Annotated in this window: 217 protein-coding genes, 3 tRNA genes and 6 pseudogenes (1 of these 226 cut by a window edge); 100 read left to right on the forward strand and 126 right to left on the reverse strand. The window is 70.6% G+C overall.

All coding sequences use genetic code 11. The annotated features are described in order from the left end of the window. Both ACLQ23_RS01920 and ACLQ23_RS01925 read left to right on the forward strand, forming a co-directional pair. A protein-coding gene (locus ACLQ23_RS01920) for an acetyl/propionyl/methylcrotonyl-CoA carboxylase subunit alpha (protein ID WP_355592516.1) crosses the window boundary here: on the forward strand, positions 1 to 1,520 show its 3' portion. The gene continues 232 nt to the left of window position 1, outside the view; the window shows 1,520 of its 1,752 coding nt (coding positions 233–1,752); its start codon lies off the left edge, out of view; it ends in the stop codon at positions 1,518 to 1,520. Between the two features lie 138 nt (positions 1,521 to 1,658). Next, positions 1,659 to 3,098, forward strand: coding sequence for a GuaB1 family IMP dehydrogenase-related protein (locus ACLQ23_RS01925; RefSeq protein ID WP_355592518.1), 1,440 nt, complete (start codon positions 1,659 to 1,661; stop codon positions 3,096 to 3,098). Between the two features lie 14 nt (positions 3,099 to 3,112). Here the strand turns inward: ACLQ23_RS01925 and ACLQ23_RS01930 are convergent. Beyond that, positions 3,113 to 4,729 (reverse strand): annotated as a pseudogene (locus ACLQ23_RS01930) (DHA2 family efflux MFS transporter permease subunit); the annotation flags it as partial. 57 nt (positions 4,730 to 4,786) lie between these two features. On the opposite strand from ACLQ23_RS01930, the gene ACLQ23_RS01935 reads away from it, so the two are divergent. From ACLQ23_RS01935 to ACLQ23_RS01950, 4 genes are all read left to right on the forward strand, one after another. Continuing rightward, positions 4,787 to 5,275, forward strand: coding sequence for a MarR family winged helix-turn-helix transcriptional regulator (locus tag ACLQ23_RS01935; RefSeq protein WP_355592520.1), 489 nt, complete (start codon positions 4,787 to 4,789; stop codon positions 5,273 to 5,275). 153 nt (positions 5,276 to 5,428) lie between these two features. Then, entirely contained in the window at positions 5,429 to 5,911 is a 483-nt protein-coding gene (locus tag ACLQ23_RS01940; RefSeq protein WP_355592522.1) for a MarR family winged helix-turn-helix transcriptional regulator, read from the forward strand. Then, positions 5,905 to 7,638, forward strand: coding sequence for an ABC transporter ATP-binding protein (locus tag ACLQ23_RS01945; RefSeq protein ID WP_355592524.1), 1,734 nt, complete (start codon positions 5,905 to 5,907; stop codon positions 7,636 to 7,638). Before ACLQ23_RS01940 ends, ACLQ23_RS01945 begins: the two co-directional genes overlap by 7 nt. 164 nt (positions 7,639 to 7,802) lie before the next feature. Then, positions 7,803 to 9,716 (forward strand): ABC transporter ATP-binding protein, encoded by a 1,914-nt coding sequence (locus ACLQ23_RS01950; RefSeq protein WP_355592845.1) that lies wholly within the window; start codon positions 7,803 to 7,805, stop codon positions 9,714 to 9,716. Positions 9,717 to 9,760: 44 nt separating this feature from the next. Here the strand turns inward: ACLQ23_RS01950 and thrS are convergent, their stop codons facing one another. After that, the gene (gene thrS, locus ACLQ23_RS01955) at positions 9,761 to 10,978 is read right to left on the reverse strand and encodes a threonine--tRNA ligase (protein ID WP_355592526.1); all 1,218 of its coding nucleotides are present in this window, start codon (positions 10,976 to 10,978) and stop codon (positions 9,761 to 9,763) included. Between the two features lie 516 nt (positions 10,979 to 11,494). On the opposite strand from thrS, the gene ACLQ23_RS01960 reads away from it, so the two are divergent. Together ACLQ23_RS01960 and ACLQ23_RS01965 are read left to right on the forward strand one after the other, a co-directional pair. Then, positions 11,495 to 12,196 (forward strand): DedA family protein, encoded by a 702-nt coding sequence (locus tag ACLQ23_RS01960; RefSeq protein WP_355592528.1) that lies wholly within the window; start codon positions 11,495 to 11,497, stop codon positions 12,194 to 12,196. Between the two features lie 72 nt (positions 12,197 to 12,268). Beyond that, complete coding sequence (locus ACLQ23_RS01965; protein WP_355592530.1) at positions 12,269 to 12,919, forward strand: DUF998 domain-containing protein; 651 nt, start codon at positions 12,269 to 12,271, stop codon at positions 12,917 to 12,919. A 38-nt stretch (positions 12,920 to 12,957) separates the two neighbouring features. On the opposite strand, the gene ACLQ23_RS01970 is transcribed toward ACLQ23_RS01965, so the two are convergent. Beyond that, positions 12,958 to 14,361 (reverse strand): NAD(P)H-quinone dehydrogenase, encoded by a 1,404-nt coding sequence (locus tag ACLQ23_RS01970; protein ID WP_355592532.1) that lies wholly within the window; start codon positions 14,359 to 14,361, stop codon positions 12,958 to 12,960. A gap of 106 nt (positions 14,362 to 14,467) precedes the next feature. Between ACLQ23_RS01970 and ACLQ23_RS01975 the strand changes: the two genes are divergently transcribed. After that, on the forward strand, positions 14,468 to 14,923 hold the full coding sequence (locus ACLQ23_RS01975; protein WP_132233291.1) for a gamma-glutamylcyclotransferase: 456 nt from the start codon (positions 14,468 to 14,470) through the stop codon (positions 14,921 to 14,923). 96 nt (positions 14,924 to 15,019) lie between these two features. Here ACLQ23_RS01975 and ACLQ23_RS01980 read toward each other — a convergent pair whose 3' ends face one another. From ACLQ23_RS01980 to ACLQ23_RS02005, 6 genes are all read right to left on the reverse strand, one after another. After that, positions 15,020 to 15,979 (reverse strand): GNAT family N-acetyltransferase, encoded by a 960-nt coding sequence (locus ACLQ23_RS01980; protein WP_355592534.1) that lies wholly within the window; start codon positions 15,977 to 15,979, stop codon positions 15,020 to 15,022. 90 nt (positions 15,980 to 16,069) lie between these two features. Continuing rightward, positions 16,070 to 16,444 carry a type II toxin-antitoxin system VapC family toxin gene (locus ACLQ23_RS01985; protein ID WP_355592536.1) on the reverse strand — a complete coding sequence of 125 codons (375 nt, stop codon included), beginning with the start codon at positions 16,442 to 16,444 and terminating at the stop codon, positions 16,070 to 16,072. Further along, positions 16,441 to 16,695 carry a type II toxin-antitoxin system Phd/YefM family antitoxin gene (locus ACLQ23_RS01990; RefSeq protein ID WP_355592538.1) on the reverse strand — a complete coding sequence of 85 codons (255 nt, stop codon included), beginning with the start codon at positions 16,693 to 16,695 and terminating at the stop codon, positions 16,441 to 16,443. The genes ACLQ23_RS01985 and ACLQ23_RS01990 overlap by 4 nt, the downstream gene beginning before the upstream one ends. Positions 16,696 to 16,785: 90 nt before the next feature. Continuing rightward, positions 16,786 to 17,520: an SCO6745 family protein gene (locus tag ACLQ23_RS01995; protein ID WP_355592540.1), complete on the reverse strand. Its 735-nt coding sequence runs from the start codon at positions 17,518 to 17,520 to the stop codon at positions 16,786 to 16,788. 86 nt (positions 17,521 to 17,606) lie between these two features. Then, complete coding sequence (locus ACLQ23_RS02000) at positions 17,607 to 18,578, reverse strand: hypothetical protein (RefSeq protein WP_355592542.1); 972 nt, start codon at positions 18,576 to 18,578, stop codon at positions 17,607 to 17,609. A 4-nt stretch (positions 18,579 to 18,582) separates the two neighbouring features. Continuing rightward, a complete protein-coding gene (locus ACLQ23_RS02005) occupies positions 18,583 to 19,212 on the reverse strand; it encodes an MBL fold metallo-hydrolase (RefSeq protein WP_425880265.1) in 630 nt (209 codons plus the stop codon). Between the two features lie 93 nt (positions 19,213 to 19,305). Here ACLQ23_RS02005 and ACLQ23_RS02010 point away from each other — a divergent pair, with 93 nt between their 5' ends. Then, positions 19,306 to 20,268, forward strand: coding sequence for a DUF4349 domain-containing protein (locus tag ACLQ23_RS02010; protein WP_425880337.1), 963 nt, complete (start codon positions 19,306 to 19,308; stop codon positions 20,266 to 20,268). Here the strand turns inward: ACLQ23_RS02010 and ACLQ23_RS02015 are convergent. Next, positions 20,225 to 21,484: an amidohydrolase gene (locus ACLQ23_RS02015; RefSeq protein ID WP_355592546.1), complete on the reverse strand. Its 1,260-nt coding sequence runs from the start codon at positions 21,482 to 21,484 to the stop codon at positions 20,225 to 20,227. The genes ACLQ23_RS02010 and ACLQ23_RS02015 overlap by 44 nt on opposite strands. Before the next feature lie 448 nt (positions 21,485 to 21,932). Further along, positions 21,933 to 23,516 (reverse strand): acyl-CoA mutase large subunit family protein, encoded by a 1,584-nt coding sequence (locus tag ACLQ23_RS02020; RefSeq protein ID WP_355592548.1) that lies wholly within the window; start codon positions 23,514 to 23,516, stop codon positions 21,933 to 21,935. Positions 23,517 to 23,722: 206 nt separating this feature from the next. Between ACLQ23_RS02020 and ACLQ23_RS02025 the strand changes: the two genes are divergently transcribed. Then, positions 23,723 to 25,780, forward strand: a complete 2,058-nt coding sequence (locus ACLQ23_RS02025; RefSeq protein ID WP_425880266.1) for a serine/threonine-protein kinase — start codon at positions 23,723 to 23,725, stop codon at positions 25,778 to 25,780. A 47-nt stretch (positions 25,781 to 25,827) separates the two neighbouring features. Next, a complete protein-coding gene (locus ACLQ23_RS02030; RefSeq protein ID WP_425880267.1) occupies positions 25,828 to 27,495 on the forward strand; it encodes a phospho-sugar mutase in 1,668 nt (555 codons plus the stop codon). Positions 27,496 to 27,557: 62 nt separating this feature from the next. Here the strand turns inward: ACLQ23_RS02030 and ACLQ23_RS02035 are convergent, their stop codons facing one another. Further along, complete coding sequence (locus ACLQ23_RS02035; protein ID WP_355592554.1) at positions 27,558 to 28,235, reverse strand: GOLPH3/VPS74 family protein; 678 nt, start codon at positions 28,233 to 28,235, stop codon at positions 27,558 to 27,560. Positions 28,236 to 28,309: 74 nt separating this feature from the next. Then, entirely contained in the window at positions 28,310 to 28,942 is a 633-nt protein-coding gene (upp, locus tag ACLQ23_RS02040) for a uracil phosphoribosyltransferase (RefSeq protein WP_355592556.1), read from the reverse strand. 133 nt (positions 28,943 to 29,075) lie between these two features. On the opposite strand from upp, the gene deoC reads away from it, so the two are divergent. The 10 genes from deoC (at position 29,076) to ACLQ23_RS02090 (ending at position 40,724) form a co-directional block, all read left to right on the forward strand. Beyond that, a complete protein-coding gene (gene deoC, locus ACLQ23_RS02045) occupies positions 29,076 to 30,035 on the forward strand; it encodes a deoxyribose-phosphate aldolase (protein ID WP_355592558.1) in 960 nt (319 codons plus the stop codon). Positions 30,036 to 30,041: 6 nt separating this feature from the next. Further along, a complete protein-coding gene (locus ACLQ23_RS02050) occupies positions 30,042 to 31,472 on the forward strand; it encodes an aldehyde dehydrogenase family protein (RefSeq protein WP_377663966.1) in 1,431 nt (476 codons plus the stop codon). Continuing rightward, positions 31,465 to 32,289 (forward strand): aldehyde dehydrogenase family protein, encoded by an 825-nt coding sequence (locus ACLQ23_RS02055; RefSeq protein ID WP_355592562.1) that lies wholly within the window; start codon positions 31,465 to 31,467, stop codon positions 32,287 to 32,289. The genes ACLQ23_RS02050 and ACLQ23_RS02055 overlap by 8 nt, the downstream gene beginning before the upstream one ends. 256 nt (positions 32,290 to 32,545) lie before the next feature. Next, a complete protein-coding gene (locus ACLQ23_RS02060; RefSeq protein ID WP_425880268.1) occupies positions 32,546 to 33,013 on the forward strand; it encodes a BlaI/MecI/CopY family transcriptional regulator in 468 nt (155 codons plus the stop codon). 7 nt (positions 33,014 to 33,020) lie between these two features. Beyond that, positions 33,021 to 33,926 carry a M56 family metallopeptidase gene (locus ACLQ23_RS02065; protein ID WP_355592564.1) on the forward strand — a complete coding sequence of 302 codons (906 nt, stop codon included), beginning with the start codon at positions 33,021 to 33,023 and terminating at the stop codon, positions 33,924 to 33,926. A 297-nt stretch (positions 33,927 to 34,223) separates the two neighbouring features. Next, positions 34,224 to 35,474: a cytochrome ubiquinol oxidase subunit I gene (locus ACLQ23_RS02070; RefSeq protein WP_425880269.1), complete on the forward strand. Its 1,251-nt coding sequence runs from the start codon at positions 34,224 to 34,226 to the stop codon at positions 35,472 to 35,474. Positions 35,475 to 35,484: 10 nt separating this feature from the next. Then, positions 35,485 to 36,492: a cytochrome d ubiquinol oxidase subunit II gene (locus tag ACLQ23_RS02075; protein ID WP_425880270.1), complete on the forward strand. Its 1,008-nt coding sequence runs from the start codon at positions 35,485 to 35,487 to the stop codon at positions 36,490 to 36,492. Continuing rightward, entirely contained in the window at positions 36,489 to 38,165 is a 1,677-nt protein-coding gene (gene cydD, locus ACLQ23_RS02080; protein WP_355630161.1) for a thiol reductant ABC exporter subunit CydD, read from the forward strand. Before ACLQ23_RS02075 ends, cydD begins: the two co-directional genes overlap by 4 nt. Then, complete coding sequence (cydC, locus tag ACLQ23_RS02085) at positions 38,162 to 39,979, forward strand: thiol reductant ABC exporter subunit CydC (RefSeq protein WP_425880271.1); 1,818 nt, start codon at positions 38,162 to 38,164, stop codon at positions 39,977 to 39,979. The genes cydD and cydC overlap by 4 nt, the downstream gene beginning before the upstream one ends. Before the next feature lie 67 nt (positions 39,980 to 40,046). After that, on the forward strand, positions 40,047 to 40,724 hold the full coding sequence (locus tag ACLQ23_RS02090) for a permease prefix domain 1-containing protein (protein WP_425880272.1): 678 nt from the start codon (positions 40,047 to 40,049) through the stop codon (positions 40,722 to 40,724). A gap of 17 nt (positions 40,725 to 40,741) precedes the next feature. Here the strand turns inward: ACLQ23_RS02090 and ACLQ23_RS02095 are convergent, their stop codons facing one another. Further along, positions 40,742 to 41,083, reverse strand: a complete 342-nt coding sequence (locus tag ACLQ23_RS02095; protein ID WP_355592576.1) for a PadR family transcriptional regulator — start codon at positions 41,081 to 41,083, stop codon at positions 40,742 to 40,744. A 121-nt stretch (positions 41,084 to 41,204) separates the two neighbouring features. Between ACLQ23_RS02095 and ACLQ23_RS02100 the strand changes: the two genes are divergently transcribed. Beyond that, positions 41,205 to 42,215, forward strand: coding sequence for a DNA primase (locus ACLQ23_RS02100; RefSeq protein ID WP_355592578.1), 1,011 nt, complete (start codon positions 41,205 to 41,207; stop codon positions 42,213 to 42,215). Positions 42,216 to 42,254: 39 nt separating this feature from the next. Continuing rightward, on the forward strand, positions 42,255 to 44,666 hold the full coding sequence (locus tag ACLQ23_RS02105; protein ID WP_425880338.1) for a transposase: 2,412 nt from the start codon (positions 42,255 to 42,257) through the stop codon (positions 44,664 to 44,666). Positions 44,667 to 44,838: 172 nt separating this feature from the next. Here the strand turns inward: ACLQ23_RS02105 and ACLQ23_RS02110 are convergent, their stop codons facing one another. From ACLQ23_RS02110 to ACLQ23_RS02125, 4 genes are all read right to left on the reverse strand, one after another. Further along, positions 44,839 to 45,432, reverse strand: coding sequence for a GTP-binding protein (locus ACLQ23_RS02110; RefSeq protein ID WP_007455465.1), 594 nt, complete (start codon positions 45,430 to 45,432; stop codon positions 44,839 to 44,841). A 1-nt stretch (position 45,433) separates the two neighbouring features. After that, complete coding sequence (locus tag ACLQ23_RS02115; protein WP_355592580.1) at positions 45,434 to 45,811, reverse strand: DUF742 domain-containing protein; 378 nt, start codon at positions 45,809 to 45,811, stop codon at positions 45,434 to 45,436. 97 nt (positions 45,812 to 45,908) lie between these two features. After that, the gene (locus ACLQ23_RS02120; RefSeq protein WP_007455462.1) at positions 45,909 to 46,313 is read right to left on the reverse strand and encodes a roadblock/LC7 domain-containing protein; all 405 of its coding nucleotides are present in this window, start codon (positions 46,311 to 46,313) and stop codon (positions 45,909 to 45,911) included. After that, complete coding sequence (locus ACLQ23_RS02125; protein ID WP_425880273.1) at positions 46,310 to 49,951, reverse strand: nitrate- and nitrite sensing domain-containing protein; 3,642 nt, start codon at positions 49,949 to 49,951, stop codon at positions 46,310 to 46,312. The genes ACLQ23_RS02120 and ACLQ23_RS02125 overlap by 4 nt, the downstream gene beginning before the upstream one ends. 502 nt (positions 49,952 to 50,453) lie before the next feature. Here ACLQ23_RS02125 and ACLQ23_RS02130 point away from each other — a divergent pair. Continuing rightward, positions 50,454 to 50,747 carry a hypothetical protein gene (locus ACLQ23_RS02130; RefSeq protein WP_355592584.1) on the forward strand — a complete coding sequence of 98 codons (294 nt, stop codon included), beginning with the start codon at positions 50,454 to 50,456 and terminating at the stop codon, positions 50,745 to 50,747. Positions 50,748 to 50,752: 5 nt separating this feature from the next. Here ACLQ23_RS02130 and ACLQ23_RS02135 read toward each other — a convergent pair whose 3' ends face one another. Next, positions 50,753 to 51,832, reverse strand: coding sequence for an adenosine deaminase (locus tag ACLQ23_RS02135; protein WP_355592586.1), 1,080 nt, complete (start codon positions 51,830 to 51,832; stop codon positions 50,753 to 50,755). Positions 51,833 to 51,915: 83 nt separating this feature from the next. Between ACLQ23_RS02135 and ACLQ23_RS02140 the strand changes: the two genes are divergently transcribed. Further along, positions 51,916 to 52,929 carry a putative RNA methyltransferase gene (locus tag ACLQ23_RS02140; protein WP_355592850.1) on the forward strand — a complete coding sequence of 338 codons (1,014 nt, stop codon included), beginning with the start codon at positions 51,916 to 51,918 and terminating at the stop codon, positions 52,927 to 52,929. A gap of 2 nt (positions 52,930 to 52,931) precedes the next feature. On the opposite strand, the gene ACLQ23_RS02145 is transcribed toward ACLQ23_RS02140, so the two are convergent. From ACLQ23_RS02145 to ACLQ23_RS02200, 12 genes are all read right to left on the reverse strand, one after another. Next, positions 52,932 to 53,612 (reverse strand): DUF4272 domain-containing protein, encoded by a 681-nt coding sequence (locus ACLQ23_RS02145; RefSeq protein ID WP_355592588.1) that lies wholly within the window; start codon positions 53,610 to 53,612, stop codon positions 52,932 to 52,934. Between the two features lie 108 nt (positions 53,613 to 53,720). Continuing rightward, positions 53,721 to 54,998, reverse strand: coding sequence for a thymidine phosphorylase (locus ACLQ23_RS02150; RefSeq protein ID WP_425880274.1), 1,278 nt, complete (start codon positions 54,996 to 54,998; stop codon positions 53,721 to 53,723). A 133-nt stretch (positions 54,999 to 55,131) separates the two neighbouring features. Then, positions 55,132 to 55,842, reverse strand: a complete 711-nt coding sequence (locus ACLQ23_RS02155) for a cytidine deaminase (RefSeq protein WP_355630927.1) — start codon at positions 55,840 to 55,842, stop codon at positions 55,132 to 55,134. A gap of 58 nt (positions 55,843 to 55,900) precedes the next feature. Next, positions 55,901 to 57,184, reverse strand: coding sequence for an ABC transporter permease (locus ACLQ23_RS02160; protein WP_355592594.1), 1,284 nt, complete (start codon positions 57,182 to 57,184; stop codon positions 55,901 to 55,903). A gap of 3 nt (positions 57,185 to 57,187) precedes the next feature. Continuing rightward, positions 57,188 to 58,543, reverse strand: coding sequence for an ABC transporter permease (locus tag ACLQ23_RS02165; protein WP_355592596.1), 1,356 nt, complete (start codon positions 58,541 to 58,543; stop codon positions 57,188 to 57,190). Further along, entirely contained in the window at positions 58,540 to 60,228 is a 1,689-nt protein-coding gene (locus ACLQ23_RS02170) for an ABC transporter ATP-binding protein (protein WP_355592598.1), read from the reverse strand. Before ACLQ23_RS02170 ends, ACLQ23_RS02165 begins: the two co-directional genes overlap by 4 nt. 111 nt (positions 60,229 to 60,339) lie before the next feature. After that, the gene (locus ACLQ23_RS02175; RefSeq protein WP_355592852.1) at positions 60,340 to 61,407 is read right to left on the reverse strand and encodes a BMP family lipoprotein; all 1,068 of its coding nucleotides are present in this window, start codon (positions 61,405 to 61,407) and stop codon (positions 60,340 to 60,342) included. 276 nt (positions 61,408 to 61,683) lie between these two features. Continuing rightward, a complete protein-coding gene (locus tag ACLQ23_RS02180; protein ID WP_355592600.1) occupies positions 61,684 to 62,025 on the reverse strand; it encodes a hypothetical protein in 342 nt (113 codons plus the stop codon). Between the two features lie 173 nt (positions 62,026 to 62,198). Further along, a complete protein-coding gene (locus tag ACLQ23_RS02185; protein ID WP_425880275.1) occupies positions 62,199 to 64,010 on the reverse strand; it encodes a glycoside hydrolase family 13 protein in 1,812 nt (603 codons plus the stop codon). A gap of 142 nt (positions 64,011 to 64,152) precedes the next feature. Then, positions 64,153 to 65,067 carry a sugar ABC transporter permease gene (locus ACLQ23_RS02190; protein WP_355592604.1) on the reverse strand — a complete coding sequence of 305 codons (915 nt, stop codon included), beginning with the start codon at positions 65,065 to 65,067 and terminating at the stop codon, positions 64,153 to 64,155. Next, complete coding sequence (locus tag ACLQ23_RS02195) at positions 65,064 to 66,695, reverse strand: ABC transporter permease subunit (protein WP_425880276.1); 1,632 nt, start codon at positions 66,693 to 66,695, stop codon at positions 65,064 to 65,066. The genes ACLQ23_RS02190 and ACLQ23_RS02195 overlap by 4 nt, the downstream gene beginning before the upstream one ends. Beyond that, the gene (locus ACLQ23_RS02200; RefSeq protein WP_355592608.1) at positions 66,695 to 67,942 is read right to left on the reverse strand and encodes a sugar ABC transporter substrate-binding protein; all 1,248 of its coding nucleotides are present in this window, start codon (positions 67,940 to 67,942) and stop codon (positions 66,695 to 66,697) included. Before ACLQ23_RS02200 ends, ACLQ23_RS02195 begins: the two co-directional genes overlap by 1 nt. 199 nt (positions 67,943 to 68,141) lie before the next feature. On the opposite strand from ACLQ23_RS02200, the gene ACLQ23_RS02205 reads away from it, so the two are divergent. The 3 genes from ACLQ23_RS02205 to ACLQ23_RS02215 all read left to right on the forward strand — a co-directional run bounded on the left by ACLQ23_RS02205 (position 68,142) and on the right by ACLQ23_RS02215 (position 71,375). Beyond that, positions 68,142 to 69,188, forward strand: a complete 1,047-nt coding sequence (locus tag ACLQ23_RS02205; RefSeq protein WP_425734704.1) for a LacI family DNA-binding transcriptional regulator — start codon at positions 68,142 to 68,144, stop codon at positions 69,186 to 69,188. A 32-nt stretch (positions 69,189 to 69,220) separates the two neighbouring features. Further along, positions 69,221 to 70,852 (forward strand): glycoside hydrolase family 13 protein, encoded by a 1,632-nt coding sequence (locus ACLQ23_RS02210; RefSeq protein WP_425734703.1) that lies wholly within the window; start codon positions 69,221 to 69,223, stop codon positions 70,850 to 70,852. Positions 70,853 to 71,003: 151 nt separating this feature from the next. Then, positions 71,004 to 71,375: a VOC family protein gene (locus ACLQ23_RS02215; protein ID WP_355592614.1), complete on the forward strand. Its 372-nt coding sequence runs from the start codon at positions 71,004 to 71,006 to the stop codon at positions 71,373 to 71,375. A gap of 14 nt (positions 71,376 to 71,389) precedes the next feature. Here ACLQ23_RS02215 and ACLQ23_RS02220 read toward each other — a convergent pair whose 3' ends face one another. The 6 genes from ACLQ23_RS02220 to ACLQ23_RS02245 form a co-directional block, all read right to left on the reverse strand. Continuing rightward, a complete protein-coding gene (locus ACLQ23_RS02220; protein WP_355592616.1) occupies positions 71,390 to 71,827 on the reverse strand; it encodes a hypothetical protein in 438 nt (145 codons plus the stop codon). A 342-nt stretch (positions 71,828 to 72,169) separates the two neighbouring features. Then, positions 72,170 to 72,538, reverse strand: coding sequence for a GntR family transcriptional regulator (locus ACLQ23_RS02225; RefSeq protein WP_355592618.1), 369 nt, complete (start codon positions 72,536 to 72,538; stop codon positions 72,170 to 72,172). 20 nt (positions 72,539 to 72,558) lie between these two features. Then, a complete protein-coding gene (locus tag ACLQ23_RS02230) occupies positions 72,559 to 73,482 on the reverse strand; it encodes a YhjD/YihY/BrkB family envelope integrity protein (protein WP_355592620.1) in 924 nt (307 codons plus the stop codon). A 79-nt stretch (positions 73,483 to 73,561) separates the two neighbouring features. Beyond that, positions 73,562 to 74,086 carry a 2'-5' RNA ligase family protein gene (locus ACLQ23_RS02235; RefSeq protein WP_355592853.1) on the reverse strand — a complete coding sequence of 175 codons (525 nt, stop codon included), beginning with the start codon at positions 74,084 to 74,086 and terminating at the stop codon, positions 73,562 to 73,564. A gap of 70 nt (positions 74,087 to 74,156) precedes the next feature. Next, positions 74,157 to 75,182 carry a tryptophan--tRNA ligase gene (gene trpS, locus ACLQ23_RS02240; protein ID WP_053659268.1) on the reverse strand — a complete coding sequence of 342 codons (1,026 nt, stop codon included), beginning with the start codon at positions 75,180 to 75,182 and terminating at the stop codon, positions 74,157 to 74,159. A gap of 33 nt (positions 75,183 to 75,215) precedes the next feature. Then, the gene (locus ACLQ23_RS02245; RefSeq protein WP_425734699.1) at positions 75,216 to 76,388 is read right to left on the reverse strand and encodes a hemolysin family protein; all 1,173 of its coding nucleotides are present in this window, start codon (positions 76,386 to 76,388) and stop codon (positions 75,216 to 75,218) included. 187 nt (positions 76,389 to 76,575) lie between these two features. Here ACLQ23_RS02245 and galE point away from each other — a divergent pair, with 187 nt between their 5' ends. Together galE and galK are read left to right on the forward strand one after the other, a co-directional pair. After that, positions 76,576 to 77,562, forward strand: a complete 987-nt coding sequence (galE, locus tag ACLQ23_RS02250) for a UDP-glucose 4-epimerase GalE (protein ID WP_355592622.1) — start codon at positions 76,576 to 76,578, stop codon at positions 77,560 to 77,562. After that, entirely contained in the window at positions 77,559 to 78,719 is a 1,161-nt protein-coding gene (galK, locus tag ACLQ23_RS02255; protein WP_355592624.1) for a galactokinase, read from the forward strand. The genes galE and galK overlap by 4 nt, the downstream gene beginning before the upstream one ends. Positions 78,720 to 78,860: 141 nt before the next feature. On the opposite strand, the gene ACLQ23_RS02260 is transcribed toward galK, so the two are convergent. The 8 genes from ACLQ23_RS02260 to ACLQ23_RS02295 all read right to left on the reverse strand — a co-directional run bounded on the left by ACLQ23_RS02260 (position 78,861) and on the right by ACLQ23_RS02295 (position 86,604). Next, positions 78,861 to 80,171, reverse strand: coding sequence for a sulfate adenylyltransferase subunit 1 (locus tag ACLQ23_RS02260; protein ID WP_355592626.1), 1,311 nt, complete (start codon positions 80,169 to 80,171; stop codon positions 78,861 to 78,863). Then, entirely contained in the window at positions 80,171 to 81,082 is a 912-nt protein-coding gene (gene cysD / locus ACLQ23_RS02265; protein WP_053659260.1) for a sulfate adenylyltransferase subunit CysD, read from the reverse strand. The genes ACLQ23_RS02260 and cysD overlap by 1 nt, the downstream gene beginning before the upstream one ends. Positions 81,083 to 81,156: 74 nt before the next feature. Beyond that, positions 81,157 to 81,987 (reverse strand): inositol monophosphatase family protein, encoded by an 831-nt coding sequence (locus ACLQ23_RS02270; RefSeq protein ID WP_355592628.1) that lies wholly within the window; start codon positions 81,985 to 81,987, stop codon positions 81,157 to 81,159. A 133-nt stretch (positions 81,988 to 82,120) separates the two neighbouring features. Further along, positions 82,121 to 82,711 carry an aminoacyl-tRNA hydrolase gene (gene pth, locus ACLQ23_RS02275; RefSeq protein ID WP_355592630.1) on the reverse strand — a complete coding sequence of 197 codons (591 nt, stop codon included), beginning with the start codon at positions 82,709 to 82,711 and terminating at the stop codon, positions 82,121 to 82,123. 95 nt (positions 82,712 to 82,806) lie between these two features. Continuing rightward, positions 82,807 to 83,505 carry a 50S ribosomal protein L25/general stress protein Ctc gene (locus tag ACLQ23_RS02280; protein WP_355592632.1) on the reverse strand — a complete coding sequence of 233 codons (699 nt, stop codon included), beginning with the start codon at positions 83,503 to 83,505 and terminating at the stop codon, positions 82,807 to 82,809. Positions 83,506 to 83,851: 346 nt separating this feature from the next. Next, the gene (locus tag ACLQ23_RS02285; RefSeq protein WP_355592634.1) at positions 83,852 to 84,832 is read right to left on the reverse strand and encodes a ribose-phosphate diphosphokinase; all 981 of its coding nucleotides are present in this window, start codon (positions 84,830 to 84,832) and stop codon (positions 83,852 to 83,854) included. 57 nt (positions 84,833 to 84,889) lie between these two features. Continuing rightward, the gene (gene glmU, locus ACLQ23_RS02290) at positions 84,890 to 86,422 is read right to left on the reverse strand and encodes a bifunctional UDP-N-acetylglucosamine diphosphorylase/glucosamine-1-phosphate N-acetyltransferase GlmU (protein ID WP_355592636.1); all 1,533 of its coding nucleotides are present in this window, start codon (positions 86,420 to 86,422) and stop codon (positions 84,890 to 84,892) included. Between the two features lie 110 nt (positions 86,423 to 86,532). Then, positions 86,533 to 86,604: transfer RNA gene (locus tag ACLQ23_RS02295), tRNA-Gln, on the reverse strand. Between the two features lie 267 nt (positions 86,605 to 86,871). Here ACLQ23_RS02295 and ACLQ23_RS02300 point away from each other — a divergent pair. Then, complete coding sequence (locus tag ACLQ23_RS02300; RefSeq protein ID WP_355592638.1) at positions 86,872 to 87,837, forward strand: acyl-CoA desaturase; 966 nt, start codon at positions 86,872 to 86,874, stop codon at positions 87,835 to 87,837. A gap of 220 nt (positions 87,838 to 88,057) precedes the next feature. After that, a complete protein-coding gene (locus ACLQ23_RS02305) occupies positions 88,058 to 88,744 on the forward strand; it encodes a TetR/AcrR family transcriptional regulator (RefSeq protein ID WP_355592640.1) in 687 nt (228 codons plus the stop codon). Between the two features lie 31 nt (positions 88,745 to 88,775). Here the strand turns inward: ACLQ23_RS02305 and ACLQ23_RS02310 are convergent, their stop codons facing one another. The 7 genes from ACLQ23_RS02310 to metG all read right to left on the reverse strand — a co-directional run bounded on the left by ACLQ23_RS02310 (position 88,776) and on the right by metG (position 96,797). After that, a complete protein-coding gene (locus ACLQ23_RS02310) occupies positions 88,776 to 89,252 on the reverse strand; it encodes a DUF4383 domain-containing protein (protein ID WP_355592642.1) in 477 nt (158 codons plus the stop codon). A 219-nt stretch (positions 89,253 to 89,471) separates the two neighbouring features. Then, complete coding sequence (locus tag ACLQ23_RS02315) at positions 89,472 to 89,927, reverse strand: DUF4383 domain-containing protein (protein ID WP_355592644.1); 456 nt, start codon at positions 89,925 to 89,927, stop codon at positions 89,472 to 89,474. Between the two features lie 100 nt (positions 89,928 to 90,027). Then, positions 90,028 to 91,833: an ABC-F family ATP-binding cassette domain-containing protein gene (locus ACLQ23_RS02320; protein ID WP_355592646.1), complete on the reverse strand. Its 1,806-nt coding sequence runs from the start codon at positions 91,831 to 91,833 to the stop codon at positions 90,028 to 90,030. Positions 91,834 to 92,025: 192 nt separating this feature from the next. Further along, positions 92,026 to 92,976, reverse strand: a complete 951-nt coding sequence (locus tag ACLQ23_RS02325) for a 4-(cytidine 5'-diphospho)-2-C-methyl-D-erythritol kinase (protein ID WP_355592648.1) — start codon at positions 92,974 to 92,976, stop codon at positions 92,026 to 92,028. 95 nt (positions 92,977 to 93,071) lie between these two features. Continuing rightward, the gene (gene rsmA, locus ACLQ23_RS02330) at positions 93,072 to 93,941 is read right to left on the reverse strand and encodes a 16S rRNA (adenine(1518)-N(6)/adenine(1519)-N(6))-dimethyltransferase RsmA (protein ID WP_355592650.1); all 870 of its coding nucleotides are present in this window, start codon (positions 93,939 to 93,941) and stop codon (positions 93,072 to 93,074) included. A gap of 46 nt (positions 93,942 to 93,987) precedes the next feature. Further along, positions 93,988 to 94,887, reverse strand: coding sequence for a TatD family hydrolase (locus ACLQ23_RS02335; protein ID WP_355592652.1), 900 nt, complete (start codon positions 94,885 to 94,887; stop codon positions 93,988 to 93,990). Positions 94,888 to 94,994: 107 nt separating this feature from the next. Then, entirely contained in the window at positions 94,995 to 96,797 is a 1,803-nt protein-coding gene (gene metG, locus ACLQ23_RS02340; protein WP_355592654.1) for a methionine--tRNA ligase, read from the reverse strand. Between the two features lie 159 nt (positions 96,798 to 96,956). Between metG and ACLQ23_RS02345 the strand changes: the two genes are divergently transcribed. Continuing rightward, the gene (locus tag ACLQ23_RS02345) at positions 96,957 to 97,943 is read left to right on the forward strand and encodes a hypothetical protein (RefSeq protein ID WP_355592656.1); all 987 of its coding nucleotides are present in this window, start codon (positions 96,957 to 96,959) and stop codon (positions 97,941 to 97,943) included. Between the two features lie 56 nt (positions 97,944 to 97,999). Here ACLQ23_RS02345 and rsmI read toward each other — a convergent pair whose 3' ends face one another. Continuing rightward, the gene (gene rsmI / locus ACLQ23_RS02350; RefSeq protein WP_425880339.1) at positions 98,000 to 98,839 is read right to left on the reverse strand and encodes a 16S rRNA (cytidine(1402)-2'-O)-methyltransferase; all 840 of its coding nucleotides are present in this window, start codon (positions 98,837 to 98,839) and stop codon (positions 98,000 to 98,002) included. A 93-nt stretch (positions 98,840 to 98,932) separates the two neighbouring features. Between rsmI and ACLQ23_RS02355 the strand changes: the two genes are divergently transcribed. From ACLQ23_RS02355 to ACLQ23_RS02380, 6 genes are all read left to right on the forward strand, one after another. Continuing rightward, the gene (locus ACLQ23_RS02355) at positions 98,933 to 100,648 is read left to right on the forward strand and encodes a dolichyl-phosphate-mannose--protein mannosyltransferase (RefSeq protein WP_425734695.1); all 1,716 of its coding nucleotides are present in this window, start codon (positions 98,933 to 98,935) and stop codon (positions 100,646 to 100,648) included. Between the two features lie 371 nt (positions 100,649 to 101,019). Continuing rightward, on the forward strand, positions 101,020 to 101,385 hold the full coding sequence (locus ACLQ23_RS02360) for an MmcQ/YjbR family DNA-binding protein (RefSeq protein ID WP_355592660.1): 366 nt from the start codon (positions 101,020 to 101,022) through the stop codon (positions 101,383 to 101,385). Between the two features lie 76 nt (positions 101,386 to 101,461). Continuing rightward, entirely contained in the window at positions 101,462 to 102,745 is a 1,284-nt protein-coding gene (locus tag ACLQ23_RS02365; RefSeq protein ID WP_425880277.1) for a VWA domain-containing protein, read from the forward strand. Beyond that, positions 102,745 to 103,530 carry a peptidase gene (locus tag ACLQ23_RS02370; RefSeq protein ID WP_355592662.1) on the forward strand — a complete coding sequence of 262 codons (786 nt, stop codon included), beginning with the start codon at positions 102,745 to 102,747 and terminating at the stop codon, positions 103,528 to 103,530. Before ACLQ23_RS02365 ends, ACLQ23_RS02370 begins: the two co-directional genes overlap by 1 nt. 560 nt (positions 103,531 to 104,090) lie before the next feature. After that, a complete protein-coding gene (locus ACLQ23_RS02375; protein ID WP_355592663.1) occupies positions 104,091 to 104,747 on the forward strand; it encodes a 4'-phosphopantetheinyl transferase family protein in 657 nt (218 codons plus the stop codon). A gap of 123 nt (positions 104,748 to 104,870) precedes the next feature. Further along, complete coding sequence (locus tag ACLQ23_RS02380; RefSeq protein WP_355592664.1) at positions 104,871 to 105,980, forward strand: DUF4352 domain-containing protein; 1,110 nt, start codon at positions 104,871 to 104,873, stop codon at positions 105,978 to 105,980. A gap of 101 nt (positions 105,981 to 106,081) precedes the next feature. Here ACLQ23_RS02380 and ACLQ23_RS02385 read toward each other — a convergent pair whose 3' ends face one another. From ACLQ23_RS02385 to ACLQ23_RS02420, 8 genes are all read right to left on the reverse strand, one after another. Further along, positions 106,082 to 106,564 (reverse strand): SRPBCC family protein, encoded by a 483-nt coding sequence (locus tag ACLQ23_RS02385; RefSeq protein WP_355592665.1) that lies wholly within the window; start codon positions 106,562 to 106,564, stop codon positions 106,082 to 106,084. Then, entirely contained in the window at positions 106,561 to 106,881 is a 321-nt protein-coding gene (locus tag ACLQ23_RS02390; RefSeq protein WP_355592666.1) for an ArsR/SmtB family transcription factor, read from the reverse strand. Before ACLQ23_RS02390 ends, ACLQ23_RS02385 begins: the two co-directional genes overlap by 4 nt. A 259-nt stretch (positions 106,882 to 107,140) precedes the next feature. Further along, positions 107,141 to 107,217, reverse strand: a tRNA-Ala gene (locus ACLQ23_RS02395). 256 nt (positions 107,218 to 107,473) lie between these two features. Continuing rightward, a complete protein-coding gene (locus tag ACLQ23_RS02400) occupies positions 107,474 to 108,256 on the reverse strand; it encodes a divisome protein SepX/GlpR (RefSeq protein WP_197281626.1) in 783 nt (260 codons plus the stop codon). 176 nt (positions 108,257 to 108,432) lie between these two features. Next, the gene (locus ACLQ23_RS02405; protein WP_355592668.1) at positions 108,433 to 109,083 is read right to left on the reverse strand and encodes a GNAT family N-acetyltransferase; all 651 of its coding nucleotides are present in this window, start codon (positions 109,081 to 109,083) and stop codon (positions 108,433 to 108,435) included. A 106-nt stretch (positions 109,084 to 109,189) separates the two neighbouring features. Further along, positions 109,190 to 110,503 carry a molybdopterin molybdotransferase MoeA gene (gene glp, locus ACLQ23_RS02410; protein ID WP_355592670.1) on the reverse strand — a complete coding sequence of 438 codons (1,314 nt, stop codon included), beginning with the start codon at positions 110,501 to 110,503 and terminating at the stop codon, positions 109,190 to 109,192. Continuing rightward, on the reverse strand, positions 110,500 to 111,462 hold the full coding sequence (locus ACLQ23_RS02415) for a UTP--glucose-1-phosphate uridylyltransferase (RefSeq protein WP_355592672.1): 963 nt from the start codon (positions 111,460 to 111,462) through the stop codon (positions 110,500 to 110,502). The genes glp and ACLQ23_RS02415 overlap by 4 nt, the downstream gene beginning before the upstream one ends. Before the next feature lie 9 nt (positions 111,463 to 111,471). Continuing rightward, a complete protein-coding gene (locus tag ACLQ23_RS02420) occupies positions 111,472 to 113,814 on the reverse strand; it encodes a GGDEF domain-containing protein (protein ID WP_355592674.1) in 2,343 nt (780 codons plus the stop codon). A gap of 85 nt (positions 113,815 to 113,899) precedes the next feature. On the opposite strand from ACLQ23_RS02420, the gene ACLQ23_RS02425 reads away from it, so the two are divergent. Together ACLQ23_RS02425 and ACLQ23_RS02430 are read left to right on the forward strand one after the other, a co-directional pair. Next, complete coding sequence (locus ACLQ23_RS02425) at positions 113,900 to 114,577, forward strand: 5-formyltetrahydrofolate cyclo-ligase (protein WP_355592676.1); 678 nt, start codon at positions 113,900 to 113,902, stop codon at positions 114,575 to 114,577. After that, positions 114,574 to 114,750: pseudogene (locus tag ACLQ23_RS02430) on the forward strand (FmdB family zinc ribbon protein); the annotation flags it as partial. The gene ACLQ23_RS02425 and the pseudogene ACLQ23_RS02430, both read left to right, overlap by 4 nt. A 62-nt stretch (positions 114,751 to 114,812) precedes the next feature. Here the strand turns inward: ACLQ23_RS02430 and ACLQ23_RS02435 are convergent. Next, positions 114,813 to 115,163, reverse strand: coding sequence for a hypothetical protein (locus tag ACLQ23_RS02435; protein ID WP_355592869.1), 351 nt, complete (start codon positions 115,161 to 115,163; stop codon positions 114,813 to 114,815). 226 nt (positions 115,164 to 115,389) lie between these two features. Between ACLQ23_RS02435 and ACLQ23_RS02440 the strand changes: the two genes are divergently transcribed. Beyond that, a complete protein-coding gene (locus ACLQ23_RS02440; protein ID WP_425880278.1) occupies positions 115,390 to 116,112 on the forward strand; it encodes a hypothetical protein in 723 nt (240 codons plus the stop codon). Positions 116,113 to 116,282: 170 nt separating this feature from the next. Here ACLQ23_RS02440 and ACLQ23_RS02445 read toward each other — a convergent pair whose 3' ends face one another. Next, complete coding sequence (locus tag ACLQ23_RS02445) at positions 116,283 to 116,465, reverse strand: hypothetical protein (protein ID WP_355592680.1); 183 nt, start codon at positions 116,463 to 116,465, stop codon at positions 116,283 to 116,285. A gap of 195 nt (positions 116,466 to 116,660) precedes the next feature. Here ACLQ23_RS02445 and ACLQ23_RS02450 point away from each other — a divergent pair, with 195 nt between their 5' ends. Further along, positions 116,661 to 116,993, forward strand: a complete 333-nt coding sequence (locus ACLQ23_RS02450) for a hypothetical protein (protein WP_355592682.1) — start codon at positions 116,661 to 116,663, stop codon at positions 116,991 to 116,993. A 27-nt stretch (positions 116,994 to 117,020) separates the two neighbouring features. Here the strand turns inward: ACLQ23_RS02450 and ACLQ23_RS02455 are convergent, their stop codons facing one another. Further along, entirely contained in the window at positions 117,021 to 117,503 is a 483-nt protein-coding gene (locus ACLQ23_RS02455; protein WP_355592857.1) for a DUF2231 domain-containing protein, read from the reverse strand. A 204-nt stretch (positions 117,504 to 117,707) separates the two neighbouring features. Between ACLQ23_RS02455 and ACLQ23_RS02460 the strand changes: the two genes are divergently transcribed. Continuing rightward, positions 117,708 to 118,136: a Fur family transcriptional regulator gene (locus tag ACLQ23_RS02460; protein WP_053659205.1), complete on the forward strand. Its 429-nt coding sequence runs from the start codon at positions 117,708 to 117,710 to the stop codon at positions 118,134 to 118,136. A 67-nt stretch (positions 118,137 to 118,203) separates the two neighbouring features. Next, positions 118,204 to 119,061, forward strand: coding sequence for an oxygenase MpaB family protein (locus ACLQ23_RS02465; protein ID WP_355592684.1), 858 nt, complete (start codon positions 118,204 to 118,206; stop codon positions 119,059 to 119,061). A 13-nt stretch (positions 119,062 to 119,074) separates the two neighbouring features. Here ACLQ23_RS02465 and ACLQ23_RS02470 read toward each other — a convergent pair whose 3' ends face one another. The 11 genes from ACLQ23_RS02470 to ACLQ23_RS02520 form a co-directional block, all read right to left on the reverse strand. Next, a complete protein-coding gene (locus ACLQ23_RS02470) occupies positions 119,075 to 119,902 on the reverse strand; it encodes a RecB family exonuclease (protein WP_425880340.1) in 828 nt (275 codons plus the stop codon). A gap of 136 nt (positions 119,903 to 120,038) precedes the next feature. Beyond that, positions 120,039 to 120,653, reverse strand: a complete 615-nt coding sequence (locus ACLQ23_RS02475; protein WP_355592687.1) for a MarC family protein — start codon at positions 120,651 to 120,653, stop codon at positions 120,039 to 120,041. Between the two features lie 40 nt (positions 120,654 to 120,693). After that, on the reverse strand, positions 120,694 to 121,566 hold the full coding sequence (locus ACLQ23_RS02480; protein WP_355592689.1) for a PHP domain-containing protein: 873 nt from the start codon (positions 121,564 to 121,566) through the stop codon (positions 120,694 to 120,696). 159 nt (positions 121,567 to 121,725) lie between these two features. Next, positions 121,726 to 122,982, reverse strand: a complete 1,257-nt coding sequence (locus ACLQ23_RS02485) for a hypothetical protein (protein WP_355592691.1) — start codon at positions 122,980 to 122,982, stop codon at positions 121,726 to 121,728. Beyond that, the gene (locus ACLQ23_RS02490) at positions 122,979 to 123,809 is read right to left on the reverse strand and encodes a SigE family RNA polymerase sigma factor (RefSeq protein ID WP_425880279.1); all 831 of its coding nucleotides are present in this window, start codon (positions 123,807 to 123,809) and stop codon (positions 122,979 to 122,981) included. Before ACLQ23_RS02490 ends, ACLQ23_RS02485 begins: the two co-directional genes overlap by 4 nt. 106 nt (positions 123,810 to 123,915) lie before the next feature. After that, positions 123,916 to 124,791 (reverse strand): PH domain-containing protein, encoded by an 876-nt coding sequence (locus tag ACLQ23_RS02495; RefSeq protein WP_355592695.1) that lies wholly within the window; start codon positions 124,789 to 124,791, stop codon positions 123,916 to 123,918. A 6-nt stretch (positions 124,792 to 124,797) separates the two neighbouring features. Beyond that, positions 124,798 to 124,956, reverse strand: coding sequence for a hypothetical protein (locus ACLQ23_RS02500; protein ID WP_007455302.1), 159 nt, complete (start codon positions 124,954 to 124,956; stop codon positions 124,798 to 124,800). 116 nt (positions 124,957 to 125,072) lie between these two features. Continuing rightward, complete coding sequence (locus ACLQ23_RS02505) at positions 125,073 to 125,792, reverse strand: DUF6758 family protein (protein WP_355592697.1); 720 nt, start codon at positions 125,790 to 125,792, stop codon at positions 125,073 to 125,075. A 40-nt stretch (positions 125,793 to 125,832) separates the two neighbouring features. Beyond that, a complete protein-coding gene (locus ACLQ23_RS02510; protein WP_355592699.1) occupies positions 125,833 to 126,456 on the reverse strand; it encodes a TrmH family RNA methyltransferase in 624 nt (207 codons plus the stop codon). Between the two features lie 95 nt (positions 126,457 to 126,551). Beyond that, positions 126,552 to 127,076, reverse strand: a complete 525-nt coding sequence (locus tag ACLQ23_RS02515; RefSeq protein ID WP_355592701.1) for a hypothetical protein — start codon at positions 127,074 to 127,076, stop codon at positions 126,552 to 126,554. Between the two features lie 91 nt (positions 127,077 to 127,167). After that, positions 127,168 to 127,683, reverse strand: coding sequence for a MaoC family dehydratase (locus tag ACLQ23_RS02520; protein WP_053659194.1), 516 nt, complete (start codon positions 127,681 to 127,683; stop codon positions 127,168 to 127,170). A gap of 549 nt (positions 127,684 to 128,232) precedes the next feature. Between ACLQ23_RS02520 and trxA the strand changes: the two genes are divergently transcribed. The 3 genes from trxA (at position 128,233) to ACLQ23_RS02535 (ending at position 130,155) form a co-directional block, all read left to right on the forward strand. Continuing rightward, entirely contained in the window at positions 128,233 to 128,595 is a 363-nt protein-coding gene (trxA, locus tag ACLQ23_RS02525; RefSeq protein WP_030329190.1) for a thioredoxin, read from the forward strand. A gap of 151 nt (positions 128,596 to 128,746) precedes the next feature. After that, positions 128,747 to 129,187, forward strand: coding sequence for a hypothetical protein (locus ACLQ23_RS02530; RefSeq protein WP_355592703.1), 441 nt, complete (start codon positions 128,747 to 128,749; stop codon positions 129,185 to 129,187). Continuing rightward, positions 129,184 to 130,155, forward strand: coding sequence for an HTTM domain-containing protein (locus ACLQ23_RS02535; RefSeq protein WP_355632726.1), 972 nt, complete (start codon positions 129,184 to 129,186; stop codon positions 130,153 to 130,155). The genes ACLQ23_RS02530 and ACLQ23_RS02535 overlap by 4 nt, the downstream gene beginning before the upstream one ends. Here ACLQ23_RS02535 and ACLQ23_RS02540 read toward each other — a convergent pair. Further along, positions 130,119 to 130,538 (reverse strand): thiol-disulfide oxidoreductase DCC family protein, encoded by a 420-nt coding sequence (locus tag ACLQ23_RS02540; protein WP_355592707.1) that lies wholly within the window; start codon positions 130,536 to 130,538, stop codon positions 130,119 to 130,121. The genes ACLQ23_RS02535 and ACLQ23_RS02540 overlap by 37 nt on opposite strands. Positions 130,539 to 130,629: 91 nt before the next feature. Between ACLQ23_RS02540 and ACLQ23_RS02545 the strand changes: the two genes are divergently transcribed. Continuing rightward, complete coding sequence (locus ACLQ23_RS02545; RefSeq protein WP_355632724.1) at positions 130,630 to 132,696, forward strand: intein-containing Rv2578c family radical SAM protein; 2,067 nt, start codon at positions 130,630 to 130,632, stop codon at positions 132,694 to 132,696. Positions 132,697 to 132,722: 26 nt separating this feature from the next. After that, the gene (locus ACLQ23_RS02550; protein WP_355592711.1) at positions 132,723 to 133,130 is read left to right on the forward strand and encodes a CoA-binding protein; all 408 of its coding nucleotides are present in this window, start codon (positions 132,723 to 132,725) and stop codon (positions 133,128 to 133,130) included. A gap of 122 nt (positions 133,131 to 133,252) precedes the next feature. Here the strand turns inward: ACLQ23_RS02550 and ACLQ23_RS02555 are convergent, their stop codons facing one another. After that, on the reverse strand, positions 133,253 to 134,449 hold the full coding sequence (locus tag ACLQ23_RS02555) for an acyl-CoA dehydrogenase family protein (RefSeq protein ID WP_306272842.1): 1,197 nt from the start codon (positions 134,447 to 134,449) through the stop codon (positions 133,253 to 133,255). Positions 134,450 to 134,625: 176 nt separating this feature from the next. Between ACLQ23_RS02555 and ACLQ23_RS02560 the strand changes: the two genes are divergently transcribed. Then, positions 134,626 to 135,162, forward strand: a complete 537-nt coding sequence (locus ACLQ23_RS02560) for a DUF4190 domain-containing protein (RefSeq protein ID WP_355632721.1) — start codon at positions 134,626 to 134,628, stop codon at positions 135,160 to 135,162. A gap of 15 nt (positions 135,163 to 135,177) precedes the next feature. Here ACLQ23_RS02560 and ACLQ23_RS02565 read toward each other — a convergent pair whose 3' ends face one another. After that, positions 135,178 to 136,083 carry an SDR family NAD(P)-dependent oxidoreductase gene (locus ACLQ23_RS02565; RefSeq protein ID WP_355592717.1) on the reverse strand — a complete coding sequence of 302 codons (906 nt, stop codon included), beginning with the start codon at positions 136,081 to 136,083 and terminating at the stop codon, positions 135,178 to 135,180. Positions 136,084 to 136,200: 117 nt separating this feature from the next. Here ACLQ23_RS02565 and ACLQ23_RS02570 point away from each other — a divergent pair, with 117 nt between their 5' ends. Continuing rightward, positions 136,201 to 136,710: a DUF4190 domain-containing protein gene (locus ACLQ23_RS02570; RefSeq protein ID WP_355592719.1), complete on the forward strand. Its 510-nt coding sequence runs from the start codon at positions 136,201 to 136,203 to the stop codon at positions 136,708 to 136,710. Between the two features lie 79 nt (positions 136,711 to 136,789). On the opposite strand, the gene ACLQ23_RS02575 is transcribed toward ACLQ23_RS02570, so the two are convergent. Next, positions 136,790 to 137,746: an HpcH/HpaI aldolase/citrate lyase family protein gene (locus ACLQ23_RS02575; protein WP_355592721.1), complete on the reverse strand. Its 957-nt coding sequence runs from the start codon at positions 137,744 to 137,746 to the stop codon at positions 136,790 to 136,792. A gap of 131 nt (positions 137,747 to 137,877) precedes the next feature. Between ACLQ23_RS02575 and ACLQ23_RS02580 the strand changes: the two genes are divergently transcribed. After that, entirely contained in the window at positions 137,878 to 138,702 is an 825-nt protein-coding gene (locus ACLQ23_RS02580; protein WP_355632000.1) for an SDR family NAD(P)-dependent oxidoreductase, read from the forward strand. 10 nt (positions 138,703 to 138,712) lie between these two features. Continuing rightward, positions 138,713 to 138,988 carry a hypothetical protein gene (locus tag ACLQ23_RS02585; protein ID WP_355592723.1) on the forward strand — a complete coding sequence of 92 codons (276 nt, stop codon included), beginning with the start codon at positions 138,713 to 138,715 and terminating at the stop codon, positions 138,986 to 138,988. Positions 138,989 to 138,991: 3 nt separating this feature from the next. Here ACLQ23_RS02585 and ACLQ23_RS02590 read toward each other — a convergent pair whose 3' ends face one another. Continuing rightward, positions 138,992 to 139,957 (reverse strand): DMT family transporter, encoded by a 966-nt coding sequence (locus ACLQ23_RS02590; RefSeq protein ID WP_425880280.1) that lies wholly within the window; start codon positions 139,955 to 139,957, stop codon positions 138,992 to 138,994. 95 nt (positions 139,958 to 140,052) lie between these two features. On the opposite strand from ACLQ23_RS02590, the gene ACLQ23_RS02595 reads away from it, so the two are divergent. Continuing rightward, positions 140,053 to 140,805: an HAD family hydrolase gene (locus ACLQ23_RS02595; RefSeq protein WP_355631991.1), complete on the forward strand. Its 753-nt coding sequence runs from the start codon at positions 140,053 to 140,055 to the stop codon at positions 140,803 to 140,805. 18 nt (positions 140,806 to 140,823) lie between these two features. Here ACLQ23_RS02595 and ACLQ23_RS02600 read toward each other — a convergent pair whose 3' ends face one another. Both ACLQ23_RS02600 and ACLQ23_RS02605 read right to left on the reverse strand, forming a co-directional pair. Next, entirely contained in the window at positions 140,824 to 141,288 is a 465-nt protein-coding gene (locus tag ACLQ23_RS02600; RefSeq protein WP_425880341.1) for a hypothetical protein, read from the reverse strand. A 128-nt stretch (positions 141,289 to 141,416) separates the two neighbouring features. After that, positions 141,417 to 142,292 (reverse strand): PhzF family phenazine biosynthesis protein, encoded by an 876-nt coding sequence (locus ACLQ23_RS02605; protein WP_355592730.1) that lies wholly within the window; start codon positions 142,290 to 142,292, stop codon positions 141,417 to 141,419. 33 nt (positions 142,293 to 142,325) lie between these two features. Here ACLQ23_RS02605 and ACLQ23_RS02610 point away from each other — a divergent pair, with 33 nt between their 5' ends. The 3 genes from ACLQ23_RS02610 (at position 142,326) to ACLQ23_RS02620 (ending at position 145,479) form a co-directional block, all read left to right on the forward strand. After that, positions 142,326 to 143,612, forward strand: coding sequence for a magnesium transporter MgtE N-terminal domain-containing protein (locus ACLQ23_RS02610; protein WP_355631986.1), 1,287 nt, complete (start codon positions 142,326 to 142,328; stop codon positions 143,610 to 143,612). Then, on the forward strand, positions 143,605 to 144,255 hold the full coding sequence (locus tag ACLQ23_RS02615; RefSeq protein ID WP_355592734.1) for a DUF1003 domain-containing protein: 651 nt from the start codon (positions 143,605 to 143,607) through the stop codon (positions 144,253 to 144,255). The genes ACLQ23_RS02610 and ACLQ23_RS02615 overlap by 8 nt, the downstream gene beginning before the upstream one ends. A 75-nt stretch (positions 144,256 to 144,330) precedes the next feature. Then, positions 144,331 to 145,479: an Mrp/NBP35 family ATP-binding protein gene (locus ACLQ23_RS02620; RefSeq protein WP_355631984.1), complete on the forward strand. Its 1,149-nt coding sequence runs from the start codon at positions 144,331 to 144,333 to the stop codon at positions 145,477 to 145,479. A 109-nt stretch (positions 145,480 to 145,588) separates the two neighbouring features. On the opposite strand, the gene ACLQ23_RS02625 is transcribed toward ACLQ23_RS02620, so the two are convergent. Next, positions 145,589 to 146,014, reverse strand: a complete 426-nt coding sequence (locus ACLQ23_RS02625; protein WP_355592738.1) for a preprotein translocase subunit TatB — start codon at positions 146,012 to 146,014, stop codon at positions 145,589 to 145,591. Positions 146,015 to 146,090: 76 nt separating this feature from the next. After that, positions 146,091 to 147,530 carry a S1C family serine protease gene (locus ACLQ23_RS02630; protein ID WP_355631997.1) on the reverse strand — a complete coding sequence of 480 codons (1,440 nt, stop codon included), beginning with the start codon at positions 147,528 to 147,530 and terminating at the stop codon, positions 146,091 to 146,093. 281 nt (positions 147,531 to 147,811) lie between these two features. Here ACLQ23_RS02630 and ACLQ23_RS02635 point away from each other — a divergent pair, with 281 nt between their 5' ends. Beyond that, positions 147,812 to 148,399: an O-methyltransferase gene (locus tag ACLQ23_RS02635; protein ID WP_053659157.1), complete on the forward strand. Its 588-nt coding sequence runs from the start codon at positions 147,812 to 147,814 to the stop codon at positions 148,397 to 148,399. 7 nt (positions 148,400 to 148,406) lie between these two features. Here ACLQ23_RS02635 and ACLQ23_RS02640 read toward each other — a convergent pair whose 3' ends face one another. Then, the gene (locus ACLQ23_RS02640) at positions 148,407 to 149,882 is read right to left on the reverse strand and encodes a leucyl aminopeptidase family protein (protein WP_355592863.1); all 1,476 of its coding nucleotides are present in this window, start codon (positions 149,880 to 149,882) and stop codon (positions 148,407 to 148,409) included. A 145-nt stretch (positions 149,883 to 150,027) separates the two neighbouring features. After that, on the reverse strand, positions 150,028 to 150,195 hold the full coding sequence (locus ACLQ23_RS02645) for a DUF3117 domain-containing protein (protein WP_007455245.1): 168 nt from the start codon (positions 150,193 to 150,195) through the stop codon (positions 150,028 to 150,030). 187 nt (positions 150,196 to 150,382) lie between these two features. Here ACLQ23_RS02645 and ACLQ23_RS02650 point away from each other — a divergent pair, with 187 nt between their 5' ends. Beyond that, on the forward strand, positions 150,383 to 151,201 hold the full coding sequence (locus ACLQ23_RS02650; protein WP_425880281.1) for a PaaX family transcriptional regulator C-terminal domain-containing protein: 819 nt from the start codon (positions 150,383 to 150,385) through the stop codon (positions 151,199 to 151,201). 3 nt (positions 151,202 to 151,204) lie between these two features. Continuing rightward, positions 151,205 to 151,996, forward strand: coding sequence for an enoyl-CoA hydratase/isomerase family protein (locus ACLQ23_RS02655; RefSeq protein ID WP_355592741.1), 792 nt, complete (start codon positions 151,205 to 151,207; stop codon positions 151,994 to 151,996). 1 nt (position 151,997) lies between these two features. On the opposite strand, the gene ACLQ23_RS02660 is transcribed toward ACLQ23_RS02655, so the two are convergent. Genes ACLQ23_RS02660 through ACLQ23_RS02675 form a run of 4 tightly spaced genes read right to left on the reverse strand, consistent with a single transcriptional unit; the run spans position 151,998 to position 154,424 of the window. After that, complete coding sequence (locus ACLQ23_RS02660; RefSeq protein ID WP_355631982.1) at positions 151,998 to 152,621, reverse strand: hypothetical protein; 624 nt, start codon at positions 152,619 to 152,621, stop codon at positions 151,998 to 152,000. A gap of 13 nt (positions 152,622 to 152,634) precedes the next feature. Then, a complete protein-coding gene (locus ACLQ23_RS02665) occupies positions 152,635 to 153,216 on the reverse strand; it encodes a DNA-3-methyladenine glycosylase I (protein ID WP_355592745.1) in 582 nt (193 codons plus the stop codon). 57 nt (positions 153,217 to 153,273) lie between these two features. After that, entirely contained in the window at positions 153,274 to 153,771 is a 498-nt protein-coding gene (locus ACLQ23_RS02670) for an SRPBCC family protein (protein ID WP_355592747.1), read from the reverse strand. After that, entirely contained in the window at positions 153,768 to 154,424 is a 657-nt protein-coding gene (locus tag ACLQ23_RS02675) for a DivIVA domain-containing protein (protein ID WP_425880282.1), read from the reverse strand. The genes ACLQ23_RS02670 and ACLQ23_RS02675 overlap by 4 nt, the downstream gene beginning before the upstream one ends. A 150-nt stretch (positions 154,425 to 154,574) precedes the next feature. Here ACLQ23_RS02675 and folP point away from each other — a divergent pair, with 150 nt between their 5' ends. Then, positions 154,575 to 155,444, forward strand: coding sequence for a dihydropteroate synthase (gene folP, locus ACLQ23_RS02680; RefSeq protein WP_355592751.1), 870 nt, complete (start codon positions 154,575 to 154,577; stop codon positions 155,442 to 155,444). Between the two features lie 70 nt (positions 155,445 to 155,514). Here folP and ndhC read toward each other — a convergent pair whose 3' ends face one another. After that, the gene (gene ndhC, locus ACLQ23_RS02685; RefSeq protein ID WP_053659139.1) at positions 155,515 to 155,892 is read right to left on the reverse strand and encodes an NADH-quinone oxidoreductase subunit A; all 378 of its coding nucleotides are present in this window, start codon (positions 155,890 to 155,892) and stop codon (positions 155,515 to 155,517) included. Between the two features lie 128 nt (positions 155,893 to 156,020). Between ndhC and ACLQ23_RS02690 the strand changes: the two genes are divergently transcribed. From ACLQ23_RS02690 to ACLQ23_RS02700, 3 genes are all read left to right on the forward strand, one after another. Beyond that, a complete protein-coding gene (locus ACLQ23_RS02690; RefSeq protein WP_355592753.1) occupies positions 156,021 to 157,457 on the forward strand; it encodes a hypothetical protein in 1,437 nt (478 codons plus the stop codon). A 368-nt stretch (positions 157,458 to 157,825) separates the two neighbouring features. Beyond that, a complete protein-coding gene (locus ACLQ23_RS02695) occupies positions 157,826 to 159,673 on the forward strand; it encodes a 2-oxoacid:acceptor oxidoreductase subunit alpha (RefSeq protein WP_355592755.1) in 1,848 nt (615 codons plus the stop codon). Then, positions 159,666 to 160,700, forward strand: coding sequence for a 2-oxoacid:ferredoxin oxidoreductase subunit beta (locus tag ACLQ23_RS02700; protein WP_355592757.1), 1,035 nt, complete (start codon positions 159,666 to 159,668; stop codon positions 160,698 to 160,700). Before ACLQ23_RS02695 ends, ACLQ23_RS02700 begins: the two co-directional genes overlap by 8 nt. A gap of 57 nt (positions 160,701 to 160,757) precedes the next feature. Here ACLQ23_RS02700 and ACLQ23_RS02705 read toward each other — a convergent pair whose 3' ends face one another. Next, positions 160,758 to 161,402, reverse strand: a complete 645-nt coding sequence (locus tag ACLQ23_RS02705) for an FMN-dependent NADH-azoreductase (RefSeq protein WP_355592759.1) — start codon at positions 161,400 to 161,402, stop codon at positions 160,758 to 160,760. A gap of 82 nt (positions 161,403 to 161,484) precedes the next feature. Between ACLQ23_RS02705 and ACLQ23_RS02710 the strand changes: the two genes are divergently transcribed. Continuing rightward, positions 161,485 to 161,964 (forward strand): MarR family winged helix-turn-helix transcriptional regulator, encoded by a 480-nt coding sequence (locus ACLQ23_RS02710; protein ID WP_355592761.1) that lies wholly within the window; start codon positions 161,485 to 161,487, stop codon positions 161,962 to 161,964. A 12-nt stretch (positions 161,965 to 161,976) separates the two neighbouring features. Here ACLQ23_RS02710 and ACLQ23_RS02715 read toward each other — a convergent pair whose 3' ends face one another. Continuing rightward, on the reverse strand, positions 161,977 to 162,990 hold the full coding sequence (locus ACLQ23_RS02715; RefSeq protein ID WP_355592763.1) for a potassium channel family protein: 1,014 nt from the start codon (positions 162,988 to 162,990) through the stop codon (positions 161,977 to 161,979). A 187-nt stretch (positions 162,991 to 163,177) separates the two neighbouring features. On the opposite strand from ACLQ23_RS02715, the gene ACLQ23_RS02720 reads away from it, so the two are divergent. The 3 genes from ACLQ23_RS02720 to ACLQ23_RS02730 all read left to right on the forward strand — a co-directional run bounded on the left by ACLQ23_RS02720 (position 163,178) and on the right by ACLQ23_RS02730 (position 165,546). Then, positions 163,178 to 163,663 (forward strand): helix-turn-helix domain-containing protein, encoded by a 486-nt coding sequence (locus ACLQ23_RS02720; protein WP_355592765.1) that lies wholly within the window; start codon positions 163,178 to 163,180, stop codon positions 163,661 to 163,663. A 135-nt stretch (positions 163,664 to 163,798) separates the two neighbouring features. Continuing rightward, complete coding sequence (locus tag ACLQ23_RS02725; RefSeq protein WP_355592767.1) at positions 163,799 to 164,398, forward strand: ClpP family protease; 600 nt, start codon at positions 163,799 to 163,801, stop codon at positions 164,396 to 164,398. 383 nt (positions 164,399 to 164,781) lie between these two features. Next, on the forward strand, positions 164,782 to 165,546 hold the full coding sequence (locus ACLQ23_RS02730; RefSeq protein ID WP_355631103.1) for a hypothetical protein: 765 nt from the start codon (positions 164,782 to 164,784) through the stop codon (positions 165,544 to 165,546). A gap of 75 nt (positions 165,547 to 165,621) precedes the next feature. On the opposite strand, the gene ACLQ23_RS02735 is transcribed toward ACLQ23_RS02730, so the two are convergent. After that, on the reverse strand, positions 165,622 to 166,506 hold the full coding sequence (locus ACLQ23_RS02735; RefSeq protein WP_425734681.1) for a maleylpyruvate isomerase family mycothiol-dependent enzyme: 885 nt from the start codon (positions 166,504 to 166,506) through the stop codon (positions 165,622 to 165,624). 54 nt (positions 166,507 to 166,560) lie between these two features. Beyond that, complete coding sequence (locus ACLQ23_RS02740) at positions 166,561 to 167,496, reverse strand: hypothetical protein (RefSeq protein WP_355592773.1); 936 nt, start codon at positions 167,494 to 167,496, stop codon at positions 166,561 to 166,563. Positions 167,497 to 167,854: 358 nt separating this feature from the next. On the opposite strand from ACLQ23_RS02740, the pseudogene ACLQ23_RS02745 reads away from it, so the two are divergent. Beyond that, positions 167,855 to 168,570 (forward strand): annotated as a pseudogene (locus ACLQ23_RS02745) (LPXTG cell wall anchor domain-containing protein). A 103-nt stretch (positions 168,571 to 168,673) separates the two neighbouring features. Here ACLQ23_RS02745 and ACLQ23_RS02750 read toward each other — a convergent pair. Continuing rightward, on the reverse strand, positions 168,674 to 168,943 hold the full coding sequence (locus ACLQ23_RS02750) for a DUF6959 family protein (protein WP_355592777.1): 270 nt from the start codon (positions 168,941 to 168,943) through the stop codon (positions 168,674 to 168,676). Positions 168,944 to 169,270: 327 nt separating this feature from the next. On the opposite strand from ACLQ23_RS02750, the gene ACLQ23_RS02755 reads away from it, so the two are divergent. Beyond that, on the forward strand, positions 169,271 to 169,444 hold the full coding sequence (locus ACLQ23_RS02755) for a hypothetical protein (RefSeq protein WP_167945990.1): 174 nt from the start codon (positions 169,271 to 169,273) through the stop codon (positions 169,442 to 169,444). 373 nt (positions 169,445 to 169,817) lie between these two features. Here the strand turns inward: ACLQ23_RS02755 and ACLQ23_RS02760 are convergent. After that, positions 169,818 to 169,893: transfer RNA gene (locus ACLQ23_RS02760), tRNA-Arg, on the reverse strand. A 602-nt stretch (positions 169,894 to 170,495) separates the two neighbouring features. On the opposite strand from ACLQ23_RS02760, the gene ACLQ23_RS02765 reads away from it, so the two are divergent. Beyond that, a complete protein-coding gene (locus ACLQ23_RS02765; protein ID WP_425880283.1) occupies positions 170,496 to 171,065 on the forward strand; it encodes a hypothetical protein in 570 nt (189 codons plus the stop codon). Between the two features lie 91 nt (positions 171,066 to 171,156). Here ACLQ23_RS02765 and ACLQ23_RS02770 read toward each other — a convergent pair. The 13 genes and pseudogenes from ACLQ23_RS02770 to ACLQ23_RS02830 form a co-directional block, all read right to left on the reverse strand. Continuing rightward, positions 171,157 to 171,354, reverse strand: a pseudogene (locus ACLQ23_RS02770) (DUF296 domain-containing protein); the annotation flags it as partial. A 70-nt stretch (positions 171,355 to 171,424) separates the two neighbouring features. After that, complete coding sequence (locus ACLQ23_RS02775) at positions 171,425 to 171,874, reverse strand: SitI3 family protein (RefSeq protein WP_425880284.1); 450 nt, start codon at positions 171,872 to 171,874, stop codon at positions 171,425 to 171,427. Positions 171,875 to 171,887: 13 nt separating this feature from the next. After that, positions 171,888 to 172,274 (reverse strand): hypothetical protein, encoded by a 387-nt coding sequence (locus tag ACLQ23_RS02780; protein WP_425880342.1) that lies wholly within the window; start codon positions 172,272 to 172,274, stop codon positions 171,888 to 171,890. 209 nt (positions 172,275 to 172,483) lie between these two features. Further along, positions 172,484 to 173,011: a DUF6244 family protein gene (locus tag ACLQ23_RS02785; protein ID WP_425880285.1), complete on the reverse strand. Its 528-nt coding sequence runs from the start codon at positions 173,009 to 173,011 to the stop codon at positions 172,484 to 172,486. A gap of 111 nt (positions 173,012 to 173,122) precedes the next feature. Next, positions 173,123 to 173,800 (reverse strand): histidine phosphatase family protein, encoded by a 678-nt coding sequence (locus ACLQ23_RS02790; RefSeq protein WP_425880286.1) that lies wholly within the window; start codon positions 173,798 to 173,800, stop codon positions 173,123 to 173,125. 18 nt (positions 173,801 to 173,818) lie between these two features. Continuing rightward, a complete protein-coding gene (locus ACLQ23_RS02795) occupies positions 173,819 to 174,931 on the reverse strand; it encodes a glycosyltransferase family 4 protein (protein ID WP_425880287.1) in 1,113 nt (370 codons plus the stop codon). Between the two features lie 3 nt (positions 174,932 to 174,934). Next, positions 174,935 to 176,050 (reverse strand): glycosyltransferase family 4 protein, encoded by a 1,116-nt coding sequence (locus tag ACLQ23_RS02800; protein ID WP_425880288.1) that lies wholly within the window; start codon positions 176,048 to 176,050, stop codon positions 174,935 to 174,937. After that, positions 176,047 to 176,949 (reverse strand): phosphotransferase family protein, encoded by a 903-nt coding sequence (locus ACLQ23_RS02805; protein WP_425880289.1) that lies wholly within the window; start codon positions 176,947 to 176,949, stop codon positions 176,047 to 176,049. The genes ACLQ23_RS02800 and ACLQ23_RS02805 overlap by 4 nt, the downstream gene beginning before the upstream one ends. After that, on the reverse strand, positions 176,930 to 177,325 hold the full coding sequence (locus tag ACLQ23_RS02810) for a hypothetical protein (protein WP_425880290.1): 396 nt from the start codon (positions 177,323 to 177,325) through the stop codon (positions 176,930 to 176,932). Before ACLQ23_RS02810 ends, ACLQ23_RS02805 begins: the two co-directional genes overlap by 20 nt. A 1-nt stretch (position 177,326) precedes the next feature. Then, positions 177,327 to 177,872 (reverse strand): glycosyltransferase family 2 protein, encoded by a 546-nt coding sequence (locus ACLQ23_RS02815; RefSeq protein WP_425880291.1) that lies wholly within the window; start codon positions 177,870 to 177,872, stop codon positions 177,327 to 177,329. Then, positions 177,869 to 178,720, reverse strand: a complete 852-nt coding sequence (locus ACLQ23_RS02820; RefSeq protein ID WP_425880292.1) for a hypothetical protein — start codon at positions 178,718 to 178,720, stop codon at positions 177,869 to 177,871. Before ACLQ23_RS02820 ends, ACLQ23_RS02815 begins: the two co-directional genes overlap by 4 nt. A 21-nt stretch (positions 178,721 to 178,741) precedes the next feature. After that, on the reverse strand, positions 178,742 to 178,870 hold the full coding sequence (locus tag ACLQ23_RS02825) for a hypothetical protein (protein WP_425880293.1): 129 nt from the start codon (positions 178,868 to 178,870) through the stop codon (positions 178,742 to 178,744). Next, positions 178,867 to 179,871, reverse strand: a complete 1,005-nt coding sequence (locus ACLQ23_RS02830) for an NAD-dependent epimerase/dehydratase family protein (protein WP_425880294.1) — start codon at positions 179,869 to 179,871, stop codon at positions 178,867 to 178,869. The genes ACLQ23_RS02825 and ACLQ23_RS02830 overlap by 4 nt, the downstream gene beginning before the upstream one ends. A 716-nt stretch (positions 179,872 to 180,587) precedes the next feature. On the opposite strand from ACLQ23_RS02830, the gene ACLQ23_RS02835 reads away from it, so the two are divergent. Continuing rightward, a complete protein-coding gene (locus ACLQ23_RS02835) occupies positions 180,588 to 181,040 on the forward strand; it encodes an HIT family protein (protein WP_425880295.1) in 453 nt (150 codons plus the stop codon). A gap of 40 nt (positions 181,041 to 181,080) precedes the next feature. Here the strand turns inward: ACLQ23_RS02835 and ACLQ23_RS02840 are convergent, their stop codons facing one another. After that, entirely contained in the window at positions 181,081 to 181,500 is a 420-nt protein-coding gene (locus ACLQ23_RS02840; RefSeq protein WP_425880296.1) for a hypothetical protein, read from the reverse strand. Positions 181,501 to 181,569: 69 nt separating this feature from the next. Between ACLQ23_RS02840 and ACLQ23_RS02845 the strand changes: the two genes are divergently transcribed. Beyond that, positions 181,570 to 182,901, forward strand: a complete 1,332-nt coding sequence (locus ACLQ23_RS02845) for a helix-turn-helix domain-containing protein (RefSeq protein WP_425880297.1) — start codon at positions 181,570 to 181,572, stop codon at positions 182,899 to 182,901. A 194-nt stretch (positions 182,902 to 183,095) separates the two neighbouring features. Here ACLQ23_RS02845 and ACLQ23_RS02850 read toward each other — a convergent pair whose 3' ends face one another. Further along, positions 183,096 to 184,076: a hypothetical protein gene (locus ACLQ23_RS02850; protein ID WP_425880298.1), complete on the reverse strand. Its 981-nt coding sequence runs from the start codon at positions 184,074 to 184,076 to the stop codon at positions 183,096 to 183,098. A 466-nt stretch (positions 184,077 to 184,542) separates the two neighbouring features. Between ACLQ23_RS02850 and ACLQ23_RS02855 the strand changes: the two genes are divergently transcribed. The 5 genes from ACLQ23_RS02855 (at position 184,543) to ACLQ23_RS02875 (ending at position 190,616) form a co-directional block, all read left to right on the forward strand. Then, positions 184,543 to 185,130 (forward strand): toll/interleukin-1 receptor domain-containing protein, encoded by a 588-nt coding sequence (locus tag ACLQ23_RS02855; RefSeq protein WP_425880299.1) that lies wholly within the window; start codon positions 184,543 to 184,545, stop codon positions 185,128 to 185,130. A 7-nt stretch (positions 185,131 to 185,137) separates the two neighbouring features. Continuing rightward, entirely contained in the window at positions 185,138 to 187,444 is a 2,307-nt protein-coding gene (locus tag ACLQ23_RS02860; RefSeq protein ID WP_425880300.1) for a hypothetical protein, read from the forward strand. Between the two features lie 35 nt (positions 187,445 to 187,479). Further along, entirely contained in the window at positions 187,480 to 188,997 is a 1,518-nt protein-coding gene (locus ACLQ23_RS02865) for a hypothetical protein (protein ID WP_425880301.1), read from the forward strand. Further along, positions 188,990 to 190,336 (forward strand): DUF4407 domain-containing protein, encoded by a 1,347-nt coding sequence (locus ACLQ23_RS02870; RefSeq protein WP_425880302.1) that lies wholly within the window; start codon positions 188,990 to 188,992, stop codon positions 190,334 to 190,336. Before ACLQ23_RS02865 ends, ACLQ23_RS02870 begins: the two co-directional genes overlap by 8 nt. Before the next feature lie 142 nt (positions 190,337 to 190,478). After that, positions 190,479 to 190,616 carry a hypothetical protein gene (locus ACLQ23_RS02875; RefSeq protein WP_425880303.1) on the forward strand — a complete coding sequence of 46 codons (138 nt, stop codon included), beginning with the start codon at positions 190,479 to 190,481 and terminating at the stop codon, positions 190,614 to 190,616. Between the two features lie 313 nt (positions 190,617 to 190,929). On the opposite strand, the pseudogene ACLQ23_RS02880 reads toward ACLQ23_RS02875, so the two are convergent. Continuing rightward, positions 190,930 to 191,178, reverse strand: a pseudogene (locus ACLQ23_RS02880) (hypothetical protein); the annotation flags it as partial. Between ACLQ23_RS02880 and ACLQ23_RS02885 the strand changes: the two are divergent. From ACLQ23_RS02885 to ACLQ23_RS02905, 5 genes and pseudogenes are all read left to right on the forward strand, one after another. Next, positions 191,177 to 193,525 (forward strand): TOTE conflict system archaeo-eukaryotic primase domain-containing protein, encoded by a 2,349-nt coding sequence (locus tag ACLQ23_RS02885; protein WP_425880304.1) that lies wholly within the window; start codon positions 191,177 to 191,179, stop codon positions 193,523 to 193,525. The pseudogene ACLQ23_RS02880 and the gene ACLQ23_RS02885 sit on opposite strands and share 2 nt — an antisense overlap. Before the next feature lie 94 nt (positions 193,526 to 193,619). Then, a complete protein-coding gene (locus ACLQ23_RS02890) occupies positions 193,620 to 194,186 on the forward strand; it encodes a hypothetical protein (RefSeq protein ID WP_425880305.1) in 567 nt (188 codons plus the stop codon). A 2-nt stretch (positions 194,187 to 194,188) separates the two neighbouring features. After that, complete coding sequence (locus ACLQ23_RS02895; RefSeq protein WP_425880306.1) at positions 194,189 to 194,836, forward strand: nucleotidyl transferase AbiEii/AbiGii toxin family protein; 648 nt, start codon at positions 194,189 to 194,191, stop codon at positions 194,834 to 194,836. Between the two features lie 358 nt (positions 194,837 to 195,194). Beyond that, positions 195,195 to 195,455 (forward strand): annotated as a pseudogene (locus tag ACLQ23_RS02900) (hypothetical protein); the annotation flags it as partial. Positions 195,456 to 195,727: 272 nt separating this feature from the next. Further along, the gene (locus tag ACLQ23_RS02905) at positions 195,728 to 197,053 is read left to right on the forward strand and encodes an SMI1/KNR4 family protein (RefSeq protein WP_425880307.1); all 1,326 of its coding nucleotides are present in this window, start codon (positions 195,728 to 195,730) and stop codon (positions 197,051 to 197,053) included. A gap of 173 nt (positions 197,054 to 197,226) precedes the next feature. Here the strand turns inward: ACLQ23_RS02905 and ACLQ23_RS02910 are convergent, their stop codons facing one another. The 4 genes from ACLQ23_RS02910 to ACLQ23_RS02925 all read right to left on the reverse strand — a co-directional run bounded on the left by ACLQ23_RS02910 (position 197,227) and on the right by ACLQ23_RS02925 (position 200,576). Beyond that, positions 197,227 to 197,796, reverse strand: a complete 570-nt coding sequence (locus ACLQ23_RS02910) for a nucleotidyltransferase family protein (protein WP_355592781.1) — start codon at positions 197,794 to 197,796, stop codon at positions 197,227 to 197,229. A 301-nt stretch (positions 197,797 to 198,097) separates the two neighbouring features. Next, a complete protein-coding gene (locus ACLQ23_RS02915; protein ID WP_355631149.1) occupies positions 198,098 to 198,625 on the reverse strand; it encodes a DUF6244 family protein in 528 nt (175 codons plus the stop codon). A gap of 284 nt (positions 198,626 to 198,909) precedes the next feature. After that, positions 198,910 to 200,301, reverse strand: a complete 1,392-nt coding sequence (locus ACLQ23_RS02920) for a glycoside hydrolase family 6 protein (protein WP_355592785.1) — start codon at positions 200,299 to 200,301, stop codon at positions 198,910 to 198,912. A 95-nt stretch (positions 200,302 to 200,396) separates the two neighbouring features. Then, positions 200,397 to 200,576: a hypothetical protein gene (locus tag ACLQ23_RS02925; RefSeq protein ID WP_425880308.1), complete on the reverse strand. Its 180-nt coding sequence runs from the start codon at positions 200,574 to 200,576 to the stop codon at positions 200,397 to 200,399. Positions 200,577 to 200,880: 304 nt separating this feature from the next. On the opposite strand from ACLQ23_RS02925, the gene ACLQ23_RS02930 reads away from it, so the two are divergent. The 6 genes from ACLQ23_RS02930 (at position 200,881) to ACLQ23_RS02955 (ending at position 205,486) form a co-directional block, all read left to right on the forward strand. Beyond that, the gene (locus ACLQ23_RS02930; RefSeq protein WP_425734680.1) at positions 200,881 to 201,963 is read left to right on the forward strand and encodes a family 43 glycosylhydrolase; all 1,083 of its coding nucleotides are present in this window, start codon (positions 200,881 to 200,883) and stop codon (positions 201,961 to 201,963) included. Between the two features lie 53 nt (positions 201,964 to 202,016). Continuing rightward, a complete protein-coding gene (locus ACLQ23_RS02935) occupies positions 202,017 to 202,850 on the forward strand; it encodes a hypothetical protein (RefSeq protein WP_355631155.1) in 834 nt (277 codons plus the stop codon). Between the two features lie 113 nt (positions 202,851 to 202,963). Further along, positions 202,964 to 203,401, forward strand: a complete 438-nt coding sequence (locus tag ACLQ23_RS02940; RefSeq protein ID WP_355631158.1) for a hypothetical protein — start codon at positions 202,964 to 202,966, stop codon at positions 203,399 to 203,401. Positions 203,402 to 203,468: 67 nt separating this feature from the next. Then, on the forward strand, positions 203,469 to 203,951 hold the full coding sequence (locus ACLQ23_RS02945) for a hypothetical protein (RefSeq protein ID WP_355592795.1): 483 nt from the start codon (positions 203,469 to 203,471) through the stop codon (positions 203,949 to 203,951). Between the two features lie 286 nt (positions 203,952 to 204,237). Continuing rightward, positions 204,238 to 204,630: an ester cyclase gene (locus ACLQ23_RS02950; protein ID WP_355592797.1), complete on the forward strand. Its 393-nt coding sequence runs from the start codon at positions 204,238 to 204,240 to the stop codon at positions 204,628 to 204,630. A gap of 199 nt (positions 204,631 to 204,829) precedes the next feature. Further along, positions 204,830 to 205,486: an NADPH-dependent F420 reductase gene (locus ACLQ23_RS02955; RefSeq protein ID WP_355592799.1), complete on the forward strand. Its 657-nt coding sequence runs from the start codon at positions 204,830 to 204,832 to the stop codon at positions 205,484 to 205,486. A 133-nt stretch (positions 205,487 to 205,619) separates the two neighbouring features. Here the strand turns inward: ACLQ23_RS02955 and ACLQ23_RS02960 are convergent, their stop codons facing one another. Genes ACLQ23_RS02960 through ACLQ23_RS02985 form a run of 6 tightly spaced genes read right to left on the reverse strand, consistent with a single transcriptional unit; the run spans position 205,620 to position 210,815 of the window. After that, positions 205,620 to 206,309: a LysE family translocator gene (locus tag ACLQ23_RS02960; RefSeq protein WP_355631161.1), complete on the reverse strand. Its 690-nt coding sequence runs from the start codon at positions 206,307 to 206,309 to the stop codon at positions 205,620 to 205,622. Continuing rightward, positions 206,302 to 206,682: a hypothetical protein gene (locus tag ACLQ23_RS02965; protein ID WP_355592803.1), complete on the reverse strand. Its 381-nt coding sequence runs from the start codon at positions 206,680 to 206,682 to the stop codon at positions 206,302 to 206,304. The genes ACLQ23_RS02960 and ACLQ23_RS02965 overlap by 8 nt, the downstream gene beginning before the upstream one ends. Before the next feature lie 5 nt (positions 206,683 to 206,687). Next, positions 206,688 to 207,977: a lysine N(6)-hydroxylase/L-ornithine N(5)-oxygenase family protein gene (locus tag ACLQ23_RS02970; protein ID WP_355592805.1), complete on the reverse strand. Its 1,290-nt coding sequence runs from the start codon at positions 207,975 to 207,977 to the stop codon at positions 206,688 to 206,690. Next, the gene (locus ACLQ23_RS02975; RefSeq protein ID WP_355592807.1) at positions 207,961 to 209,010 is read right to left on the reverse strand and encodes an NAD(P)/FAD-dependent oxidoreductase; all 1,050 of its coding nucleotides are present in this window, start codon (positions 209,008 to 209,010) and stop codon (positions 207,961 to 207,963) included. Before ACLQ23_RS02975 ends, ACLQ23_RS02970 begins: the two co-directional genes overlap by 17 nt. Further along, on the reverse strand, positions 209,003 to 210,373 hold the full coding sequence (locus ACLQ23_RS02980; RefSeq protein WP_355592809.1) for a class I tRNA ligase family protein: 1,371 nt from the start codon (positions 210,371 to 210,373) through the stop codon (positions 209,003 to 209,005). Before ACLQ23_RS02980 ends, ACLQ23_RS02975 begins: the two co-directional genes overlap by 8 nt. After that, positions 210,366 to 210,815, reverse strand: a complete 450-nt coding sequence (locus ACLQ23_RS02985) for a cupin domain-containing protein (protein ID WP_425880309.1) — start codon at positions 210,813 to 210,815, stop codon at positions 210,366 to 210,368. The genes ACLQ23_RS02980 and ACLQ23_RS02985 overlap by 8 nt, the downstream gene beginning before the upstream one ends. 313 nt (positions 210,816 to 211,128) lie before the next feature. Here ACLQ23_RS02985 and ACLQ23_RS02990 point away from each other — a divergent pair, with 313 nt between their 5' ends. After that, a complete protein-coding gene (locus tag ACLQ23_RS02990) occupies positions 211,129 to 212,049 on the forward strand; it encodes an NB-ARC domain-containing protein (RefSeq protein WP_425880310.1) in 921 nt (306 codons plus the stop codon). Between the two features lie 40 nt (positions 212,050 to 212,089). Here the strand turns inward: ACLQ23_RS02990 and ACLQ23_RS02995 are convergent, their stop codons facing one another. Together ACLQ23_RS02995 and ACLQ23_RS03000 are read right to left on the reverse strand one after the other, a co-directional pair. After that, a complete protein-coding gene (locus ACLQ23_RS02995) occupies positions 212,090 to 212,710 on the reverse strand; it encodes a pyridoxamine 5'-phosphate oxidase family protein (protein WP_425880343.1) in 621 nt (206 codons plus the stop codon). A 220-nt stretch (positions 212,711 to 212,930) separates the two neighbouring features. Next, on the reverse strand, positions 212,931 to 215,663 hold the full coding sequence (locus ACLQ23_RS03000) for a sugar-binding protein (protein ID WP_355592815.1): 2,733 nt from the start codon (positions 215,661 to 215,663) through the stop codon (positions 212,931 to 212,933). A gap of 523 nt (positions 215,664 to 216,186) precedes the next feature. Between ACLQ23_RS03000 and ACLQ23_RS03005 the strand changes: the two genes are divergently transcribed. From ACLQ23_RS03005 to ACLQ23_RS03040, 8 genes are all read left to right on the forward strand, one after another. Beyond that, positions 216,187 to 217,335: an ROK family transcriptional regulator gene (locus ACLQ23_RS03005; RefSeq protein ID WP_355592817.1), complete on the forward strand. Its 1,149-nt coding sequence runs from the start codon at positions 216,187 to 216,189 to the stop codon at positions 217,333 to 217,335. Positions 217,336 to 217,569: 234 nt separating this feature from the next. Next, on the forward strand, positions 217,570 to 218,628 hold the full coding sequence (locus tag ACLQ23_RS03010) for an extracellular solute-binding protein (protein WP_355592819.1): 1,059 nt from the start codon (positions 217,570 to 217,572) through the stop codon (positions 218,626 to 218,628). 62 nt (positions 218,629 to 218,690) lie between these two features. Then, on the forward strand, positions 218,691 to 219,764 hold the full coding sequence (locus ACLQ23_RS03015) for an ABC transporter ATP-binding protein (protein ID WP_355592821.1): 1,074 nt from the start codon (positions 218,691 to 218,693) through the stop codon (positions 219,762 to 219,764). Further along, on the forward strand, positions 219,761 to 221,509 hold the full coding sequence (locus ACLQ23_RS03020) for an ABC transporter permease (protein ID WP_355592823.1): 1,749 nt from the start codon (positions 219,761 to 219,763) through the stop codon (positions 221,507 to 221,509). Before ACLQ23_RS03015 ends, ACLQ23_RS03020 begins: the two co-directional genes overlap by 4 nt. After that, on the forward strand, positions 221,497 to 222,372 hold the full coding sequence (locus ACLQ23_RS03025) for a creatininase family protein (protein ID WP_425880311.1): 876 nt from the start codon (positions 221,497 to 221,499) through the stop codon (positions 222,370 to 222,372). The genes ACLQ23_RS03020 and ACLQ23_RS03025 overlap by 13 nt, the downstream gene beginning before the upstream one ends. A gap of 46 nt (positions 222,373 to 222,418) precedes the next feature. Then, complete coding sequence (locus ACLQ23_RS03030) at positions 222,419 to 223,876, forward strand: argininosuccinate lyase (protein WP_425880312.1); 1,458 nt, start codon at positions 222,419 to 222,421, stop codon at positions 223,874 to 223,876. 98 nt (positions 223,877 to 223,974) lie between these two features. After that, complete coding sequence (locus tag ACLQ23_RS03035) at positions 223,975 to 224,874, forward strand: ROK family protein (protein ID WP_355592829.1); 900 nt, start codon at positions 223,975 to 223,977, stop codon at positions 224,872 to 224,874. A gap of 249 nt (positions 224,875 to 225,123) precedes the next feature. Next, positions 225,124 to 226,383 (forward strand): PP2C family protein-serine/threonine phosphatase, encoded by a 1,260-nt coding sequence (locus ACLQ23_RS03040; protein WP_425880313.1) that lies wholly within the window; start codon positions 225,124 to 225,126, stop codon positions 226,381 to 226,383. Here the strand turns inward: ACLQ23_RS03040 and ACLQ23_RS03045 are convergent. Continuing rightward, the gene (locus ACLQ23_RS03045; protein WP_425880314.1) at positions 226,380 to 226,745 is read right to left on the reverse strand and encodes an STAS domain-containing protein; all 366 of its coding nucleotides are present in this window, start codon (positions 226,743 to 226,745) and stop codon (positions 226,380 to 226,382) included. The two genes, ACLQ23_RS03040 and ACLQ23_RS03045, sit on opposite strands and share 4 nt — an antisense overlap. Between the last annotated feature and the right edge of the window lie 61 nt (positions 226,746 to 226,806).

A 226,806-nucleotide genomic window follows, 5' to 3' on the forward strand; every position in this document is an offset into this window, starting at 1 on the left:
ACCCGGGTTATGGGTTTCTCAGTGAGAACGCCGACTTCGCCCAGGCGGTCATCGACGCCGGGCTCACCTGGATCGGCCCCACCCCGCAGGCGATCCGCGACCTGGGCGACAAGGTCACCGCGCGGCACATCGCGCAGCGGGCGGGCGCTCCGTTGGTGCCTGGCACGCCGGACCCGGTGGCCAGCCCCGACGAGGTGATGGCGTTCGCCGTCGACCATGGCCTGCCGGTCGCCATCAAGGCCGCCTTCGGTGGTGGCGGGCGCGGGCTCAAGGTGGCCCGCACCATGGAGGAGATCCCGCAGCTCTTCGAGTCGGCCACCCGGGAGGCGGTCGCGGCGTTCGGCCGGGGCGAGTGCTTCGTCGAGCGGTACCTGGACAAGCCGCGGCACGTCGAGGCACAGGTCCTCGCGGACCAGCACGGCAACGTGATCGTGGTGGGCACCCGGGACTGCTCGTTGCAGCGACGCCACCAGAAGCTCGTCGAGGAGGCGCCCGCGCCGTTCCTCACCGACGCCCAGCGGGCGCAGATCCACGACAGCGCCAAGTCGATCTGCCGCGAGGCCGGCTACCACGGTGCCGGCACCGTGGAATACCTGGTCGGCGTGGACGGCACGATCTCCTTCCTGGAGGTCAACACCCGGCTCCAGGTCGAGCACCCGGTCACCGAGGAGACCGCAGGCATCGACCTGGTCCGTGAGCAGTTCCGCATCGCCGATGGCGAGAAGCTGCGGATCACCGAGGACCCGGCGCCGCGCGGGCACTCGATCGAGTTCCGGATCAACGGCGAGGACCCGGGCCGCAACTTCCTGCCCGCCCCGGGCACTGTCACCGCGCTGCGCCTGCCCAGCGGCCCAGGGGTGCGTGTCGACACCGGCATCTCGGCCGGCGACGTGATCGGCGGCAACTTCGACTCGCTGCTCGCCAAGGTGATCATCACCGGTGAGACGCGGACCGAGGCGCTGGAGCGTGCCCGCCGCGCGCTTGACGAGATGGTGCTCGACGGGATGGCCACCGCTCTGCCGTTCCACCGGCTCGTGGTGCGCGACGAGGCGTTCACCGCCGAGCCGTTCAGCGTGCACACCCGGTGGATCGAGACCGAGTTCGACAACACCGTGCCGCCGTTCGCCGCCGCCGTCGGCGCCGCCGAGGCGCCGGCCGAACGCGAGACCGTCGTGGTCGAGGTGGGCGGCAAGCGCCTCGAGGTGAGCCTCCCCGCAGGCTTCGGCGGGGGCACGCCCGCAGCCGCGCCCGCAGCCCGCAAGCCGACCCGGCGTGGCGGTGGTGCCAAGGGTGGCGCGGCGGTCGGCGGCGACGCGCTCACCTCGCCCATGCAGGGCACCATCGTCAAGATCGCGGTCGCGGACGGCGACACCGTGGCCGAGGGTGACCTGGTCGTGGTGCTGGAGGCGATGAAGATGGAGCAGCCGTTGCACGCCCACAAGGCGGGCACTGTCAGCGGGCTCAGCGCGGATGTCGGCGCGGTAATCACCGCCGGTGCACCCATCTGCACAATCGCCTGAAGGAAGGGCACCTTATTAACGCCTGGTGCATAAGAAGGGGCCCTTCCTAACGCTTGGCCAGCCGCGAGGAGCGCGTCGCGGGAGTGGTTTGCGGCACCGACGTGGGCGCGGGTGGCCGGGGGCGGGAATGATGGCCGGGTGCGTTTCCTTCACGGCGCGGCCCCCGCGCACGACCTGACCTACACCGACGTCTTCATGGCGCCGGCCCGCTCCGACCTCGGATCCCGGCTCGACGTCGACCTGTCCACCGGCGACGGCACCGGCACCACCATTCCGCTCGTGGTGTCGAACATGACGGCGGTCGCCGGGCGGCGGATGGCCGAGACGGTGGCCCGGCGGGGCGCGATCACCGTGATCCCGCAGGACATCCCGATCGAGGTGGTCGCGAACGTCGTCGCGTGGGTCAAGCAGCGCCACCTGGTCTACGACACGCCAATCACCCTCGGCCCGACCGAGACCGTCGGAGACGCCATCCACCTGCTGCCTAAGCGTGCGCACGGCGCGGTGATCGTTGTCGACGAAGCGGGACGGCCGCTGGGTGTGGTCACCGAGGCGGACACCGTGGGCGTGGACCGGTTCGCCCAACTGCGGCACGTGATGTCCACAGCGCTGCACACCGTCCCGGCGGACGCGGACCCGCGTACCGGCTTCGACCTGCTCTCCGCCGGCCGTCGCCGCCTCGCCCCCGTGGTGGACGCCGACGGCCGCCTGGTCGGGGTGCTCACCAGGCAGGGAGCGCTGCGCGCCACCCTCTACACGCCTGCGGTGGACGCCAAGGGCCGGCTGCGCATCGCCGCGGCGGTCGGGATCAACGGGGACGTCACCGGCAAGGCCCGCGCCCTGCTGGAGGCCGGGGTGGACACGCTTGTCGTGGACACCGCGCACGGCCACCAGGAGCGGATGATCTCGGCGCTGCGGGCGGTCCGGAAGCTGGACCCGGGCGTCCCGGTGGCGGCCGGCAACGTGGTCACCGCCGAGGGGGTACGCGACCTGGTCGAGGCGGGTGCCGACATCATCAAGGTCGGCGTCGGGCCGGGTGCCATGTGTACGACCCGGATGATGACCGGTGTGGGGCGCCCGCAGTTCTCCGCAGTGCTCGACTGCTCGGCGGCGGCCCGGGAGCTGGGTCGGCACGTCTGGGCCGACGGCGGCGTACGGCACCCGCGCGACGTGGCGCTGGCACTCGCGGCCGGCGCGTCGAACGTGATGATCGGCTCGTGGTTCGCCGGCACCTGCGAGTCGCCCGGTGACCTGTACACCGAGGCCGACGGCCGGCGGTACAAGGAGAGCTTCGGGATGGCCTCGGCGCGTGCGGTAAGCGCCCGTACCGCCGACGACAGCGCGTACGACCGGGCCCGCAAGGCTGTGTTCGAGGAGGGCATCTCCTCGGCCCGCATGTATCTGGATCCGGCCCGGCCCGGCGTCGAGGACCTGATCGACGAGATCATCGCCGGGGTGCGCAGCGCCTTCACCTATGCGGGCGCGCGGGACCTGACCCAGTTCCACGAGCGGGCGATCGTCGGCGTGCAGAGCGCCGCCGGCTTCACCGAGGGAATGCCGCTGCCCACGAGCTGGTAGCGCTGCGGCCAGGGTGCCGGGGTGGCCGCCTCCTCAGGCCGGTTGCGAGGCTCCTCGTCGGGACGGGTACGGGGCAGCCGGGCGCAGGCCACCAGGCCGATCAGGAGGAAGCCTACGGCGGCGAAGGCCGCGTACCGGGTGGCGTCGGAGAAGGCGATCCGCGCCTCCTCGGCGATCGGTGCGGTACGCGGGTCGTCGGCAAGGCCCCCGATGGCGGCCCCGGCGCTCTCCTTCACCGCAGTGACCACCTGGTCCCGCTGCGCGGCGTCGAGCCCCGGCTGGTCGGCAAGCCGGTCGCCGAGGATGCTGCCGAGGCTGGCGAACAGGACGGTGCCCAGCACTGCGATGCCGAGCGCCGAGCCGACCTGCCGGGCGGTGCTCTGGACGCCGGAGCCTTGCCCGCTGCGCTGCAACGGCACCTCGGACAGCGACACTCCGGTCAGTTGCGCGGTGGCCATGCCGACGCCGATGCCGTAGACGAAGAGGAAGCCCAGCGGCGCCCACCAGCGGGTGTCGGGCGCGACGACGAGCCCCAGGCCGGCGACCCCTACCAGTTCGGCGGCGACGCCGAGCTGGACGACCCGGGCGGCGCCGAGTCGCTGGGTGAGTCGGGCGCCGATGCCGCTGGCGAGGAAGCTGCCGACGGCGAGCGGCAGGAGCGCCAGGCCGGTGGCGAAGGCGCTGTAGCCGAGCACGTTCTGGTACCACAGCGGCAGCGCGAAGAGCAGCCCGAACTCGCCGAGGCTGACGATGGCGGCGGCGAGCACGCCGTTGCGGAACGACCCGATGCCGAACAGCGACAGGTCGAGCAGGGCGGGCCGGCCGGCGCGGTTGCGGCGGAACTGGTGGCCGAGGAAGACGGCGAGCGCCGCGAGGCCGAGCAGACCGGCCACGGGGACGGGCGAGATTGCGAAGGTCCAGTCCAGCCCGAAGAGGCTGAACGGCTTCTCCCGCTGCCACCAGCCGTAGGTGCGGCCCTCGATGAGGGCGAAGACGACGCCGGTCATGCCGATCACGGAGAGCAGGGCGCCGACGATGTCGACGCCCCGTTCGGCGCGGTCGTCGCGGGACTCGGCGACCAGTGCGAGGGTCGCAACGACGACGGCCAGGCCGACCGGGACGTTGATGCCGAACGCCCAGCGCCACGAGTACTCGGTGGTCAGCCAGCCGCCCAGCAGCGGGCCGAGGGCTGCCGCGCCGCCGATGGTGGAGCCCCAGACGGCGAAGGCGATGCCCCTGTCGCGTCCGGTGAAGTTGGCGTTCAAGAGGGAGAGCGAGGTGGGCAGCATCATCGCGCCACCGACGCCCTGGAGCACCCGGGAGGCGATCAAGGTTTCGCCGGAGCCGGCCAGGGCGGCCAGCACGCTTGCCACCACGAAGACAACAACCCCGGTCACGAACATCCGGCGGCGTCCGGACCGGTCGGCGAAGCGACCGGCGACGAGCAGAAGAGCCGCGAAGACCAGGGTGTACGCCTCCTGGACCCATTGCGCGTCCGTGGAGGTGATGTCGAGGTCCCGGATGATCTGCGGGACGGCGACGTTCACGATCGTCGCGTCCACGATGATCATCGCGACGCCCAGGCTGATCGCGAACAGCCCCCACCAGCGTCCGCGCCCGTTCACAGCCATTTCCCGCTCCTTCTAATAGCTAGATTTTCTAGCTACCCGAGCTGCTAGCTTTTACCCATGGCGCGGCCTCCGTCAACCCCGACAAGCGAGACGGCCCGTGCGCTGCACGAGTTGCTCCGCGCAGCCAGCGACACCCGGGGTGCGCTGGCCCGCAGACTGGGGATCGGCACCACCGACGCGGCGGCCATCGACCACCTGATTTCCAGCACCGAGGCGCTCGGTCCGGTCGAACTGGGCAACCGATTGGGCATCCGCTCGGCATCGGCCACCACAGTGGTCGACCGTCTGGTGCAGGCCGGGCACGTACGCCGCGCGCCACACCCCCACGACAGGCGGCGCATCGCACTGGAGGTAACCGAGCACGCCTACGGCGAGGTGCTTGCGGCGCTGCGACCGATGCTCGTCGGGGTGGACCAGGTCGTGGGCAAGCTGACCCCGGAGCAGGCGGCGGCAACCACCGAGTTCCTGCGTGCGGTCACCGAGGTCATGCAGGAGTACGTCGCCACGGCCCCCGTCGACAAGCCGGCGGGCAGCCCGCAGCCCTGACCCGAAACGCTCGGGCGGTCAGTCGAACAGGCGGCGCAGCACCACGCGGGCCGCGTCGCGAGGCTCGGCAGCGGAGAACGCGAGGCTCGGCACCGGAGAACCAGTGTGGCTATTTCGTTTGGGCCCTGACTATCAGGGAGCTAACCTGCTTGGGTGAAACTCGTGACCCTCCAGGACGCTCCGCTCGGCCGACTGCTCGTGGTCGCCGGGCACCTCGTCGGGCAACGGTGGAACCGCTACCTCGCCGAGGACCACGGCCTCACCCAGGCCGGCATGGTGACGCTGATGACGCTCGCCCGACATGGCGAGCTACCGCACCGGCAGGTGGCCGAGCGGTGTTTCGTCCGCCCGGCCACCCTGACCGGCATCGTGGACACGCTTGCCCGCGACGGTCTGGTCGAGCGGCAACGTGACGACAGCGACAGGCGCAGCGTCCGACTCGCCATCACCCCCGCCGGGCGGGAACGGGTGGCCGCGCTCAGCGCGTTGATGCACTCCGGACGTCCTCTCACCTCCATCGACGCCGACCCGGCGAAGGCCCAGGTGATCCGCGAGTTTCTCATCGAGGTCATCGCCAACGCGGACGATCCGCAGATGACCGCGCACATCACCGGATCGGGGGACCCGGCGTGCTGATCCGACTCCTACGCGATCAACTGGGCACCTACCGACGACCGTTGCTGGCGGTGGTGCTGCTCCAGTTCGTGGGCACCATGGCCTCGCTCTACCTGCCCAGCCTCAACGCGGACATCATCGACCAGGGTGTGGCCCGGGGCGACACCGACTACATCGTGCGCACCGGCGGCTGGATGCTGTTGGTCAGCCTGATCCAGATCGTCTGCTCGATCGCCGCCGTCTACCTGGGCGCACGGATCGCCATGGGCTTCGGCCGGGACGTCCGCGCCAGGCTCTTCGGCCACGTCAACCGCTTCTCCGCCCGCGAGGTGGCCCGGTTCGGCGCGCCGTCGCTGATCACCCGCAACACCAACGACGTGCAGCAGGTGCAGATGCTCGTGCTGATGAGCTGCACAATGCTGGTGGCCGCTCCGATCATGAGCGTCGGCGGCGTGGTGATGGCGCTGCGCGAGGACATCGGGCTCTCCTGGCTGATGCTGGTAAGCGTGCCGGTCCTGGCAATCGTGCTGAGCGCGATCATCCGCCGGATGGTGCCGGGCTTCCGGCTCATGCAGACCCGGATCGACACCGTGAACCGGGTGCTGCGCGAGCAGATCACCGGCATCCGGGTGGTTCGCGCGTTCGTCCGTGAGCCGTACGAGACGGATCGCTTCGCAGTGGCGAACGCCGATCTGACAGCCACCGCGCTGCGTACCGGCCGGCTGATGGCGATGATCTTCCCGGTGGTCATGCTGGTGCTCAACGTCTCCAGCGTGGCCGTGCTGTGGTTCGGCGCGCAGCGGGTGGACGCCAACGCCATCCAGGTCGGCGCGCTCACCGCCTTCCTGCAATACCTGATGCAGATCCTGATGGCCGTCATGATGGCCACGTTCATGATGATGATGGTGCCCCGCGCGGCGGTCTGCGCCGAGCGGATCATCGAGGTGCTGGACACCGACTCGTCGGTGGTCCCCGCCGCCGAGCCGGTCACCGAACTACCCACCCGGGCCGAACTGGAGCTGCGCGACGTGCGCTTCCAGTACCCGGGCGCCGTCGATCCGGTGCTGCGGAACATCTCCTTCCGGGCCACCCCGGGCACCACCACGGCGATCATCGGCAGCACCGGCGCCGGCAAGACGACTCTGCTGTCGCTCATCCCCCGCCTGGTCGACGTCACCGGCGGCGCGGTACTTGTCGACGGCGTGGACGTACGGGAGATGGCACCCGAGGAGCTGTGGCGACGGATCGGCCTGGTGCCACAGCGGCCGTACCTGTTCACCGGCACTGTCGCCAGCAACCTGCGCTACGGCAACCCAGACGCCACCGACGAGGAGCTGTGGGCGGCTCTGGAGATCGCCCAGGCCAGCGAGTTCGTGGCCCAGATGCCCGGCGGCCTGGACGCCCCGATCGCCCAGGGCGGCAGCACCGTCTCCGGTGGGCAGCGGCAACGCCTGGCCATCGCCCGGGCGCTGGTCCGCCAGCCGGAGATCTACCTCTTCGACGACTCGTTCTCCGCGCTCGACCTCGGCACCGACGCGCGTCTGCGGGCAGCCCTGCGCCCGGTCACCGCACAGTCCGCAGTGGTGATCGTGGCCCAGCGGGTCTCCACGATCGTCGACGCCGACCAGATCATCGTTCTTGAGGACGGAGGAGTCGTCGGAGTGGGACGACATGCGGAGTTGGTGCAGACCTGCCCGACGTACGCCGAGATCGTGGCCTCCCAGCAGACGGCGGAGGTGCCGGCATGAGCGAGCGCGACGAGCCGCGGACCTCGGCCGTACCCACGCAGAAGCCGGCCGGCGACGAACGGACGCCGGCAGCCGGCGCGACGCGACCCGGCGGCGATGCGGCTGCGCCGAAGCGGCTGCCGCCGGGCCGCCCGGCCGGCGGCCCACACTGGGCTAGCGCCGGGATGCCCGCCGAGAAGTCGATGAACTTCGGGCCGTCCGCGCGGCGGCTGCTCGGCCGGCTACGCCCGCACCGGCTGCATTTGACCGCGATCATCACGCTCGCTGTGGTGAGTGTCGGGTTCAGTGTGGCCGGGCCGAAGATCCTCGGCCACGCCACCGACCTGATCTTCAACGGGGTGATCGGTCGCAACCTGGAGGCGGGCACCACCACCGAGCAGGCCGTCGCGGCGGCCCGCGCCAGCGGCAACGACAGCTTCGCCGACATGCTGGCCCGGATGAACGTCGTGCCCGGGGTCGGGATCGACTTCAACGCTCTGGGTCGGGTGCTGCTGCTGGCGCTCGGGCTCTACCTGGCAGCGAGCGCGCTGTCGTGGTGGCAGGGCTGGCTGCTCAACGGGGTCGTGCAGCGCACAGTGCTGCGGCTGCGCGCCGAGGTGGAGGAGAAGCTCAACCGGCTGCCGCTGCCCTACTTCGACAGGCAGCCGCGCGGCGAGCTGCTGAGCCGCGTCACGAACGACATCGACAACATCTCCACAAGCCTCCAGCAGACCCTCAGCCAGCTGCTCACCTCGCTGCTGACAGTCGTCGGCGTACTCGGTGTGATGTTCTGGATCTCGCCGCTGCTGGCGCTGGTGGCCCTGGTCGCGGTGCCACTGTCGGTGCTTGTCACCCAGCGCATCGCGAAGCGCTCGCAGAAGCAGTTCATCGCGCAGTGGACGCACACCGGCGAGCTGAACGGCCAGATCGAGGAGGCGTACACCGGTCACGAGCTGGTGAAGGTCTTCGGCCGGCAGCGCGAGGTGGAGGCCGCGTTCCACGCCAAGAACGAGGAGCTGTTCCGGGCAAGCTTCGGCGCCCAGTTCATCTCCGGGATCATCATGCCGTCGATGATGTTCATCGGAAACCTGAGCTACGTGGCGATCGCCGTGGTCGGTGGGCTGCGGGTGGCCTCCGGCACGATGAGCCTCGGCGACGTGCAGGCGTTCATCCAGTACTCCCGGCAGTTCACCCAGCCACTCACGCAGCTCGCCTCGATGGCCAACCTGCTCCAGTCCGGGGTGGCCTCGGCCGAGCGGGTCTTCGCGGTGCTCGACGCCGACGAGCAGAGCCCCGACCCGGTCGAACCGGCCCGGGTCGTCGACCCGCACGGTCGGGTCGAGTTCGAGCACGTCTCCTTCCGGTACGAGCCGGACAAGCCGCTGATCGACGACCTGTCGCTTGTCGCGGAGCCGGGGCACACAGTGGCAATCGTCGGCCCCACCGGTGCCGGAAAGACGACGCTTGTCAACCTGATCATGCGCTTCTACGAGCTGGACGCTGGCCGGATCACCCTGGACGGGGTGGACATCACCACGATGCGCCGCGACGACCTGCGCGGCCGGATCGGCATGGTGCTCCAGGACACCTGGCTCTTCGGCGGCACCATCCGGGACAACATCGCCTACGGCCGGCCGGACGCCACCGAGGAGGAGATCCTCGCCGCGGCGCGGGCCACCTTCGTGGACCGGTTCGTGCGGAGCCTTCCCGACGGCTACGACACGGTCATCGACGAGGAGGGCAGCAACGTCAGCGCTGGCGAGAAGCAGCTCATCACCATCGCGCGGGCTTTCCTCGCCGAACCGTCCCTGCTGATCCTGGACGAGGCGACAAGCTCGGTGGACACCCGCACCGAGGTGCTGCTCCAGAGGGCGATGGCGGCGCTGCGCTCAGACCGGACAAGCTTCGTCATCGCGCACCGGCTCTCCACCATCCGCGACGCCGACCTGATCCTCATGATGGAGAACGGTCGCATCGTCGAGCAGGGCACCCACGAGCAACTGCTCGCCGCCAAGGGCGCGTACCACCGGCTCTACCGATCACAGTTCACCGGAGCGGTGGTCGACGAGGAACCGGCCGCCCAGCCGGCGTCGGTGTAGGGCGGACCGCCATGTCGACGGTCCGCCCCGGGCCCACGAGCCGGTCAGCCCGGCGGCAGCAGGTCGGCCGCGCGGGCGGCGACCTGCCCGTTGATCAGGGCGAGCACGTCGGCGACGGGCATCGGATCCAGGGCACGGCCGCCGCGCAAGCGCAGCGCCAACCGCCCGTCGGCCACCTCCCGAGAGCCCAACACCCCGAGGTACGGGATACGGCGGCGAGCCGCGTCCCGTACCCGGCCGCCCAGCGAGCCGGCCGCGTCGACCTCGACCCGCAGCCCGGCGTCGAGTGCCCGCCGCGCCAGCTCGGTCGCCGCGCCGGCCTGCCCGTCGCCCACCGGCAGCAGCACCAGCTGGACCGGCGCGTACCAGGCCGGGAAGGCGCCCTCGTGCACCTCGATGAGGTACGCGAACAGCCGCTCCATGCTGCCCACGAGGCTGCGGTGCACCATCACCGGGCGACGCCGGCTGCCGTCGGAATCGGTGTACGACAGGTCGAACCGCTCCGGCTTGTCGAAGTCGAGTTGGATGGTGGAGATGGTCGACTCCCGGCCGGCAGCGTCGACGATCTGGATGTCGATCTTCGGACCGTAGAAGGCTGCCTCGCCCGGCGCCTCGACGTACTCCACACCGGCGAGCGCGCCCCGGAGCAGGTCCTCGGCGTGGGCCCACTGCGCGTCGTCGCCGACGTACCTGCCGGCCGGTCCGCGCACCGACAGCCGGAAGCCGGCCGGACGGACGCCGAGCGCGGCGTGCGCGGCGCGGATCAGCCGGAGGATCTCGACGACCTCCGCGCCGACCTGGTCCGGCGCGCAGAAGGTGTGCGCGTCGTTGAGCGAGATGGCGCGGACCCGGGACAGCCCGCCGAGCACACCCGAGCGCTCCGAGCGGTACATGCCGCCCAGCTCGGCGATCCGCAGCGGCAGCTCCCGGTAGGAGCGACCCCGGGCGCGGAAGACAAGCGCGTGGTGCGGGCAGAGCGCGGGCCGCAGCACGACCTCGTCGTCGGCGCTCAGTCGCATCGGGGGGAACATGTCGTCGGCGAAGTAGCCGAGGTGCCCGGAGAGTTCGAACAGTTCGCGTTTGCCAAGCGGCGGCGAGTAGACGTGCTGGTGGCCGGACCGGCGCTCCAACTCACGGACGTACTCCTCGACGGCGTGCCGGGCTGCGGCACCGGCCGGCAACCAGATCGGCAGGCCGGCACCGGCAAGCGGATCGGAGACGAAGAGGTCCAGCTCACGTCCGAGCCTTCGGTGGTCGATCATGTCGCGCTCCTGGATCGGGTACGACCCGAGGGCGACCTGGACTCCGAACGCCGCGCGGCCCTCGGGGGCGGATCGCCCCGGGGCCTTGTCGACTGTGGTTACGTCAGAGCGGCACGCCGGGGACACCCGGCGTCGTGGTCACTCTCACCGCGCTGCGCATGCGGCGACGCTACCGGCCGGGCGGAGAAGGACGCACCCGGTTTTGCGGCAGCCGGAGAGGGGGTGGGCCGCCGGCGCGGGACCCGCCGGCGGCCCGGGGCAGCCCGAGTCGTCAGGAACGGGGGACCCGACGGGCTCGGCCGCGCCGACAACGGTACGCCGACGAGGGCCGATCCGCCGACCGCCTCGGACGCCGTGCGTCAACCCGGGAGTCGTCACCTAAAGATGGTTCAACTCGTTGTATCTGGGTGGCCTGTGGTGTCGACGGTCACGACGGGACGGGGCCGTGCACGGTGACGCCGGGCACGACGTCAGGCTCGACACACACAATCGGCCGCATCCGGCGAGGTGGCAGGCGTGCCCGAACTACTGACTGACGTCGCGTCACCGACGTGGGCGTACCTGGTGCTGCTCGGATTGCTGATCGCCGACGCCTTCGTTCCGGTGATCCCCACCCAGCTCATCATGATCACCAGCGGTGCGCTCACCGTGTACGGCGGCCTCAGCCTGCCGGCAATCATCGCCGTCGGCGCGCTCGGCGTGTTCGTCGGGGACCTGGCCTGCTACCTGCTCGGTCGAAGCGCGCCGGATCGACGGGCACCCCGGCACACCGAGCTGAGCCGCGCCCGCCGGGTGGCCAGCCGGGTCACGCAGGGTCTGCGGCAGCCCGGGCCGATGGTCTTCCTGCTCTGCCGGTTCGTGCCCGGGGGACGCATGGCGGCGTGCTTCTCGGCAGGCCGCAGCCGGTACCCGTACCGGCTGTTCCTGCTCTACGAGGGCGTGGCCGCGCTGGCCTGGGCCACCTACGGCGCGATGGTGGGGCACCTGGGCGGCACGGCACTCACCCAGTCGGCGTGGCGCCTGGCCATCATCGCCGCCGCAGCAGCGGTCGGCTTCGCTGCGGCAGGATGGGCGATGACGCTCATAAACGCCCGTCACGCCCGCACCGCCGCCGCAGCCGCCGCAATCCCCCGCGATCTTGCACTTTGCGCCCCGACGAATGGTGTGAAGCGCGCAGAACGGCGACCTAAGGTGCAAGATCGGCGAGGTTGCCTCTAGGGGTGGTTTCTGGGGGCCATGTCGGTGGCTGTCCCGGATCCGGCTCGGGTGCTCGCGGCGACAGGCTGGGTCATGCCTGGAACCCGGTACACCGGACTGCTGGCCCTCGGCGGGATCGCCCTCGCGGCCCTGCTCACAGTGATCGGTCATCTTGAGGTCGACCACCTCGACCCATGGACGTTGACGATCAGCGACTTCGCCGTCTCCGACCGGGGTGGGGTCATCGACGTCGCAATGGTGGTGCTCGCGCTCGCCAGCGCCGCGCTGCTGTACGGGCTGCGCCGCACCGGCCCGCCCCGCCCGCGCACACGGGCCGGCCGGGCCACCGACTTGCTGCTCGTCGCGTGGGTGGCCGGACTGCTGCTGGCGGCGGTGGTGCCGACAAACGACCCGGGCACTCCCATGACCACCGCCGCCTACCTGCACCGGTACGCCTCGGTGGTCGCCTTCCTGGCGCTGCCGGCCGCCGGTTGGCTGCTCGCCCGCCGGCCCGACGTGGCACCTGCCGCAGGGATCGTGCGCGCCCTGGTCATGCTCAGCCTGGCCCTGGCCGCAGCGATGATCTGGTCCGCCTACCCCGGCGACCGAGTCCTACTGGGCCTGATCGAGCGCCTGCTGATCCTGACCGAAGTAGCTGTGTTAGCGACCCTGGCGGTGCTCCAAACCCGTCCCCTGGTCGATCATGGAGTTGTGGTGCCCCGCAAAAGGGGTGCGCCCGCGTAAACCGGCCACCACAACTCCATGATCGACGAGAGCTGGGGTTACTCCAGCTCGTGGAGCATCAGCTGGCGGGCCGCTTCGGTGATCGAGCCCGACAGGCTTGGGTAGATCGTTATTGTCTGGGCCAGCTCGTTCACTGTCAGGTTGTTCTCCACGGCCAGGGTGATCGGCAGGATCAGCTCGCTGGCCTTCGGCGCGACGACCACACCGCCGATCACCTGCCCGCTCGCCGGCCGGCAGAACAGCTTCACGAAGCCGTCGGACAGGTCGTCCATCTTGGCCCGCGCGTTGCCCGACAACGGCAGCATCACCGGCCGGGCCGGGATCTTGCCCGCGTCGACCTCGTCCTGCGAGACACCCACGGTGGCCAACTCCGGGTCGGTGAAGACGTTCGCCGAGACCGTCCGCAGCCGCAGCGGCCGCACCGCCTCGCCCAGGGCGTGCCACATCGCGATCCGGCCCTGCATGGCGGCGACGCTTGCCAGCAGCAGCACACCGGTGCAGTCACCGGCGGCGTAGATGCCGGGAACGTTCGTCCGGGAAACCCTGTCGACGGTGACGTAGCCACCCCGGCCCAGCTCCACGCCGTACTCGGCCAGGCCCAGGTCGGCGGTGTTCGGGATCGAGCCCACAGCGATCAACGCGTGCGAACCGGTGACCTTGCGGCCGTCGGACAGTTCCACCTCCACCCCGTCGGCGGTACGCCGGACCGCGTCGGCGCGCGAGTTGTTGAGGATTGTCATACCCCGGTTGCGGAACACCCGCTCGATGGCGGACGCCGCGTCGGCGTCCTCGTGCGGCATCACCCGGTCCCGGCTGGACACCAGCGTGACCTGGACCCCCATCGCCAGGTACGCGCTTGCGAACTCGGCGCCGGTCACGCCGGAGCCGACCACGATCAGGTGCTCGGGCAGCTCCGGCAGGTCGTACACCTGGCGCCAGGTCAGGATGCGCTCGCCGTCCGGCACGGCGGTCGGCAGCTGGCGGGGCGTCGAGCCGGTGGCCACCAGCACGGTGGACGCGGCGATCGAGTATTCCTCGCCTCCGTCGGCCGGGGTGATGATGACCATGTGGGTGTGCCCGAGGGCGTCATCGCCCAGCCGGGCGGTGCCGGCCACGAAGGTGACCCCCGCCTTGAGCAGCTTGGCGTGGATGTCGGCGGACTGCGCCAGCGCCAGGCGCTTGACCCGCTCGTGCACGGCCCGCGCGTCGACGGTGACCGCCTCCAGGCCGTCCGAGTGCACCCCGAACTCCTCGGTGTCCCGGTAGCCGGTGACCACCTGCGAGCTGGCGATGAACGTCTTCGACGGCACGCAGTCGGACAGCACGCAGGCCCCGCCCGCGCCGTCGGCCTCCACCACGGTGACATCGGCGTCCAGTTGGGCGGCGACGAGCGCCGCCTCGTACCCGGCCGGCCCACCGCCGATGATCACGATCCGGCTCACAGCGTTAGCCCTTCGTTGATGCTCACAGTGACTTTCTTCTCCCGAACGCACCCGACACGCACAGTCGTATTCTCCCCCACCCGTCCGCCGGGCTATCGTCATCGCCGTGCGTCATCACGCCGCCTACGGCTCAAACCTCGACCCGGCCCGGATGCGGGCCTACTGCCCGCACTCGCCCATGGTGGGCACCGGCTGGCTGGAGGGGTGGCGGCTGACCTTCGCCGGGGAGGACGTCATCGGCTGGGAGGGCGCGGTGAGCACCGTCGTCGAGTCCCCCGGTGACCGGGTGTTCGTGGCGATCTACGACATCCACCCGTATGACGCGGCCCAGCTCGACGAGCTGGAAGGGGTGACGGCCGGCACGTACCGCAAGCTGCACGTCCGGATCTCCACCCTCGACGGTGACGTCACCGCGTGGATCTACGTGTTCGACGGTTACGAGGGCGGGCTGCCGACCGCCTGGTACCTCTCCGAGATCGCGAACGCCGCCGAGAAGGCGGGTGCGCCCGACGACTACGTCACCGAGCTTCGCTCCCGTCCCACCGGCACCGCCTCGGCCTGACCGGGTCCCCCCGCAGCCTCTGAGCGCCTTTCGCACCCGAACAGTCTGCAACCGTCGCCGGCCGGGCTGGTCGGCGGGCCGGTCGAGCGTCGTCAATCACACACCGGCGGCCGGGACGACCCGCTCGTACATGTCGCTCCACCAGGTCTCCCGCAGGCCGACAGAGCGGTAGAGCGACACCGGGGCGGTCGGGTTGGTGAGGTCCACACCCAGGCCGGCGGAGACCCGGCCCTTCTCGGCGTAGCGGGCGAAGGCGCGGCGCAGCAACGCCGCACCCACCCCACGCCGACGGTACGCGGGCAGCACCGACAGGGTCTTCACGAAGCCCTCCTGCTGCTCCAGCCCCTGGTCGGAGGACTGCAGCGCGCCGGCGAGCACCCCGTCCACCTCCGCGACGAACCACTCGTCCCAGGCGGTCACGTCGCCGATGCGGGCCCGCCACCGCTCGTACGACAGTGACTCGTGATCCGGGGTGTCGCCGAAGGAGGTGTCGTGGACCCTGTGGAACTCCCGCAGTTCGGCCTCGTCGTCGGGTCGGACCGGGCGCACTGTCACCCCGGCCGGCGGGGGCGGCTCGGCCGGCAGGTCGGCCAATGGGCGGTTCATCCGGACGTACCGTTTGGCGAGGGTGAAACCGCTCTCGCGCAGAATCCGTTCCCAGTCGCGTTCGGGTGCGAAGACCGCGCACCGGACGGTGAGCGCCGGCAGCCCCCGCTCGGCGGCGCGCTCGGCGACCCGGTCGAGTTGCCGGGCCAGCAGCGGCGCGCGGACGATGCCCGCCTGGGCCGGGTCGACGTAGACCTCCACGAATTCCCGGCCGACCCCTGTCGGATTGTCCACCGTCGCCCAGCCGACCACTGTGCCGTCCGGATCCACCGCCAGCCAGGAGTCGCGGGCCGGGTCGACGTAGGGGGCGGTCAGCGACGCCTCCACATCCTCGGCGTCGAAGTCGGGGTGGCCGATGGCGAAGGTGTCGGCCGCGTGCACGACCGTGAGGATCGCCGGTACGTCGTCGAGGATGGGCCGGCGCATGGTCCAGCCAGCGGGAAGCGTCACGGCAGCACATCCTGACAGCCGATCGTCGACGGTGCCGCCCATTTTTCGCGCTGTCGCGCGCGCCGGGCCCTTTCAGGCGAGGGCTCCCGATCAGATCTTGAGTACGTCCACGTCGTACAACGGTATCGATGCGTCGCGGGTGGCCAGGGTCAGATTCTCGGTGATCGCCTGCGCCACGAGCATGCGGTCGAAGGGATCGCGGTGGTGCGGTGGCAGGCGACCGGCGACGATGGCGTGGGCATGGGTCACCGGCAGTTCACGGAAACCCAGGTCCCTTACCCGCTCGGCGAGATCCGAGGGCCCCGCAAGCTTTCCCGCGCGCTGCTTGATGGTGATCTCCCACAGGCTGACCGGGGAGAGGACGATGTCCGGGTCGTGGCGCAGCCGGTCGAGGAACTCGGCGCCGAGGGTCGGATCGCCGGTGATGGCCCAGAGCGCCACGTGGGTGTCCAGCAGCAGGGTCATGCGCCGATGCCGAAGTCCGCAGCGATCTCGGCGTTCGTCTCGTCGGAATCCCAGTCGCCCGTGAGGTCGAGTTGCCCGGCGAGGGAGCCGACTGCCGTGCGGTTGACCCGCCGCACCAGCGGCACGACCTTCGCCACCGGGGTGCCCGCCCGGTCGATGATGATCTCCTCGCCGCGTTCCACCCGTTCGATGATGCGCGACAGATGGGTCTTGGCCTCATGCATGTTGTAGTGCACGGCCTCGCTCGACATGACTTCCTCTCCTCGGTTAGCTAAGACCCTAGTCTAGTCCGCTCCGCCCGGATGCGCGTAGTTCATTGAGCTGCCTGCGGCTCGGCCCGCTCAGGCGAGGGTGGAGCGGGTGTGGTGCAGCAACTCCACAAATTCTGCGCCGTCGCGGGGGCCGAGTGCCTCGAACGCATGCGCTGCCAACCGGTTCGTCACCGCCTCCGCCCAGAGGCGTCGACGCACAAGCGGCCCGATCGGCGGGTACGGCGGTGGCCAGCCGCACGCCACCGCGCCGGCCTCCCCCTCCGGCCCGGCCAGCACCGCCTCCAGCGGCGTCATGCCGGCCGCGCGCACCGCCAGCAGGTACGCGCCGGTGAAGTGTTCGCGGAGCACTCGCAGCCCGGCCGCGCTCCGGGCTCCCGGGGAGAGGTCCGGCAGCGGCATGGCCCGCCAGGCGGCGAAGAGCGGCATTCCGCTGGCGTTCGCGGCAACGACCGCCTGCTCGACGAGCCCGGCCAGCCGCTCGGCCCCCGGCAGCGCGCCCAGCCGCTCCGCCCCCCACCGGCAGCACTCGGCGAGGCTGGCGGCGGCCACGTCGGCCGGCGGGAGGACCCGGGCTGCGGCGTCCCACCCGTCGGCGACCGCGTCCGGGGCGACGAAGCCGATGGCCGCGGCCGCTGTCTCCGCGCGTACGTCGCCGAGCGCTCCGGCCCGGCCGCTGATGTAGAACGCCCAGCCGGAGATGCCGAGCAGTCGGGCCCGGCGCAGCGTGCTCGGGCATCTGCTGAACGCGTCACCGAGATCGAGAACGACGGGTTTGCTGGCGGCGGCGAGCTGCTCCGGCGTCATCCGGGCACCCCCCGGAGGCGGCTCGGCACGCCCACGGCGGCCCCGGCCGGAGCGTGACGGCCCCGTTCCTCGTCGTCCATCGATGCTCAGTCTGCCGCGCCACCGCCCGCGTCCGCATCCCCCTCTTCGGCCACCAGCGCCTCGACGGCGGCCTCGACCTCACCCGCGCGTCGGCGGGCCACTGTCACGGCCCGCTCAGCCGCCCGCCGAGCCAGCCGGGCCCTGCTGAGATCCTGCTCCGCGACGGCCCGCCGCCGCTCCAGCTCGGCCAACTCGGTCTCGATCCCGTCGAGGACGGCGACGCCGTCCTGCTCCTGCCCGGTCGCCTCGGCCAGCTCGGCCTCGGCCTGCTGCTGGTCGGCGTGGGCGCGGTCCAGCTCCCGGTCCAGTGCGCGACGTCGGCGTGCCCGCTCGGCCTGGGCCGCCCGCTGCGCCGCGCGTTCGGCCTGCGCGGCACGTTCCCGGGCCGGGTCGGCGCGAGGGCCCGCGGCGCGTGTGCGCTGAGCGGCGGGGCGAGTTTCCGGCTCCGGCTCGTCGTCGTCGCCGGTGACCAGCCGCAGCTGCGGTCGGGGCACCTCGCCGAAGCCTGCGTAGTGAGCCGACCGGAGCAGCCGCCCGGCCCGGACCTGCTCGGCGACCTCGCTGTCGGAGAGCGCCGCGTTCAGTGTCGCCTCCACCTCGCCCAGCGGCAGCCGGCTGGCCGGCGGCGCCTCCGGCTCGGCCGCGGCGAGCTTGCGAACCTCGGCGACAAGCGCGCCGACGACCGCCCGGCGCTGGGCCGACAGCTCCCGCAGCCGGGGCCCGCGCAGCTCCCGCTGCGCTACCCGCAACGAGTCGGCGAGCTGGACCAGGTCGGCGACAAGTTCGGGACGGTGGATGGCGAGCAGGTTCACCAGCCACGCGGCGACTGTGGGGCGGCGGAGCCGGGCCAGTTGGCGGGCTGTGCCCGGGTCGCCGGCCTGCCGCGCCTCGGCCACGGCGGCGTCCCGGGCGGCCACGAACCGGTCCGGTGGGGTGCGGTAGAGCTGCTGCACCAGCTCCGAGGGCGGGCCGGGCATCGTGTCAGACGTCCACCCGGCTACCGGGCTCCAGACGCTGGTACTCGGTGCCGGAAAGGGCCGTGTACTGCCGGTCGAGCACAGTCAGCCCGTTGTCGTTGAGCAGGGCGTCGTGCAGGGCGTACGCGCGGCGCGGGGCGACCGCCCGGATGAAGTCGACGACCTCGGAGAACTTCGACCAGGGGGCGTGGATCGGCGCGAACAGCGTGTCGACAGGTGTCTCCTCCGGCACCACGAGGGAGTCGCCGGGGTGGTAGACGACGTCGTTGATCAGGTAGCCGATGTTGTCGATCACCGGGATGTCCGGATGGATCACCGCGTGCCGCCCGCCGTACGCGCGGATCGGGACCCCGGCGGCGGTGAACGATTCACCGGGAGCGACAGCGCTCAGCGCCTCGGCGGCGTCGCCAAGAGTGCCGGCGAGAGAGGCAGGCCCGTGGATCGTCACCGGCCGCCTGTCGAGGTGCGGACGCAGTGCCGCAAGGTCGAGATGGTCCGGGTGTTCGTGGGTGATCAGCACCGCGTCCGCACCGTCCAACGCCTGGGGGTCGCTGAACATCCCAGGGTCCACAACGAGCACTCCCCCGTCGTGTTCCACCCGGAGGCAGGAGTGCGCGTATTTGGTGAGCCGCATCGTGACTCCTCGACTATCGAATCGTGATGTCCTCAGCGCAGTCTGCCGGAACCAGCCGGCGGGCGCGCCACGTCCGAGGTATCGCCACACCGGCTGACAACGATGGGAGCGGGGATGGACGGACGGGCAGGACGGCGTCGCGGCGCACTACTGGCGGCGACAGCACTCACGGCGACACTGGCGATGGTGGGATGCGGTGCCGGCGACAGCGGCGCGCGGGACTCGGCCGCCTCGGCGCCCGAGCGGGCCGTCACGGAGGGCGGCGCGGCGGACAAGAACGGCGGCGCCGACGCGCAGGGGGCTGCCGGGGCCGGTGCTCCGGACCTACGTGTCGACCAGCGGGCGATCGTCTACACCGGAGCGATGCGGGTGCAGGTGACCGATGTGGACGCGGCGGCCCGCGAGGTCAACGCCGTCGTCAGCCGTGCCGGCGGCTTCATCGGCGGGGACGTACGGCGCAGCGCCGACGCGGACGCCGAGGCGGAGCTGCAGCTACGGGTGCCTGCGGCGAAGTTCTCCGGTGTGGTGGAGGAGATTGCGAAGCTCGGCCGGCAGCAGAGCCGGGACATCAACACCCAGGACGTCACCGAGGAGACGGTCGACCTGGAGGCCCGGATCATCAGTCAGCGGGCGCGTGTGGACAGCGCACGCCGGCTGCTCGCCCGGGCCACCTCGATCACCGACCTGGTGTCGCTGGAGAACGAGTTGGGCCGCCGGGAGGCGGACCTGGCCTCGCTGGAGGCCAAGAAGCGGCGGCTGGCCGACCTGACGGCCCTCTCCACGATCACCGTCTCGCTTGCCGGGCCGGCGGCGAAGACCAGCGACGAGGAGAACGAAACGGGCTTCGTGGTCGGGCTGAGGGGCGGCTGGAAGGCGTTCGTCGCCTCGATGACAGTCCTGGTCACCGTGCTGGGGGCGTTGCTGCCGTGGCTGGTGGCGTTCGGCGTACCGGTGATGGTGTTGCTGCTGGTGCTGCGTAGGCGGCGGAAGACCCCGGCGCTCACCGCACCGGTCAGCGGGCCGCCGCCAGTGCCCGCAGCGCGGTCTGCACCATGACGCGTACGCCGGCCGGGATGGCCCGCTCGTCCACGTCGAAGGACGCGCGGTGCAGGTCGACGTTGGGGCCGGAACGGCCCACGCCGAGGCGGGCGAGGGCGCCGGGGACGTACTCCAGATACCAGGAGAAGTCCTCGCCGCCCATGCTCTGCGGGGTTTCGGCGACGCCGTCCGGGCCGAGCGCGGCGGTGGTGGCGGCGGTAAGCACCTGGATGGCCCGGGAGTCGTTGCTCACCGGCGGCCGACCGCGCAGGTATTCCAGGTCGACAGTGGCGCCGGTCGGGGCGATCACGTCCCGCACCACCTGAGCCACTATCTTGGGCGCCTGCTCCCAGGTGTCCCGGTCCATCACCCGCAGGGTGCCCGAGGCGGACGCCTCGGAGGGGATGACGTTGTAACGGGTGCCGGCCGACGCGTGGCCGAAGACCAACAGCAGCCCGCTGTTTGCCGGCACCCGGCGACTGACCAGGGCGGGCACCTCGGTGATCAGGCGGCCGAGCGCGTCGACCAGGTCGACGGTCAGGTGCGGGCGGGCGGTGTGCCCTCCAGGCCCGGTGAGCCGGACGGTGACGTTGTCGGCCGCTGCGGTGATCGGGCCGACGCGCAGGCCGATCTGGCCCACCGGCAGGTTCGGGTCGCAGTGCAGCGCGAAGATCTGCACGACGTCGTCCAGACCGTCGGCCTCGATGACCTCGAGGGAGCCGCACGGCAGGATCTCCTCCGCGGGCTGGAAGATGAGCCGGACCCGGCCGTCCAGCTCGCCGAGGTCGGCGAGTTGGGCCAGCAGCATGCCGACGCCGAGCATGATCGTGGTGTGGACGTCGTGGCCGCAGGCGTGGCAGACGCCCTCCACGGTGGAGCGGTAGGGCACGTCCTTGGTGTCGTCGAGCGGCAGGGCGTCGATGTCGGCGCGCAGCGCGACGACCGGCCCGTCCGGGCGGCCGTTGATGTCGCAGATCACCCCGTTGCCCTTGGGCAGCAGCCGAGGTTGCAGGCCGGCCAGGGACAGCTCCCGCGCGATCAGGGCGGCCGTCTCGAACTCCGTGCCGGAGAGCTCGGGGTGCGAGTGGATGTGACGGCGCGTAGCGATCAGCCCGGGTACCCGGAGCGCGAGGAGGTGGTCCAGGTCGCGGGGCAGCGGCTGGGAACCGGGCGGCGCGTCCGTCCAGGACGACGCCAGCTGGCCACCTGTGGGCAGCGTCAACGCACTCGTCACGTCGAATTCTCGATTACTGGAGATGGATGGATCATCGGGGACAGCAGACAGCCTAGACCTCCGACGGTGACGCTGCGCAACCTCGTTACGGTAATGATCAGAGCGCGCAGCGTCACGTATGCCCTGCTGAGAACGCTCGGAGATGTGCGAGACAGCAGGTAGATCACTGTCGAACGCTGTCATCCGCCCCCCTCACCTCCTACAACGCGTAATCAAAACCGGCGACGCCGAGAGGGGATCCCACTCGCACGCCCTTGCCGCGAATTGTCGCATTAGTCGGGGTGATGAACTGACACTCCGACAATTAACCGACCACACTCCGCAACGACCGAATAAGGACGCTCACATGCGTTGGCAAACCGTGACCGCACACCATGTGCGTCACGGTGCACCCGGTCGGCGTACCCCCGAAGCCGCTGCGGCACACCCCGAGGGCGATCGGAGTCGGTCAGAACCTGTCGCTGGGCCGGTACAGCCCCCACACCTCGCGCAGCGTTCCGCAGACCTCGCCCACCGTGGCCCGGGCCCGCAGCGCCTCCTTCATCGGGTAGAGCACGTTGTCGGACCCCTCGGCGGCGGCCCGCAGCTCGGCGAGGGCACGCGTCACCGCGTCGGCGTCCCGCTCGGCGCGCAACCGGGCCAGCCGGTCGGCCTGCGCCGCCTCGATCGCCGGGTCGACCCGCAGCGGCTCGTACGGCTCCTCCTCGTCCACCGTGAACCGGTTGAGCCCCACCACCACGCGCTCGCCGGAATCGATCTCCTGGGCGATCCGGTACGCGGACTGCTCGATCTCCCGTTTCTGGAACCCGGCCTCGATGGCGTCCACTGCCGAGCCGTGGTCGGCGACCCGCTCCATCAACTCGACGGCGGCGGCCTCGATCTCGGCAGTCATCGCCTCCACCACGTACGAGCCGGCGAACGGGTCGACGGTTGCCGTCAGGTCCGTCTCGTACGCCAGCACCTGCTGAGTGCGCAGCGCGAGCCGGGCGGCCTTCTCGGTGGGCAGCGCGATGGCCTCGTCGAAGCTGTTCGTGTGCAGCGACTGGGTGCCGCCGAGCACCGCGGCCAACCCCTGCACCGCCACCCGGACCAGGTTCACCTCCGGCTGCTGGGCGGTGAGCTGCACGCCCGCGGTCTGCGTGTGGAAGCGCAGCATCATCGACTTCGGATCCTTGGCGCCGAAGTCGTCACGCATCAGCCGGGCCCAGATCCGGCGGGCGGCGCGGAACTTCGCCACCTCCTCCAGCAGCGTCGTACGGGCCACGAAGAAGAACGACAGCCGGGGCGCGAAATCGTCGACGGCGAGCCCCGCGGCCAGCGCCGCCCGCACGTACTCCACGCCGTTGGCAAGGGTGAAGGCGATCTCCTGCGCGGGAGTGGCACCGGCTTCGGCCATGTGGTAGCCGGAGATGGAGATCGTGTTCCACTTCGGCACCTCCTTGCGGCAGTACGCGAACGTGTCGGCCACCAGGCGCAGCGACGGCTTCGGCGGGAAGATGTACGTCCCCCGGGCGATGTACTCCTTGAGGATGTCGTTCTGGATGGTGCCGTTGAGGGCGGTGCCCGGCACCCCGTTCTCCTCGGCGACGAGCTGGTAGAGCAGCAGCAGCACCGAGCCGGGCGCGTTGATGGTCATCGAGGTGGAGACCTTGTCCAGCGGGATGTCGGCGAAGAGCAGCCGCATGTCCTCGATGGAGTCGATTGCCACGCCGACCTTGCCGACCTCGCCGTGCGCGATGGGGTCGTCCGAGTCGTAGCCCATCTGCGTGGGCAGGTCGAAGGCGACGGAGAGGCCCATCGTGCCGGCCCGCAACAGTTGGTGGTAGCGCGCGTTGGACTCGGTGGCGGTGCCGAAGCCGGCATACTGGCGCATGGTCCACGGACGGGAGGTGTACATCGTGGGGTAGACCCCCCGTGTGTACGGGAACTCGCCCGGGCCTCCCAGCCGGGAGTCCAGGTCCTCCGGGAGGTCGGCCGCCGTGTAGACGGCGTTGATCGGAAACCCGGACTCGCTTGGCCGCCATTCGCTCATCTCCGGATGGTATGGCGCGTCGGCGTCCCACCGGGTGAGGGATACCGCACAGTGCGTCTTCACCTGTCGACGGGAGGTGAACGGGCGGGCACGATCTGTCGACTTCACCAAACGTCCGCCGCGTCGGCTTTCGCATCGGGCGTCGGAACCAGCAAGATAGGGGGGTTGTGTCCCAGCCCCCCTCGATTTCCCCCGGTGGCTTTTCTGTGACTCAGATCCCGACGTGGAGCGGCGGACAGGTAAGTCCCGCCAGCGGACGAGCGGCGCCCGGCACCACCATCGGTGACCGGTACTCGCTGCGGTCCGCGGTGGGCAACGGCGGCATGGGCACGGTGTGGCGCGCCACAGACACCCTGCTGCGCCGCGATGTGGCGGTGAAGGAGGTGGTCCTTCCCCCGGGCCTTGCCCCCAGCGACCGCGACGCCATGTACGAACGCACCCTGCGCGAGGCCCGCGCCGCCGCCGCCATCCAGCACCCCGCCGTGGTGCAGGTGTACGACGTGGTCACCGAGGCCGGTCGCCCGTGGATCGTGATGGAGCTGCTGGACGCCCGCAGCCTCGCCGACATGGTCATCGAGGACGGGCCGGTTGCACCCCGCGCGGTCGCCAAGATCGGCATCGCGCTGCTCGGCGCGTTGGAGGTCGCACACGCCATCGGTGTGCTGCACCGCGACGTCAAGCCCGCCAACGTGCTGATCTGCACCGACGGGCGCTGTGTGCTCACCGACTTCGGTGTGGCCCGGATGCCCACCGACGTGCAGCTCACCACCCCCGGCATGGTGCTCGGCTCGCCGCACTTCATCTCGCCAGAGCGGGCCATGGGTCAGGAGTTCGGCCCGCCGAGCGACCTGTTCTCGCTGGGCGTGACGCTCTACACCGCCGTCGAGGGGCGTCCCCCGTTCGACAAGGGCGACCCGATCGAGACCATGCACGCAGTTGTCGAGGACCCGCCGGCTCCGCCGCAGCGCAGCGGCCCGCTGACCCGGGTGCTGATGGGTCTCCTGGAGAAGGACCCGGCCCGGCGGCTGGACGTGCACACCTCCCGGGCGATGCTGCGCGAGCTGCTCGCCGGCCCGCTGGGCAGCACCGCCACCGCCGTGCACTCGGTCACCGACCCGTACGCGGTCGTTCCGGTGCAGCAGCGCCCCGCGCCGATCGCACTGCCCGCCGCGCAGGAGTCGAAGCCGGACAACCAGATCGGTGGCCGGGCCATGCTCGCCCCGAACGAGTCGCTTACCGACCGGCTGGCCTCGCTGCGCAAGGGCGAACGCCCCCAGGGGGCCCCTGCCTCCGCCGCCGCCGGGCTCGACGAGACGAGCGCCGACGCGCTCGCCGGCCCACTGCACACACCCACCGGCGCGATGCCCTCCACGGGCCGTCCCGCAGTTGGACGCACCTACGGCGGCAACGCCGACGCCACCCAGCGGGTGGACGCGGGAGCACACCCGGACGCCACCCAGCGGGTCACCTACGGCAGCCGAGCCGATGCCACCCAGCAGGTCCCGTACGGCGGGTCGGAGGCCACCCAGCGCGTCGGTGGCACCTACGGCGGCGGCAACCAGTGGTCGGTGCCCGGCACCGGTCAGCCGTGGACGACGCCGTCCACCGCGCCGGGCGGCGGCGCTCTCGACAAGGTCCGCGCCACCGGAGGTCAACTGGTCGGCACCGTCAAGGGCTGGCCGCGCAAGGTGCAGCTCGCCGCGGCCGGCGGGTTGGCACTGGCGCTGCTGCTCAGCGTGCTGGTGTTCTCCGGTGGCGACGACCCCGCACCGACCACCCCGCAGGCGCAGCCCAGCCCGTCGGCGGCGGCCGGGCCCGGCCTCGAGATGCAGGAGCACGTCGCGCGGGGCATCCAGGTCATGGTGCCCAAGGGCTGGAAGAAGGCCACCGGCGGCTCGTACACCGACTACATCGACCCGGAGGACAGCGGCCGCAAGGTGCGGATCATCACCGAGAAGTGGTCCAGCAGCTCGACCCGGTGGGCCGAGACGGCCGAGAACGGCCTCAAGACCAGGAGCACCTCCTGCGTCAAGCCGTACAACCAGATCGCCTCCACCGAGACCGAGCTGGCAAGCAAGCCGGCCGCCGAGTTCGAATACACCTGCGGTGAGGGCGACGCCATGCGGCACGGCATCTGGCGAGGCGTCGCACAGGACGGCAAGGCGTACTCGTTCTACCTCACCTCGACCGACACCAAGTTCGCCGAGAGCAAGCCGATCTTCGACGAGATGGTGCGGACGTTCCAGCTCACCGGCGACGGCTGAGCCGAGGGAACCGACAGCGTTGATCCGCCGCCGTGCTATCAAGGGGCATGGCGGCGGACACCCCTGACATCGACGACATTCGCGAGCAAGCTCGGCGCTGGCTGGCCGACGACCCCGACCCGGCCACCCGGGACGAGCTGACGGCGGTGATCGACAGGCTGCCGACGAGCGCCCCCGAGTTGGCCGACCGGTTCGCCGGCCCGCTGACCTTCGGCACCGCGGGTCTGCGCGGCCCGCTCCGGGCCGGCCCGAACGGCATGAACCTCGCAGTGGTCACCCAGGCCGCCGCCGGGCTGGTCGGCTGGCTCGCCGCCCAGGGCGGCACCGGCCCCCTGGTGATCGGGTACGACGCCCGGCACGGTTCCCGGCAGTTCGCCGAGCGCACCGCGCAGGTGGCCACCGGCGCCGGCCGGCCGGCGCTGCTGCTGCCCCGACCGCTGCCCACCCCCGTGCTCGCGTACGCGGTGCGCCAGCTCGGCGCGGTGGCCGGCGTGATGGTCACCGCCAGCCACAACCCGCCGCAGGACAACGGCTACAAGGTCTACCTGGGCGCGGAGCTGGGTGGTGAGCTGGGTGCCGGAGCGCAGATCGTGCCGCCGGCAGACGCCGGCATCGAGGCCGCCATCCGAGCTGTCGGCCCCCTCATCGAGGTGCCGCTGGGCCGGGCCGGCGAGGTCCTCGGCGACGACCTGGTCGCCTCGTACGTCGAGAGCGCCACAGCGGTCATCGACCCGGACGGGCCACGGGACCTGTCGGTGGCGTACACCCCTCTGCACGGTGTGGGTGCCGCGGTGCTCACTGCGGCGTTCGTCAGGGCCGGTTTCCCGGTCCCCGGTGTGGTGCCCGACCAGGCCGAACCCGACCCGGAGTTCCCCACAGTGTCGTTTCCCAACCCGGAGGAGCCGGGTGCGGTGGACCGGCTGATCGCGCTTGCCGACTCGACAGGCGCGGACCTCGCCATCGCCAACGACCCGGACGCGGACCGCTGCGCTGTGGTGATCCGTGACGGCGGGCAGGGCTGGCGGATGCTGCGCGGCGACGAGGTGGGCGTGCTGCTCGCCGACCACCTGATGCGACGCGGCGTGACAGGGCTCTACGCCACCACGATCGTGTCGTCGTCGCTGCTGCGGGCGATGTGCGCGGCCCGTGGCCTGCCCTACGACGAGACCCTTACCGGTTTCAAGTGGATCGTCCGGGCCGGCGGCGGAAGCGCGCCACTTGTCTTCGGCTACGAGGAGGCGCTGGGCTACTGCGTCGCCCCCGAGCACGTCCGGGACAAGGACGGCATCACCGCCGCACTGACGGTCGCCGAGCTGGCCGCCGGCCTCAAGGCGCAGGGTCGTACGCTTGCCGACCGGCTGGACGAGTTGGCCGCCGAGTTCGGCGTGCACCACACCGACCAGCTCTCCGTCCGGGTGGACGACCTGCGGGTGATCGCCGACGCGATGGCCCGGATTCGGGCAGCCACCCCCACCGTTCTGCTCGGGCAGCAGATCGACAGCGTCCGGGACCTGCTTCCGGAGTCGGACGTGGTGATCCTGCGCACCGGGACCGCGCGGGTGGTGATCCGCCCCTCCGGGACCGAGCCGAAGCTCAAGGCGTACCTGGAGGTGGTGGAGCCGGTCGCGGACGGCGACGTCGCCGCCGCACGTGCCCGCGCCGGCGCGGCGATCGCGCAACTTCGCGCCGAGGTCGCAGCCGCCCTCGGCCTCTAGCGCGCAAGGAAGGGCCCCTTATTAACGCCTGGTGCATAAAAAGGGGCCCTTCCTAACGCGCGTCAGCGGCGCGGGCCGAGCGCCTGGTCGACGGCCCTCCCCAGGGCGGCCACGACCAGGCCCACCGACGGGCGGACCACCGAGTCGTCGATGCTCACCTCGCCGGAGAAGCCGGCGCCCGTGGCGATCTCCTCCAGCCGCCGGCGGGCGTCGGCGGCGTCGTCGCCGCTCATGCCGAGCGCCGACTCCATCCGCAGCACCACGACCAAGGTGGCAAGTGCGGCGGTCCGCTCGTCCGGTGCCACCGAGCCGGTAAGCGCCTCGGTCAGCCGATGCCGGGTGTCGGCCTCGACGGAGGCGTCCACCACGGGGTAGCGGTGCACGTGGATGAAACCCAGCTCGGTCTCGTCGACGTCCCGCACCACGCCCTGCCGGCACAGGTCACCGAGGATCTTGTCGCGCAGGCCGTGCCGCAGACGCTGCACCCAGGAGGCCGGGGTGTGCGGGGTGTCGGCGGCGATCCGGCCCAGCACCTCGTCGGCGACCGGCTCGCCGGTAGGCGTCGGGTTGATCACCGTGAGCGCCCCGTCGGCGTACGCGAGCCGGCCCGCCAGGGCCAACTCGATGAGAACCGCAGCGGCCATGCCCAGGTCCAGGCTGATCCGCGGCATCGTCGCCTTGCCAGTCGTGTCGTCGTAGGCGAGTAGCAGCAACTCCTCGGCGAGCGCAACACCTGTCATGGCCGCACACGCTAGCGGGTTCGCGCACCACCGCGCGCGAACCCGCCGGCACCCACCACCGACCGGGTGGCGCGTCAGAACCGGGGCATGCCGCCGAACTGGCGGTCACCGGCGTCGCCGAGCCCGGGGACGATGAACATGCTGTCGTTGAGCCCCTCGTCGATCGAGGCCGTGACCAGGCGCAACGGCAGGCCGGAGCGTTCCAGCCGCTCGATACCGAGCGGCGCGGCGAGCACGCAGAGCACTGTGATGTCCGTGCACCCGCGGTCGGCCAGCAGCCGGCAGCAGTGCTCCAGCGAGCCGCCGGTGGCGAGCATCGGGTCGAGCACCAGCACCGGCAGGCCGGCCAGCTCCCGGGGCAGCGACTCCATGTAGGCGCGCGGCTCGTAGGTTTCCTCGTCGCGGGCCAGGCCGACGAAGCCCATCGACGACTCCGGCAGCAGGCCGAGCGCGGCGTCCGCCATGCCCAGGCCGGCGCGCAGCACCGGCACCAGCAGCGGCGGGTTCGCCAGCCGGGTGCCGACGGTGCCGGTGACCGGCGTCTGCACCGGGTACTGCTCGACGGGGAAGGAGCGCGCCGCCTCGTACACCAGCATGGTGGTCAGTTCGTGCAGCGCCGCCCGGAACGTCGAGGAATCGGTGCGCGCGTCCCGCATGGCGGTCAGCCGGGACTGGGCCAGCGGGTGGTCAATGACGTGTACGTCCACGATCGCTCAACCTACCGGGCGGGCCGCGGCGGTGGTGCGGGTGCTGTCGGACCAGCGACGCCGCTCACCCGGGCCACCCAGGCGACTTGCGTGAGCAAGATCACAGGCTCGTTCCGTGCGTAGACTCCGAGACATGACGGCGACAACGACGTCGGCCCGGTCGGACCTCTCCGAGCTGGGACGATCCGAGACCGCTCTGCGGACCTTCCTGCACGGCCTCCCCGGCGTGGATCAGGTCGGCGCGGAGCAGCGGGCGGCGCAGCTCGGCACCCGCTCCATCAAGACCACCGCCAAGGCGCAGGCCATCGACCTGGCGATCCGCATGGTCGACCTGACCACCCTGGAAGGGGCGGACACCCCCGGCAAGGTCCGCGCGCTGGCCGCGAAGGCACTTCGCCCCGACCCGGCCGACCCGTCCTGCCCGCACGTCGGCGCCGTCTGCGTCTACCCGGCAATGGTCCCGTACGTCGCCGAGGTGCTGCGCGGCTCAGGTGTCCACCTGGCCAGCGTGGCGACCGCCTTCCCGTCGGGCCAGGCGCCGCTGGAGGTCAAGCTCGCCGACACCAGGGCCGCCGTCGCGGCCGGCGCCGACGAGATCGACATGGTGATCAACAGGGGCGCGTTCCTGGCCGGGCGCTACAAGGAGGTCTACGACGAGATCGTGGCCACCAAGGGAGCCTGCGGGGACGCCCACCTCAAGGTGATCCTGGAGACCGGCGAGCTTGCCACCTACGACAATGTGCGCCGCGCGTCCTGGCTGGCCATGCTGGCCGGCGGCGACTTCATCAAGACGTCGACCGGGAAGGTCCCGGTCGCTGCGACGCTGCCGGTGACCCTTGTGATGCTTGAGGCCGTCCGCGACTTCCGCGCGGCCACCGGGCGGCAGGTCGGCGTGAAGCCGGCCGGCGGCATCAAGACCACCAAGGACGCGATCAAGTACCTGGTGATGGTCAACGAGACCGTCGGCGCGGACTGGCTCGACCCCGACTGGTTCCGCTTCGGCGCCTCCAGCCTGCTCAACGACCTGCTGATGCAGCGCACCAAGCTGACGACCGGCACCTACTCCGGTCCCGACTACTTCACCCTGGACTGAGAGCCGATGTTCGAATACGCACCCGCCCCCGAGTCCCGCTCGGTGGTGGACCTCAAAAACGCCTATGGGCTGTATATCGGTGGGGAGTTCGTCGACCCGACCGACGGCGGCAGCTTCAAGTCGATCAACCCCGCCTCCGAGGAGGTGCTTGCCGAGATCGCCGAGGCCGGCGCACAGGACGTGGACCGTGCGGTACGCGCCGCGCGCACGGCGTACGACAAGGTCTGGGGTCCCATGCCGGGCCGGGACCGGGCCAAGTACCTGTACCGGATCGCCCGGCTCATCCAGGAACGCTCCCGCGAGCTGGCCGTGTTGGAGTCACTGGACAACGGCAAGCCGATCCGGGAGTCCCGCGACGTCGACCTGCCGCTTGTCGCCGCGCACTTCTTCTACTACGCGGGCTGGGCCGACAAGCTTCCGTACGCGGGGTTCGGCGCGAACCCGCAGCCGGTCGGGGTCGCCGCGCAGGTCATCCCGTGGAACTTTCCGCTGCTCATGCTGGCCTGGAAGATCGCCCCGGCGCTCGCGGCGGGCAACACAGTGGTGCTGAAGCCGGCCGAGACCACCCCGCTGACCGCGCTGCTGTTCGCCGAGATCTGCCAGCAGGCCGACCTGCCGGCCGGTGTGGTCAACATCGTCACCGGCGCCGGCGACACCGGCCGTGCGCTCGTCGAGCACCCCGGCGTCGACAAGGTCGCCTTCACCGGCTCCACCGAGGTCGGCCGGGCCATCGCCCGGTCCGTCGCGGGCACCCGCAAGAAGCTCACCCTTGAGCTGGGTGGCAAGGCCGCGAACATCGTCTTCGACGACGCGCCAATCGACCAGGCGGTCGAGGGCATCGTCAACGGCATCTTCTTCAATCAGGGGCACGTCTGCTGCGCCGGCTCGCGGCTGCTGGTCCAGGAGAACGTCGCCGACCGCGTGCTGGAGTCGCTGAAGCGCCGGATGGCCCACCTGCGCGTCGGCGACCCTCTGGACAAGAACACCGACGTCGGCGCCATCAACTCGGCCGCCCAACTGGAGCGGATCCGCGAGCTGTCCGACGCCGGCGCCGCCGAGGGCGCCGAGCGCTGGTCGCCGCCGTGCGAGCTGCCCGACCGGGGCTTCTGGTTCGCGCCCACCATCTTCACCGGGGTCACCCAGGCGCACCGCATCGCCCGTGAGGAGATCTTCGGGCCGGTGCTGTCGGTGCTCACCTTCCGCACGCCGGCCGAGGCCGTCGAGAAGGCGAACAACACGCCGTACGGGCTGTCGGCCGGGATCTGGACCGACAAGGGCTCCCGGATCCTGTGGATGGCCGACCGGCTGCGCGCCGGAGTCGTCTGGGCCAACACGTTCAACAAGTTCGACCCCACCTCGCCGTTCGGTGGTTACAAGGAGTCGGGCTACGGTCGCGAGGGCGGCCGGCACGGGCTGGAGGGCTACCTCAATGTCTGAGCGGGTCGCGGTACGCAAGACGTACAAGCTCTTCATCGGCGGGAAGTTCCCGCGCAGCGAGTCGGGACGGTCGTATCTCGTGCAGTCCTCGAATGTGTCACTGGCCTCCCGCAAGGACGCCCGGGACGCGGTGGTCGCCGCCCGCGCCGCCGTGAAGGGCTGGGCCGGCGCGACCGCGTACAACAGGGGTCAGATCCTCTACCGGGTCGCCGAGATGCTTGAGGGTCGCCGCGAGCAGTTCGTGGCCCTGGGCGTGCCCGGCGACGAGGTGGACGCCGCTGTGGACCGCTGGGTCTGGTACGCCGGCTGGTCCGACAAGCTCCCCCAGGTGTACGGCGGCGCCAACCCGGTCGCCGGCCCGTACTTCAACCTGTCCGCTCCCGAGCCGACGGGCGTGGTCGCGGTGGTGGCACCGGAACGCCCGGCGCTGCTCGGCCTGGTCAGTGTGATCGCTCCCGCGATCGTCACAGGCAACACCGTGGTGGTGGCGGCCTCCGCGACCGAACCCCTCGCGGCGGTGACCCTCGCCGAGGTGCTTGCCACCTCCGACCTGCCCGGTGGGGTGGTCAACATCCTCACCGGCGCGATCACCGAAACCGCGCCGACGCTGGCGGCCCACATGGACGTCAACGCGATCGACCTGACCGGGGTGACCGACGCCGACCTGGCGGCCGATCTGGAGGTCAAGGCCGCGGAGAACCTCAAGCGGGTGCTCCGGCCGGCCCCGGCCGACCACGACTGGTCCGCCGATCCAGGCGTGACCCGGATGACCGCCCTGCTGGAGACGAAGACGGTCTGGCACCCCAAGGGGGTGTGATGCGGTCTCGGCCTTCTGGTTTCCGGGGAGCCCGCCCACTCCGGGCGGTCAGGCTTGATCCCTGCGTGGGCGGGCTCCCTCGGAAAACCTGACCTGGGCCGGGTCCGTTTCGAGGTTCGATCTTGGCGCGTCCAGATCGCTGTTTCCTTGAAGTAGTGGCCTTCGAGCACGTCGAGGCCACTACTTCACTGCTCTTGTGCGGATCTTGGTCGTGCGGGGTGGGTGGGGGTCTACTACCGAGGGTAGGATTGGCGGCGTGACTCGGCTGGGTGATCTTGAGCGTGCGGTGATGGACGTGCTGTGGGACGTGGTCCCCGGCACGTCGGACGGTGTGACCGTGCGCGAGGTTGCCGACGCGCTCGACGGCCGCGAACTGGCCTACACCACTGTGATGACAGTGCTTGATCGACTGGCCGGCAAGGGCATGGTGCAGCGGGAGCGGGAGGGCAGGGCCTGGCGCTACCGACCCGCGGCCAGCCGTGAGGCGCACATCGCCCAGCTCATGCTCGATGCCCTCGACCTGGGTGGCAGTCGGGACGCGGCGCTGGTGCGCTTCGCCCGCTCGGTGACCGGCACCGAAGCCGAGGTGCTACGGGCAGCTCTGGAGACCGAGGCCGGCTCGGGCTCCACCGGCGGCGACCAGGGCGGGACGGCCACGGAGTTGACGGACCGGGTGGAAGGGCCGACCGGCCGGCGACCGGCCGGCGAGGCAGCGGAGCGGTAGGCGCGCCATGGCGTACGCCGCGCATTTCGCCGCCACCATGCTGGCCTGCTATCTGACCGCTCAGGTGCTGGCCCGTTCCACCTGGACGTGGCGCAGCCCTCGGGTGGCGATCATCTGCTGGCAGGCCGTCGGGTTGGCGTTGGGCCTCTCCGCGATCGGCCTGCCGATGGCGCTCGGCCTGTCCGCGTACGACCTGCCGACCGGGAGCGCACTGCTCGCCCTGGCCAGCGATCTCGTCCACGGCACCCTGCCGGCCGGCGAGACCGCGTTCCACCTGGCCGGAGTCGGTGTGGGCATCGGCATCTGGGCGATGCTCGTCGCCACTACCGCGCGCAGCATCCACGGCGCCGTCCTCGCCCAGCGCCGGCACCGGGACCTGCTCACACTTGTGGCCCGCAACGACCCCGCCGCGCCCGGCGCACTCGTACTGGACCACCCCAGTGCCGCCGCGTACTGCCTACCCGGCGTCCGGCCGCAGGTGGTGGTCAGCGCGGGCACGCTCAGCCTGCTGGACCGGGCCGAGTTGGCCGCCGTACTCAGCCACGAGCGCGCGCACGCAAACGAGCGGCACGATCTGGTGCTGCTGCCGTTCACCGCGCTCTGCCGGGCGTTGCCGTGGTTCGGATGGGTACGCGACGCGCACGAGAGGGTCGCCCTGCTTGTCGAGATGCGCGCCGACGACAAGGCACGCGAACTGCACGCCGAAGCGCCACTGGCGGGCGCGCTACGCAGGTTCGCCGCCGCCGGCCACCGCATCACCCCGGCGGGCGCGCTGGGCATGGGCGATCGAGACCTTGACGTACGCGTGCAGCGCCTCCTGATCAGCGACAGCCCGCCCCGGATCCTGGGCGGCACCGCCCTGGCCGTCGCCGCCACCCTGGTGGCCCTGCCGATAAGCCTCTTCCTGAGCTGACCCGCGCAGCGCCCTGGCGCGCTGCGCCGCGCCCTGCCCTGCCGCGCGCTGCGCTGCCGCGCTTGCGCTGCGCCGCGCTGCGAGACCGCGCGCATGATCGTGCTCGATCCAGGATCGAGTGGCATTCCGGGCGCGCGAGGCCACTTCATCCAGGATCGAGCACGATCTTGCCCGAAGGCTCGAAGGCTCGGAACCCACCGCCGTACGACTTCTTGTAGTAGTCGTGGCCTTATAGGTAGCGACGCTACGTGTAGAGTTCCTACGACAAGGGAGCCAACACCTTACGGAGAGCCGGCCATGGACACGCTGCTCCTCGCCCGTCTGCAGTTCGCCACCACCACCTCGATCCACTTCCTGTTCGTGGTCGTCACGCTCGGGCTGGTCACCCTGCTGGTCGGGATGCAGACCTCCTGGGTGCTCACCGACAACCCGAAGTGGGAGCGGCTCACCCGCTACTGGGGCCAGCTCTACGTCATCAACTACGTGCTCGGTATCGCCACCGGCATCGTGATGGAGTTCCAGTTCGGGCTGAACTGGAGCGGCCTGTCCCGCTACGTCGGCAACGTCTTCGGCGCGCCACTGGCCATCGAGACACTCGTGGCGTTCTTCCTGGAGTCCACGTTCCTCGGAATGTGGATCTTCGGTTGGCACCGGCTCCGCAAGGGCGTCCACCTCGCGCTGCTGTGGGGTGTGGCGCTCACCGCGTACGCCTCAGCGTTCTGGATCATGGTGGCCAACTCCTGGCTCCAGAACCCTGTCGGCTACGAGGTCCGCGACGGGATCGCCCACCTCACCGACTTCGGCGCGCTGCTCACCAACCCCAGCCTCGGCATGGCGTTCGGGCACGTGGTGTCCGCCGCGCTGCTGGTCGGCGGGATGCTCATGGCAGCCGTCAGCGCCTGGCACCTGATCCGGCGTACCCCCGATTTCCTGCTCTTCCGCACCTCGCTGCGGATCGGCCTGGTCACCGCGGCATTTGCCATCACGATGGTGCAGGGCTTCGGGTTCGCCCAGTTCGGGGCTGTCGGGGCCGTGCAGCCCACAAAGTTCGGGCAGGGCCCGGAGGCGCAGGCGCTCATCGCCGAGTGGACCGCCCGGTTCGGCCCGGGCGACTACACCCCGCCGGTGCTTGCCAACGTCGGGCTGGACTTCATGATCCTGATCGGCTTCGCCCTCGGCTGCGTCTGGTTCCTGCTCCCCCTGCTCTTCCGGGACTGGATCATCCGGCTGCGCTTCCCGCTCTGGCTGATAGTGCTCTCCCTGCCGCTGCCGTTCGTCGCGGTCATCCTCGGCTGGATCGCCAGGGAGGTCGGCCGCCAACCCTGGGTGGCGTACGGGCTGCTGCCCACCGAGCAGGCGGTCTCCCAGGTCGGCGCGCCCGTGATGCTCACCTCGTTCATCGGATTCAGCCTGCTGCTGGGCACCCTCGCCGTCACCAACTGGGTGCTGCTGGCCCGGCATGCGGCACGCGGCGCGGCCGACCCGGCTCTCGGCCGCCCACCGGCACCGTCCAGCGAGCCGGCCCGCCCCGAACCCGCCCTCTTCTGAGGAGATCATCGTGGACCTCGCCTGGTACGCCCTGCTCGGCCTCTTCTTCGCCACCTACCTGGTGCTCGCCGGCTACGACTACGGCGTGGGGCTGCTGCTGGCCCGCGGCATCGGGCCCGCCGGTCGGCGCGGCGCACTCAACGCCCTCGGCCCGTTCTTCCTCGGCAACGAGGTGTGGCTGGTCGCCGCCGTCGGCATCCTGTTCGGCGCGTTCCCGCTGCTGGAGGGTGAGTTGCTCGCCGGCTGCTATCCGGCCGTCGCCGGCGCGCTTGTCGGTGTCGTACTGGTCACCGCCGGGGTGCAGCTGCGCAGCCGGTCGGCCGACGAGCGCATCCGTGCCCGCTGGGACCGGGTCGTGATCGTCGGCAGCATGCTCGCCGCGCTGGGCTGGGGTGTACTGCTGGCCGCGCTGCTCCAGGGCGTACCCCGCCAGGCTGACGGGCACGTGGCAGGGGTGTCCCACCTGGCCACGCCCTTCGCGGCCGCCGCCGGGCTGGCCATGCTCGCCCTCGTCGCGGTGCACGGGGCGACCTTCCTCACGCTGCGGCTGCCGGCAGCCGACGCCGCAGCGGTCGGCCGCACAGCCCGCCGGCTGGTCCCGGTGGCGCTGTCCGCGGTCGCCCTGGCCACCGTCGTGGGCCTGCTCTCCGCTCGGGTACGCGACGCCGTCCAGCGGCCGACGCTCGGCGTACTCCTGCCGGTGTTGCTCGTGGGCGCGTTGCTGGCGGCCCGTGCGGCGCTGGCGCGGCGGCGACCGGGGTGGGCTCTGGTCGCCACCGGCACCGCCCTGGCGCTGCCCGTGGCGCTTGTCGGTGCGGCGCTCTGGCCCTACGTGCTGGTGTCCACGACCGACCCGGCCGCCTCGCTGACGGTGGCCGACGCCGCCGCCAGCACACCCACGTTGAGGCTGCTTACCTGGGTGGCGTTACCGCTGCTGCCGGCCCTACTAGGCTTCCAGGCGATGTGCTGGTGGGTTTTCCGGGGACGGACCGACGGCAGGGCACCGGTGTACTGGTGAACCGCCGTCCCTTCGACCCGCGTCTGCTGCGCCGGGTCCCTGCGGCCCGGCGCGACCTTGCCGTGCTCGCGCTCTTGGGCGTGCTCGCCGCCGGGCTGATCGTCGCGCAGGCCACCGCGCTGGCGTCGGCGCTGGCCACGGCCTTCGAAGGAGAGCTGAACAGCCGGGCACTGGCGGGTTTCGTGGTCGCGGTCGCCGCCCGGTCGGCGCTGGTCTGGGCACAGGGCACGGTCTCCGCGCGGGTCGCGGCCACCGTCAAGGCCACGCTGCGGGCCGATCTGTTCCAGGCGGTGGGCCGGCACGGGCCGGCCTGGGTGGCCGGCCAGCGGGCCGGTCAGCTCGCCACCCTGTCCGGTCGAGGGCTGGACGCGCTGGACGCGTACTTCACCGGGTATCTGCCGCAGCTGGTGCTCAGCGTGACGGTGCCAGTGGCCGTGCTGGCCCGGGTCGTCTTCGCCGACTGGGGCTCGGCGGTGATCATCGCGTGTACGTTGCCGCTCATCCCGATCTTCGGCGCGCTGCTCGGCTGGCAGGCGCAGGCCGCGACCGAGCGGCAGTGGCGCCGGCTCTCCCTGCTGGGCGGGCACTTCCTGGACATGGTCGCCGGGCTGCCCACGTTGCGGGCGTTCGGTCGGGCGCGGGCGCAGACCGAGGTGGTCCGCCGGATGGCCGACGGGCACCGGATCGCCACGATGAAGACGCTGCGGATCGCGTTCCTCTCCGCGCTGGTGCTGGAGCTTGTCGCCACCCTGTCGGTGGCACTGGTGGCCGTGCCGGTGGGCATCCGGCTGCTCGGCGGCGGGCTGGCCCTCCAGACCGCGCTGCTGATCCTGCTGCTCACCCCGGAGGCGTACCTGCCGCTGCGGGCCGCCGGCAGCCGCTTCCACGCCAGCATGGAGGGGCTCACCGCGCTGGACGAGGCGCTCACCGTCTCGGCCGCCCCGGCGGCCCCCCGTGCCAGCGAGGGCGCTGCCACCCCGCACGGGCGAGGCGAGATCCGGTTCGAGGCCGTGACAGTGGCGTACGAGCGGACCACAGCGCTGCGCGACGTGACACTTACCATCCGGCCCGGCGAGCGGATCGCCGTCATCGGGCCCAGCGGCGCCGGCAAGAGCACCCTGCTCGGCCTGCTGCTCGGCTTCGTGACACCGACAAGCGGCCGGATCACCGTGGACGGCGTCGACCTCGCCACCGCCGACCCGGACGCCTGGCGTCGACAGGTCGCCTGGGTGCCGCAGCGGGCGCACCTCTTCGCCGCCACGCTTGCCGACAACATCCGGCTCGGCGCTCCGGACACCCCGCCGGAGGCGCTCTCCGCAGCGGTACGCGACGCCGCGCTCGACGATGTGGTGGCCGGTCTGCCGGACGGGCTGGACACGCTGCTCGGCGAGCGCGGGCACGGCCTCTCCAGCGGCCAGCGGCAACGTGTCGCACTGGCTCGGGCGTTCCTGCGGGACGCCCCGGTGGTGCTGCTCGACGAACCCACAGCACGGCTGGACACGGCCGCCGAGGCTGTGGTGCTGGACGCCACCCGCCGGCTTGTCGCTGGACGTACCGCGCTGCTTGTCGCGCACCGGCCGGCGCTGCTAGCCGACGCCGACCGGATCCTGCGCGTCGAGGACGGCCGGGTCACCGAACTGACGCCCGAACCGATGCCGAAGGTGGCCCGATGAGCACGGCACCGGCGAGCGGCACGATCGACGCCGGCGACGCGCCCTCCGCCGGCCGGGTGGCCGCCGAGCAGGCGGTGCTGAGGCTCGCCCGCCCGTACCTGGGCCGGCTGGTCGGCGCGGGACTGCTCGCCGCAGCCACCGAGTTCGCCGGTCTCGCCCTGATGGCCACGGCCACCTGGCTGCTGATGAGCGCCGCCGGCCAGCCTCCGCTGGACCGGCTCACAGTGGCGATCGTCGCCGTACGTGCGCTGGCGATCAGTCGGGGCGTGTTCCGCTACACCGAACGGCTCGCCGGGCACGACGCGGTGCTCCGCATGATCACCGACGTCCGGGCCCGGGTGTTCGCCACACTCGCCGCCCGCCGCGCCACCGGACACCGCTCCGGGGACGTCCTCAGTCGACTGGTCTCCGACGTCGAGGCGGTCCAGGACCTGCTGCTACGGGTGCTGGTGCCGGCCTCGGCGGCGGCTCTGGTCGGCGTACTGGCGGTGGGCGGAGCGGCGCTCATCTCGCCAGCGACCGCCGCCGTGCTCGCCGTCGGCCTGCTCGTCGCCGGGGTGGCGCTGCCCGCGCTGGCCACAGCGGTCACCCGGCGCAGCGCGGCAGAGGTCGCCCCGCTGCGGGGCGCGCTCGCCACCGACGCCGTCGACCTCACCCACGGTGCCGCCGACCTGGCCGCGTTCGGCGCGACCGACACCGCGCTGCGCGCCGCCGCGGACCGCGCCGGCCGGCTCGCCCGGCTGGAACGCCGGCTGGCCGCCACCGGGTTCGCTGTCGACGCGGTCGGGGTGCTTGTCGCCGGCTCGACAGCCGCCGCCGTGGTGCTCGTCGCGCTGGCCGCCGACGTGCGAGGGGTGCTGGTCGGGGTGCTGGCCGTCGGCTCACTGGCCGCCGTCGAGGTGGCTCTGGCCTTGGTCGCGGCCGCCCGACAGTGGACTCAACTGCGGCCCGGCCTGGCCCGGGTGGCCACCCTGCTCGACGCCGAAGCGCCGACCTCCCGACCCGTCGACGCCGTGACGGCTGGCGCGGAGGGTGATGCCGCTCCTGACGTCCCGCACGAGTTGCGCTTCACCGACCTGACCGTGCGGTACCGGGCCGGTGCCGCACCCGCACTGGACCGGCTGAATCTGGACCTGCCGGCCGGCCGGCGGATCGCTGTCGTCGGCCCGAGCGGCGCCGGCAAGAGCACCCTGGCCGCCGTGCTGACCGGCGCGGTCCGCCCCACCACCGGCCGGGTCACCCTGGCCGGGCGGGACCTGTCCACGTACGCCGAGGAGGAGCTGCCCCGCATCGTCGGTGGACTGCTCGCCGAGGCGTACGTCTTCCACGCCACGGTGCGGGAGAACCTGCTGCTCGGCCGGGCCGCCGCGAGCGACGACGAACTGGCCGCCGCGACCGAAGCCGCCGGCCTGCTCGACTGGGTACGCGCCCAGCCGGCCGGCTGGGACACCCTGGTCGGCGAGGAGGGCGGTCAACTCTCCGGCGGCCAGCGGCAGCGCCTCGCGCTGGCCCGGGCCCTGCTGGCCGCGCCCCCGGTGCTGGTGCTCGACGAGCCCACCGAAGGGCTGGACCCGGTCGCCGCGGACGCGGTGCTCGCCTCCGCACTCGCCGCCACCCCCGCCGGGCACTCGGTGCTGCTGATCAGTCACCGGCTCAGCGGGCTGGCCGAGCTGGACGAGATCGTCGTCCTGGACGGTGGCCGGGTGATCCAACGCGGCCGGCACGCCGAGCTGGTCGCCGCGCCGGGCTGGTACCGGGACCAGTGGCTGCTCCAGGCGGCGGCCGAGCGCGGGTACCTGGCACTCGCCCCCTGACCCGTTTCGGGGACGGACCAGGGTTCTCCCTGACGTCGGGGCATCGGCGCCGTGGCAGGGTGGTGCCATGCCACGCGCCGAGGACGTCCTGGTGGAGGAACACCTGCGAGAGTTGGCCTCCCGGCTGCACGGGCCGGCGCGGCTGAAGTCCGACCTGCTGACCGAGGCGCGGCACGATCTGCTGGACGTCGTCGACGCGTACCGCGAGGTCGGGGTGCCGCCCACGGAGGCGCAGCGCCGGGCGGTGGCCGAGTTCGGCTCGGCAACGCAGCTGTTGCCCTCCTGGCAGGCCGAGTTGGCGGTGGCGGCCCTGCGCGGGCTCTCCCTGCGGATGCTTGCCGTGGCCGGCGTGGCGGTGGCGGCCGGTGACCTGACCTGGCACGGGTCGAGCTGGAGTGCCGGCGGGCCTCCGCCGTTCGCCTACCGGCTGCTTGCCGAGTCCGTCGACTGGATCTGGGTGAGCGCGCTGCTGCTCGCGGTGGCGGGTCTGCTGGTGGTGGCGGTGAGCGCCCGGTCGACCCGACCGGGCGTGGCGGTCGCGCAACGTGCGGTGGGCACCGGTCTGACGGGCGTGCTGGTGCTCGGCGTGCTCACCGGTGGGGCGCTCTTCGGCTGGTCGCTCGGCATGTGGGACGCGGCGCTGACCTGGCCGCCGATGATCATCGGTCTGGTGCTGGCCGGCGGGGCGTACTTCTCGCTGAGCCGCGCGGCACGCGGTTGGCTGCGCGCCACCGCCGCCCGCTGACCTGTGGCCCGGTGCGTTCAGGCCGAGGTGGTGGGGGCTGCGCCGGGGTCGAGGAACCTGCCGACCGTCACGCGGAACTCCTGCCACCCGGCCCGCTCACCGGCCAGCGCCCGGCGGCCGGAGTCGGTGAGCTGGTACGTGCGTCGCTCCCGCCCGTTGACAGTGCTCCAGGTGCTCGCCACGTGCCCGGCGCGCTCCAGCCGGCGCAACGCCGGATAGATGGTGCCGGTGGGCAGGTCGAGGCTGCCGTCGCTGCGGGCGCGCAACGACTCAATGATCGCGTAGCCGTGCAGAGCGCCCTGTTCGAGAACGGCGAGGAGAAGGGCGTCGAGGTGACCGTGCAGCGACTGGGCCTTCATGCGTAGCAACGCTACTTGTCGCGCGCCCTGTGCGCCACCGCCGCACACACGCAGGCCCGAGCCGTTCGTCGACCGGCCGACGGGGTGCGGGCTCCAAGCTTCCCGAGCCGCCGACTAGGGTATGTGCCCAGAGTCACTCGTCGGTCCGAGACGCCGGCGGGTCAGCAACCCGAAGCACACGGAGGTCAGCGTGGCCCGCCAGTCGCCCCAACGGCCCGACGCCGACGAGCCCGAGCTCGACGACACCACCGGCCCGGCCGAGCCCGACGAGGCCGACGAGGCCGACGACACCCCCCGCGCCGCGGTCGACCGGGCGCTGTGGGAAGAGCTGCGGATCGACCCGGTGGAGATCGCCCTGCCCGCCGGCACCGGCTTCACGCTGCGGGCGTACCGGCCGGCAGGGTCGCTGACCCCGACCGACGTGACCGAACGCGACCAGGACGACCCGTTCCTCGCCCGCCGTCAGGTCATCGAGGAGGAGGAGGACGACGAGACCGTCGTCATCCTCGACGAGGACCTGGCCGAGGAGTTCGCCGACGACGACGAGACCGAGCCGTCGCGCCGTCGCCGGAGCGGCACCACCGACGCCGACGCGACCGCCGACGAAGACGACGAGGACGAGGACGACACCGACGAGGCGGACGACGAGGAGGTGCCGGTCTTCCTCAGCCACCGGGGCAAGCTGCTGCTGTTCAAGACCCCCGAGTCGTTGGTCAGCTTCATCCGTTCCGGCGCACCGAATGATCTGTCCCAACTGGACAGCTGGAATGAATTGTCCGAACGGGTCGAGCCGGCCGACATCGTGCCGCTCGACGAGGACACCTACGAACTCGACCTCGTTGTGGAGAACCTGCGCGGCGGGCACGACGCGTGGGATTCGACCCTGCTCATCGAGGCCGGCGAGGTCGCCCGCGACCTGTCGTACGCGTTGCAGCTGCCCGCGGTCCTGGACATGCTCTCCGCCGGCTCCAGCCTCGACAACCTGGACGAGGCCCTGCGGGCGACCGTCAACGGCGGCATCGGCGGTTTCATGGGCCGGCGACGGTTGAAAAAAATCGGGGCACAAACCGCAAGTCTGGGTTGGCGCACGATTGTCGGCAAGATCTCTGCGGTCGTGGACTGGCGCGACTGACCCGTACCGGGGAGCATCAGTTGCTGGCAGTAGGAAGACCTGTCCCGGGAGGAGGACGACGCCTTGGCGCTCGTGCGCGTGTACTGCGGTCTGGCCTCGGCGGATTCGGCTGACCGACCGGCCCCGGCCAGGTCGACGCTGACGTCCGCGGTGGTCGATGACGCAGGCCGTCTGCTGCATGTCAGCGAGATCGGTGACGACGCGGCTGGCTACGCCCAGCTCGTCGCGCTGCTCGTGGAGCGGTCGGGCGGGCCGAGCGGTGCGGCTATCGCCGCCGACAGCGACGACAACACTGTCACCTCGCTGTTGAGCGCGGCGGGTCGTCCCCTGGCGATCGCTGACGACGACCTGGTGGACGACTTCGCCGAGCGGTTCGCCGACGACGACTCGCTTGAGGAGATGCAGTCGCCGCCGGCCGAGCGTCGTGCCGTCGGCCTGGCCCGCGCGTTGCAGGCCGGCGCACTCTCCGCCGTCACACTGCCGGCACCCCGGGACCTCGCCGGCTACAAGCAGGTGCTCGCCGCGCACGCCGCTCTGGCCAGCGGCCGGCACTCCGCCGCCGTGGCGCTGCGTGAGGTGCTGCGGGAGCTCTACCCGGCGGCGCTGCGCGCATACCCGGACCCGGCCGAGCCGGTCTCACTGGCGGTGCTGGACGCCCTGCCCGAGCCGGGCATGCTCGGCGGCACCGTCGCCCGCGGCCGCGAGGTGTCCGTCGCCGCGGACGCCATCGCCGCGCACCTCGCATCGGACGGGGTGGCCGACGCCGAAGAGATCAACGAGGCGGTCACCGCGCTGCGGGTCGCCATCTCGGAGACACCGCGACGCGCCACCGTCAACCGGGCACTCACCTCCGCCGTGGCCGAGACGGTCCGGCAGGCCGTCGCCTCCGTGCGGGCCTGCGACGCCGGCTGCGAGGCGCTGGTGAGCGCCCTCGGCGCACGGGTGCGGACGTCGGCCCCGACGCCGGGCCGCCGTGCCGCAGCCCGTCATGACGACTCTGCCGACGAGCTGATCGGCCTGACCGACACGGGCAACGGCCTGCGTGCCGTCCGACCGACCCCGACCCCCGAGCCGACGCCAGTCGTCGGCCGGCGCAGCCGTCCCGAGCCGGCCCCGGGCAGCGCCCCGTTGGCGTCGCCGCGCCCACTCGGGCCGCCGCCCGTCGCCCCTGCTCCGGTCACGCCGCCTCCTGTCGCACCCGCACCCATGGCCCCGGCTGCGATGGCCGGCCCGCCGGTGTCGGCGCCTCCCGGGCGGGCCGAGCCGCTCCCGAGCCGGATCGACGGCCCAACCAACCGGCCGGTCTCCGCGCCGCCGCCTCCGCCGCCCGGGATCACCCCGATCGCTCCGGCGCAGCGCGGCGCCGTGCCGCCGGCCGAGGCGGGCGAGCCATTCCGGCCGACCCTCACCACCGCCGCGATCAACAACGCGCGGGCCGAGCGGCAGCGGACTGTCATCCCGCCCCGTCCCAAGACCAACGGCGAGCGACCGAGCCACCAGCGGCCCATCGAGCCCAGCCACCAGCGGCCCATCGAGGAGCCGCCAACCGGCGGGTTCAGCGCCACCGACCTCAGCATCCCGGTGCCCGCCCCCCGGCCGGGCCAGGAGCAGCAGGCGCCTCCGGGCTCCCGGGCCAACTGGCCTCTGGTCAACAACCCGGAGGACCCGGCCGACAGCTCGCCGAACAATCCGGCCGCCTACTCGTACGGTGGCGGTCGGGGCATCGAATCCCCGACCGATCCGGGTCGGGCCGACGGTCGGGTCACCCCGCCGTGGCTGGCCGACGACCTGCCGCAGGAGCCGCCCATGTTGCGGCTTGTCGAGCCGCCGCCACTGGCCGACCGGGCGCTGCGGGACGGGCTCAACCCGTCGACCGACCCGCGCCTGGAGACGCCGCCGCTGCGGCTCGTCGACCGGGAGCAGGCCGCCCGCAACGGCCGTCCGTCGCCGCGCGCCGACCGCGCCCCCGAGCACCGTCCGGCGCCCCCTGTCGAGCATCGGCCGCCGCCGGTCGCTGACGAAGGTGACGGTGACCTGCTAATCTTCGCGCAGGCCAAGTCCGCCTGGTTCGTCGGGCACGCCGAGGAGTCCGATCTGGACTGGTCGACAACTGCCGACACGGGCTGGCAGGCCGCCGAGCAGGCCGCCCGGCCGTCGGTCGGCGCCGAGACCAACGCCGGGCTGCCGAAGCGGGTGCCGCAGGCCAACCTCGTCCCGGGTTCCCCGCTGCGCGAGGAGCGTCCACTGCGGATAGTGCGTGACGCCGCGAGCCTCGCGGAGAACACCACCGGCTACTTCCGGGGCTGGCGTCGCGGGCAGGAGATCGGCGGGTTCGCGGTGGGCGGTCGACCGGGTCGCGAGGCCGCCGGCGGCTGGGACTTCAGCCGCGATCACGGTGACCGCGACGACGACCACGAGTACGAGTACCGCTCCGCGGGCTACCAGTCCTGACCGGGTTCACCCCCACCACACGCAAAAGAGATCTTGGAAAGAGGTGGCCCCTGAGGGGGCGACTTCCTTCCAAGATCTCTTTTGCGTTGCGTAGACCCCGGATGGCCGGGGCCGGGCAGCACTAAGCGCCCGGTGGCGGCCAGGGCCACCACCGGGCGCGGGATCGTCCCGGTCAGGCCGGAGCGACGGCGCGCGTACGGCGCATTGTGAGCACGTACTCGACAAGCGAGATCAGTACGTGCTTCGTCGACTCCCGGTTACGGGCGTCGCAGGCCACCACCGGCACGTCGCTCGAGATCGCCAAGGCGTCCCGGACGTCCTGCGGGTCGTGGTACTGCATCCCGTCGAAGCAGTTGATGGCCACCAGGTACGGCAGCCGCCGGTGCTCGAAGAAGTCGATAGCCGCGAAGCAGTCGGCCAGCCGGCGGGTGTCCACCAGCACGACCGCGCCGATCGCGCCCCGGACCAGTTCATCCCACATGAACCAGAATCGGGTCTGACCCGGCGTACCGAACAGGTACAGGATCAGGTCACGGTCGATCGAGATCCGGCCGAAGTCCATGGCCACCGTGGTCGTCGTCTTACCCGGCACCTGCCGGGTGTCGTCGACGCCCACGCCAGCGGAGGTCATGATGGCCTCAGTGGTCAGCGGCGTGATCTCCGAGACCGAGCCGACCAGCGTCGTCTTACCGACGCCGAACCCACCGGCAATAACGATCTTCGCCGACGTCACGCGCCCGCTCGGGTTCGGCGGGCGGTGCGACATGTCAGAGCCTGCGAAGTCCACTCAGCACCCTCTCCAGCAGTTCAGTGCCCACCGCGTCGTCGGAGTCGTCCAGGATGGTCGGCTCGTGGACCGCGACCAGGCCGTCCGTCGCCATGTCGGCGATGAGCACCCGGGCCACACCGAGCGGGAGCTGCATCCGCGCCGCGATCTCAGCGAGCGACTGCACGCGTCCGTCACACAGCGCGGCGATGTACTGGTGTTCGCGGCCCTGACCGCCGTTGCCATGGGCAGCGGCCCGACCACGCACCGTCGTTTCGACGAGCGCCTCCAGCGCGATATCGAGCCGGGGGCGGGTACGACCACGGGTCACGGCGTATGGACGGACCAACGCTCCGGTCGGTTCGTCACGATCGGCCATGTCGCCGCTCACCTCCTTCGCACCCGATACCGGCTCCCACCGGTGGAACTCGTCGTTGTTGTCGTTGCAGTTGCGCCGACCTCAAGTCGGTGGGACGTCAGCCCAGCATGCCCGCAGCCGCACGCGGCTGCGGGGTCAGGGCGTCGCCCACCCGGTCGACCAGTAGCGCCATCTCGTAGCCGACCTGCCCCACGTCGGAGCTGCGGGCGGCCAGCACCGCGAAGGACGAGCCGTCCGAGATGGACATCAGGAACAGGAAGCCATTGTCCATCTCCACGACCGTCTGGAGTACGGCCCCGCCCTCGAAGCAGCGGGCTGCTCCCTGGGTGAGGCTGACCAGACCGGATGCGATCGCGGCGAGCTGGTCGGCCCGGTCCCGCGGCAGATCCCGTGACGACGCGAGAAGCAGGCCGTCCGCCGAGACGGCGACCGCATGCGCGACACCGGGCACCCGGTCGGCGAAGTTGGCAAGCAGCCAACCAAGATCCTGCGTAGTTGTCATCCTTCTTGCTCCTTCTGCCCGCTCCCGGCCGCTGAGCCTGAGCCAGACTGCGAGGATTGCTTCCCTCCCGGAGTCGCCTCCGGGCTGGTCGGGTTGTCCGAGGTGCTACGCCCTCGCTGCACGCCCCGGTGGTAGGCGGAGAGCAGGCCACGGACCGCCTCCGGGGAACGCCGCTGGACCGAGGTGGCGGGCTTCTCCACCGCGCCCGGCACCAACTGTGCCATCGGCTTGCGCTTCGGCAGACCGGTCGTGGTGGTCTCGTTCACCGGGACCGCGCTGGCCGCTGCCGAGGCGGCACGCCAGCCGTCGTCGGCGGCGGTCTGCCAGCCGTTTGTCTGCGGCTGGGGCCGGCGGTTCGGCAGGCTCTCGGCGAGACCGGGGCGTGCGCCCCCGTTCGCTGTCGACCCGTTGTCCCGCGGCGCTCCTCCGGTGCTCGGAGTGTCTGCCATCGGCGTGTTACCTGTCGTCCCGGGTGCTGTCTTGTGGACTGTCCGAGCGTTGGCCTCGACGGTGGCGAACTGCTGGGTCGCGTCGCCGCCGCTCGCCGCCGGCTTGGCCGCGGCTGCCGCCTCCTCGGGACCCGGACGGCGGGTACGGAACCAGGCCGACTCGAGCTCCCGGAAGATCGGCAACTCCATGGTCTCGTCCGCGTACCGCTGCCGGTTCTGGGCTTGCGGCTGCTGAGGTGCCGGACGGTTCTGGGCCGGCGCGGGCGTGACCGGGGCCGCCGATGCCTGCGGCTGCGCGGTGGCGGCCTGCTGCTCGGCGCGCGGCATCCGGGGCAGTTCCGTCGTCATGTCCAGGGCGGCGGCGAGCCGCTCGGGAACCGCCGGGGTCTGCGCATCCCGCTCCGCGCCGGGCACCGGCGGCCACGCCGGAGGCGCGGGCGTGTTGGGCGCGGGGTCAGCAGGCGGAGCGGACCGGGGCGTGAAGCCGCTGAACGACTGGCTGGAGGCGGGAGGTGCCGAGTAGGGCTGTCCTGACGCCGGCGGCGTCGAGTACGGCTGACCGGAGTACGGCTGACCGGAGTACGGCTGACCGGAGGCGGGCGACGCCGAGACCGGCGACGCGGACACCGGGTGGCCACCGTAGGGCTGGCCGGAGGCCGGCGCGGCGGACACCGGCGGGCTGCTGTACGGCGCACCCGAGTAGGGGTGCCCGGAGTACGGCTGGCCGGAGGCCGGCGAGGAAGAAACCGGCGAGGAGGAGTACGGCTGAGCGGAGACCGGCGGCGCGGAGTACGGGCGCGCTTCCGGGCTGCTGGGCAACTGCCGCGGAATCCCCGGCTGCTGGCCGGTGGTCGTGGGCTCGTCACCGGCGCGGCGCTGCGGCAGCGGGTCGATCTGCTGGCCGTTCGCCGACCGGGGCATGAACCCGTCGCCGCCGTTGACGCTGTTCGTCGCGCTGGCACCGGTCAGGTCGGACCAGGCCGGCATCGACCCGTACGCGCCGGCGTTTGCGGGCGTGCCGGCGCCGTTGCGCGAGGCCGGCTCGAACGGTCGGCCGCCCAGGGTGACCTGGTTGCCAGACTCGCCGGGACGGGGGCCGTTGCCAAGCGCGGGCAGGGCGCCGAGACCGGGCGGGGGCCCACCGTACTGCTGGCCGGCAGCCGGCAGGGCCGGCGGCTGCTGCGGCCGGCCGGACAGCGCCCGGGGCACCAGCACGGAGGTCGGCAGGGTCACCTCGGCGACCGTGCCGCGGTCGTTGCCGGGGCGCAGCTCGACGCGGACCCCGTGCCGCGATGCCAGCCGGGCGACCACGACCAGGCCCATCATCCGGGACACGGCGACGTCCACCTGCGGGGGCGTCGCGAGCCGCTCGTTGAGGTCGTTCAACTGCTCGCGGCTGATGCCGATGCCGCGGTCCTCGACGTAGAGCGAGGCGCGGTCGCCGACCCGGCGGGCCTCGACCATCACCTGCGAGTCCGGCGGGGAGAACGCTGTGGCGTTGTCGAACAGTTCGGCCACGAGGTGCACGAGGTCGTTCACCGCGTGGGCGGCGACCTCGATGTCGCGGTCGATGACGCCGAACTCGATACGGGTGTAGTGCTCGACCTCGGACTGGGCGGCGCGCAACACGTCGATGAGCGCGGCGGGCTCGCGCTGCACGCGTGTGGAGTCGGCGCCGGCGAGCACGAGCAGGTTCTCGTCGTTGCGGCGCATCCGGGTGGCCAGGTGGTCGAGCTGGAACAGCTCGGCCAGCCGGTCCGGGTCCTCCTCGCCGCGCTCCAACCGGTCGAGGTGCCCGATGAGGCGGTCGACCAGGATCTGCGAACGGCGGGCCAGGTTGACGAACATCGTCGCGACGGAGGCGCGCAGTGTCGCCTGCTCGGCGGCCGTCCGGACGGCTTCCAGGTGGACGGCGTTGAACGCCTCGGTCACCTGGCCGAACTCGTCCTTGCTGCGGACCGGCAGCGGCTCGGCGATCTGGTTGGCCAACTGCACCGGGGAGAGCTGCCCGACGACCTGCGGGTCTCGGAGTCGGGCGACCGCCTGCGGCAGACCGTACTGGGCGACCGAGAGGGCACCCTGGCGCAGCTCACGCAGGGATCGGGCCATCGAGCGGGCGACGAGGTACGCGAAGAGGATGGCCAGCAGCAGCATGCTGAGCAGCAGGCCGGTCTCCAGGAAGACCTGGCGCTGGACGTCCGACCGCAGTTCGTTGGCCTTCGTGACCACGTCACGGTCGAGTTGCGACTCGACGTTGCGGATCAGCTTGGCGTTGGCCGTCATGGCCGAGTCCCACTGGTCCGGGCCGAACGGCGCACCGCGCATGTCGCCTGTGGTGTTGCCGTCGATCCAGCCGATGTAGTTCTGTGCCTCGCGGCGGTCACCGCCGGCGACGGTCTGGTCGTGGAACTTTGCCTCGTCGGGGCTGGCGACAGCCTTGAAGCTCTGTAGCGCCTGCTGCTGGCCGGTGCCGCTGGCGATGTAGTCGGTGCGCAGGGCCGGGGTCAACCGTTGCCCGCCCTGGACGCCAAGTGCGCGGTGCACGACGACCCGGCGGACGGCGAGGAACTCCTTCTCCCGGGCGACGGCCGCGACGGCCCGCATCCGGTCGCTCAGGTCGTTGTTTCCGGCGAGCTGGGTGGCCGAGTCACGGATGGAGAGAAGGTCGTTGATCAGACCCTCGTACGCCTGGACGGCCTCGGCGAGCTTCAGTTTGCCGTTGAAGACCTGGCTGCGGACGCCCGGCAGGTCTTTCAGGCTCTGGTCGATGCCGTTGAGCAGGCCGTCGAGGCTGCTCGGCAGGTCCTCGAGCTGGCCACGCTGCTGGCGGTAGGGGCCGGTCGTCTGGTCGACCCGGATGTTCACCCGGTTGTACGCCTCTTGGTACTGCGCCTTCGGCTGGGTGCCGGTCGCCTGCAACAGCAGCACGGCGGTGGTCCGCTCGTCCTGGAGTGTGTCGACCAGACTCCCGGAGTAGCTCGACAGGCTGGCCAGGTCGCCGGCTCGGTTGGCGTTGTTGAGCGTCTCCAGGTGGTCGACGAGACCACTGGTGCCGACCACGACCGTGGCGATGGTCGGCACGATCATGATGAGACCGAGCTTGGACCAGATCGGCATGTCCCGGAGCCGGCTGGCCGGCCGGCTTAGCCGCGACAGGAAGGAGCCCGCCGTCTTTGGCCGTTTGCTCACGTCACCGCCCTCGCGATTACAGCTTCAACGCGTTGCCCCGGGCAACGCCCAGCGTCCGACCCGGCGGGTCGGACCCCCGAGATTCCATCACGACGCCCGGCAAGAAGAAAGCCCAGGTTGTCACCTGCGGGAGGTGTGATGAGATGTTGATACGATTTGATCGCAGTCCGTCTGGTCGGAGTAACTGAAGGTAATGGAACATCAGTACCGCGTTATCTTGCTCGCCGGCCCTTCTGGCTCCGGAAAGTCGTACATAGCACGGCAAACCGGCCTTCCGGTGCTGAGTCTGGACGACTTTTACAAGAACGGCGATGACCCTACGTTGCCGCGTCGAAACGGGCAGGTGGATTGGGATTCGCCGCAGTCCTGGGACGCCCGGACGGCCGTCGATACGATTGCGCGACTCGCCCGCGAAGGTCGAGCCGATGTGCCGGTTTATGCGATCGGCGCTGATCGTCGGGTGGCCACTCGGGCATTTGAAGTCGACGGATCGCCACTTTTCGTGGCCGAAGGGATTTTCGCCGCCGAGATCGTCGAGGAGTGCCGTCGGCGAGGGGTGCTCGCCGGCGCGTACGCGCTGCGCCGGCCGCGCGGGGCGACATTCCTCCGCCGGCTCGCCAGGGATCTGGCCGAACAGCGCAAGGCGCCCCGGGTGCTGCTCCGGCGCGGAGTGGCCCTGCTGCGGGCGGAGCCCGCGGTGCTGCGCCGGCAGACCGGGCTGGGCGCGGAGGCGGCCCGCGCCCGTGAGGTGCTGCACCGGGTGGCCGGCCTGCTCGCCAGCCACCCGCACAGCTGAACGGTTCAGGCCAGCAGCTTCGCGTACGCCGGCTTGATCACCTCGTCGATGATCCGGAGTCGTTCGTCGAACGGGATGAAGGCGCTCTTCATCGCGTTGATGGTGAACCACTGCATCTCTCGCCAGCCGTAGCCGAACGTCTCCACGAGCAGGAACATCTCCCGCGACATGGAGGTGCCGCTCATGAGCCGGTTGTCGGTGTTGACGGTGACCCGGAACCGCAGGTCCCGCAGGAGGCCGATCGGGTGGTCAGCGATCGAGTCCACAGCGCCGGTCTGCACGTTGGACGAGGGGCACAGCTCCAGGGGGATCCGCTTGTCGCGGACGTACGCGGCCAGCCGGCCCAGCACCGGGGCACCGCCGGGGGTGATGTCGTCGACGATCCGGACGCCGTGACCGAGCCGGTCCGCGCCGCACCACTGGATCGCCTGCCAGATGGACGGCAGGCCGAACGCCTCACCAGCGTGGATGGTGAAGTGGAAGTTCTCCCGCTGGAGATACTCGAAGGCGTCCAGGTGGCGGGTGGGCGGGAAGCCTGCCTCGGCGCCGGCGATGTCGAAGCCGACCACCCCGGCGTCGCGGTGCCGCACCGCCAGCTCGGCGATCTCCTGGGAACGGGCGGCGTGCCGCATCGCGGTGAGCAGGGTGCCGACCCGGATGGTCAGGCCCGCCTCGACCGCCAGCGCGGTCCCCTCGGCGAACCCGGCGAGGACCGCCTCGACCACCTCGTCGAGGCTCAGGTCCTGCTCCAGGTGCTGCTCCGGGGCGAAACGCACCTCGGCGTAGACCACCCCGTCGGCGGCCAGGTCCAGCGCGCACTCGCGGGCCACCCGGCGCAGCGCCGGCGCGGTCTGCATGACCGCCACTGTGTGCGCGAACGTCTCCAGGTAGCGCTCCAGCGAGCCGGAGTCGGCGGCCTCGACGAACCAGCGCCCGAGCGCTTCCGGGTCGGTGGTGGGCAGCTCGTGGCCGACCTCCGCCGCCAGCTCGACGATCGTCGCCGGCCGCAGCCCACCGTCGAGGTGGTCGTGCAGCAGTGCCTTCGGAGCCTTGACGATGTCCTCGTACCGGATAGTTGCGACCATGCTCAGACCCTAGTCAGCGACCCTCCTGGGTCGGGACGGGACCGGCCTAGACTCGATTCGTGGATACAGCTCGGCGGCCTGACGTGGACCTCCGCATCCTCGAACGGCTGCGCTGCCCGGTGTGCGGGGATCCCCTGACCGAGGTGATCGCAGGCACCGCCCGGGCGTTACGCTGCCCGCGCCGGCACAGCTTCGACATCGCCCGTCAGGGTTACGTGAACCTGCTCGCCGGTCGCGCCCCGCACGTCGGGGACACCGCCGAGATGGTCGCTTCCCGGGCCGACTTCCAGGCCGCCGGGCACTACGACGTCATTTCCGCCGCACTCGCCGCTGCCGCGACTGAGGCCGTGGTCCGGCTCCGTGCGACGGCCACGCCGCCGCCGGCGCCTACCCCGCCGTCCGCCCTTTGCTCTGCTTCAACCCACGCACCGGTTTCCGGGCAGAACTGTTGCGCGGAGGTAAGCAGAGCAAAGGACACAACGGCAGGGGTACGGGTCGAAGCGTCGGCGGCCGACGTCGGGGCGTACCCCCTGGTGGTGGATGCCGGCGCCGGCACGGGCCGGTATCTCGGCGCGGTGCTGGCGGCGCTGCCGGACGCCGTGGGTCTGGCCCTCGACGTCTCCAAGCCGGCGCTGCGCCGCGCGGCCCGCGCGCACCCCCGGGCGGCCGCCGCGCTCGCCGACACCTGGCAGCGGCTGCCCCTCGCCGACGCCTCGGCGGCCGTGCTGCTCAACGTGTTCGCGCCCCGCAACGGGCCGGAGTTTCACAGGGTGCTCGACCCGGCCGGCACGCTGCTGGTGGTCACCCCCGCCGCCGACCACCTCACCGAACTGGTGGACGCCCTCGACCTGCTGCGGGTGGATCCGGACAAGGCCGACCGGGTGGCCGCCAGCCTGGGCGGGCACTTCACTCCGGTCAGCTCGACGGTGCACCGTGCCGAGCTGACGCTCACCCGCACCGAGGTGGCCACCCTGGTCGGGATGGGGCCGAGCGCCTGGCACACCGACCCGGGCGCGTTGGCCGCCCGACTGGCCGCGCTTCCCGAGCCGGTCCGGGTGACGGTGGCGGTCCACCTCGACGCCCACCGGCCCCGCTGACCTCAGGTGGAGAGGTCCACTTCTTCCCAGCCGGGCGGCTCGTCGTGGTACGGCCCGCGCAGGATCACCGCCCATTCCAACGCCCAGCGCCGCTGCCCGATCGCGTTCGCGTCGACGAGCCCCGGCGCCCGCTGGCCACTCCGCTCGGTCTCCAGGTACGCCCAGTCCAGGCAGTAGTGCAGGTCGAGCAGGGCTGCCGCGTCGGCCGGATGCTGCGGGGCGGCAAGGATCCTCGTCCGCCAGTGGGAGAACGTCTCACCGTCGGCGAGGTGCGGCAGCCGCTCGACAAGCCGCTCGTCCACGGCCAGGGTCGGGTCGAGCTGCTTGCTCAGCCCCAGCACCCAGGCCAACGCGAACAGCGCGTCGTGGTGCAGCACGAACGAGCGGTGGTCGCCCTTGCCGCCCATGACGAACTGCCACTCGGGCGGGGTGACCATCTCCACCAGGTGCGAACCGAGTAGCCAACTCATCGCCGCCTGCGGGGGCATCCCGAAGCAGCGGGCCAGGATCAGGTGCAGCACGGCGATCCGCGCCTCGATCTCCACCGTCGGGCGTAGCTCGATCTCGTCACCCGGCTCCCAGACGAGCGGGAACTGTGCCGGCGGCAACGGCAGGCCGAGCCGGGACAGCTCGTCCAGGCTCGCCTCGCGCACCTCACGTGGGTCGGGGGCAGGTACGGTCACGGCGGATCATCCTGTCTGCTCGCGACGGCTCAGGGCCGCTCGTCCCCCCTTGGCCTGCGACAATAGCGCTCCCAGGTGACCGGCACCATGCCGGCCCGGCCGTCTGGGTCAGCCGATCCGCTCGATGACCAACGGCGTCGCGGCAGGCGCGTCGAGGGCGATCCGCACCGCGCGGGCGGCCTCCGCAAGCGCCGCCGGGATCCGCGTGGCGTCGTCGGCGCGCAACTCGTAGAGGGGGTCGCCGGCCCGCACCGCGTCGCCCGGCCGCCTGTGCAGCACCACCCCGGCCGGTACGCTGACCGGGTCCTCCTTGCGGGCGCGGCCGGCGCCCAGACGCCAGGCCGCAACCCCCATGGCGTACGCGTCGACGGCCGCCACGTACCCGTCCTGCTCGGCGCGGACCACCTCGACCTCCGGCGCGGTCGGCATCGGGGCGTCCGGGTCGCCGCCCTGCGCGCGGATCATCGCCCGCCAGGTGTCCATGGCGCGGCCGTCCCGCAGCGCGGCGGCCGGGTCGGCGTCCGGCAGACCGGCGGCGTCGAGCATCTCCCGGGCCAGGGCCAGCGTCAGCTCCACCACGTCGGCCGGTCCCCCGCCGGCAAGCACCTCGACCGACTCGGTCACCTCGACGGCGTTGCCGATCGCCAGGCCGAGCGGGGTGGACATGTCGGTGAGCAGGGCGACAGTCCGTACGCCGTGCGCGCCGCCCAGCTCGACCATCGTGCGGGCAAGCTCGCGGGCCTGGTCGACGGACTTCATGAACGCGCCCGAGCCGACCTTGACGTCCAGGACCAGCGCACCGGTGCCCTCGGCGATCTTCTTGCTCATGATCGAGCTGGCGATCAGCGGGATCGCCTCCACTGTGCCCGTCACGTCGCGCAGCGCGTACAGCTTGCGGTCGGCGGGGGCGAGCCCGGCACCGGCCGCGCAGATCACCGCGCCCACGTCGCCGAGCTGGGTGATGAACTCGTCGTTGCTCAACGCGGCCCGCCAGCCGGGGATCGACTCCAGCTTGTCCAGCGTGCCGCCGGTGTGCCCGAGGCCCCGGCCGCTGAGCTGCGGCACGGCGGCGCCGCACGCCGCCACCAACGGCGTGAGCGGCAGGGTGATCTTGTCGCCGACGCCGCCGGTGGAGTGCTTGTCGACTGTCGGCCGGCGTACCGCCGACAGGTCGAGCCGCTCACCGCTGGCGATCATCGCGGCGGTCCACCTGGCGATCTCCGGCCCGGTCATGCCGTTGAGCAGGATCGCCATTGCCAGCGCGGACATCTGCTCGTCGGCGACCACCCCCCGGGTGTACGCGTCGACCACCCAGTCGATCTGGGCGTCCGACAGCACACCTCCGTCCCGCTTAACCCGGATGACGTCAACAGCAGCAAAACTCATGAAGGTCTCCCCTAGTCGAATGGCGGATCCCGACCCACAGACCGCGAGCACGAGGGATTGGGCCGACAGTGCCCGGCGGAGGGATCAAGCCTGACCGCCCGGAGCCGGGCGCTGTCGGCCCGATCCCCAAAGCTCAGCCAGCAGACCAGCGCTCCGGGATCTCCAGCGGCGGCTCACCCTCGCCGGCCCAGAAGATCGTGCCGGTGGCGTCCACCACCACGACCCGGGGGGTGCGGGCCGTACCCCAGGCGATGGCCTCCGCCGGGTCGTCCCAGCTGGGCGCCTCCTCCAGCACACCGGTCTCGGCGCCCGCGTCGTCGCCTGCCGACCGCTCCCAGTACGCCGTCCAGACCTGCTGGCCGGCGGACATGTCGGCGTGTACGAAGACGGTGCCGCGTCCACGCCAGGCGGCCAGCCGCTCGGGGACCACCGGCACCGGCGTCTCGCCGGTGACCGCCTCCAGGTCCTCCACGCCGAAGGCGTGCGGAAGCAGCTCGGCCATCCGCAGTGGGCCGCCCTTCGCCTCGACGAGGCATTCCGGGCCGCCGTGTTCCCACAGCAGTTGCCGGCACCGACCGCACGGCATCAACGGCTCGCCAGTGGCGTCGACGCAGGAGAGCGCGACGAGTCGACCGCCACCTGTGGCGTGCAGGCTGGACACGACACCGCACTCGGCGCAGAGCGTCACCCCGTACCCGGCGTTCTCCACGTTGCAGCCGACCACCACGCGGCCGTCGTCGACAAGGGCGGCAGCCCCGACCGGGAACGACGAGTACGGCGCGTAGGCGTGCCGCATCGCCTCCGTGGCGGCGGCACGCAGTCGCGCCCAGTCAATGTCGGTCATGTCACCATTCTGCCGAAGTAGCCCAGGCTGACAGCCGGCAGGGCCGCAGCCCCGAGGCTCAACCCTTGATGTACGGCTTGCCGTCGGCGGCGGGCGCGCGGACCTTGCCGACCAGCCCGGCGACCGCGAGGATCGTCGCCAGGTAGGGCAGCATGGCCAGGAACTGGCTGGGGATCGCGCTGTTGATCGCGCCGAGATAGGTGGCGAGCTGGTCGGCGAAGCCGAAGAAGAGCGCGGCGAGCAGCGCACCTGTCGGGTTCCACCGGCCGAAGATCAGCGCGGCGAGCGCGATGAAGCCCTTACCGCCGATCATGTTCTTTGTGAACGAGTAGAGGGCAAGCGTGTAGGACGCACCGCCGATGCCCGCGACCACGCCGGCCAGCAGGACGTTGCGGTAGCGCACCCGCAGCACCTTGACGCCGAGGGTGTCGGCGGCGATCGGGTGTTCGCCGACCGACCGGGTGCGCAGCCCCCAACGGGTCCGGAACAACGCGATGTGGATCACCAGGACCAGGAGCAGGCCGAGGTAGAGGAAGATGTTGCCGCGGAACAGCGCCGGCCCGAGCACCGGGATGTCCTTCAGCAACGGGATCTCCCAGTTGCTGAAGCGCGGTGCGCTGTTGTACCTCTCCGCGTCGGTCTGCATCAGCCGCTCGTAGAGGAAGCCGGTCACGCCGACCGCGAACAGGTTCAGCACGATGCCGATGACGACCTGGTCGACCAGGTAGCGGATGGCGAAGACGGCAAGCAGCAGCGAGATGAACGCGCCACCGATCGCGGCGGCCACGAGGCCCACCCACACGCTGCCGGAGATGCTGCCGAACAGCGCGCCGCTGAACGCGCCCATCAGCAGCTGACCTTCGATGGCCACGTTGACGACACCGGAACGCTCGCACAGCACCCCGGCGAGCGCGCCGAAGATCAGCGGGAGCGCCAGGATGAAGGTGCCCCTGATGATGTTGACAAGCGGCATGAAGTTCTGCCCGGCCGGCGCGGCCGAGACCTGCCAGCAGAGGAAGGACAGCACGAAGCCGAGCAGTCCGACGCCGAGCACAGGCAGGAACCAGCGTTTCGGGAGTCTGCCGGCGAGCAGGGCCGCCCCGGCGGCGATCGTGATGATCCCGAACAGGATCGCGCCGATCGTCCCGTTGATCTCCAACGCGGCACCGGCCGCGTCGTCGCTGAGCGTGAAACGGGCCTGCTGGTCGGTGGCGAGCGCGCCGAAGAGCACTGTCGAGAGCAGCCCGAGCGCCAGCAGCACGGCGCCGACCTTGCGGTTGCGGGTCCAGAAGCCCTCGTCGACCGCGGCTACCGCGACGTCGGGGACAGCCATGGTGGACATGCGTTACCAGCCCTTCGCCAGGCTCGTCTGCAACCGGGCGGCCCGCGCCGCTCGGAGCTGGAAGATCGCCTTCACCAGGGCGGGGGCGGCGATGAAGATGACGATCAGCGCCTGAAGCACTGTCACCAGCTCCAGCGAGATGCCGGAGTACGACTGCATCCGGTTGCCGCCGGCCTGGAGCGCACCGAACAGCAGCGCGGCGAGCAGCACCCCCCAGGGCTTCACCCGGCCGAGCAGCGCCACCAGGATGCCGTCGAAGCCGATCTGCGCGACCACCAGCGGGGTCAACGCGCTCGCGGTGGAGCCCAGGACCATGTTCGCGCCGCCCAGGCCGGCAAGGATGCCGGCAAAGACCATGATCAGGATGTACGTCTTGGTGACGCTGATGCCGGCGGTCCGGGCGGCGTCCGGGTTGGCGCCCACCGCACGCAGCTCGAAGCCGAGCGTGGAGCGGTTGAGCAGCCAGGCGACGGCCCAGGTGGCGAGCACGGCGAGCAGGATGCCTGCGTGCACGCGCAGGTTGTCGCCGAACAGTCGGGGCAGCTGGGCGGAGCTTTCCACAGCCCTGCTGATCGCGTCCGAACGGGCCGGGTCCTGCACACCGTTCTGCACGATGATCCAGGCCAGGAAGTACGTGGCCACGTAGTTCAGCATGATCGTGTTGATCACCTCGTGCGCGCCGGCACGGGCCTTGAGGATGCCGGGGATGAAACCCCAGATCGCCCCACCCAGGGCACCGGCAAGCACCGCCACCAGCAGGTGCAGAACGGGCGGCAGCGGCAGCAGGAAGCCGGCCACCGCCGCGAGGATCACACCGATCATGGCCTGGCCCTGGGCGCCGATGTTGAACAGGCCGCCCCGGAAGGCAAGCGCCACCGACAGGCCGGTGAAGACCAGCGGCGCGGTGTAGGTGAGCGTCTCGGAGATCGGCGCGAGCACTGCCGGCCAGCTGCCGTCGCCGTTGACCCAGGCGGAGAACGCCTCCGGGTCGAAGACCGCGCCCTTGAACAGGTTCGCGTACGCCTCGCTGACAAGCGTCCAACTGGAATTGATCGCGTCGGACGGACGGGAGGTGATGTACGAGTAGGTGGAGAGCACGTCCGGATCAGAAATGATCATCAGGATCGCGCCGACCACGATCGCCAGCACCAGCGACAGGAGCGTCACCGTGAAGGTGTTGGCCGCCCACAGGTTGTCCAGGAACAGGCGGCCAAGGGACGGCTTCGGCTCCGGCTCGGACACCTTCGGTGTGTTGGCCGTACTGGCCTGCTCGGTGTTGCCGAGCGCAATCTGCGCCGCCTGCGCCTCGCTCGCCGGTTCCTTGTCCGGTGAGCCCGACTGCGGGTTCACGTCGCTCATGCCTCGTCCTCGCTCGCGGGGCCGTCGGCGCTCGCCGGACCCCTGCCTGCCGTGCCGGGATCGTCGGCGGTGGGTGCCGCGCCGGACTCGGCGGCGGCGTCCGGGCTGATGCCGGCCATCAACAGGCCGATCTCCTCGCGCGGGGTGTCCGGGGCGACGACGCCGATGATCCGGCCGCGGTACATCACGGCGATCCGGTCGGCCAACGCGACCACCTCGTCGAGTTCGCTGGAGACCACCAGGACGGCGGTACCGACGTCCCGCTCGCGGATGATCCGGCTGTGGATGAACTCGATCGAACCGACGTCGACGCCACGGGTCGGCTGGGCGGCGATGAAGAGCTTCAGCGGCCGGGACAACTCCCTGGCCACGATCACCTTCTGCTGGTTGCCGCCGGACAGGGTGCCCACCGACGCTTCGGCCGACGAGGTACGGACGTCGAACTGCTCGATCCGCTCCTTCGCCGAGGACGCGATCGCGTCCGGCCGGAGAGCGAACCCGGAGCCGAACGGTGGCCGGTCGTAGATGTCCAGCACCAGGTTCTCCGCGACGCTGAACTCCTTGACCAGGCCGTCCACGCTGCGGTCCTCGGGGACGTAGCCGACGCCGGCGCGGAGCACCTTCTTCGTCGTCCAGCCGTCGATCCGGTCGCCACTCAGGCTCACAGTGCCGGCGAGTACCGGGCGCAGGCCCATGATCGCTTCGATCAACTCGGTCTGGCCGTTGCCCTGCACGCCCGCCACGCCGAGCACCTCGCCCGCGCGTACGGTCAGGTCGACGCCGTCGACGGCCCGGATCTGCCGGTCGTCGTCAACGACCAGCCCGGCCACCTCAAGCACCGGCTCGCCCGGTGTGGCAGGCGACTTGTCGACGGTGAGGCGCACACTGCGGCCGACCATCAGCGCGGCCAGTTCGTCCCGGCTGGCCTCCGGGGAGGCGGTGCCGACGGTCTTGCCGCGCCGGATCACTGTGATCCGGTCGGCGATCGCCTTGACCTCGCCGAGCTTGTGGGTGATGAAGACGATCGACTTGCCGGCGGCCTTGAGCGCCCGCATGACCGTCAGCAGCTCCTCGGTCTCCTGGGGGGTGAGCACCGCTGTGGGCTCGTCCAGGATGAGTAGGTCGACGTCGCGGGTGAGCGCCTTGACGATCTCGACGCGCTGCTGGATGCCGACCGGCAGGTCCTCGATCACCGCGTCCGGGTCGACCCGCAGGTTGTAGCGCTCGGACACCTCGGTGACCTCGCGCCGGGCCCGCCGCCGATCCAGGAAGCCGCCGATGCCGCCCCTTACCTGCTCGGCGCCGAGCATGACGTTCTCCGCCACCGTGAAGACCGGCACCAGCATGAAGTGCTGGTGCACCATGCCGATCCCGGCGGCGATCGCGTCGGACGGGCCCCGCAGCTTCAACGGCTTGCCGTCGACAAGGATCTCGCCCTCGTCGGGCTGGTAGAGCCCGTAGAGGACGTTCATCAGTGTCGACTTGCCCGCGCCGTTCTCGCCGAGCAGGGCGTGAATCTCTCCAGGCTCCACCGTCAGATCGATGTGGTCGTTGGCGACCAGATCACCGAACCGCTTGGTGATGCCGCGCAGTTCGAGTCTCAGCGCAACCTCCTGGAGTGCGAGCGATGGTGCAGCGTAGCTGCCGGTCGACCGGGTCGGACCGACACGGTCACCGTGGCGCACGATCGGCCGCTCCGGCACCGCGGGTGGTCACCCGCGGTGCCGGAGCGGCCGGATCGGTAGTACCTGTCCCGCCGCTCCTGCGATGATCTCACCGCAGGGACCGGCCGGTTGTCACTTGGCCGGCTGGGCCTTCGAGCTGACGGTGATCGTCCCGGCGGCGATGTCCGCCTTGATCTTGTCGACCTCGGCCTTCAGCTCGGCCGGAACCTTGCTGTCGAAGTCGTGGTACGGGGCGATCGAGACACCGTCGTTGGCAAGGGTGCCGACGAAGCCCGGCGTGGCCGGCAGCTTGTCGCCACCGGCGGCCTTGAGCACGGCCTCCTTGACGGCGCCCGGGATGTTCTTGACGACCGTCGTGATGATCGCGGAGCAGTCCGGGGTGCTCTCGCAGCCGTCGACGTCCACCCAGATGGTGCTGTACTTGCCACCCGAGGCCTTGGCCGCGCTCGTGGTGCCGAGACCGGCGCCACCGGCGACCGGCATGATGATGTCCGCACCCTGGGCGACAAGCGCGTCGGAGACCTTCTTGCCCTCGTCCTGCTTGTCGAAGGCGTTGGAGAAGGAACCCTTCTGGGTCTCCTTGTTCCAGCCGAGCGCCTGGACGTCCTTCTTCTTCGTGGTGTTGTAGTACGCCACACCGTCGACGAAGCCGTCCATGAAGATCGTCACCGGCGGGATCGGCAGACCACCGTAGGTGCCCACCTTGCCGGACTTGCTCATCCCGGCGGCCAGGTAGCCCGCCTGGAACGCGGCCTGGGCAGTGTCGAACTGCATCGGGTAGACGTTGTCCACGCGCGGGTTGCCGTCGACGATGCCGAAGTGCTGGTTCGGGTTCGCCTCGGCGATCTTCTTGGTGGCGGTCTCCATCAGGCCACCGACGGCCAGGATGAAGTCGCACTTCTGGTTGACGTACTGCGTCAGGTTGGGCTCGTAGTCGGCCTCAGCCTTCGACGCCACGTACTTGATGTCGATGTTGTCGTTGGCGGCCTTGGCCTCCTGCAGACCCTTCCAGGCCGACGTGTTGAACGACTTGTCGTCGATGCCGCCGACGTCGGTCACCATGCAGGCGCTGAACTTCTTGGCGCCACTGCCGGCGTTGTTGTCGTCATCGGGTGCCTCACCACAAGCGGCAGCGCCCAGCACGAGGCCACCCGCCACGAAGGCGGAGGCGATCCGCATCCCACGCACAGAGCGCAAGACGTCTCCTTCCCATTGCCCACCGCGTCATGCGCGATGGGCAGCCCTTGCGCCGGCCTGCGTGTGCCGCCGGCGTCCCACGTTACGGACGGGAGCGTACGCCCGCGCCCACCCACCGGCCGCCAATCGTGCACGACTGTTGAACGTCCGTTACCCCGGCGTAACCCTGGGGTGCGGCAAATCACTTCTCGTGCAGATCGGCGACCACGCGGGTGTCGCGAACGTCCGTTTCTCCGTGCTTCCCCAATGCCTGGCGAACTAACGCCAGAACACCGCTACTGCCGCGTTGACCAGGGTCAACCCGACGATCGCGAGGAAGTGGCCACGGTTCACGCTCTCCCGCTTACGGGAGAAGAAGACCATGACAAAGATCAGCAGTGCGAGCACCAACTTGGTAACAAGCTTTGCGGGGGCCGGCTCGTCGCCGTCGCGCAGCGGCGCGGACAGTCCGATGCCCGTGACAAGTTGGATCACCGACCCCCAGAGCATGGCGGCGTTGATCCGCAGCCGGCCGGTGATGTATTGAGCGATCCCGCCGCCGAGCAGCAGCGCGAAGCCGATCAGATGGACGTAGAGAAGGATCAGTCGAAGAGCTTCCACGCGGCCTATTGTCCCTCAACAACGACGCTTCGTAGTAGCGGCCCCGCCGTGCCGCCGCCATACCGTGACCCCATCCCCCTCGCGATCTTGCGGTTGCTGCCTCGACATGCGCGACAAAAGCCACGAAGAGCCGACCGAAACCGCAAGATCGCGGGGGCTGCGAGCGGGCGCAGTCAGGGCAGGCGCCAGACCTGGAAGGTGGGGCCGTCGGCGGGGAGAGTCACAGTGCCCTCGGTGTCGGGGCGCAGCGGCTCCGCACCGCCGTAGATGTTGTCGCCGGGCTTCAGGCCCGACAGCCGGACCGGGGCACCTGGCGCACGCCGGGCCATCACCAGCACCGTCGCGGTCGGCGCCTCGCGCAGGAAGACGAGCGTCTCCGCGTCCGCGTGCACCCACCGCAGGCCGCCGTGCCGCAACGCCGGCTCGTCGCGGCGCAGCGTCAACAACGACCGGTACGCGTCGAACGTGCGCCGGTCCCAGCTCTCCGGCCGGTGCCACGGCATCGGGGTACGCGAGCCCTCCCCGTTCGTGCCGGTGAGGCCCAGCTCGTCCCCGGCGAACACCACGGGCGTGCCGGGCATCGTGGCGAGCAGTCCGCCGGCCACCTCCTGCCGGGCGGCGTCGCCGACCACCGTGCGGATCCGGGCCGAGTCGTGCGAGCCGAGCAGCTGCCACGAGTGGGTGTACGACCGCCAGGACACCAGCGACCGGTAGGCGTTCATCGTGGCGAGCACCGCGCCCGCGTCACGCCGCCGTACCCCGCCCGGGGTGCCGAGGAAGTTCGGCACCGGGTCGTCGCCGTGGCGCAGCCAGGACCACACCGGGTCGGTGAAGCCGACGTAGTTCATGGTCCCGTGCCAGCCGTCGGCGTCCAGGTCACCGGTGTGGTCGTGGCCGTGCTCGGCGAGCAGCAGCGCGTCGGGGCGGGTCTGCGCCACGACCTCGCGCAGCAGCCGCGCCACCTCGTGGGTGTACGCGTCCGCGCCCCGCCGACCGGTCATGTTCGCCACGTCGACCCGCCAGCCGTCCAGCCCGTACGGCGGGCGCAGCCAGCGGCGCAGCAGCGAGTCCTCGGCGGTGGCGAAGCGGCGGCGCAGCTCCGTGCTGCCCCAGTTGAGCTTCGGCAGCGACTTGACGCCGTTCCAGGACTCGAAATCCCCGCCGGGCAGGTCGAAGTAGTACAGGTCGCGTTCCGGGGCGTTCACGTCGGGGACGGCGGCGGTGAACCACGCGTGGGCGTCGCCGGTGTGGTTGCTGGTGATGTCGCCGAGCAGCCGCCACCCCCGGGCGTGCACCGCGTCGGCGAGGCGGGCAAGTGCCGCGTCCCCGCCCAGCAGCGGGTCGACGGTGTCGAAGCTCGCCGCGTCGTACCTGTGGTTGGAGCGGGCCGGGAAGACCGGCGTGAGGTAGACGGTGTTGACCCCGAGCCGGTCCAGGTGGTCAAGGTGTTCGGTGACGCCGTCGAGGTCGCCGCCGTAGAGCTGGCGGGGCGTCTCCGGACCCCTGCCGATGACCGGGGTGTCCCAGTCGCAGTCGATGGCCCAGTCCGGCAGGGTGCGGCCGTCGGCGGCGGCGGAGCGGGCGAACCGGTCCGGGAAGATCTGGTAGATCACCGCGTCCCGCGCCCAGGCCGGCGGCGGGGCGTAGCTGACAAGCTTGAAGTCGCCGTTGTCGGGCACGTCGTGGTCGGCCAGGCCTGCGGCGTTCAGCCAGCGGGTGCCGTGGTCGCCGTCGAGCAGGAAACGGTAGTTGCTCACCGGGTTGCGGACCTCGACATCGGCCCGCCACCACACGTCACCGTCCTCGGTGCGGTCGATCTCGGCCTCGGCGAAGCGCGGCTCGCCGTCGCCTGTGGTGCGCACGTGCACCTGGCGGACGCCGGCGCCGGCCGGTACCCGGACGAAGACCGGCACGGTCTGCCCGAGCGCGGGTTCCTGCTCGGGGACGTAGGTGGCGGAGCCGTCGTGGTGCGGCTGGAGGGGCATGGTGCTGCCTTTCGCGTCGTACGGACAGGAAGGGGGGCGGTCACCCGCCGCGGCCGGTTCACCCGACCGCGGCGGCCCGCCCTCCGAACCGCTCCGGTGTACGTCGACACGACGCCCTTGCCGCAGCGTGAGCCGAGGAGGCTCAGCCCTTCACCGCTCCGGAGGTGAGCCCGGAGACGATGTAGCGCTGGAGCAGTTGGAACACCAGCACCGTGGGGATCGCGGTGAGCAGCGTGCCCGCCGCGAACATCCCGAAGTTGTTGTTGCGCTCGCCGGCCACCAGGCCGTACATGCCGACCGCGAGGGTCTTCGACTCGGGTTCGGTGAGGAACACGTTGGCGATGATGAACTCGTTGATCGACCCGATGAACGCGAGCAGGCCGGTCACAGCCAGGATCGGGGCCACCAGCGGCAGCATGATCCGGAAGAAGATCTGCACGTGCGACGCGCCGTCCATGGTCGCCGACTCGTCCAGCTCCTTCGGCAGGGTGTCGAAGAAGCCCTTCATCAGCCAGGTGTTCGCACCCAGCGCGCCACCCATGTAGAGCAGGAACAGGCCCCACGGGGTGTTGAAGCCGATCGACGGGTACAGGTCGGTGAGCGTGGTGAAGATCAGGAAGATCGCCACGATCGCCAGGAACTGCGGGAACATCTGGATCAGCAGCAGCGCGAGCAGGCCGACCCGGCGTCCGGAGAAACGCATCCGGGAGAACGCGTACGCGGCGAGCGACGACAGGAAGATCGACGCGAAGCTGGCCACCCCCGCCAGCAGCAGCGAGTTGAGGAACCAGTGGCCGAAGGCGGTCCGGTCGAACAGGTTGACGAAGTTCTCAAGTGACGCCCCGGTGGGCAGCAGTTCGGTGGAGGAGAGCGTGCCGAGCGGGTTGAACGCCGCCGAGATCACGAACAGGATCGGGAAGAGGCTGAACGCCACAGCCAGCACCCCGACCAGGTGCCGCCAGCCCACCTGGGCGAACCAGCGGCTGCGCGGCTGACGAACCGGCCGACGACCAGCCTGGTCACGGTTCGCCGTGGGAGTGTCCACAATGCTCGTCACGAGTACACCTCCTCCTGCTTGCGGGTCCGCCGGAAGCTGATCGCCGACACCGTCGCCACGATCGCGAAGATGAAGATCGAGACAGTGGCGGCCAGGCCGAACTCGGCACCCTGGGCGCCGAACGCCAGCCGGTAGGTGTACGTGATCAGCAGGTCGGTGGCGCCGTTTGTGGGGTTGTCCGGCGCGAACGGCCCGCCCTCGGTGGTGAACAGGATCGCGTTGACGTTGTTGAAGTTGAACGCGAACGACGCGATGAGCAGCGGCGAGAGCGCCACCAGCAGCAGCGGAAGGGTGACCGCCCGGAACGACTGCCAGGGCGAGGCGCCGTCGACCGATGTCGCCTCGGTCAGCTCCCGCGGGATGGCCTGCAACGCTCCGGTGGCGACAAGGAACATGTACGGGTAGCCGAGCCAGAGCTGCACCAGCACCACGGCGATCCGGGCCGACCAGGTGCCGCCGAACCAGTCCACGTTCAGTCCGAACAGGTTGTTGAGCAGGCCGAAGTCGGTGTTGAACATGTCCCGCCAGATCAGCAGCATCGCGAACGACGGCATCGCGTACGGCAGGATCAGCAGCACCCGGTAGAAGTTGGTGCCCTTCATCCGGGGCGAGTGCAGCGCCAGCGCGATGGCCATGCCGAGCAGGAACGTGAGGCCTGTGGAGCCGATCGCGAAGGCGAAGTTCCAGGCCAGCGTGCCGAAGAACGGCCCGGAGATGTTCGGGTCGGTGAGCACTGAGCTGAAGTTCTTCAGCCCGACGTCGACCTTCCAGCCCTGGGCGAGCCGCTCACCGTCGGCGGCGACGAAGGAGCCGGACTGCTCGTCGGCGGTCCAGGTCCTGCCGGTTTCACTGTCTCTGACGCAGTCGCACGCGTCGTCGTACGCCCGGGCGGCCTTGCCCTCGTAGGCACGGCTGAGGCCGTTGGAGCGGATCGCGCCGTCGTCGGTGGGCACGATGAGCGCGGTGACGGCGTCGCTGCGCCCGCTGGCCTGCCCGATGTTCAGCACCGTGTAGCCGTCCGCGGCGGTGATCTTGCCGCTGAGGCTGCTGACCGTGACGTCGCCGGCGTCGAGCTTGCGCAGTCCGTCCGCGTCTCCCGCGAAGATGTCCTTGGTCTTCGGGTCGCTGAGCAGGAAGACAAGCGCGCCGGTCGCCGGGTCGCCCTTGGTGGCGATGGTGAGGGCGTACTCGGTCGAGCCCGGGACCTGCTTCACCGAGGCGGTCTGGATCGCGACGATCGCGTCGTCCTTGCTGCCGCGATGGCCGTCGCCGAAGTTCGTGAACGCGGTGCTCGCCGTGTAGAGCACCGGGACGACCTGGAAGGCGATAAGGAACAGCGTGCCGGGCACCAGATACTTCGCCGGGATGTGCCGACGGCTCAGGTAGAGGTAGTACAGGCCGGCGGTGGTGACCGCCAGGATGCCCAGCCCGATCCAGTGTTCGGCCTCGATGAGCGGGAACGCCGCCCAGATCGCGATCCCGGCCACCAGGCCGAGCAGGATCACCTTGCCGACGAGGCCGGTCGCGGTGATCGGCGCGTGATGCCGCGCGGTACGGGACAGCCCAGGGCGAACGGGCTCCCGGCCCGGGGTCCTCGTGGACCCCGGGCCGGACAGCGGCGCGCTCATTACTTGATCTGACCCTGGATCGTCTTGCCTGCGGCGGTGATCGTCGTGGCCGGGTCGGCGCCGCCGATGATGGCGGCCTCCGCCTTACCGAACGGGTCCCAGATCGCGGCCATGGCCGGGATCGCCGGGAGCACGTGGCCGTTCTTGCCGGCCTCGGAGAACTTCGCCAGGTCCGGGTCCTCGCCCTTCACCTGGTCGAAGGCGGCGGTCAGCGCCGGCGGGCGCGGCTCGGCCTTGTACAGCGCGACGGCCAGCTCGGGCTTGGTCACGTAGTTGGTGACGAACTCCTGGGCCAGCGCCTTGTTCTTGCCCTTGGCGGCGACGTAGAACGCCTGGACGCCCACGAACGGCTGGGCTTCCTTGCCGTCGGCGAAGCCGGGGACCGGGGAGATGTCGTAGGAGATGTTCGCCTTCTTGGCGTCGGCGACGGCCCACGGGCCGGACACCAGGTAGGCGCACTTCTTGCTGGTGAACGTGGAGATCGCGTTCTCCGGGGTGATGGAACGCTTCAGCGCCCCGTCGCCCTTCTCACCGAGCTTGGCGATCTTCTGGAAGGCCGTGATCGACTCCGGCTTGCCCACGCCCAGGTCCTTCGGGTCGTAGTCGCCGTTGGCCGCCGTGCCGAACAGGTAGCCGCCGCCCGAGGTGTAGAGCGGGTAGATATGGTACGAGTCGCCGTTCTGGCCGGACTGGAGGCACAGGATCTCGCTGGCCTTCTTCTCGGCCTTGAGCTTCTTGCCTGCGGCGACCAGGTCCTCGATGGTCTTCGGCGCCTCGGGGGCCAGCTCGGTGTTGCGGATCAGCGCCACGTTCTCGGTGGCGTAGGGCACGCCGTAGAGCTGGCCGTTGAAGGTGACCGCCTTGACCGCTGTCTCGTTGAAGGCGCTCTTCTGCTCGGCCGGGAGCTGCACCGGGTCGATGGCGCCGTTCTGGACCAGGTTGCCGATCCAGTCGTGCGCGCCGACCACGACGTCCGGTCCGCTGCCCTGCTGGGAGGCGGTGACGAAGTTGGTCTGCAGGTCCTTGCTGACGGCCTGGACCTCGACGGTCACGCCGTTGTCCTTGCCGAACTCCTCGGCGAACGGCTTGAGGGCGGCGGTCCGCTTGTCGTCGGCCCAGATCACCAGCTTGCCGCCGGCGGCCTTGGGGGATTCGTTGGCGGCCGGCTCGTCGCTGTCGCCGCCACACCCGGAGGCGGCGAGCGCCAGGGCGAAGAGGGCGACCACACCCGCGGTACGGATGCGCATCGGTACTCCTGTCGTCATGGCGGGTCCGCCGGGGGAAGGGCGGCTCCGCCAGTGGGAACTCTGGAAGTTCTTGCCAACCGGCACAGCGATGCTGCGCCGCAGCTCTCTCATGTTGCGGGGACGTTAGCAAGAGGTTGCAGATTATGGAAGCTCTTGCAGAGGGCCGCGCAAGAACTTGCCGGTGGGCTAAAGTGCCGCCATGCGCGCTCGACTGTCCGACATCGCCCAGCAGGCTGAAGTCAGCGAGGCCACGGTGTCGCGGGTGCTCAACGACCGCCCCGGCGTGGCTCCGGAGACCCGGCAGGCAGTTCTCACAGCTCTGGACGTGCTCGGCTACGAGCGCCCGGCCCGCCTGCGCAAGCGCAGCGCCGGGCTGGTCGGCCTCGTGGTGCCGGAGCTGGACAACCCTATCTTCCCCGCGTTTGCGCAGGTCATCGAGTCCACCCTGGCGCAGAGCGGGTTCACGCCGGTGCTCTGCACGCAGACCGCCGGCGGCGTCACCGAGGACGAGTACGTGGAGATGCTGCTGGATCGGCAGGTCTCCGGGATCGTCTTCGTCTCCGGCCTGCACGCCGACACCGCCGCCAACCATGACCGCTACCGGGCGCTGCTCGCCCGGCCGCTGCCCGTCGTCATGATCAATGGGTACGTCCCCGGCATCGGCGCACCGTTCGTCTCCTGCGACGACCGGGAGGCCGCCGAACTGGCCGTGGCCCACCTCGTGGTGCTCGGGCACCGGCGGATCGGCCTGATCACCGGTCCGGACCGGTTCGTGCCGGTGCAGCGCAAGGTGGCCGGCTGGCGAGCGGCGATGACCCGGTTGGCCGGCGTCGCCGAGGCCGACCTGGGATCCTTTGCCGAGTTGTCACTGTTCGGTGTGGAGGGTGGCGAGGCGGCTGCCGGTCGTCTGCTGGATCGGGGCGTCACAGGCGTGGTCTGCGGTTCCGACCTGATGGCGCTCGGCGCGGTCCGGGCGGCGCGGCAGCGCGGCATGACCGTTCCCGGCGACCTCTCGGTGGTCGGCTACGACGACTCGCCGCTGATGGCCTTCACCGACCCGCCATTGACCACGATGCGCCAGCCGGTCGCCGCGATGGCGGTGGCAGCGGTCCGCGCCCTGGTGGACGAGATCAACGGGCATGGTGCCCCGAACTCGGAATACCTGTTCCGCCCGGAGCTCGTGGTGCGCGGCTCGACAGCTGTCGCGCCGGCTGCCGCGCAACTCTCTTACGCAAGATCTGCTTGACTCTTGCAGCAGCGGAGCGGCATATTGCTCGAATGATCAGGACTGCCCCCCTGCCCCACACCGACGACGACTGGTGGCGCTCCGCTGTCGTCTACCAGGTCTACGTGCGCAGCTTCGCCGACAGCGACGGCGACGGCGTCGGTGACCTCCAGGGCATCCGGCAGCGCCTGCCATACCTGCGCGACCTGGGCGTCGACGCGCTCTGGTTGACCCCCTTCTACACCTCCCCCATGGTCGACGGCGGGTACGACGTCGCCGACTACCGGGACGTCGACCCGATGTTCGGCACTCTCGCCGACTTCGACGCGATGATCACCGACGCGCACGCCCTCGACCTGCGCATCATCGTCGACCTGGTGCCCAACCACACCTCCAGCGCGCACCAGTGGTTCACCGCCGCCCTCGCCGCCGGCCCCGGCTCGCCCGAGCGGGCCCGCTACCTCTTCGCCGACGGTCAGGGCACGCACGGCGAGTTGCCGCCAAACGACTGGGAGAGCATCTTCGGCGGCCCCGCCTGGACCCGGGTCGCGGACGGCCAGTGGTACCTGCACCTGTTCGACCCGACCCAGCCGGACCTGAACTGGCGGCACCCGGAGGTCCGTGCCGAGTTCCTCGACGTGCTGCGGTTCTGGCTGGACCGGGGCGTGGACGGCTTCCGGATCGACGTGGCACACGGAATGATCAAGGCCGAAGGGCTGCCGGACGTCGGCTTCAGCACGATGACGACCGGCCAGCGCCAGGTCGAACTGCTCGGCAAGGGCCGACTGCCGTACTTCGACCAGGACGAGGTGCACGAGATCTACCGCACGTGGCGGCCCGTCCTGGACAGCTACCCGGGCGGTCGGATGGCGGTCGCCGAAGCGTGGGCCGAGACCCCCGAGCGGCTGGCCCGCTACATCGGCCCGGACGAGCTGCACCAGGCGTTCAGCTTCGACTTCCTCGACGCCACCTGGTCGGCCGACTCGTTCCGCAAGGTGATCGACACCGCGCTTGCCGAATCGCAGGTGGTCGGCGCGCCCACCACCTGGGTGCTGTCCAACCACGACAAGCAGCGGCACGTCACCCGCTACGGCGACGGCGCCGAAGGGCTGCGTCGGGCACGGGCCGCCAGCCTGCTGATGCTCGCCCTGCCCGGCTCCGCCTACCTCTACCAGGGCGAAGAGCTGGGCCTGCCCGAGGTCCTCGACCTCCCCGACGAGCTACGGCAGGATCCTGCGTTCCTACGTACCGGCGAGAGCCGCGACGGCTGCCGGGTGCCGATCCCGTGGAGCGGCGACCTGCCGCCGTACGGCTTCGGACCGGCCGGCAGCGAGGTGAGCTGGCTGCCCGCCCCGGCGACCTGGCGTGCCCTGTCGGTCACCGCGCAGACCGGCGTACCCGGCTCGACGCTGGAGCTGTACCGGGCCGCCCTGCGGATCCGCCGCGAGCACCCAGCGTTGGCCGTGGACGCCGGCGGGGTCGCCTGGCTGGAGGGCGAGCCGGGCGTGCTGGCCTTCTCCCGCACGGCCGGCTCGACAGTGCTGACCTGCGTGGTGAACCTCAGCGGCGCGCCGGTCCTGATCGACGGGTACGGCGAGCCGATCCTCGCCAGCGAGCCGCTCACCGGGCAGGGCTCCGGCCAACTGCTGCCCGTCGACGCAACCGCCTGGTTGGAACGGCGCTGAGCGGGTAACCGATCTGGACCTGGTCGTCCGCCGTGCCCCGCGCCGGCGGGCGACTGGGGTACCGGCCCCTTGTGGTGGGGGGTGAGGTGCACCGGCGCCACGCGGATTTCGTCCGCGTGGCGCCGGTGTCCGTCGTGACGGAGGTGACCTCATGGTGGTACGGATCGCGCAGTACACGGTCGACGTCGAGGACCTGGACGTGATGGTCGCGTTCTGGTCGGCAGCGCTCGGCTACGAGGTATTACAGGGCGACGACGGCAGCGCCAAACTCTGGCCGTCGGGGCAGCCGCCCGGTGCCGCGCCCACCGTCTGGTTGCAGGGCTCGGGCACTGCCAAACGGGGCAAGAACCGGCTGCACCTCGACCTTGTCGCCGACTCCGACCCGCAGACCGAGGTACGGCGGTTGGTGGGCCTCGGGGCACGACCCGTGGACGTCGGGCAGACCGGGGCCGAAGGGTTCACGGTGCTTGCCGACCCGGAGGGTAACGAGTTCTGCGTACTGCACTCCGAACCGGCCCGCTGAGGCTTTGCTGTCTGTCACTTGGCGGTGAGCAACGCCGCGATCCGGGTGAAGCCGGCGCGGACCTCGGCCTCGTCCGGCGGTTCGGTGGGCTCTCCGTGGCCCGCCTCGTCGACCTCGGCGTCCAACTCCTCGTCGATCACGTCCTCGAAGTCGCCGTACAGATCGGCCCCCTCGGCCTGCCGGGCCTCGTCCTCGGCGGCGACCTGGGCGGCGGCGATCTCGCTGCGGATCTCGTCGGGCGACAGCGCCGGCAGCAGCGGCTCCACCACTGCCATCAGCTGCTCGTCGGCCACCACCGCCTCGGCAAGCGCCAGCGCGTGCGGCCGCTCGTACGGCCCGCAGACCACCGGCTCCCACTCGTCGAGGTCACCGAGCGGACCGAAGGTGATGATCCACGGCAGGCCGAGCATCGGCGAGTCGGACGGCAGGTCAAGTGTCATGAGTGCGCCCACCGGCTCATCATTGCCGCTCCCGCCGGGAAGGTGGGCGTCATTCGCCTTAACGTACGTCGGACGTGGGCCGACGTGGGCGGGGTGGCCGACCTGGACCGACGTGGTTCGCCGGCGGCACTGATGGCCACGCCGACGCGCCCTCAGTGGGGACGGTCGGCCATTCGAGCGTGATGACTCTGAGGTATCAATATGCCTGAGAGTCATCAGGCGTTTCAGGGTGCCAGCGACGCCGCGGGCCACGACGTCACAGTCATCACCCGTCACGCCGACGGCCCCGTCGGGACCTGCTCGATGCGTCGGCGCAGTTGCGGCGAGGTGGAGCGAAGGCCCGTCCCGTCCCGCTCAGTCGTGGCGGATGGCGTCGAGGGCGGCGCGGACCAGGGCGAGGGCACGGTCCGGCGGGACGCCGAGCCGCCGCGCCTCGGCCGCGTACCCGGCGGCGGCCTGGTGCAGCCGGTCCAGGGCGTCATCCCGGCCGGGGGCGACGAACGTGCCGTTGCGCCCCCGGGTCTCCAACAGCCCCGCCGCTTCCAACTCCCGGTATGCCCGGGCCACGGTGTTCGCGGCCAGCCGTAGGTCGGCGGCGAGCTGCCGGACGGTCGGCAGTCGGCTGCCCACCGGCAGCCTGCCGTCGCCGATCAGCTCGGCGAGCTGCCCGCGCACCTGCTCGTACGGTGGCACCGGGGAGTCCTGGTCGACCGAGATCAGCACCTGCGCACCTTCCACGTCGTTCAGCCCGCACCACCCGGCGTACCCGGATCGGTGTCCTCTTCGAGATTCGTCGTCCGCGGCCCCTCCGCCAGGTCCATCACCCGCCCTCTCGGGCTTGTGGCGAGGAGCGCCGCTCCGAACAGCACCAGCTGGTTGAGCAGGTAAAGGTAGAGCAGCAGCCCGACCGCGCCGGCCACCACCGTGTACGCCGGGTTCCGCTCGGTGCGCACCACGTAGTACCGCCCGACCGTGTTGAGCAGCGTGATGCCGATCGCGACGACCAGCACCACCGGGCGGAGTCGGGACCGGCTCATCCGCAGCCGGGGCACCGCGACAAGCAGCGCGGCGGCGAGCACCGCGTTGACCAGAACGCTGAGCACCGCACTGATCGTGGTCAGGCCGACCGAGCCGGTGCTGCGCAGCAGGAAACGCAGCAGCGACTCCAACGCGTCCACCGCCGCCACCGACACACCGAGCAGCACGAACACGCCGATCATCACGCCGAGGTCGACGAGCCGCCGCACCACGAGGTTGCCCGGCTGCTGGTTGAGCGCGTACATCAGCCGCTGGGAGGAACGGATCGCCTCGACCCACCCGATCCCTGTGAACACCAGGATGACCAGGCCGACCACACCGACCGTGCCGCTGGAGTTGGCGATCTGCTGCGCGTCCAGGAACGGCAGGTTCTCCTTCAGGAACCCGGCCGCCGCCTCGCTGACCTCGTCGTTGTCCTCAAGGATCGCGCCGAAGATGGAGTACGCGACAAGCGCGAGGGCGAAGACCGCGAAGAACCCGTAGTAGGCGATCGCCGCGGCCAGTCGCCCGGCCAGCACCTCGGCGTAGAGCGTTCCGGCACGCCACACGTGATCGAACAGCCCTGACCGGCTGCGCGCGGCGGTCACCCAGCGGTCGATGCCCGCCTCGATGGCTCCGAACACGTTCACGCGGGTCATCCTCGCCGATCTCCCAACGCCGCCGCGGCAACCGGCTCCGAATGCTCGCCGGCCGGCGCGTCGCCGACGGTCAGTTGCCGAGGCGGAAGTCCCGGCGGGGCTGCCACCGGGCCTGCCCGCTGTGCGAAAAGAGGGTGAACGCGTCGACCTGGAACATCGCGGAGAAGTCGGCCAGATCCTCGTACACCTTGTCCAGTGCCTCCGGCGACACGTCCTGCGCCACAGTGACGTGCGGATGGTAGGGGAAGCGCAGCTCGCGGTGCACGTTCGGCGCGGCGGCGATGGCGGCGGCAAGCAACTCGCACTCGCTGATCCCTGCGGCGACCGCCACGAACACCACCTGGGTCACCGGGCGGAACGTTCCGGTGCCCCGCAGGTGCAGCGCGAACGGCGGATGCGTGGCGGCAACCTCGCCGAGGTGCCGTTCGACAGCCGGCAGGCTGGCGGTCGGGATCTCGGTCGGACCGAGCAGCGTCACGTGCGCCGGCACCGCGAGGGCGTCACCGGCCTCGACACGCCGCCGGGTGAGCTGACTCCCCCATGGCTCGGGGATGTCCACCGCGATGCCGATCTGGATGGTGTCGCCGGACGGCATCACCCCGCCACTGCGATCCACGCTCCGCGCCGCCTCTTGCGCCACCGACCCGCCCACCTGTCCCGCGGCGCTATTCGCCGCGCACCGGCGGGAAGAACCCGACCCGCTCGTACGCGGACCGCAGCGTCGCCCCGGCCACCGACCGGGCCTTCTCCGCGCCGGCGGCGAGCAGCTTGTCCAGCTGTGCCGGGTCGTCGAGGTAGGTGCGGGTGCGCTCCTGGATCGGGCGGACGAAGTCGGCCACCACCTCGGCCAGGTCCTTCTTCAGATCGCCGTAACCACGACCGGCGTACGCGGCGACCAACTCGTCGATGCTGCGCCCGCTGAGCGCTGAGTGGATGGTCAGCAGGTTGGACACGCCGGGCTTGGTCTCGGCGTCGAAGACGATCTCCCGGCCGGTGTCGGTCACCGCGGAGCGGATCTTCTTGGCCGACCGGGCCGGGTCCTCCAGGAGGTCGATGATGCCGGCCGGCGAGGACGACGACTTGGACATCTTCGCTGTCGGGTCCTGCAAGTCGGTGATCTTCGCAGTGTCCTTGACGATGTGCGGCGCGGGGACGGTGAACGTCGCGCCGAACAGAGAGTTGAACCGCTGAGCCAGGTCCCGGGACAGCTCCAGGTGCTGCCGCTGGTCCTCGCCGACCGGCACCGCGTTGGCCTGGTAGAGCAGGATGTCGGCGGCCTGCAGGACCGGGTAGGTGAACAGGCCGACGCTTGCCCGCTCGTTGCCCTGCTTCTGCGACTTGTCCTTGAACTGGGTCATCCGGCTGGCCTCGCCGAAGCCGGTGATGCAGCCCAGCACCCAGGCCAGCTGCGGGTGCTCGGGCACCTGCGACTGCACGAACAGGGTGCTGCGGTCCGGGTCGAGACCGACCGCGAAGAGCTGGGCGGCCGCCACCCTGGTCCGCTGGCGCAGCACCGCCGGATCGTGGCCCGCGGTGATGGCGTGCAGGTCCACGACGCAGTAGAACGCGTCGTGCGTCTCCTGCAACGCCACCCAGTGCCGCACGGCCCCCAGGTAGTTGCCGAGGTGGAACGAGTCGGCCGTCGGCTGGATGCCGGAGAAGACGCGCGGGCGGGCGGAGACGTCGGGCATGGCGACAATTCTGTCAGCAAGCGACCGGGTGCGTCATGACGGGCCGGCGGGTCGGCCACGGCCCGCCGATGCCGGGGCGCTGACCTCGCCCGGCTCCCCCGCCCCGAAACGTCGTGTCGCCGCGGCTGCGGGCCCGCCCTGCCGCGCGGCGTAGCTCTCCCGAGGCGGCGCCGTCCCACCGTCGCGGGCCGGCCCTTCATCGACACCGCCGACCGCCCGCGGGGCGGCGGCCTCGCGCCGCTGGTCCGGCATGCGCACGGCCGAGACCGCGAGCCGGGCGACCCGACGCCCGTCCAGTGCCAGCACGCGCAGCAGCCAACCGCCGGGTGGGTCCCCCGGATCGAGCCCGCCGTCATCGGCCGGCCCGGCGGGCACCGTCGCCTCGTCGCCGGTCAGCGGCAGCCGGCCCAGCGCTGCCATCACGTACCCGCCGACCGTCTCGTACGGCCCGGCGGGCAGCACCACACCTGTCCGCTCGGCGAAGTCGGCGAGGTTGAGCCGACCGTCCACCACCGCCGGAAGGCCGCCGTGCACCGGGTCGGGCGCGGTGTCGTACTCGTCGTGGATCTCCCCGACGAGTTCCTCGATCAGGTCCTCCAGCGTGACGATCCCGGCGGTGCCGCCGTACTCGTCGATCACCACCGCCAGGTGGTGACGCTCCCGGCGCATCTCGGTGAGCGCGGCCAGCACCCGTTTGCTCCCGGGCAGCCGCTTGACCTCGCGGGTCAGCTCGCCGACGGTGGCGCAGGGGTCGGTGTCCGGACGCAGCAGCACGTCGCGCAGGTGCACGAAACCGACCACGTCGTCGTGGGTGCCGTCGGTGACCGGGTAGCGGGTGTGCGTCTCGGCGCGGACCAGCCGGGCCGCCTCGGCGATGGTCAGCCGGGCCGGCAGGAAGACCACCTCGGTGCGGGGCATCATCACCTCGCGGACCAGGCTGGCGCCGGCCGCCAGGACCTCGTCGATGATCCGCCGCTCGTCCGGGTCGAGCACCGTGTTCGCCGCGACCAGGTCGCGCAGGTCGGCCTCGGAGATGCGCTCCCGGCCGGCCGCCGGGCCGGCTCCGAGCAGGTCGGTGACGAGACGGCTGGCGCCGTCGGCGGCGCGGACCAGTACCCGGGCAACAGCCCGGGCGAGCGGGCCGGGATCGCGGCGGGGTCGCCCCCGCGCGCGTCGCCGGAGCCCGGCACGGGCCACATCCCGCATGACAGAGATGGTAGACACCGTTGGCCCGTCGCACGTGGGATCACGGAGAGCCGCCATGTTCGGCTCTGTTTAGACGTGAGAGATTATGATGGAATGGGTTGGCGGCGCGACCGGTCGAGGTGCCCCGCACAGCCGTAGGGTGATCATCAAGGACCGCGTCCCGGCGGGCCAGGCAGGAGGCAACGACGTGAAACTGCTCGTCACCGGGGGCGCCGGCTTCATCGGCAGCGTCGTCACCCGAATGCTGCTCGACGCCGGGCACCAAGTCGTCGTCCTGGACGACCTGCGCACCGGCCACCGCGAGGCACTCGCTCCGGACGCCACCCACGTCGAGACGTCCATTCACGACGCCGCCCAGGTCGTCACTCCCGACGCCGGGTTCGACGGGGTGCTGCACTTCGCCGCCCTGATCGCCGCCGGCGAGTCGATGGTCAAGCCGGAGCTGTACTGGCAGAACAACACAGTCGGCACGCTCGCCCTGATCGACGCGGTCCGGGCCGCCGGGGTGCCCCGGATGGTCTTCTCCTCCACCGCCGCCGTGTACGGCAACCCCACCGAACTCCCCATCACGGAGACCGCCGTCAAGGCGCCCACGAACACGTACGGCGCCACGAAGCTCGCCGTCGACATGGCACTCACCTCCGAGGCCATCGCGCACGGGCTGGCCGCCGTCTCGCTGCGCTATTTCAACGTCGCGGGCGCGCACCTCGTCGGCGATGTCGCGCTGGGCGAGCGGCACGACCCGGAGACGCACCTGATCCCCATCGCGTTGGAAGTCGCCGCCGGCCGGCGGGAGAAGCTCCAACTCTTTGGCGACGACTACCCCACCGTGGACGGCACCTGCGTCCGCGACTACATCCACGTCGCCGACCTGGCCCGCGCCCACCTGCTGGCGCTTGACGCCGCCACCGGTGGTCAGCACCGTGTCTACAACCTGGGCAACGGCAACGGCTTCACCAACCGGCAGGTCGTCGACGTGGTCCGCGAGGTCACCGGCCATCCGGTACCGGTCGAGGTCGCGCCGCGCCGCGAGGGCGACCCCGCCGAGCTTGTCGCCTCCTCCGCGCTGGCCCGCGACGAGTTGGGTTGGGAGCCGCAGAAGCCGACCCTGCACGACATGGTCGGTGACGCCTGGGCGTTCTACCGCACGCACGTCCTGGAGCAGCGCCCGTGACCGGTGACGTGGCCGAGCGGGCCGCCGCAGGCTTCACCGAGCTGTACGGCGTCGAGCCGACCGGCCGTTGGGCAGCACCGGGTCGGGTCAACCTGATCGGCGAGCACACCGACTACAACGACGGGTTCGTGCTTCCCTTCGCGCTGCCGCTGCGTACCGTCGTCGCCGCCGACCGGCAGGCCGACGAAAGCTGGACGGTCTGGTCCGAGCTCTCCGGCGAGACCATCACCTTCGGCGCGGACGACGTGGCCGAGCCGGGCCGGGTGACAGGCTGGGGCGCGTACGTCGCGGGGGTCGTGTGGGCCTTGCGCGACGCCGGCCACCCGGTGCCCGGCGCCCGGCTGGCGATCGCCTCCGACGTGCCGCTGGGCTCGGGGCTCTCCTCGTCGGCGGCGCTGGAGGCGGCGGTGCTCGCCGCGCTGCTCGACCTCGGCGGGTTGGAGTTGCCCGCCGAACGGCAGCCACGGCTGGCGCAGCGGGCGGAGAACGTCTACGTCGGTGCGCCGACAGGCATCATGGACCAGTCCGCGGTGATCCGGTGCCGGGCCGGGCACGCGCTCTTTCTCGACTGCCGCGACGAGTCCGTCGAGCACATCCCGTTCGACCTCGACGCCGCCGGGCTGGCGGTGCTCGTCATCGACAGCCGGGCGCCGCACCGGCACGCCGACGGCGAGTACGCCGACCGCCGCCGGTCCTGCGAGACGGCGGCCAGGGCGCTCGGTGTTCCCGCGCTGCGCGACGTGACCGTCGACCAGCTCGACGCCGCGCTGGCCCGCCTCGACGACGAGGTGACCCGGCGGCGGGTCCGGCACGTGGTCACCGAGGACCAGCGTGTGCTCGACACTGTCGCGCTGCTCCGCGCGGGCCGGGTACGGGACATCGGCCCGCTGCTCACCGCCTCGCACGTCTCGATGCGCGACGACTTCGAGATCACCGTTCCGGAGATCGACACGGCAGTCGAGGCTGCGCTGGCGGCCGGCGCGCTCGGCGCCCGGATGACCGGCGGCGGCTTCGGTGGCTGCGTCCTCGCCCTGGTCGACGCCGGCCGCGCCGAAGCGGTGGCGACCGCCGTCAGGACGGCCTACGCCGAGCGCGGCTTCACCACCCCCGACACCCTGACGGTCCTCCCCGCCCCCGGCGCAACCCGCCTCGACTAACCCCCGACCTGCCGCACCCCTGCACCCCTGCATCCCTGCACCCCCGCGATCTTGCAGTTTCTGCCGCGACAATTCCCCTACAAGAGGGCAGAACGGCGACCGAAACTGCAAGATCGCGGGGGGCGGTAGGCGGGGGCGGGGTTAGGCCGCTTCGACGATCATTGCCGCGCCCACTGTGCGGTTGGTTGCCTCGTCGATGATGACGAAGCCTCCGGTGGTGCGGTTGCGGCGGTACTCGTCGGCCAGCAGCGGCACCGTGGTGCGCAGTCGTACCCGACCGATCTCGTTGAGACGCAGCTCGTCGGCCGACTCGTCACGGTGCAGCGAGTTGATGTCCAGCCGGTAGTGCAGCCCGCGCACGATCGCCCGCGCCGAGCGCGTGGTGTGCTTGATCGCGTACCGGCCGCCGACCCGCAACGGACGGGTCTCGTCCATCCAGCAGACCATCGCCTCGATGTCCTGGGCGACCGCTGGCGCGTTGTTCGGCCGGCAGATCATGTCGCCCCGGGAGATGTCGATCTCGTCGGCCAGTCGTACCGTCACCGACATCGGCGGGAACGCCTCCGCGACGGGCCCGTCGGCGGTCTCCACGGCGGCGATCCGGCTGGTGAAGCCGGACGGCAGCACCATCACCTCGTCACCGGGCTTGAGCACACCCGAGGCGACCTGGCCGGCGTAGCCGCGGTAGTCGGTGACAGTGGTGGACTGCGGCCGGATCACGTACTGCACGGGGAACCGCACGTCGACCAGGTTGCGGTCGCTGGCGATGTGCACCCGTTCCAGGTGGTGCAGCAGCGACGGGCCCTCGTACCACTGCATGTTCTCCGACCGGGACACGATGTTGTCGCCGCGCAGCGCGGAGACCGGCACCACCGTCAGGTCCGGCACGTCGAGCTTCGCGGCGAACGCCGTGAACTCGTCGGCGATCCGCTCGAAGACCTCCTGCGACCAGTCCACCAGGTCCATCTTGTTGACACACAGCACCAGGTGCGGCACCCGCAGCAGCGAGCAGAGGAACGCGTGCCGGCGGGACTGCTCGACAAGGCCCTTACGCGCGTCCACCAGGATCAACGCCAGGTCGGCCGTCGACGCCCCGGTGACCATGTTGCGGGTGTACTGGATGTGCCCCGGGGTGTCGGCGATGATGAACTTGCGCCGTGGCGTGGCGAAGTACCGGTACGCCACGTCGATCGTGATGCCCTGTTCCCGCTCGGCCCGCAGACCGTCGGTGAGCAACGCCAGGTTGGTGTACTCGTCGCCACGGGCCGCGCTCACCGCCTCCACGGCGGCGAGCTGGTCGGTGAAGAGCGACTTGGTGTCGTAGAGCAGCCGCCCGATGAGTGTCGACTTGCCGTCGTCCACGCTGCCTGCGGTGGCGAACCGCAGCAGGTCCATCGGCCGCGCCTCCGATGTGGCCTCGGCGGCGGCCGGGGCCACGATCTCGGTGGTCATCAGAAGTACCCCTCCCGCTTGCGGTCCTCCATGGCGGCCTCGCTGACCCGGTCGTCACCACGGGTCGCGCCACGCTCGGTGATCCGGGTGGCGGCCACCTCCTCGATGACCTTCTCCACGGTGTCCGCGTCCGACCGGACGGCGGCGGTGCAGGAGGCATCACCGACGGTGCGGTAGCGCACCTGCGCCTTGAACCGCTCCTCGCCCGCGCGAGGGCGGAAGAACTCGTTGACCGCGTAGACCATGCCGTCGCGCTCGATCACCTCACGCTCGTGCGCGTAGTAGATCGACGGCAGGGGAATCCGTTCCCGGGCGATGTAGTGCCAGACGTCCAGCTCGGTCCAGTTGGACAGCGGGAAGACCCGGATCGACTCACCCGGGTGGTGCCGGCCGTTGTAGAGCGACCACAGCTCCGGCCGCTGGTTCTTCGGGTCCCACTGGCCGAACTCGTCGCGGAAGCTGAACACCCGCTCCTTGGCCCGCGCCTTCTCCTCGTCCCGGCGGGCGCCACCGAACAGCGCGTCGAAGCGGTGCTTCTCCACCGCCTCCAGCAGCACCGGCGTCTGGATCCGGTTGCGCATCCCGTCGCCGGACTCCCGGACCAGCCCACTGGCCAGAGCCTCCGGCACGCTCGCCACAACGAGCTGCAACCCCAGCTCGGCGACCCGCTGGTCGCGGTATTCGAGCACCTCGGGGAAGTTGTGCCCGGTGTCGACGTGCATCACGGGAAAGGGGATGTTGGCCGGGGCGAACGCCTTCTGCGCCAGCCGCAGCATGACGATCGAGTCCTTGCCGCCGGAGAAGAGCAGCACCGGGCGTTCCATCTCGGCGACCACCTCGCGCATCACGAAGATGCTCTCCGCCTCAAGGGCGTCCAGGTGGGAGACCCGGTAGGCGGCGGGGGCGCTCATGACCGCGGCTCGATTCGCTTGCTCATCCGATTTCCAGACCTTTCCGGTCGGGCATGTCAAGAAGTCCGCTCAGGCTACCCGGAATGCCTCTGCAACGCTGCAAGCAACCGACTGGCGAGATCTTTGCGACAGACCAGCAGGTCCGGAAGGCGCGGATCCGCCTCGTTGTATCGAAGCGCAGAACCGTCGATCCGGGAAGCGTGCAGGCCGGTGGCCGTCGCCACAGCGACCGGAGCAGCCGAGTCCCACTCGTACTGCCCGCCGGCGTGGATGTACGCGTCCACCTCGCCGGTCACCACAGCGGCGATCTTCGCGCCGGCCGAACCCATCGGCACCAGGTGCGCGCCCACGTCGTCGGCCAGGTCGGTGAGGAACACCGGCGGGCGGCTCCGACTCGCCGCCAGGCGGATCTTCCGCTCGCCGGCCGTCGCCGCCTCCACAGTCATCGGCGGGTACGCCGGCGGGTAGTCGGTGCCCAGCACCCGGTGCTGCGCCGGCAGCCCCACCGCCCCGGCGACCAGCCCGTGCCCGCTCGGCGCGTTGCGTGCCCAGAGGGCGATGTGCACCGCCCAGTCCGAGCGGCCCTCCTCGGAGAACTCCCGGGTACCGTCCAACGGGTCGATGATCCACACCCGGTCGGCGGCCAGCCGGGACACCGCCTCGGCGTTCACCTCGGCCGCCCAGGCCAGCCGCGAGCCCTCGTCCTCCTCGGACAGCACCGCGTCCCCAGGCCGCCACTTCGCCAGCTCCGTGCGGATCAGGTCGTGCGACACCTTGTCACCGGCCGACTTCAGCGCGCCGGCGTCCGCGAAACCCAACTCCTCGCGCAGGGCGAGCAGCGCCTGGCCAGCCCGGGAAGCCAACCACCTCGCGAACGCGCCGTCGATCATCGGAGGACTGCCCATCTGACGCACCCTTCGCCTCGCCCGCGTCCCGCGCCGCACGGACCGATTGGCCACGACCCGCTTCGCTTGTCGCGGCACCCCGAAGGCGCAGACTACCGGCCCACCATTTCCGATCAGGTACGGCCCGCCCTGCTCAACCGCCGTGGTAGAGGTTCTGGGTGGGCTCCACGCCCTTGAGGATCACCGACTCCACCACGTCGGCAGCCCTGTCCACCAGGAAATCCAACTCCTTGCGCTCCGCCGCGCCGAAATCCGACAGCACATAATCCGCAGGATCCTGCCGACCCGGCGGGCGGCCGACTCCGAACCGCACCCGGACGTAGTCCTTCGTGCCCAACGACTTGGACATCGACCGCAGGCCGTTGTGCCCGCCCTCGCCGCCGCCGCACTTGATCCGCACCTGACCGAAACCGATGTCCAGCTCGTCGTGCACAGCGATCACCTGCGCCGGAGGCACCTTGTAGAACTGCGACAACGCCGCGACCGGCCCACCCGAAAGGTTCATGTACGTCAGCGGCTTGGCAAGCACCAACTTCGGCCCGCCGAACCCCAGCCGCCCCTCGGCGACCTCAGCCACAGCCCGCTTGTGGCGGCCGAACCGCGCGCCCACCCGCCCGGCCAGCAGGTCGGCCACCATGAACCCGACGTTGTGCCGGTTCCCGGCGTACTCCCGACCGGGGTTGCCCAGGCCGACCACAAGCCACGGCCCCGCCTCGTCCGTCACGACCTGATCCCCTTCGCAGTTCCGCCCGACCGACCCCGACACGCCAGCAGGCGCCCCCGAATCCTCGGGGACGCCTGCCGCATCGTACGAACCGATCAGGCCTCGGTGCGCGCCTCGGTGTTCTCGGCGCCCTCGGCGGCCGGAGCGGCGTCCGCGTCCTCGGAGCCCTCGGTGACCTCGCCGACCTCGGCGTCAGCCTCCTCGGTGGCCTCCTCGACGTCGGGCAGCGTCGCCTCGAGCTGCTCGGCGGTCGGGGCGGCGGTCACGGCGGCGACCGGCAGCGACGGGTCGACAGCCAGCTCGACACCGCCGGGCAGCTCGACGTCGCCGGCGGTCACCTGGGAACCGGCCTCCAGTCCCTCGATGGAGGCCTCGAGGTGGTCCGGCACCTTCGTGGCGTCGGCGGTCACCGAGAGGGTGTCGTGGTCGTGCACGATCAGGGTGTCCCGGGCGGCCTCACCGGTCAGCTGGACCGGGACCTCAACGGTGACCTTCTCGCCCCGGCGGACCAGGATGAGGTCCACGTGCTCGAAGCTGTCCCGGATCGGGTCGCGCTGGATCGCCTTCGGCAGCGCCAGCACCTGGGTGCCGTCGGTGATGTCGATCGCGAAGAGCTGGTTGGCGCCGCCCTTACGGATGGCCGCGGCGAACTCCCGCGACGGCAGCGCGATGTGCTTGGGCTTCTCGCCGTGGCCGTACAGCACGGCTGGCACCTTGCCGGCCCGGCGGGTACGGCGGGCACCACCCTTGCCGAACTCGGTGCGGGGCTCGGCGCTGATCTTTACCTCGGACACGGGGAAACTCCTGATACTTTCGCTGCGGCGGCTTGTCGTCTGGCGGTGCTGGGCGAGGGGCTCGCTGGGGCTCATGCGTCATGAACGACTGCCCGGAGCACCGCGTCGATGACGGTGCCTCCGTGCGGCGCTCTTTCAGCGGCCCGCCGGGCACCCTCGCCGTGGCAACCGCACCAGTCTACCCGAGGTGATTCCGCGGTTCGCGGCAGTCCCCGGTCACCGCCGCGAGCCGGCCCACCGACGGCTCTCCCGTCGGCGCGCCAGCCCTGTTTCGCATCAGCTTGCCAGTTTCGGACCCACGGCGCGGCGAATGACGAAACAGGGCTCGCTCAGTTCCGGAGCACGCTCAGCTCAGCCCGCCGAAGAGGGTGGTCACCGAACCGTCGTCGAAGACCTCCCGGATCGCCCGCGCCAGCAGCGGCGCGATCGACAGCACCGTCAGCTTGTCCAACTGCTTCTCCGGCGGCAGCGGCAGCGTGTTGGTGACCACGATCTCGCTGATCGAGCTGTTCTTCAGCCGCTCGGTGGCCGGGTCCGACAGCAGCGCGTGGGTGGACGCCACCACGATCTCCGCCGCGCCCGACTCCTTGAGGATGTCGGCGGCCTTGGTGATCGTGCCGCCGGTGTCGATCATGTCGTCGACGATCAGACAGACCCGGCCCTCCACCTCACCGACGACCCGGTTCGCCACGACCTGGTTCGGCTTCATCGGGTCGCGGGTCTTGTGGATGAACGCCAACGGGCAGCCGCCCAGCCGGTCGGTCCACCGCTCGGCAACCCGTACCCGGCCCGAGTCCGGTGCCACCACTGTCATCGGCCGGCCCGCGTACTTGTGCTCCACGTACTCGGCGAGGATGTCCATCGCGAAGAGGTGGTCCACCGGGCCGTCGAAGAAGCCCTGGATCTGCGCGGTGTGCAGGTCGACGGTGAGGATCCGGTTCGCGCCTGCGGTCTTCAGCAGGTCCGCCACCAGCCGCGCCGAGATCGGCTCACGGCCCCGGTGCTTCTTGTCCTGCCGCGCGTACGGGTAGAACGGCAACACGACGGTGATCCGCTTGGCGGAACCCCGCTTCAGCGCGTCCACCATGATCAGGGTCTCCATGACCCAGGTGTTCACCCCGTGCGTCACGGACTGCACCACGAAGGCGTCCGAACCACGTACCGAGTCCTTGAATCGTACGAAGATCTCGCCGTTGGCGAACTCGTACGCGTCGGCGGGCGTCGGCGCCACGCCGAGCACCTCGCCGATCTCCTTGGCCAACTCCGGAAACCCTCGTCCGGAAAAGAGCATCAGGCTTTTGCGGTTTTCGGCGACGATGCTGCCCATGGGCCCGTCTGCTCCCGTTTGTCGGCGATACCCGGCCCGGTGGTGGTGGGTCGGAGACTATTCGGTTGCAGTATCTCCCGTGCCGGACGGCCCGCCCACCGTCTCGCCCGGCCCGTGCATTGCCTCACTGTCACTTGCGGCGCCGGCACCGTTGGGCGCACCCTGCACCGTGCCCGCCCGCTCGGCCGCCTGGGCCGCGGCGGTACCGGCCCGCCGTTTCACCACCCAACCTTCGATGTTGCGCTGGCGGGCACGGGCGACACCCATCGCGCCGGCCGGTACGTCCTCCACGATGACCGAACCCGCCGCCGTGTACGCGCCATCGCCCACCTCGACCGGCGCCACGAACATGTTGTCCGCGCCGGTCCGGGCGTGGCTGCCGATCACCGTGCGGTGCTTGTTGACCCCGTCGTAGTTGACGAATACCGACGCCGCCCCGATGTTGCTCTGCTCGCCGATCGTCGCGTCACCCACGTACGTCAGGTGCGGCACCTTGGAGCCGGCACCGATCTCCGAGTTCTTCACCTCGACGAACGTGCCGACCTTCGCCTTGTCGGCGAGTCGAGCAGCCGGCCGCAGGTAGGCGTACGGGCCCACGCTGGCGCCCGCACCCACCTCGGCGCCCACCGCGTGGCTGCGTACCACCGAGGCGGCCGGGCCGACGATCGTGTCGACGAGCGTGACGTCCGGCCCGATGAGCGCGCCCGCGCCGACCACTGTGCTGCCGCGCAGCTGCGTGTTCTGGTCGACGACCGCGTCGCGGTCCAGCGCCACCGTCACGTCGATCCAGGTGGTGGCGGGGTCGAGCAGGCTGACGCCGGTGCGCATCCACGCCTCGTTGACCCGGTCGCGCAGCAGCCGGCGCAGCGTCGCCAACTCCACCCGGTCGTTGCAGCCCAAGGTTTCCACGTGGTCGTCGGCGACGTGCACGGCGACCGGCTCGCCGGTCGAGCGGAGCAGCCCGAACACGTCGGTCAGGTATTCCTCACCCTGGTCGTTGTCGGTGGAGAGCTTGCCCAGCGCGTCGCGCAGCCGCACCGCGTCGAACACGTAGATGCCGGCGTTGATCTCCCGGATCGCGCGCTGTGTCGCGTCGGCGTCGCGCTCCTCGACGATCTGCTCCAGGTGCCCGTCGGCGTCCCTGACGATCCGGCCGAGCCCTGTCGGGTCCGGCACCTCGGCGGCCAGCACTGTGGCCGCGGCGCCGGCCTGCTCGTGCGCTGTGACAAACGCGCCAACGGTCTCCGGGCGCAGCAGCGGCACGTCCCCGTTGATCACCACGACGGTGCCGGCCCCGTCCGGTACGGCCTCCAGCGCGATGCGGACGGCGTGCCCGGTGCCGAGTTGTTCGGCCTGGAGCACGGGAGTGGCGTCCGGGGCGACGTCGGTGAGGTGGGCGCGGACCTGGTCGGCGCCGTGCCCGACCACGACGACTGTGCGGTCGGCGGCCAGCGGCGCGGCCGCGTTCAGAACGTGGCCCAGCAGCGTACGGCCGAGCAGGGGGTGCAGCACCTTTGGCAGTGTCGACTTCATCCGCTTGCCCTCACCGGCGGCGAGCACGACGACGGTTCGAAGGTGGGGCTGGGGCACGACGTGGCTCCCGTCGGGACGGCGGACACTCTCGCGGTCATGCTAACCGCGGGGTCCGGCCATGTTCCCTCTTACCCCCAGCCGACCCCAGAACGGGCCAAAGGGGGCAGCTCGGCCGCCAGGGTTCGAACCTGAAATACGGGTACCAAAGACCCGGGTGTTGCCAATTACACCACGGCCGATCATCGACGCGAGCGCATCGCATCCCGCCGCTACACCTTAGCGTCCCTGTCGCCCAGCGCCATCGCCGATCGGGCGTCGGTGCCGCATCCGCAGTCCCCGGCCCCGCCTTCAGCGACCCTGAGCCCAACCCCGCGCGGCGGCGCGATGCCCTGCGGCGACACCTTTGACCTGGCTTTCCGAAACTTCCTCGTGCGATCTACGGTGCCGTAAGTTACGGTGACGTAGGCGTAGCTTAGTGATCTTTTCGTCCCCCTCTGCGAGGTGCAATGTCGACCGCTCTGCTTGAACCGAACACTGCCGGTCCCGGCCCGAAACCGCTCACCGACGGCAGCCAGTCCCCCGGAATCCTGGCCGCCCTCTATGCCTTCGTGGTGATCCCCTTCGTGGCCCTGCTCGTCGCCGTCCCGATGGCCTGGGGTGGCTGGCTGGGCTGGACCGACGTGATCATCGGCTTGGTCTTCTACGTGGTCAGCGGGCTCGGCATCACCGTCGGCTTCCACCGCTACTTCACGCACGGCTCGTTCAAGGCCAAGCGGTGGCTGCGCGTCTCCCTCGCGGTAGCGGGTTCGCTCGCGGTGCAGGGCGAGATCATCCAGTGGGTGGCCGACCACCGGCGGCACCACGCCTTCTCGGATCTGGAAGGTGACCCGCACTCCCCGTGGCGCTTCGGCACCAGCTTCTGGGCACTGACCCGGGGACTGTTCCACGCCCACGTCGGCTGGTTGTTCCGCCGGGAGCTGTCCAACCGGGCGCGGTTCGCGCCCGACCTGATCGCCGACCGTGACATCAGCCGGGTGGACCGGCTGTTCCCGGTGCTGGTGATGGTGTCGCTGCTCGGCCCGGCAGTGATCGGCGGCCTGGTGACCTGGTCGTGGCAGGGCGCGCTCACCGCGTTCTTCTGGGCCGGGCTGGTCCGCATCGGCCTGCTGCACCACGTCACCTGGGCGATCAACTCGGTCTGCCACGTCTACGGCGAGCGTCCGTTCGCCATGCGTCAGGGCGACCGGGCGTCGAACTTCTGGCCGCTGGCGATCCTGTCGTTCGGCGAGAGCTGGCACAACCTGCACCACGCCGACCCCACAAGCGCGCGGCACGGCGTCCTGCGCGGTCAGGTGGACATCTCCGCACGCGTCATCTGGCTGTTCGAGAAGACCGGAGCGGCATCGCAGGTCCGCTGGCCGAAGCCGGAACGCATCGCGGCGAAGCTCGTGAAGCCTGTCCCACCGCAGTAAAGCGGGCGGTACTCCGGGGAGGCGCCTGGCAGGATGGCCGGGTGACCGAGCCAAGCGGGGGGACCGGACGGCTCGGCGGACAGGGCCGGGCCCGCTCCGGGTGCGGTCGCACGGCACGGCGGGCGGCGAAGCCGCCCGCCAGTGAGGCGACGATGTGAACGGGCACAACGGAGGCTCCATCCCACGGCAGGGCGTCACCGAGCGCCAGCGAGGTGGCGACATGCCTGAGGTAAGCGACGATGCCGGGGGCCGGCGCGCGGCTCCGGCTCCCGCGCCCAAACCCAAACCCGCCTCCCGGGTACGCATGTCGGCGGCCCAACGGCGGGAACAGTTGATCGCCACGGGCCGTCAACTGTTCGCCGAACGCGGTTTCGACGCCACCTCCATCGAGGAGGTGGCGGCCCGCGCCAAGGTCTCGAAGCCTGTCGTTTACGAGCACTTCGGCGGCAAGGAAGGGCTCTACGCGGTGGTGGTGGACCGGGAGGTCCGGGCCCTGCTGGACCGGATCACCACGGCGCTGACCGCAGGGCATCCACGCGAGTTGCTGGAGCAGGCGGCGATGGCCCTCCTGGGCTACATCGAGGAAGAGACAAGCGGGTTCCGGGTGCTGGTCCGCGAGTCGCCGCTGATGTCCGGCACCGCCAACTTCAGCAGCGTGATGAACGACGTGGCCCACCAGGTCGAGCACATACTGGGCGCCGAGTTCAAGAGCCGCGGGTACGACCCGAAGTTGGCCGAGCTGTACTCCCAGGCGCTTGTGGGCATGGTCGCCCTGACCGGCCGCTGGTGGATGGAGGTGCGCAAGCCCCGCAAGGAGATGGTGGCGGCGCACCTGGTCAACCTGGCCTGGAACGGGTTGTCGCACCTGGAGGCGAAGCCGGGCCTGATCACCTCCCGACGTCGCTGACCGGGCCGGCGACCGCCGCTGACCCGAGAGGTCAGCGGCGGTGCACCTCGGCCACCGGGTGGCTGCGCCTGCGGCGTTCCGTCTCGGCGTGCTCCTCGGACCCCACCTTGTCGTAGAGGCCGGTGCCGAGCAGGATCAGGCCGAACACCATCGACACGACCACTGTCGACATGGAGAAGTTGAGGAAGTTCGCATCGGTCTGCAGCACGGACATCATGAGGATGCTGGTCACCAGGAACACCGCCCCGGCGGTGAGGTTCATGTAGTGGCCGAGGTTGGTTCGCCGGGACGCCCCGATGATCAGGACCACTCCGAAGATCACCGAGGCGAGCGAGAAGGCCAGGTTGGTGCGCAGGCCGAGCGCCCAGTGGCTGCCTCTGTCGAAGAGCGGGTCACCGAGTGTCTCGGCGACACCCCACACGCCGAAGACCAGGATGTAGAGGCCGATCAGACCGGCGAGGACCCGGTAGAGCGGCCGTGCCGGATGGTTAACCGGAAAATGCGGCATACCTCGAGCCCCCTGAATCAACCGTTTCAGGAGGATTGTCACCTGAGATGACCCAGCATGTCCGGGTAACCACGAAAGGCGGCCGGTCCGCCGAAAGGCCGGGCCACGTCAGGTTTTCGCCGGAGCCCGAGCTGCGCAGGGATCAAGCCTGACCGCCCGGAGCAGCTCGGGCTCCGGCGAAAACCCACGGCCGCAACCAAGAGAAGCGACCAAAGGAACTCAGAGCACGAGGCGAGCCTTCTGGAACGCCTCCGCCTCCTCCTCCGAACCGACCTTGCCGTACATGCCGGCCATGAGCAGCACCATCGAGACCGTCAGCATGACGATCACGGTGAAGACGCTGAAGTTGAAGATGTTGGCATCGGTCCGGATGAACGCCAGGCTGCCCAGGCCGATCGCCATGAGGGCGTACGCGAGCCACTGGTTGATCGCCACGTCGATGTTGCGGCCAAGGACGGTGCCGACCAGCACGACGATCCCCAGAAGGATGCTGAGCAGCGAGAACCCGAAGTTCGTGCCCTGGCCGAGAACGTGGGTGTCGTCCTGCGCGAAGAGTTCGTCGCCGGCGGTCGCGATGATGCCGAGCACACCGAAGACCACCAGGTACAGACCGGTCAGCCCGCCGATCGCCCGGTAGATCGGCCGCGCGGGGTGGTTGACGGGGGTGTGGGCCATGTCTGATCTCCAACGCCGTGGGTGAGGTGTCGCCGACGATTGTCCCGCATGTGGTGGTGTGACGCCGCACACGGCCCCCGGGCCGGCGTCTCCACCCCGGTCAGCTCTCGGGCAGATCCTCGGCGAGGGTCATCCAGGTCTCCTCGATCCGCTCCCGTTCGGCGCGCAGGTCCTTGAGCTGGGTGTCCAGTTCGGCGACCTTGGCGTAGTCGGTGGCGTCGGCGGCGAGTTGGTCGAGCAGGGTGGACTCGCGCTGGTCGAGCTTGCCGAGCTGCCGTTCCAGCCGGGTCAGCTCCTTACGCGCCTGGCGTACCTCGGCTGCGGACATGCCACCGGCGGAAGGGCCGGCGGGCGCGGTCGTCGAGGTGGCAGCCGCCCGGGGTGCGCCGGCCCGCTCGGCGGTCCGGGCAAGGTACTCGTCGATGCCGCCCGGCAGGTGCACGAGCCGGCCGTCGCCGAACATCCCGAACGCGGTCTCGGTGACGCGTTCGATGAGGTAGCGGTCGTGGCTGGCCACGACGATCGTGCCGGGCCACGAGTCGAGCAGGTCCTCAAGCGCGGCAAGCGTGTCGGTGTCCAGGTCGTTCGTGGGCTCGTCGAAGAGCAGCACGTTGGGCTCACCCGCGAGCAGCCGCAGCATCTGCAACCGGCGGCGCTCACCGCCGGACAGGTCGCTGACGGGCGTCCAGAGGCGGCGGTCGTCGAAGCCGAAGACCTCGGCGAGCTGGGCTGCGGAGACCTCCCGGTCGCCGAGCTGGACCCGGCGGGCGACCTCCTCGACGGCTTCGAGGACGCGCAGGTGCCCGGGCAGTTCGGCGAGCTCCTGGGACAGGAACGCGGGCTTGACAGTGGAGCCGGTGTTGAGGCGGCCACCGTCGGGTCTGGTGATGCCGGCGAGCAGCCGCAGCAGCGTGGTCTTGCCGGCGCCGTTGGCACCGAGGATGGCGATCCGGTCGCCGGGGCCGACCTGCCACGTGACGTCGCGCAGGATCTCCTTGGGGCCGGCGCGCAGCTCGACGTTCTCCAGGTCGTACACCTGCTTGCCGAGCCGGGAGGTGGCCATGCGCTGCAACGACATGGTGTCGCGGGCCGGCGGCACGTCGGCGATCAGCGCGTTTGCGGCGTCGATGCGGAACTGCGGCTTCGAGGTGCGGGCGGGCGGGCCACGGCGCAGCCAGGCGATCTCCTTGCGGAGCAGGTTCTGTCGGCGGGCCTCGGTGGCGGCGGCGACGCGTTCACGCTCGGCGCGGGCCAGGATCCAGGCGGCGAACCCACCCTCGTACGCCCGGACGGTCTGGTCGGCGACCTCCCAGGTGTTGGTGCAGACCGCGTCCAGGAACCACCGGTCGTGGGTGACCACCACGAGGGAGCCCTTGCGGCCGACCAGGTGCCGGGCCAGCCAGTCGACACCTGCGACGTCGAGGTGGTTGGTGGGCTCGTCGAGGATCAGCAGGTCGGAGTCGCGGACGAGCAGCGCGGCGAGCGCCACCCGGCGACGTTCGCCACCGGACATCGGGCCGACGGGCTGGTCGAGGCCGAGGTGTGGCATGCCGAGGCCGTCGAGGATGGCGCGCACCCCGGCGTCGCCGGCCCACTCGTGCTCGGCGCCCATGCCCTCGTCGAGCCAGGCGGTGCCGAGCACGACGTCCCGCACCGTGGAGTCGGGGGCGAGGGTGAGTTGCTGCGGCAGCCAGAGCACGCGCAGGTCGCGACGGTGGGTCACCCGGCCGTCGTCGGGGTCCTCCTGCTTGGTGAGCAGCCGCAGCAGGGTGGACTTGCCGGCGCCGTTGAGGCCGACCACGCCGATCCGGTCGGCGTCGTCCAGGCCGAGTGAGACGTCCGTGAGCAGCCGCCCGGCGGCGCCGTACCCCTTGGACACCCGGTCCAGATTGACGATGTTCGCCACGTTCCACCCTTCATGATCAAGGCGCCCCGGTGCCGGCGGGCACCTGGACGCCTGTCCCAAGGGTACGCGGACGTCCGCGAGAGCCTTGCCGCGCGCCCGCGACCGATGGACCGCCGGGTCGACCCGCCGCAGGCGACCGGCGAACTGCGGTGGCTGACCGCCGCGGGGCGGCCGTCCGCCGGGCGGGAGACGTCAGCCGACGCGGGCGCCGGCGACCGGGCCGTGCGCGACCCGCGCCAGTCGGCACACGCCGGCGGCGGCCAGATCGGCGGCGATCCGTTCCGCGTTTGCCGCATCGGAGGCGAGGAAGACGCAGGTCGGGCCGGAGCCGGAGACGATACCGGCGAGCGCGCCGGCCGCCTCCCCGGCCTTCAGCGTGTCCGCCAGTGCCGGGCGCATGGCCAGCGCGGCGTCCTGAAGGTCGTTGCCGAGCGTACGGGCGAGGACCCGGGGGTCGCGTTGACGCAGCGCGCCGAGCAGGGCATCGGTGCTGCCCAGCGGGGTGCCGGCCGCGCCGGTGTCGCGGAGCCGGTCCAGCTCGCGGTAGGCAGCCGGCGTGGAAAGGCCAACGTCGGCGATCGCCACGACCCAGTGCCAGGACGTCGGCCGGACCAGGACGGGGCTGACGGCCTCGCCCCGGCCGGTGCCCAGCGCCGTGCCGCCGTAGATCAGAAACGGCACGTCCGAGCCGAGGTCGGCGGCGATACCTGCCAACTCGTCACGGGACAGCCCGGTGCCCCACAGCGCGTCGCAGGCCACGAGCGCGGCGGCCGCGTCGGCGCTGCCACCGGCCAGCCCACCGGCGAGCGGGATCTGCTTGCGCAGGTGCAGCCGGGCGTGCGGCAACACTCCCGCGTACCCGGCGAGGGCGTGCGCGGCGCGGATCACGAGGTTGGTGTCGTCAAGCGCCAGCTCGCCGGTGCCTTCGCCCTCCATGGTGAGCGCGAGGGTGTCGCCCCGACGCGCGGTCAGCTCGTCGTAGATCGAGATCGCGTGGTAGACGGTGTTCAACTCGTGGTAGCCGTCACGGCGCAGCGGACCCACCCCGAGGTGCAGGTTGATCTTCGCGGGGACTCGCACCTTTACCGGCCCGAGGGCACCACGCCGCTCGTCCTCGTCGTCCGGTCGCCAGGCCTCGGTCACGGGGTGACGATCCGTGTACGCAGGCGGATGTCGAATGGCTTGGCCACGATCAGCACCTCGACGGAGTGGGCGGAGTGGGCGGGCACGGCGTCAGCCTACTTCGCGGCCGGCGTACCGACCGGGGCCGACGCGGCGATCGCGGCGAACTGCTCCACGGTCAGCGACTCTCCCCGGGCGCCGGGATCCACGCCGGCGGCGGTGAGCGCGGCGGCGGCCCGGTCCGCGCCGCCGGCCCAACCGGCCAGCGCCGCGCGCAGGGTCTTGCGACGCTGCGCGAAGGCCGCGTCCACAACTGCGAAAACCCGTTCCCGGGGTACGTCGGCACGCGGTGGTTGGCGGCAGGTGAAGGCGACCAGGCCGGAGTCGACGTTGGGGACCGGCCAGAACACGTTCGGCGGCACCCGACCGGCGCCCCGGGCCTGGGCGTACCAGGCGAGCTTCACCGAAGGGATGCCGTACACCTTGGAGCCGGGGCCGGCGACCAGCCGGTCGGCGACCTCCTTCTGCACCATCACGAGACCGTGGCGCAGGCTGGGCAGCTCGGCGAGCAGGTGCAGCACCACGGGCACCGCCACGTTGTAGGGCAGGTTCGCCACCAGCGCGGTCGGCGCGGGATCGCCCAACTCGGCGGCGCGGATGCGCAGCGCGTCGGCCCGGTGCACGGTGAGCCGTTCGGCGTCCGGGCCGGCGTGCCGCGCGGCGGTGTCCGGCAGCGCCCCGGCGAGCACCGGATCGATCTCGACGGCGTGCACGTGCCCGGCGACGGGCAGCAGCCCCACTGTGAGCGAACCGAGCCCGGGGCCGACCTCCAGGGCCACGTCGTCGGGGGTCAGACCGGCGGCCGTGACGATCCGGCGCACCGTGTTCGGGTCGTGCACGAAGTTCTGGCCCAGCTTCTTGGTGGGCGCGACGCCCAGCCGGGCGGCGAGTTCCCGGATCTCCGCCGGGCCGAGGAGACCGGTCATGGCTGGCAGCGTAACGGCGACGTGGGGGCCGACGGCGCGGCCGGGCTCACCACGGGCCGAAGACCCGGTCGCCGGTGGCGGAGATGGCCGTGCACAGCTCGTCCAGGTCGGCGCCTGTGGTCGCGGCGAGCGACCGGACGGTGAGCGGGATCAGGTACGAGGCGTTCGGCCGGCCCCGGTGCGGCATCGGGGTGAGGTAGGGCGCATCGGTTTCCACGAGGATCTGGTCCAGCGGAGTCAACGCGGCCGCCTCACGCAATGCTCCCGCGCTGCCGAACGTGACGGTGCCGGCGAAGCTGAGCACGAAGCCACGGCGGACGCACTCGCGGGCGAAGTCGGCGTCTCCGGAGAAGCAGTGCAGCACCACCGTGTCCGGTGCGCCCTCGTCGTCGAGGATCCGCAGCACGTCGGCGTGGGCGTCCCGGTCGTGGACGACGAGCGCCTTGCGATGCCGTTTGGCAATGGCGATGTGCGCCCGGAAGCTCTCCTCCTGCGCGGCGCGCCCCTCGTCGCCGGTACGGAAGAAGTCCATCCCGGTCTCGCCGATCCCCCGGACCCGTTCCCGGGCGGCCAACGACTCGATCTCCCGCAGCGCCTCGTCGAGATCGGCCAGCCGGGGCGCCTCGTTGGGGTGCAGTGCCACGGTGGCCAGCACGGCTGGGTGACTCTCGGCGACGTCCGCGCCCCACCGTGAGGACGCCACGTCCACGCCTACCTGGACCAGCCTGTCCACGCCGACCGTCGCTGCCACGGCGACCGCCGAGCCGACCGGGTCGTCGGTCGACCCTCCGCCTGGTACGCCGGCCTCGCTCACGGTGATGTCCAGGTGGGTGTGGCTGTCCAGCACCGGCCGAGGCAGCGGTTCGGGGGCGGGTGGGAACTCTCCGGCCCGCCGGGCGGCACGCCCGCGGCGGGTTTCAGTGGGCTCGCTCATCAGCGACAGCATCACACACCGGGGCTGTCCAGCTGCCCGCCACCCGGCGTTCACCCCGACTACGCCGCGCGGCGGCGGCTCACCGTCACCGCGCGGCGTTCGAAGCCGGGCCCGGACGGTCACTCGGCCAGGCGGGCCAGCTCCTCGTCGACGATCGACGGGTCGAGCTTGCGGAACACCGGCTTCGGCGGGGCCAGCGGCCGACCGGCCTCCAGCGGCACCGACTCCCAACGGGCGCCGACGGAGTAGTCACCGGTCAGCACCGGGTACGACGGACCGCCGTCCAGGTCGTCGACCTGCTCGATCACCGGCATGGGCGCGTGTACGCCGGTGCCGCCGAGCAGCTCGTGCACCTGCTGCGCGGAGTGCGGCAGGAACGGGGTGAGCAGCGTGTTGGCGTCGCTGACCACCTGGAGGGCGACGTGCAGGATGGTGCCCTGTCGGGGCTTGTCGGCCTCGGCCTTGAGCTTCCACGGCGCCTGCTCGGACAGGTACCTGTTGGCCTCGGCGACCACCTTCATGGCCTCGCCGATGGCCTGCTTCTGCCGGTGCCTGCCGATCAGGTCGCCGACCGTGGCGAAGCCGGCCCGGGCCACCGCGAGCAGTGCCTCGTCGGCCTCGGTGAGACCGGCCGGGTCGACCGGCGGGATCGCGCCGAAGTTCTTCGCCGCCATCGAGACGGACCGGTTGACCAGGTTGCCCCAGCCGGCGACCAGCTCGTCGTTGTTGCGGCGGAGGAACTCGGCCCAGGTGAAGTCCGTGTCGTTGCTCTCCGGGCCGGCGGCGGCGATGAAGTACCGCAGCGCGTCCGCGTCGTAGCGCTCCAAAAAGTCGCGGACGTAGATGACCACCTTGCGGGACGAGGAGAACTTGCGTCCCTCCATGGTCAGGTACTCGCTGGAGACCACCTCGGTGGGCAGGTTGAGGCGGCCCAGCTCGCCGGGCTCACCGTCACGGGAGCCCTCGCCGGAGTAGCCGGAGAGCAGCGCCGGCCAGATCACCGAGTGGAAGACGATGTTGTCCTTGCCCATGAAGTAGTACGACCGCGCGTCCTTGCCCTCGCCGTCGGTCGACCACCACCTGCGCCACGCCTCCGGGTCGCCGGAGCGGCGGGCCCACTCGATCGAGGCGGACAGGTAACCGATCACCGCGTCGAACCAGACGTAGATCCGCTTGTCGGGCCGGTCCCGCCAGTCGTCAAGCGGAATGGGTACGCCCCACTCCAGGTCCCGGGTGATCGCCCGCGGCTGGAGGTCGTCGAGCAGGTTGCGGGAGAACCGCAGCACGTTGGGCCGCCACCCGTCGCGGGTGTCCAGCCACTGCCGCAGCACCTCGGCCAGCGCTGGCAGGTCCAGGAAGAAGTGCTCGGTCTCGACGAACTTCGGGGTCTCCCCGTTGATCCGCGACTTCGGGTCGATCAGGTCGATCGGGTCGAGCTGGTTGCCGCAGTTGTCGCACTGGTCGCCGCGCGCGCTGTCGTACCCGCAGATCGGGCAGGTGCCCTCGATGTAGCGGTCGGGAAGGGTGCGCCCGGTGGACGGCGAGATGGCGCCCATGGTGGTCTTCGGCACGATGTAGCCGTTGCGGTACATCCCCTCGAACAGCTCCTGCACCACCGCGTAGTGGTTGCGGGTGGTGGTGCGGGTGAACAGGTCGTAGGAGAGTCCGAGGCCGTGCAGGTCCTCGACGATCACCCTGTTGTACCTGTCGGCCAGCTCGCGCGGGGTGACCCCGTCGGCGTCGGCCTGCACCTGGATGGGGGTGCCGTGCTCGTCGGTGCCGGAGACCATGAGCACGTCGTGGCCGGCCATCCGCATGTACCGGGCGAAGACGTCGGAGGGAACGCCGAAACCGGAGACGTGGCCGATGTGGCGGGGGCCGTTGGCGTACGGCCAGGCCACTGCCGCGAGAACGTGACTCATGAGCAGCAAGCCTAGTGACCTGTCCGGGAGCCCCGCGAACCAATAGGGGGTGCCGGGCCCGGCGGAGCGGGCCGACCAGCCCGACCGTTGGTCCGATTTGTTCCCGACACGCTGTCGACCTGCCCGTTCCGCCCTCGTGACCGGTGTGCAATGGTCGTCGTGACTGGCAGACGAACGGCGCGGGACCACGACGACCGTCCCACCGGGCCGGCGGCCGGCGACGAGCCCGTCCAAGCGCCTGACCCGACCCGAAGCGCCCGGGTGGCACCAGGCGCGCCCCGAGCCGCTGGGGTCGCGCCACAGCCCCGGCCGGTGCCGGGCGTCGGCAGGGGGACGACCAACGGCGCGGCGCTCGACGTGGAGCCGGCTCACGAGCCGGCGGACGACCAGGAGCCGGCCGGCGCAGCGCCAGTCGAGGTGGAGCCGACCACCGGGGCGCCTGTGGACGCGGTGCCACGGCGGGTGCCGGTCCGCCAGCAGAGCCGCTGGCACCGGGGTGCCCGGCGGCTCGACGCCGACGCGCCTGACGACGAGGGCGGTACCTTCTGGGCACCGATCGAGCAGGTGCACTGGGACGGCACCCCGGTCCGGCAGGACACCGAGCCCCAGCGGGACCGGCGGGTCGTACGCCGCACCCCGCCCCGGACGACGGCGCTGCCGGACCCGCTGCCCGGGCTGGCCGCGCTGGTACTGCTGAGCCTGGTCACTGCCTTCTTCGCCTGGGTCAGCGCGGGGCCGTTCTGGCTCGCGGTCGGGCACGCCCGGTCCGGCACAGTGGTGATCGACGAGTGCACCGGCGACGGGCTCACCCAGCGGTGCCGGGGCGTCTTCAGCTCAGACGACGGGCAGTTCCTGGCTCATGGCGTACGGGTCAGCGGCGTACCGGCCGGACGGGACACGCGGGGGGCGACGCTGCCCGCTCGGATGACCGGCCCGGACAGCGGAACCGCGTACGCCGACACCGGTGCCGGCCGACACCTGCGCTGGCTGCCCGGCCTGCTGGTGGTGGGCGGCTGCGCGGCCGGCATCGCCCGCTGGACGGGCGCGACCCGTCTGCCGGGCCGGCGACACCGCCGCTGGGCGGTCACCGCCGCACTTGCCGGCCCGGCGCTCATCACCCTCGGTTTCCTCGCCGCCGCGTGGTGAATTCACCGCCGCCGCGCGGGGAGCCCAGCGCGCCGCGCGGCGGAGTCGGGGCCGGTTCAGCTGTGCACGATCGTGTAGACGTCGCGGCGGCGCAGGGCGTACTCGGTGGCAACCTCGGTGATGGCGTCCCGGCGGGACAGGCCGGCCGCCTCCCGCTCGGCGACCGCCGCGCGCAGTGTGTCGTCGTCGGGGCGTTCCGGTGCGGTCACCGACGCCCCGGCGACCACCAGGGTGATCTCCCCGCGCGGGTCGCCGTCGGCGGCCCAGCGGGCCAGCTCACCGAGAGGGCGGCGGAGCACCTCCTCGTAGGTCTTCGTGAGTTCCCGGCAGAGTGCCGCCGGCCGGTCCGCTCCGAACGTCTCGGCGAGGTCGGTGAGCGCCGCGCCGATCCGGTGCGGGGCCTCGAAGAAGACGAGGGTGCGTTCCTCGGCGGCGAGCGCCCGCAGCCGGGACCGGCGGGCGCCTGGCGTCCGGGGTAGGAAGCCCTCGAAGCAGAACCGGTCGCAGGGCAGCCCGGAGACGGCGAGGGCTGTGGTGACCGCGCTGGGCCCGGGGGCGACGGTGACCGGCGCCCCGACGTCCAGCGCGGCCCTGACCAGCCGGTAGCCCGGGTCGGAGACGCTCGGCATGCCGCCGTCGGTGACCAGTGCCACCGTGTAGCCGCCGAGGATCACCTCGACCAGTTCCGGGGTCCGTCGCTCCTCGTTGCCCTCGAAATACGAGACGATCCGACCACCGACGGTGATGTCGAGGTCACGGGCCAGCCGGGTCAGGCGGCGCGTGTCCTCGGCGGCCACCACATCGGCGCTGGCCAGCACCTCCCGGAGCCGGGCCGACGCGTCGGCGGGGTTTCCGAGCGGGGCACCGAGCAGAATGAGGCGCCCAGCCTCGGACATTTCACCCACAACATCGTCTCCTTCATCGACAATCCATACCGCTATTGGGGACGACGGGCGCCACCGGGCACCCTGGCAGCCTACGATCGCCGGGTGACGAGTGCGTCGACAGCGCAGAGCCCGAGCGCCGACCCGGCAGACACGGTCGAGGTGACCGGCGAGCCCGGCCCCACGGCGGATCCACCGGCACCTCCGGTGGAAGGCGGCGGCGCTGCCGCTGTGATCCGCCGCCGGTTCGCCACAGTCGACGCCCGAGCGGACCGGTTCTCGTGGCTCGCCACCGCCGTGGTGGTGGCCATCGCGGCGATCCTCCGCTTCGTCGACCTGTCCAGCATCAAGGGCAAGATCTTCGACGAGACGTACTACGCCAAGGACGGCTACGGGCTGATCAGCCGCGGCGTCGAGTGGAACTACAAGGACAACGTCGCCTCGTACGTGGTGCACCCACCACTGGGCAAGTGGTTGATCGGCCTCGGCGAGTGGGCCTTCGGCTATCAGGACGCCGATTCGAACGTCTCCGTTCCGGGCCACCTGATCACCACCTCGCCGGAGTTCGGCTGGCGGTTCTCGGCGGCCGTCATCGGCACCCTGTCAGTGCTCCTGCTGGTCCGGATCGGCCGGCGGATGTTCCGCTCGACGGTCCTGGGCTGCGCGGCCGGTCTGCTGCTCGCCCTGGACGGCTTCCACCTGGTGCTGTCCCGCACGGCGCTGCTCGACATCTTCCTGCTGTTCTTCGTGCTTGCCGCGTTCGGCGCGTTGGTGCTCGACCGGGACGCCAGCCGCCGACGCTGGGCGCGCGCTCTCGACGACGGGCTCGACACGAGCCGGCCGGGTCGGGCCGGCCGACCGCCGACGGGATGGCGTACGTGGCCGTGGTGGCGTCTGGCCGCCGGGGTGCTGATCGGCTGCGCCTGCGCGGTGAAGTGGAGCGCCGTCTACTTCGTGCCCGCGTTCGCCCTGTTGGTGATCCTCTGGGAGGTCGGGGTCCGCCGGTCCGCGGGCGTCCGCCGACCCTGGCGGGACACAGTGCTCGACGAACTGCCGTGGCTGGTGCTGGCCGGCGTGCTGATCGTGGTCACCTACATCGCCACCTGGTCGGGGTGGCTGCTCTCCGACGACGGCTACTACCGGCTCGCGTCGTCGACGGCGTACCCGACCGACAAGCTCAGTGACGCGCCGGTGATCGGCCCGCTGATCAACCTCTTCGAATACCACCGCGCGGCGTACGGCTTCCACGCCCAACTCGACGATCCCCACAAGTACCAGTCGTGGCCGTGGCAGTGGCTGCTGCTCGGCCGTCCGGTGGCGTTCCACTACACGACCGACGGACCGTGCGGCGCACCGAGTTGCGCCTCGGAGATCCTGCTGCTGGGCACCCCGCTGCTGTGGTGGTCGTTCCTGCCCGCCCTTGTGGCGCTGGTGTGGCTGGGCGTGGCGCGGCGCGACTGGCGGGCCGGCGCGATCCTGCTCAGTGTGGCGGCGGGGCTGCTGCCCTGGTTCGTGCTCGCCCTCGACGGCCGGACGATGTTCTCGTTCTACGCCGCGCCGGTGCTGCCGTTCCTGGTGCTTGCCGTGGTCTACGTGCTGGGTGCGCTCATCGCCCCGGCCGGGGGCGAGGTGGGCGAGATGGCCCGGCTGACGCCCGGCGACCCGGCGTACGAGCGGCGGCTGGTGGGCAGTGTCGCGGCCGGCGCCTACGTGCTGCTGGTGGGGCTGTGCTTCGCGTACTTCTATCCGATTTTCGTGGGCAAGGTGATCCCGTACTCGGACTGGTTGTCGCGGATGTGGCTCGACGGCCGGTGGATATAGGCACCGGCAGGCGACGCGCCGCACAGCGCGACGCAGACGGGCCCGCACGCTTGAAGCGTGCGGGCCCGTCTGGACAAAGACGCGCGCCCCGATCGCCTGCCACGGGGGAAGCGGGCGATTGGGGCGCGCATGAAGAGCTTAACCACCCCGCACCACCGGCACAACGGGTCGACTTGGGTCAGATTTCCGACCATACTCACCGCGTCCAGCACATTCCTTCGATAGTTGACCGAGGGTAACCCGTCGTGGACCCTGCGCCTCGGTGATCTGCTTCGATGCCATGCGACGCCGCGGGCTGACGCGAGGGTCCAGTTCCGTGCCGCACCGCCTGCCGGGGCCGGTGCGGCGATCGTGACAGGAGGCGGGGCGCTGTGGAGTTACTGGCCCGGGTCCGGGAGATCTGCCTGGCCCTGCCCGAGGTGACCGAGCGACTCAGTCACGGGTCACCGACCTGGTTCGTCCGGGACAAGAGCGTCTTCGTCACCCTGCACGTCGACGGGCATCACCAGAACGACTTTCCCCACCTCTGGTGCGCGGCTCCGCCTGGTGCGCAGGCGGAGCTGACCGCCGCCGACCCGGAACGCTTCTTCCGCCCGCCCTACGTGGGTGGCCGGGGTTGGCTCGGCGTACGGCTCGACGGCGCGGTCGACTGGGTCGAGATCGACGAACTGTGCCGGGACGCGTACCGGGAGATCGCGCCGAAGCGGCTGGTCGCCCTGCTCGACGCGTCCGCCTGACCCCGCCCTCCCGCAGTGATCATCCGGACGGCCACCCGGATGATCGTCCAAAGTGGATCTCACTACACTGCGGGCCGTGATCAACTTCAGACGATCGACGGCCGTCCTCCTCGGACTGCTGGCGACCACCGCGCTGACCGGGCCGGTCCCGGCGAGAGCCGGCGAGGAGCCGGTGATCGAACCTCCCCGGGTCGAACTCGTGCTCGACGTCAGCGGCTCGATGCGCGCCGCCGACATCGACGGACGCAGCCGGATCTCGGTCGCCCAGCAGGCGTTCAACGAGGTGGTGGACGCGCTGCCGGAGGAGACGCAGCTCGGCATCCGGGTGCTCGGCGCGACCTACAAGGGCAAGGACAAGAAGGTCGGCTGCCAGGACACCCAGCAGATCGTGCCTGTCGGGCCGGTCGACCGGGCGCGGGCCAAGGAAGCGGTGGCGACACTCCGGCCGACCGGGTTCACACCGGTCGGGCTCGCGCTGCGCTCCGCCGCGCAGGATCTGGGCACCGGTTCCACCACCCGACGCATCGTGCTGATCACCGACGGGGAGGACACCTGTGCCCCGCCGGACCCCTGCGAGGTGGCCCGGGAACTGGCCGCGCAGGGCACCAGCCTCGTCGTCGACACGCTCGGACTCGCGCCCGACGAGAAGGTCCGCCGGCAACTACTGTGCATCGCCAACGCGACCGGCGGCACGTACACCGCGGCGCAGAGCGCCGAAGAGCTGACCGGACGAATCAAGCAGCTCGTCGAGCGGGCCGCCGACACCCACACCCGGGCACCGACAGTCGTCGGCGGCACCAGCGCCTGTGACTCCGCACCGCTGCTCGCCCCCGGGGTCTACGCGGACCGGGAGGCGTTCTCCGAGCACCGCTACTACCGCGTTCCGGTACGCCCCGGGCAGGAGCTGCGCGCCTCGGTGAGCATGGCTCTGGACCGGCCGGTGAACCGGGACTACGGGGTGCTGCTGCGGGCCACCGCCGCCGACGGCCGGGAACTCGTCCGAGGCGCGGACGCCGGCAGCGGACGCGCCGACGTGCTCTCCGCCGGGCTGCGCTGGTCGGCCACCGCCGACGACGAGGACGACACAGCGGCCGAGCAGAGTGCGGCACCCGTCGTCGAGCCCACCACCGTCTGCCTTGTGGTGAGCAATTCGTTCGCTCCCCGCCCCGGAACGGCCGCGACGCCCGGCATGCCTGTGGAGCTGACCATCGACGTGGTCGCCGCCGCTCCCGCCCCGGACGGACCCGACCTCGGCAGGGGCTGGGTGCTGCTCGCCCTGCTCACTGTCGCCGGCCTGCTCACCGGCCTCATCGCCGGTCTGCTCACCCGCTGGTGGGTCGCCACCTGGAGGGAGAACTGATGCGTACCCCGCTGTTCCGCCCGCTCGTCGCGCTGCTCGCCGCCGGCGGGGCCACGCTGCTGCCCGCTGCGGCGGCGGCCGCCGCCCCCACGCCGTCGCCGGGCGCCACGCCGGTGACCCGCGCCGGCACCTCGTTCCTCACCGCCACCCCGATCACCGCCGGGCAGCCGGTACGGGTGGACGCCTCGGTCGGCGACCACCTGTACTGGTCGTTCCCTGCCACCGCCGGGCAGGTCCACGAGATCAGCGCCACCATCACCTTCCCGAAGGCACGCTCCGGCGCGTCCACCTGGACCGTCGACGTCTTCGACGGGCTACGGCGGCGGCAGGCCTGCACCGCCGGGGCGCAGACCCCGACGGTGGACGCGAAGGCGTCGAGCGTGGCGCTGGGCTGCACGCTGCGCGAGGTGCGGCCCTGGGCGGAGCCGTGGTCGGCCGACCCGCTGCCCGGCACGTACGTCGTCCGGCTCTCCGTGGTGGAACTGCCCGAGCCGGACCTCGGCGCGCCCATCGACGTGGACCTGCTTGTCGGAGTCGCCGCCGACCGGGGCTCCTCGGCCGAGGACGGTGAGCTGGCCGCGCCACTTGTGGCGAACACCAAGGCGGGGACAGTGCTCACCGCCGTACCCACTGAAGACCCGGAGGCCGACGACGACGGTGATTCGCTGGCGGCCTGGCTGCCGGATCTCGGTTCGCGCTGGATCTGGACCGGCGTTGGCGGCGTGCTCGCCGCGGTGGCCGGGGTTGTCGGCTTCGCCCTGACTCGGCGTCCCCGACGCGCCTGAGACCCACGCGCAAGCCGGTGGCCCCGCCTTCGGGCGGAGCCACCGGCGGCGGGGCCGTTCGGCGGCGGGGCCGTTCGGCGGCGGGGCCGTTTACCTGCGGCGCGGGATCCAGCCGATGAAGCGATCCTGGAGAGACATGACCGGGGCGGTACGCAGATCCTCCGTGGCGGCGGCGAGACACGAACCCAGGTAGACGCTCAGCATCGCCCGGTCACCCCCGTATTCCGCCAGCAGCCGGCCGCGTTTCGTCGCGCACGGCCACTCCTCACCGCAGGAACCGCAATTCCAGCCAGGGGTCGTCGGGGCGTGCTCGTCAGCCCGTCTTCCCGGCCGTTCCGCACCATCGGTCATCGCATGTCCTCTCCAGATGTCCACGGGACTGGCGGCCGCGCACGGCCAACATTGATGGTGGTCCCCCCGGAGCCATCAGGGAGGGAGCGACGCGTCCCTCCGGTGATACATCTTTGCGGTAGCTTCTCCCCTCGTGAGAGTCAGAAAGTTGACGGTCGGCCGGTTATCGGCGCTCGACGTCCGTTTCTACCGATTGGTAGGCGACGACGATGCGTGACCTGCTGCCCCCAACCGTGGCCGTGGCCGTCGCCGGCCCCGACGACTGGGCCGGAGAGCTACTCGCCGCCGAGCAGGAATGCCTCGGCGAACGGGCGGTACAGGCCCGTCGCCGGGACTTCACCGCCGGCCGGGTCTGCGCCCGCCGGGCACTGACCGGCCTCGGCCTGCCGGCGGCGGCGGTGCCGGCCGCCGCCGACCGCGCGCCGGTCTGGCCCGCCGGCGTCGTCGGCAGCATCACCCACACCAGCGGCTACTGCGCCGCCGCCGCCGCACGCGCCACCGACCTCAGGTCCGTCGGCATGGACGCCGAGCGACACCGCGAGATCAATGCCGGGGTACGCCGACTCGTGCTGCTGCCCGAGGAGGAGGAGAACTGTGCCCGGCTGCCCGCCGGTACCTCCTGGCCGGTCGTCTACTTCAGCGCCAAGGAGACCGTCTACAAGGTCTGGTACCCGGTCGTCGGTAGCTGGCTGGACTTCCACGACGCCCACCTGAGCATCGACCCGGACGCCGGCACGTTCACCGCCCGAATCGCACCCTCCCGAGTGGACGCCGCCGACGTCGTCGACCCGCCCGCCACGATCACCGGGCGGTTCGCGGTCGCCGACGGCCTGGTCCGTACCGCCGCCGTCCTGCCGCTCAACTGAGTCGCATCGTCCACACTGGCCGGGCGGAGGCGCCGATCCGGCGCATCGACAGGGACCCTCGACAGGGCACGGTAACGTCTGCGGGTTCCCGAAACCGCAACTGACGAGGTGCCAAGGAGTACGTTGACCCACCCCCAGCCCCCCAGCGGGCCGCAGGACCCCCTACAGCCGAACCCGGAGCCACCGGCCCAGCCGTTCCCGGCGACACCGCCGCAGACCGCCGCCGACCCGACGGCCCCGACGGCGCCCGAATCGCCCAGCCCGTGGTCGCCACCTCCACCGCTGGTGTTCGGTGCGCAGCAGCCTGCCGCGCCGCAGCCCTCCTACAGCGACGAGCCGCAGCAGCCGTCGTTCGCCAGCGAGCAGCAGCAGCCGTTCGCGGGCCCGCCACAGCCGCCATTCGCTGGCGACCAGCAGCCGCCGCCGTTCGCGGGCCCGCCACAGCCGCCGTTCGCCGCCGCGCCGCAGCCGACTCCGCCGTACTCGTCACCGCCGTACTCGTCACCGCCGGGTCCGCACTGGCAGCAGCAGGCGCCGTTCGCAGCCGGTGGATATCCGCCCGCCGGTGGCGGTGGGTACCCACCGCAGGCCGGGCCGGGTTATCCGCCGCAGGCCGGGCCGGGCTATCCGCCCGGCATGCCACCGCCCGCGACGGGGGCGAACTCAACGAAGACCGTGCTGATCATCGTGGTCATCGCAGCCGTGCTCGCCCTGCTGTGCTGCGTGGGCGGCATCGTGACGATGGTCGTCGGTGCGAACCGCGCCACAAACGGGACGATCGAGTCCATACCCGAACCCGGGGCGCCGGCGCCCGCCCCGTCGTCCACCGGCGGCCCGTCGACGAACATGCCGGCTGGGAACTCCGCGCAGATCGACGACGACCGGGGCGTCATCAAGGTCACCGTGACCAAGTTCAGCACCTCCACCGAACCGTGCAGGACGAGCGGCCTCAAGCCCGACAAGGGCATGTACGTGATCGCCGACGTGACCGTTTCGATCATCGAGGGCACCGGCTCGATCAACCAGCTGTACTTCTGGTGGATCGCCGCCGACGGCACAAAGACCAGCACGATCGCCGGGGTCCTGTCCGGCTGCGGCACATCGCTGCGGTCCGGCACCAACCTGACCGCCGGCACCACCCACACCGGCACCATCGTGTTCAACGTGCCCGACACCAACGGCACGCTGGAGTACCAGCACAGGTTCAAATTCGCCGCCAGTTGGAAGCCGTGACGTTGTGACGCGGGGCCGGCCCGTCGGGCCGGCCCCGGCTTGAACAGGTCGGCTGTCTCGTCCCGGCGGCCCGACTGCCGTACCTCACCGCGCCAACTTCGCTAGCTGTCGCCACCGAAGAGGGAGAGATAGCGGCCGAGGTAGAGGGACCACCCGGTGTCGCTGTCGACTCCGTCTCGAACCGACTCCCAGCCAGGGCCGTGCCGGTCAAGATGCCGGTGTTCCAGCTCGATCCGGGTCCGGCCTGGCGCCTCGACGATGAAGGCGACTTCGACCTCGCTGGCGAGGTCCGGGTCGGGTTCGGGTTGCCAGGTCGGCCCGATGTCCCAGCTGAAGACGACGCGGGTCGGCGGCTCGTACGCGAGGACGCGCGCCCACCGGCATTCGCTGCCGTCGACACCACGGTCGTAGATGTGCCCGCCCACCCGCGGCTCGAACACGGTCGCGGCGATCGGGACCGCGAGCAGGTTGTGCTCGCGTGGCTTGAAGTCGCCGAACCGCTCGACGAACACGGTGAAAGCCTGCTCGATGGGCGCATCGACGACGATTCGCCGGCGCACCACCGCCGTAGCTGCTTGCGTCATGGACTCTCCTCGGTCTCTTCAACGATGTCCTGGTAGCCGTCCAGCGCCCGTCGCCAGAACGTGTCGAGCTGATCCCGTAGCGCGGCCAACCCGTCCGGACTCAGCCGGTAGACGCGACGGGTTCCTACCGCTTGGTCGACGACCAGGCCTGCGCCCTTGAGCACCTTGAGGTGCTGCGACACGGCTGGTCGGCTGATGGGCAGCTCATCTGCCAACTCCCCCACGGCGCGGGGTCTGTCGGCCAGGCGCTGAACGATGGCGAGCCTGCTGGGATCTCCCAGCGCCTCCCATCCCGGGTGCACTCCGTAAGTCGCCACGAACGTAAGCTACGACTTACCGATGCTAGCGTCAAGGCTGGCATCGAACACCTTGACGGGCCGACAGCCTGCGGATCACCCCTGAAATGACGACCACTGCTGGCCAGAGAAGGGGCGCGGCCGCAACACCATCAGCGGCGGCCGGTCGGCGGCGCGCGCGACGAGCGCCCAAACGGAAACAGGGCCCGAAGGCCCTGGATTCTCGCTGATCTGTGCCCGCTGATCGTGCTGGCGGGATCTTCCCTGTCGTACGTGTTGCTGGTGGAGCTGAGGGGATTTGAACCCCTGACCCCCTCGATGCGAACGAGGTGCGCTACCAGTCTGCGCCACAGCCCCCCACCGGCGAACCGGCTTCGGTCCCACCCGGCTTACACCGGGCGGGCCGGCAGCAAGGCTAACAGGTCGCCGGCCTCCACCGCGAATCCGCCCCCACCGCCGCGCCGGCACCAAGCCGACACCGCGCCGCCGCCGCAGCGAAGATCGACTCGGTTTCCTTGAAATCGGGGCATCCGGGACGCCACGACACCCCGACTTCAAGGAAACCGAGTCGATCAAGAGCCAGCACCGCCCGATCACGGCCCAACCACGGGCCTCAGGCGCCTCGGCCGGCCTCGTAGGGGCGGCCACGTAGCCCGCCGGACCGCCGGTACGACACCGAGCCACCGTTGACGGCTGCCGGCAGGTCCCCGGGGCGGTCGAGGCCCATGGCAGCTCGGCGTACCCCTTCGCGCTGTGCGGCCAGGCGACGTTGCGCCTCCCGGCGGGCAGCGGCACGGCGGGCCTGTTCGCGGCGGACCTCGGCCTGGCGGGCGGCCAGCCAGGCCGCTTCGCGGGCGCGGGCGCGGCGGCGACGGCGACCGGCGAGGGCCTGCCCCCGCAGGTGGACGACGTACATGGCCAGCAGCAGGAAGGTGACCGAGAAGCTGATCCAGAAGCCGGGGCTGACGAACAGCACGCCGATCAACTCGACGAAGTTGAGCAGCAGCAGGGCGGCGAGCACGCGGCGGCGGCGATACACGGCGGGGGTGTGCTGTCGGCGCGGCGGCGGGCGGCGACGGGACCGCTTGGGGGCCGGTGGCACGGCGCGCAGCCGGCCGGAGCGGCGGGCTGCCGGGGGCGCGGAGACCGGCGCGGCCAACCTGCCCGTAGTCGCATCTTCACTGAGAGTGATGGTCAGGGAGCGCGGAGGGTGGACGGGTCGCCGTCCGGGCACAGTGCGGCGCCGTCGGCGGCGCTGGAGCACCCGCGCCGTCGACTGCGCCCGCTCCGCCACCAGCCGCTCGGTGGCGTCGTACCGGCGAACCAACGCCGGGGCCAGGGCGAGCAGGCCGGCGGCGGCGAGGACGGCGAGGAGCACCGAGGTCGGCACCCTCACCCCTCCCGTCACCAATTCGGAGCAACCGCCACCCGACCGCAGGATCTTCCACCGATCGTGCCTGGGTGCGTAGATCGTCCGGACGGGGAACGCTTGCCACAGCTTGCAGTTACTTGAGGTTACGGCTCACCGACCGGGATGCCACCGCGCCGCGCCGATCCCGTGCGTGGGACGGCTCACCGGGCGTTGGCGCGTACCCGGTGCCACCGGGCCAGAAGACCGCCCTCGGCGGCGATCTCCTCGCTTGTCATCGCGTATCCGATGTGGTCCCGCCAGGCGCCGTCGATGTGCATGTAGCGCACGTGGTACGCCTCCTCGCGGAAGCCGAGTTTCTCCACCACCCGCCGGGACGGCCGGTTCTCCGGCCGGATGTTGACCTCCACCCGGTGCAGCCCACCCGGCCCGAACGCGTGGTCCACGGCGAGCGCGAGCGCGGTCGGGATCACGCCCTGCCCGGCGACCCGGGCGTCCACCCAGTAGCCGACGTACCCGGAGCAGAAGGCGCGCCGGACGATGCTGCCCACGTTGAGGTGCCCGACCAGTCGTTCCCGATCGCCCTCGCGCAGGCAGACGGCGAACGGCATGCCCTCGCCCTCGCGGGCCGACCGGCGTTGGTCGCGGTGCACCCAGCGGAACGCGGCAGGCGAGTTCAGTTCGTCCCAACTGCCGGGCAGCGACGACTCCCAGGGCGCCAGCCAGGCCCGGTTGGCCCGGCGTACCTCCGACCAGGCCGCCGCGTCGGAGCGCCGGTAGGGGCGCAGCAGCACCGGGCCGTCGGCCAGCACCGCCGGCCAGCCGGGTGCCCGCGCGGGTCCGAAGAGACTCACACGCACAGTCTCCCGCGCGGGACCCTGTCGCGCGCAAGTGGACCCGCGATGAACCGCCGACCACGCATCGCGGGAGCGGACCGCGAGCGGGCAGATCGGGCAACCGTCACCGACGGCGATCGAGCAGCAGTACGTCCACGGTGGAGCCGGCGGCGGCGGTGGTGACCCGCTCGCCGAGCACCAGCAGGCCGTTCGCCTCGGCCAGCCCGGACAGTGTGAACGGCCCGCCGCTGAGCGGCTGCACCGTGTACCCGCCGCCACGCCGCTCGGCGACGTGCGCGGGCCGGAACTCCCGTAGCCCACCCGGGGACGACACGGTCTCCAGCAGGTGCGCGCGGACGCTGGGACGGAACACCGGCTCGGCGCCGGCGAGCAGTTGGATGGCGGGACGCGCCAGCACCTCGAAGCCGATAAGCGCCGCGCCGGGATCGCCGGGCAGGCAGACCACCGGCACCTCCTCCGCGCCGACAGTGCCGAAGCCGAGCGCGGTGCCCGGATAGAGCGCCACATCGGTGAAGGTGACAGGGCCGGCCCGGCCACCCTCACGGCGGGACAGGATCCGGCGCACCATGTCGCCGGGACCGGTGCCGGTACCGCCCGTCGTGATGATCAGGTCGGCGCGCAGGGTCTGGTCCTCCAGAAGCCCGCGCAGCCCTTCCGGGTCGTCGTCGCAGATGCCCACCCGGTACGCCAGGGCGCCCACCTCGGCAGCGGCTGCGGTCAGCGCGTGCGAGTTGGCGTCCACCACCTGCCCGGGCTGGCTGCCCCGGCCGACGTCGACAAGCTCGTCGCCGGTGGCCACGATGACGACCCGTGGGCTGGGCCGGACCACCACGTGCCCGATGCCGGTGGCGGCGAAGACCGCTACCAGCGCCGGGGAGACGTACGTGCCGGCACGGGCGAGCAGGGTGCCGGCGGCCAACTCCTCACCGGCGCGGCGCACCCCGTACCCCCGCTTGGGGGCGCGGAAGATCTCGACGGCGGCCATGCCCTGGTCGGTCCATTCGACAGGGACCACGACGTCGGCGGCGACCGGCAGCGGCGCCCCGGCGGCCACCGAGAAACACGAGCCCGGGGTGAGCCGCACCGGTCGCCAGCTCGCCGCGCCCAGGTCGCCGACCACGTTGAGCCGGATGGTCCGCCCACCGGGCGTACCGGAGGGGGCCGGGATGTAGCTCGGACCCCGGCCCCCTCCGGAGATGTCCTCCCAGCGGGCCGCGTACCCGTCCACGGCCGCCTGGTCGAAGGCCGGGAAGGCGTGCGGCGCGACGACGTCCTCGGCGAGGACGTTGCCGTGCGCCTGGGTGAGGTCGAGGTCGAGTGGCGGCAGCGCTCGTAACCTGCGCAGCACGCTGCCCAGGTAGTCGGCGAGCGGCGTCAACTCGTTCGCGGCCGCCTCGGCGTCGGCCGTAGCTGTCATGTACCAGATCCGCCTGCCGCGTCGGTCCGCACGAAGTCGGCCAGCCAGGAGCGGAACTCGGTGCCGAGATCCTCGCGCTCGGCGGCGATCTGCACGACCGTCTGGAGGTAACCCAGCGGCATGCCGGTGTCGTAGCGGGTGCCCCGGTAGACGATCGCGTGCACCGGGGTGCCCTCGGTGCGCAGCAACTCCATGGCGTCGGTCAGCTGGATCTCGCCGCCGCTGCCCGGCTTGGTCCGCCGGATCGCGTCGAAGATCTTCCCCGGCAGGACGTACCGGCCGAGCACTGCGAGGTTGCTCGGGGCGTCCTCCGGCTGCGGCTTCTCCACCATGCCTGTCACCTTGACGACCTCGCCGATGTCGGTCAGCTCCGACTCGGCGGGCTCGACGGAGGCGATGCCGTACCGCTTGGTGTCGGCCGGGTCGACCTCGAAGAAGGCGAGCACCACGCCGCCGGTGCGGGCCTGCAACTCGAGCATGGCCGGCAGCAGCGGCTCGGACGGCTTGACGAACTCGTCGCCGAGCAGCACAGCGAACGGCTGGTCGCCGACGTGCGACTCGGCGTACCCGACTGCGTGACCGAGCCCGAGCTGCTCCGGCTGCCGGACGGTGTAGATCTCGGCCAGCTCACTGGGCCCACGCACGGCGGCCAGCCGTTCCGCGTCGCCCTTCTCCTCGAGCCTGGCCTCCAGGTCGGGGCGACGGTCGAAGTGGTCCACCATCGACGTCTTACCCCGCCCGGTGATCAGCAACACGTCGCCGATGCCGGCCTGGGTTGCCTCCTCGACGATGTACTGCAACACGGGCCGGTCAACCACCGGTAGCAGTTCCTTGGGCACCGCCTTGGTGGCCGGCAGGAAGCGGGTGGCCAGTCCGGCGGCCGGGATGACGGCCTTGACCGCCAGGGGACGGCCGGTTGCGGCGACCGTCGATGAGGGGTTCGCTGAGTGCTCCGACATGCCGCGAGACTATCGGCCACGGCTCTGCCGCGGCGGGTGTGGCCCAGAAGACGCGCCGCCGCCCGGCCCCGGCCGCCCGGCGTCCGGGCCGGCCCGCGAGCCTTCCCCGGTGGTGGCGGCCGCGTCGTCGGTCGGCTCCGGCCGGGCGTGCGCCGGCCCCGGCGGGTTCGATTCGGGTACGCCCGCAGCCGACTCCGACCGGGCGGGCCCGCCCGGCTCCCGTTGGGCGTGCACGGGCTGGCCGGCGCGCGGCAGCCCGTCGGGTGGGCTGACGGCGCCCGAGGACACCGGGATCTCGCACATCGGCACGTCGGGGCGGATCTCGGCGACCCGATAGGTGTCCCGACCGGCCGCCTTGGCCGCGTACAGGGCGTCGTCGGCGGCTTCCAGCACCTCCCGTCCGGTGGTGCCGTGGTGCGGGTAGACGGCGATGCCCACCGACACGGTCACCACGACCGGCCCGGCGTACGCCTCGACGGCCACCGGCGTCTCCCGTACCGCCGCGCCCAGCCGTTCCGCGACGATCGCCGCACCCCGGGCGTCGGTCTCAGGCAGGAGCAGCACGAACTCCTCGCCGCCCTGCCGGAAGGCGAGGTCCACCTCGCGGATCTCGCCGCGCACCCGCTGGGCGAACTCGGCAAGCACCGTGTCCCCCGCCGCGTGCCCGTACGTGTCGTTGACGTCCTTGAAGCGGTCCAGGTCGAGGGCGAGCACGCTGAGCATCCGGCCGAACCGGCTGGCCCTCTCCACCTCCCGCCGGATCGACTCGCTCAGGTAGCGGTAGTTCCACAGCCCGGTGAGCGGATCGGTGAGGGAGAGCCGCTGCGCCTCCTCGTGCACCCGGACGTTGTCCACCGCCACTGCCGCGTGCCCGGCGAAGGTGCGCAGGGTGACGAGGTCGTCGTCGTCGAACTCGTCGGCGCCCAGCCGGTCGTAGAGGGCAAGCACACCGAGCGCCGCCGCCGGCGCGCCTGCCTCGTCGGTCTCGTCGGCCTCCACCACCGTTCCACGCGAGCCGGTCGCCGGTCCGCCGCCCGGGGTGGCGAACGGCACCGCCACGTACGTTCGGCAGCGTGGCTCCCCCGTCGGGGCCTCGGTCGCCTCCACGCGCCCCCGCTGCGGCACACCGGTTGCGGCAACCGCGCCCACCACGCCGACGCCCACCGGCACCCGCAGCGGCTCCGGGCCCTCCTGGTCCTCCGCCGGCCAGCGCCCGTCCAGCCCTTCGCTGCACTGGGCAACGAGCACCCCGCCGGATTCCACGAGCAGCACCGCGCCGGCCCGCGCACCGGTGGCCGCGATGGCGCTGTGCAGGATCACCCGCAGGATGCGTTGCAGGTCATGGGTGCTGGCCAGGGTGTCGCCCAGCACCGCCAGGTGCCCGCGCAACTGGTCGCGGCTGCTGGTGAGCGCAGCGACGTACGACCCGGTCTCCCGGGTCATCCGGTTGAACGCGACGGCCAGGCGGCCCAGCTCGTCCCTGCTGCGCACCGGCACCCGGGCGGTCAGGTCGCCGTGCGCCACCCGGTCCACGGCACCGGCCAACTCCACAAGCGGTCGGGTGGTCACCCGGGCCAGCCGCCAGGCGGCCAGCACGGCGAGCAGCCCGGCCAGCACGACCGCGCCGGCCAGCGTGACGGGCAGACCGGGTGGCCGCTCGCTGGGCACCGAGAGCACCAGCGGCAGCGGCTGCCCGCTTGACGGCCCGATCCGCCGCACGTACCGGCCGTCGGTGGTCTCCGTGACCCGTTCGCCGTCGGTGGTCTTGGCGGCGGCCAGCACCGCGTCGCGTACCTCGCGGGACTCGGTGGTGTGGGTGAACCTGGCGGCGCTCGCACCTCCGTCGAGCAGCGTGACTGCCACGCCGGTGACCGCCGCCAGCCGGGCCACGAAGTCGGGGTCGACCAGCTGCGCGGCGGCCACCGTACCCACCAGGGCCCCGGCCCGGTCGTGCAGGTCGACCCGGGCGGCCAGCGCGCGGACCGGGCCGGGCGCCGAGGTTGCCGGGCCGGAGCAGTCCCGCCAGGGGGTCGGCGGCGCGCCCGGTGACGCGTACGTGACCTGGCCGGTCACGTCGGTGATCAGGACGGCGGCGGCCAGCCCTCGGCCGATGAGCTGGCCGGCGGCGACGGCGGGTTCGCCGGTGAGGGCGACCGCGTCGGCCGTGGCACGTAGCTGCTGGCAGAGTGCGTCGACCGAGGTACGCACTGTGGACGCGGCGACCGCGAGGCGCTCAATTGATCGACTGTGGTCGACGGCCGCGACGGTGGAGGCGACGAAGAAGGCCCCGAGCAGGACTGGCCCGAGCACCACAACGAGGAAGGCTCCTGTCAGCCGTCCGCGTAGCGTCACTCGGTCCCCCCGGAAGTTCCGCCTCCGTTGCTTGCGATGCTGACACAGAGCGACCGTGGTAGTGGTGTTGCGTCAGGAGTGTTGCGTGCCGGAATTTTCGGATGAAGCGGAAGCGGCCCGAGAGGCCAAGCGACAGACCCGCGCCGAGCTGCTCGCCCGCCGCCGGGCCCTGCCTGGTCCGACGCGGGCCGCCGCCGCCGGGCGCGTCCAAGCCGAGCTGGTCACACTGGTACGCCGGCTGCGTCCTCGCCGGATGACGGCGTACGTGCCGGTCGGCTCCGAGCCGGGTGGCGCCGACCTGCCGGAGGTGCTGCGGGCTGCGCTGCCGACAGGTGCCGAGCTGCTGCTGCCGGTGCTCCGCGACGACCTGGATCTGGACTGGGCTGCGTACGCCGGACCGGACGCTCTGGTGGCGGCCGGCCGGGGCATCCGTGAGCCGGTCGGGCCACGGCTCGGGGTGGACGCGGTGGCCCGCGCGGAGCTGGTGGTCGTACCGGCGCTGGCCGTCGACCTGGGTGGCCGGCGGCTGGGCCGGGGCGGCGGCTCGTACGACAGGGCGCTGGCACGGGTGCCGACCGCCGCGCTGACCGTTGTGCCGCTGCACGACGGAGAGCTGGTCGAGGCGCTTCCCGTCGAGGTGCACGACCTTCCGGTCCGAGCGGTCGTCACCCCGGCCGACGGGGTGCGTACGCTTGATAACGGCCCGGGTAGAGCGCATGGTGTCGCGCCCCACACGTCCGCTGGACGAACCCGGGGCGAATGACGCACCATTGGCACTCGAATACGTCGAGTGCCAACTGGCGCCGAGTGCCAACTGGCCCGAGCCCGATACCGGAGGAGAACGTGCCTACGTACCAGTACGCCTGCACCGCGTGCGGTCACCAGCTCGAGGCGGTGCAGTCCTTCTCCGACGAGCCGCTGACCGAGTGCCCGACGTGCCAGGGGCGGCTGCGCAAGGTCTTCAACTCCGTCGGCATCGTCTTCAAGGGCTCAGGCTTCTACCGCACCGACTCCCGCGCGGCAGGCTCTGAGGGTTCGACCGCCGGCACGGCGAGCAAGACCGAGTCGTCCTCGTCGACCTCGGGTGGGGATTCCGGCTCGTCGAGTTCGTCCTCGGGCGGGTCGTCGTCCGGCGGGTCGTCGTCCGGGTCGTCTTCGTCTGGCGGGTCGTCCGGGTCGTCTTCGTCGGGGTCCTCCTCGTCGGGGGCGTCGTCCTCGTCCGGTGGGTCGAGTGGTGGCAAGGCCCCGGCGGGCAGCTCCACCTCCTGACCCACGCGGCCAGCCTGGGTCCGCGACTTCTTGATCGACTCGGGTTCCTGGAAATCGGCCTGTCCCAGCCACTCGGACACCCCGATTTCCAGGAACCCGAGTGGATCAGCGCTGGTGCCGTCTCGCGCCATAGGCGGACTCGCCGTAGGCCGCCTCGCGCCATAGCAGGTCTGGCCGCCGGATGGGCGTTGTCCACAGGCCAGCGGGTTATCCACAGACGCCCTCGCGAGGGCGGAGCGATGGTCACGAACGGCCTAGCCTGCCGTCCACGGGTGCCACAACGGCGCCCGGGACGGGAGGTTCCCGATGGCGACAGGCGATCCGGGTTCGGCGCGGGCGCTGCGCCCGCTGCGTCGGCTGGCCCTGCCCGGCGGGCGCACCCTGCTCCGGAGCGCGCTCGTCGCCGCACTGCTGGGCTTGGCCGCCGCCGTCCTGCACACCCCGCCCACCTGCCCGCCGACCGATGCCGTCGGCCGGCCCCCGGGGCGCTCGGGCGAGGCCAACGGCGGGCCACTCTCGTCGAGCGGGCCGGCCGGCACAGGCCAGGGCCAGACCGGTACGGGTGACGGCCAGTCCGGCACCGGCCAGACCGGTACCGGCCAGTCCGGCACCGGTCAGACCGACACTGGGCAGGCCGGGGCCGGCCAGACCGGCACCGGCCAGTCCGGGGCCGGTCAGACCGACACTGGGCAAGGGCGGAGCGGCACTGCTGAAGGCGGCACGCACCCGTCCTCGGGTCCGCTACCACTGCCCAGCGGCGCGGTAGGGGTGCCGATCCGGTTGGCCGAGCCGGCAGCGCTGGCGGTCGTCCGGCCGGGCGCCCGGGTCGACCTGCTGGCCGCGCCGCCGGGCGGGGCGGATGCCGCCGAGGCGACAGTGCTGGCACCTCGGGCCCTGGTACTGGACGTATTGGGTGCCGGTGCGACCGACGGCTCCGCCGCGCTGTACCTGGCGCTCAGCCCCGACCAGGCACAACGCGCGGTCGGGTTGCCCGAGGGCAGCCGCTTCGCGATCGTCGTACGCGGCTGACCGCCCAGCTCGAACGATGCCCGAGGTAGACCGACGCCGAACCTGGTGCTGACCCTGGGGCAGGCGGGCGTCGAGCCTGGAGCTGGCCGGAGGCCTGCGGGCGCCGAGCCTGGAGCTGAGCTGCCGCTGTCGACCGGGCAGCGCCTCGGCGGCTGACCGAGAGGCGGCAGTCAGTCCCAGTGTGGGGGACGCTGCGCGAGGAGCCAGTCGTCGTTGCCGCTGGCCCGCTCGCCCCAGCCCTGATCGGTGTCGTCCGAGGTCTGCTCGGGCAGCACCACGAAATCGTCGCTCAGGTCGACAGTGCGGTCGTCGTCGCCGCGCGTGCCCTGCGTACCGGGGTCCTCGGTGCTCACGAGCGGCAAGACTAGCGCAGCTTGCGGCAGCAGCCCGTCCGCAGACGGGCCGCGCCGGCCAGGAGCAACCGGACGACGGGCACGGAGATCACAGGGCCTTCGGTCAGCGGGTTCGCGCCACCAGCAACCGGACCAAGCGGTCCACACCGGCCAGAAGTGACCGGACCGACCGCCACGTTGGTAGCGTCGGACGGCGTGACGACACCCAGCGGTGGCAGCACCCCGGACGACTACTGGCGCCGGCCCGTAACCGGTGACGGCGAACAGGCGGGCCGCCCACCCGCCGCGCCTGCCGGTGCCTCCCCGAGCGCCTACCCGGGGCCACCGCCGAGCGTGCCGCCCCCGGCCGGCTGGCGACCTCCCGTGCACCTTCAGCCGGCACCGCCCCGACGGCTACCTCCGCAGGACATGGCCGACCTGGATGCCGCCGAGCAGCGCTCGCAGCGGGTCACCTACGGCTTCGGCGCGGCGGCCGGCGTGGTGCTAGTGGTACTCGTCTGCCTGCTCTGCTCGCGGGTCATCTTCTGATCCCCTGATCGCGCCGCCGCGCCCCGGTCAGAGGGTCGTGCCCCAGACCGCCTCGGCACCCGAGTGACCGGTCAGGTAGACGTACACCAGGGCGGCGATGGACAGCGCGACGACCGCCACCGCGAGCACCGGCGTCACCAGGTTCGGCAGCCTCGGCACCCGGGGATGTCCGCTGGTCACCACGAGCAGCAGGATGGCGACGATCCCGAGCGGCAGCACGATGCGGAACAGGATGTCGCCGTACCGGGAGTGCTCGAAGATCTGGTTGAGAATCTGGCCCTGGTAACCCCGGGCCACCAGCGCATCGGTGAACGCTTCGCCGGACTTGACGGCCACGAAGGCGGTCACCGGCGCGGTCACGGCGAGGATGCCCAGCGCCCAGTCCAACCGGTGCCGCCAACGCGGCAGTCCCACGTACCCGATGGCCAGCACCGCAAGCAGCGGCACGAAGACCACCACCGCGTGTACCACGAGGACGTGAGCCGGTAGACCCAGGATCTCCTCGAACATCGACTCCTCCTGGTGGATCACGGTCACAGGACCGCAAGCGTACGGACCGCGGGTCGTTTCCCGGGTTCTCTCCCGAAGACACGTGCGGCGCCGCCGTCGGGTTCAGCACGGGACGGTCCTGGGCCGGGAATCCCAGGTTGTGTTCGTGACCACGGCGACGGACAGACGGTTGTCGATGCCGACCGCGCGTGCTGTCATTGGCTCATGTCCGGTGCCGAGGAGCAGCTGCGCTCGAAGGGTCTGCGGGTCACCCGACCGCGCCTCGCGGTGCTCGACGTGCTCGCCGGTGGTGGTCACCTGGACGTCGACGAGATCACGCGGCGGGTCCGCGAACGCCTCGACTCCGTCTCCACCCAGGCGGTGTACGACGTGCTGGGGGCGCTGTCGAGGGCGGGCCTGTCCCGCCGGATCGAGCCGGCTGGCAGTCCCGCCCGGTACGAGGCACGTGCCGGCGACAACCACCACCACGTGGTCTGCCGGGGCTGTGGCGAGATCGCCGACGTCGATTGCGCGGTGGGCAGCGCACCCTGCCTGGAGCCGGGCGTCGCGCACGCCTTCGAGGTGGACGAGGCGGAGGTGACCTTCTGGGGTCTCTGCCCGGCCTGCCAGTCCCGCCGCTCCGCCGACAGCTGACAGGCGACCGCCCGCCTCCACCTCCGCGCGAGCGGCACGGTCGGACGGGCCGTGGCACTCTTGGTCGGTGGACTCCGATGACCTCGGCCTCTTCGGTCCGGGTTCGGTCACGTGGAAGGTGCACGAGGAGCCGATCCTGATCGTCGCCGGCCTGCGCTCGCTCTACCTCCAGGCGTTGCACCCCCGAGCCATGGCCGGGGTCGCGCAGAACAGCAACTACCGCACCGATGCCTGGGGACGTCTGGTCCGCACGGCCACCTACGTGGCGACCACCGTCTACGGGACCACTGCCGAGGCGGAGGCGGCCGGGGCGCGGCTGCGCCGGCTGCATGCCCGGATGAGGGCCACCGACCGGCTCACCGGCGAGGAGTTCCGGATCGACGAGCCGGACCTGCTGCGCTGGGTGCACGTCACCGAGGTCGAGTCGTTCCTGAGCACAGCCCGGCGGGCGGGCCTGCCGCTCACCGACGACGAGGTGGACGGCTACTACACCGAGCAGCGCCGCTCGGCCGCTCTCGTCGGCCTGGACCCGGCGACGGTGCCGGGAACGGCCGCCGAGGTGGAGGCGTACTACCGCGAGGTACGGCCGGAGCTGCGGATGACCCGGGAGGCCGCCGAGACGGCGCTGTTCCTCACCGCCCCGCCGCTGCCGTGGAAGCTCAGCCTGCCCGCCCGTCTGGGGCTGACACTGGGTCCGCCGCGCTGGGCGTACCTGGGGATCGCCAGCACCGCGCTGGCCCTGCTGCCGGCGTGGGCCCGCCGGTTGTACGGAGGGCTGGGGCTGCCCACCACAGCGCTGTCGGCGGACCTGACGGTGCGCGCCCTGCGGCTGGCGCTCGGCGCGGTGCCCCGCCGCTATCTGGAGGGGCCCATGTTGCAGGCCGCCAAGGAACGGGCGGGTCGGCTCACGGCGCAGGCCAGCTGACCACGGCCGGGGTTCAGCCGTCGACGGGCCGGTCCACGGCCGCCCACGGCTCCTTGCCCGGCGTCTGCGCCCCGGTCGGGCAGTGCCGCCGGTAGTCGCACCAGCCGCAGCGCGGGCCGGGCGCCACCGGGAACGCCTCGTCGGCGTCGCCGCCGTCGGCGACCACCCGCTCGGCGGCCATGATGTCGCGTGCTGTCTCCTCCGCGCGGGTCAACTGCCGGGCCAGCGACTCGACTGTGTGGTCGTGGCCGGCGACCGTGCCGGTGGGCAGGTGGTGCAGCTCCACCCGTCGGCACGGCCTGCGGAACACCCGCTCGGCGGCGTACGCGTAGAGCGCCAGCGCCTGCGAGCCTCGGGCGTCGTCGGTGTCGAGCCCGGTGCGGCCGGTCTTGTAGTCGACGATGACCAGCTCCGGACCGTCGGGCCCGGGGCGGGAGTCGATGCGGTCGGCCCGGCCGTTGAAGGCGAGAACGGCGGTCTTGACCGCCACCACCCGCTCGACACCGAGCGGGTCGGCGTCCGGCTCCAGCGTCTCGACGTACGACTCCAGCCAGCCCAACGCCCGCCGGTAGGCGGCCCGCTCCTGCTCGTCGTCGCGGTAGCCCTCGCGGACCCACGTGCCCTTGAGCAGGGCGGCCAGCGCCTCGGGGCGGCGCCGGTCGGCGGGCAGCGCGTACCAGTTCTTCAGGGCGGTGTGCACGCTGGCGCCGAGTGAGTTGTGCGCCCACGGCGGGCCCTTCGGCGGGGCGGGCCGGTCGACGTAGGAGTAGCGGTAGCGGCGCGGGCAGTCGGCGTACGTGCCGAGTTTGCTCGGGGTGCAGACGAACAGCCGCTCCGGCATGCCCTCGAAGCCGAGCTGCTCGGCGTCGCCGGGGCGCTGTCGGGGAGTCCTGCCGCCCGCGGCGGGTCGTCCGGCTGAAGAGGCTCGTCGCACGCCTGCGATCCTGCCATCCACCTCCGACATCCGGGGGTACCGGTCAGGCCATGTTGACGTACTGCCTGACGAAGGCGGCCACCGCGTCGGCGATGAGCTGCACGGCGATCGCGGCGAGCAGCAGGCCGGCGATCCGGGTCAGCACCTCGATGCCGCCGGGGCGCAGGACCTTCACGATGCCGCCGGAGAAGCGCAGCACGATCCAGACAGTGACCATCACGGCGAGGATCGCGGCGGCGATGGCGCTGAAGTCGCCAAGCCCGTCGGCCTGCTGGACGAAGAGCATCGTGGCCACGATGGCGCCCGGGCCGGCCAGCAGTGGGGTGCCCAGTGGCACGAGCGCGATGTTCGAGGTGACCTGTTGGCTGGGGTCGTCGGCCTTGCCGGTGAGCAGTTCCAGGGCGACAAGCACGAGCAGCAGGCCGCCTGCGGCCTGGAGGGCTGGCAGGTCGACGTGCAGGTAGTCGAGCAGGGTCTGCCCGGCCACCGCGAAGATCACGATGACGCCGAGCGCCAGCGCGACGGCTTGCCAGGCCGCCCGGTTGCGGTCCCGGGCGGGCAGCGGGCCGGTCAGCGCCAGGAAGATCGGCATCATGCCCGGCGGGTCGGTGATCACCAGCAGGGTCACGAAAACCTCGCCGAACAGCTTCAGATCCACGTGATCAACCTAGCGCTGCCGCTGGGGGACGAACCGCGGATCAGATCGAAGCGACCTCCGTCACCCCCTCGGCCACGATGCGCTCGTACGCCTCGATGTTTGTGGTGAACGCGCCGAGCCCGACGGTCTTGTGGGTGCCGTGGAAGTCCGAGGAACCGGTGACCAGCAGTCCCAGTTCGCCGGCGAGCGCCCGGACGTGTGATCGCTCGGCCGGGCTGTGGTCCTCGTGGTCGGCCTCCAGCCCGGCCAGCCCGGCGGCGGCCAGCTCGGCGATCAGCTCGTCGGGCACGATCGGCCCGCGTCGGCTGGCGCGGGGATGGGCGAAGACCGGTACGCCGCCGGCTGCCCGGACCAGCCGGATCGCCCGGAAGATGTCGATGTCCTCCTTCGGCAGCCGGTATCGCTCGCCGAGCCAGTCCGGACCGAACGCCTCCCGGGTGCTGCCGACCAGACCGGCCCGGATCAGCGCCTGCGCGATGTGTGGACGCCCCACAGTGCCGCCGCCCGCGGCGGAGAGGATCTCGGACCAGCTCACATCGACGCCGTCGGCGCGCAGCAATGTCACAATCCGCTCGCCGCGCTCCTCCCGGGCCGCCCGCAGCAGGGTCAGCTCGGCGACCAACTCCGGGTGGTCCGGGTCGAACAGGTAGGCCAGCAGGTGCAGGGACACCTCCCGATGCGTGCCTGTCCAACGGCAGGAGAGTTCCGCGCCCCGGACCAGGCGCAGCCTCGGGGGCAGTGCCCGCAGGGCCGGTGCCCAGCCGGCGGTGGTGTCGTGGTCGGTGATGGCCACCACGTCCAGCCTCGCGTCGGCGGCAGCGCGGACCAGTTCCGCCGGGCTCATCGTGCCGTCGCTGGCAGTGGAGTGGGTGTGCAGGTCGATTCGCGGCGCGGGGCCGGTACGCGAGGTCACCACCCCGACGCTACCGAGGACCGGCGGCCGCGTTCGCCGGGCCCGCCGATCGGCCAGCACCGCGCTACTCGCGGGAGGCTGCCGCCCTCCCGGTCGCCGCCAAGGTTCACCAGCACCGCTACGTCGGGAACAGGCGATGAAGCGTGACCCGGCGTACGGTCAGGAGCCGGTGACCAGGACGGGCCGGTCGCCGGGTTGCAGGCCGGGCACGGGGCTCGCCTCGGCCGCCCTGCCGGTCAGCGCCCGTTTCACGTCGACCCGGACGAGGTTCCCGGAGCTGTCGACGTACGAGGCTTCCGATTCGCTGCGCCAGGCGACAGCACCGGTTGCCGGCGGGCCGGCCGGCACGACGGTCAGTGGCGTGTCGAGCCGGTGCAGGTCGACAAGGAGCGCCCTGTCGGTTTTGCCGACCGACCCGTTCACCAGCAGCCACCGTGCATCGGCGGAAATTTCACCGACGCCGTCCCGGCTCAGCTGCGGGCCACAGGCGGTTCGTACCGGCTTCAGGCCCCGGGCCGGGTCGAGCACCGCCAGGCAGGCGCCGGGCGGGTCGCTCGTGGTGACCTGACCGATCAGTCGTCCGTCCGGCAGCGCGCCGTAAACGTTGAGGGTGCTCCGCTCGGAGTCCGGAGCCAGGTCCCCCGCGCCGGGGCGCCACAGGACGTGGCCGGGGCGGCTCGGGTCGAGCCGGACCAGGACGTGGTCGCCGACGAACCGGACGGGTTCCGCGCCGTCCGGCGCGGGAGTGCGCACCGTCCCGATGAGCTGGGTGCCCACCACGCCCGCCACCAGCAGGTCTGCGCCGTCGCGCCAGGCGACCTGGCTGCCGTCGGGTGCCAGGACGATCTGCTTCGCACCGGCCAGCAGCACCTGCACCAGCCCGTCGTTCTGGGTGACCCAGAGGGAGCGGCCCGCTGTGGTTTCCGCGCCGACCACCAGCAGACCCCCACCATTCGGCAGTGGGTGGGCCCGTTCCGCCGGGCCGACGGTGGGCTGGGCGAGCCGCCTCCCGTCCGCGCTGATCAGGACCTCGGCGAGGAGCCGACCAGCGGACGGTGCGGTGGTGGGGGCAACGGGGGTAGCCGAGGGTATCGACCGGTCCGAGGGGTCGGGGTCGCCGATCACGACGATGGGAGGACCCTGCCGGTTGGTGTCCTCGGCGAGCTGCGCCATGCCACTGCTGATCAGCACTGTGGTGGCGACCCCGAGGGCGAGACCGACACCGGCACGCCGCCGCCGGATCCGGTTCGCCCGGCGGATGGCCTGCCCGGCCGGGTCGGCGCTGAGTGGGTGGGCGACAGCGACCTGGTGCGAGAGGATCTCCCGCACCGCACCTTCCAGCTCGTCACGTCGCACCTGGTTAGGACGCTCCGGCCCGCCGTTCCGGTTGTCCGACGAGCGGGGAATTGCGTTCACTGCCGGTCTCCGGGGCCGGTGCCGACGGGCACGGCCGCCGGGGCGGTGGGCAGGTCGGCGGCCAGGACGGCCGGACGGGGTACGGCCGGACGGGGCGCAGCCCGGTCGATCGCGTCGGGCCGGGGTCGGGCCGCCGCGTCGGCCCTGGGCGTCGCGTCTGTCCTGGGCGTCGCGTCTGTCCTGGGCGTCGCGTCGGCCCTGGGCGTCGCTGCGGGAGTCCGCCGGCCCGGGACGCCTGCGCTCCCCGGCCGGCCGGTGCCGGTGCCGGTCGTACGGCCGGTGCCGGCAGCCTCGCCCTGAGCTGGCCTGGCAGCGTCGTCGACCAGATCCGGGGTGGCGGAACCCATCCGCCGACGCAGCGTGGCAAGCGCCCGGGATGCCTGGCTCTTCACGGTGCCGGGCGAGATGTCCAGCATCGCGGCGGTCTGGGCCTCCGACATGTCCTCGTAGTAGCGCAGCACGAGCACCGCCCGCTGCCGGTTGGGCAGCTCCTTGAGGTGTCGCCAGAGCAGATCGCGGTCGAGTTGCTGCTCGATCTCGTCCACGCCGGCCCGCTCCGGCAGCACCTCGGTGGGGCGCTCACCGTGCCAGCGACGCCGCCACCAACTCGTGGACGTGTTGACCATCACACGCCTGGCGTACGGCTCGACGGCCTCGATTCCGCCGAGCCGCTTCCACGCGAGGTAGGTCTTTGTCAGTGCGGTCTGGAGCAGATCTTCGGCAGTGGCCCAGTCGCCGGTGAGCAGATAGGCGGTGCGGAGCAGGGCGGCGGAGCGAGCCGCGACGAAGTCGCGAAACTCCTCCTCCAACGGGTCCCTGCTCGCCACCACGCACCTCCGCGCCCAAAGCTGTCCTGGCAGAGAGTGCCACGTCAGAGGCGTTCCGGTCCATGACGAAAGGTGCGCACTCGCTCCGATGTTCGGACGAAAACTTTCACGCCCCGTCGTCGGCCTTGGCCTCGTCGGCCTCCTTGCCGAGCCGCGCCTCGACTGCCTGCGGCTCGTACATCTCTTCGACGACGCGCAGGTAGAGCTCGTTCGGGTTGGGCAGATTCTTGATCTCGCGCAGCGCCTGCTCCTGGCCTGCGGACTCCAGCACGAAGGTGCCGTAGTTGAGCGCGCGACCGGTCGGGCTCTGCTCGTACTTCATGTCGGTGACCCGGACCAGCGGCATCATCGCGACCCGGCGGGTGATGATGCCGTTTACCACCATGACCCGCTTGTTGGTCAGGATGAAACGGTCATACCACCAGTCAGCGACCTTCCACGCCACCCACCCCATCACCGCGAACCAGAGCAGCACGGCGATGGTGGTCAACGCGCCCACGTTCTGCCCGGCCAGGAAACCGGACAGGTAGCCGAGCACGAAGGTCGCCGCGATGCCGATCAACAGCGGGGTGGTGAGATGGATCCAGTGCCGCTTCCACTCACCCCGGTAGCGCTCGGTGGGGAAGAGGTAACGGGCGACAAGCGAGCTGGGCTCGTCCTCCAGCGGGAGCACCCGCCGGGGGGTCGAGCCGGTCGCGTCGGCACGCAGCCCCGCGAGCTCGTCCTCGGAAATCTGGGGTGGCTGATAGGCAGCCTCCGGATCACGGATCCAGGCCCGACCGGACCGACCTTCGCCGGCATAGCCGGGCCCATCGCCATAGCCGACGTCGTCCGAAAGGGACGGGCCGTCTGACAGGCCAGGGCCAGCTCCGTAGCCCGGGCCGTCATCGGGGCCGATCCGCGGGATCGGCTCGGTGTCGCGCTCGCGGCGTTCCCGGTCAGGGTCGTCCGGGTCGAAGGGTGGTCCGGAGGGGCTGCCCATCGACGGCTAGGCGACGAGGCTGGTGAAGAAGTCGCCAAACCCCTGGGCGATGTCCATGATCCCGCCGCCCAGCGACTTGAACACATCAGCCGCAGAGTTTGGCCTATAGGCGACGAAGAAGATCAAGAATGCGATTCCGGCCCAGGTGAGGACCTTCTTGACCATGGCGGGCCATCCTCTCGCGCGGCGCCGGGTCCCATTACCGCAGCGGCACCCAGAGTATCAGTGTGGTGTCGTACAGTGAATATCTGCGTCCGTTCTCCGTCAATCCGTAGGGGTTGTCAAGCCCTGCCGGGTAGGTACGGGGACGGTGCGCCGTACACGAGCTCGGGGGGAGTCCACTCGGTCAGGTCGTGAAGCACGACTTCTTCCGCGAGCAGGTGACCCGCACTCGCCGGCCAGGCTATCGCATGCAGCCACATTCCCCGAGCTTCGCCGGCGTACGCACTTCGATCCGTCGGCGAATTGACCAACCACAGTGGAGTCGGATGACCGCCCACACGGATCCTGGCCTGCCCAACATGCTCCGGATGCCCCGGCCCGGGGTCGCTCAACGCGTCGGCCAACTCCGGCCCCGGGTCCGGCCCGGACAGACCGGCAAGTCTGGTGCCCAGGCCGACGCCGGGCTCCTCGGCCACGAAGACCAGGTCCGCCGGACCACCACCGAGCGGCGCCGGGCCGGCGCAGGCCACCGCCGTCGCCCGCACTCCGGTGCGGTCGTCCCCGGCGTACGCCACTCCGGTGAGAGTCCACCCGGGCAGCAGAGGCCACGGGCACCACAGCGGCGTCCCGGGTGGACCGGCTGTCGCGGTGATCTGCTCCACCACGCTCGCGACGATCTCCGCTCCGATGTGTTCGGGTACGTGCAGCGGCGGCACCGGGCCACAGCGCAGGCACCTCGACTCGGTGTGCATCAGATCCGGCGCCCGTACCGGGCCCCCGCATCTCGGACAACTCACCGCGACACTCACATCCCCACCGTCACCCCGGACCGCCGGCACGTCAAGCCGGAGCGTCCGATTGCGTCGGCGCGGCGCGGTTTCAGTCCGGCGGCGGCCCAGCGTGGGTACGGATCCACGCGTGCATGGCGATGCCGCTCGCCACCCCCGCGTTGATCGACCTCGTCGAGCCGTACTGGGCGATCGAGTAGAGCTGGTCGCACGCGTGGCGCGCGGGTTCGGAGAGACCGGGGCCCTCCTGACCGAACAGCAGTACGCAGTCCCGCGGCAGGGTGCCCGTCTCCAGCGGCCGGGAGCCGGGCAGGTTGTCGATGCCGACCACCGGCAGCCGCCGTCCGGCGGCCCACTCGACGAACTCCTCGATCGTCTCGTGGTGCCGCACGTGCTGGTAGCGGTCGGTCACCATCGCGCCGCGCCGGTTCCACCGTCGCCGTCCGACGATGTGCACCTCGGCGGCGTTGAACGCGTTGGCGTTACGGACCACGGTGCCGATGTTGAAGTCGTGCTGCCAGTTCTCGATGGCGACGTGGAAGCCGTGCCGGTGCTGGTCCAGGTCCGCGACGATCGCCTCGTGCCGCCAGTAGCGGTAGCGGTCGACCACGTTGCGCCGGTCGCCCTCGGCCAGCAACTGCGGGTCGTAGCGCGGGTCCTGTGGCGGGTCCCCCGGCCAGGGCCCCACACCCACCTCAAGCTGGTCGTCGGTCACGGTCATCAGAGGGTACGGCCTCCGCGCAGCGACCACCGCGACGGCCTGCCCGGCCCGGGGCGAGGGTCCGGCGGCTCGACGGGAGAGCCGGGCGGTCAGCCCAGTCCGAGCGCGCCACCGAGCCGGTCCAGGAAGCGCCGGTCCGCCGGGCTGGTCGCAAGGCCGCCGGGGCCGGGTGCGGCCCGACAGACACGGCCCGCGACGGACTGCACCCACTGGCGGTACGCGGCCGAGTCGGCCGGGTCGGCGCGCCGCTGGAGGACCCGCACCGCGGCCCGGCAGGCGGCCAGCAGGTCCACCATGTCGGTGAGGCGTTCGGTTGGTGCCGGTACGCCGTCGTGGCGGGCGTAGATGGCGGCGACGACCGCCCGGACCAGGTCGCTGTCGAACCCACGGCCGGCGGCCACCGCGTCAAGGCCGGCCAGGCCCGCCGGCACCCCGCGTTCGGGGCGGCCGGGACCTGTCGCCGTGGCGGCCACGAGGACGCGACCGGGCAGGCTGGTGAGCAGGTCCCATTCGGCGGCGGAGTAGACAGCGGTGGTCAACGGCGCGGCGCGACGCCCGGTTGATGGCGGCTCTCCGGCGACGGAGTGGCTCATCGGCACCTCCGGCGTCAGCATAAGCCGCGAAACGGGAGCAGGGCCTCTTTCCCCAACAGATGCTGTTGCCGGGAAAGAGGCCCTGACCGGCGGAGTGGCTCCGCTTCGGTGCTCAGCGCGGGTCGGGGAAGCTGGGCCGCTCCGGGTCCACTCCCTCGGCGACGGCGCTCGCCGCGTACTCCCGCTTGGGGACCATGACCTTGCGGCGGAAGACGCAGACCATCGTGCCGTCCTGGTTGTAGCCGCGGGTCTCCACCGACACCACGCCCCGGTCGGGCTTGGAGCCGGACTCCCGCTTGTCCAGGACTGTGGTCTCGCCGTAGATGGTGTCGCCGTGGAAGGTGGGCGCCACGTGCCGCAGCGACTCGACCTCCAGGTTGGCGATGGCCTTGCCGCTGACGTCCGGCACCGACATGCCGAGCAGCAGCGAGTAGATGTAGTTGCCGACCACGACGTTGCGCTTGAACTGGCTGGCCGTCTCGGCGTAGTGCGCGTCCATGTGCAGCGGGTGGTGGTTCATGGTGAGCAGGCAGAAGAGGTGGTCGTCGTACTCGGTGACGGTCTTGCCCGGCCAGTGCCGGTAGACCGCGCCGACCTCGAACTCCTCGTAGTAGCGGCCGAACTGCATGTGGTCCCCTCCGACGGGCGGCGATGGAGTTCGGGACAGCATGCCTTACCGATGGTTAAGGCGACCGGCGGGGCGCGAACCCGGCGGAAATGTCACACCGGTCACTCGCACGGGGGGAGACGCAATGAGCGGCGGGGCCCTCCCCGGCACCCGCCGCCCACGCTCTGATGCGGTGAATTCTGCCCTACGGTGACGTAGGTCCGACAGAGATCGAGGTCACATTTATCTTTTCGTAACATTACTGTACGTGACGAAATGTGGGTTGATCAGCGATCTCCGCAGGCTGGATACGTCCTCGTCAGAGCTCAAGTTACCGATTCGTAGAGCTCAATCGAGTCGATCTCTTTGGAAACGCTCCCATCACGGCAGGTCACGCAAGTGCGTCGTGCACTTGCGTTCCGCAGGACAGAGATGAACAGATGCATGTCGATGACCCTTCGTGATCCCCGGGTAGCCCGGAGCACGTTTCGTGCCCCACCGCCCGGGAATTCGATACGGTCAGCCCTGGTTCTACGGGACGTAGGTAAACCGCGGTGATCGGAGAGTGCAATGGCAACCGTTGAGCTGACCTCGGCGAACTTCGACGAGGTGACCGGCAACGACGGCATCGTCCTGGTCGACTTCTGGGCCGACTGGTGTGGTCCGTGCAAGCGGTTCGCCCCGGTCTACGAGCGCTCCTCGGAGAAGCACCAGAACATCGTCTTCGGAAAGGTCGACACCGAGGCTCAGCAGGAGCTGGGCGCGAAGTTCGACATCCGATCGATCCCGACGATCATGGCGATCCGTGACGGCGTCATCGTCTTCGCCCAGCCGGGCGCCCTGCCCGAGTCCGCGCTGGAGAACCTGATCGAGCAGGTCGAGGCGCTGGACATGGACGACGTCCGCAAGCAGTTGGCCGAGCACAACCACTGACCAGTCCGTCCTGCGACGGCACGAAAGGCCGGGTCCGGTTCGGGCCCGGCCTTCGTCGTTTCCCGCCACCCCATGATCACCGCCTGGGCAGCCGGAACTGGCCATCAGTCGGAGCCGACACGGCCGGTACATCCCGTATCGTCACGACCCGATGGAGAATCTGACCACCCGCGGGCGCGTGACCCGGCTGGGCGCTACCGCGCTCGGCCTCGTCCTGCTCCTCGTCGGCACGTTCTGGGGCAGCGACGATGACTTTCCGTTCGGCCCGTTCCGGATGTACTCCACATCCAACCCGCCGAACGCGCCAGCGCCCGACACCCGCGTCGAAGGTGTTAACAGCGACGGCGACGTGATCGACCTCGACCAGAACGCGACGGGCATCCGCCGCGCCGAGATCGAGGGCCAGCAGTCCCGGTACGTCGACGACCCGACGCTGCTCACGCAGATCGCCGACGCGTACGCCGAACGCCACCCGGACGCCGCCGAACTGGTCGAGGTTCGCATCGTCATCCGCTGGCACGGCATTCGCGCCGGTCGCCCCACCGGGCAGCACATCGACCAGACAGTGGTCCGCTGGCAGGCCCTCCCATGAGCCGCTGGCTGACCGAGGCGGTGCCGCGCGGCCGGATCGCCGCCTTCCGGACCCTGATCTACCTCTTCGTCGCCGCCGACCTGGTGATCTTCACTCCCTGGGTCCGCACCCGGGCCAGCGTGCCCGGCGAGCTGTACCAGCCGTTGCTGATCGGCCGGGTCCTTCCACTACCCACGCCGACGCCGACGCTGGTGGCGGTGATCTTCTGGGTGCTGCTGCTCGTCGCTCTGCTCGCCGCGACCGGCCGGGCGCCCCGGCTGCTCGGCTGGGCGGTCTGCGCGCTCTACCTGGAGTGGATGATCATCGCGATGAGCTACGGGAAGGTGGACCACGACCGGTTCGCCCTGCTCGTCGCGCTCGCGGTGCTGCCCACCGCCGGCCGCGCCCGGCACGGCGACACCACCCGCACCGAGGCCGGCGGCTGGGCGCTGCGGGTCACCCAGATCGCGGTGATCTGCACGTACTTCCTGGCCGCCTTCGCCAAGCTGCGCTTCGGCGGGTTGGACTGGCTGACCGGCTCGGTGCTGGCGAGGGCCATCATCCGACGCGGCACCGACCTGGCGGACCTGATCGCCCAGGTGCCGTACCTGCTGATCGTCGCCCAGTTCGGCATCGTGGCCTTCGAACTGCTCAGCCCCGTGGTCTTCCTGCTGCGGGAGCGCTGGCGGGTGGCCATGGTCGGCTTCTTCTACTCGTTCCACGCGGTGACCATCGCGACCATCACCATCTCGTTCGCGCCCCACCTGGCCGCGATGGCAAGCTTCCTGCCACTGGAGCGGGTCCGCCCACTGGTCTGGGCGCGCCGGCTCGTCGGCCGCGAGCCTCGCGGGCCAGCGGCGGACGCCCCGGAGCAGGCGCGCGTCGACGCCGAACCGACGCCGCCCGACCCTGCTTCGGTGGGAGCCGGTGCGGAGCCGGTGCCGCCCGGAGGTCAGGCCCCGGTGGTCGGGCGACCCGCCGGGCCGTAGAGCCGCTCCCTGGCCTCCTGCGGCAGCGAGCAGGCCGCCGTACCGCCCGGGAGGCGGTGCCGGTTGCGCGCCACCCAGCGGTACGTGGGCCAGGCGACAGCGCGCACGGGAGGCAACCGCAGCACGGCGCCGGCCGCCCGCCAGAGGGGACCGCTGGCGGCGAGCAGCTTCGCGATGGCGTCCGGGCCGGCTGCGCGGGAGTCGTCCGCGCCCACCCACTGCACGGCCTCCTCGCACTCGGCGATCGTGAGGCCGAGCGCGTCCAGGTCGGCGAACTGCCAGGGCACCACCCGCGCGGCGGTGGGGATCCGGCGTTCGATGAACTCCGCACAGGTAGTGCAGAACGCGCAGTCCCCGTCGTACACGAATGTCGACGTCTCCATGCGTCCATCCTCCCCCTCCGGCCTGCGGATTGGGCGCTGGTGTCCGGCGGGTCACTTGCGTCGTGCTCGTACACGTGTTCGAATAGCGCCCATGCGCTGGGACAACCTCACCGCTCCCCCGGTTGAGGGAGACCCCGAGCGGGCAGCGCCAGCGACGCCACCCCTGCCGCTGGCGCTGCCCGGCGCCATCGCCCGCACCTTCGACACCCCCGAGTTCGCGGGGATGACGTTCTACGAGGTGCAGGCCAAATCCATCCTCAACCGGGTGCCCGGGCAGTCCCGCGTCCCGTTCGAGTGGACCATCAACCCGTACCGAGGCTGCTCCCATGCATGCGTCTACTGCCTGGGCGGTGACACCCCGATCCTGATGGCGGACGGGCGCACCAAACCGATCAGCGAGGTGGAGCAGGGTGACCGCATCTACGGGACGGAGCGACGCGGCGCCTACCGGCGATATGTCGTCACCACCGTGCTGGACAAGTGGTCGACTGTGAAGGCGGCCTACCGGGTCACATTGGAGGACGGCACAACGCTCATCGCCAGCGGGGACCACCGGTTCCTCTCCGAGCGTGGCTGGAAGCACGTCACCGGAGCCATGCACGGCGGCAGCCGACGCCCCTACCTGACCACCAACAACCGCCTGATCGGCACCGGCCGTTTCGCCACCGGCCCCAAGGAGTCGCCCGACTACCGACGGGGTTACCTCTGCGGCATGATCCGCGGGGCTGCGCACGTCGGTGCCTTCACATACTCGTACGGGGTGGTGCACCGGTTCCAGCTGGCGCTGGTCGACGACGAGGCGCTAAATCGTAGTGAGCGCTATCTCGACGCCGAAGGGGTCGCAACGCAGCGCTTCTCGTTCACTGAGGCCAGCGCCACTCGTCGGGCCATGGCTGCCATCCGCACCTCCAAGCAACGGGACATCGAAACGATCACGAAGCTGATCAGTTGGCCGGCGGCTCCCAGCGACGATTGGCGGCTCGGCTTCCTGGCCGGCATCTTCGACGCCGAGGGCAGCTGCAGCAGAGGTGTCCTGCGTATCAGCAACAGCAACGACGCCATCCTCGACCAGACGACGGAGGCACTACGCCGGTTCGGGTTCTCCTGTGTGCGAGAAGATCGCGGCCTACCCAACCGCGTGCGACAGATCAGGCTGACCGGCGGCCTGGCCGCCCGGCTCCGGTTCTTCCACCTGACCGACCCGGCCATCACTCGAAAGCGGTCAATCGAAGGTGCGGCGCTCAAGCATCAGACCGCACTCAGGGTGGTCGGCATCCAACCGCTCGGCCTGGAGCTGCCACTGTGGGACATCACCACTGGCACCGGGGACTTCATCGCCAACGGAGTGGTCAGCCACAACTGCTTTGCCCGTAACACGCACACCTACCTGGACCTCGACTCCGGAGCGGACTTCGATCGCAAGGTGATCGTCAAGGTCAACGCCGGCGAGCTGGTCCGGCGGGAGCTTGCCGCGCGTACGTGGCGGGGTGCGCACGTCGCGATGGGCACCAACGTGGACTGTTACCAGCGGGCCGAGGGGCGTTACCGGCTGATGCCGCAGATCATCGCGGCTCTGCGTGACTTCGCCAATCCATTCTCGATCCTCACAAAGGGCACGCTGATCCTGCGGGACCTGCCACTGCTGCGTGAGGCTGCCGAGGCGACAACTGTCGGCATCTCCTACTCCGTGGGCTTCGTCGACGAGCAGCTCTGGCGCGCCGTCGAGCCGGGCACACCGCACCCGCGTCGTCGCCTGGACGCGGTCCGCGCGCTCGCCGACGCCGGCTTCTCCGTCGGGGTGCTGATGGCCCCGATCCTGCCCGGGTTGAGCGACAGCGACGAGTCGATCGACGCCACAGTGTCGGCGATTGCCGCTGCCGGGGCGACAAGTGTGACCCCGCTTGCCCTGCACCTGCGTCCCGGCGCCCGGGAGTGGTACGCGCAGTGGCTGGCCCGGGAGTACCCGCACCTCGTGCCCCGCTACCGCGAGCTCTACCGGGCGGGCTCCTACGCGCCGCAGGCGTACCAGCGGGAGCTGACCGCCCGGGTGCGCATCGCGGCCCGCCGGCACGGGCTGCACCGTGGTGAGCTGGGCGACAACCGCCGCGCGCCCGAGCCGCCTCCACCACCGGCCGCCGAGCAGCTGACCCTGCTGTAGCCCGAGGTCGGAGCTACAGTCGGCGGGTGCGTACCGCTCAGCAGATCCTCGCCGACTCCGCCGTAATCGCCGTCGTGGGCGCGTCCCGCGACCCGTCGAAGGCCGCGCATCGCGTGCCGTTGCAGATGCAGCAGTACGGCTGGCGGATCATCCCGGTCAACCCGACAGTGGACGAACTCTTCGGGGAACGGGCGTACAAGACGCTCGCCGACATCCCGCACCCCGTCGACATGGTGGACGTGTTCCGGCCGGCTGCCGACGCCGTGCAGGTGGTTCGCGACGCGGCGGCGATCGGCGCCCCGGCGGTCTGGCTACAGCTCGGCATCGTCTCGGCAGAAGCACGGAAGATAGCCGAAGAAGCCGGCATGGACTACGTAGAAGACCGCTGCCTAGCCGTCGAACGAGCCAAAGCCGCCCTAACCCGCCTGCCCTAACCGCCCCCCGATCCCGCTCCCTGATCCCGTCGATCATGGAGTTCTGGTGCCGGAGTTAGTAGGATTTGTCGCCCAAATCCCCCACCACAACTCCATGATCGACGGGGCAACTCGAGGGCGGGTTAGAGCTTGTACTCCTTTAGGAGGCCTCGGCTGATGATGGTCTTCTGGATCTCTGAGGTGCCCTCTCCGATGAGGAGGAACGGGGCTTCCCGCATCAGGCGCTCGATCTCGTACTCCTTGGAGTAGCCGTAGCCGCCGTGGATGCGGAACGCCTCCTGGACGACTTCGGCGCAGTATTCCGAGGCGAGCAGCTTGGCCATTCCGGCCTCGACGTCGTTGCGCTGGCCGGCGTCCTTGAGCCGGGCGGCGTTGACCATCAGGGCGTGCGCGGCCTCGATTTTCGTACCCATCTCGGCGAGCTTGAAGGCGATGGCCTGATGCTTGGCGAGCGGCTGGCCGAAGGTCTTGCGCTGCTGGGCGTAGCCGACTGCCAACTCGAAGGCGCGGATGGAGATGCCGCAGGCGCGGGCGGCAACGTTTACGCGGCCCACCTCGATGCCGTCCATCATCTGGTAGAAGCCGCGGCCCACCTTGTCGGCGCCGCCGAGGATCGCCGAGTCGGGCACCGTCACGCCGTCGAGCACCATCTCGGTGGTCTCGACGCCCTTGTAGCCCATCTTGTCGATCTTGCCGGGAATGGTGAGGCCGGGGGCCGTCTCGCCGAAGCCCGGCTCCTTCTCCAGCAGGAAGGTGCTCATGTTGCCGTACACCGACTCGGCGCCGGTGTCGGTCTTGACGAGGGTGGCCACCACCGAGGAGTACGCCCCGTTGGTCAGCCACATCTTCTGCCCGTTGAGCACGTAGCTGTCGCCGTCGCGGACCGCGCGGGACTTGATCGCCGACACGTCGGAGCCGGTCTCCGGCTCGGACATCGAGAACGCCCCGCGCACCTCGCCGGTGGCCATCTTCGGCAGCAGCCGGGCCTTCTGCTCGGCCGAGCCGTGCTGGGAGATCAGGTACGCCACGATGAAGTGCGTGTTGACGATGCCGGAGATCGACATCCAGCCCCGGGACAGCTGCTCCACAACGAGCGCGTAGGTGAGCAGGGACTCGCCGAGCCCGCCGTACTCCTCGTCGATGGTGAGGCCGAACAACCCCATCTCGCGCATCCCGTCGAGGATGTCGGTGGGGTACTCGTCGGCGTGCTCGAGCCGCTGGGCGTGCGGAATGATCTCCTTGTCGGCGAACTCGCGGACGGTCTCCAGGATCGATTGCTGCACATCGGTCAGGCCGGGCGTCTGGGCGAGTCGGGCCATCTCAGCCTCCGGGGATCAGCGCACTACTCATGGGTAACTGAACGCTCGGTCAGTATCGACCTCCGGGCCGGCAAGGCCAAGGTGACCAGTCCACACAACCGCTGTGAAAAGGTTCACCGCTGCGGGTAGCGTCCGGCAAGAGGGACTTTTCCGGCACCGGCAGGAGGAGCACGGCTGTGAGCTACCCGCCACCGTCGGGACCATCCGGCGACGAGCCGCCGCCGTCACCCTACGAGCCACCTCCGGACCAGTCGCCGTACGCGCCGCCGCCGGCCGGTCAGACGCCGTACCCGCCACCGCCGGACCAGTCGGCCTTCGGGTCGCCGGAACGCTCACCGTACGGGCCACCCGCCGACGAGCCGTCACCGTACGAGCAGCAGGGACCGCACCAGTCGGCGCACTGGGGGCAGCAGCCGCCGTACCCTCCGCAGGGCCCCTACGGCCAGTACGGCCCGCCGACCCCCGGACCGAGCCGGCCCACGAACGTGCTGGCGATCCTGTCGCTGGTGTTCGCATTCGTGTTCCCCCCGGCCGGCGCCGTCCTCGGCCACGTGGCCAAACGCCAGATCCGCAGCAGCGGCGAGGAGGGCGGCCAGCTCGCCACCTGGGGAATGATCCTCGGGTACGTCTTCACAGGGCTTACCCTGCTGGCCTGCTGCGGCTGGCTGGCCCTCGTCATCATCGGCAGCAACAGCAACAACGGCAGCTACTGAGCGACGGTGGACCGGTCAGCGGAACCGGGCCTCCCGGACACTGTTGCCGCCGTCGACGACGAGCATCTGCCCCGTGATGTACGAGGCAGCCGGTGAGCAGAGGAAACTGATGGCCGCCGCGACCTCGTCCGGGGTGCCCGGTCGACCGACAGGCGTGCCGAGCCCCTGCTTGATCTCGGCCATCGTGGACGCCGCCGTGTAGATGGTGCCGGGCGCCACCGCGTTCACCGTCACCCCGTCGGCGATCATCTCCATGGCCAGCGCCCGCGTCAGCCCGACCACCCCTGCCTTCGCCGCCGCGTACGCGGCTTCGGTGGGCAGGGCGTTCACCGGGCCGGCGGTGGCCGCCAGGTTGACGATCCGCCCCCAGCCCCGCTCCGCCATCCCGCCGATGAACGCCCGACTGCACAGGAACGCTGTGGACAGGTTGCGGTCGATCTCGCCGCGCCACTCGTCGTAGGTCAACTGCGCGACCGGCCGCAGGACACCCTGACTGGCCCGGCTCGCCAGGCCCGCGTTGTTGACAAGCACCTCGACGTCGCCCAACTGCTCGGCGATCGCGTCGGCAAGTGCGCCGACCTCCGACTCGTCGGTCAGGTCCGCCACGAAGCCTGTCACTCCCAGTTCGCCGGCCCGCTCGTGGATGCGCCGGGTCGTGGAGACGATCGCCACCCGCGCCCCCAGGTCGGCGAGCCGCCGGGCGGTCGCGTACCCGATGCCGTCCGGGCTTCCCGCCCCCGTCACCAGGGCGACCCGCCCGTCGAGCCGCATGGTCACCGGGTCGGGGAGCGCCACCGGCTCGTCGGCGCCGACCCCGCCGCCCGGCGTGGTCGCACGGCCGCGCCGAGCCGCACCCGGCCGGCTGACGTCCCGTCTCGGTCGGCTTCCGGAACGGTCCGCGGCACGCGATTCGATTGCCATGCCAGGGATCCTGCCCGTTAGGACCGACCTGGGCAACGCGGCACCCGGGAGCGGGGGCGTCGGGTTTGGTCACCCCTGGCTACCCTGACGGCGCACCCAAGCCGACGGAGAGTACGCATGACCAATCCCCCGCCCCCCGGCGACTGGAACGACCCCACGAGGTCGGCTCAGCCGGCGAGTTCACCGCTGGACCCGACGATGGTGTCCAGTCCGCCGGTGCCCACCCAGCCCGGGCCCCCCGACCCGTACTCGCCAGCCGACCCGTACGCCGGTGGGCAGGCTGCGCCGGAGCAGCCGGTGGCGTACGCCCCGCCCGGCTATCCGCCGCCGTACCCCGGTTACGGCTACCCGCCGCCCCCGAAGAACAACGCGCTTGCCATCGCGTCGCTGGTGCTGAGCCTTGTCGGCCTCACGTCCTGTGGGATCACGGCGCCGATCGGGGCGATCCTCGGCCACGTGGCGCAGAGTCAGATCCGCACCAGCGGCGAGGCTGGTGAAGGTATGGCGAAGGCCGGAATCATCGTCGGCTGGATCGTCACCGCGCTGATGCTGCTCGGGGTCGCCGCCTACGCCGCCATCATCATCTTCGCGGTCACGAACGCCGACAGCAGCACCAGCAGCTACTGAGAGGGCTGGCCGGGGCGACGTACAAACGGCTTTGTCGGGCCGGGTCGACAGCCGGCGGCTGTCGACCCGGCCCGATCACTCACTCCGCCGGTGGGGTGAACGACGAGGTACGGCTCATCCCGGCGGCCCGGCCCTTGGCGGCGACCACGAGCGCCATCTTGCGGGACGCCTCGTCGATCATCTCGTCGCCGAGCATCACCGCGCCGAGCTTCCCGCCGGCCTCCGAGGTGTAGTAGTCGTACGCGTCGAGGATCATCTCGGCGTGGTCGTAGTCGGCCTGCGCCGGTTGGTAGACCTCGTTCGCGGCGTCGATCTGGCCCGGGTGCAGCACCCACTTGCCGTCGAAGCCCAGCGCCGCCGACCGCTTGGCCACCTCACGGAAGCCGTCCACGTCCCGGATCTGCAGGAACGGCCCGTCGATCGCCTGCTTGTCGTGCATCCGGGCGGCCATCAGGATGCGCATCAGGATGTAGTGGTACGGGTCGCCCGGGTAGTCCGGGATCAGCGCGCCGACCACGAGCGACTTCATGTTGATCGACGCCATGAAGTCGGCCGGGCCGAAGATGATCGTCTCCACCCGGGGCGAGGCACCCGCGATGGCGTCGATGTTGACCAGGCCCGCGGCGTTCTCGATCTGCGCCTCGATGCCGATCCGCCCGACCTCCAGGCCCAGCGTCTTCTCGATCTGGGTGAGCAGCAAGTCCAGCCAGTGCACCTGCTCGGCGTTCTGCACCTTCGGCAGCATGATGCAGTCCAGGTTCGCGCCGGCGCCCTCGACGACCTCGATGACGTCCCGGTAGGTCCACGGGGTGGTCAGGTCGTTGACCCGCACCACGCGGGTCTTGCCGGCCCAGTCACCGTCGTTGAGCGCGGCCACGATGTTCTTGCGCGCGTCCGGCTTCGCCAGCGGTGCGACGGCGTCCTCCAGGTCGAGGAAGACCTGGTCGGCCGGGAGGCCCTGCGCCTTGCCGAGCATCTTGACGCTGGAACCTGGTACGGCGAGACAGGACCGGCGGGGGCGACCGACTGCGGCCATGGATGCACTCCTTCCAGCGTCCGGCGGGCACGCCGACGCCACCTGACATCAGATTCGAGAAAACTTAACGATCCCAAAGGGGCATGTTGACGCCACGGTAACCTCGTGCCGTGACCGGGGTGAATGGACCTGTGGAAGATCTCACTGGGCGTCGACTCGTGGTGGTGACCGGGGCCAGCTCCGGCATCGGGCTGGCCGCCGTCGTGAACCTCGCCTGCCGCGGTGACCAGGTGGTGCTCGTCGGGCGCGACCCGGCCCGCCTCCAGGCCGCCGCCGAACGGGTACGGGAGACCTCGGGTGAGCGCCCGGAGCTGTTCCGCGCCGACTTCGCGGTGCTCGACGACGTCCGCCGGCTCGCCGAGGGGCTGCGCGACGCGTACGACCGGATCGACGTGCTCGTCAACAACGCCGGCGCGATCGCGCTCCAGCCGCTCACCACAGTCGACGGGTTCGAACTGTCGATCCAGGCCAACCACCTGGCCCCGTTCCTGTTGACCAACCTGCTCGCCGACCGGGTCGGCCGGATCGTGGTCACCGCCTCCGGTGCGCACCGCTTCGGCGCGCTCGACCCGGACGACCTGAACGCGGCGCTGCGCCGTTACCGGCCGATGGGCGCGTACGGCACCAGCAAGCAGGCCAACATCCTGTTCACCGCCGAGGCGGCCCGCCGCTGGCCGGGAACCCCGGCGCACAGCTTCCACCCGGGAATGGTGCGCACCCGGTTCGGCAACGACAGCAGGGTTGTCGCGTTCGGCATGCGGGCGCTGCCGTTCCGCAGCCCGGAGAAGGCCGCCGAGACGCTTGTCTGGCTGGCCAACCAGGATCCGGCCCGGCTGGTCGACGGGGGGTACTACTACAACAGGCGGTTGCGCCGGCCGTACCGCAAGGCTGCCGACCCACGGCTCGCCGCCCGGCTCTGGGCGGCAAGCGCCGCCGCCGTGGGCATCGACGGGTAGCGTGGCCGCCGTGCTCACTCTCGTGGCGATCGTCGAGTTTCCCGCCGGGGCCGAGGCCGCCGGCCAGCGCTACGAGGACGACGTCCTTGCCCTGCTCGGCAGGCACGGCGGCGAGCTGGAACGACGGCTGCGCAGCACCGCCGGGCAGAGCGAGGTGCACGTGATCCGGTTCGCGGATCGGGCCGGCTACGAGTCGTTCCTCGTCGACCCGCAGCGGGCGGCTCTGCGTACCACCCTCGGTGACGCCGCACCGACCACCCGCGTCATCGAGGTGCACGAGGTCTGACCGTCAGTCGGTCAGCGGCGCCGGGTCGGCAGGCAGCGCCGTGGTCGTGGCGCGACGGCCGGCGCGGGCTCCGCCGAGCACCACCACTGCCACACCGACCAGCAGCAACGACATGCCCAGCAGCGCGTACGCGCGGGGCACCTGGCCCAGCCAGACCCAGGCCAGCAGGGCGGCGCCGGGCACCTCCAGGAGGATCAGCACGCTCACCGTCGTCGCCGAAATCCGGTGCAGGGCGTAGTTGAACATCGAGTGCCCGAGCAGTTGCGCGCCGGCCACCAACGCCAGGATGGCCAACCAGGTACGCCCGTCGAAGCCGGTCAGCCGGACCCCGCCGAGCAGGCAGATCACCAGCAGGATCAGCGCGCAGATCCCGTAGCAGATGGTCGTGTAGGTGGTGGTGCTGATGGTGGCCCGGGCGCGCTCGCCCAGGGCGGTGTAGACGGCGGCGAACACGCCACCGGCCACGGCCAGCAGGTCACCGACTACCGCCCTGGTGGAGATGCCCACGTCCGCGCCCGTGGCGATCACCGCACCGCCGACCGTCACCGCGACGCCGACCCAGACCACCGGTGGGAGCCGGCGACCCTGCGCTCGGGCGATCAGCCCCTGCCAGACCGGCTGGGTGGCGACCAGAGCCGTGGCCGCGGCCACCGAGGTGAGCTGGACGCTCGGCATCCAGGCGGCGAAGTGCGCGGCCAGCGCCACCCCGGAGAGGACGCAGAACAGCCCTTCCCGCCGACCTGCCAGCCCGACCAGGGCGCGGAACTCGGCGCGACGTCGGGCCAGCGAGAACGGGCTCAGCACGGCCACCGCCAGCACGTTGCGCCAGAACGCGATGGCCAGCGCCGGTGCGGCCGCGTACGCGATCAGCGGCGCTGACGACGACACCGCGACCACGGCGAGGCCTACCGCTCCGGTGGTCAGCGGATCCAGCGTCGGGCGACGCGAAGCGGGGGACACGGGAAGCAATCTTCACACGATCACCGTGGACACAGAGCGTCATCACTCCGTTACGATCAGGCAGCGTCGCGCCAGCGACCGTCGACCGCCCGGAGGCGCGTCACATGCCCAGCTACCAGGCGGTGCTGTTCGACTTCTTCGGCACGCTCACCCACTCGGTCCAGCGCGGCGCCGCGCACCTCCGCACCGCCGAACTGCTCGGCTGCTCCATCGACACGCTCAACGAGGTGCTCAATCGCACCTACTACGCGCGGGCCACCGGTCGGCTCGGCAACGCGGAGGCAACCCTGCGCTGGGTCTGCGCCCTTGCCGGCGTACACCCCAGCGACCATGCGGTGCGGGCGGCCGTGGCGTCCCGGCACCGGGCGGTCCGCGCGGACACCCGGCTGCGAGCCGACGCGATGCCGGTCCTCGCGGCGCTGCGCCACCGCGGCCTGCGCACCGGCGTGATCAGCGACTGTACGCACGAACTGCCGGCCTTCCTGCCGCAGCTCCCGATCGCCCCGCTGCTCGACGTGCGGGTCTTCTCCGTGCAGGTCGGACGGTGCAAGCCCGACCCGGAGCTCTACCTGACCGCCTGTCAGCGGCTCGGGCTCGCGCCGGCCGACTGCCTGTACGTCGGCGACGGTGGCAGCCAGGAACTGACCGGCGCCGAACGGGCCGGGATGACAGCGGTCCGGCTGGCCGCACCCGACCTGGCCGGGCACATGGTCTTCAACGCCGACCGGGAATGGTGCGGCCGGACTGTGGGCAGCCTGCGCGAGGTGCTCGACCTCGTGAGCGCGACGAACCTCGCGGACACCGATCTCGCGTGCACCGGAGTCGGCGGGATGTGCGCGGACCGTCCTTCAGGCTGACAGCGGGCGGTCGGCGGATCAGCGGCGGCGGACCCGGTGCAGCCGGAACGGCTTGCGAGTGGCGCGGACCGCCGGAGTCTCCCGGGGCTGCTCCGTCTGCGCGTCGGACGGCAGGTCGGCACCGGAGAGCGGTTCGCCCGCCGGGGCGAGCCGATTCACCGCGCAGCCGTCGGCGGCCCACCGCGCCACCAGGTCCGCCGTCGGGCCGGGCGCGTTCAGGCGCTTGCCCGCCACAAGCGGCGCCGTGGTCTCCCACGCCTCGCTGCCCGGCGACAGCCTGGTCACCCGGGCCGGCCAGGTGACGATGCGACCGCCGTGATCGCCGCGCAGCGTGACCTGCGCCTCGGTGGCATCGGCCAACCCGGGGGCGGCCTGCTCGCCCGGCCCGCTCACCATGTAGAGCGCGCCTTCCAGCGGGGCGCACCAGAGCGCGAGCGCCGGCCCGCCGGACACGCTGACCCAGGCCACGGCGGCCTTCTTCATCGCCTCGTCGACAAGCGGCGTCGAGGTGTGCGCGTCGTCAGTCACCTTCGCATCCTCCCGTACGTCGGCCGGCGACGCGTGGCCGCCGGTCGATCGGCTGTCGCCCGTCCACCCAGGGCCTGCGCGGCTCAGCCCACGAAGGGCGGCACGGCGATCTCGCCCCGGGCCACCGGCATCACCTGACCGGCCACGGTAGCGCCGACGGCCATGCCGTTCGCCGCCGTCACTGTGCAGGCCAGTGCGGAGGGCCGGTTCATCTCCACACCCTGGCGCACCGCGTACCGGGACAGCCCGTCGCCCGGCAGCAGGCCCGTGGCCACCAGCCAGACGCCCAGCCCGAGCGCCGCCGAACCGGTCGCCGGATCCTCCGGGACACCGAGCCCTGGCACGAAAACCCTGGCGTGCGCGGTTTGCGTGGCGGCATCCCAGGAGAAGACGCTCACATGATCCACGCCGTACCGCTCCGCCGCTGCCGGGTTGACCCGGGCCCGGGCCACCGAATCCGGGAACACCGGCAGGTACGGGAACTCCAGCCCGCAGCCGGCCACCCGAGGCGCCGGCCCGCTCCTGTCGTAGTCGTCCGCGACCAGGCTGGCGATCTCCAGCAGCGGCTCCGGGTCCAACTCGGGGCCGAGGGTGGGGCTGCTGCCGGTGAGCGTCGCACCGGTGGCGGTCACCTCGATCGGCAGCACCCCGGCACCGCACTCCTGGGTGACCTGTCCCACGTCGAACATCCCGCGCCGACTTGCGGTCACCGCCGCGCCGACGCTGGGGTGCCCGGCGAACGGCAACTCCTCGGTCGGAGTGAAGATGCGGGCCCGGTACGTCGCGCCGACCTGGGTAGGTGGCAGCACGAACACCGTCTCGGACAGGTTGAACTCCAGTGCGAGCGCCTGCATCTGCTCAGTGGCCAGCGCCTCCGCGCCGAACACCACGGCCAGTGGGTTGCCACTGAACGGGCGGTCGGTGAAGACGTCCACGATCTCGTAGGCCAAGGTCGACATGTTGCTAAACACTAGGCGCTTAGGCTGGTGCCCGTGAGCACGCCGACCCGGATCTACATCGCCCGCCTCGCCGGAGTCGCCGTTTTCGATCCGAACGGTGACCAGGTGGGCCGGGTCCGTGACGCGGTGGCCCGGCTGCGGGCGACCGGCCGTCCGCCGGAGGTCGTGGGTCTGGTCGCCGAGATGCCGATGCGCCGGCGGATCTTCCTGTCCATCAACCGGATCACCTCGATCGACGCGGACGCCGTGGTGCTCGGCTCCGGCACCCTCAACCTGCGGCGCTTCGAGAAGCGACTGAACGAGCTGCTGGTGCTCCAGGAACTCCTGGACCGGCGGGTGCAGCTCGACCCGGGCGGTCAGCCCGGCACTGTGGTGGACGTCGCGATGGAGTGCGCGCGCGGCGGCGAGTGGTCACTCACCCGCGTCGCGGTCCGCGAGCAGACCGGCCGGATCACCCGCCGGGGCCACCTGCACCAGGTCGAGTGGGACCGCGTGCGCGGGCTCAGCGGCATCGCCGACAACCGGGGTACGGCGAACCTGCTCGCCGTCCTCGAGGACATGCGCCCGGCAGACCTTGCCAACGCCCTCCAGGACCTGCCTGACACACGGCGCAACGAGGTCGCTGCGGCGCTGAACGACGAGCGGCTGGCCGACGTGCTCAGTGAGCTGCCGGAACACGACCAGGTGGAGATCCTCGCCGCGCTGGACCGGGAACGGGCCGCAGACGTGTTGGAGGAGATGGACCCGGACGACGCGGCGGACCTGCTCAACGAACTGCCGCCGCCCGAGCAGGACGTGCTGCTGGATCTCATGGAGCCGGACGAGGCCGACCCGGTGCGGCAGCTGCTCAACTACACCCCCGGCACGGCGGGCAGCGTGATGACGTCCGAGCCGGTCATCCTGCCGCCGGACGCGACAGTCGCCGAGGCGTTGGCCCGGATCCGCGAGCCGCAGCTCTCCCCCGCCGTCGCCGCGCAGGTCTTCGTGACCCGGGCGCCGCAGAACACCCCGACCGGGCGCTACCTGGGCATGGTGCACTTCCAGGCGTTACTGCGTGAATCGCCTGCCGACCTGCTGGGCAAGGTGGTGGTCAACGACATCGACCCGCTGCGCCCCACCACGCCGCTGCCGGAGATCACCCGCCGGATGGCCACCTACGACCTGGTCGCCATGCCGGTGATCGACCGGAACAACCGGCTGGTCGGTGCCGTGACTGTCGACGACGTACTGGACCACTCGCTGCCCCGGGACTGGCGGGACCGGGGCGTCCTCGGTGCCGCGGGCGCCACCGACGCGGTGCTGGACGGCGCTGATGGCTGAGCAGCGGCGTACGGAGCGTCTCGACCAGCCGCGCGAGCCTCGGAGGGTCAAGCTGCCCCGCTTCGACGCGGAGGCGTTCGGCCGCTGGTCGGAGGGCATCGCCCGGGGCATGGGCACCGCGAACTTCCTGGTCGTCATGACTGTGGTGATCGCCATCTGGTTCGGCTGGAACACTCTCGCCCCGGCCGAGTTGCGCTTCGACCCGTACACCTTCACCTTCCTCACGCTGGTGCTGTCGTTGCAGGCCAGCTACGCGGCGCCGCTGATCCTGCTGGCGCAGAACCGGCAGGCCGATCGCGACCGGGTGGCGTTGGAGGAGGACCGGCGCCGGGCCACGGCGCAGAAGGCGGACACCGAGTACCTGGCACGGGAGATCGCCGCCCTGCGGATCGCGCTGGGCGAGGTGGCCACCCGCGACTTCCTCCGCTCCGAACTGACCCGGCTGGCCGAGGAACTGGACGAGGCGGGGCAGCGGCGGCAGCGATTGGAGCGCCGCCAGCAGGAGCGGGACAGCCGGCAGGAGAAGCGCGCCCAGCGGGCGACCGACGGCGGAGCGCTCGACGAGCCGCGCGACGACCTGGACGGCGACTTCTCCCGGAACGCCCGGTCGGACGGCACCGGCCCCCGCAGCCAGGACGGCTGATGAGCCGGATCGATTGGCTCACACCGGCCCCGGTCAACGGTCGGAGCGGATGCCCCGCGACGTAGCATTGCGGGCATGTCAGCACCCGTCAGCACCGTCGAGGACGCGATCCAGGCCGCCCTGGCCACCGTCAACGACCCGGAGATCCGCCGGCCCATCACCGACCTGGGCATGGTCCGCTCCGCCACGATCGGCGCCGACGGCGTCGTGCGGGTCGAGCTGCTGCTCACCGTCGCCGGCTGCCCGCTCAAGGACAAGCTGCGTACGGACATCACCGCCGCCGTGGCCGCGGTGCCCGGTGTCACCGGCGTGGAGATCGACTTCGGTGTGATGAGCCCCGAGCAGCGGCAGTCGTTGCAGGCACAGTTGCGCGGCGGCGGCGCCAGCGAGGAGCCGGTCATCCCGTTCGCGCAGCCGGGCTCCCGCACCCGGGTGTACGCGGTGGCCAGCGGCAAGGGCGGTGTCGGCAAGTCCAGCGTGACTGTCAACCTGGCGGCGGCACTGGCCGCCCGTGGGCTCTCCGTCGGCGTGGTCGACGCCGACATCTACGGCCACTCGGTGCCCCGGATGCTCGGCGCGGACGGTCGACCGACACGCGTCGAAGACATGATCATGCCGCCGCAGTCGCACGGCGTGAAGGTGATCTCGATCGGCATGTTCACCTCAGGCAACGCGGCTGTGGTGTGGCGCGGCCCGATGCTGCACCGGGCGTTGCAGCAGTTCCTGGCCGACGTCTACTGGGGCGACCTCGACGTGCTCCTGCTCGACCTGCCCCCGGGCACCGGCGACGTGGCCATCTCCCTGGCCCAACTGCTGCCCAACTCGGAGATCTTGCTGGTCACCACCCCGCAGACCGCGGCCGCCGAGGTCGCGGAGCGGGCCGGTGCGATCGCCCTGCAGACCCACCAGCGGGTGGTCGGCGTCATCGAGAACATGTCCTGGCTCGAACTGCCGGACGGCTCCCGCATGGAGATCTTCGGTTCCGGCGGCGGTACGGCAGTCGCCGAGTCGCTGAGCCGGACGATCGGCGCGCAGGTGCCGCTGCTCGGGCAGATCCCGCTGGACACCCGTGTCCGCGAGGCCGGCGACGCCGGCAACCCGATCGTGCTGGCCGAGCCGGAGTCCCCGGCCGCGCAGGCGCTCGGCACGATCGCCGACCGGCTCGCGCTGCGCCGTGAGTCGCTGCTCGGCAAGCCCCTCGGCCTCAAGCCTGCAGGTCGCTGAGGCGGCCGGCCGCTGAGGCCGTCGCAAACTGACAGCCCGGTGCGGGCGGGGCCTTGCCCCGTTCCGCCGGGCTGCCTCTTTGAAGCCTGAACGCTGCCCGCAGGGCGGGTCAGGTGGCGTCGTCGTAGCTGACCCGCGGGGCCGGTGCCGGGGAGGCGCTGGTGGCGGTGCTGGTCGGCCGGGAGCCGTTCGAGCGGAGGTCCGCGGCGTTGGCCACGTCCTTCAGCTCGTTGTGCACGCCGTTGACGTCGGCGCGCAGATCGTCGTAGACGCCCTGCAACGGCTTGCGGATCGCCGCCTCGTCCTCCTCGCTGAGGAGGTGCTTGCGGATGAAGGCCTTCGGGTGCAGATCCTCGAGCTGGATGTCGGTGCCCAGCTCCCGGCTGAGGTCGCCCGTGGCGTTGCGGGCCATGTTGCGCAGGTTACGGACCATCCGCAGACCATCGTTGATCACGGCAGGCAACCGGTCCCCGAAGATCAACAGCGCCAAGAGCAGCAGCGCACCGATCTCCCACCAGTTCAGGTTGTCCAACATTCCGCAGGCCCCCTCTCGCCGTCAGCAGCAAGACTACGCACGTGAACCGGCTTTCGGGCAGGGGGTGACCCGCAGTTCACTTGGCGTCCGCCGCGAGGGTGACCGAGGCGTTCTGCTGGGCACCCCCTCTGCGGAACTCGACAGTCACCACCGAGCCGGGGGCGAACTTTCGCACCAGTGCGATCAGGTCCGTCGGTTCGGTCATCGGTCGGCCGTTGAGCTTCGTGATCACGTCGCCGGCCTTCAGCCCCGCATCGGCGGCCGGCCCGGACGGCTCCACGGCCACCAGGCGTACGCCGCCGCCGTTGGATCCTGCACCCGGGCCGCCGACCTGAGCGCCGATCACCGTACGCCGGGCCTTGCCGGTGCCGATGATGTCCTGGGTCACCCGCTTGGCCTGATTGATCGGGATGGCGAAGGCGAGCCCGATGTTGCCGGCCTCCTGCCCCTCGGCGACCAGCGACTTGATCGTGGAGTTGACCCCGACCACCCGTCCGGCGCCGTCGACAAGCGGCCCGCCGGAGTTGCCGTGGTTGACAGCGGCGTCGGTCTGGATGGCCGCGTAGTAACGCACCGGGCCGCCCGGCTCGCCGGCCTGCATCGTCCGGTCCAGGGCGCTCACGATGCCTGCGGTGACCGTGTTGGCAAGCGAGAGCGGTGAGCCGATGGCGAGCACCGGGTCACCGACGGCCAGACCGTCGGAGTCGCCGAACTCCACAGGTCGTAGCCCGGTCCGGTTGACCTTGATCACCGCGATGTCCGACTCCGGGTCCTGACCGATGACGGTCGCCGGAGCGGTCGTGCCGTCGTTGAAGACCACCGAGGCCTTGCCGCTGCTGCCGGCCACCACGTGATCGTTGGTGATCACGTGCCCGTCGGCGCTGGCGATGAAGCCCGAGCCCTCGCTGGTCCCGCCGAGGCTGCTCACGCGCACGGTGACCACGCTGGGCAGGACCCGGCCGGCGACCCCGGCCAGTGACTCCGGCTTGCGCTGGGCGAGCGCTGGAGGCTCCACCGGCTCGGCGCCGAGCACCGTACCGCCGCCGGCACCGCCGCGAACCGCGAACGCGTAGCCCAAAGCCCCGCCGAGGGTTCCGGCCAGCAGCGCGGTGATCATCGGGATGAGCAGCAGGTGGCGCAGCGACGGCCGGGCGGGCGCGTCCGGGTCGATGACCGGCTCGGGCTCGGCGCCGGCGGCGACCACCCCGGGCACCACCACGGCGGCCGGTGCCGCCGGGTCGCGCCACGGGTCACCGAGGGCGTCGGACCACCAGGGCGAGGCGGCGGTCGCACCGGAGCCGCCAGCGGTCGACGCCTGCCAGCTCGCCGCCGGCCCGGCGTATGCCGCACCGGGCCGTGACGCTCCTGGCGGTGGCCCGGCCGGAGGCGCGTAGCCGCTCCCCGGCCTGGCCGGCTGCCCCGCCGACGGGACCCCTGCCCCGGGCGGTCGCGCCGGAGCCGGAGTCTCACCGCCCCGGCGCCAATCCCAGCCGTCGGTCACGTCGGTGCCTCCCAGTCCGTCCCCGGATCCCGTGGCGGCGGTGCCCGGCCACGGCTCGGCGCGGTCGAGGCTCACGGAATACCGCTTCCAGGATTGCACGGATGCGCGCTGTGGAGTCAGCGGTTGCGGCTGGTGATCGAAAGGGACGGAGGCGCGGCTGCGCCTCTCGGCGGTCGCCTCTACGCTCACAGTGCCAACCCGCCCCCGCACCACGCACCGCCCGGAGGTGCCCCATCGCCACGGTCGCCGGTTCCGGCAGTTCGACGGCCCAGGCTCAGCAGTTCGCCGAGTCGTACGTGACCGAGGATCTCGTCCTGCGCACCGCCCGCAGCCTGGCTCACGAGGTGGGCCTTGAGGCGGTCACCCCCGGCGCGGGCGCGGCGCTGCGGCTGCTGGCTGCGGCCGGCAACGCCCGCGCGGTGGTGGAGATCGGCACCGGCACCGGGGTGAGCGGTGTCTGGCTGCTGCGCGGCATGCGTGCCGACGGTGTGCTCACCACCATCGACCTGGAGGTGGAGCACCAGCGGATCGCCCGCCGGATCTTCACCGAGGCGGGCTTCGCCGCGGGCCGTACCCGAATCATCACCGGCCGCGCGCTGGACGTCCTGCCCCGACTCGCCGACGGGGCGTACGACCTCGTCTTCGTCGACGCCGAGGCGACCGGATTCCACGCCTGCGTCGAGGCAGCGCTGCGGCTGCTACGGCCCGGAGGCGTGCTGGCGCTCAACGGCATGCTGGCCGGCGGCCGGATCGCCGACCCGGCCGCCCGGGACGCGGAGACGGTGACGGTCCGCGAGACGATCAAGGCGGTCCGGGAGTCGGAGCACTGGATTCCCGCGCTGCTCCCGGTCGGGCACGGGGTGCTCGCCGCCGTGAAGTGCTGACCTGCGGTCAGTCGATGCTGGCCAGCCAGCGCAGCAGCGAGCGTACGCCCCAGCCGGTCGCTCCCCGGGTGAGTTCCGCGTGGTCGCCGTCGGCCCAGGACGGTGCTGACATGTCCAGGTGCAGCCAGCGGTCCCGCATCTCGCCGGCGAACTCCCGCAGGTACAGCGCGGCGAGCACCGACCCTGCGCCCTGGGTGGGCGCGCTGTAGAGGTCCGCGATCTCGCTGCCCAGGTACTCGGCGTAGTCGTTGTTCAGCGGCATCCGCCAGGCCGCCTCGCCGGCAGCCTCGACCGCGGCGATAACGTCGGCGGCCAGGGCGTCGTTCTCGCTGTACAGGGCGGCGGTGCGCTTGCCGAGCGCGACGGCGTTGGCACCGGTGAGGGTGGCCAGGTCGATAAGCAGGTCGGGCTTGAGCTGCCGCACCGCGTACGCCAGCGCGTCGGCGAGGACCAGGCGACCCTCGGCGTCGGAGTTTGTCGTCTCGCTTGTCGTGCCGCCGTAGTGCCGGATGACGTCGCCCGGGCGGAACGCGGAGCCGCTGAGCATGTTCTCGGCGAGCGGGGTCAGCGTGGTGACCCGGACGGGCAGGCGCAGAGCCGCCGCGCCCAGGGTGGCCGCGACGACGGCGGCGGCGCCCGCCATGTCCTTGCGCATCAGCTTCATCGCCGGCACGGGCTTGATCGAGATGCCGCCGGTGTCGAACGTGATGCCCTTGCCGATCAACACCACGTGGGTACGCGCGTCGGCCGGGTGCCAGTCCAACTCGAGCAGTCGCGGGGCGCTGGCCGAGCCGCCGCCCACGGCGAGGATCCCGCCGAAGCCCTCGGCTGCCAACTCGTCCGGGCCACGGACCCGGAGGCGAAGGTCGGGCAGATCGGCTGTGGCGGAGATCACCTGCTCGGTGAACCACTGCGGGGTCTTCTGCGACGAGGGGGTGTTGGTGAGGTCGCGGGCGAGGCGCGTCATGGCGGCGGTGGTCCGGGCCGTGGCGACGGTGGCCTCGTGGGCAGCCGGGTCCGCGACAAGCAGGTCGACGGCGCCAAGCGCGGGCGGGTTGTCGGTCTCGGCCAGCCGGAACCGGTACGAGGCGAGGAGCAGCCCTTCGGTCAGCCCGCGAATCGCTTCGGGGCCGCTGTCGGCCGGCAGCGCGATAGTGATGTGCGTCTCATCTGAGGCGGAGCGGGCCAGTGCCGCACCGGCGGACCGCCACGCCGACTCGCTGCCGTCACCGATGCCGAGCAGGAACAGCCGGCCAGGGCTGCGACCCGGGCGCAACTGGGTGCGGATCTCGCCGGCCCGGCCGCTGAGCCGGGCGGCCGGCACCAGCGCGGCGGCCTCCTCGGCGGTGCCGTCCGGCAGCGTCACGGCTGTGGACGCCGGTGTTGCCGAGGCATCGCCCCCCGGCGCCTCATCGGAGGGGCGGACGGGCAGGACGAGGACGTCGAGCCGGTCGGGCTCGGCGATCGGGCAGATGTCGAGCACGCGGAACCGTACCTCCAGGAAGTGTCGCGGAGCGGGAGCCGGGCCCGCCGATCGCACGGATGAAGACCCTGAGCCACCGGCAGTGCCGGTGGCTCAGGGTCAGGGAACGTTCCGGACGGCGGATGCCGCCCGGCTCGCTCCTCACTCAGCCGGCGGCTGCCTTCAGCGCGTCACCGAGCGCGTTGGCCTCGTCGGGAGTCATCTCGACAACGAGCCGGCCACCGCCTTCCAGCGGGACCCGCATGACGATGCCCCGGCCCTCCTTGGTGACTTCCAGCGGACCGTCGCCCGTCCGCGGCTTCATCGCCGCCATGTTGTCTCCCCTCAGACCTACACCAGGGTCGGTGGGTTGCCCCACAGCCACTTCTCACGCCACCCGCAACCGTCGCGGGGTGTCGACCAACGATTTTCCCTGATGAACACCGCCGGACCCAAACCGGAGCAGCATTGATGTAACAGCATCTAGCTTATCTTGAGAAGGCCTGTCACAATGTGCGGTCATGCAGGCACGGTCGGCACTCTTCGACCTGTACGGCGACCACCTCCGACCGAGAGGTGGCCGCGCACCCGTTGCCGCCCTGGTCAAGCTACTGGCGCCGTTGGGAATCGCGCCGCCCGCCGTTCGCACCGCCGTGTCCCGGATGGTGCGTCAAGGCTGGCTCGACCCGCTCCGGCTGGCCACCGGACCGGGATATTCGATCACACCAAAAGCCGCTCGGCGACTCGACGAGGCGGCGGCCCGGATCTACCGGACGGGCCGGGTCACCTGGGACGGGCGGTTCGATCTGCTCGTCCTGGAAGCCCCGGGCTCCCGGCGGGACCGACAGCGCCTCGCCTCGAACCTCAGCTTCCTCGGCTACGGCACCCTCGACGAGCAGACCTGGGTGGCCACCCGGCCCGCCGAGGACGTCGACCTGCTGCTCGCCGAGGCCGGCATCCGGTTCGAGCGGTTCACCGCCGCACACTTCGCCGGCACCCCGGGCGCGATGGGCGTGGTCCGCCGCGCCTGGAACCTGGCGGAGATCGGCCAGGCCTACGAACAGTTCGTCGCCGACCAACGCCCCCTGCTCGCCACTGTCACAGTGCGCAGCAGCGACGAGGAGGCGTACGCGGCCCGGTTCCGGCTCGTGCACGCGTGGCGTACCTTCCTGTTCCGGGATCCGCAGCTGCCGCCGGCGCTGCTGCCCGAGCGCTGGCCCGGCACCGCCGCGGCCAGCTTCTTCGACCGGCACGCGGCACGCCTGCGTCCGGCCGCCGACCGGTACGTCGAGCAGTGCCTCGACGCCAGCAGCCGCATCGTTCGACAGAAGGGTCGTTAGACAGTGACCGAGCCGTTGCTCGTCGACCGGACCGACGCCGTCGTCACCCTCACCCTGAACCGGCCGCACGCGATGAACGCGCTGGACCTGGCGCTCAAGGAGGCGCTGCGGGACACGCTTGCCCAGTTGGAGACCGACAGGTCCTGCCGGGCTGTCGTGCTGACCGGAGCAGGTGGGGCGTTCAGCGCCGGCCAGGACCTGCGGGAGCACGTGGCGACGCTTGGCAACTCGTCCGCCCCGCCGCTGGACACGGTCCGGGCGCACTACAACCCGATCGCCGCCCGGCTGGCCAACCTGCCCAAGCCGGTTGTGGCAGCGGTCCGTGGGATGGCCGCAGGTGCTGGCGCGTCGCTGGCCTTCCTCGCCGACATCCGGGTCGGCGGGCCGGGCACCAGCTTCCTGATGGCCTTCGCCAAGGTCGGTCTCGCCGCCGACACCGGAGCATCCTGGACGCTGCCCCGGCTGGTGGGTCACGCCAAGGCGGTGGAGCTGCTGATGCTTGCCGAGCCGGTCCGCGCCGAGGAGGCCTGCCGGCTGGGGCTGATCACCCGGCTGACGGACGACGACGAGCAGGTGTTGCCGGCCGCGCAGGAGCTGGCCACACGGCTCGCCGCCGGCCCCACGGTCGCGTACGGGGCGATCAAGCGGCAGCTCTCCATCGCCGACGCCGGCACCCTCGCCGACGCCCTGGCGGCAGAGGCGCAGGCGCAGGCGATCTGCGGCGCCACGGCGGACCACCGGGCGGCCACCGAGGCATTCGTGGCCAAGCAGAAGCCGGTCTTCGAGGGCCGCTGAGCTAGTCGTCCTCCTCCGGATCCTGGTTGGCCTCCGCGCCCAGCACGAACGCCTGCATGGCAAGCTCGTCCCCGGACGGCGACACGAACGCGGGCAGCTCACGCGGCCCCAACTCCTGCACGTAGGACCAGAACAGCCGGACCGCCTCGGCTGGCGTGGCCGCTTCGATCGGCAGGTCCAGGCTCACCAGCCAGGTGCGCCGCGCCGGAGGTGGACCGAGCTGGTCGGCAAGCGCCCGGAAGGCCGCCGGGGCCAGCGCGGTGAGCGGCCCGTCGACAGTCAACAGGTCGGCCGGCACCGGCTCGTCGAAGACCCGCCGGGTGTACGCCACGACGAGCGTCCCGGGCTCGACCGGGGACTGCGGGTCGTCCGGGTCCTCCCGGTGCCGCTGCGCCGGCGTGGTGACCCGGCCGAGGGCGACCAGTCGGGGCGGCTCGTCGGCGAGCACCGCCACCTGGTCGCCCGGGCGCGGCTGACCGACGTCGGTGAGCCCTGTCAACTCCAGCGTGTCGTGGTGCACGAGACGCTCGGCCTCGTAACGCTCGGCGGGAAGCAGAACGGCCCACGTGCCAGGCCCATCGGCGTGGCCGGTCCCGCCGGCCCGGTGCGCGGTCTCGGTGGTCATGCCTGCCATCCCATCACGACGCCGTCACGGGCGGGACGTGACAGCCGACGATGTGATCGTCGACCATCCCGGTCGCCTGCATGAGCGCGTACGCGGTGGTCGGACCGACGAACCGGAAGCCGCGCTTCTTGAGCGCCTTGGCCATCGCCGTCGACTCGGGGGTGATCGGCGGCACCCCGGCGAACGAGGCGGGGCGGGCCTGCCGGGGCGGCGGCGCGAAGGACCAGAGCAGCGCGGACAGCCCGTCGGGCAGCTCCAGCGCGGCGCGGGCGTTGGCGATCGCCGCTTCGATCTTGGCCCGGTTGCGGACGATGCCGGCGTCGGCCAGCAGCCGTGTCACGTCGCCGTCGCCGTACTCCGCGACGGTCGGGATCCGGAACTCGTCGAAGGCGAGCCGGAACGCCGGACGCTTGCGCAGGATGGTCAGCCACGACAGGCCGGACTGGAACGCCTCAAGCGTCATCCGCTCGTAGAGCGCGTCGTCGCCGTGCAGCGGCCGCCCCCACTCGGTGTCGTGGTAGACGGCGTAGTCGGGGGTGCTGGCCCCCCAGGCGCAGCGGGCCAGCCCGTCGGCACCGATCACCAGGTCAGTCACTCAGTACACGCTAGGCCATCACACCGACAGCCCACCGCCGCCCGACGGCCGGCGTGGTCAGGGCAACCGGCCCTGCTCGACGAGCCGGGCGAACCTCTTCAGCGCCTGGGTGAGGCCGACCTTGGAGCCGGGCCAGAGCACCGGCCAGGCCAGTCGGCCTGCTCGGCCGCCGGGCAGGTGGAACCACTCGTGCCAGACCACCTGGGTACGCGCCCGGTCCAACTGGGTGCAGCGCAGCACGCCCGGGCCCCGCAGCAGTTGGCCGCAGTGCACCACACCGATCTCGTACGGCTCGTCGACCCGGACGACCCGCATCTCGTCGCGCAGCACCGCCGGGCCGAGCGCGGTCACCGCCTCGATCCGGCTGCCCTCCCGCCCGTCGCCCTCGACCACCCGTACGCGGGTGAACGGGATCCAGTCGGACTGTCGTTCCCAGGCGAGCAGCGCGGCGAAGACCCGCTCCGCCGGCGCGTCGACGATCACCGTGGCGGTCACTTCGCCGGCACCAGGTTGGGCGACGTCCCCGAGATCGCTGGCGCCCTGCGGGTCGGTCACGCCGACTCCGACCGGAGCGCCGGGCCGCGCTGCCCGGCGCTGTCGGCCCTGTCGTCGTCAGCCGGCTCACCGTCGGCCGGTGCGGCGCTGCCGGTCGTCGGGGTCACGTCGCTGGTCGGTGCCGCGTCGTCGCCCGGGGTCGCGTCGTCGGTCCGGGTCGCGGGGGTCGCGTCGTCGGCCGGGGCCGCGCCGTCGGCGTCCGCCGCCGAGGAGGTGGCATCCGGCAACGGGTCCGCTCCGGCCGAGCCGGCCGGCGGCACGTCGACGCCCGCGTCGGTCGCGCCCGGAACCGCTGCGGCGGCCTGCTCGCGGGCCTGGCGCAGCGCGTCAGCGTCGTCGGTGCGCCCCTCACGCAACGCGATGACCTCCGACTCCAGTACGCCGATCAACTCCGACTTGTAGCCGATGTCGTAGGCGGCGCGGCGCAGCGCCTGATCGACCTGGGCCATTCGATACCCCCGCAGCGCGGTGTCGAAGCGAACCGCGCCCACATCGGATTCGCGCAGCGGCCGGGTGCCCGGCAGGGGCACGGCCTGCGAATCCGGCTCGGCCGGCACCAGGCCGGGATCGCGGCCGCTGATCAGCACCGTCACGCCGAACACCACCGCCGCGACGGTCAACGCGACAACCAGGAGGAGCAGAAGCTGACCCATGCACTGATCGTGGCACGACCGTCGGCCCGGAGCGACCCCCCACCCCGATCACGATCGACGTCCACGCCCGCTCCGCGTACCTGTCGATCGACCGGCTAGCGTCGGAAGCGGCCGACGCGGCGGCGGCGGTGCGGACCTTCAGGAGGCGGCATGGCCGGGGCACTTCGGCTGGGTGGGCGGACGTTCAGCCCCGGTGAGCTGGTCGTGATGGCCATCGTCAACCGCACTCCGGACTCGTTCTACGACCGCGGCGCCACCTTCGCCGCCGACAGCGCGCTGCGTGCTGTCGAGCGGGCGGTACACGAAGGCGCGGAGATCATCGACATCGGCGGGGTGAAGGCCGGCCCCGGTGCCGAGGTGGACGTCGCCGAGGAGATCCGGCGCACGGTGGACACCATCGCCGCCGTACGGGCCGCGTTCCCGGAAGTGGTCATCTCCATCGACACCTGGCGTGCCGAGGTGGCGACGGAGGCGGTGGCGGCCGGCGCGGACCTGCTCAACGACACCTGGTCAGGTGCCGACCCGGCGTTGGCCCGGGTGGCGGCGGCCACCGGAGCCGGGCTGGTCTGTTCGCACGCCGGTGGGCTGGTCCCCCGGACCCGGCCCCACCGGGCCGCCTTCGACGACGTCGTGGCCGACGTGGTCGCGACGGTGACCGGGCTCGCCGACAGTGCGGTGGCCGCAGGGGTACGCCCCGACGGCATCCTCATCGACCCGGCCCACGACTTCGGCAAGAACACCAGGCACTCCCTGGAGATCACCCGTCGGCTCGGCGAGTTGACAGACACCGGCTGGCCGGTGCTCGTGGCGCTCTCCAACAAAGATTTCATCGGGGAGACGCTGGACCTGCCGGTGGCCGAGCGGTTGGAGGGCACGCTCGCCGCCACGGCTCTCTCCGCCTGGCTGGGCGCCCGGGTGTTCCGGGCCCACCAGGTCGGCCCGACCCGCCGGGTGCTGGACATGGTGGCGTCGATTCGTGGTGACCGGCCACCCACGGCGACCCGCCGGGGCCTGGCCTGACTGTCCGGTCGTTGGAGCGACCGACCGTTACCGGCCGGCGGGCCGGCACGATCGCCGGAGGTCGTGGCGGTCAGGTCCAGCGCAGGATGTTCCTACGCCACGCGTAGAGGATGCCGAGCGCGAGCACCGCCACGAACACCGCCATCTCCACCACCGTCACGAGGCCGAAGCCCGGCCGGTCGAAGACCACCGCCCACGGGAAGAGGAACACCGCCTCGACCGCGAACAGCACGTACAGGTAGGCGTAGACGTAGTAGCGGATCTGCATCTGCGCCCAGTCCGCGCCGACCGGGTCGAGGCCGCATTCGTAGGTGGCCCGCTTGCCGATCGGGTCGGCGGGACGGGCCGGACGTAACACTCGGTTGGCCGAGAACGCCGTTACGAAGAACAGGACGCTGACGAGCAGCAAGAGACCGAGCGTCGCGTACGAGCCCAGGTAACCGGTCACGCCGGGAGCCTACCGCTCGGCCGGAAGGCACGTCCCGAACACGTTACGGATTTGTTTCCGGCGGAGACTAGTGCACTAGGGCAACTGTTACCGAATATTGGACTTCCACCCATGACACCGGAGGTCAGATGGCCCGCGTGAAGGTTCCGTCCAGGCAGCGGGCTGCGGGACGGCGTCCCGCTCCCCTGCTGGCGACCTCTCTCGCGGTCGGCCTGCTCGCGGCGCTGGCCGTGGCACCGGCGTGGGCCGGCGCGACGACGCCGGCCGTCCTGCCGATCGCGGCCGTCACCGACCCGACCGCCGAACCCGGGCCGGCTCCGGAGACCAGCCCGGCGGAGGAACCCACACCGACCGAGGAGCCGAGCGGCGACCCCAGCCCGGTCATCCCGGCCCCGGAGACCACAGCGCCGCCGCCGATGACGACGCCACCGGCACCGCAGACCACAGCACCCGACGTACCACCGCCCGCAGCGACCACCGCTCCCGTGCCGGGGGGAACCGTCCGGCCGGAGACGGTCGGCCCGCCGGTGCCTCCGGTGCGGCCGTCGGCGCCGGGCGACACCCCCGCAGCACCACCGAGCCCGCTCGGCGTACAGGTCACCACCGAGGACGTCGTCCTGCCCGGGGCGTACTGGAACGCGGCCAGCACGACCACCACGCTGCGGGTGACGGTGGCAAACACCGGCACCGCCACGCAGCGGGCCCGACTCTCGTACACCCTGCCGGCCGGGGTCACCGACGCCGGGACGAAGGGGTGCGTCAGCGCGGGCGACGTGTACAGCTGTGGAGCCTGGACGGTCGAGGCGGGCGTCCGGTTCAGCAGTGTGCTCCGGTTACGGGTCGCCGGCACCGCCTGGGAGCGCATGCCGCTCAGCGGCTCCGTGCGGGTGGTCGGGGACGCGCCGGACGTGCCCGGTCAGGCGACCGACGACCAGGGCTTCGCGGTGCTCTTTCCGCCCGGCCCGCCGGTGCCCGGAATCTCGCTGTCGGCCGACGAGGTGGCGTTCGACATCAGCGGCGCGGCGAGTTCCCTCGTGGTCCGGCTGGGCAACACCGGCAAGGTGGACGCCGCCGGCCTGATCGAGGTGGTCCTGCCGGACGGGGTGAGCGTGCCGAACCCACCTGCCGGCTGTGCGGCGGCCGACGCGGGCCGCACCCGGTGCGACGTGGGGTCGCTGCCCGCGGGCGAGGCCGGCGAAGTGCGGCTGCCGGTGGAGGCGACGCCGCAGGCGCAGAGAAACGCGCCGTTGTCGGGGGCGGCGATCGGTCAGCTCGACCCGCGCAGCGGTCCGACCCGTCGGGTGCAGATGAGCTTCCGCATCACCGCCGCTGCCGCGCTGGCCACCCCTGTGGTGTCGCCGCCCGCGCCGACCGGCTCCCAGGGCGTACTCCCGGCGGGCGCCGCCGGGGACGACACGGGGATGACCTCGGTGCAGCGCACCGCGGCTCTCCTGGTCGCGGTCTCCGCGCTGCTTGTGGTGCTGGCCCTCGTGCTCGCCACCACCTCCCTGCGTCGGCGGTTCAGCGAGCCGGCCACCGGGCCCGCCGCCGAGTCCGTCGACTGATCGATCAGCGACGACCCCGAAGCGGGGTCGCCGGTGGGTGCCTCGTCTGGTGATCTGAATTACGGCGGGCGGCGCGAAAGCACATGAATCAGCTCATTTCTTCCCTCGATCCGGTCCCAGTTGGCCTATCTACAGGAAGGCTCGGGGGCACGTTGGACGTAGGCTCTCGGTGAGGAACGACAGCGGACCGAGCCCGCCCGGGCGGTGCGGTTCAGCGTTGCGTCAAGGAGGTCCCGTGACCGGGCAAGGCGAGGCCACCAACATGTTCAGCCGCACGCGCGACCGCGCGCAGCGAAGCGAGGTGCAGGCGTGAGTGCGAGGAACGAGCCGGTTCTGCGAGCTCCGCAGTCGCGAACGAAGGTGGCACAGTGACCAAGCAGATCCGTCAACTCGACCGGGTGGTCATCCGGTTCGCCGGTGACTCCGGCGACGGCATGCAGTTGACCGGCGACCGCTTCACCTCCGAAACGGCGCAGCTGGGCAACGACATATCCACGCTGCCCAACTTCCCCGCCGAGATCCGGGCACCCGCAGGCACCCTGCCCGGCGTGTCCAGCTTCCAGGTGCACTTCGCCGACTACGACATCCTCACCCCGGGCGACGCGCCGAACGTGCTGGTGGCGATGAACCCGGCGGCGCTCAAGGCCAACCTGGCCGACCTGCCGCGCGGCGCTGACATCATCGTCAACACCGACGAGTTCACGAGGCGCAACCTGGCCAAGGTCGGCTACCAGACCAGCCCGCTCGACGACGACTCGCTGGCCGGCTACGTCGTGCACCCGGTGGCGCTGACCTCCATGACCGTCGGCGCGCTCGCCGATCTGGAGGTCTCCAAGAAGGATGCCGAGCGGTCGAAGAACATGTTCGCCCTCGGCCTGCTCTCGTGGATGTACTCCCGGCCGTACGAGTCGACGCTGCGCTTCCTGGAGCGCAAGTTCGCCTCCCGTCCCGAGTTGGTCGCCGCGAACGTGGCCGCGTTCCGGGCCGGCTGGAACTTCGGCGAGACCACCGAGGACTTCGCTGTCCGCTACGAGGTCAAGCCGGCGAAGATGCAGCCGGGCACCTACCGCAACATCACCGGCAACGCCGCGCTCTCACTGGGTCTGGTCGCCGCCGGGGTCCGCTCCGGGCTGCCCGTCTTCCTCGGCGCGTACCCGATCACGCCAGCGTCGGACATCCTGCACGAGCTGAGCAAGCACAAGCGCTTCGGTGTGCTGACCATGCAGGCCGAGGACGAGATCGCCGCGGTCGGGGCGGCGCTTGGCGCGTCGTACGGCGGGTCGCTCGGCGTGACCACCACAAGCGGCCCGGGTGTGGCGCTCAAGAGCGAGACGATCTCCCTGGCCGTGGCCCTGGAGCTGCCGCTGGTGATCGTGGACGTGCAGCGCGCCGGACCGTCGACAGGCATGCCCACGAAGACCGAGCAGGCCGACCTCAACATGGCGCTGTACGGCCGGCACGGCGAGGCGCCCGTCGCGGTGATCGCGCCCCGGTCGCCGTCGGACTGCTTCTTCGCCGCTCTGGAGGCGGCACGGATCGCGCTGACCTACCGCACCCCGGTGATCCTGTTGTCGGACAACTACGTCGCCAACGGGTCGGAGCCGTGGCTGCTGCCCGACGTGGAGTCGCTGCCCGACCTGCGGGTCGAGTTCGCCACCAAGCCCAACGGCGACGACGGCACCACCTTCCTGCCCTACCTGCGTGACCCGGAGACCCTGGCCCGGCCGTGGGCCATTCCCGGCACGGCGGGGCTTGAGCACCGGATCGGCGGTCTGGAGAAGGCCGACAAGACCGGCGACATCTCGTACGACCCGGCGAACCACGACTTCATGGTGCGTACCCGGGCGGCCCGGATCGAGACGATCCCGGTGCCGGACATCGAGGTGGAGGACCCGGACGGCGACGCCCGGGTGCTGGTGCTCGGCTGGGGCTCGACGTACGGGCCGATCGGGGCGGCGTGCCGTGGGGTCCGTCAGCGTGGCCTGTCCATCGCCCAGGCGCACCTGCGGCACCTGGCTCCGATGCCTGCCAACCTCGGCGAGGTGCTGCGCTCCTACGACCGGGTGGTCATCCCGGAGATGAACCTGGGCCAGCTCGCCCACGTCATCCGGGCCCGCTACCTGGTCGACGCCATCAGCTACAACCAGGTCCGCGGCCTGCCGTTCACGGCCAACGAGCTGGAGACGACGCTGGAAGAGGTCCTGAAGAATGTCTGAGCCCGTCGCCCTCAAGCTCACCGCGAAGGACTTCAAGTCCGACCAGGAGGTGCGCTGGTGCCCCGGCTGCGGTGACTACGCGATCCTGGCGGCCATCCAGCAGTTCATGCCGGAGCTGAACATCCCCCGGGAACGGACCGTCTTCGTCTCCGGGATCGGCTGCTCGTCGCGCTTCCCGTACTACATGAACACGTACGGGATGCACTCGATCCACGGCCGCGCGCCGGCGATCGCGACCGGCCTGTCGGTGTCCCGTCCGGACCTGTCGGTTTGGGTGGTCACCGGCGACGGTGACGCGCTCTCCATCGGCGGCAACCACCTGATCCACGCGCTGCGGCGCAACGTCAACCTCAAGATCCTGCTGTTCAACAACCGGATCTACGGTCTGACGAAGGGTCAGTACTCGCCCACCTCCGAGGTCGGCAAGATCACCAAGTCGACCCCGGCCGGTTCGGCGGACGCCCCGTTCAACCCGCTCTCGCTCGCCCTCGGCGCGGAGGCCAGCTTCGTGGGTCGGACCATCGACTCCGACCGCAAGCACCTTCAGTCGGTGCTGCGGGCCGCCGCCGAGCACGAGGGTTCGGCCTTCGTGGAGATCTACCAGAACTGCAACATCTTCAACGATGGCGCGTTCGACCAGCTCAAGGACCCGTCCACCCGGGACGACTACCTGATCCGCCTGGAGCACGGGCAGCCGATCACCTTCGGCGCCGACGGGCGGTTCTGCGTGGTGCACCCGCCGGGCGGTTTCGGCCTGGAGGTCCGGGAGACCAGCTCGGTCCGCCCGGAGGAGATCGTCGTGCACGACGCGACGGTCACCGACCCGGCGTACGCCTTCGCGCTGTCCCGGCTGCCCGGTCTGGACCTGCGCAACACCCCGATCGGCGTGTTCCGCTCGGTGGCCCGGCCGTCCTACGACAGCGTCGTGCAGGACCAGTTGGCCGCCGCGAAGGCGAAGGTCACCGAGACTCCCGAGCAGCAGCTCGCCGGCCTGCTGGGCAGCGGCGACACCTGGACGATCGTCTGACCCGTACGGCACAGCGAAACGGCCGTCCCCGGAAGCGGGGGCGGCCGTTTCGTTTGGTCAGCGCTGGGCGGAGGCGGACACCCAGAGATTGTCGATCTCCTTCTCGGCCGCCGCGAGGCTCGCCTCGTGCAGCGGGATCAGCTCGGCCATGGTGGGGACCACGGGGGCCAGGCACAGCTCGGCGGTGATGAAGCGCGGCTTCATGCCGGTCAGGGACAGGCCGTGCGGGAGCCACGGCTCGGCGTGGTCCCAACCGTAGCGCGGGGTGCCCTCGCCGTAGCCGCCGCCCCGGCTGGCCAGCACGATGAAATCGTGGTCGCCGAGCAGGCTCTGCCCGGTCGCCAGGTCGTAGGACAGGCCGGCCACGGTCAGGTGGTCGACCCATGCCTTGACGCTGCTCGGTGCGCCGTAGTTGTAGAGCGGCAGTCCGAGCAGCACGACGTCGGCCTGCTTCACCTCGTCGACAAGTCGCTGGCTGATCTCCCAGATTTCGCGCTGCGCCGGGGTGTGCTGGTCCGGCGGCGTGGTCTGGGCCTGGAAGGCCACCGGGTCCAGGTGTGGCAGCGGCTCGGCCCCGATATCGCGGTAGGTAAGCCTCCCGTCCGGGTGAGCCGCACGCCAGGCGGCGGCGGCACGGGCGGTGAGCCGCCGGCTGATCGAGCGTTCACCCTGAATGCTCGAATCGATATGCAGCAGATGCATGGCTTCCCTTCCAAGGATCGTCTGTGTTACGTCAATCATTTATACCAGGTCGATGTTCCCTCATGTCGGTAGACTGGCTCACATGTCCGCCCCGCCCCTTGATTCCGCAGAGCACCGTTCGGGTGCCCTGCTGGACCACCTGGCCCGGCGGATGCGACTGCGATCGGAGTCGGTGCTGGCACCGCTGGGCCTGCGCCCCCGGCACCTCGTCGCGCTCACCGTCTTGCGCAACGGCGGCGGCACCAGCCAGCAGGCACTGGCCACCATCCTCGAAATGGACAGCACGAACATCGTCGGGCTGCTCAACGACCTCGAAGCCGAGCACCTTGTCGAGCGACGCCGCTCACCCGAGGACCGCCGCCGGCACGTCGTCGATCTCACCGAGGATGGGATGAAACGCCTCAACGAGGCGGAATGCGCCCTGGCGAGCGCGGAGGACGAAGTGCTGGGAGCGCTGGATCCCGCCGAGCGGAAGACGCTCTACGACCTGCTCCGGCGGGCAGCCAACGCCTCGTCGGCCATCTGCACCGAAACGCTGCAGAAAGACCTCGACGCCTGCTGACGGCGGCCGAGGTCAGGCCGTGGTGCTGGCCTGGGGGCGGTCGTCACGCACGTGCACAAGCATGTCGCCGGTCTCGATCACCGCGCCAGCCTGGTCGGCCAGGCTGACCACCTTGCCCCGGCGCACCAGGGCGATCACCAACGACTCCAGCTCGCGCGGCGAGCGGCCCACCTCGCTCCGCTCCGCCGAGCGCATCGCCAGCGCCATGCCCTGCCCCGGGGTGAGCAGGTCCTCCACCACGTCGATGAGCGGCGGCGCCGAGGTGGACAGGCCGAGCAGCCGGCCCGCGGTCGCCGAGGAGACGATCACGTGGTGGGCACCGCTCTGCTTGAGCAGCGGAGCGTTCTCCGCCTCCCGTGCCGCCGCGATGATCCGGACCTGACCGGCGGTGAGCTGCCGTACGGTGAGCGCCACAAGCACGGAGGCGTCGTCGCTGTCGGTCGCGATGATCACTGCCTTCGCGTTGCGGACGTGCGCCTCGTTGAGCACAGACGAGCGGGTGGCCGACCCCTCGATGGCCACCAACCCGGCGGAGGTGGCCTGCCGCAGGGCGGCGCCGTTGCGCTCCACCACCACGATCCTCGACCGGTCCAACCCGTTCTCCATCAGGGCGTTGACCGCGCTGCGGCCCTTGGTGCCGTAGCCGCAGATGATGACGTGGTCCTTCACGGTTCTCCTCCACCGCGACAGGCGACGGCCGGTCCGGTACTGCTCGGTCAGGACTTCCAGAGTGGTGCCGACCAGGATGATCAGGAAGAGCACTCGGGCCGGGGTGATGAACAGGACGTTCACCAGCCGCGCAGTCTGCCCTACCGGCGTGATGTCGCCGTAGCCGGTGGTGGAGAGCGACACGACCGCGTAGTAGAAGCAGTCGAGCAGGGTGAGGCCGTCCTCGTTGACATCGCGGTAGCCGTCCCGGCCGATGTAGACCGCGGCGACCACGGCGAAGACGAGGCCCAGGGCGGCAGCGAGCCGAAGGCTCAGCGCACTGAGCGGGCCCCGCCGCTGAGCGGGAAAATGGATCACCGTCGAACCTGCTCCACCACCGTCGCCTGCACGACCACAACATAGCGGTTATGTCGTGATCCGCACGCCCCGGCTGCGCAGCGCACAACCGAGCGCGCTCGACGAACCCGCACGGGGCGGTCGAGACGGCCGCGGACGGGCAGAATGGGGCTTGTTCCCCGACGACGACCGCGGAAGTGAGGCCGGCATGTCGTTGCTGCGACGAGTCATTGGCGGGGTGCTCCGCCGCCTACGCCAGAGCCAGGGCCGCACACTGCGCGAGGTGGCCGCGTCCGCCGGCGTCTCGGTGCCCTACCTGTCCGAGGTCGAGCGGGGCCGCAAGGAGGCCTCCTCCGAAGTGCTCGCGGCGATCTGCCGAGCGCTCGGCATCCGCCTGTCCGACCTGCTGGAGCAGGCCCGCGACGACCTGCGCCGGGTCGAGCCGCGCATCCCGACCGCACCACGGGCCGCCCTGACGCGCCAGGGCCGCGTCGACGTGGCCCGACACGCCACCGGCCAGCACACAGTGCGGACGGGCAGGCCGATCGTTGAGCGCGGGCCCGGGGCGAACGGGCCGACCCTGCGTGTCGGCCGGACCGCCTCCGCTGGCGGCTTGCGCCCCGGCCCGCGTACCCCCGCTCGGTTGGGTTGGGCGTGCGCCCGGGCTGGCGCGCGGCGGGTGACCGTCGCGTAGGCCGCGTGGTTCTGCCGTCGGCACATCTGCCGGCGGCAGAATCCCTGGGCCACCACGGTGTCCGGTCGCACGCTGGAGGGGCCGGTCCACCGGGCGGTCCCGCCGCCCGCCGGCAACGGCGAAAGGCGGCGGCGAATGATTGGGTACGGCGTGCGAATGCTCGACGGTGCGCAACCGTCCTTCGGTGATCAGGTGTTCGAGCGGCTGCTGCGGGAGCGGATCATCTTCCTCGGCACCGAGGTGACCGAGGAGTCGGCCAACCGGGTCTGCGCGCAGATCCTGCTGCTCGCCGCCGAGGACGCCGACCAGGACATCTTCCTCTACATCAACTCGCCGGGCGGGTCGGTGAGTGCCGGAATGGCCGTGTACGACACGATGCGCTACGTCCGCAACGACGTCGCCACGCTGGCGCTGGGTTTCGCCGGCTCGATGGGGCAGTTCCTGCTCTGCGCGGGCGCGGCCGGCAAACGGTATGCGCTGCCACACTCGCGGATCATGATGCACCAGCCGTCCGGCGGGATGGGCGGCACCGCCTCGGACATCACCATCCAGGCGGAGAACATGCTGCACGTGAAGCGGACCATGCAGGAGCTGATCGCCCAGCACAGCGGACGAACCCTCGACGACATCCAACGCGACTGGGACCGGGACCGCTGGTTCACTGCCGCTCAGGCCCGCGAGTACGGCCTCATCGACCAGGTAATCACCAGAGCCGACCAACTGTCGGCGCTCTGATTCGCGGTGGCGGCCGGCGATGGTCCCGCCGGCCGCCACCGCGACCAGCAACCCGCGCCGGTCACGGCAGGTCAACGCGGGCCTGGCACCCCAATCCCGGGGTACGACGGTGACCGCCGCCGATGCCGGACGCGACCCCCTCGATCCGCGTCCAACAGCTACGGACATGCCTTCGCCGCCGGGCCCCCGATACCGACGACCCTATTCGCAGCGGTGGGAATGGAGACTGCCGTCGAGCCGCAGCGCATTTCCGCGGATTCCCGTTACACACACGAACACGAATGCGAAAGGCAGCGCCAGCCCGGCCGCGATCCCGCAGCCACGACATCTCAGGCTCCGGACCCGCGAAAATCCTGTGGCACCGCCCCGTTAGGGTCACGTCTATGCGTCGACTGATCCCAACCCTCTCGATTGCCATCACCGCGGCCCTCGTGGCCGGCTGCGGCACGACTTCCAGTGACACCGGAGGATCCGCGCCCCCCGCCGCCGAGACGTCGAAGGTCGAGCCCGTCGCTGCCATCCGGCAGGGAATGGACCGCAGCCTCACCAACACGGTCACCATGGACGCCTCGGTCAAGGCTGGCAACCAGAACATCACCCTCAGCGGAAAGATGGACCCCACCGCCAAGGCGATCCAGGTCACCGGGAACGCCCCCGAGCCGGTCGAGGCCCGCCTGATCGGCGACGTCGCCTATATCAAGTCGGACTCGCTCGACGGCAGCAAGCCGTGGATGAAGATCGACCTCAACAAGCTCAAGCCGACCAGCACCATGCGCCAGTCGTTCGACCTCAAGGCGCAGACCGGCATCATCGGCGGCGTCGTGAGCGCCCAGGAGGTCAGCCCCGGCCGCTACACCGGTGTAGCCGACCTGAACAAGGCCGCCGAAACCGCAGGCTCGGACGGCGGGATGCGCGAGGGCCTCGAGGCGACCGCCAAGCTGGCCAAGGACCCGGCGGCGATCCCGTTCGAGGCGACCCTCGACAGCGAGGGCCGGCTCACCGCGCTGTCCTACACCATCGCCACGAAGAGCGTCGGTGACCTCGTCACCGAGATGAAGATGAGTGGCTTCGGCGAGCCGGTCACCGTGAAGGCCCCGCCGGCCAACGAGACCGAGGCGGCCTCCGAGGAGATGTACAAGTTCCTCTGATCAGACGGAACGACGGTGCCCTCCGGATCTCACTGCGGAGGGCACCGTCGCGTCAGCAGGACTGTCGAGGTGCGATCAACCGCGCCGATCTGCTGGCTTCGGCGCGAGCCGGCCGTTGGGCATGTGCACCACCCGGAGGAACGCGGGCAGCCGCCACGGCCTCGGCCCACCGATGACGACGTCGCGCCGCAGCACCGCCTGCGCGATGCTGATCCGGCCGAACATCATCAGGTTGAACCTGGCGGGACGGAATGTCACACGCGCGTCGAACGGGCCATCGGCCGGCGCGATCCACACCCTACGGTCGCCGAGCGTCAGCGTCGTGGTCGTCGTATGCGGGGAACGGAACTGCACGGACACGTGGTGGCGGGGCATCGGCAGTTCGGTGTTGAGCAACACCCCGTACGTGTCACGGAGCATGTCGAACATGAACAGATCCCAGTAGAGCGCGGCGTGCTCGTCCGGCATCGGCCACGGCTGACGCGACGCCCGTGCGATGTCCCAGCCGTGCACGAGCAGCTCGTTCGTCAGGTGGGCGAACAGACCACCGACCGTCACCCGAGCGTTGCCCAGCCAGCTCACCGTCGACTGCGGGTCAGCGGTCGCGGCCAGCAGACCGTCGACCGCCGCGTTCAACTGGGCCAGCAGGATCGCCGGGTCGCGCTCGCGGAAATGGGCGAGCACGTGGGTGTTGACGTCGGCCACCGTGTCGACGTTCGTGACGGCAAGCATGTCCTCCAAGCCCGGCACCGGGATGGGGACCTCGGTGTCCTCCAGCCTCGCCACGTACAGGACCGCTATCGACACCACGTGCGCCACCGTGTCCGCCACTGTCCAGTCGGCGGTAACCCTGAACCCTGGCGACGGCGCGGCGGCCACCAGATCGGTGAACCGATCGGTGGCCGCCCGCAGTGCCGTGTTGGCCAGGCGCCACCTGTCCGCAGCGCCTGCGCCAGTCACGTCGAACAGCATCGAGCCCCCGCTTCATCGCTTGTACGCCTGATGGCGCAGGTGTCAGTTGTAGAACATGGTCGGGAACCAGCCGAAGCCGAAGATTGCAGGCACCCGGACGTCCCAGTACACGACGTTGAAGACACCGAGGGCGATGAGCAGGGCGGCGCTTAGCACCGTGCTGCGCCGCACGTCGGACGCGAGCCAGGTGATGAACCGGCCCCGGGTGGCCAGGATCAGCAGCGCGAACAGCGCGGTGACCACGACGATGTTGCCGAGGGACTGGAGAACGAACGCGGCTGAGCCGTACAACGGGTTGCCGCTGTCGACCGCCCAGTGGAAGAGCTTGTTGAACAACGGATAGGGCCGGCCGATGAGGAAACCGCCGATGAGCGCGCCGAGGGTCACCACCCGCGCGACCGGACGATCGGCGAACATGTCGGGCACCACCTTGATCGCGGCCAACCCGAGGTAGATGAGGGCCAACCCGATGAGGCCGAACACCACCGACGACTGGATGATGCGCACCGGCACCCCGCCGGCGGTCTCGGTCGACAACTGCGGAAGCCTGTCACCCAGCAGGACCCCGACGAACCCGTACACCGCAGCGACGACGACCATCCCCAGGGTGAGGTAGGCGACCGGCCGCAACAGCAGCCGGAGCCGGGCACTGGTGCCGCTACTGGCCGCGCTGAGCGGCCCGATCGACGCGATCATCGCGATGTTGCAGGCGGTGAACGTGCCCGCCAGACCCGACACGAACGCGAAGATCAGACCGGCGGCGGTACCGGCGATCGCGGTCTCCTTCGCGTCGTGACCGAGAAGGCCGCTGGCGATGTTGTCACCGATGACCGAGTCGACGAACTCGTAGGACCACAGCACCGCCAGCAGGACACCAGCCGCGACGCTTGCCGCGATGATGACGCCGTTGCGCTGGGGTCGAGGGTCAACGGAGACGCTCGAAACCTGTTGTCTTGCTGTGGTGCGCGTTTCCGTCATCCATCTCTCCCTGGGTCAGCGCCTGATGACTGTGAGCGGTGATGATGTCACTCAAGGCGATCAATGTGCATCTTCGAGAATGCGCAGTCGGCAGTGGACGGTCCGGCTCGTCGTAGCGAACTGGCGACTGGCCCGACCACAGCAGGCACATCCAGGAGCTGACCGGTTTGAGCAGCCAGTACTCGTCGCGCGAACCGCGGGCGGCGTCGCCACCCCTACCGGCTGTGGCGGCGCTTGGCCGAAGCAGAACCGCAGGGTCAGCTTCCGCGCGCGCTCCAGGACGTCAATCCATCTTGCTTTTCCTTCCACCGCCGGCAATATCCCCATGTTTTGATCTGTAGCGGGGGAGGAAACACACGTGCGATGGAAGACCACGGCCAGCGCCTTATTAGCGCTGACCTTTCTGATTCCGGCGGCACCGGCGATGGCTCAAACCGTACGCCCGGGCTGGACGCGGCCTGCCAAACGGTCGAGCGCCAGGTGTACAAGGACATCCGGGAGCTTTACACAATCGACCTGGACACCGCTGCCACCGTGCAGGTGCGGTTGTTGGCCGCCCGAATCCTGCACGAGGCAGACACCAACACGTTGACCGTTCTGCCTGGCGCACTGCAGGAACGACTCAACGGCACCGAAGATGATCTCCGCGCGTTCCTCAAGACTGACGCGCAGACGGTCTGGACAACGGATCTGCGGATCGAAGTGGGCCAGACGATGACGGGCGCTGGCGTGAACGTGCGGGCGGCGGCGCAGAAGACGCTCGACGCGGGCACCGTCGATGCCTTCCTGGCTTACCTCAACGACGGCGTGTACGCCGCGCGTGCGCTTGACTGCGCGGCTCAGCCGACGCCGACGCCCAAGCCGACGCCGACCGCGTCGCCAAGCGCCACGACGACCGCTGCGCCGACCCCCTCGTCCTCCGACAGCCCGGGCGCCTCGGGCGGCGATGGCGGTGGGCTGCCTGTGACCGGTGCCAACACCGCGACCGTGGCCAGCGCTGGCGGCGCGCTTCTGCTCCTCGGCGGCGTGGGCTACCTCATCGGACGCCGACGCCGTTCCCGCTTCGTGGCATAGCCCAAACACAGCGCCCGGCCCGATGGTTCGTGGGCCGGGCGCTGTGTTTGGCGGGGTTCGTTTCGTGTTTGCGCCGCGAACCGTGCCGTGGTGACCGCTCTCGTCAATACGGCCGCCGGATCCCTCGCTCCGAGAGCGTCGCCTCGTAATAGCCGAGGAAGCCCTTCAGCTCTCCGATGGTGCAGTCCAGGTCGTCGAGAGCCTCGCCGTTACCGGGGTCCTCGCGCAGGGTACGAGCCGCGTCGGCCAACTGCGTCCAGATCCCTGCGAACGTGTCGCCCTGCAGATGGATGCCAGGAAATGTTCGGCCCACCAGCTGCACGACTGCACAGTTGACACCACGGGTCAGCACCTGCGCTTGCTCCTGGCTCATCCGATCAGGATCCAGTACTACCTGCAACGCGGCTAGCTGCCCGACGGCCAGACCGCCCGCCTGCTCACCATCCGCTTCAGCGCAGTCACGCTCGGTAGAACAGCTTCACGGAAAATTGCATTTGGCAAGAGGTAGCGCCGAAATTTTCTCGATACGATGCATCTGCTTGTCAGGTACCCGACAGTGAAATGTCGACTCTTGTGCTAGCCGTCCGCCGAGAGGATGCTCGAACCGTCGAACGGTACTGCGCCGCCTCACACAGAGGGCGGCGCCCGGCTGCCACCGGACGCCGCATTCGACTCCACCGCTGCAACGGAAGGAGTCACGTTGACTGTAATCCCTCGCGGGTCAGACTTCGAGACACCAGGGGACGAGGACGAACCCGTTGCCGAGCAGTCCGACAGGCACCGGATCATCCTGGCGTACGTCAAGACGCTCAGTCCGATCATCGCCGCCATCGTCGCCTGCATCGGGACGCTGGTGACAGCGCTGGTCCGCTGACCCGCCGGCCCCGCGCTCCCGCTTCGGCCGGGCGCGGGGCCGTCCCGCCCTTGCCCTCGGCGGTGATCTGGCGCCGTCCTGGCGATGCTCGCCGTGCTGCTCACCGCAGGCTGGGGCAGCATCGCGGCGCTCGCCGCGGTGGCACTGACCCTGGGCGTCGGCGAGACGATCTTCGATGCGCCTGTTGGTCCACTTCGCAACCGGCTACGTCCCACGATGACGGTCGAGGCTGATAGCCGGAGGTCACCAGCAGGCCGGAGCCGGGCGGCGCGGCGGTTAGCGGGCCGCGTTGACGTGAGCAGGTCAGTGGCGACGCGATCGGGCACGCAAGCCCTGGCAGGCCGGACAGTGATCGTTACTCACGGCTGTGACCTGGTGCCCCCGGCAGGATTCGAACCTGCGACACACGGTTTAGGAAACCGATGCTCTATCCCCTGAGCTACGAGGGCGCGAGGGCCTAGTCTAGCGACCTGGGGGTTCACCTGGGGTGGCAGGGAGTGGCCTAGGTTCACCCACGTTCCCCGGACCGCCGTTTACCCAGCCAGGACCACACGCCGAGCACACGGACCCCGGTTTGCGACCGGCGGTCGGCTGCGGTGACCCGCGTTGGTACCGGTTCACCCGGGTTGGCATCCGCTGGAGAGCACACACCGCGCACATCATCGAAGGTCATGATGGGCTTCCCCGGGCCCAAGACCCGCTGGCCCGTACACCGGGCACCGGACGGCGGTGACCGACGCGCTGTCAGCCCTCGACCTCACCCACGCCGACGGCGAGGCCCGCCGAGCACGTCGGCGGACGCTTGGTTCATGGGCTTGCTGGCGTCCGACCTGTGAAGACGATGCCCCACCCTGATGCCTACGGCGACGGCCCCACCAGGTGTCCGCCCACGGCCGAGTTATGCCGGCTTGGCCCCCGCTGCTTCACGACTGCCTCACGCGGACGATGGGCGGCCACCAGAAGCCGATCCGGCGCTCCTGCTTGACCAAGTGAAGGGTAGAACTTACTATCTACTTACAGTAAGTTACTGTAAGTAGACGAAGGTGTGTAGATGAAGGTAGGTGGCCGGGACTTCGACCTCACGAAGCCGGAGGTGGAGGCCCGCATGATGGGTGAGGATCCTGAACTGATCCAGAAGCACATGGTCGAGGTCAACGGGCAGATGTTCCCGCCCAAGCAGGTCCTCGGGCACGTGACTGGATGGGACCGCACAACGTTCACAACCATGGAGGCGCAACGCGTACTGACCCGGATCGGGTTCGTGTGTACGGAGGCGCGCGCAGGGCGGATCCCGAAAGCAGGCCGATTCATCATGGACGCCGTCCGCGACTCGGTTCAAGAGACGATGAACGACCACGGTGACGCACATTTCGAGCGCGGGTTCAGTGCGGCCGCCGGCATCGCGCTGCGGCAAGTCCAAAAGAGGCTCGATGACTTGAGGGAGCAGATGAAGGGCAAAGGCCTCAGCCAGGCTGAGCAAGCGTTCTATGCCCATCTTGACGAACTCAAGTCCGAGATCGAAGCCGATTGCGACCGCTACTGGCGAGGTAGCGGCGTGGACTGGCGTCCACTCAAGCCCGTGGCCAAGGCTGTCATCCGGCGCACCGACGAGACGAGGTAATAGGTCGGAGGTGCCAGACGCGCGAGCGATAAGCCCCGCCGGGAACGACCGTACGTGGCATCCCGTGCCTGCGAACACAGCACCCCTAACAGACCGGGGCCTGGGGGTCGTCCAGACGCTGGCAGGTGCCGACGATCTCGACCGTGCTGAACCCGGCGATGAAGACAGGGATGTAGCCGTGCCGGATGCCGTTGGCGCGGCAGGCGTCAGCGAGGGCGGTGAAGAAGTCCTCGCCATGATCGAAGGTGACGCCGATCATCCGTCCGGGCGTGAGGTCATGGCTGCGCATACTCAGGCACTTCCGGTCGGGTTGGTCGGGGGAAGTGGCTGTGGTGGGTCCAGCCGAGGACGTACGCCCGTCAGAGGTGAAGAATCCTGTCGTAGTCTTCGTCGTACCATCCGTCGGTGTTGTGCTTCTGGATGGTCCCCGCGATGCGCGTCAGCATCAGTACGTCGCCGTTGAGGGTCAGGGCGGCGTCCTCGGCCCTGCCGGTGAGGATTCTGGCCACGGTTGCCAGCATATGGGGCTTGCCCTTGTCGACCAGGGTGTCCTTGCGCATGTAGAAGCTGACGTCGACGTAGGCCTCCGGCTCCCATTCCCACAGGGCGCCACCGTCGTCCTCGGCACTGCAGTAGCCGTGCCTTCCGCCAGTGATGTCCACGACGTACCCGCAATCGTCGTTCAGGTCGGCGCTGAGCATCCTGCCGCCGGACGCCGTGGACGTCTCGACTGCTCCGGGAGCAGCCAGTTCCGCCACCTGCTCCAGTGGAATGTCGCCCGCCAGCGTCAACCGGTACTCGACAGCCATTTGCACCCCTTCATCAGTCTCGCCGGATGATCTGAATGATCGCACCGTCGCGCGTTACCGCCGCCAGTTCCTTCAGCCCTGCTACGGGCCAGTCCTGGAACTGCTTGTGCAGGGCGGCGAGGTCTCCTCGCCAGTCGTGGAGGTTCAACATCACGCGTTGGGTCTGCTCCGTGTCGACCTTCCTGGACACGGCGCTCCAGACGGCGCGGGGCGGCACGGGAGCGGTGGGCGCGTAGCAGTCGAAGACATGCCCCTCAATGAGGAAGTCGGGTGCCTTTTCCGGCCTCCCAGAATCCCCGGTTTCGAGTCGCGCGTCCGCGACCTCCTGCCTCGTGGGGTTCTGGTGAACCCGGTACCCCTTGCCGGCGACCCTGTCGGCACACTCGTTCTCCAACTCCAGGGCACGCCGCTCCCGTGGCTTCTCGTTCGCGGAGATCCGGGTTCGACGTCCGGTAGGCGACCCACCGCCGACGCCGGTGGGACGCCTGGTCCACGGGGTTGCTGCGTCAGGGTCCGTGGAGACAGTTCTGCCCAGGGTGGGGGCCGTCGGGGATGGGCGGCCGGTGGCATGAGGGGCGGGGCTGGCCGGTGGATGACCGCCAGCCCTCGTCAGTTTCCCGACGACCCCAACTGCCGGGCCTGCGCGATCGCCCCTTCGATGGCCTGCCGGGCCCCGCCAGTGCGCTGAACAATCAGCACCAGGACCTGCTTGATGGCCTCCAACGCCTGCAACAGCGGCCCAGGCTGCCCACCCTGCAGAACCACGGCGACGAGCTGCTGCGCCTCACCGACTCCGGTGATAGCCCCGGCCACCGCGTCCCGAGCAGTGTCCACCGCGCTCAGCACGGGCGCCAGCCCGGCGATCGTCTCCTGCGGGGTGGCCTCGTTCGGCACCGCCGCAGTGGCCTTCGTCGCCTCACCGATCGCACCGGCGAGACTTCCCAGGCCGCCCTGGATGCCCGTGATCGCGATGCGCACCCGCGCCACACCCGCCGCCACGGCGACGAAGCCCGCGCCCGCGGCCCGCAACGCCACCTCCTGCGTCTGACTGTCAGCGGCGGCTGCCAACCCCTGCGCGCGTTCGACCCCGGTCATCAACGCGCGGAGTTCACCGGTGATCTTCTCGATGTGCGACACGTGGCCGGCGCCCCAATCGATGAAAGCGAAAGTGCTCGACAGCTGAAACTACCGGGCTACTCGCGAGGCCACTAGACACCGGCGAGGCGGTCGGCACCGCAGACAGACCCGCTAACTTTCGGTCATCTCTGCATCTGCGAACAGATGCCGGGTGTCGTTGTGGCTGGTCAGGTTCCATCGCCAACCAGCGGAGGGCCGGGTCCAGGAGAGCGGCTGCTGTACCCAGGTCGTGACGCTCGCGTGGTGCGCCGCGACACCCGCGGTGGCCCGACCGGCGATGGGCACGGCCAGGAAGTGGCGGAAGGCGGCATCGATGGTTTCGCCGTGGCCGACGACGAGGACGCGCTCACCTACATGCCGGGTCGTGATCTCGCCGATGGCGACGCTGGACCGATGCAGGTAGTCCCGCCAGGTCTCGCCGCCGGCTGCGAGCGGACGGTCCGCATCGAGAGCAGGGATGTCCCCGTACTCAGCGACAACGTCGGTCCACGGCCGCCGGTCGGCGGTGCCGTAGTCCTGCTCGGCGAGGTCTGCGACGGCCTCGGCGTCCAAGCTGAGGTACGCGCCGATGATCGCGGCACTTTCCTGGGCTCGGCGCAGCGGCGTGGTGTAGATGGCGTGGATCGGGCGCTCGTGGTGCTCTTGACCAAGTCGTTGGGCTAGTCGTTCGATCTGGCGTCGGCCGCGGTCGGTGAGTCCGCGACACCCTTGCGGGCCTCCGACGATCTGTTCGCGGTTGCAGTGGGCCTCGCCATGGCGGGCGATGATCAGTTCAGCGGGAAGTGTCATGTTCGCTGGTCCCCGCTCTCAGCGTCTGATGAGGGTGTCGTAGAACCGAAGGCACTGGACGGCGTGGTGGACGGCGCTGAAGCGGCGGGCGCGGCACCGGGCAGCGCTGGCCAGGGTCTTTCGGTGTCGAACATCGTGGATGAAGCGATCGACCGCGTCGGCCAACGAGTGCGGATTCGCCGGCTCCATGACCACTCCCGCGTCGCCAATCAGTTCGGCCATGTTGGCAACGTCCGTTGCGAGGACGGGCACACCGTGGGCGAGGTAGTCGGCGATGGCACCGCTGCCCTGGAAGGTTGGCTGGGTGCGGTAGGGGAAGATCGCAAAGTCCGTCGCCGTGACGAGCGCCAACCGAGCGGCGGCATCGAGGTAGGTCGGTACGACACGCAGCTGTGTTGATCCGTGCGTGGTGCCCTTGACCTCGGCGGCGAGATCCAATCCTGCCTGTGATGGGACGTCCCAGAACGGGCCCGCGACGATCATGCGGCCGGGTTCCTTCGTCCGCTTACATGCAGCGATCAGGTTCTCGGTGTCTTTCCAGGGGGCTGCGTAGCCGTAGAGACTGCCAAGCGGCCGGGGGTCCGAGGGTTCCAGGGCTGCGGCAAGATCCTTCGGGTATCTCGGCGAGGTGCCCGATGGGATGGTGGTTGGCAGCCAGGAGACAAGGCGTGGTGCGTGGGGCCCAGCGAGGGTCTCGAGGCGCTCGGCTCCGTAGGCGCCGAAGCACACGAAGGCGTCCATTCCGGCGACTCCCCTGTTCACCGCCTCGCGTAGGTCCGGCTCGGGGATGTGGTCGGTGAACAGGGTCCAGTCGAGGCTGTGTAGGTGGTAGACGGCCGGAGGTCGGCGGGCTGGCCACCGTTGGGGTAGCAGTTGTTCGACGTCGAGGTTTCCGAAGTGGATGGAGAGCAGGTCGTACGTGTTCACGTCGACGTCGGCAAGCATGCCCTCGGCCTCCTGGCGGACGCGCTCGGCCGTCCAGAATCGGTCCTGCTCCTTGTCGTAGGGCACGCCCGACGAGCCGAGGCGGTCGACCTGCACGCCGAGGAATCGCAGCGCGGCGGTGAAGACGTCGAGGTAGGGCGGGATGCTTCCGCCGGTGTGGTGTGGGCCGATCAGCAGGATTCGCACAGCTCACCTGCCGACGAGCGCTCGGTAGAGCCGGAGACTTTCGGCCGCGTTGGCTGCCCAGTCGAAGTGGTCGGGAAGGCGGCCGGCTGGGCGTTCGGCCTGGGTCAGGATGTCCTCGAGGTGATCGAGGTCGCGGTAGGTGTAACCGCCGCTGGCGGCGAGCAGCTCGGGCGCGGTGCCGAGGTGCTCTGGCAGCAGGGCCGAGGTGCCACAGGCGAGCGCCTCGGCGATGGCGAGGCCGAAGCCTTCCCAGCGCGACGTGGACAGCAGCCAGTCCGCCGCGCGGTAGAGGCCCGGAAGGTCGGTGTCGTCCAGATCTTGGAGGACGGTGAGTTCGCTGCTGGCTGATGTGACCGGCGCGAACGTTGGTGAGTGGCCGAGCAGCACGGAAATAGAGGCGATGTCCCGAAGCCGGGTCGCGGCGGTCTCGAGCACGTCCCAGCCCTTCATCGGCGTGATCTTTCCGACCCATACGAGCCGGAGGCGTCCCGCCGGATCGGGCGACCATGGCGAGACTGTTTCTCCGGCCGCGAGGACGTCAGGTATCGGTCTGCGGCCTGCGACGTGGCCGTCGGCCCCGAGGTCGATGTGGAAGCCGCTGGCGGGCGTGGTTGGCCTCCCAGGATGGAACCGTTCGCGGTCGACTCCGTTGGCCACCGCGAGTGGCAGAGGAATGCCGTACTCCGTCGCGAGATCCTGGGCCGCGTACTGGCTGACGGCGATGACCTGGTCGGCGGCCTGGACGAGTTGGTGTTCGTCGCGAGCGAGGTCGCCCGCGTCGAGGCGGGCCGCGCTGAACTCGCCGCGTACGAGGACGGGGGCTCGGTCTTCGCGAGGTTTGGCGAGATACCGCAGGGTCTCCGCCTCCCAGGTGGAACAGTCGACGACGTCGGGCCTGACCGCGTCGAGGGCGTCGGCGACGGCCTCGCGGTGCTGAACCAGGTCTTCGGTGCGGGGAAGCGAGACGACGGTGACATCCTTCGCCCGCAATGGGTGGGGTGACTCCTGCGTGATCATGGTTACCGATGCGCCCAGGTCGGCCAGGGAGCGGTAGAGGATGCAGATGCCGCCGCGGCTCACTTCGTGGAGGTCCCGGTGGACCAGGGCTACGTGGATCATGCTGGCCTCGCCGCGGCGAGCCGTTGTAGGCGGGTGCTGGCCGAGGTCCAGGCGGCCTCGATGATCGGCAGACACCGCGTCCGGGCCGGGTCGTCCTCGGGCAGTTCGTGGTGCAGGCGCAGCTCGCGGGTCAGGACCACAGCGAGGTTGAGCGCGAATGCGGCCTCGATGCCCGTCTCACTGACGATCGCCTCGATGCGCTCGCGGATCATTGGCGTACTCGCGCCGACCTGGGTGTGGAGCATCGCAAGGTCGAAGCCAGGAAGGAACAGCCCGGTGAACTCCCAGTCGACTAGCACCGCCGTGGTCTCGGCCTCGTCATCGCTGTCGGAACGGCCGGCATTGACGAGGATGTTGCTGGCCAGCGGGTCGCCGTGATTGAGCTGTGCCAGCGCGTCGCAGCGGGCCAGCAGACTGTCCAGGGCCTCTCGCTGGCCCTCAGTGAGGTACCCCTTGGCCTGGTACCGAGCCACGCGGTCGGAGTAGTCGAAGGTGGGTGAGAACCGAACGGCGGGGTAGGTCCACTCATTCAACGCGGTGATGCAGTCCAGGACGGCATCGACCTCCCGGGTATCGAGCTCTCGCTGGGGGTAACGTTCGACCGCGAGGGGCGGTGCGTCGACCCATTCCAGGATCAGCAGCCGGTCACGGTCGGTATGGAGCAGCCGAGGAACGCGGACCGGCGGGGTGGTGTCACCGAAGACCTCGTACACGTCCAGCTCGTGCCGCCACTTGGCCGCCCAAAACGGATCTGGGTCGATCAGATATTTCACCGCTGCCGGTTCGCCGCGAAACGAGCCTCGCGCCAGCAGGGTCTTGTCCGTGCGCCGTAGCACCGTGTCGATGGTCAGCCCGATCGTGGCTGCTGAGCCAGGCAGATCAGGCGGCGTGTGCGACATCGGCGGTCTCCTTGATCGAGTCGATGAGCCGTTGGCGAAGGCCGGTCTCGGAGCGCTCCCCGTGCCAGACCGCGGCGATCTCTGCGACGCAGCGTTGAAAGTACTGGTCACTGAGCGCATGACCGGCCGCCAGGCGCGCCAACGAGTGCCAATACATGACGGCGATGTACAGCCGGAAGTGTTGCGCCTTGGGCGTGCGGGCGGGCCAGCGACACCACATCTGTTCGGTCAGGGTCCCGAAGTGGGCGAGGGCATGCCCATCGCCGACGGTCGCGCCGACCATGCTGGCCTCGCTCGCGATGCGGTGGTAGACGACGGTGGGCTCCGGGACGTGCACGAACCGGTAACGATGCTCGCGGGCCAGACGCAGCCACATGTCAGTCCTCAAGCGCGGGAAGGTCAGGGTCGAACCGGGCCGACTCCGGTGGGCGCCGAAGCACCGCGGTATGGACCGGCATGAAGTTGGCCACCGACAGCAGGTCCGGATCGAACGAGAACGTCGTAGGGGTGCTGCTGAATGCCGGCGGGTTCGTGGGGTCGACGCGCGCTTCCTGGACGACGCACACCGTGTACGCGAGGTCGGCATCCCCCGTGCTCAGCGCTGCGAGGGCTGTGCCGAGGTGGCTGGGCAGGAAGATGTCGTCGTCATCGAGGAAGGCGAGGTAATCACCTCGTGCGATCTGAATGCCGACGTTGCGCGCTGAAGGAAGACCACCGTTCTGGTCCAGATCGACGAGGCGGACGACGAGGCCCTGCTCGCGGGCTGCGTTCGCGACCGTGCTCACGTCGCATCCGCCGTCATTAACGACGACTACCTCCACGGAGCCGGGTACGGCGCGCTGGGCGGCGACGCTGGCCAGGGCATGCCACAGAGGGCCGGGTTGGTTGCACGTGGGGATCACGACGGTGACGAGGGGTTTCATGCCGGTCTCCGATTGGCGGCGAACTCCAGGATCGGGGCCGGATCACCGCGGTGAGTCCAGCGAACGACTGTCGACCGCTCGGCCAGGGCGGTGACGATGCGGCGGGCGTCAGCGAGGTACTCACCCCGGCCGCGCTCGGCCCGCGGAAGGTACCGCTGGTTGAGCGTCGGGTCGAACATCCAATCCGTACGCACGTGAGCGAGCAGGTCCGTTACGGGATCCGCGACGGGTTCGGGTTCGCCAGCGTCACCCGGCGAGTAGCTCGCCAACACGATCAACGTCGTAACCGGGGAGCGGAGGGAGCGGAGGTCTACCGTGATCGGGTTGTCGTGACCCAAACGGCGGTACGTGTAGAGCACGCGCCGATCGAGCGAATGGACCTCGGATCTCGGTGACGCACGATATGCCTCGACATCGAGCCCGTCACGATCCCACGGCTTCGGCAACGCGCTCTCGAGGTCCAGAAACGTGCCGATCTTGAGCGGAATCAGCGTCGGAAGCGACGTCATCGTGAGGGTGCCCGCGCCGTCACGCTCATACATGATCAGGTGGTCGTTGGACACATACCGCATCCCGTGCCGGAGAGCGGCCTTCAGAGCGAGGGTCGTTTTGCCGCTTCCCTTGTCTCCGACAACAACGATCGTGCGGGCCTGATCGACGACCGCGGAGGCATGCAACATCGTGTACCGCCGCTGCTCGCAATGGTCGACCAGGACTTCCCGTACGCATTTCCGGGCAGTGATCGAGAGGCTCTCGGCGGCCTCGGCGCGTAGATGGACCCTCTGGTCACGGCGGTCTATCCGCCAGGAAACGCCCCACTGGTTGGTGCTCGCATCGGGTTCCGGCAAGCCAACCTGAGCGTCGACCGTCTAGCCGTGACCCGGCAAGGCGGCACCCGTCGCGGTGTAGAACTCGCCAAGATAGTCGAGGACCGATTCTTCATTCGAGGTCACCTGCACCTCGACCGGCCCGACCGCGAATCGACGCGTGTACCTCACGATGCCTCCTTGATCGAATCGCGCGGCCGCGCGGCCCGGACGGTGATCCGGACGCCTTCCGCGAGCGGGGTCGTGGGGTGCCAGCCGAGCAGGTCCCTCGCCCGCGAGATGTCCAGCGCCATGCGCCGTACCTCGCCTGGCAGCGGATCGGCATGCCGTGGAGTTCCGGTGCCGGCTGACTGAGAGACCCACCCAGCGATCTCGCCGACGGTTATCTCGACGCCCGAGGCGACGTTGATCAACCCGAGGCCGCCGGTAGTGCAGGCGGCGGTCACCGCCTCGGCAACGTCGGCGACAAAGACGAAGTCTCGCGTTTGGTGACCGTCGCCAAAGATTGCCAAGTTCGCGCCCGCCATCGCGGCCTGCGTCATCAGGCCGACGACACCGCACGCCGGGCCAACTTGGCGTGGCCCGTAGACGTTGCCCAGTACGAGCGCCGTGTAGTCGACGCTCCGATGATCTCGGTACCATTCGAGGTACTTCAATGCTGTCGCCTTGCTCAGCCCGTACGGACTGGTCGGCGCCATCGGCGCGGTCTCCGCAACAGGCAGGGCGTCGCCGTCCACCGCGCCGTAGATCGCGCTGGTGGCCGCGTACACGACGAGCCCTGTCCCTGCCGCTGCGCACGAATCCAGGACGTTCACCGTTCCGCGGATGTTGATGTCCGCATCAACGAGCGGCGACCGTGTCGAGGCTGGTGGGTTCGACTGCGCGGCGAGATGGACGACGATCTCCGGCCGCCACAGCCGTACAGCGTCGGCGGCCTCGACCGACCGCACGTCACAGATCCGAATGTCCCCATCGGTCAGGCCAGCGCCGAGGCTGTTGTGCAGATTGTCGAGCCGGCCCGTCGAAAGGTCGTCGATGACCTTGACACTTGCGCCCTCAGCGAGCAAACGGGCGACCACGTGGCTGCCGATAAAGCCGGCGCCACCGGTCACGACGATCGTCGACTCGTTCAGCCCACCACCTGCGCCAAGTCTCAGAACGGGATCAACCATGCGCCCTCCTCAACTCCTTCGACTCGCGTCACCTCGCCCCCGGCAGGTCCGGTGGTCGGTCACGTTTGGAGTTTGGGCTTATCGACAACCTCAGGAAATTGGCACGCCCCGTGGTCCGAGTCCACGGGCGTCGAACAACAAAGCGGTGGGACCGAGTCACGCGAACTTCCATCGACATCCACTACCCTCTGGTCATCGCAGATCGACGACCAGTGGGGGGCGGGGTGGCTCGGCGCAAGGCGTTCGACGTCACCGGCGTCTCGCTCCTGTTCTGGCGGCGCGATGACGTGCGGCTCGCGCTGGCCCGCCGTGAGATCGGGACCCTCTTCAAGATCTATCTCGAGGCACACCCGGACTGCACGCAGACCCAACTCGCGCTCCTGACGAGCCACGACCGGTCCGACGTATCGAACTTCATCCGAGGAACGCGTCATCCTCGACGAGATCCAGCACTGGTGGGACACGACCTCGCCGGTGCCGATGGTCGGCAGCCGGCACCACACTGTCCCGCGCCGCTGTCCTGCAGTTCGGCGAACTGGGCGGCGATAGCGGTCGGGTCGGCGCGGTAGAGGACGAATTTTCACCCACCCGTCAGCCCGCGGCCAGCCCCGCCACAGCAGCGTTCCGCCCACCGCGGAGGTCACGCCGCTCGTCGTCGCCGGAGCATCGACTGCTTACTGTGATCGAGAGGACGGCTCGCCCTCTATGCTCGCGCGGTGACTGCCGCCGCAACGGATTGTGCGTTCTGCGATATCGTCTCGGGCCGCGCCCCGGCGATCGTGATCTATGAGGATGAGCATGCGGTCGCGTTTCCACCCATCCGGCCGGCTGCGGTCGGACACACCCTCGTGGTGCCGCGGCATCACCTCCGCGACTTCTGGGACGGCGAGCCCAGCGAGGTGACACCGGTGGCGGCGGCGGCCGCAGTCGTCGGCTCGGCGATCAGACGGGCTCTGCGGCCGGAGGGAATGAATCTCATCAGCTCGGCCGGCGGGGTCGCCACACAGTCGGTCTTCCATCTGCACCTACACGTCATACCGCGCTGGGCGGACGACCACATCGGACCCATCTGGCCCGTGTGCCCACCGCGGGAGGTGCCGTCACGGGAGCGCGTCGCCGCACTGATCCGGGCCGAACTAACCGGTTCGGGCTCCGGTTCCGGTTCGTGACGCGGCCCGGGCACACCGCGGCTGGTTCCGGTGACTGGGCTCAGGAGCGAAACGCCGTCAGGCCGATGAAGACTAGGTCGACCAGTGCCACGCAACCGTAGAACGCGACCAGCGTTGCCGAGCCGGCCGCAGCCGACCATGCGATGCGAGGGCGGAACCGTGTCGTGTCCATCGACAGCGGCTCCACGTCGTCCTCCGCGCATCGCACCGCGTCGTACAGCCGCCGGTACAACCGCTCCTGACGCAACAAGAACCCGTCGACGCCCCAGAACGCAATGAGCGGCAGCAAGGCGCTGCCGCCCAAAGGCAAGCTCCCGCGCTCGGCCGACACTGCCAGCAGCGCGGTGGTCAGGGTCACCAGCCAGCCCTTCACCAGAAACGACGTGGTGCTCATACGGCCGATGACACTCTGGAGAAATTCAAGGTGCTTGAGATGGAGCGCCTCGGACGCCTTCGTCATCCTATTCATCCTTCCCGGTTCGCCGAACGAGTGGTTGTCACACATCGCGGTTGCGTCGATACTTTGCGAATGGACGCTGGGCAACGCTTCGGGGACGAGCTCCGCCGGCTTCGCCACGCCGCGGACTTCTCGCTGAGCGACCTGGCCGGGCGGGTGCACTACAGCAAGAGCCACCTCAGCAAGGTCGAGAACGGCGACAAGGCACCGTCGGAAGCGCTTGCCCGGCAGTGCGACGCGGTGCTGCAAGCGGGTGGCTCTTTGCTCCGCCTCGCCCGGCCGAGACCAGCAGAGCCGGAACCGGCATCGGCACAGCCGCGCCCGGTGCCGGCACCGGCACAACGAGGAGCCATGCACACCAGAGCCGAGTCGGCGCGGATGCCGGTCGAGCGCTGGACCCTCACCCTTACCGGCGCGGACGGGCGGCTCGCGGTCGGACCCGACGGCACGCCCGGCGAGCTGGAAGTGAATCGCTGGGCACTGCCGGGTTCTCACCGGGTAGAGCCGCTGCCCGAAGGCACCGTCGAGACGTTCGGCATCATGCTCGGCGACCTGCGCCAGCTCGGCCAGTGCCAGCCACCGGCGGTGGTCCTGCCCGGCGTCCTCGTACACGCCGCCACGCTGCGTTCGCTCGCCGACCGGGTCACTCCGGCCGAGCGCCCAGCGGTGCTGGTCATGGCTTCCCGCTTCGCAGAGTACGCCGGCTGGTGCCTGCAGGAGGCGGGCGACGAGCACGGCGCGCTTACCTGGACCGCTCGGGCAGCCCGCCTCGCACTCGCCGCCGGTGACGGACCGTTCGCCGCCTACACCGACGTCCGACGGGCACTCGTCGCGCTGTACCGCCATGACGCCGCCCAGACGATCGCCCTCGCCCGGCGCGGAGCACGGGCCGCTGACCACCGCATCCGCGGGCTCGCCGAGCAGCGGGAGGCCCAGGGGCACGCACTCGGCGGCGACGAGGACGCGTGCCGTCGCGCGCTCGACCTCGCCGCAGAGCACCTGTCGCGGGCCGCCGCACCAGACGGCACGCCCGTCGTCGGGACCTCGACGCTCGCCGACCCCGTCGCGATGGTCCGCGGCTGGTGCCTGTACGACCTCGGTCGGCCGGCGGCCGCGGCGGAGACGCTCGAACGGGAACTGGGCAAGGTGCCGCCGGGCGCGCTGCGCACCCGGGTCCGGTTCGGTGCCCGGCTGTCCCTGGCCTATGCCGACGCCGACGAGGTCGAACAGGCCTGCGCGACGGCGGAGCCGCTGCTCGAACCGGCCGTCCACGTCGACTCCTGCACCGTGCGGGCGGACCTTGACCGACTGAGCCGGGCGCTGCGCCGTCGGCACCAGCAGGCCGCCGTGCGCGAACTGCTGCCGCGATTGCATGCTGTGCTGCATACCTCCAGCATTTCCTGAAGGATCCGCCGGTTGCAGGCGTTTCCCGTCGTCTGAATGACGGGAGAAAGGCAACGCCTTATGCGCGGCTCCGTGCTGCCCGACCGTAGGTGCATCGCAACACACCTATTGGACGGGGAGGTGTTTCTAATGGAATCGCACGGCATCATCGTGGCCCTCGTGCACGCGCTGCTCACCGGGTTTGCCGGCTGACGTCAGGTCGCATGACCGGGTCCTTCCCGGCCATGCGACCACGCCAATCCGTAAGCGTAGCCCTGCCGGAGGTTTCGGAACGCGAGATGCAACTCAGCGAAACGATCGACGTCGAGCAGATTTTCCGCCGCCGGCTCGTCGTCCACCATTCTCGGCGGCACACCGTCCACTCGGGACACCACCGGCGGGACAGCTTCGGGATGGAACCTTACATTGACATCGAACGCTCGCACAGGCACCAGCGGCTGCATCACGTAGTGAGGCACCATCGGCTGGCCCGGTGGCAGCGTGAGCCGAACCGCGTACTCGTGCGTCGCGCCGGCGTCGAATCTGCGCGGCAACTGGATGAAGTAGATGAAGTGCTCCGGCGAGGGCTGCGCCCTCTCCCGGATGTTTCCGCCGTAGAGCAACTCCAGGTTGAGATCGTGAACCACACCGACCGGCGTGCTGCGCGGCACGGTGAACCGACAGAAGATCTCGTCGACGCCGTCACCGGTCATGACGATGCTGCGGTGTTCGGTGATCTCGGGCGTGGGGCCGTCGAGGCGCAGCAGCGCACGAACCGCGGTGACCTGCCAGCGCTCGACGTTACGATCAACGGCGTCACCCGCTGCGCTGACAGCCGCCTTCTGTGCCAGCACCTGGAAAGCCTGCTCGACGCGGCGCCGAGCGGTGCGTTCATGGCAGTGCAACTGACCGGCCAGCCAGCGCTCCCGGGCGGCCAGGTCACGATGGTCGGCCGCGGGATGCAACGCCAGCGCGGCGGCGACCGCCGGCCACGTGTCGTCCGCCTCGTCGCGCAGCAGCGCGCGGAGCCTATCGGTGAGCTTCAACCGCGCCGCAGCGCCGCTGTCGGCGTCGGTCACGCCGCACAGCTCGCGCAACTGCTGGCCGAGCTTGGCGGGAAAGCTGGGATGTCTCGTCGCGCGGCCCTTGCGCAGTGCACGCAGCTCATTGAGCAGCAGGGGCAGGTCGGAGTGCAAGGTCCTCTCCTTGTCGGCTCTGGTCTTCTGGCCAGCGGCTGGCCAGAAGATTGGCCACTTGTTGTCCATAATCCGGTGCAACATGTGATCCGACGAGTGGTCATCGGGGAGTCCAGCGTCGCATGCGTAATCCATCTAAGGGAATCCGTAAATATGACCCGCTACTGCCTTTCCGTCCACCGCTCGATGGTCGTTCGACGTGCCGGGCCCACCACCTCGCGTTCCTGACTTTTCCGTCCGGCACGGCAGAGCCCGCCGGAAAACCTCTTGTTGGACTCGGATGATGACTGCAAGGCTGTCGATGCGGCCCGCAGTGTGTCGCAGCACCAATTCAGGAGAACGGACACGCCCTCCGCGGCGCTCGGCGACCTGACGGCGTCCGTCAGGGAATGAAAGACCCTCACACCGCACGGATATCCGTCGGCGCTCCTTTCATTGCGCCCCGACACGCCGGAAAGGTGCTCAAATGATCGACATCGTGGTGAACTATCGGACGGCGGACGAGCCGCTGGCCGCCTTGCTCATCGACAAGGCACTCGCCAAACGTATCGGCGGGCGGGTTTTCCGGGACTACAGCGCGATCCAGCCCGGCCAGCGGTACTCGTCACGGATCTGGACCGCTATCGACGAATGCCAGGTCTTCGTGGCGGTGATCGGCCGCCGCTGGCTGGAGAAAGACGGCGACGGCCGGCGCCGTATCGACGACCCCGCCGACTTCGTCCGGCGGGAGATCGCCAAGGCGCTGGCCCGCGGAATCCCGGTGGTGCCTGTGCTGATCGGCAAGGCGAACCTGCCCAAGCCGGAGGACCTGCCGGAGGACCTGCGAGAGCTTCCGGCGCACCAGTACCGCTGCGTGCGGATTCGCGGTGCGGAGCACGAGGTCGAGCGCCTCGCGGACGAGCTGGTCGCCCTGTTGCACGACAGACACTCCGACAGCGTGGAGGCCGACACTTCCGCGACGCTGCCCGAGCCCAGGTCGGCGGTGACAAATGTCTTCGAAGGCACCGTCAACGCCGAGGGTGCCGTCTTCGGCATCGTCAACAACGGACGGTAGGTGCCACATGTCCACCGAGACGACTGCCGGCGAGGAACCGGACGCCGGTGTCACCGCGGCGGCGGCACCCCCGGCCGATGGACCCACGGGCCTGCCGGGTCCGCCCATTCCGCCGGACCCGACCAAAGAGCCGACGCTCGGCCTCACAGACTTCGGTGGGGAAATCAGAGGAGACGTCAAGGGGGACGACGGTGCGCAGGAGAAGCCGCCGGACGAGGACAAGGCGAGGAAGAAGGCCCGCGTCTCGAACCAGGTGGCCGACGCGTTCTCCGCCTTCTATCGTGGGCCCTGGGCCGGGGGCCAAGCCACCTTCAACGTCTTCAACGGCGACGTGGCCGCCGCCGGTTCCACCTTCGGCGTGCGGGACGGGGGCGGTCCCCGCTCCGGCGGGCATCGCAAGGTGACCGGCCGCATCAGTGACGAGGAGGCCGTGGCCACGGTCAGCCGCTACGCGGCGCCGCCCTGCTTCGTCGAGGCGCAGACGAAGCTGCGCTCGCACCACGTGGTCGTGATCGAGGGCCGCCCGGGGATGGGCCGCCGCGCCGGCGCCATCAACCTCCTGCGCAAGGTGACCCGGGAGCGGCTCGTGGTCCTGTCGCCGACGAACTCACTGCGCGAGCTCGCCGAGCGTACCTACGACAAGGACCTCGGTTACCTGATCCTGGACCACGTCTACGAGCAGCGCCGGACTGACCTCGAATTCACCTGGTCCGGCGTGCAGGAGAAGATCAAGCGGGCCGGCGCCTTCCTGGTGATCACCAACGCGTTCGTGGGCGGCACGACGAGCAGCGCGGTGCCGCACATCGCCTGGGATCTGCCGTCGGCGGAGGCCACGCTACGGGTGCAGCTGGAACCGCGCGAGGACCTCGACGAGATCGTGCGCGATGTGCTCACGGCACTCGGCGACGACACCGCGGTGACGAAGCTGGCGGCCGTCGCGCGCATGATCCGCGACGACGGCCTGGCAGCCGACGAGGCGATGAAGAAGCTCGACGAGGGCGCCGCCCGGGAGGTGCTCGAATGGTTCACCGGCAGGCCTTCGCACCGGGACATTGTCGCTGCTGCCGCGCTGTGCTTCCTCGAAGGCACTGACGTCCGGACGTACGAGTCGTTGCTCGACGATCTGCACGATGAACTGGCCGAGCGGGTCTCGGGAAAGCGGGCCAAGGCGCAGTTGCGCAGGAGGGACGCCGAGATCTTCGGCGAGCGCGAGACCCGGCTGTATGGCGCCGGCCTGCTCCAGGTGCGCAGCGAATCGTGGAACGGCGCGTCCATCGACACTGTTGCCTTCAAGGACGACGCCTACCGCCGGCACGTGCTCGCAGAACTCTGGCGCACCCAGACGCACCACTTCTGGGACGCAATCCGCGAGTGGCTCACCGGAGCCGCGGTCAGCGAGGTCGCGGAGAGTCACACGGCGGTGGCCAGCGGGCTGGCCTGGCTTGCCTGTTTCAGCGTCAACGAAACGCAGCGGTGCTACCTCGAGCCCTGGTCCGCCGCAACGAGCGGCTGGCCGGGCCAGGTCACCGCCGCGTATGCGCTGTGGTTCATGTGCCACCGGGACGGGCTAGCGTCGATCGCGCTGCAGACCGCAGTGCGCTGGGCCCGCAGCAGTGACAGCGACCAGCAGTGGACCGCAGCTTTCGCGCTGGGTGGAGAACTCGGGATGTTCTTCCCCTCTGACGCCGTCAACCGGCTCTGGCAGCTCATGACCCAGGACACTGACCTGTGGCTGATCGGCTGTGCGTCGATGGCAGCGCTGTTCGCGACGCTGAGCGATGACCCAGACGGCGATCCGGTCACGGTGCTCAATCTGGTGGACAAGAAGATGACGGACTTCGGCACGGGTGCCGGACCGGCCAACCGCAAGGGCCCCATCCCTGCCGTGCAGCTCATGCGCCTGCGGAGCCTGACGATGTCAGCCGCGCTGTCGGTCATCTCCGCCAGCAGCATCCGAACCGGCAGGCCGGCGGTTGCCGAGTACCTGGCTGGCAATCCGCAGCGCACGGCGATGATCGCCCGCATCTGGGCCGGGGTGCTGACGTTCCGCCCGCTGCGCTGGGAGGCGTTCTTCGCGCTGCGGCGGGCGCTGCACGCGTTGCGCGACATCGACGAGGACTACCTTGCGAGGTCCCGCGAGTTCGGCAGCGCCCTCGCCGATGCGCTGTCCGAAGCCGAGCGCCGAACGTTCAAAGACTCATTCACGCAGGTTGACGAGCAGGTCCGGAAGGGTCGCAAGGAGCCCCTCGCCGAGGTGCTCGTCGCCTGCATCGAGGCCATTACCAAGAAGGTCTACCCCGGAGGTGTTCGTTGAGTCCCGCTGTCTACCCCGTTCTTGAGCGCCGGTCGTTGAGCCCGGCGGAGAAGGCCCGCTGGTTCGGCAAGAAGAGCCGCAAGCTCGACGAGCTTCCCCGCCCGGCCGCTCATCAGTCGCTGGTGTACCTGGTGGGCGGCGACCTCATCGTGGACGACGGCCGGATGTCCACGGCCGACGAGCAGATCGTCAACGCCACCAACGTGAGCGTCGTGGACATGCGGCGCGACGCCCTGGTTGTTGTGCGTATCGACATTCCCTCGTTGGACGCCTCGTACTTCGAGGTGCTGGTGACGTTCCGTTGCACGGTGGACGATCCGGTGGCGGTGGTCGGCGGCGGCATCAACGCCTCAGAGGTGCTGCAGGGTCACCTGAAGGCACATCACCGGATCTTTGAGCTCGGACTGGCGTACAGGATCGCCGAAGTCAACGAAGTCCGCCGGGTAGTCAGCGCACAGGTGCGGGCATATCTCACGCACGTGCCGGCCAGGGTGTCGGGCATGCAGGTCCGGTTCGCCAACGTCGAGGTCAGCAGCCCCAAGGAACTCATCGACTACGAGGGCTGCGCCCGCAGCAAGGACTTCGCGAACCGGCTCGACCAGCAGGAGATGCAGTACCTGCATCAGAAGGACGCCGGTTCGGCGGCGCACAGCCGGAGGATGGAGAGCGGCCAACGGAACCACGAGATCGACCTCGACGGCCGGTCCCACGAGCACGAACTGCACAAGGCGACCGCGTCCGCCGCGCAGGAACTGGAGGTCGACGGCCGGTTGCACGTGCACACCCTGCGGAAGGAATCCGAGGCGGCCGCCCAGCACTTGGAGCTCGACGCCTGGTCACACGCTCATGGCCTGCGCAAGGGATCCGCGGACATCGACTACGAGCTCGACGTGGTCCAGCGGCGCGGCGCAGTCGCTCGCAGCGAATTCGACCGGAACGTGGAGATGATCGGCGGCGATCCAAAGCGGGCGCTGCTGGCCGCCTATGCCGCGGGCCAGCTCGACGCGCAGGGCCTGTCCGTCGGGTTGAAGGCGATAGACGACAGCCTCCGCGACCGGGCTGTCCAGGCGGCGTTGCAGGAACGCGAGGAGAAGCTCGCGCTGCGGGCGGCGGAGCTCGACGAGCGGCGGGTCGAGCGCGGCTGGGAGCGCGAGGACGGCGACCGCGCTGCGGATCTCAAGCACCGGGAAGAGGTGCGGGCCCGAGTCGACCGGCTCCGAGCCGAGAAGGGGCAGCGCGAGGACAGGCTCCGCAGAGAGCAGATCGAACGCGACGACAAGCTGCGCAAGGAGCAGACGGACCGCGAGGACAAGCTCCGCGAGGACCAAGCGAACCGGGACGACGCGCGGCGCCTGGACGCCATGCGCTTCGAGATTTTGAAGCAGATGGCCGCCCAGGGCCACTTCAACACCACGGACCTCGGCGGCGGCAACCTGTTCGCCGAGGTCATGCGCATGCCGCAGGCCGAGGTCGAGGAGCGGCACCGGGCCGCGGTGGGCAAGCACGTCGCGGAGCAGCTTGAGGGCGGCGGGGTGCGTGAAGAGGATGAGTGAGACCGTTCTGATTCGCCCGCAGGCCGACGAGGACAGCGTCGAGCTGAAGCGGGAGCCGTACCGGCCGGCCAGACCGGCGCCCCGGGGCCCGGGATACGTGCTGCGGCACATCGCAGGGGTCGACGAGACAATTCTCGACTGGGTGCCGGAGGAGCGGCACAGGTACAGCCGCCTCGGCGCGATCGTGCTCAACACCGGCCTGATGGCCGCGCTGTCGATGCTCGCGCTGCTCGGTTCGCACGACGTACCGATCGTGGCGCTGGTGCCGGCGGCGCTTCTGTGGGGGTACGTCATCCTCACCTTCGACCGATGGCTCATCACGGACACGCACGGCTCGAGCGGTATGGGCACCGGCAAGTTCATCGCCCGGCTGGCCATCTCGATCCTGATGGGGCTGGTCGTGGCCGAGCCGCTGCTGCTGTGGATGTTCAACTCGGACGTGCAGACCCAGATCGGCAAGGACCGCACCACCCTGCTCGACACCTACGAGAGCACCCTGAAGCGGTGCAACCCGCTGTCCGGCGAGCCGCCGGTGGACGCGTCCGGCTGCACGAAGGAGTACGTGCTGAACGTCCCTGGATCGCCGCGGCCGCTGCTGGACAGCAAGGTCGCGGCGGAGGAGGAGCGGGACAAGGCCAAGCAGGCGATCGCCGCCATCGACGCCGAGATCCAGCGGCGGGAGGACCTCGCGCGCTTGGAGTGCAACGGCACATCGGGCCGAGGGCTGACCGGACGGGTGGGCGAGGGTCCGAACTGCCGGCATCTGCGCGGTGAGACGGCGAAGTACATCGCCTCCAGCAACCGTCCTCAGCAGCAGGACGAGCTGAACGCCGTCACCGCCAAGATCGTCGGTATCGACGCGGACATCAGCACGGTCAGTCAGAAGTACGCCGAGGCCGTCAGCAAGGCGATCAAGGACAAGGTCGACGCCAAAGAGGAGAAGCTGGAAAAGCCAGGGCTTCTCGACCAGGTACGCGCACTCAGCCAGCTGGCCGACGCGAACACCTTCGTGCTGCTGCAGTCCTGGCTGCTGCGGCTCCTGCTCGTGGTCCTCGACGCGCTGCCCGTGATTACCAAGAAGCTTAGCCGGCCGACGACCTACGACGGCCTGCTGTCCCGGCAGCTCGTCATCGACGAGAAGCTGCATCAGAAGACCCTGAAGAGCCGTAGCGACCAGGCGCTGGGGGACCTGGACGTGCAAATCCAGGAGATCGAACACAGCGTCCGGGTGCGGCGGGAGCGCATCGAGGAGCAAGGCCGCGACGTCGAGGCGGACCGCCAGGCCACACTCGACGAGCAGATCGAGCAGCTGGCGCGTCGCCTTCGGGGAGACGGCTGACCGGGGAGGGGGGTGGTCGGGCGCTGGGGTAATCCAGCGCCCGACCGCATGTGTGCAGCAAGCGGAACCGCGGCTCCAGGCAGGGGCACATGAAGAAGGGTGACTCCGGCATCGCGTTCTACTTGCAGACGCCGGAACCGGCGTGGCGCTGACGCTGACGCTGACGCTGACGCAGGCTGCTGTCAGCCTATGCGGGCCGGAAGTTCAAGCGGTCGCCCTCGACAAACGCAGCAGCAGGACCGGCGAGCCGAAGCCGCCGGAACGGCACATCCTGGACTGACTCCGGCTCCGTGTTTACCCGACCGGACAGCCTGCCGATCAACCCGAACTACGCCACCACCCGGGTTCCGGCTCCTCGTCCGCCAGGCCCGCCCATCGACGTCCGCGCGGCACGGTCCGGGCTCGACGAAACGGCTTCGTCGCTGGCCGACCAGCCGTGGCTACCTCTACGACAGACGAGGCCTACTACGAATGCCACCGACGAGCGCGGCGGGCGACAAGGCCTTTCTTGCCGTCGGCGTTGAACTCCCCGTCGGGAAAGTCAGGTCGTAGCTGGACCCAGTCGGCAGCCATCACGCGCGTGGCCATGTCGATGTGTCCGCAGTCAGGTCGATCTTGCTCACGGTGACCTCGACGCCGAGGACGTTGGTGGTGAACGGTACCGCCAGATGCTCCTCGATCATGGCGATCAGGCCGGCGCGCTCGTCCTCGTGACCGTCCGTGTCGACGGTGGATTCGTCGATCATCGCTGCCAGCGCGGCGGTCTCCTTCGATGCCATCGGCGGAGGATAGCGGACCGGTGTCGAGGTGCGCGGAGCCCGATGCGCGAGGATGGTCGGCATGGGTTCGGTGGCCGAGTTCGTCGATCTTCGGCGGGAGGTGGAGCGGTTACGGGCGGAGAACGCCCGGCTGGCGCGCCTGCTGGAGCTGTGCGGCCAGGACACGACTGCGGCACCGGAGCAGTTGTCCGCGCCGGTTGAGCAACCGGGGCTGGTCACCATGGCTTCGCCGACCCGGGACAAGCTGGCGTTGTTCGCCGACCGGTTCCGGGCCCGGGCCGACGTGTACGCCGTGCGGTGGGACAACGCCCGTACCCGTGCTGCCGGGTGGGTGCCCGCGGTCGCCGGCGGTTGGCGTAAGGGTATGGACCGGCGGGGTGCCAACTACCTGCCCCGCACGACGGAGGTCGTCGCGGCGCATCTGGTCGGCGACGTGTTCATGGGCCTGTACCCGCTGATGCCCGGCAACACCTGCCACTTCGTGGTGGCCGACTTCGACGGGCCGACGGCGATGCTCGACGCCCTCGCGTACGTGAAGGCGGCGCGGGCCAGCGCGGTGCCCGCCGCGTTGGAGATCTCCCAGTCGGGCCGCGGAGCCCACGTGTGGGTCTTCTTCGCCGGCGCTGTTGCCGCGGTCACCGCACGCGCCGTCGGCACCGTCCTGCTGCGTGAGGCGATAATGCTGCGCGGGTCGATGGACCTCCGCTCGTACGACCGGCTGTTCCCCAACCAGGACATGCTGCCCGAGGGTGGCTTCGGCAACCTCATCGCCGCACCCCTGCAGGGACGCCGCCGCAAGGATGGGCTGACCACGTTTCTCGACCTCGGCACGCTCGAGCCGTACGCCGACCAGTGGGCATTCCTGTCGACGCTGGACCGGCTCAGCCCCGGCGACGCCGAACACGTCGCCCGGCAGGCCAAGCAAGCCACCACCGGTGCCGACGTCGCCACGATGAGCCGGTCCGCCGCGACCCAGGTCCATCCACCGCTACCTCCGGTGGTTCACGCGGAGGCCGGTGCCGGGCTGAGCATCGACGCGGGACAGCTGACCCCCGCCGCGCTGGCGACGTTTAAGCACGCCGCCGCCATGGCCAACCCGAAGTTCTACGAGCTGCAGCGACTCCGTAAGTCCACCTGGGACACCCCGCGCTTCATCCAGGGCTACGACCTCACCCTCGATGACCGCCTGGTCCTCCCGCGGGGCCTGCGGCACACCATCGCCACCATCGTCGAACGCGCCGGGTCACGGTTGGGCGTCACGGACGCACGCAACTGCGGGACCGAGATCGACGCCGCGTTCACCGCCGAACTCACCAGCAGGCAGGCCAACGCGGTCGGCGCGCTTCTCGCCCACGACGACGGGATCCTGGTCGCCCCACCGGGTTCCGGCAAGACCGTCATGGCCTGCGCCGTGATCGCCGAACGCAACACCTCCGCCCTCGTTCTCGTCGACCGCAAAGCCCTCTCCGACCAGTGGCGCCTCCGCGTCGAGCAGTTCCTCGGCATCAAGCCCGGTCAACTCGGTGGCGGCCGACGCAAGCTCACGGGCACGGTGGATATCGCGCTGCTGCCGTCCCTCGCGCGGCGCGACGACGTCGCCACCCTGACCCAGGAGTACGGGCACGTCATCGTCGACGAATGCCACCACCTCGGCGCCGCAGCCTACGAGCACTCGGTCAAACGGATCGCCGCGCAGTTCTGGCTCGGCCTCACCGCCACCCCCACCCGACGCGACGGCCTCGGCCAACTCGTCACCTGGCAACTCGGACCCGTCCGCCACACCCTGACCGACGAGGAACAAGACACCCTCGCGGCCGCGATGCACACCGACACCGGACCCCGACGAGCGCTGATCATCCACGAGACCACTTTCCAACCCGGCGACGTCGACCTGGATGCGCCCGGCGCGCTCGCCGAGGTGCACCGAAGGCTGGCCCTCGACGAGCCCCGCAACACCCAGATCGCCGACGAGGTCGCCGCGGCCTTGACCCGCGGTCGCAACTGTCTCGTCCTGACCCGGCGGGTCGCCCAGGTCGAGGCACTCACCGCCCTGCTCGCCGCACGCGGACATCAGGCGCTCGTGCTCCAAGGCGCGATGAGCACCCGCGAACGGCGGGCCACCGTTGACCGGCTCGACGGCGCCAAGGCCGGCGACGGCCTCCTTGTCATCGGCACCACACCGTTCATCGGTGAAGGCTTCGACGCCCCAGCCCTCGACACCCTCTTCCTCGCCGGCCCGATCTCCTACGACGGCCTACTCGTCCAATGCGCCGGCCGCGTCATCCGCGCCGCGCCCGGCAAGGACCTCGCCGAGGTCCACGACTACCACGACCCGGCCACACCAATCCTCGCCGCCTCACTCCCACGCCGCATGCCCGGATACCGGGCCCTCGGCTTCACCAGAACATGAGTGCATCCATCGCGATCATCATGGCTGGTCCACCGACTACAGAGATATTGACGTAAGCCAAGCGTGCTGGGCCTAGCCTGGTAGGCTAGCGGCCATGGGCCGGTTCTCAGAGGATGAGCTGCAGGCGGTCGTCTCCAGGTACGAGGCGACGCGGGCGGCTGCGTTGACCGAGCGGGACGAGCAGTTGCGGGCGTTTCACGCGGCCGGGTGGCGACCGGTGGATCTGCAGCGGGTCACCGGGTACAGCCGGGAGACGATCCGGCAGGCACTCCGACCGGAGGTCCGGCGGGCGACCAACATCAGCCGGCGCAGGACATCACCCCGGCCGCCGGCGGACTACCGGCCCTACGGGGATCGGAAGCCCTACGTGGTTGCCGAAACCCTCGCCGCGCTGCACGGCCCGACCGACGGCACGGTGACGCTCCCGCATCACCTCGACTGGTCCGGGCACGCCGAGTACGATCTGAATCGGACCGCGCGCCTGGCCAGCATGTACAAGGTGGTCCTCACCGAAGCCAGCACGGTCGAGGATCTGAACACGTGGCTCGATGCGGACCTCCTCCGGCGGCTCTGGCCCACCCTCTGGCTGCCGCCCCAGCTCCGCCAGCGTTGGGAGGATGCCTTCCCTGAACTCGCCGCGACCCGCAGCAACGCGGCGTAGCGGTGGACCCCTTTCACGAACGCCTCGCCCGCATCGGGCTCGGGGCGGCCGATCGATACGGCTTCGCGCTGGCCGGCGGTTACGCGGTTCAGGCCGCCGGGCTCGTCGAACGGTCCAGCGAGGACGTCGACCTGTTCACCGCCTGGGACCGCCGCGACGAGTTCACCGCCGCCGTCGCCGCCGTCGTGCACGCCTACCGCGACGACGGCTTGACCGTCGAGACCGAGCGGCAGTACGACACCTTCGCCCGGCTGGCCGTCACCGACGGCGTGCGGACCTCCAAGGTCGAACTCGGCGTGGACTGGCGCGCCAACGAACCGATCCTCATGGCGATCGGACCGGTACTGCACCCCGACGACGCGGTCGCGAACAAGATGAGCGCCCTCTACGGGCGGGCGTTCGCCCGGGACTTCATCGACATCGACGCCACGCTCCGATCCGGCCGCTACACCCGCGAAGCCCTTCTCGCCCTCGCGCAGCGCGCCGACCGTGGTTTCGACCCGCGCATCTTCGCCAACGCCCTCGGACAAGCCGCCCAGCTCGATCCTGACGACTTCGCCCAGTATGGCGTCACCGGCTCAGGACTGGACAATCTCCGAAGCCGATTCGCGGAGTGGCGCCGCGAACTGCTCGACGACGAGGAAGGGTGACTCGGTCCCGACTCGCGGCAACGTTAAGCTGCACCCGCAGGACCCACAACGTTCCAGCTGATCTTCGGCAAGCGATCGCAGCGAACCCGCGAAGCGACCGGCACGCAACGGGGACGATAGGAAAGCCGCAGGTCATCGGCCTGCGGACACCGGTGGAGCGTCGTCTTAGGAAACCGATGCTCTATCCCCTGAGCTACGAGGGCGCGAGGGCCCAGTCTAGCGACCGAAGGTTCACCTGAGGTGGCAGGGAGTGGCCCGCGTTCGCCCACGCCACCCGGACCGCCGTTCTCCCAGCCCAGGACCACACCCGGAGCCTCCATGCGACCCCGTTGATCTTGATGGGCAGGGTCTAGTGGTCCCGACCGACGGCACGGTGACGCTTCCGCGTCACCTCGACTGGTCCGGGCATGCCGAGTACGACCTGAACCGGGCCGCACGCTTGGCCAGCATGCACAAGGTGGTCCTCACCGAGGCCAGTACCGTCGAGGACCTGCACACCTGGCTCGACGCCGACCTCCTCCGGCGGCTCTGGCCCACCCTGTGGCTACCACCCCAGCTCCGCCAGCGCTGGGAGGACGCCTTCCCCGAACTCGCCGCCACCCGCAGCAACACGGCGTAGCGGTGGACCTCTTCCACGGCCGCCCCGCTGACGGGGCCCGCAAATCGAACACCAGATGACCGCATGACGAACGCACCTGGTGCCGCAAATCGAAAGTCAGTGGCCCCGCAGATTGAAAGTGTGGCCGCTACGATGGCGCCGTGCCCACACCGCGTCTGATCCCCCGCCGCGCCGCCACGCCGCCGCGCAGGTCAATGCTGCTCTGGCGGACACCCGCGTCGTCTTGATCAACGGGGCACGCCAAGCAGGCAAGAGCACCCTACGATCAGCCAATGATCGACGCTACGTTGCTTCAGGCCGATGTCTGGCGTCCGTTCGTCACCGCGCTGCGCAGCAGCATGCCGCCCGAGGCAGCAGAGGCCGAGTTCCGCGGCACGATGGCCCCGGGCGCGTTCGGCGGATCGATCACCTACGACGGCGACCACCGCCTTCACGGGCTGGGCCTGGAGCGAGGTGAGCGGCCGACGGACATGCTCAGATCGCTGGCCGGGCTGACCGGCGGGCAGACCGTCGCGGTGCGCGGCGTAACGACCCGCTCCGGGCCGGCGGTAGTGAGCATCGTCCCGAGCGCGCCGCAGGTTTCGTTCGGGATGGGCAGCGATCTGCTGGAGAACGTGCACCTGGTCGCCGGAGCACACCCGGAGCCGTACCGCCGCAAGCCGATCCGCTACGACGTGGCCGTTTCCGCCGGCGCCGACGCGGCCACCGTCACCGCGCTGGTCCGACATCTGCTGCCGGACGCACGGCCGGCCGACCCGTCGGAGGTGTCCGGGGCGGAGGCGGACCTCGGCGTCGCACTGCCTGACGACGTCCGAGCGCTATACCTCGCCGCTGCCGAGGGCACCCTAGTCCTGCAGCCTGCCGACCAGGAACGCTTCTATGGAATGCGAATCGTGCCGCTGGCCGACGCCGCCGCCCGAGCCTACCTGGAACCGCAGGCCCGATACCTGTCCTGGACGTACGGCGCGACCGAGGTCGTCGCACCCGATCCGCACGGCCGGGTGCAGCCGCTGGCGGCCTCGCCGGCATGGTTCGTCGTCGGAGACGACGGCGGCGGCAACCTCTACGTCATCGACCTCGCCCCCGGGCCGCAGGGGACGTTCGGCCAAGTGCTGTTCGTTGACCACGAAGAGTCGGCCGGCGCCCGCTGGCTGGCGCCCTCGTTGACTGAACTGCTCACCGAGCGGCCCGCCACCCTGGCGACGCTGGGTCCGGAAGGCGGGCTGCTCTTACGGGTCGGATCGCGCACCAGCAAGACGCTCGCCGATGTCCAGCCGGAGACCGAGGTGCTGTACGTCGGGGCCGGAACGGCACCCGCTGGCCTGTCCGCGCTTGCCGGCCACCGTCGGCTGCGCACCGTGGTCACCGAATCCGCCGTCGTCGCCAATCTTCCGGCCGTCAGCGAGCTGCCGGCGCTGGAATACCTGCGGCTCGACGTCGCGGGCTGGCAGCAACTTCTGCGTGCCGGGCAGGTCCCGCCGAGCCTGCTGGCCGCCGGCCTGAGTGGCCGTGCCGGCTGGACAGAAACGGTCGACGTGGTCAACTGTCTGCTGGCGGCCTGGAAGCAGGAACCGATCCAGGTGATCGACATTCGGTGAAAACGATCGAGCGATGCGGCGGCGTATTCGAGTCCATCGGGGACACCGAGTTCGGCCCTACCCGGCGTTACTGGATCGAACTCCAGCGATAGGGCCAGGCGTACGCATCTGACGCCATGACGGCACCCCTGCGAGCAGCAGGTCGGCAGGGGCAGTGGGCTTCGAACGCCGGCTCACATCACGACGCGGACGCCGGGCCAGCGTTCGGTGGGGCGATGGCGGGCCAGTCGCTGCCGGGAGATCTTCGGGCTGACCCTGGTCGGGTTGCGCCGCCACACTCCGTCGAGCAGGTCATCGAGGCCGTGCGGCGCACACACCGCGATCTGGTCGTACGCGTCGAGGCGGATCGCCACGGCGGTGGCGTATTCGGGCCAGGTGGCGACCGCGTCGGCGATGGTGCGCAACGGCGTCACCGGGCCGCCGCCGAACTTGGCCGGGTACCAGGTGTGCACGGCGGCTTGGTTCTTCGCCTCCCATGGCGGCTCCGGCCAGGCCGTCACCAGCCGCTGGGTTGCCCGGTCGTCGTTGTCGCGGCTCAGGTCCGTCGGGTCGTGGAAGACGACGTCGACGTCCCTCACCAGCGAGGGGTCGAATCCATCGCCGTACCGCTCGCCCCAGACCAGGTCGCGGATGGCGCCGGCGCCGATCCATGCGTCCGGCAGGCCGGAGTCCCGGACGACGCCGAGCGCCCGGAGCAGCCACGGGCTGCGCTGGACCAGGTCCCGCAGTTCGTCTTGCCGCATCGTTTCCCCAGATTGCCGCAGTTGGGATTGCTGGTCAGCCAAACATTCGGCCTACGAGGGCCGGCCGCCGGTGATGTCCACGACGTACCCGTGCTCGTCGTTCAGGTCGGCGCCGAGCATCCTGCCGCCGGACGCCGTGGACGTCTCGACCGCTCCGGGAGCAGCCAGCTACACCATCTGCTCCAGCGGGATGTCGCCCGCCAGCGTCAGCCGGTACTCGACAGTCATCTGCGCCTCTTCATCAGTCTCGCCGAACGAGCTGAATGATCGCACCGTCGCGCGTTAAGGCCGCCTGCCCTCGTCAGTTTCCCGACGCCCCCAGCTGCCGCGCCTCCGCGATCGCCACTTCGATGGCCTGCCCGGCCCCGCCGGTACGCGCAACCACCTGCATCAGGACCTGCTTGACGGCCTCCAGTGCCTGCAGCAGCGGCCCGGGCTGCCCGCCCTGAAGGACCACTGTTACGAGCTGCTGCGCCTCACCGATCTGGATGATGGCCCCGGCTGCCGCGTCACGAGCCGCATCCACGGCGCTCCGCACCGGCGCCAGCCCGGCGATCGTCTCCTGCGCACTGGCCTCGTTCGGCACCGACGCGGTGGTCTTCGTCGCCTCACCGATCGACCCGGCGAGACTTCCCAGGCCGCCCTGGATACCGGCGATCGCGTTGCGCACCCGCGCGACACTCGCCGCCACGGCGACGAAGCCCGCGCCCGCGGCCCGCAACGCCACCTCCTGCGCCTGACTGTCGGCGGCGGCTGCCAACCCCTGCGCGCGTTCGACCCCCGCCATCAACGCGCGGAGTTCACCGGTGATCTTCTCGATCTGCGACACGTGGCCAGCGCCCCCAAACGACGACAGTGAAGGTGCTCGACACCTGAACCTACCGGGCTCCTCGCGGATGCACCGACCCCGCGCAGCCCGGCTGGACGAGCCGCCGAAAGAAGTATGGCCAGCCGCACCCCTGGCGGGGCAAGCCCTTCGCCGACGGACGGCTTTCGTGAAGCAGGTCTTCCGGGGCCGGCTCACCTCTCGGTGGCCAACCGCAGGCGTACCTCAGGACGGGAGCGGGCCCGGCGCGGAGGGTGGTCCTCCGAGCCGGGCCCGCCGTGGTGGGGTCAGGCGACCGCGCAGGTGGCCGCACCCGGTCCGGTGCCGGTGCCCTGGAAGCCGAAGTTGGTCGACTGTCCGGCGCCGACCTGTCCGTTGTAGCTCACGTTGGTGAACCGCACGGTTCCGCTGTTACCGCTGGCCTGGGCGCTCCAGGTGCTGGTGACCGCAGCGCCGCCGGGCAGCGTGATGGTCACGGTCCAGCCGTTGATGGCCGCAGAGCCGGCAGTGACCGTCACGCTCGCGGTGAAGCCGCCGGGCCACTGGTTGAGCACCACCGAAGCGGAGCAGCCGTTACCGGTCGGCGGCGGCGTGGTGGGAGGCGGCGTGGTGGGGGGAGCCGTGGTCGGCGGCGGGGTGGTGGGGGCAGCCGTGGTCGGCGGCGGGGTCGTCGGAGGAGCGGTCGTCGGCGGCGGGTTGGGCGCACCGTTGGCCAGGCTGAATGCCAGGTCTGGCTGGAACGAACCGGCCGTGTAGCGGCAGCCGTCCGCCTCACCCGGCGGCTTCACCCAGAGGTACGCGTCGATGTTGCTGTCGCCGGTGTTCGTCGTCGGGTACTGCCCGATGCGCCGGTCGGTGTTGTCGTCGCCGCACCAGTCACCGCTGGCGCCACCGTTGCGGCTGGTGTCGATGACCTGGCGCTTGCCCGAGAGGCCCATGCCGTTGAGGGCGGAGATGACGGCCCGGCCGAAGTTCGCCTCGCTGGAGGTGGAGTTGTAGTTCGACACGTTGGTGAAGAAGCCGTCGGCGTACTGCACGCCTGCAGCGCGGAGCCGGTTGGCCGTCTCACCTGCGCTGTTCCAGGTGGAGTGGCCGCCGTCGAGGTACACCTTGGCGTTGGGGTTGCCCGCCTTGATGGTCCGGGTGGCAGTCGTGATCGCCTGGTTGCGCGCGTTGATCTCAGCGCTGCTCAGGCAGGTCAGCAGGGCGAGCGAGTCGGTCTCCAGGATGATGATGACGGTCTGGTTGCCCAGTCCTCTGGAGAAGTTGGACACCCACGTCTGGTACTGGTTGAGGTCCGGTGCCCCGCCCGCGCTGGCTCCGCCGCAGTCCCGGTTGGTGATCTCGTATACCGCCAGCACCGGGATCTGCTGCGCCGCGTTGGCGGCGCTGATGTGCTCGGAGACCTCGGCCTGCACTGTCGACGGGTTGAAGTTGGCGAACCATCGGGCCTGCGGCTGACTCGCGATCTTGTCGCGGATCACGGCGGTACGCGAGTCACCGGGGTTGGCGGCGACCCAGCGGACGACAGCCGAAGTGGGGTCACGGTAGAGCGATCCGGACAGCGTTCCTGCGGAGGCGCTGCCGACGGCGAGGCAGGCCCCGACGACGGCGGCACCCGCGACGGCAGCCACGCTGGCGGCCACCGATCTGCGGCGTAGCGAGGACAGGGTAGCCACGACGTGTTTCCTCCTGATCACATCGATGTATCCAAGTTCATGGGAGCGTTTCCATGGACGGTAGCGGAGGCGCGCCCCGCTGCCAAGGTGTGCGGTTACGTCGACACGGAAGCGACGGTCGTTGATGTCACGGCTCGCGCGAGCGCGGTGATCTCGGCCAGCGCGGCGGCGGGCTTGCGGGCGCCGAAGAACAGCGCCAGGTCGGATGAATCGCCGCCCGCCCACCGCCGGAAGGTCGGTTCCGGGTACGTCTCGATGCACAAATCCTTCATCAAGTCACCGAGGTTCGTAGACAATTTGCACACCCTTCGATAGCCTCCCCCTAACAGCGATGACCATCGATAGGGAGGTTCCATGCGACCGCACCTCCCACGGCAGAACCGGCACCGGTCACCGACGCGGTGACGGCGAAACTCCTCGGCTAGGCAGACGCGGGCACCGCCCGAGCGGCGGCGCGAGCGAACCAGGGTCATCGTGACCCGGACCAACGGCCGGAGGGCCTTCGGCACTGCGGTGCTGCTGGCGTACCGGTGGAACCGATCCAGCGAACCCACCCATTTCGAAGAAGGCTGCCCGATGATGAAATCCTTCCGAAAGCGCGGGGCGATCGTCGCCTTCGCGGCGGCCGCACTGGTCGCGACCACGGGAGCGCCGCCCGCCGGCGCGGTGCCCCAGGACGACTTCGCCACCCTGGCGAGCACGTCCACGTTCCCGCTCGCCGACCCGGACACCGTGCTGGCGAAGGACGGCTCGTACGTCACCTACGGCACCACGGTCGGCGCTGGGACGGGCGCGCGCTGCGGCGCCACCGGCAAGCTGTACGTGCCCGTCCTCGTCCACGGCTCCGGCAACAGCGTCGGCATGACCAACTGCGCGTCGCACGACGCACTGCCCTCCGGCCCGGGTGGCTGGGCGGAGCCCGGCGGGTCGGTCTGGGCACCCGGCGTCGCACGCTTCGGCGACCGGTTCTTCATGTTCTACACGGCGTCCCGGAAGGGCTCCGGCCAGAAGTGCATCGGGCGGGCCGTCGCCGACACCGCCCGTGGCCCCTTCCAGAACCAGGGCGAATGGGCGTGCCCCGACGCGGGCCGGTGGGCGCTCGACGCTAACCCGTTCGTGGGCGGCGGGAACCTGTACGTCACCTATCGGGACGACGCCATCACCACCGGCGCGGGGACCGGCATCTCCACCGTGCGCACCGACGGCGAGGGACGCGCGATCTGGGACACCCGACGGGACATGCTCAAGAGCAGCGACATCACCTGGGACACCGCCAAGATCAGCGGCGGCACCCACGTGGTCGAGAACCCGTCGATGTGGAAGGAGGCCGACGGCAGGTGGTACCTGATGTACTCGGGCAACAACTGGGACAGCGCCCGATACTCCACCGGCATCGCGAACTGCGGCACGACCCCGCTGCCCAGCTCCCGCTGCACCCCCATCCGTGACGGTGTCACCCGTCCGTTCTTCGGCTTCACCGGCGCGGCCGGGCTGAACCCGATCCGAGGCCTGCCCGGCAATCACCAGGGTCCCGGCGGAATGGACGTCTTCCGCGCCGCCGACGGCACCGCCCGGGTGGTCTGGCACTGGTGGGACGGCGGCCCCCGGTTCCCGATGACAGGTGTGCTGACCCGCCCCTCCAGCGGCTTCCTCGTCTCGTAGTAAGCGATCCCACACCTCACTCGCCCCGACGGACAGTCCCCAGAGAGGATCGAATGAATCCGATAAGCAGACGGCAGGCCCTCGGCGTCGCCGGTGGCGTCGTCCTCGCCGGCACCACCGGTGCCCTCACCTTCGCCGCACCGGCCGGCGCGGCGACCGCCTGGCGCGACCTCGGCGTCGTCACCGCCAACATCGGCCGCACCAACCTCGGCCAGCGCAAAGCCGCGATCACCGCCGTCCGGAACGCTCTGCGCCTGACCGGCCCCGAGGACCTACCCCTGGTCGGCTGGCAGGAGATCGGCGAGGGAGACGGCGACACGAAGGAGAAGGGCTGGATCAACGGCCAGTTCGGACCCCGCTACCGCAATGTGCACCTGGACGACGGCGGGCACCGCGTACCCATCTCCGTGCCGCGGGTGTACGACGTGCTCCGCGCCGACGTCACGCCCGTCCACGAGGGCAAGGCGCATGTCTCGCCGAACCGCGTCATCTCCGAGGTTCTCCTGGCCGCGCACGACGACGCGGCCCTTCAGTTCGCCTTCCTCAACACGCACTTCGTCGCCGGCGCCCACAACGGCAGGACCGATCCGGAGGAGGCGTGGCGCAGGAACCGGTGGGCTCGCCACTTCGACGTACTCCACGACCGGATCGCCAACTGGAACGCCAGTGGCTACCCGGTGATCTGGACCGGTGACACCAACCGCGACCCGATGCCGATGCTCTTCCCGGCGAAGGAGACGCGCGCCTTCGCCACCGGCATCGACCAGATCGGCTGGCTCCAGGGCACCAACGGGGTGCAGATCCAGCTCCGCAAACGCAAGGTCATCCCCATGAACGTCGACGGTCACGACGCTCGAGTGGCGGTGCTCCAGATCCGCCGCGCCTGATCGACAGTTCGCGGACACGCACGTGCCCGGCGTCCCCAAGGGACGCCGGGCACAGCGGGTAGGCGACGATCGCCGACCTGCGCCATTGATCAGAGCTGTTAGTTTCCTGGACCATGGACGACACCTCTCCCTGGTACCGCCCCAGACCCGACCTGCTCCTCCTGTTCGGCACCGCTACCGCACTGTTCGGCTACCTGACCCCGTGGTTCCGTCGCAGCACCCTCTACGTGTGGTGGTACTCGGGCTTGGCCTACCTGGAGGAGGGGGGCGGCTGGACCTGGTTGGTAGTGGTGCTCCTCGTGATCGCCATCGGTGCCAGCCTCTGGGCCGGCCGGTCGGTGGGGCTCGCCCTGTTCGCGACCGCCGCGGCGATGGCCGGGATGTTCCTCGCCGGTGCCGTGGTCGCGATGAGCCTGGCCATGCTGCCGGAGCGCCCCGACTTCTACTGGGTCGGTCAGTTGCCCTTCGGGTGGGGAATTCCACTGATGGCCTTCGGATTCGGAGCCACGATCGCCGGAGCGCTGGCTGCCGTCCGCCGTGACGTCGGGTAGTTGCGATCGGTCGGGTCAGCGACTGTCAGGTGCCTCGCCGACATCACCGGACGACTATCGTTCTGGCATGGTGATCGATTCGTCCGCTGCCATCGCCGCCGCCTTCGTCGCGGACGGGCCTGCCGAAGGCCTCGACCTCAGTCTGTTCGGGCAGTTCGCCGGGTCCTGGCTGTTGGACTGCACCGAGTACGCCCCCGATGGCGCCTCGACCGTTCGTCGAGGCGAGTGGCACTTCGGGTATGCGTTGGGCGGGTCGGCAACCACCGATGTCTGGATCCTGCCCGGCGTCGAGCACGGCGTGAGCCTGCGATTCCCGGACCCCAACGCCGGTGCGGGGATCTGGCGCTCGACCTGGGTCGGGCCGGGCCGACGTCGGACGCACACTTTCCTGGCCTCCCGCGTCGCCAACGAGATCGTGCTCGACGGTGACGATCTGCGCTGGACCTTCTCCGACATCGAGGCCGACGAGTTCCGCTGGCGCAACGAGGCTCGTCAGCCCGACGGAGCGTGGCGGCTTCAGCAGACGTTCCGAGTTTGGCGACAGCGCTGACCTGACAGCGCACTGCCACCTGCGCGGGACGGCCCTTCGGAGTTCAGGCCCGCGATGACGAGAGGTCGTCCGAGCCCGGGTGCCCACCGGAGCGGTCCGGCGGCGAGCGAGACCAGGTGACCCGACTCACCATACCGATCGGTACAGAACCTGTTATGGTTCAACCTACAACCGAGCGGTACAAAACATGGACGGGTCCGCTCCAGCCGCACCGCCGACCTGGACAAGCAGGCGGCACCAACGAAATGGAAAACTGATCATGAGCACCAACGCAACGATTTCGGGCATGACCACTCAGGAGCTGCGCGACTTCTACCTGCGGTACGTCGAACTGGCGAACAAGCGCGAGTTCGACCGCATGGCCGACTTCGCCCACGAAGAGGTGATCATGAACGGCACCCCGGTCAAGATGGCCGACATGGTCGCCGAGTTCCACAAGCACGTCGACGCGGTGCCGGACCTGCACTGGGAGGTCCAGGACCTCGTCGTCGAAGGCGACCGGGTAGCCGCCCGCCTGATCGACACCGGCACACCCGCGAAGGAATGGAACGGCCTGACCCCCACCGGCAAGTCCATCACGTTCGCCGAAACTGCCTTTTACCAGATCCAGGATGGCAAGTTCAAGCACATGTGGTACCTGATGGACACCGACACCGTACGACAGCAGCTCGCCGCCTGACCCGCCAACCGCACAACAGGCCTCGACGCCCGCCGCCGACCTTGTTTCCCGCGGTCGGCGGCGGTTGGCTTGCCGGTGCACGGCGAATGCCTGGGCCTCGGCGGAAGGGAGTTGCCCCACCGCCCGGCGTGCTAAAGCAGGGCGCGATCGGACACGTGAAAGAAGCACCGCCGCTGAGAAATCCTGTGTGGAGGCACCCGTGACAACAATTGCGATCGTCGGCGCCGGTGAGGTGGGCAGTCAGATTGCGCGTGCGGCAATAGCGAACGCGTACGAGGTTGTCATCGCCAACTCGCGTGGGCCGGGGACATTGAAAGGTCTTGTTGCCGAGCTCGGCCCGGCGGCCCGTGCCGCGTATGCGTCGGAGGCTGCGGCAGCGGGCGATTTCACGATCCTCGCCTTTCCGTACAGGACCGTCGTCGACCTACCTGTCGAGGAACTCGCGGGCAAGATCGTGCTGGACACCAACAACTACATGATCTGGCGCGACGGACATATTCCGGTGATCGACTCTGGCGAGAAGACCGTTCACGAGCTACGCCAGGAGCAACTCCCGAGGTCTAAGATCGCCAAGGCATTCACTCACATCCAGGCTCCCAGCCTGCTCAGGATGGGACGACCGGCAGGCGCTCCCGATCGGATTGCGCTGACGGTCTCAAGCGACCACCCCGAAGCGGTCGAACTTGTCACGCGGTTGTACGACCAGTTCGGATTCGACACCGTCGACAACAGTCCGTTGAGCGAATCGTGGCGCTCCGCCCCCGGCACTCCCATGTGGAACCGTTCCGTGCCCGGGCAGAGCCGCGAGGAGTTGGTCCTCAACCTGAAGAGAGCGAAGCCGGTAATCATGAGGTGACCTTTCCCTTTCAACCGGGCCACACCCATTGCCGTGGCGGTGGTGCCGCTCCCCCGGCCGCCACCGCCACGGCGGCCACCACGGCGAAGGCCGACGACGCACGTCCACGCGCGGTGGACCGCCACGGACGCGCTCAGGAGCTGACGGCGATCCGGATCGCGAGGATGATCAGGATCACGCCCGTCAGCCGCTCGATCACCTTGAGCACTGACGGGCGGGTCAACCAGGGGTGCAGCCGGTCGATGAGCAGGATGTAGCAGGCCCACCACAGCACCGCGAGGCCGATGAACGTAGCGGCAAGCACCGCCGTACGGGCCGCCGCCCCGTCACCGGGCTTGACGAACTGCGGCACGAACGACACGTAGAAGATGACCACCTTGATGTTCAGCAGCTGGCTGGTGATCCCCATGATGAACGACCGCCGCGCCACGTGCGGTTCCTCGTCTACAGAGGGCTCCACGACTGTCGTACCCGTACCGTTGCCGCCCGAGCCCGCGCCGACCGTGACCGGTTGCTCGGCCGGGGCCACCCGCCGTGGCCGGGTGGCCCAGAGGATTGTGCCGCCCAGGTAGACCAGGTAGAGGGCGCCGGCGATGCGCAGCACCGTGTAGAGCACCGGCGAGGAGAGCAGCAAGGCGGACAGACCGGCCGTGGCGAGCGAGGCATGTACCAGGGCTGCCACGACGAGCCCGGCCAGCACCACGAAGCCAGCCTGCCGGCCATACCGGACGGTCTGCCTGGTGACGAGCGCGAAGTCCACCCCCGGAACGATGATGATCAGGAGGCTGGCGGCGACGAAGGCGACGATCTGGATGTCAGACATGCTGCGGGTTCTTTCTCTGAGCGGCCAATGCCTGGGCGACCTCCTCGATGACGGACACGCCGCTGTCCGGCAGTGGGCCGTGTCGGCGCCACTCCTCGCGCAGCCGGATCCGTCCGTCCGGCAGCCGCTCGGGTCGGGAGACACACTCGCCGACCACGATGGCGCCGTCGGTGAGCACCTCCATGTACGCGAACCGCACCACGCCCTCGGCGTCGCAGGTCCCGGCCAGCGAGCCGCGTCGCACGGCGCCGCCGGTGATCTCCGCCCACACGAGGTCGTCCCGCTGGTGGTAGTGCCCGGTAAGCGGTGCGGCATCGGGATCGCAGTGGTCCACGGAAACGAAGATCTTGTCGTCGTAGTCGAATGTGCTCATCGCGCTCACGCCCACTGGGTGCTGAGGTAGTCGTCGCGGAACGGGCAGACGACGCGGCCCGCGATCGAATTGAGGATCATCGCGCTGCGGATCGGCAGGATGCTCAGGTTGGAGTCGACGAGCCCCTGCACGTAACGGCCCCGGTTCAGCACGAAGATCTTGTGGTCGTCGGCGTGCTTCCACCGGATCGAGTAGTCCGACTCGATGATCGGCTCGCCGCGCTCGTCCACGTCGACGGCTGCCGACAGTTCCGGGTCGAAGGGCAGCGGCGCGAGCCGCCGTCCCGCCGCGACCACAACGTTCGCCGCCCGGTGCCGTTCCTCGCCGCTTCCGGCGGTGAGGCACTCCAGCTCGATCTCGCCGTCCAGCTGCCGGGCGCCGGTAACGGTCCGGCTCGGCATGATCGTTACCGGGAACCGCCCGGCCCGCAGCCGCTCCTCGTAGTTGTGTTGGTAGATGCCGCGCAGCGTGCCGGGCGAGATGCCATCGCTGGTGAGGATCTGGCCCGAGACGAGGCGTTCGCGGACGTCCCTGGAGAGGTTGAGGAACGCCTCCTGGTACGCGGGTCGGTACAGGTCGTTGGCGGAAGGGGAATCCTCCAACGGCGCGAACCACGACCGGCGGCCGATCCACTTGATGTCGCGGCACCCACGGCTGAGCAGCGCCGCGACGCATTCGGCGCTTGTCTGACCGCTGCCGATCACGATCCAGGGCAGGTCCGGTTCGTCGGGCACCGTGGTGAGGCGCTGGTTCAGCTCGTCGGCGACGAAGACGTGTCGGGGGTCGAGGGCACCCAGGAACTCGGGCACGAAGGGCGTCGTCCCGGTGCCGATCACCAGGTGCTGGGACCGGGCGACAGCTTCCCCGCCGCTGCGGCTCACCAGCGAGCCGTCGAACTCGACGCTGTCGATCCGGGTGCCGTAGGTGATGTGCGGCAACTGGCTCGCAGCCCACACCAGGTACTGCTGGTACTCCACCCGCGGGATCGTGTCGAAGCCCGCACCCAGCAGGGCGTAGACCCGGCCCGTGGTGACCAGGTAGTTGAGGAACGACAACGGATGGGTCGGGTCGTACAGCGAGACCAGGTCCTTTACCCAGCCGGTCTGCATCCGTACGCCGCTGTGCAGCATCCCGTCGTGCCACCCCGGCTGGTCACGCGCCTCGAACAGGGCGATCTGGTGTGGCGCGAGGACGTCGTACATTGCCGCGAGGCTCAGGTTGGCTGGCCCGGCACCAATACCCACTGCGTGATATGTCTGCGTCATCTTCTGCCTCTGTCTAACCCGTTGGGACATTGACGGCGGAACGGTTGTCGAGCAGGGCGGTGGCGGCGAGGCGGCTGGCGGCCAACGCGGTCTTGGCGGCGCCTCCACTTCCGCCGGTGAAGGTGAAGGTGTGCGCGGTTCCGGCGACGGCTCGCAGCGCCAGACCGGCGGGTTCGCTGTAGCAGTCGACGGCGCTTACCGGCGGGTCCAGCGGCCGCGGGTCCAGGCCCGGCAGCCGCAGCAGGGCGGTTGCCCGGACCTGTTCGGTAAGGTCGACGTCCGGCTCGGGGGCCGGCGGTTCGACGTCCCAGCGCGTGCTCGGCAGGCCGAGCAGCAGGCGTCCCGGTCCCGCCGGTCGGCCGTAGAGACCACTGGTCTCGTCGACGAAACACGGCAGGTCGTTCCGCGCCACGGCGTAGTGGGCGTACTGGATGTGTTTAGTGCGCAATGTGGTGGCGAGCCCGGCGGTACGCAGCAGGCCAGGGGTCCACGCTCCGGCGGCGACGACCACGAGGTCGCCGGTGATTCGCCGACCGTCCCGCAGTTCGACAGTGTCCCCGTCGAGCCGTGCCACAGGCGTTGCCTCGGTCCGGTCCAGCCCGGCGAGGGCCGCCCGGCGCAGTCGGTCCGGGACGATGTATCCGGCGTGCGGTTCCCAGACCGCCACGCTGCGCTCCGGCAGCCCGCCGAAGCCGAACCGGCGGGCGACCTGCGTACCTGTCAGCACCTCGACCCCCGGCGCCTCGACACCGGCCACCAGACCGGAGTCGCCGGTGTCCAGCAGGTAGAGCGAGCCGGTCTTCCGCCAGCCGGCCTGCTCGGCAAGCACCGGGTCGGCCAGCAGTTCGGCGAGGCTGGCGGTGGCCAGGGACCGGGCGTCCGGGTCGGGCTCGAACGCCCGCACCAGGCCGCCGGAGGCGGCTGTGGCGTCGGCGTACCCGCCCTCCGACCTGTCGATTTCCGCGCCGATCAGCACCGGCTGGGCGCCGGCATCCTGCAACCGTCGAGCCAGCAGGGCCCCACCCAGGCCGGCACCGACGACGAGTACCCGTGGCTCAGCCACCGGACTCCGCCGGGAGGGTTCCGCCGATCAGACCCAGCAGCCGGGCCGCCCGTTCCGGGCTGCTGCGGTACGCGGCAAGCGCCGCGCGGACCGCCGTGGCGGGATCGAAGTGTTCCGGGCGCAGTGCCTGCTCGCCCCGCGTCAGCTCGATGTCCGCAAGCGCCGCGTCGAGGGCGGGGGCATTCCCGTCCAGGACGGCCGCGTACCGCGTCTTGAAAGCCTCATACGCCTCCGGGCGGAAGTCGGACTCGTAACTGTCCGGCCGGTCCCAGCTGACGAACGCCCGCACCACCGCCGGGTCCTCACTGGACAGGAACCCGTCGGCCCAGATGGCGTGTTGCCGGCTTGTGGAGAACTTCGAGCCGGTGAGCCGGTAGAACTCGTTGACCACCAGACCGGTCGGACGATCGGGCAGTCCGGCGGCAAGGTGCAGGGCCGGGATCAGGACCGCGTAGTAGAACGCGTTGTCGACCCCCAGGAAGATCCACTGCTCGTCGATGCCCTGCCACGCGTCGAGGTACCCGGCCAGGGTGTCCACGTCCGGACGCAGGTGGCGCGCGGGCATGACCAGGTTGGCCAGTGCCATCTCCGCCCACACGTCGATCCGCAGACCGTCGTCCCACTCGATGCCCCAGTCCGTCGGATAGGCGAGCGGCACATCCGGCAGCGCCCCGTCGAGGTACGACCCGACGAGTCGGCGCAGCCGGGGCGGCAGCACCGCGCGAGACCAGAACCCGGCAAGTCGCTCCCGGTGCTCTGCCAGGCGGAGCACCGGGATCGTGTGGGTGACCGGCTCGGGTGCGGCCGAGCAGCATGTCGACCGCGCCCCGACCAGGGTCTCGGCCGTGCAGAACCCGCCGCAGCCCTCACACGTGCCGCCGGCGGCACCTGCTCCGCAGACCGGGCAGGTCCCGGTGACCCGTACGTGGTGCAGGACCCGGTGACAGGCGGAGCAGGCGCGCAGCGACACCGGGGCGATCTCGACGGCCTTCGCCTCGACCAGTTCGGTGAGCAGCCCGGCCACGCTGCTGCGGTAGCCCTCGTCGGCCAGCGGATCGGCCATGATGTCGTAGCGGATGCGGGCCGCGTCCAGGGCCGTACAGATCAACGCCTGGTAGCGGGCGGCGGTGTCCGTCACGGTCTCCCCGAGCGTCTCGGCGCGCGCCAGCACGTAGTTCTGGTGGGCGTCCAGGCCGGACTGCGCTACCACCCGGCGGCCATCGGCGCGCAGCGCGCGGACCGCGATGTCCCCGGCGACGTACGGGCCGGAGAGGTGGCCGACGTGCAGTGGCCCGTTAGGTGTCGGCGGTGGGGTCACCACGAGCACGGCGCCCGGTGCCGCCGCACCGAGGGCCTCAGTCACTGCCCGCACCACCACTCGCACCGTCAGTGGCAGCGGCGGCGTCCGCATCGGCGGCATCCGCGTCGGCGGCAGCGGCGTCGGCGGCAGCGGCGTCGGCGGCAGCGGCGGCGTCCTGGGGCATCCAGTAGATGCTCAGGATCGTCAGCGGCTGCACCGGGGACGGGTTGTGGATGACATGGCGCTGTTCGGGATCGAGCAGGATGACACCGCCGGTCGGCACTTCGACCTTCTCCCCACCCTCCTCGTAGATGGCGGTGCCGCGGGTCACGACCGCGAACTCGACCTCCGGGTGCACGTCCTCAGCGCTGCTGCCACCGGGCGGGATGACGCACCACATCGCGTCGAACGGCAGCGGCCCGAGGTCCCGGTACTGCTTCCAGCGGCCGATCTGGATTCCGTACTCCTCGGTAAGTTCTGCTGCATCGCTGACATATCTACGCATGCCCATCCTCCGTGCTCGGTTGGACTGAGGTATTACGCAACGCAATTAATCCCGCCGATGTCCAGGCGGTGATCGACCAGTGCTGACATACGGCGCACAGCAGGCTCGGTACGTCGTCACGCGTTCTGGCCACTTTCACCGCCACCAATGGCGGCAAGGCCACTGTGGACTTAAAGTGACCACGCAAACAGGAATCGCACCGGCAGATCACCGGCAAATGTCGCTGCTGACTTCCCAGACAGCGGGTCAAATCCGGCGCATCGCCCGCGCAATTCGGCCAAATCCGTACGGGCCGACGAGTGGAGACGGCATTGTGATCGGCTTCATCAATACCCTGAGTGATGAAATTATTGCAGCACGACAGCGGGCCAATCTCACCCAGGAGGAATTGGCCGCGAGAACCGGACTGAGCGTCCGGAGCATCCGCAACCTGGAGTCGGCGCGGGTGACCCAGCCGCGACCGGCGACCGTTCGTCTGCTGCGCGACGCGCTCGATCTTCCCGCCCGCCCCTCACCAACGGCCCGGATACGTCCCATGCAGCTACCGCTCGGCACACCGGACTTCGTCGGTCGATCAGTACAACTCGCCCAACTCGACGGGCTGCTCGACGGTGGACCGCGGCGAATGTCGGCAGTGGTGATCTGCGTCCTCACCGGGCCGAGCGGGATCGGCAAGACAGCGTTGGCGCTGCACTGGGCGCACCGCGTCGCCCCTCGCTTCGCCGACGGCGTGCTCTACCTCGACCTGCGGGGAAGCCGCCCGGACGACCAGGTGGTGGCCCCGTCCGACGCGCTTGGCAGCCTCATCCAGGCGCTGGACGTACCCGGCGACATTCCGTGCGATCCGGCCGCACGGGCCGGGCTGTACCGGAGCGCCCTGGCCGGGCGGCGGATGCTCATCGTGCTCGACGACGCGCGGGACGCCGACCAGGCACGACCGCTGTTGCCCGGTGTCGCGGGCTGCATGGTCGTGGTGACCAGCCGCGATCGCCTGAGCTGTCTGGTGGCGGTAGAGGCCGCGCGTCCCGTCGTGGTCGACGAACTCGGCCCCGCTGAGGCGTGGCACCTGCTCCGGTCCCGTCTCGGTGAGCGGCGGCTCGCCACCGAGCGCGAGGCGCTGGAGAGCATCGTCGCCCACTGCGCGGGCTATCCCCGGGCGCTGACGGCGGCGGCCGCCTGCGTGGCCACCGACCCCCGACTGTCCCTCACGGACCTTGCCCGGCAACTGCGCTAGAACGCCGCCACCCACGGCGGCCGGGCCCGGCCGCCGTCGATCAGGGTTTGTCGACCCGCGCACCGACGCGGGCGGCCACGTGCGCCGGCACCGGCACGGTCGCCGGTAGCACAGGGTCGGTCAACGGCTGCTGCCACCGCGCGACAAGGGGCAGTTCCCCTGCCCAGTTGCCACGTTCCGCGTCCGGGCTGTCGCCATCGTCCGGCGGGCCACTGCGCGTCTTGACCGACGCCTCGGTGAGCGGAAGCGCCAGCAGGGCGGTGGCGGCCAGTTCCTTCCGGTTCGGCTGACGGGCGTAGTCCCACTGGCCGGGGGCGACATGCTCGGTGAGCGTCCGGAGGCCATGCAGCTTCTCGTCGGGGTCGGTCACCCAACGCGGCAGGCCGTAGACCATCGCGCTGCGGTAGTTGACCCCGTGTTCGAAGACCGAGCGTGCCAGCACCAGTCCGTCGACGACGGTGACGGTGGCGCAGACCTCCACGCCGGTCGTGAGGCTCCGGCTGGCCACCGACCCGTGCAGGTAGAGGTGCTTGTCGTCGAACCCGTAGACGGTGGGGACGACCATCGGGTAGCCGTCCACGAGCGCGCCGAGATGACAGACGAAGCTGGCCCGCAGGACGTCGAAGAGGGCGCTCCGGTCGCTGTGGCCCTTCTCCTTCATACGACGCAACGCGGTTCGGGGCGTTGCGGACAACGGCAGGTCGGCGTCGCTCACTTGCGGTCTCCCGTCGGTTTCCTGTCCCGGCAGCCTCGAAAAGCCGGAGCGTGGTCCGGGCTGGAGTGTAGGAGCGTTCCGCCGAGACTGGTATGGATACGGCTGATGGGCCGGACCTCGCGGCCCGGCCCATCAGTGCGTCAGGTCGACGCGTTTACCGATTCGATCAGCGCAGCTTGTGAGCGAGACCGGCGGTGGCGTCGCCCCGCTCGTACGAGACGAGCAGCGACGAGCCGGCCGGAAGCGCCCCGTTCAGCGGCAGAACCAGAGTGCGGTCCTTGCTCAGGCTGGCAGTGGTCTCCGCCACGACCCGCTCGCCGTCCCAGACGAAGACCCGGGCGGTGCCGGACTTCTTCACCTTGAGCTCCACCGAGACCTTCGAGTTGGTCGCGGTTACCTTCTTGATCTTCACGGTGCCGTCCGGCAGCGCCGCGTAACCACCCGGTGCCACCCCGTCCATGGAGGACTGGAGGATGGTCTGCGGCGAGTTGACGCTCTGCGCAGCCGTGTCCGGCATGATCGGAGCCTTGGGCGCCGACGGTCGCGCCGTCAGATCCGGCAGGATCGCGTTACCCCAACGCCACGGGTCGGCCCGCACGCCGCTCCAGGTCGACCAACCGACCCGGGTCTGCGAGGACAGGTCCTGCGTGTCCGAGTCGTTGACCAGGATGTTCATACCCATCCGGGCCGGGTCGATGTTGTCCGGCAGCACGCTGAACGGGATCTTGACCTCGATCCGGTAACCCGTGTACGGGTTGCTGGTGACGACCGAGGCGATCTCGAGACCCGGTGCGGTCTCGGGGCCACCCTGGTGGTTGTCCCGCTCCCGGGCGAAGCACGGCGGGTTGCCGTTGGCCGGGTCGTTGGTGGCCGGGAAGAGCGCCACGTTGAACACCGTGGAGGTGTTTGCCGAGTTGCCGCGCGGGTCGATGCCGAACTCGATGTTGTCGTTACGGCGCGGACGCTTGCAGTCCACCGCCGGCAGGAGGGTGCCGAGCACGTCATCGGTGATGTTGAAGATGGCGTACAGGGCGTCATCGGTGTGGGTGAGCTGGGCGGTGCCGGAGATGTCCGACGCCGGAGCGGCGGTGCCCTCCCAGCGCGTCGAGATGTCGATGACCTCGCCGGTGTACTCGTGGTCGTGGCCGTGACCGTCGACGACCGGCGCGGTGGCGGCCTTCGGGATGGTGGTGGTCGGCACCAGGTTGAACACACCCGGCTCGATGGCGCTGCCACCGTTGAAGCTGGTTTCGATCCCCACCCGGTACGCGCCGTTGTCCGGCGCCCGGTTGGCGGTCGGCAGCGACGTGTCGGAGTTGGTGACCGTGAAGGTCACCGAGGTACGGGCGCCGGGCTGAAGCCCGCTGTACGACAGCTGCTGCTGCGCCACTGTGAAGCCGGCCGGAACGTTCAGCTTGACCGTTCCGGACTCGACCCGCGTGCCGTGGTTGGTCAGGTTGACCTTGACGTCACGGGTGCCACCGCTGGGGATGTTCAGCAGGGACTCGATGAGCGCGTCGAGCTGCTGGGTCTTGTTACGGACCGACCACTCGCGGAAGTCGGCGATCTCCTCCAGCGGCTCCAGGGTGCCGCGCACCGGAGCAGTGCCCTGCACGCGGGCGCTGCTGGTGCCGCTGCCGTCCTTCTTGCTGGTCAGCGTGGCGTTGATCTTGAACCGCTCGCCCACAGTGACCTGCGCGGGCGGGGTGACCGTGAAGCTCTTCACGACCTGCTTGCGCGGGGTGAGCGTGCCGACGTTTCCGTTGCCGCTGACCCGCCAGCCGGCCGGAACGTCAAGGGTGACCTTGGCGCCGGGGATGGCCTTCTCGGAGTAGAGCACCGTGTCGACCTTGATGGGCTGGCCGGCGAGGGCCTCCCACTTCTGCGGACGCACGTGGACCTCGGTACCCAGCGGCAGGCCGCCGGGAGCGCGGAGGGTGGCGCCCTGGAGCGCACCGGTGCCGGCACCGACGTTCGGGTCCGGGTACGGGGTGCGCGTGTCGATCAGGGTCAGCCGGTTGCAGCCGATGTTGGCCGGGTTGGTCGTCGGGAAGGAGCTGTTGCCCCAGCCCTGCGACACGTACTCCCGGCGGGCCCAGGTCTGGACCGTGTTCCACCGGTTGCCGTCGTGACGTGCCGACTCGTAGCCCTGCCAGGTGCCGAAGATGACGTTGCTGGCCTCAGCCGGCGTGAACGTGGTCTCGCAGGCGGGGCCGTTGGTGCCGGTCGTGCCACTGCCACCGGTCTGGAAGATCCGGGAGACCCGCCAGGGCTTGAGGCCCTCGTTCTTGATCTGCTCCGGGAAGGCCTTCGGGTCCGCCGCGGCGTAGAACGCCTCGACCGCCAGCATTGCCGACTTCTGGTGGTTACCGTGGTTGCCCTGGGTGGCCGAGGGGTTCATCGTGAGGATGACCTCGGGCTTGGTGGTCCGCAGCACCCGCACGATCCGGGAGAGCGTCTCCTGGTAGCCCCAGACCTCTTCGGTCAGCGGGGCGCTGGCCGTGTACCAGAAGTCGAGCGCGTCCAGGTTGTAGATGTGCTCGATCCCGGCGTAGGCCACCGCCTTACGCTCCTCGGCCTCGCGCAGGATGCCGAGTTCGGGGCCCTCTTCGAGGCCGGTGGCGTTGCCGCCGCCCTCTCCGCGGGTGGTGGTGATGACGCCGGCCTTCATGCCGTGATACTCGTTCCAGTATCCCAGCATGCCGAGCTGGCCGGCCTCGTCATCGGGGTGCGCGCCGATGAACATGACGTCCAGGTCGACAGGCTTGATGGCCTTGTCGCCGGGCTTGGGTGACGAGTGCTTGGGTGACGAGGCCTTGGGGCCGGCCTGGACCGGGCTGGCCAGGCCTAGCGACAGCAAACCGCACATGGCGATAGTCGCCGTGGTGCGCCATTTCATTGGCATACCTCTTCGTGTGGGGGCGAGTGCTGCGTGGGGGACGGTGTGGGCCCGGCAGGAGCCTCTTGGCAGTTGGCTCCTGCCGGGCCCGGAAGTGAACAGCTGTCCACTGGAGACCGCGGGGCGGTCTCCACGCGTACGCGTCGCTCGGCAGTGGGGGTGTGGTGCCTGACCACCGCCACGTCACGAGCGGCTCGCACAGTGGTAGGGATGGATTCACCAGAAGGCCTTCGGGCGGTAACGCTAGGGATCTTGCGGCGTGCTAGTCAATAGGCCGGAGCGACTTTCTTCCTTCTTCGAATAAACGATGTGCCTGTTCACGGGCTTGGCGCGTCGCTCCACTTTGGTGATCAGAGCCGTTTGCCCGACTTTGGGGTGCGCGACTTCTGTGCTGGGGCCACATTCGTCCGATCGCGATGGTTCAGCCGGGCCGCGGCTCGCCGTGGATCTCTGTTTTCCCACGCCAGGCACCGAGATGATCTCGTTACTTGACGCCATAGTTTTTTCTCAGTAGGAAATAACTGTGTCCGACAAAGCAACGACCAGCCCGGTCAGCCGTGAGCGGTCCCGTGAGATCAAGCGTCTCTCGGTGATCCTGGCTGCCCGGCAGGCGCGACTGCTGTCCCGGGTGGACCTCGCCGAGATGACGGGTCTTCCGGCGGCCACCGTGACAGTTCTCGTGCGAGAGCTCATCGCCGAGGGCTACCTCATCGAACGTGGGCCGGGCGCACCCACCACCGGTCGCCCCCGCGAAATGCTCGAGTTCAACCCGCGTGCCGAGCTCGTCGCCGCGGTGTCGCTGGAGCCGACCCGGATCAGTTGCGAGATCGCCGACAGCGAGGGCGCGCTCATCGCGCATCGCACCGCGCGGTTCGGTGGCGACGTTGTCGAGACCATCTGCGGGTTCGTCCTGGACCTCGTCGGCGACAACCTGCCGTCGTTGCGCGGCGTCGCCATCGCGGTGCCGGGTGTCTCGACAAACGGCGCGGTACGCCTCGCGCCGTCGGTGGGGCTTGTCGAAGCGTGGCCGATCGGCGCGTCGGTTCAGCAACGCCTCGGCGTGCCCGTCGTCGTCGACAACGATGTCAACCTGATGGCCGCAGGCGAGTGTGTCGCCGGCGCCGGAGCGGACGTCGCCAACCTGCTGCTGGTGCACGTCGCGGACGGCATCGGCGCCGGTCTCGTCCTCGACGGCAAGGTCCGCAGGGGCGCCAGCGGGGCGGCCGGCGAGGTGGGCTTCCTGCCCCTGGACTCCGCACCCAAACACAGCTACAGCGGCGTGGGCGAGTTCGAGGCCCGGTGGTCGGTGAACGCCATCGCCGAGCAGGTGGTCGCCCTGCACCCGGGGCGGCGGCCGGAGTCGCCGGTGCGGGAGCTGATCGAACTCGCCGCCACGTCGCGCCCGGCGCGCGAGTATCTCGACGAGGTGCTCGACGCCTGGGCCCGGCTCATCCTCTCCTGCGTCTGCGTTGTCGACCCGGGGATGGTGCTGCTCAGCGGCGCCGCCGCGGAACTCGACGACGCCACGCTCGAACAACTCCAGAGACTGCTCTCGGCCAAGACCCCGGCCCCGACTGAGGTACGCCGAGCCACCCTCGGCGACCAGGCCGTCCTGCACGGAGCGATCAGCTACGCGCTGTCGGCCGCGGTTCCGCTGCCCACCTTGCCCTGACCACCACCACCGACCGACACCTCGTCCCCCTTCTTCCCCCAGCGTCCGCACCTGAACAACCGGACGAGTCACGCCCACATCCAGCTCCGGCGGGCCCCCGAACCCCGCTCCGGGCACCACTCGATCGTCGATCGACGTGACCGGGCGGAGATCCACCGCATTTCGGCACAGTGATTTCGATTTACGAGCTTCCATCAGAAATCCCCCGTAGATCCCCCTTGAGTGGAGGTACCAATGAGACGTCCCTGGGTAATGACAATCGCGCTCGGCGCGATGCTGGCTGCCACCGCCGCCTGCGGCGGCGGCAGTGACGACAGCGGCGACGCCGGCTCGTCCCCGGCCGCGTCGGCCGAGAAGTTCGTCATCTACAGCGCCCGCGACAAGGCTGTCACCGACTACGTCGTCGAGCAGTTCACCGCGAAGAACCCGGAGTACAAGGGCAAGGTCGAGGTGCTCAACATGGGCGCCCAGGAGGTGCTCGAGCGGGTTCGCGCCGAGAAGGCCAACCCGCAGGCCTCGGTGTGGTGGGGCGGCACCCAGCAGGGTCTCGCCACCGGCGCCTCGGAGGGCCTGCTGGAGGCCTGGCAGCCCACGTTCGCGGGCAAGATGGACGCGCGGTACAAGGACGCCGAGGGTCGCTGGTTCGGCGAGATCCTGCTGCCCGAGGTCATCATGTACAACAACAAGGCGCTTAGCGCGGACGAGGCGCCGAAGGACTGGGACGACCTGATCGACCCGAAGTGGAAGAACAAGATCATCATCCGGGACGTGGCTGCCTCCGGCACCATGCGCTCGATCTACTCCTCGATGATCCAGCGCCTCTCGGCTGACGGGTCCAACCCCCAGCCCGGCTACGACTGGCTGCGCAAGCTCGACGCCAACACCGTCGAGTACGCCGCCAACCCCGCCGACCTCTACCTCAAGATGTCGCGTGAGCAGGGCGTGGTGAGCGCCTGGAACCTGCAGGACGTGCTGCTGCAGGCCGACAAGAAGATGCCGTTCGGCTACGTCATGCCGGCCTCGGGCGCCCCTGTGCTCGTCGACGGTGTGGCCGCGGTCAAGGGCGGCAACAAGGCCGGTGCCGAGAAGTTCCTCGAGTTCCTCTTCGACGACTCGCTGCGGGCCACCCTCGCCAAGGACTACTTCCAGATCCCTGCGGTGGAGATCGCCGAGAAGCCGGAGTGGCTGGCCAACCTGGGCCTCAAGCCGATGGACGTCGACTGGGACGTCATCGGCAAGAACGAGACGGCCTGGATCAACCACTGGAACGCGGAGATCAAGGACAAGGGCTGAGTTGACAGGGGCCGGGTCGTGCCACGACACGACCCGGCCCCGTCCTGGAAGGACCCAGAAAAATGATCGATGTCCGGCTGGCGGCCGTCAGCAAGCGCTTCGACAAGTCGCGCGACGCAGCGGCGGTCGACAACGTCACCATCACCATCGGAGCCGGCGAGTTCTTCACTCTCCTCGGACCGAGTGGATGCGGCAAGACCACGACCCTGAGGATGGTGGCGGGGTTCTACTTCCCGACTTCCGGGCACATCCATTTCGGCGACGACGACGTGACGCGCTGGTCGCCGAACAAGCGGGACACCGGCATGGTGTTCCAGAACTACGCGCTCTTCCCGCACATGTCGGTGGCGCAGAACGTCGCGTACGGGCTGAAGGTCCGTCGGGTCTCCCGCGAGGAGCGGACCCGCCGGATCGACGAGGCACTCGCCCAGGTGCACCTCACCGGGTACGGCGACAGGCGCATCGACGCGCTCTCCGGCGGCCAGCAGCAGCGGGTCGCGTTGGCCCGGGCGCTTGTCATCCGACCCCGCACCCTGCTGCTCGACGAGCCGCTGTCCAATCTCGACGCGAAGCTCCGCGAGGAGACGCGCACCGAGATCCGGCGGATCCACCGCGAGAGCGGCCTCACCAGCATCTACGTCACGCACGACCAGGCCGAGGCCATGTCGATGTCGGACCGCATCGCGGTCATGCAGTCCGGGCAGGTCCAGCAGGTCGGCGCTCCGCAGGAGATCTACTACCGGCCCGCGAACTCGTTCGTGGCCCGGTTCATCGGACGCAGCAACGTCCTGAGCCTTCCGGTGGTCGGCGCGTCGGAGACCCGGGTTCAGGTACGCCTCCCCGGTGGCGCGACGCTCGACGTCGGTGCCGCCTCGGGTCACGGCCTCACCGAGGGAGACACCGCGTTGGTGTCGGCCCGCCCGGAGCACATCACGCTCGCCGGCCCGGACGACGACGCGGCGCTGCGCGGCCGGATCACGCACGTCGAGTTCACCGGCATGGCTACCCACCTCAACGTCGACGTCGACGGCATCGACGTGATGGCAGCCGTGATCGACCCGCCGACCGGCATCAAACTCGACGACGTCGTGGGCCTGCGCCTCGTAGCCGAACGGCTCTGGGTGGTCCGGCCGTGACCGTTCGTTCCGAACCCACACCCGGCAGGCTGGCGGGGCTCGGCCAGCGCCTGGCCGGTGGCGCCACCTCACGGTGGTTCCCCTACCTGCTCGTTCTCCCCCTCGTCCTGGTGCTCTGGGGCTACGTCGTCCAACCGATGTTCGCCACCTTCGCCGAGAGCGTCAGCGCCGACGGCACGAAGAACTACCTCCAGTTCTTCACCTCCTCCGGGGTGGCCCGGCAGTCCCTGTTCACCTCGCTGTTCATCTCGGCGGCGAGCGTCCTGCTCTGCGGCATCGTCGGCGTCTCGATGGCCTTCCTGCTCAAGCGGTTCACCTTCCGCGGCCGGCGGCTCATGGAGGCGTTCATCCTGGTGCCGGCGGCCCTGCCACCGCTGATCGGCGCCGTGTCGTTCCAGCTGCTCTACAGCAACATCGGCATCCTGCCGCGCGGGTTGCAGGCGCTCTTCGGCACCGACCAGCCGGTCCTGGCGTTCGACGGGATCGCCGGCGTACTCGTGGTGCACACGTTCACCATGTACCCGTTCTTCTACCTGGCCGCCGCCGCAGCACTTGCCGGAATGGACCCGTCGGTCGAGGAGGCTGCGTACAACCTCGGCGCCAGCCGGTTGCGGGTCTGGCTGACCGTCATGCTGCCGATGCTCACCCCGGCGCTGGTCTCGGCGTCGCTGCTGGTCTTCATGACCTCGCTGGCGTCGTACACCGCGCCGCTGCTGTTCAACGTCAGCCAGACAATGACGATGCAGATCTACATCAACCGGACCAACGGCGACCTGCCGATGGCCTCCGCGTACGCCTCAGTGCTGGGCATCGTCTCCATCATCTTCCTGCTGGCGATGCGGTGGTACGAGGGCCGGCGCAGCTACCAGTCGCAGTCGAAGGGGATCTCCGCGAACCGGCGCGAGATCAACAATCCGATCGGCCGGTGGTTGGCCCCGTTCGCCTCGGTGCTGGCCACGATGATCCTGCTCGCCCCGGTCGCCACGATCGCGCTCGTCGCGTTCTCCGAGAACCGCACCTGGACCACGCAGGTGCTGCCGACGACGTACACCTTCGAGAACTTCGTCACGATCTTCACCGATCCCAAGGCGTTCCGGCCGATCCTCAACTCGGTACAGATGAGCCTTCTCGCCGTGGTCGGCTGCGTGGTGATCGGCGTGCTCATCGCGTACGCGGTGCGGCGGTTGCGGTTCGTCGGGCGCGGCCTGCTCGACGTGGCCGTGATGATCGCCTGGGCGCTGCCCGGAACTGTCGTCGCCATCAACCTGATCTCGGCGTTCAGCACCGGCAACGCGTTCAGCCTCGGGCAGGTCCTGGTCGGAACCTTCTGGATCCTGCCGCTTGCCTACTTCGTGCGGTTCCTGCCGATCGTGTTCCGGTCCAGCTCGGCGGCGCTGGCGCTCATCGACCCGTCACTGGAGGAAGCCGCCCGTAACCTCGGCGCCTCCTGGGTGCGGGCCTTCTACACCATCACCGTACGGCTGATGCTTCCCGGCGTGCTCGCCGGCGCACTGCTGGCGTTCGTGCACGGTGTCGGCGAGTTCGTCGCCTCGGTGCTGATCTACACCTCATCGACGGTGCCGATCTCGGTGGCCATCAACAACCGGATGTACTCGTTCGAACTCGGCACCGCCGCTGCCTACGGCATGCTCCAGGTGCTGCTCATCTTCGTGGTGATGTGGTTCTCCGGCCGGCTCGACAGCAGCCGTACCGCGAGCAGGAAGGCCGCACAGTGGACGAACTGATCGAACGCTGGCGTGCCGAGGGCGGGCTACTCCCGGTCACCCGGGTTCCCGGCCACGCGTTCGCCGCGGTCGTCGAGGCGGCGGACCTCGCGGTGCTGCCGGTCGGCGCCGTCGAGTGGCACGGCCCGCACCTACCGCTCGGCACCGACCTGCTCCTCGCCGAGGGGTTCGCCGGGGAACTGGCCACCGGGTCGGCCCGTGCCGTGCTCTTTCCCGCCGCACCGTACGCCGCATGCCCCGGCCAGACGCGACAGTGGCCGGGCACCGTGGCGCTGCGCCCCGAGATCGCCGTCGGATACCTCAGCGACGTGCTCGCCGGCATCGTCGAGGCGGGCTTCCCCCGGCTCCTCGTGGTCAACGGTCACGACGCCAACCTCTCCACAGTGCGTGCCGCGATGGAGTGGGTCTCCGGCCGGCACCTGGCGAGCCTGCTGCTCGCCAACTGGTTCCAGCTGGTCAGCCCGGACGAGACAGCCGGGATCTTCGGCCCTCTGCCGGCCCGGGGACACGGCGGAGCGTACGAGAGCTCGGCAGTGCTCGGCTTCGACCCGGCGGCGGTGCACCTGGCCGCCGCACCGGACCTGCCACCGAAGCCGAAGCTGACCACCCCCTACCCGTACGTGCTTGTGGAGTCGCGGCCCGACCCGTGGCAGGGCTGGTCGGGTCACGTCTCGCTGGCCACCGAGGCGGCCGGGCGAGAGATCCGCCAGCTGGCCGGCGCACGGCTGCGTGAGGTGATCGAGGCGTGGCTGGCCTCGCCGCTACCCGGTCCACCCGGGGCGGACCAGCCCGCCTCGTCCGACAAGACCGCCTGGTCCGACCGGTCCGGCGGCACCGGCCGGTCGGACCAGGCCATCGGATGACCCCGCTCGCCACCCGTACGACAACGCATCGCATTGGGAGACCTGGATGACGCCCGCACTGACCATCTATCAGCAGCACCACCTCCGCGTCGTGTTCGATCACCACGCCGCCCACCTGTATCCCGCGATGGTCAAGGCGAGCCAGGCCCACGTCGTCATGCTCGCCGAGCAGGGGCTGATCCCCGCCGACTCGGCAGCGATGATGCTGCGCGGGTTGCTCGTCCTCACCGAGGACCGGCCGGAGGAGTTCGACTACGACGGCAGCGTCGAGGACGTCTACTACACGCTGGAGAAGCGGCTCGCCGCCGCCTGTGGGGTCGAGGTGTCCCAGCTCAGCGTGCAGCTCGCCCGCAGCCGCAACGACCTCGACGCCGGTGTCTTCCGGATGGTCCTGCGCGATCAACTCCTCCAGGTGCTCGACGCGGTGCTGGCCGCAGGCCGGACCATCCTGGACCGCGCCGACCGGCACGCCGACGTGGTGATCACCGGCTACACCCACCGGCGCCCCGCCCAGCCGACGAGCATCGGGCACGTCTTCGCCGGCTACGCCGAGGCGCTTGTCGGCGAGGGGTTCGCCTACGCCGACCTGCTCGACGAGATGAACCGTTCACCCCTGGGCTCCTGCGCCTTCGCCGGCACCGACCTGGACATCTCGCCCCGCCGCCTGGCGGACCTGCTCGGCTTCGAACGGCTCATCATCAACTCGTACGAGGCGGTGGCCGGCGCCGACCACCTCGTCCGGGTCGCCACCCTCAACGCGCAGGCGCTCGCCACCGGCGCCCGGCTGGCCCGCACCCTGATGGACTGGCTGAGCTGGGGCTGGGTCGTCACGCCCGGCGAGTTCACCCAGGGCAGCAGCATCATGCCGCAGAAGCGCAACCCGGTCGTACTGGAGCACCTCGTCTCGATGGCCGGTGCCGCCGCCGCAGACGCCGTCAGCGTGCTCAACAACGTGGGCGCTGCCTGGTGGGAGGACTCCAACAACGCCACCACCGACGTACAGGCCCGGCTCTGGGACGGCGACGACCGGGCGTACCGGTTCTTCTCCCTGCTCGGCGGGCTGATCGCGGAACTGGACCCGCTGCGTCCGCCGGCCGGCGAGGAGATCGTCGCCTCGGGCGCCACCACGACCGCCGCTGCCGACGCGCTGGCCCGCCACGGCGTACCGTTCCGGGGCGCCCACTCGCTGCTCGGTCGGCTGGTGCGCAACGGCCCGCCCGCCACCTGGACCGAACAGGACGTCCGGTCGACCGCCGCCGACCTCGGCCTCGCCGAACTCGACGAGGCCGCGATCCGGGACCTGCTGGCCGCCGCGGTGCACCCGGAGTTCGTGCTCCGCCGGGCTCAGGCCGACGGTCCGGGCGAAGCGGCCGTACGCGAGCAGGTGGCGCAACTGCGAGCCATGATGACGGCGGTCGCGGCCCGTGTGGACGCGTTCCGGGACCGGCTGGTCCGTGCCGACGAGGCGTTGGCCGAGGCGGTCGCGGCGAGGGTGGCGCGGTGACGGGGCAACAGACACGGCACCGCGTGAACGATGATGTCGTGTCGCCGCGTTCGCGGCACGACGTGGACCGACGGCCCGAAGGGCGATCTGACATCACCATGGAACAATCGGCGAACCCGCGGCTGCTCGGCATCGATTTCGGCGGCACGAAAATGGCGATCGGGGTGGGCGACGCCGACGGTCGGCTGCTCGTCTCCGAGCGACTGCCCACCCACGCCCAGCATGGTGCGCAGCAGGCCCTCACCCGGGCTCTCGACCGGGCACGGGAACTCGCGGACCGCACCGGCGGCACGCTCGTGGCGGCCGGCATCGCCTCCCCCGGCGTGGTCCACGACGACAGCATCGACCTGGCGCCGAACGTACCCGGCTGGGAGCAACTGCGGCTGGCCGACGCGGTCCGCGACCACCTCGGGCTGACCTCCGTACGGGTGTCGAACGACCTCAACGCCGCCGCCTACGCGGAACTGCGCTTCGGGGCGCTGCAGGGAGTCGATCCCGGTCTGGTGATCGGGCTCGGCACCGGGGTGGCCGCGGCGGTGACGGTCGGCGGCGAGGTGATGCCCGGCTACCACGGCGCGGCCGGGGAGATCGCCTACGGCCTGACGGATCACAGCTGGCCAACGGGCCTGGAGCCGATGCTGGAGGCGACATTCTCCGGTCGCGCGTTGGACGAGCTGGCGCTGCGACTGGGGATGACCGGCCAGGCCGCCGCGCTCTGCACCGCTGCGGCGCAGCCCGGCCAGGCCCGCGACGAGTTGCGTCGGCGCGTCGACGAGTTGGCCCGCCAACTCGTCACCTGCTGTCTCCTGCTCGACCCGCAGCGGATCGTGCTTGTCGGCAGCGTCGCCGGCAACGAGGTCGTGCGGGAAATGCTCATCGAACGGCTCACCCACGCGTTGCCGTACCGGCCGGACATCGTCCTGTCCACATTCGCGCAGGACGCAGCGCTGCTCGGGTCGCTCGCCATGGCCATGTCGGCCCTGCCCGCGACCGTCTGAGCGCCGCCGTCGTTCCGCCTCGGTGTGCTCCCCGCCTCGGGGCGCTCCCTGCCGAGGTCTTCCCGGACGGCTGGTGCGACAGGCAACCACGATCCGGCGTTCCAAGGTTCCGGTCGATGTCGAGGCGGGTGTCCGTCAGCCGTCGGACACCCGCCCCCGAACGACGCGGTGGTCGCGTCTGGCCTGACGCCTGCCGCGGTCGCGATCCTCGGGCTCCGCGACAGCCGCCGGATCTCGTAGGCTCCGGAGGTGGAACGCACCGGAGAGCAGGTCATGACCCACATCTTGGACGCGGCGGAGAACGCCCCGCCGGTCGAGGCCGTCGAGGCGGTCACCCGGGAGATCGGCGCGGTGCTGGGAGCACGTAGCGTCGCGTTCCTGATCGCGGACCTCAGCGGCCGGGCGTTGGTCCGGTTGAACCACATGCCGCTCGCCGGCACCGGGGCGGGGCGCCAGGACGGCGACGAGATCGCCACGGTGCTGCCGTTCGACGGTGGCCCCGCCGAGCAGGCCCTGCGCACCCAGACGGTGCAGGTCGTCGCGCAGGCCGACGGGTGGACGGTGTTGGCACCGGTGACCGACCGCGGCGAAGCCATCGGCCTGCTGGAGATGATCCTGCCGACCGAGCCGGCGCAACGGGATCTGGATGAGATAGGCCGCACGGCGCACCTGTTGTCGTTCGTGGTGATCGCCAACCGCCGGCACACCGACCTGTTCGAGTGGGGGCAGCGCACCACCCCGTTCACCCTGTCCGCGGAAATCCAGCGCCGCCTGCTGCCCTCCGCGTTCACCTGTGAGGGCAGCTCGTTCACCCTGTCCGGCTGGCTCGAACCCGCCGCCAGCATCGGCGGCGACACCTTCGACTACAGCCTCGCCCGTGACGTCCTGCACTTCAGCGTCACCGACGCCATGGGCCATGGGGTGACCAGCGCGCTCACCGCCACCCTCGGCGTGGGCAGCCTGCGCAACACCCGCCGCCGAGCGATCGGCCTGGTGGAGCAGGCGCAGGCCGCGAATACCGCGGTGGCCGAGCACACGCCGGTCCCCGGCGGTTTCGTCACAGCGGTGCTCGGCCGTCTCGACCTGCGTACCGGCGTGTGCGCGTTGCTCAACGCCGGGCACGTGCCACCCATGCTGGTCCGCGACGGCACCACTCAGATGCTCCCGCTGCCGGGCAACTTCCCCCTTGGCATGTTCGCGGCAGCCGAATACGACGCGGGCGAGGTGACGTTGCTGCCGGGCGACCGGTTGGTGGTGGTCACCGATGGCGTCCGGGAGCGCAACGCGGCCAGCCTGGACCTACCGGCCATTCTGCGGTCGATCGTCGGTCTGCACCCCCGCGAGGCCGTCCGGGCGTTGGCCGACGCCGTGCTGGAGGTCAGCGGACCGACCCTGGCCGACGACGCCACCCTGCTCATCCTCGACTGGCACGGGGGGCACAGCGAGGACCGACGTACCAGTGCCGGCGCCGACCAGGGACGGGCCAGCACCGCCCTGTCCGACAACTAGGGGCCGGTGGGGTCGTCGCTGAGTGCCACCTTGGCCTCGGCCGCCTGCACGCTGTCATAGACATCGATGGCTCGGTTCATCGAGGTGATCGTCAGGACGCCCTGCACTGCCGGCTGCGGCGCGGCGAGGGACAACTGGCCGCCGACGTCCCGCAGCGCCTTGAACATCACCACCAGCGCGCCGAGCGCACTGGAATCCATGAACGCCACACCGGCGAGGTCCACCACCACCCGACGATCACCGGCGTCCATCAACTGTTGCAGGCCGTCGCGCAGCCGGGGGGACGTCGCCATGTCCAGCTCACCGTGCACTTCAAGCACCGTGCAGCCCCGGCCGGGCCGGGCCGACAACAGCAGATCCACAACCAACCTCCCCCACGCCGATGGCCCCGAATACCCTATTCGGCCGGCCGGCGAACCCCCT

The sequence above is a fragment of the Micromonospora sp. DT41 genome (assembly GCF_049841715.1).
In the GTDB taxonomy this organism is placed as follows: Bacteria; Actinomycetota; Actinomycetes; order Mycobacteriales; family Micromonosporaceae; genus Micromonospora; species Micromonospora profundi.

Coding starts and splice junctions, on each gene's coding strand:
- ACLQ23_RS02740 (WP_355592773.1), bottom strand. CDS start 167,496: ATGACGGAAACGCGCACCACAGCAAGACAACAGGTTTCGAGCGTCTCC.
- ACLQ23_RS02620 (WP_355631984.1), top strand. CDS start 144,331: ATGTCAGCACCCGTCAGCACCGTCGAGGACGCGATCCAGGCCGCCCTG.
- ACLQ23_RS01990 (WP_355592538.1), bottom strand. CDS start 16,695: ATGTCGAGCGAGGCCGTGCACTACAACATGCATGAGGCCAAGACCCAT.
- ACLQ23_RS02605 (WP_355592730.1), bottom strand. CDS start 142,292: ATGTCGACCTTGGCCTACGAGATCGTGGACGTCTTCACCGACCGCCCG.
- ACLQ23_RS02185 (WP_425880275.1), bottom strand. CDS start 64,010: ATGCCCCTCCAGCCGCACCACGACGGCTCCGCCACCTACGTCCCCGAG.
- ACLQ23_RS02155 (WP_355630927.1), bottom strand. CDS start 55,842: ATGACCGACATTGACTGGGCGCGACTGCGTGCCGCCGCCACGGAGGCG.
- ACLQ23_RS02720 (WP_355592765.1), top strand. CDS start 163,178: ATGTCGTTGCTGCGACGAGTCATTGGCGGGGTGCTCCGCCGCCTACGC.
- ACLQ23_RS02035 (WP_355592554.1), bottom strand. CDS start 28,235: ATGACAGGTGTTGCGCTCGCCGAGGAGTTGCTGCTACTCGCCTACGAC.
- folP (WP_355592751.1), top strand. CDS start 154,575: ATGGCCGGGGCACTTCGGCTGGGTGGGCGGACGTTCAGCCCCGGTGAG.
- ACLQ23_RS02070 (WP_425880269.1), top strand. CDS start 34,224: ATGGACACGCTGCTCCTCGCCCGTCTGCAGTTCGCCACCACCACCTCG.
- ACLQ23_RS02775 (WP_425880284.1), bottom strand. CDS start 171,874: ATGGCTGTCGAGTACCGGTTGACGCTGGCGGGCGACATTCCACTGGAG.
- ACLQ23_RS02810 (WP_425880290.1), bottom strand. CDS start 177,325: ATGTGGCTGCGTCTGGCCCGCGAGCATCGTTACCGGTTCGTGCACGTC.
- ACLQ23_RS02055 (WP_355592562.1), top strand. CDS start 31,465: ATGTCTGAGCGGGTCGCGGTACGCAAGACGTACAAGCTCTTCATCGGC.
- ACLQ23_RS02385 (WP_355592665.1), bottom strand. CDS start 106,564: ATGACGCAAGCAGCTACGGCGGTGGTGCGCCGGCGAATCGTCGTCGAT.
- ACLQ23_RS02890 (WP_425880305.1), top strand. CDS start 193,620: ATGGGCCGGTTCTCAGAGGATGAGCTGCAGGCGGTCGTCTCCAGGTAC.
- ACLQ23_RS02940 (WP_355631158.1), top strand. CDS start 202,964: ATGGACGACACCTCTCCCTGGTACCGCCCCAGACCCGACCTGCTCCTC.
- ACLQ23_RS02570 (WP_355592719.1), top strand. CDS start 136,201: ATGACCAATCCCCCGCCCCCCGGCGACTGGAACGACCCCACGAGGTCG.
- ACLQ23_RS02750 (WP_355592777.1), bottom strand. CDS start 168,943: ATGAGCCAGGAGCAAGCGCAGGTGCTGACCCGTGGTGTCAACTGTGCA.
- ACLQ23_RS01985 (WP_355592536.1), bottom strand. CDS start 16,444: ATGACCCTGCTGCTGGACACCCACGTGGCGCTCTGGGCCATCACCGGC.
- ACLQ23_RS03015 (WP_355592821.1), top strand. CDS start 218,691: ATGATCGATGTCCGGCTGGCGGCCGTCAGCAAGCGCTTCGACAAGTCG.
- ACLQ23_RS02845 (WP_425880297.1), top strand. CDS start 181,570: ATGGACGCTGGGCAACGCTTCGGGGACGAGCTCCGCCGGCTTCGCCAC.
- ACLQ23_RS02520 (WP_053659194.1), bottom strand. CDS start 127,683: ATGCAGTTCGGCCGCTACTACGAGGAGTTCGAGGTCGGCGCGGTCTAC.
- rsmI (WP_425880339.1), bottom strand. CDS start 98,839: ATGTCCGAGGCTGGGCGCCTCATTCTGCTCGGTGCCCCGCTCGGAAAC.
- ACLQ23_RS02415 (WP_355592672.1), bottom strand. CDS start 111,462: ATGTCGGAGCACTCAGCGAACCCCTCATCGACGGTCGCCGCAACCGGC.
- ACLQ23_RS02100 (WP_355592578.1), top strand. CDS start 41,205: ATGTGCCCAGAGTCACTCGTCGGTCCGAGACGCCGGCGGGTCAGCAAC.
- ACLQ23_RS02195 (WP_425880276.1), bottom strand. CDS start 66,695: ATGAGCGCGCCGCTGTCCGGCCCGGGGTCCACGAGGACCCCGGGCCGG.
- ACLQ23_RS02310 (WP_355592642.1), bottom strand. CDS start 89,252: ATGCCGCATTTTCCGGTTAACCATCCGGCACGGCCGCTCTACCGGGTC.
- ACLQ23_RS02335 (WP_355592652.1), bottom strand. CDS start 94,887: ATGCTGTCGCTGATGAGCGAGCCCACTGAAACCCGCCGCGGGCGTGCC.
- ACLQ23_RS02700 (WP_355592757.1), top strand. CDS start 159,666: ATGTCTGAGCCCGTCGCCCTCAAGCTCACCGCGAAGGACTTCAAGTCC.
- ACLQ23_RS02645 (WP_007455245.1), bottom strand. CDS start 150,195: ATGGCGGCGATGAAGCCGCGGACGGGCGACGGTCCGCTGGAAGTCACC.
- ACLQ23_RS02050 (WP_377663966.1), top strand. CDS start 30,042: ATGTTCGAATACGCACCCGCCCCCGAGTCCCGCTCGGTGGTGGACCTC.
- ACLQ23_RS02165 (WP_355592596.1), bottom strand. CDS start 58,543: ATGAGCGACGTGAACCCGCAGTCGGGCTCACCGGACAAGGAACCGGCG.
- ACLQ23_RS02455 (WP_355592857.1), bottom strand. CDS start 117,503: ATGTTCGAGGAGATCCTGGGTCTACCGGCTCACGTCCTCGTGGTACAC.
- ACLQ23_RS02625 (WP_355592738.1), bottom strand. CDS start 146,014: ATGTTGGACAACCTGAACTGGTGGGAGATCGGTGCGCTGCTGCTCTTG.
- metG (WP_355592654.1), bottom strand. CDS start 96,797: ATGAGTCACGTTCTCGCGGCAGTGGCCTGGCCGTACGCCAACGGCCCC.
- ACLQ23_RS02595 (WP_355631991.1), top strand. CDS start 140,053: ATGCCCAGCTACCAGGCGGTGCTGTTCGACTTCTTCGGCACGCTCACC.
- ACLQ23_RS02150 (WP_425880274.1), bottom strand. CDS start 54,998: ATGAGTTTTGCTGCTGTTGACGTCATCCGGGTTAAGCGGGACGGAGGT.
- ACLQ23_RS02860 (WP_425880300.1), top strand. CDS start 185,138: ATGTCCACCGAGACGACTGCCGGCGAGGAACCGGACGCCGGTGTCACC.
- ACLQ23_RS02215 (WP_355592614.1), top strand. CDS start 71,004: ATGGTGGTACGGATCGCGCAGTACACGGTCGACGTCGAGGACCTGGAC.
- cydC (WP_425880271.1), top strand. CDS start 38,162: ATGAGCACGGCACCGGCGAGCGGCACGATCGACGCCGGCGACGCGCCC.
- ACLQ23_RS02600 (WP_425880341.1), bottom strand. CDS start 141,288: ATGAAGAAGGCCGCCGTGGCCTGGGTCAGCGTGTCCGGCGGGCCGGCG.
- ACLQ23_RS02200 (WP_355592608.1), bottom strand. CDS start 67,942: ATGCGCATCCGTACCGCGGGTGTGGTCGCCCTCTTCGCCCTGGCGCTC.
- ACLQ23_RS01950 (WP_355592845.1), top strand. CDS start 7,803: ATGCCCGCCGAGAAGTCGATGAACTTCGGGCCGTCCGCGCGGCGGCTG.
- ACLQ23_RS03000 (WP_355592815.1), bottom strand. CDS start 215,663: ATGAAATGGCGCACCACGGCGACTATCGCCATGTGCGGTTTGCTGTCG.
- ACLQ23_RS02995 (WP_425880343.1), bottom strand. CDS start 212,710: ATGAAGGAGAAGGGCCACAGCGACCGGAGCGCCCTCTTCGACGTCCTG.
- ACLQ23_RS02515 (WP_355592701.1), bottom strand. CDS start 127,076: ATGCTGACGCCGGAGGTGCCGATGAGCCACTCCGTCGCCGGAGAGCCG.
- ACLQ23_RS02705 (WP_355592759.1), bottom strand. CDS start 161,402: ATGCATCTGCTGCATATCGATTCGAGCATTCAGGGTGAACGCTCGATC.
- ACLQ23_RS02965 (WP_355592803.1), bottom strand. CDS start 206,682: ATGAGCACATTCGACTACGACGACAAGATCTTCGTTTCCGTGGACCAC.
- ACLQ23_RS02285 (WP_355592634.1), bottom strand. CDS start 84,832: ATGGGCAGCATCGTCGCCGAAAACCGCAAAAGCCTGATGCTCTTTTCC.
- trxA (WP_030329190.1), top strand. CDS start 128,233: ATGGCAACCGTTGAGCTGACCTCGGCGAACTTCGACGAGGTGACCGGC.
- ACLQ23_RS02950 (WP_355592797.1), top strand. CDS start 204,238: ATGACCACTCAGGAGCTGCGCGACTTCTACCTGCGGTACGTCGAACTG.
- ACLQ23_RS02210 (WP_425734703.1), top strand. CDS start 69,221: ATGATCAGGACTGCCCCCCTGCCCCACACCGACGACGACTGGTGGCGC.
- ACLQ23_RS02540 (WP_355592707.1), bottom strand. CDS start 130,538: ATGGAGACGTCGACATTCGTGTACGACGGGGACTGCGCGTTCTGCACT.
- ACLQ23_RS02270 (WP_355592628.1), bottom strand. CDS start 81,987: ATGGGCAGTCCTCCGATGATCGACGGCGCGTTCGCGAGGTGGTTGGCT.
- ACLQ23_RS02020 (WP_355592548.1), bottom strand. CDS start 23,516: ATGAGCGAATGGCGGCCAAGCGAGTCCGGGTTTCCGATCAACGCCGTC.
- trpS (WP_053659268.1), bottom strand. CDS start 75,182: ATGCCCGACGTCTCCGCCCGCCCGCGCGTCTTCTCCGGCATCCAGCCG.
- ACLQ23_RS02855 (WP_425880299.1), top strand. CDS start 184,543: ATGATCGACATCGTGGTGAACTATCGGACGGCGGACGAGCCGCTGGCC.
- ACLQ23_RS02555 (WP_306272842.1), bottom strand. CDS start 134,449: ATGGCCCGACTCGCCCAGACGCCCGGCCTGACCGATGTGCAGCAATCG.
- ACLQ23_RS02235 (WP_355592853.1), bottom strand. CDS start 74,086: ATGCCGTCCGGCGACACCATCCAGATCGGCATCGCGGTGGACATCCCC.
- ACLQ23_RS02985 (WP_425880309.1), bottom strand. CDS start 210,815: ATGCGTAGATATGTCAGCGATGCAGCAGAACTTACCGAGGAGTACGGA.
- ACLQ23_RS02535 (WP_355632726.1), top strand. CDS start 129,184: ATGAGCCGCTGGCTGACCGAGGCGGTGCCGCGCGGCCGGATCGCCGCC.
- ACLQ23_RS02090 (WP_425880272.1), top strand. CDS start 40,047: ATGCCACGCGCCGAGGACGTCCTGGTGGAGGAACACCTGCGAGAGTTG.
- ACLQ23_RS02135 (WP_355592586.1), bottom strand. CDS start 51,832: ATGGTCGCAACTATCCGGTACGAGGACATCGTCAAGGCTCCGAAGGCA.
- ACLQ23_RS02500 (WP_007455302.1), bottom strand. CDS start 124,956: ATGGTCAAGAAGGTCCTCACCTGGGCCGGAATCGCATTCTTGATCTTC.
- ACLQ23_RS03035 (WP_355592829.1), top strand. CDS start 223,975: ATGGAACAATCGGCGAACCCGCGGCTGCTCGGCATCGATTTCGGCGGC.
- ACLQ23_RS02205 (WP_425734704.1), top strand. CDS start 68,142: ATGCGCGCTCGACTGTCCGACATCGCCCAGCAGGCTGAAGTCAGCGAG.
- ACLQ23_RS02005 (WP_425880265.1), bottom strand. CDS start 19,212: ATGCGGCTCACCAAATACGCGCACTCCTGCCTCCGGGTGGAACACGAC.
- ACLQ23_RS02565 (WP_355592717.1), bottom strand. CDS start 136,083: ATGGCAATCGAATCGCGTGCCGCGGACCGTTCCGGAAGCCGACCGAGA.
- ACLQ23_RS02615 (WP_355592734.1), top strand. CDS start 143,605: ATGGCTGAGCAGCGGCGTACGGAGCGTCTCGACCAGCCGCGCGAGCCT.
- ACLQ23_RS02245 (WP_425734699.1), bottom strand. CDS start 76,388: ATGCGGGATGTGGCCCGTGCCGGGCTCCGGCGACGCGCGCGGGGGCGA.
- ACLQ23_RS02115 (WP_355592580.1), bottom strand. CDS start 45,811: ATGGCCGATCGTGACGAACCGACCGGAGCGTTGGTCCGTCCATACGCC.
- ACLQ23_RS02960 (WP_355631161.1), bottom strand. CDS start 206,309: ATGTCTGACATCCAGATCGTCGCCTTCGTCGCCGCCAGCCTCCTGATC.
- ACLQ23_RS02765 (WP_425880283.1), top strand. CDS start 170,496: ATGAAGGTAGGTGGCCGGGACTTCGACCTCACGAAGCCGGAGGTGGAG.
- ACLQ23_RS01935 (WP_355592520.1), top strand. CDS start 4,787: ATGGCGCGGCCTCCGTCAACCCCGACAAGCGAGACGGCCCGTGCGCTG.
- ACLQ23_RS02710 (WP_355592761.1), top strand. CDS start 161,485: ATGTCCGCCCCGCCCCTTGATTCCGCAGAGCACCGTTCGGGTGCCCTG.
- ACLQ23_RS02945 (WP_355592795.1), top strand. CDS start 203,469: ATGGTGATCGATTCGTCCGCTGCCATCGCCGCCGCCTTCGTCGCGGAC.
- ACLQ23_RS02800 (WP_425880288.1), bottom strand. CDS start 176,050: ATGATCCACGTAGCCCTGGTCCACCGGGACCTCCACGAAGTGAGCCGC.
- ACLQ23_RS01965 (WP_355592530.1), top strand. CDS start 12,269: ATGCCTGGAACCCGGTACACCGGACTGCTGGCCCTCGGCGGGATCGCC.
- ACLQ23_RS02815 (WP_425880291.1), bottom strand. CDS start 177,872: ATGAAACCCCTCGTCACCGTCGTGATCCCCACGTGCAACCAACCCGGC.
- ACLQ23_RS02575 (WP_355592721.1), bottom strand. CDS start 137,746: ATGGCCGCAGTCGGTCGCCCCCGCCGGTCCTGTCTCGCCGTACCAGGT.
- ACLQ23_RS02530 (WP_355592703.1), top strand. CDS start 128,747: ATGGAGAATCTGACCACCCGCGGGCGCGTGACCCGGCTGGGCGCTACC.
- ACLQ23_RS02370 (WP_355592662.1), top strand. CDS start 102,745: ATGCGTACCCCGCTGTTCCGCCCGCTCGTCGCGCTGCTCGCCGCCGGC.
- ACLQ23_RS02030 (WP_425880267.1), top strand. CDS start 25,828: ATGGCGGCGGACACCCCTGACATCGACGACATTCGCGAGCAAGCTCGG.
- ACLQ23_RS01995 (WP_355592540.1), bottom strand. CDS start 17,520: ATGACGCCGGAGCAGCTCGCCGCCGCCAGCAAACCCGTCGTTCTCGAT.
- rsmA (WP_355592650.1), bottom strand. CDS start 93,941: ATGACCGGTCTCCTCGGCCCGGCGGAGATCCGGGAACTCGCCGCCCGG.
- ACLQ23_RS02460 (WP_053659205.1), top strand. CDS start 117,708: ATGTCCGGTGCCGAGGAGCAGCTGCGCTCGAAGGGTCTGCGGGTCACC.
- ACLQ23_RS02000 (WP_355592542.1), bottom strand. CDS start 18,578: ATGCCCGGCCCGCCCTCGGAGCTGGTGCAGCAGCTCTACCGCACCCCA.
- ACLQ23_RS02300 (WP_355592638.1), top strand. CDS start 86,872: ATGTCGACCGCTCTGCTTGAACCGAACACTGCCGGTCCCGGCCCGAAA.
- ACLQ23_RS02095 (WP_355592576.1), bottom strand. CDS start 41,083: ATGAAGGCCCAGTCGCTGCACGGTCACCTCGACGCCCTTCTCCTCGCC.
- ACLQ23_RS02910 (WP_355592781.1), bottom strand. CDS start 197,796: ATGCGGCAAGACGAACTGCGGGACCTGGTCCAGCGCAGCCCGTGGCTG.
- glp (WP_355592670.1), bottom strand. CDS start 110,503: ATGACAGCTACGGCCGACGCCGAGGCGGCCGCGAACGAGTTGACGCCG.
- ACLQ23_RS02545 (WP_355632724.1), top strand. CDS start 130,630: ATGCGCTGGGACAACCTCACCGCTCCCCCGGTTGAGGGAGACCCCGAG.
- ACLQ23_RS03010 (WP_355592819.1), top strand. CDS start 217,570: ATGAGACGTCCCTGGGTAATGACAATCGCGCTCGGCGCGATGCTGGCT.
- ACLQ23_RS02660 (WP_355631982.1), bottom strand. CDS start 152,621: ATGACCACCGAGACCGCGCACCGGGCCGGCGGGACCGGCCACGCCGAT.
- ACLQ23_RS02495 (WP_355592695.1), bottom strand. CDS start 124,791: ATGGGCAGCCCCTCCGGACCACCCTTCGACCCGGACGACCCTGACCGG.
- ACLQ23_RS02675 (WP_425880282.1), bottom strand. CDS start 154,424: ATGGGTCAGCTTCTGCTCCTCCTGGTTGTCGCGTTGACCGTCGCGGCG.
- ACLQ23_RS02805 (WP_425880289.1), bottom strand. CDS start 176,949: ATGTCGCACACGCCGCCTGATCTGCCTGGCTCAGCAGCCACGATCGGG.
- ACLQ23_RS02160 (WP_355592594.1), bottom strand. CDS start 57,184: ATGTCCACCATGGCTGTCCCCGACGTCGCGGTAGCCGCGGTCGACGAG.
- ACLQ23_RS02870 (WP_425880302.1), top strand. CDS start 188,990: ATGAGTGAGACCGTTCTGATTCGCCCGCAGGCCGACGAGGACAGCGTC.
- ACLQ23_RS02730 (WP_355631103.1), top strand. CDS start 164,782: ATGCGTCGACTGATCCCAACCCTCTCGATTGCCATCACCGCGGCCCTC.
- ACLQ23_RS02970 (WP_355592805.1), bottom strand. CDS start 207,977: ATGTCCCAACGGGTTAGACAGAGGCAGAAGATGACGCAGACATATCAC.
- deoC (WP_355592558.1), top strand. CDS start 29,076: ATGACGGCGACAACGACGTCGGCCCGGTCGGACCTCTCCGAGCTGGGA.
- ACLQ23_RS02690 (WP_355592753.1), top strand. CDS start 156,021: ATGGCCCGCGTGAAGGTTCCGTCCAGGCAGCGGGCTGCGGGACGGCGT.
- ACLQ23_RS02315 (WP_355592644.1), bottom strand. CDS start 89,927: ATGGCCCACACCCCCGTCAACCACCCCGCGCGGCCGATCTACCGGGCG.
- ACLQ23_RS02305 (WP_355592640.1), top strand. CDS start 88,058: ATGCCTGAGGTAAGCGACGATGCCGGGGGCCGGCGCGCGGCTCCGGCT.
- ACLQ23_RS02790 (WP_425880286.1), bottom strand. CDS start 173,800: ATGACACTTCCCGCTGAACTGATCATCGCCCGCCATGGCGAGGCCCAC.
- ACLQ23_RS02440 (WP_425880278.1), top strand. CDS start 115,390: ATGGCGACAGGCGATCCGGGTTCGGCGCGGGCGCTGCGCCCGCTGCGT.
- ACLQ23_RS02470 (WP_425880340.1), bottom strand. CDS start 119,902: ATGCCGGAGCGGCTGTTCGTCTGCACCCCGAGCAAACTCGGCACGTAC.
- ACLQ23_RS02065 (WP_355592564.1), top strand. CDS start 33,021: ATGGCGTACGCCGCGCATTTCGCCGCCACCATGCTGGCCTGCTATCTG.
- ACLQ23_RS02260 (WP_355592626.1), bottom strand. CDS start 80,171: ATGACCACCGAGATCGTGGCCCCGGCCGCCGCCGAGGCCACATCGGAG.
- cysD (WP_053659260.1), bottom strand. CDS start 81,082: ATGAGCGCCCCCGCCGCCTACCGGGTCTCCCACCTGGACGCCCTTGAG.
- ACLQ23_RS02110 (WP_007455465.1), bottom strand. CDS start 45,432: ATGTCGCACCGCCCGCCGAACCCGAGCGGGCGCGTGACGTCGGCGAAG.
- ACLQ23_RS02650 (WP_425880281.1), top strand. CDS start 150,383: ATGCAGGCACGGTCGGCACTCTTCGACCTGTACGGCGACCACCTCCGA.
- ACLQ23_RS02375 (WP_355592663.1), top strand. CDS start 104,091: ATGCGTGACCTGCTGCCCCCAACCGTGGCCGTGGCCGTCGCCGGCCCC.
- ACLQ23_RS03030 (WP_425880312.1), top strand. CDS start 222,419: ATGACGCCCGCACTGACCATCTATCAGCAGCACCACCTCCGCGTCGTG.
- ACLQ23_RS02725 (WP_355592767.1), top strand. CDS start 163,799: ATGATTGGGTACGGCGTGCGAATGCTCGACGGTGCGCAACCGTCCTTC.
- ACLQ23_RS02935 (WP_355631155.1), top strand. CDS start 202,017: ATGAATCCGATAAGCAGACGGCAGGCCCTCGGCGTCGCCGGTGGCGTC.
- ACLQ23_RS02885 (WP_425880304.1), top strand. CDS start 191,177: ATGGGTTCGGTGGCCGAGTTCGTCGATCTTCGGCGGGAGGTGGAGCGG.
- ACLQ23_RS02905 (WP_425880307.1), top strand. CDS start 195,728: ATGATCGACGCTACGTTGCTTCAGGCCGATGTCTGGCGTCCGTTCGTC.
- ACLQ23_RS02175 (WP_355592852.1), bottom strand. CDS start 61,407: ATGCGGATCGCCTCCGCCTTCGTGGCGGGTGGCCTCGTGCTGGGCGCT.
- ACLQ23_RS02840 (WP_425880296.1), bottom strand. CDS start 181,500: ATGACGAAGGCGTCCGAGGCGCTCCATCTCAAGCACCTTGAATTTCTC.
- ACLQ23_RS02120 (WP_007455462.1), bottom strand. CDS start 46,313: ATGACAACTACGCAGGATCTTGGTTGGCTGCTTGCCAACTTCGCCGAC.
- ACLQ23_RS02830 (WP_425880294.1), bottom strand. CDS start 179,871: ATGGTTGATCCCGTTCTGAGACTTGGCGCAGGTGGTGGGCTGAACGAG.
- ACLQ23_RS02930 (WP_425734680.1), top strand. CDS start 200,881: ATGAAATCCTTCCGAAAGCGCGGGGCGATCGTCGCCTTCGCGGCGGCC.
- thrS (WP_355592526.1), bottom strand. CDS start 10,978: ATGATCGACCACCGAAGGCTCGGACGTGAGCTGGACCTCTTCGTCTCC.